Source organism: Bradyrhizobium sp. DOA1 (assembly GCF_001593325.1).
Taxonomy (GTDB): Bacteria; Pseudomonadota; Alphaproteobacteria; order Rhizobiales; family Xanthobacteraceae; genus Bradyrhizobium.
The window spans coordinates 426,188-614,216 of record NZ_JXJM01000001.1; the positions used below are offsets into that span (position 1 = coordinate 426,188).

Below are 188,029 nucleotides of genomic sequence, written 5' to 3' on the forward strand. Positions count from 1 at the left end.
CTCTCTCCACACGCGATATATCGCGAGAGGATAAAGCCCTCACCCGGCGCTGCGCGCCGACCTCTCCCGCAGGCGGGAGAGGCGCTAGACCGCCCGCGCAGCCGGTCTCGATTTCACCAACACGCATCAAACTCTAGAAGGGCGCAAGGGCAGGGGGCATGGCAGCAGACATCTCGCGGGCCGGGGTCGAGAAGGCCTATGGCCGCTGGGCGCCGGTCTATGATCTCGTGTTCGGCAAGGTGTTCGACGCCGGTCGGCAGTCGACCATCGCGGAGGCCGACCGCATCGGCGGCCGCGTCCTCGACGTCGGCGTCGGCACCGGACTCTCACTATCGGAGTACGCGCGCACCACGAAGATCTGCGGCGTCGACATCTCCGAGCCGATGCTGCGCAAGGCACAGGCGCGCGTGCGAAGCTTGCGGCTCTCCAACGTCGAAGTGCTCTCGGTGATGGATGCGAAGAACCTCGCCTTCCCCGACAACGCCTTCGACGCGGTGGTCGCGCAATATGTCATCACCGCCGTGCCCGATCCCGAAGGCACGCTCGACGAGTTCGTGCGCGTGCTCAAGCCGGCCGGCGAGCTGATCCTGGTCAACCACATCGGCGCGGAAAAGGGTCTTCGCAAACTGTCCGAGCTCGCCTTCGCCCCCATCGCCCGCCGCCTCGGTTGGCGCCCGGAATTCCCGTGGGCCCGCCTCGAAGGCTGGGCTGCCAGGCACGGCGGCATCACCCTCACCGAGCGCCGCCCCATGCCGCCGATGGGCCATTTCTCGCTGATCCGCTACCGCAAATCGTGATCGTACCGCGGGAACACGCGCCGAGGCCGGCGCGTTTTCCTCCCATGCGCACGACATCGAACATCATCCTGGCCAGCCTCCTGATCGCCGCCTCCGGCAGCGCGATCGCGCAGGCCCCGCCCGCCCCGGCGACGCCGCCACAAGCGACCGCGCCGCCATCCCCGCAACGCGCCGCCGGCTGTGCCCCATCCGACCGGCTAGCCACCACCCCCGACGGCACCACCACCGGCCAGTCCCGGGAACCGCTCGGCGACAAGCTCGCCAAGACCGACGGCGTGCTGTGCCCGCCCGCGGGCGTCGATCCTGACATGCACGCCCCAGCGCCCAGCACCGGCGCCAACACCCCGGTCATCCCGCCCCCCGGCAGCCCCGGTGGCGATCCGAACGTGCGGCCGAAGTAAGGGCCGTTCCGCTTCCAAAGTTCGTCATGCCCGGGCTTGTCCCGGGCATCCACGTTCTCGTGCCGCGATTGAAGGCGTGGATGGCCGGGTCAAGCCCGGCCATGACGAACTCATTGAAAAGGGGGGCGTATTCGCAAAGGCGGCCGGTCCCACCATAGCGTCGACGGAGGCGGAAAAAGGCGGCCACTTTGCTTGACTTCCCGCCGCCCCCTTCCTTATATGCCGCGCGTTCGCGAGATCGGCCTTAACAGCCGTTCGCGACCCTGTGGCGGGGTAGCTCAGCTGGTTAGAGCACGGGAATCATAATCCTGGGGTCGGGGGTTCGAGTCCCTCTCCCGCTACCAAACTCACCTAAATCGCTGACATTTCTCCAGAAGTTCGAGTGCGCTCGACCCGACGCTGACGGGTTGCATTGTGCTGGTCGTATCGCTCTGCTGGCCGCGTCGCTCGTACTGCATAGATCAACTAGGCGCAGAGTGTTGGGGAATGTCCGACCAGCTTGAACTTGCAGTGCTTCACCGAAGCGGTGGTGGAGGCTCCGCGAAGACGGAGCGATACACCTTCGATTTTGTCGTCAACGGCCAATCTCTCTTTGCTGTTACCGGGGCCTCCAACTTCGATTTGTCCGGTTGTCTTTCGGTCCCTCAACGGGAGCCCGAGCTTGCCCTTCGCCTGAACAACGGAGTCGCGCGACTTCTGACGGCCGTTCGGATCGGCGGCAGTCACCGCGTGGCTTTGTATATTTGCCCGGAATGCGGAGACCTTGCGTGCGGAGCGATCACCGCGCTCGTTTCGCGGCGCGAAGGCGTCGTGCATTGGTCCGACTTTGCGTACGAGAATGGAGATGACAGCGAAATCAAACTGCCGAAGGTCGGCGTCTTTGCGTTCGACTGGACATCCTACATGACTGAAATCGAACGAGCTTGCGCCGGCTGAGAATTCTGTAGGATGGATCGAGCTTTGCGAAATCGCATCGCGCTTCGCGTCGGATGCTATCAATGGTTTCGCTTCGTTCGACCCATTCTGCGAGCCGCCCTGTGTGGGTATAGAGCTTCTTCTCGTTGCACGCCGTAGTCCGTTGTGTCGCTCACACCATGAAGGCATGCGCCCCCGACGTCCAAGGCAAAAGGAACCATGCGATGAAGATGATCAAAGGGCCTGCGATATTCCTCGCTCAGTTCGCCGCCGACGCGGCGCCGTTCAACTCGCTCGACACGATATGCGGATGGGCCGCCTCCTTGGGCTACAAGGGCATTCAGATTCCGAGTTGGGACGGCCGGCTCTTCGACCTAAACAAGGCTTCGGAGTCTCAAGCCTATGCCGATGAGGTGACGGGTGTCGCGGCACGCCACGGCCTTTCCATCACCGAGCTTTCGACCCATCTCCAAGGCCAGCTCGTCGCCGTTCATCCGGCCTATGACGCGGCATTCGACGGCTTCGCCGTGCCGGAAGTGCGTGGCAACGCCAAGGCCCGCACGGAATGGGCGGTCGATCAGGTCAAGCGCGCCATTCTTGCGTCCAGGCGACTCGCGCTTACTGCCCAGGCGACTTTCTCCGGCGCGCTTGCCTGGCCCTATGTCTACCCCTGGCCGCAGCGTCCCGCTGGCCTGATCGAGACGGCATTCGACGAACTCGCCAGGCGCTGGCGGCCCATCCTCGACTATGCCGACGAGCACGGTGTCGATCTCGCCTACGAGATCCACCCTGGCGAAGACCTTCACGACGGTGTCTCCTACGAGATGTTCCTCGCGCGGGTGAATGACCACAAGCGCGCGAACCTGCTCTACGATCCCTCGCACTTCGTCCTGCAACAGCTCGACTATCTCGACTACATCGACATCTACCATCAGCGCATCAAGGCATTTCACGTCAAGGACGCCGAATTCAACCCGACCGGCCGCCAGGGCGTCTATGGGGGATTCCAGAGCTGGGTCGACCGTGCCGGGCGCTTCCGGTCGCCCGGCGATGGTCAGGTCGATTTCGGCACCATTTTCTCGAAGCTCACACAATATGGCTACGACAGCTGGGCGGTGCTCGAGTGGGAGTGTGCCCTGAAACATCCCGAGCAAGGCGCGCGCGAGGGCGCCGAGTTCATCCGAAACCATATCATCCGGGTTACTGAGCGAGCCTTCGACGACTTCGCAGGCACCGGCACTGACGATGCTGCCAACCGCAAGATGCTCGGCATCTCCTGACGAGAGGGTGCAACATGGCTATCGAAGCAGGCAATGGAACTGGCGGCTATCGTCGTATCCGTCTCGGGATGGTCGGCGGCGGCCAAGGTGCTTTCATCGGGGCCATCCATCGCATTGCCGCTCGCATCGACGACCAGTTCGAACTGGTGGCCGGCGCGCTCGCGTCGGATCCGGATCGAGCCAAGGCCTCCGCAAAGGACCTCGGCATTGCCGACGACCGTGCCTATGGCTCCTTCGAGGAGATGGCGCGGGCTGAAGCTGCGAGAGCAGATGGCATCGAGGCGGTTTCGATCGTGACGCCCAATCACATGCACAGCCCCGTCGCCAAAGCGTTCCTTGAAGCTGGCATCCATGTCATCTGCGACAAGCCGCTGACGTCAACCGTTGCAGAGGCCGAGGAGCTGGTGGCGCTGGTCAGAAAGACCGGCAGGATCTTCGTCGTAACGCACAACTACACCGGCTATCCTATGATCCGGCAAGCGCGCGCCATGGTCGCAAATGGTGATCTCGGCGAGATCCGTCTCGTCAAGGTCGAGTATCTGCAGGACTGGCTGACGGAGCGGGTGGAGGCCACCGGCCAGAAGCAGGCGGCATGGCGTACGGACCCGTCCCGGTCCGGAGTCGGTGGGTGCATCGGCGACATCGGCACCCATGCCTACAATCTTGCCTGCTTCGTCACCGGGCTCGAGCTCGACGAGCTGCTCGCTCAATTGTCGACGTTTGTCGAGGGGCGCCGCCTCGATGATGATGTCCAGATCCTCCTCAAGTGGAAGGGCGGCGCCAGGGGCATGCTGTGGGCGAGCCAGGTTGCCGTCGGCAATGAGAACGGGCTCACGCTGCGCGTCTACGGGAGCAAGGGCGGTCTCGAATGGGCGCAGGAAAATCCAAATCACCTGTGGTTCACACCGTACGGCAGGCCCAGGCAGCTCCTAACCCGCGGCGGGGCCGGAGCGTCGGGTGAGGCGAGTCGGGTCACCCGCATTCCATCAGGACATCCCGAGGGCTACCTTGAAGGTTTCGCAACGATCTATGCCGAGGCGGCGCGCGCCATCCGTGCGGCAACGGCCGGCGAAAGGCCGCATCCCGATGTCGTCTTTCCGACGGTCGAGGATGGGCTTGCAGGTGTGAAGTTGATCGATGCTGCGGTGAAGTCATCCGCGGCCAACGGCATCTGGGTTCGGATGACTTGACTGCCGCCGGGTATCGGGCGGGCTTTGAGCAAACGCGAGTTTGCTCGCAATCGACTCGGCAACTCCTTTGCTGCCGAAAGGAGCTGGCTATCCCTGTTTCGCGCCCAGTCAACCCGTCCTCCGAAAAATATTCCTGTTTACCGAAATTCGGATATATCGTACCCCGCCCATCCCGGCTCATTCTTGAGGGGCGATCGTGTGGTCGTCACGTTCGCGAGCCGGGGTTGCGGTGGACGCGGCAGCGTCGGGCGCGAAAGCCAGGGGCAGGGCGGATTGCACTCCGTGAGCCCTGAGGCATCGCGCGGACGAACGGCGCTGCGAGGCTTTGTCTCGCCTGTAAGTTCCGGCTCTGTCGACGGAGCCCGGGAATACTGCGGCGAAATGGCGGGCCGTGCGTACGGCAAAACCGTGTGGTCCTGGCCGTCGTTGCTACGGTCAAGCCCTGGCGGATGCGGCATCTGCGTCAACCGGCGTAGGGCCGGTGAATTCCGCGAGGGCGAGGGAGGCCAGAAGGAACTCGGCTCCCGGGAGAGCACGGCATAAGCCGTCCGACCATCGCGCAGGGAAGGCCGAGTGATCGGCACCACCTGTATGCTGCTGTGCGGTTCTTCTGCGTGTGCTTTTCGCGCAGCGGACCGCGGGTGCGATGTCAGCACCCGGCCTTCCCTGCGCTCTCTTGGCTAAAGAGGGTGGAGCGATCAAGCAAAGCTCGGGCGAAACGCGCCGCGAGAACGCAAAGCTGCGTCCGGTAGTCGAGAATTGAAGCCGGATGGCAAGGGTGTCTGTGAGGGGCAGAGGCTTGCGGCCCCTGAAACGGCGTTCAACTGGGGTCCGCTCAGGCGCTACACCTTCTGCACTACGTGGCGGGAGCCTTCCGGAAAGTGCAGTTTTGCTGTCCGTTTGACCCGCAAATTCATGATGATAGTGTCGTCATTGTCGTTTTGTCCGGGAGGACACGATGAAATGGTTTGACTGGCTGTTTGGAACGGGGTCGGCGCCGGCGACCCGACTGTTTGCAAGATTTGGGCGGAAATTTCGGGCACCGACTGATCCCGACCTTCTGAAGATTGCCAAGGACCGCAAGGGCCATATCTCTCGGAAGGCCATGCGGGCCGAATATAACCGGCTGCTGCTGGAAAAATACGCGCACGACAAGTCCTGATCTCCAGCCGCATCCAGTGTTGCCGTTACACGCCAGCGAAGCTCCGCCTTGGGCGGCTTCTCTTGAAGGTCGTTATTGTGTGACGTGAGAATTCCTGGCTCTGCAGTCCGGCCCTCCTCTATTACCACCGCGCGCAAAACGCTTATCGGCGAATTGATGGAGCTCGCGCCGCGTGGTGCGGCTCACGCACGAATAGGAACTCTCGCATCCATCGCGGCTTGACTCCGCGGGCCAGCGTCGCCGCCGATCGCTGGTCTGCACGGCCCCGCCTCCAAGCCCCCCATACCCCCCAGGGTGGGGCCGTGCTTCATCAGCAGGAGACGATATGCCCGAGCCGACCGAGCAAGAGATCAGAGAACGTGCGCACAAGCTCTGGGAGCAGGCGGGCAAGCCCGAAGGTCGCGACGAAGAATTTTGGCGCGCCGCCGAGCAGGAGCTGCGCAACGAGGACGAGTCGAACACGTTGCGGACGCCGGATACGTTGTGACCGACAAGGCCTGCCCATTCTGCTTCGGTCTGGGATGGGTCTGCGAAAATCATCCGCTGCGGGCCTGGAACGAAGATCTGGGCGGCTGCAGATGTGGTGAAGGGATGCCCTGCACCTGCAATACGACCGAAGATCCTGAAGTGAGGGTAGTGATCGTCGAAGCGGACACGACGTGGCATTAGCACGGCCTGAAAAGCGTGTGGCCTTGTCCGAAAGGATCATGCTCCAACACTAATGGCGCCCGCTGTCAGGGGAACAGAACTTGCCGGATGGGAATTCTGTCTGACGAATACGGCTCTACAACATTCCTTTCCCACGGCAGCGTCGGCAGTGGACGAGCAGAAAAAGATAGAGCACCAGATCGAGCTCGCCACGCGAGCGGCCGCGCTCGTCAAGGACGAAACCACGTCTCGTGGATTCAGGAGCTTCGCCGAGGAGATGAGGCAGAAGCTCCGCCGCATGATGCGGCGCGGCAAGGTGCGGGCCCGCGCCTACGAACTCTGGGAGCAGGCCGGCCGCCCAGCCGCCCGCGATCTGGAATTCTGGCTCGAAGCGGAACGGCAGGTCGAAGAAGAGCGCGAACCGAGGAAGGGCCCGGCACAGTCATAGCGGCAATTGTCGCGGGCTCACGCGCTCGCCTGGGCAGCAAGGCAGCGCTCTCGCCAGTCGTCCCGTCACCACAGAAAAAAGCCGCCGGGTTCTGCACCCTGGCGGCTTTGAAAAGTCCGTAGCTGTTGATCGCCTCCCCAGCCTCGTGCGTACCGCCGTTACCTTGTTTGCGGCCATGCTTGGCTATTGTAGGCGATGGCCGATGATTCTGTTGTGACCGAAATCACACAGTGGAAAAGATGACGGCAGATGTCGCGAAGGTCCACGTGTCGTCGGCGCGAGAACGAGGCGCTGCGTCGGCCTGGATCGTGGCATGCGGTCGGGGCCGAACACCACGCGTGCAGACTAGCTGCAGCTCAGCGGCAACGGCACGCCGGGGTGCAGCTCGTACCAATCGTAGCAATCCGGATAGTAGCCGTAGTATCCATAGCCGGGCCGATAACGGCCGAAGTGATGAAACGCATGCTGGCGGAAGCCTGCGCCGCCAGAGGCGACGTGGCCAATCCCAAAATGCTCGCCCCCAAATCGTTCTCCACCAAAGCTTCCGGCATGTCCAATCCCGCCGAAATGCGCGCCGCCGCCGAAGCCCATATGGCCGCCGCCAAAGCCGCCGCCGCTGAAACCGTGGCCGCCACCGCCGAACCCGCCGTGACCGCCGCCGCCTCCACCACCGCCATGTGCTGCAGCCGTGCCGACGGCAAGGGTCGAGGCCAGCGCTGCCGTTGCCAAAATCATGATCGCTCGTTTCATGGGACACTCCTTTCGTGTCGAGCCGCCCGCCGTCATCGCAGTTCGCGTCCGCTTCGTGTTCGCCGGATCGAGATGGCGCCTGATGGCTAAGCTCGTGATGCCCCAGAGGTAGGAACGGTGCGCGGCAATCCCACTAAATTCGGCTTCAAGAATGAGGCAGCCAGCCGGAAAAGCGATCCCGGTGCGCATCGGCGCGGCGCGCCGAAGGGAGCGGACTGAACAGTTCAGCCCGCTCCCTTCGTGCGATGTGATGTGTGGCGATCAGAACGCGCCGGTGCCGGGCTCGCACGGCACGTTGTTGCCGGTCCACGGTGCCGTCGCGAACGCGCCGACGCGCGGCGCCGGCACGCAGGCGCGGCCGTCCTGATAGATCGGCGCGCTCGATGCCACGGTGTCGGATGCCATCGCGGGCTGCCGCATGGCGGCATGGTGTTCGCGCGCCATGACGGGACCTCCGATCAAGGCAGCTGCAATCAATCCCATCGGCAAGAGCTTGGAAGTGATCATTCGACTTCTCCTTTGGTGACAGCGGGCCGATCAAGCCGGCTCCTTCAGGAGATGCGCGCGATCCGGGTCGATCCAAATGCACGAATTGCTCACCGGCGTTCAACGGCCTGTGAGCCGCTGCGCCAACGCGACCACGATCGTGCGAATAGGCAACCTTCGTTGCCTTACGAGAGTAACGGCGTGCGCATTGCGGGCATATCTCCGTTACAGCGCAGCTCGAATGGAGGCGGAAGATGATCACGACGATGGCACGACGCGTTGTCGTCCTGCTGACGCCCTTGGTGGCAAAGACGGCCGGCTTCCTGAAAATCAATTCAGTGCTGCGGCCGGCTCCGCAGCACCATCTGGTCATGCAGCGCGTGGCAGATCGCAGGGGGAAACGGCACCGTGCGCTCGGAACGGGACGGTGACCATGCCGTCGCAGACCGCCGGGCCCACGCCGTCCCGCCGCAGGCCGACCCGCCGCGCAGAAGGTGGGACGAGGCTCATGACACGGATTCTCCTGATCGAGGACGACACTGAAACCGCGGAGGCGATCGTCGCCGAGCTTGCCGAGCGCAGTTTCGAGGTGCAGTGGGCGCCGAACGGCGTCGAAGGTCTCGACCGGGCGCGTACCTCGCATCCCGACGCGATGATCGTCGACCGCATGCTGCCGGGCATGGATGGGCTGACCGTCGTCGAGGCGCTACGCAACGACCAGATCAGGACGCCGGTGCTGGTCCTGAGCGCGCTCGGGGCGGTCGACGACCGCGTGCGTGGCTTGCGCATGGGCGGCGACGACTATCTCACCAAGCCGTTCGCGATCGTCGAGCTGGTCGCGCGGATCGAGGCCTTGCTGCGCCGTCCGACGGAGAACCGCGAAACCGTTCTCGTGGCGGGCCCGCTGGAGCTCGATCTGATTGAGCGCACCGCCAGACGCGGTGAACGCGAGATCGATCTGCTGCCGCGCGAATTCCGCCTGCTCGAATACATGATGCGCCGGAGCGATCAATTGCTGACGCGCGCGATGCTGCTCGAAGAGGTCTGGAACTACAAGTTCGTTCCTGCGACCACCAACCTGATCGACGTGCACATGGGCCGGCTCCGTCACAAGGTCGATGCTCCCGGAGAGGTGCAGCTCATCCACAATGTCCGCGGTTCAGGCTTCATCCTGCGCGCTCGGCAATAGCGAGCCGACATGCGTCAGATGCAATTCATCCGTTCGAACACGTTTCTCTGGGCTCTGGCGGTCGCCGCCACCCTCGCGCTGTTCGTCGTCGGATTGTTCGCGTTCGTCTATCGGAAGCTTGACGACTATCTGATCGCGCGGTCCGATCGCATGATCACGACGCAGATCATCTTCATGGTCGATCTGCCGCCGGACCGCCGCGCCCGCGCGGTTGCCGATCATCTCGAGCAGGATTCCCGGCATGTGCACTATGCCGGGCTATTCAGCGCCGATGGCGCGCGCCTTGCCGGCAACATCGACCGCGTGCCAAGCGGGCTCGATCTCGATGGAACGGTGCAAGGCGTACAGCTCGAGACGGTCGCGGGCCGCGGGCCCATCGTGAGGACTGTCGGCAGGCGTCTCGATGACGGCGATGTCCTGATTTTGGGACGGAACGTCGACGAGACACGCGAGATATCGAGCGTGGTGGGACAGGCGCTTGCGCTCGGCGTGCTGCCCGCCTTCTGCCTCTGCGTACTCGCCGGCGCCTGGCTGAGCGTCCGCGCCCAGAAGCGCGTCGAGGAGGTGAACCAGCGGGTCCAGCGAATCGTGGCCGGGGAGCTGCGCGAGCGGCTGCCGGAGGGCAGTGCGGACGATCCGTTCGCGCGGCTGGCCAGGATCGTCAATGGCATGCTCGACGAGATGGAGACGATGATCAACGCGCTTGCCGGCGTCGGCAACGACATCGCCCACGATCTCAGGACGCCGTTGACGCGGGCTAGGCTGGCGCTGGAGCGCGGCCGAACCCATGCGACCACGCTGGCGCAGCTTCAGGAAGTCACGGACAAGGCGATCGCCGGCATCGACCAGTCACTCGCGATCGTCACCGCCCTGCTGCGCCTGACCGAGATCGAGAACAACCGTCGCACGGCCGGTTTCGGCAACGTCGTACTGGACGAGATCCTGCGCGAAGTATGCGATGTCTACGAGCCTATCGCAGAGGACAAAGGCATCGCGCTCGGCGTCGTCATCGATCGGGGCGTGCAGGTGTGGGGCGACCGGGACCTGCTGTTCGAGGCGATCGCCAATCTCGTGGACAATGCCGTCAAGTTCACGCCGGCAGGCGGACGAGTGAAGCTCGAGCTCGAATCGGACGACAGGACGGCCCTGGTGCGCGTGAGCGACACCGGACCCGGCATCCACGAGCAAGAACGCGAAGCGGTGCTGCGGCGGTTCTACCGCTCCGACAAGATCCGCAACACGCCGGGCGTCGGGCTCGGGCTGAGCCTGGTGGCCGCCATCGTCAAGCTGCACGGCTTTCGGCTGATCATCGGTTCGGCTCCCGGAGGGAAGATCGAGATCCTCGCCTACACCGCAAAAGGCGAAGGCCGCCGTGAGCCGGTCGCGAATCCTGGGGCACGCAAGCGCGAAGCGGATGTGATGACTCGCGATCGCCTCGATGTCGGGGCCTGCCGGATGTCTGAAACCGAATTCAGATGTGTGACGCCCAGTTTAGTGGCCTGCACGTCCCCAAGCCTCTTAAAACCTGTCAGCCGTTTCGGAACGTGGGAGCGATAGATGCAGATCAGTCACGAGGTCGCGAGAAATGATGCTGGTGCTACGCCGGTCCCGTTCCTCAGCGCGTATGCGACGGCCATCAAGCGCTACGATCTTCTCGAGCCCGGTCAGGAGCAGCAGCTCGCGCGGCGCTGGCAGGAGACACGGGACGAGCGCGCGGCCAATACGCTCGTCACCAGTCACCTGCGGATCGCAGCCAAGGTCGCGCGCGGCTACAAGGGATATGGCTTGCCGCTGGTCGATCTGATCGCTGAGGCCAATCTCGGTCTCGTCATCGCCGCCTCACGCTTTGAGCCCGACCGCGGCGCGCGGTTCTCCACCTACGCGGTGCCGTGGATCAAGGCCTCCATTCACGCCTACATCCTGCGCTCCTGGTCCCTGGTCAAGATCGGCACGACGGCGGCGCAGAAGAAGCTGTTCTTCCGGCTGCGCGGTGAGATGCGGAAGGCCATGGGGGGCGCAATGGCGAGGCTCACGCCTGATGTCGCCGCTGTCATCGCCGAGAAGCTCGGGGTGAGCGCCCGCGAGGTGATGGAGATGGATTCGCGCCTGAACGGCGACATGTCGCTGAACGCGCGTGTCGGCGGCGAGGAGGATGGCGCCGAATGGGAAACGCTGCTGGTCGATGACGCCGTCGACGCGGAGACGGTCCTAGCCAATCGTGAGCAGACGGAACGCCGCAGCAGTGCCCTACGTGCCGCGCTGGGGGAGCTCACGGCGCGCGAGCGCCACGTCCTGGAAGCGAGACGGCTGGCGGATCATCCGGTCACGCTCGATCAGCTGGGCGTCGAGCTGTCGATCTCCAGCGAACGCGTCAGGCAGATCGAGATCCGCGCGTTCGCCAAGGTCAGGCGCGCCGTCATCCTCGCTGCGCGGGATGCCGCACGCGCCGCTGAAGTATTGCCACCTGCGCCACGCCGTGTCCGCCCAAGCGCGTCGAATGTCCCGGCAATGATCCCTTGAACGCCTTTTCATTTGAACGGATATCCGCCCGCCCTCATCTGTCCCCCGATCCCGCACCACCCCCTCCAGGCAGGCCACCATGGGAATTGTTCGCTTCGCGCTGCGGTTTCCGCACACATTCTACGTGCTTGCGGCGCTGATTCTGTTTCTCGGCGGCATCGCGATCCGGTCGATGCCGACGGACGTCTTCCCGGAGATCCGCATCCCCGTTGTCACGGTGATCTGGAGCTATACCGGCCTGTCGACGCCGGAGATGGAGCAGCGCGTCAGCACCTACAGCCAGTATTCAATCAGCGCCAATGTCAGCGGCATCAAGAACATCGAGGCGCAGACGCTCAACGGCCTGTCGGTCCAGAAGATCTACTTCCAGCCCGACGTCAACCTCGATCTCGCGATCTCGCAGATCGTGTCGGCGACCAACGCCATCCGCGCGCTGATGCCGCCCGGCATTCAGCCGCCGATCATCGTGCAGTTCAATGCCTCGAGTGTGCCGGTGCTCCAGCTCAGCCTGGAATCCAACAGCCTGAACGAGCAGCAGCTCTATGATTTCGGCATCTATCGGGTCCGCCAGCAATTGGCGCCCGTTCCCGGCGTGACGCTGCCGACGCCTGCGGGCGGCAAGTACCGTCAGATCATGGTGGACATCGATCCGGACAAACTGCTGTCGCGCGGTCTGACGCCGCTCGACATCGTCAATGCGGTGAACACCCAGAATCTAACGCTGCCGACCGGCACGGCGAAGATCGGCGACACCCAGTACACCGTTCGCACAAACGCGACGCCGGCTTCGATCGAGGATCTCAACAAGATTCCGGTCAAGTTCGCGAACGGGGCCACGATCTTCCTGAAGGACGTCGCCCAGGTCCGTGACGGCTCCCAGGTGCAGCAGAACATCGTGCGTGAGGACGGCCACCGTTCCGTTCTGCTCAGCGTGATCAAGAACGGCAATGCTTCTACGCTCGCCGTCGTCGATGGCGTGAAGAACGCCCTGGCATCGATTCGTGCCTCGGCGCCGGCGGGGCTCAAGATCAACGAGCTGTTCGATCAGTCGGTGTTCGTCACCCATTCCGTCAATGGCGTGCTGCGGGAAGGCGCGATCGCGGCCGGGCTCACGGCGCTGATGATCCTGATGTTCCTGGGATCGTGGCGATCGACGCTCGTCGTCCTGATCTCGATCCCGCTGGCGATGCTGTCCTCGCTGGTCGTCCTCAATTTCCTCGGCGAGACCCTGAACACGATGACGCTGGGCGGACTTGCGCTCGCGGTCGGCATCCTTGTCGACGATTCCACGGTGACGATCGAGAACACGCATCGGCTCTGGACCGAAGAGGGCATGCCGTTGCCCGAGGCGACGCTGCACGGCGCGGCCGAGATCGCGGTGCCGACGCTGGTCTCCACGCTCGCGATCAGCTGCGTGTTCACCTCGGTCGTGTTCCTGGAGGGCCCCGCCAAGTACCTGTTCACGCCGCTCGGCCTCGCCGTTGTGTTCGCAATGCTGGCCTCCTATGGGCTATCGCGGACGCTGACGCCGATCACCATCGGTCTGCTGTTGAAAGGTGAGCGGCGCCACGGTGAGGGCGAAAGCCCATCAGGCATCTTCGCCCGCGCCTCGGCCGCGTTCGAGCGCGGCTTCGAACGGCTACGCAATGGCTATTCCGTGCTCCTGCTGACCTTGCTGCAGCGCCGCGCCATCGTGCCGGTCGTCGCCGTGCTGGTGCTGGCGCTCGGGGCCACCATGTTCGTCTATGTCGGCCGCGACTTCTATCCCCTGATCGATGGCGGTCAGATCCAGCTGCACGTTCGCGCACCCGCGGGCACCCGCATCGAGAAGACGGAAGCGATCTTCCAGGCAGTCGAAGACAAGATTCGCGAGGTGATTCCGGAGCGGGACCGGGCGCTGATCGTCGACAATATCGGTCTTCCGGCGCGCGCCTACAATCTCGCCTTCACGGACGGCTCGACGATCGGGGGCAATGACGGCACCATCCTCGTGTCGTTGAAGGATGGGCACAAGCCGACCGCGGATTACGTCGCGAAGCTGCGCCAGGTGCTGCCATCGGCATTCCCAGAAGACACCTTCTATTTCCAGGCAGCCGACATCGTCACGCAGATCCTGAACTTCGGGCTGCCGGCGCAGATCGATGTTCGCACGGTCGGTTACGGAGCCAACAATCTGGCCGTGGCAAAGGAGCTGCAGAAGAGCCTGTCCACGATCCCCGGCGTCGTCGATGCCCATCTCCAGCAGGAGGTCGATGCTCCTGCGTTCTTTGCCGACATCGACCGGACCCGGGCCGCGCAACTGGGCCTCAACGCCAGCACCGTCGCGACCAACATCAATGTGAGCCTCAGCTCGTCTGCGCAGGTCTCGCCGAACTTCTGGACCGATCCGACGTCGGGAATTCCCTATTACCTCGCCGTGCAAACGCCGGAGTATAGGGCTAATTCGCTGAACGCCCTGGGGAACACGCCGGTGTCGACGTCGGTTGCGGCGAGCGGGCAGACGGTGCCGGGCCTGCTCAGCAATGTCGCGACCTTCAAGCGCGGCACCGTCCCCACCAATTCGAACCAGGCCAATGTCCAGCCGGTGTTCGACGTTTACGCGAGCGTGCAGGGACGCGATCTCGGCGGTGTCGCAGCGGACATCAACAAGGTTACGTCCACGCTGCAGAAGCAGCTCCAGCCGGGCAATTCGATCCAGGTTCTGGGCCAGATCCAGAGCATGCATCAGTCGTTCCGCGATCTCGGAATCGGACTGCTGTTCGCGGCCATCCTGGTGTACCTGCTGATGGTCGTGAACTACCAGAATTTCGGCGATCCCTTCGTCGTCATCCTCGCGCTGCCGGCAACGTTCTGCGGCATCGTGACAATGCTGTTCATCACGGGAACGACGCTGAACGTGCCCTCGCTGATGGGAGCGATCATGGCGGTCGGCGTGGCCTCCGCGAATTCCATCCTGCTGGTGACGTTCGCGCGCGACGAGCAGCTGAAGGGACACTCCGCATTCCAGGCGGCGCTGAGCGCCGGCCGCACCAGGATCCGTCCCGTCCTGATGACCGCCGCCGCGATGATCGTCGGCATGATCCCGATGGCGATCGGAGGCCCAGGCGAGGAGCAGAATGCAGCTCTTGCACGGGCCGTCATCGGCGGACTGCTGTTCGCGACCCCGACGACATTGCTCGTCGTGCCTTATCTGTTCGCCATGCTGCGCAAGCGCAACGATGGCAAGCCTCATCACGGCGTATTCGAGGAGCAAACGCAATGAGTGACGTTCGCATACGGACCAATGATGACAAGACGGGAGGCCGGCCCGGTGCGGAAAACCTGCGGATCGTGGAGCTGCCTGGCAAGGAGACGCGATCAGGCCGCCGGTATGGTGGTGCGTTGCTCGGAGGAGGCATCGTTCTGATCCTCGCGGGCGGTCTCGGCATCGGCGGCTGGCGGCACTATCAGGCCGCCCGCGAGGTCGCCGCAGTGGCAGAGCAGGCCAGAACCGCCGTGCCGGATGTTCGGGTGGCGGAGGTCCGACCCAGCGGCGACATCATGAAAGTCAGCCTGCCGGCGACGACGACGGCGTTCGAGGCGGCAAATATCTTCGCGCGGACCAGCGGCTATATCGAGAAGCGCTATGTCGATATCGGCGCTCATGTAAAGAAGGGGGATCTGCTCGCCGACATCACTGCGCCGGAGCTGGACCAGCAGATCGCGCAGGCGCAGGCGACCCTCGCTCAGAACCAGGCGGCGCTGCAGCAGGCGCAGGCAAGCCGTGAGCTCGCCGACGTCACCAATGCGCGGGATAGCAATCTCGTCAAGCAGGGCTGGCTGACGGCGCAGCAAGGCGACAACGACCGTCTCACCCTGCGTGCGCAGCAGGCGGCCGTCGGCGTCGCGCAGTCCAACATCGCGGCGCAGGAGGCTCAGATCCGGGTCCTCCAGCAGGAGAAGGCCTATCAGCGCGTGGTGGCGCCGTTCGACGGCGTGATCACACAGCGCAACGTGGACAATGGCAGCCTGGTGCAGGCCGGATCGACTTTCATGTTCACCCTGATGCATTCCGACGTGATCCGAACCCAGGTCTTCGTACCGCAGGACGAGGCCTTTGGGGTCGCCCCCGGCGTCGATGCCGATATCCGCGTCCCCGAGATTCCGGGCCGGACGTTTCCGGGGAAGGTCACGCGGATCGCCACCGCGTTGCAGCCGGGCAGCCGAACACTGCTGACCGAGATCGACGTGCCGAATCCGGAGGGTCTGCTCAGCCCCGGCATCTACTGCACTGTCGAACTATCGATCCCGCGCAAGACACCGTCGATGATCGTCCCGTCCGATGCGCTGGTTTTCGACCAGAACGGCCTTCACGTCGCACTCGTGCGCAACGGCGCCGTTCATTTGCAGCAGGTCTCGATCGCGAGGGATTTCGGCACCACGGTCGAAGTGCGTGAGGGTGTGCAGCCCGGCGACCAGGTCGTGCTCAATCCGGCGGTGAACCTGACCGAGGGCAGCAAGGTGACCGTTCGCAAGGTCGAAGTGAGTTAGGGCCTGGTGATGATGCGGACTATGGTCGCAACGATGTTCGCTCTGCTGCTGTTGGGGAGCTCGCCGAGCAAGGCGCAGGTGGCAACGACGGGCACCACGGCCATGGGCCTGCCCACGGTGCCGGGCGCTATCGTGATCTCGCCGTTGAACAGTCCGGGTCCGTTTTCCGCAGCGACCGAGCCAAACGCGCCCGACACCACGCTCGCGCCCGTTCCGCTCGCTTCCGATCCGACGATGCCGGGGACGGTGGTCGTCTGCGCTGCGCCATCGCCGTCCCCGATGCCGGTGCCGGCGACCCCGATCGTAACGAACCTGGGCTTGTCGACGTCGGGTGGCGCCGCTCCGATATTGCCGGTTACGGGACAGACCGGAAGCTCCATCGGAACCATTCCCGCAGCTTCGCCGGCAGGAACGGGCGCTACGGTCGCATGTAGCTCAACCCCGGGAGGTCAGGTGGCCACTGCTGCATCGCTGCCACTCTCGATCCCACGGGTGCCGGCCAGTCCCGCACCGGGCACCATCTCGGCGGACGTTAGCGCCGCTGGCGGCACCGGCATTGATCCAAGCGCCGTTGTGCCCAGCCCGAACAGCTCCGCCTGCATGGAAGGCGTCTCGATGAATCTGGCGTCGCCTGCGACTGTGTTGCCGGCCAATGCGACAGGCGCAGCGCCGACGCCGGGCGTGGCGCCGGTCCTGTCGCCGGGATGCTGAGAGTTCTGTGTCTCATATGGCGGGGCGTAGCTTGCGTATCTCGGCATCGGGCGGGAGCATGGCTTCGCCGTCCCGATATTTCCAGTCCACCATCACGGCCTTGCCGTTCCTGACCGTGGTGCGGCCGACGAACGTTCCCATGGTGCTCTGATGGTCGATGGCGCGCCAGATCGCTCGTCCAAACGGCGTGTCAAAGCCGATATTGCCGAACCCGTCGGCCATTTTTTCGGTATCGAGCGTCCCGAGCTTCTCGATCGGAGCCGCCAGCGAGCTGATCAGGGCGTGACCGACCACGGAGCCCATCGTGGGCGCCTCGCCATAGCGCGCGGCGTAAGCGGATATGAAACCGTCGTTGGTATCATCCAGGACCTCGGTGACGGGATAGCCGGTCACGATCCACCCCTCCGGCGCGTCTTGTCCGAGCGGATGGAGATATTCCGGCTCGCCGGTCGTGAACGACACGACGCTTCGTCCCCTAAACAGGCCGCGATCATGACCTTGCCGGACGAAACGGGCGAGATCGGGACCGAAGGTGACGTTGAGGATTGCGTCCGGATTCTGCTGGGCGAGAGCGTTCACGACCGCGCCTGCATCGATGGATCCGAGCGGCGGCCACTGGCTGCCAACGAACTCGACGTCTGGACGACGGCTGCGGAGAAGATGCATGAACCACCTCACGGCCGACTGTCCGTACTCGTAGTTCGGTGCGATCGTCGCCCACCGCGTCGCCTTCAGCTGCGCTGCTTCCTCCACCAGCATGGCGGCAAGCATGTAGGTCGATGGGCGCAGCCTGTAGCAATATCGATGTCCTTGGTCCCAGACCAGGGCGTCCGTGAGCGGTTCGCTCGCCACGAACAGGATCCGATGTTGCCGCGCGAAGTCGCTGATTGCCAGCCCGACATGCGACAGATACGCACCTGCCAAGAGGTCGACGCCGTTCCTGCGCACCAGCTCTTCCGCCGCGCGAAGCGCAACACTCGGCTTGCCCTCGTCGTCGCGACTGATGATTTCGACCTCGCGCCCGAGCAGGCCGCCTCTTGCGTTCAACTGTTCGACCGCCAGCTGCCAGCCGCGACGATAGGGAAGGGTGAATGCGGGCGCGCTGCTATAGGAGTTGATCTCGCCGATTCTGATGGGTCTGGTGCCCTGGGCACGGATGATGGCGGGCGAAAGCATCGCAGCGCCAACGCCGCCCAGGAGTCGTCGTCGAGAGATCATGATCAAGCATCGTCCGTGGGATTGAGGAGGAAGGTATTAGTGGCAGGTGCAGGAGGCAGGCCGGTCGCCACCACCTGTCGTCGCCGGGCTTGCAACGAGCCCGCGCACGAATGCAAGCGCGGGAAGATCGAGGTCCCGATCGAATTGCGCGCTGATCGGACCGACGAGGTCGAGCGCGGTCTGCTGGCGATCCGACCCTGCCATGATCCTGGCCCAGGCCGCCGCGATCTTCAGCTCGTAGAAGCGGCATTGTTGCTCTCTGGCAACGGACAGCCCTTCGGCGAACAGCAATTCCGACCGGGAGAGATCGAGCGGGGCATCCGCCAGCAGAACTTCGCCCTTGATGCGCAAAAGATCCGCAAGGCACCACAATTGCCGACCTTGCCGGGCGATGTTCAAGGCCTCTTCAACGGCAGCCAGGGCCTGCGCAGTTTCGCCGCTCGCGAGCAGGCCTTCGGCGAGCGATCCGAGAAACTCCGGATTGCGCATCAGCCATCCATTCTCGGCGCGCGCCTTCAGTCCACCCCGCAGCAACTCTATTCCATCGTCGTACTGACCTTGCAGGACGAGCAACTGTCCCTTCAAGCATGACGTCCAGCTTGTCCAGAAAGCTATTCCCTCGCGAGTCACGAGTGCGAGAAGAGACGAGATCGCCTGATCGGCCGCAGCGAGATCATGCGTCATGAGCGCGATCGGGCAGACGGCGTTCCGCAAAGCGTAGGCGATCGCAAGCTTGTCCTTTTCCCGCTCCGCCTCCTCTAGACATTCGGCGGCAAGAGCTCTGCTCTCCGCCACCTTTCCCTGGAGCAGCAAGACGCGGGCCAACATGGCCTTGGCCAGAACGCTCTGGTTGAGCAGGAACCACATCTGGTTCGGGCCGTCCTTCGATCCGCGAGCTTCGTAATCCAGGGACAGGGTGAGCTCCCGCCTTGCATCCTCCTGCGCTCCGTAAAAATGAGTGGCGGCGCCGATCAAGCGCCGCCCCACGGTCTCGTTGGCGGAGTTCTCCGTTCGCAGGGCGATCTCGAGGTATCGCTCGCCGACGGATTTGGCGGCGTCATATTGGCCCGAGTTGAGATTGTAGCTCCATAGCGTCCACACGGCCTTGAGCTGAAGCTCGAGATCCGACCGCTCCTCGGCGAGCACGAGGCCGATGTTGAGCGCCGCCTTCATGCGGTCGGCAGAGCCGGTCGTGTTGAGAAGCGCGAAACCCAATGCGACATGGAGCTGTGCCTTGATCCCCGGATCGCAGGTCAACCCCGGGCCGAGATGGGCGAGGGCGTGCTCGATCCGGCTGGAGCATTCGACGAAGGACAGCAACTGCATCCACACCGGAACGAAACCGGCCGTCAGCTCGATTCCGAGCGCAGTATCGCCATCAGGCGCGAAGGCCCAGTCGAGCGCGGCATGCACGTTCTCGATCTCCTGGGCGAGGCGGGACACATCGACGGAGGTCGGGGAAGTGCCGCCAAGCGGCGTAGCGAGCTGCCTGAGGAATTCCGCTTGCCGTCGCGCAATTTGCGCGACGAGCCCGGCTTCCGCTAGCTTCTCCAAAGCATAGGCCCGCGTGGTCTCGAGCAGGCGCCATCGTCCCTCGAACGAGGGATTCAGAGAGACCAGCGATTTGCCAACCAGATTGAACAATGTCTCGATGACGTCCGACCGCGACAGGTCGCCGTCCATCATTGCAATGGCCGCGTCCAGCGTGAAGCCGGCCGGAAATATCGCAAGCCGGCAAAGCAGCCTCTGCTCCTCGGGCGACAACAGGTCGTAACTCCAGTCCAGCGTCGCTCGCAGGGTCTGGTGCCGCGGCAGCTGGTCGCGACGGCCGCTGCTCAGGAGCTCGAAGCGCCGGTCCAGGCGGCTCAACACGGTGTCCACCCCGAGATTCGCGACTCGAGCTGCGGCGAACTCCAGCGCGAGCGGAATCCCGTCGAGCCGCCGGCAGACGGCGGCGATCTTCAGCAAATCGCCTGGGTCGGGAACGAAGCTTGCACGCAATGCCCGCGTTCGCGCGACGAAGAGCTGCACCGCGCTTTCCCGAAGCAGCCGATCGGGATCAAGGATGTCTGGTCCTGGGACCGATAGCGGCGGGATGGCCGCTACATATTCTCCGTCGATGCGCAGCGCTTCGCGGCTGGTCGCAAGAACGGAGACACTCGGACAATAGCGAAGCACCGCGCTGGCGATTTGCGCGGCAACGTCGATGACATGCTCGCAATTGTCAAGGACGAGAAGCAGGCGCCGCGAGCCGACGGCTTGGGCGATGCTCGCGGGCGAGACGTTCTTGTCGCTCAAGGCGAGCTTCAGGGTACGGGCCGTCGCAGAGACCGCCAGCGGTGGATCCTGCAAGGTCGCGAGCTCGACCAGCGCGACGGAATCGTCGAACGACGATGCGACGCGCCGCGCAAGTTCGATGGCGAGCTTGGTCTTTCCGATGCCTCCAGGGCCGACGAGAGTCACGGCGCGGTATGCGGAGAGGATATCGATCAACTCGTTCAGGGAATCCTCGCGGCCGATCAGAGGCGCGCGCACATTCGGCAGGTTGCTCGAAAAGGAGGACGCGGCTAGCGCGGATATGGTTGCGGCTGCGGAGTGATCCGGATGTCCGCTTCGCCAGCTTCCCGCGAGAGTATATCCCCGGCCCGAGACCGTCTTGAGGAGATCGCGATCCCTGCCGAGCGCCTTGCGGACCGCGGAGATATGGACCTGGAGCGTGTTGTCCTCGACGACCTGGCCTGACCAGACGCTCCCGATCAGTTCATCCTTGGTCACCAGAAGACCGGCACAATCCGCCAGCTTCTCGAGAAGCTCGAATGCACGGCTGCCGATCGGCACCGCGATGTTGTCGTGTCTCAGCTCTCTGCGCTGGCAATCGATGAGCCAGTTTCCAAAAGCGTAGGTTCGATTGGCCGGCGAAGACGACATAGGGATCCGCGGATCAGATTCACCGTCGTGATGCCAGGAAAGTCATGGTTTTCCGAAGATCACCGTCTCTTGGCAATACTATGAAAGCATGACTATGCCTCGGTCTCCTACAGGGGAGGCGGTTGGCGTGTCAAGAAGACCTTCGCCGTGTTCGGGCGTCCGACGTCAGTGCCCCGCCGCTCTACATGCTCGTTGTTCCCTAAACGAATTCGTGACGATGATAGGCGTGTCAAATCAGAGAGCCGCGACGGCCGAGCGCAACAATCGCGCGACGGGGCCGACACGCGTCCGCAGGAGCGCGTCTGAAATTTCCTGATTTTACGTCTCTTAACTCGCGACCAGACCCGGCCTTGCTACGATCGTATCGATGGAGGCGCCCCACCGCTCGCGGATTCCGCTGGTTGCGCGCCTTCCGGTTTGGACCAGTGCAGTTAGAGTAAGAACAATGTCCCAGCTGTCACCGCCGCGACAACCGAGGCATGGTTGCGAGCCAACCGCCATCATCTCCGATGACGGAGCTTCCGACTTCCGCTCGGCCGCGATGACATCAGTCGAGCCGCTTCCGAAAGCCGTCGTTTCGCGCAGCGACGATCTGCCGGCCCGGGACGCGGCCGCAATTGTCTTCGATCAGCTCGGCCTCGTCATAGCGATCGAGACCGATCCACGGCGCGAGTCCAGGGTATCGCGTGATCGACCGCATGATACTGGCTTTCTGCGCGTCCGGGTTCCACGGCACAGCGTGTCCGCGACGCTGCCGGTCTCCGCGACAAGGATGCTCGCCTTCAACGAGAATGATCCTGTCGTCCGGAGCCTGGCCGAAGCTCTCGCCGCGGTAGAAAGCTTGACGCCCGCCGGTGGCGCTATCTGCGTCGACGCCCTGCGCCTTGCCGTCGTTGCGCGGTTGTCTGCCTTGCAGTCAGGCAGGCCGGGGCAGTTCGAAGGGCGAGTCCGCGGCTGCCTAGGTGCGAGTGACAGGCAGATTCAGGGATTGCAGAAGTGGCGGCTCAAGCGGGTGCTCGACTACATCGAAAGTCACTTTTGCAGGAAGGTCCAGCTCGCGGATCTTGCCGCAGTGGCCGGCTTGAGTCGCATGCATTTCGCCGCCCAGTTCCGGATCGCCACGGGATGCAGCCCGCACGAATACATCCTGCGCGAACGGATACGGCGCGCCAAGGATTTGCTGCGAAATTGCGAGATGCCGATCGTCGAGATTGCGTTGACGGTAGGCTTTCAGAGCCAGGCTCATTTCACCACGACATTCAGGCGCTTCGCGGGCGACTCGCCGAGGCGGTGGCGGAATGCGGCTGCGGCTGACTTGATCTAGCGATTGGGAAGATAAGTTGCCGAGGATCGATTGCTGCGGCGATCGGCTTGGTTGGAGCAACGGCCGGCATGACGCCGCCATTTTCCTTCCATCTGCGACGTCGAATCCGCGAAGCGCTGAGAGGAGAATTCTCGACTCAGCGCTGTCGCTTGCCTTGCAGCCAAGGGCTCGTACGGCCCACAGGCTCAGTAGCCGGAGGTGGGCTCGCAGGGAGGCCGGCGCCAGGGGGCGGTCGCGTATGCACCGATGTCGGGAGCGCGAACGCAGTTGCGCTTGGAGGTGACGGGCACGCGCTGAACCGACGCATAGGAGTCGACATTCGTGCGGCGCGTGTTGTTGCCGCCTTCGCGAGCCATCGCGGGGGAGGCAATCATGGCGGCGACGGCCAGCCCGGCCGACAAGAGCTTCAGATTGGTCATTGCATGTCTCCTTGACAAAGCGATGCCGGGAACGCCTCGGCTCGCCCGTCAGACATGTGTATGCGCGTGCGGGATCAGCAGTATCAATCGAACGATCATTTTCGCCTTTGCACGAAGTCGTGGTGGCGGCTCGGTCGACAGTCGATTCTGCGCGGTCGCGATGCTGCGAGACCGGCGGGGTGCGCCACTTGGCGCGGACGCACTCCCGTGCGGATTCACGGACGGGCGTGGTCGGCTGTGTACGCAGGCCGGCCCTTCGTCGTTCGCTCAGCGATGCCAGTGACGGACGTAAGGGTGCGCTGCTCCGAACACCGGCGCGGCGCCGCCGGGCCGCTCCAGGCCCATTCGTCCTGCCGGCGTCAGCGCGCCGCCGTTTAGCACGTCGCGATCCGGATACATTGATGCAAATGCGGCGGGCTCCTGGTCGGCGAATGACCAAGCCGCGGAGGCCGAGGATATCGTTGCCGTCGAGATCAGCGCGGCGGCGATCATGGTCTTGAATACATTCATGGCGATTCTCCATTGCTCGTGAGGTGCGGAGAGTCGCTTGGCGATGATCGCTGCTCGGCTGGTGACGTTTCCGGAAATTGTCTTCTGTACCGAGTCATATAGGCAGTGCAGCGGAAAAACCTGTCCGGTACGCATCACTCTTGCGAGAAGACGAGTGGGGAAATAACCAGCATGCAGGCGGGGTTTATCGAATGGTCCATCTTCGACATCGAATCCTGTCACTTTTGTCATGATCGTTCGCACGTTCGTGCATGGTCAAATCAATCGCGACGCCCACTTGAGAGTGCAGGTCATAGAACATGCGGAGTGTAAGCCATGAGACTGCTCTCTTTCCTTTGCGTCGTAGCTTGTCTCGGACTGTCGGGCGCAGCATCTGCCCGCGGCGGCATGGGATCGCATATGTCGATGGCACACGGCGGCGCGCTCGGTACGAGTGCCGCGGCGCCTGGGACGAACTCGCTCGGCACTGCACTTCCCTCGTCGGAGGGCGGCGGTCATGCGATGAAGCGGCCTCTGCTCGGCACGGACGCGACCATCGACAAGGACGACGCCCGCCTTGAGAAAATGCTGGAAGGTTCGATCTGCCGCGGCTGCTGAAGGGTATGGGGTGCAAGAGGAACCCGGGTCTTGCTCTTCCGCCTGGCAAACTGGTCTCCTGGAAGGATGGTGATAAACTGCACGCAAGACCAATGAACCATTCGGGGCCGTGCCAATGATGGCTGAGTCGGGCCAGCGTCCCGTTTACACCTGCTCGGAATGGGAGATCGATCTTGCCAGGCGCGAATTGCGCGCGCAGGGTGAGGTCGTTCCTCTGGGCGGGCGCGCCTTTGAGATCCTTGCGGAATTGGTTCGGGCCGAAGGCGATCTGGTCACCAAGAACGATTTGGCCGAGCGTGTCTGGCGGGGCGTTTTTGTCGAGGAGAGCGCACTTCGGGTGCACATCGCCGCGATTCGAAGAGCCTTTCGCGCGGACCGCGACATGCTCGCAACCGACGTCGGACGCGGATATCGCCTGCTGGGGTCATGGCAGATCCGCCAGACGGATGCGCCGCTACAATCTTCAGCATCCCAACAATTGCGCTCGACCAACATTCCGAATGCATCGTTCGATCTAATCGGTCGGGCCACCGCCATCGCACATCTATGGGAGCTTCTTTCGGCCTATCGGGTCGTGACCCTCGTCGGGCCTGGCGGCATCGGCAAGACGGCGCTTGCATTGGAAGCCGCCAGAACGGCGCCGCCCGGTTTTGCTGCGGATCGGCTGCTGGTCGAGCTTGCCTCGCTGCCCGATCCCAAGCTGGTTTGCTCGGCCGTCGCCAGCGTGCTCGGAATCAAGCTCGAAGGCGAGGACATCTCGCCGGGGGCAGTCGCACGCACGGTCGGCGCGCGGCAGCTGTTGCTCGTCCTCGACAATTGCGAGCATGTCGTCGATGCGGTGGCTCAACTGGCCGACGCGATCGTCAGCCGCTGTCCCGGGACCACCATCGTTGCGACCAGCCGCGAAGCGCTGCGCATCGACGGCGAGCACGTCTATCGCGTTCCTCCTCTGGACGTGCCGCCCGAATCCCGGGTCGGATGCGGCGGCGCATCTGCTTACACCGCCGTGGAATTGTTCATGACGAGGGCGAGGGCGCTCGGTTCGAATTTTGCGCCGGATGAGGAAAATCTCGGAGCCGTTGCCTCCATTTGCCGGCGGCTCGACGGAATTCCGCTCGCGATCGAGTTCGCGGCGGCGCGCGCGGTGATGTTGAGTCCAGCGAAGATTGCCGTGCTTCTGGACGACAGGTTCAAATTCCTGACGACCGGCCGACGGACGGCGCTACCCAGGCAGCAAACCCTTCGCGCCACGCTCGACTGGAGCTACGACCTGCTGCCGGAGATGGAGGCGCGCATCCTGCGGCAGCTCGGCGTCTTCGCCGGAGAGTTTTCGCTCGAAGCCGCGATCGTGGTGGCCGGCGAGGGCATCGGTGAGCTTACGGGTCGGCTGGCCAATCTGGTGGCCAAGTCGCTCGTTCTTGCCGACATCGGCGGTGATCACCCTCACTATCGGCTGCTGGATACCACGCGCGCTTACGCATTGGACAAGCTGCGCGCTTGCGGAGAGCTTGCCGGCGCGGCGCGCCGTCTCGCTCAATATTATTGCGGCTTCCTTGCGCGAGCTGAAGCCGATAGCGAAACCCAGCTGCAGGCGGAGTGGCTCAAGTTTTATTGTCGCCATATCGACAGCGTGCGATCGGGCCTCGATTGGGCCTTCTCGCCCGAGGGCGACGCGCAGATCGGAGTGGCGCTGACCGCGGCGGCGATCCCGTTATGGGTGCAATTGTCTCTGCTTGCAGAATGCCGCGAGCGGACCGAGCTGGCGCTGGCCCATCTCGACGACAGCGCGGCGAATGCGCGGCAGCTGCGCATGCAATTGTCGGCTGCGCGCGCCTGGTCGCTGATGTATGGCATTGGTAGGGCCCGGGAAGCGGGTCCTGCCTGGGTCGAAACTCTTGGGCTCGCCGAGCAGCTCGGCGACAATGATTATCTGCTGCGATCGCTCTGGGGCCTTTGTATCGATCAGTTCAACAATGGCGAGTTTCGCAAGGCACTCGGACTTGCGCGCCGTTTTGCGGATGTCGTGGCCGGATCGAGCAATTCGGTCGATCGGATGATGGCAGAACGGCTCCTCGCCACGACCATGCATTATCTCGGCGATCAGCGGCTGGCGCACCGTCACATCGACCGGGCCTTGGCCCGTCTTTCCGACCTGACGGCAAAGCCGCAGGTCATCCGTTTCCGGTTCGACCCGCGCGCCTCGGCACATTACTTCCAGGCGCGCATCCTCTGGCTGCTCGGCTTCGCGGATCAGGCGCTGCGCGTGGTCGATCGCAATGTCGAGGAAGGTCGCACGAACGGTCATGCCCTGACGTTTTGCAGCGTGCTCGGACAGGGCGCCTGCCCGATTGCCTTTCTCGCCGGTGATCTCGTCCTGGCGGAGCGCTATTGCACGATGCTGATCGAGCATACCGAACGTCACCCGATCCGGCTGTGGAGCGTCTGGGCACGCGCCTTTAGGGGCATGGTGGTGGCGCGCGGTGGCGACCTCGAGGCCGGCCTGTCCTTGCTACGCAAGGCGCTCGGCCTGGCGGGCGAGGCGCGATTTCTGCCACGCTTTCTGCTTCTCCTCGGGGAGCTAGCAACATGTCTCGGAAAAGCCGGCGAGATTTCGCAAGGACTTGCGACCATCGACGAGGCGCTGGCGCGATGCGAAGCACGTGACGAACGCTGGTATGTGGCGGAGCTCTGGCGCATCAAGGGCGAATTGCTGCTACACGCCGGCGCGCATTATTCCGCGGCAGCCGCCGAGCAGGCCTTTGACCAGGCGTCGGAGGTGGCGCGCGGTCAGGGAGCGCTATTCTGGGAGCTGCGAACGGCGATCAGTCTGGCACGATTGCGGATGAGCCAGAGCCGGCCGGCCGACGCGCGGAATATTCTCGAGCCCGTGTACGGCAAGTTCACCGAGGGTTTCGAGATCGCCGATCTGCGCCGCGCGAGGACAATGATGGCGCAGCTGGCGCCCCAGTAGTTCGGGTGTCCTCACCAAGAGCCCGCTCAATGCGCCGCAACCCTGTCCGACCGGGACAAGCGCAGCTCAGTGAGCAGATCCGAGGCTGTCTTGAGACCGCGCGTGCCAAACCCCTCGGTGAAACGGCCATACACGGGTGCAAGAAGTTCTTCTGCGTCTCGGTAGCGGCCTTGGCGCTGCCGTAGCCGCGCAAGCACGGTTGCCGTGCGCAGTTCGTAACCGAGCGCGCCTTGTTGGCGCGCCAATTCGAGCGATTGCGCGAGATTCTGCTCCGCCTGCAACATGTCGGGCGTGGCCTTGCGGATCAGCGCCTCCGCCTTCACCCGCAGCATGTCGGGCATCTCCATCAGGAAGCCGCAACGCCGTGCCTGGGCGATGGCCTGGTTGATCGTGTCCAGCGCGGCCTCGCCGTGATTTGCCGCCACCAGGGCCGCAGCAAGCGGCACGCTCAAGCCTGCGACCGCACCGAAACGGCGGTTCTGCAGCTTCTCGACCGAGCCCTTCAGCATCGCGAGACCCGGACCGGTCGTCCCGAGCGTCAGCAGCGTAATTCCTTTCATGGCTTCCGCCACGATCTCGAGCGTGGCGAGCTTGTGCGTACGGCTCTCGGCCAGAAGCCTGTCGATGGAATCTTCGTAGCTTTCCAGCTCCTCATTCCAATAGAACACGTCGAACGCCCAGAGCAGCGCCCGGCAAAGCATGGTGGGGTTGTCCATGGTGAGCGCGTCGGAAACAGTCTTTCGCGCGATTTCCACGGCTCGGTCGGGATATCCCTGGAGCCATAGAATACGGGCCAAAGTGATTGGTGCGCGGCCGGGATAGTCGAGCGTCGGCTCGCCACTGACGTCCTTCGTCGCGCCGGAACGCGACATCGCGGCCTCGATGTACGCACGGGAGGCGGCAAGTTCGCCGAGATAGTGACAGGAGATGCCAAGCGCCAAGTGCATGCGGGAAAGGGCACCGGGATCACCGCTCTCCAGTGCGATGCTCTCGCCTCTTCTGGCCGTCTTCAAGGCGTCGGCGAATTTCCCGGTGAGCAGTTGGAGCAGATGCAGCCGATCGATCAGCCGGACCTGGCCGGAAAGGTCGCCGATCTTCTCTGCCAGCGCAAGCGCGCGGTTGAGGCAGATCATGGCCAGATCGTCGAACTGCCCGGTGAGTGTCCGGGCCGATCCGAGGGCGGCGTAGAGTGCAAGGCTGCGCCTCGCGCTTTCGGCAGTTTCATCGAGCGCCTCAATGGCGCGCGCGGCCCAGTGCTCGCATTCGGCCAGGAGCGACAGTTCGAAGAACAGGGGAATAGCTGCGGCCGTGAGCGCCACCCCGATGCCACGGTCTCCTCGATCCGAGAAGCACCACGCCAGAGCGCTTCGGATGTTGCCGAACTGATCGGCGGCGGCCGGGAAGCCGTCTCTCGCTGCGCCATCGGTGTTCTCGAGCAGGGCGCGAAAGTACGCGGCATGGCGCTGAGCCATCTCATCGGCATCGGTTTGGGCGGCGAGCCTCTCCTGCGCGTAGGCCCGGGTGGCGTCCAGGAGCCGATAACGGGGCGATTGCCGGTCGACGCTCGACGCAAGCATCGACTTGGCGACGAGGCTGTCGATGATGGCCAGGATGGCGTCATCGTCCTTTGCGGTCGCGGCGATCGCCCGCGCGGCGTCCAAGCTGAAGCTGCCGACGAACACGGACAGCCGGTCGAGAACCTCGCGCTCCGCTTCGGAAAGGAGATTGTAGCTCCATTCGATGGTTGCACGCAGCGTGCGGTGGCGGGGCAGGGCGGTCCGCCGCCCCTCCCAGAGCAGATTGAAGTGCTCGTCGAGGAGCCGGACCATGGCGCGGGCGCCATATGCGCCGACATGGCCGGCGGTGAGCTCGATTGCAAGCGGAATGCCGTCGAGCCGGCGACAGAGATTGCCGACATCCCAAGCGTTCGCATCCGTCAGCGCGAACTCGCTCCCTCCGGACGTCGCACGCTCGACGAAGAGTTCGACGGCGGGATAGGCGAGCGCGCTTGCAGCGGTCAGACTGGCCTTCTCCGGCGGACTTGCCAATGGCAGAAGGCGGTGGGCATGTTCGCCCTCGACACGCAACAGCTCCCGGCTGGTGCCGAGGATGTGCAACTCTGGCGCCTCCTGGAAGAGTTTCTCGGCCAGCGCAGCCGCCGCGTCGAATTGCGCGCGACCTTGGTTATTCTGCTGACTAAGTGCGGCGCGCCATCTCCAACGGAGGTTACAACGGTTCATTTTTCAAAACATCGGCGACGAGGGCGCTGCACTCTTGAAAAATGCAGATCGTCGCCCAGCGTCGGCCACCGTCATTAATGCTGCTGCCCTGTCCTGTCGTATTTCCTCCAGACGCGGAGTTAGCGCGTGGCTTCAGCGCTCAAACGATAGACAACTCGACCGAAGGGGCGAAAGCCGCTCGCGCTGCTGCAATTGTGCTGAGCTTATCTCTGAAGAGACGAAGGCTACGGGGGCTGCTAGCCGTCTGCTTTTCACAGGCGCCCGCCTAGGGGAGCCAATGCGGTACGACGAATGGGGGCTTGCCGGGCGCTAAGGTTGGATCGGCACGGGGCGCGCTTCGGGGGAAACAACACCGCGTGCTACCCAAGCTCGCGCCGTTGCGCCGGCAACTCCATCGCCGGAAGAGGTTGCCTTTACGCGAGCTTCAGTTCGCCACGTGTGCCGCATTCACCTGACGAGAAGCCGACAGGCGGATCCACTTTCGCAATAGCGCCGCTCCCCGAACGCGAGAAACCGCTCAACGTTCGTCACGCTTGGCCTTGACCGCTACTGAATGATTTATCTGAGGTGCTCGTGGCTTTCCTTTTTGATCCATCAGCGGGCGCCATGATAGTTCACGCCGGCAGCCCGGTCGCTATCCAAGGCGACGCCAGTGAGAAAAGGGTGGCCCTTATCAGGGGGGCGCTTGCGCAGCACGATGCTGCGTTGCCAAGCAAAGTGATCGACACAGTCAGGCGCGCTAAGACGGGGAGGATGTTGGGGGGCGGGAGGCTAGCGGAAGCGGGAGATGATGGGGCAATGTTGATTCGTGCTGCTGCCACCTTGCCCGGGCATGGCTTCAAGAATCGATACTCATGCCTCATTTGCAAATGCGCCTTTGGCGCTCCTCGACCTCATCAAGCAGGCTTGGCTTACAGCGGAGGTGTGGCGGTACTGCTTAGTCCCGGCATTTGCTGGAGCGGGTTGAGTTTGAATCGTTCGGGCTGGGAAGTCCAGCATTTTGCATATGTATTCGTAGGGTGTGAGGCCCTTCAGGCTCTTCAGCCGCAGAGCGTAGTTGTAGGCGGTGATGAAGTCGGCAGGGTGAGATTCGAGCTGATCCTGTCGATCGTAACGGTCGCGTTGGACGGTCGCTTCCTTCGTGCAGTTCATGCGCTCGACCTGGCCATTGGTCCAGGGATACTTAATCTTGGTCAGCCAATGTTATAACCCGTTTTCCTGGCATCGCATATCGACATATGTGTCACGTATCTTGCCGCCGGGCTGTCCGCTTGGTGTGGCCGGAAGGTGAACTGGATTCCATTGTCGGTGAGCACCGTGTGGATCTTGTAGGGAACGCCGCGATCAGAGCTCCGAGAAAGTCGAGGCTGGCGCGCGCGCATATCGCCGTGTTTTCCGTTGACGCATGGCGTGCCGCGGGTCGACGACCGCCGCGTTGTCAGTGGTATCGTCTATGTCATTCGCAACAGTCTGCAGTGGAAGGACGCGCCGAAGGGCTACGGTCCGCACAAGACGCTTTACAATCGCTTCATCCGCTGGAGCGACCGGGGCGCAGGGGTCGCGAACTGAAATGCACAGGCACGATTTATCGAGCGGAGGCCGTCTTGCTAGGCGATAGCTAGCCGGCTTCGTCACGCGAGGGTGGCCGCGTGCATCTTGGCGCGAGGCGGGCGAGACTCCGCAATGGGGAGCTCCGTGACCGGCTTCGGCTTGTGATTAGGGGCGCTGACTACAACAATACGCGACCCCACACTCAGCGGGCTCTGAAGGACACAAGGTGGGCGAAACTAGTGGGCAGACAGCATGCACCGACGACGTGACATGCCCTTGCTGAAGCTCAGTCAACTATCAACCTTGGGAGTTGATGGAGAAGGTGGTCACATGGCAATCGTCAGCGGCAACAGATGTGAAGCTGGATTAAGAATGAATAAAGTCTTGCTGGGTACGATGGCTTTCATCGCGCTGGCAGCCTCTGCCTCTGCCGCTGTTCTTGCCGCGAAGCCCCACGTCAAAGCCTCCCCACCGGTCGTTCCAAGTCATGATTGGAGCGGCTTCTACATCGGCATCAATGGCGGCGGCTTCTCCGCTCATCAATGTTGGGAAACGGTCAACGCCGACGGCGTGGTCGCTCCGCCCGTTGACATGGGGTACCATAATGCGACCGGCGGCACGGTCGGCGGTCCAATCGGATATCGCCGCCAAATAGCGAACTCGCTGTTTGGCCTGGAAGCTCAGGGCAGTTGGTCCGATTTCGATGGCCAACGCCAATCTCGCTTTCGCAGGCGTCCTGAATGAATCCAAGTTCGATGCATTCGGTCTGGTCACGGGCCAAGTCGTCCATGTCGGTATGGAATAGCGTGCTGCTCTACTTGAAAGGTGGAGCTGCGGTCGTGAGAGACAAATGCCGGGTTTTCGATTTTGCGTCTGTTTCACATAGAGACCATCACATAGAGACCCCGAAAACCTTTGCGCGTTGCTCCTGCTCAAGCTAGCACTAACAATGCATGCCATTTTCCAGAACGTTGAGGATGTATGAGGCGCGAGAATGAGGTTTCACATGGCATCAATCTCCCTTCGACCGCGGAAAACGCCCTCGCTGTGGTTGTGCGTTATGTCCATCTTGAGCGGGGCGGCCGCCATCTTTAACCGCTCGGAGCTTGGCCGTGGCATGGTACCCAAACGGTTGGACTGGCCGGCGTTCAGCAGTGTATAGTTCGGTCTGTCGTTAGTGGGTGGGCTTGACTTGCTCGTGAGCTCCACGCACCGCTCTTGAAGCGCTTCACGAGAGGGGAAGTTTTGGTCAAGGCCTGTTAGGCTAGATTCTTTTGACGATTCGTCGTTTCATGTCATGGTCATCCGGGAAGCGCAGGAGATGTATGTTCTTGCTCTGGTCACTCAAAAAGGCGGAAGCGGCAAGAGCACGCTGGCGGTCGGAATTGCAGTCGCCGCCATGCCGAACGGGGAGCGCGTCGCAATTGTCGAGGCGGATCCACAAGGCACGATCGCTAAATGGAAAGAGCGACGTGGCCATCCCTATCCGCGTATCGTTGAGGTCTGCGATCCTGCCGAAATGGAAGGGGCGCTCGCTAGCCTTGAAGCTGAGAGGATCTGGCTTACGGTCATCGATACGGCCGCCACTAGCAATGCACTGGCGATACGCGCCATCGCGAGGGCCGATCTTTGCCTGATCCCGGTGCGTCCGAGTCCCGCCGATATCGAAGCTGCGATACCGACGCTGATTGCTATTCGTAGGCTCAACCGCCGATTTGCTTTTGTCCTCAACCAGACGCCACCGCGGGGCTGCCGCTTGAGTGAAGCTGCAACGTCGCTCAATTCGCTCGGTGTGCTTGCGCTTCCCTATGTTGGGCAACGCAATGATCACCAGGACGCGCTTGGGGCAGGATTAGGCGTGACCGAGTTTGCACAAGAGGGAAGAGCCTCGGCGGAAGTTCATGAGTTGTGGCGCTGGATCTTGAAGAAGCTTTGTGGAGGAGTCAATAACTCATGAGCTACACGCAAAAAAAGCGGCGTGCTAGCCATACGCGCTGTACGCGACGCTCTTTGGTGGAGCTTACCGCGGCGGCGAGCCGAGACGTTGACGATTGGCTGACCCTTGCAGCGCAAGCGACGGTTCCTAATCCCGTTGCGGGGCCTGGGTCTCAGAATGCGGCATCGTTACCCAAGAAGGAACTGCTAGATTTCAACGCTACCGGCATGATGGTGAAAATCACCACCGACCATCAAAACAGAGCCCCTGAAAACATGACATCTAGCCTGAATGCTGCGTTCGACCATGCCAAGGGCCTCGTAGAGACGCCGGTGAGAGGCGAATCGGCTAAAGGCATCGGCGGGTACCGTCTTGAAAGCAATTCTTTGACAGTCCTCAATGAAGCCGTAGCGGAGTTCTGCGCGGATCCGGCCGAATTGATTGTGCAGAGGGAACCAGCTGACAGCGGAGGGCAACTGCAACTGCAATACATGCGGAGGCTCACTGACGAGGCGGTCAGATTGTTGGACGATCTTCAGAGTGGCAAACTGGAGAATCAGGCGAACTTCATTCTCAGCGAATGCTTCAGAGAGGCCGCCACCGCGTTCTCTATGATCAATCAGCAGCTCGAGCGCGACGGCTATGCCGCGAGCATTGATCCATCAATCTTCATCTGGCTTGCCAATATCACCGAGCCGGAGACGCGCGACACCGGGACCATCCGGCTTGAGATCGTGCCCAACCACCGAGGTCGTCCGAGCACGTACGCGCGCCAGGTCGCTCAATTTATCTGGCAACTTGTCGAGGGACAGGGCTGCCGCCGACAGACCGCATATTGGGCGGCGCTCACGAAGTTTACCATAGGCGCGAGTTTCGCCGAGACGGCCTATGCCTTCTGGGAGCCGATCTTCAAACGGGCGGGACCGCACGTGAAGATGCTGATCCGCATTTCAGATCCAGAGAAGTAAAGCTAAGCATCGTGGGCATTGGCGTCTGATTTGTCTCGATCTGCGGACACCTGCCGCCACCATCAAGGTACGGTTGATATTCGGGCTGGCACATCAGCAATTAAAAGAGGAGCTCCGGCTCAATCACGTTCGAAGAGCGATCGTGGCAAAGTCTTCATCTCACGCCCTGAGCACTAGCATAAAGAGAACGAGGAAAGCCCGGCGCTCAGAGCGCCAGGCTTTCTGCATAGTGGCTCCTAAATGCCAGTCTTCGGGCCAAGCGGCGGCGCCTACGGTAATGTCACGAAAAAGGGGAGAGTCAAATCGTCGACAATGGGAGCGTGGACAACGTCGAACAATCTGTCGCAAATGATTTTGTCGTCGAAATGCTCGAGCCATACGGCTTTGGTGAACGATTTAGCAAACTCCAACAAATTGTTTGCAGCGTCCGTCACTTCTTTGATCAGTCTTCGCTGACCGTCCGCAAAATCTTGGATTCCTACCGTTCGAAAAATCCCTTGGATGATGATCAAGTCGGACAGGATAAACATGGTGTTGTAGCCATGTTGGGAGAGGTAAAAGCACCACGGCTCGTCGAATCGCTGATCATCCGCAGCGGCGCGAAACGCGTCCTGGACTTCGTCACTCTTTGGATGGTGAATGCGAAGTTGTTTCCAATCGTCGCGAGCAGATTTGAGTCGCCGAACTGGCGCTTGAGGGTGGTCAGGGCGTTCTGCCCGCCAATATCGAGCAGTGGCAAATACACCTTTCCAATCGGGGTAGGGCGGCGCCGATGCAGCGCAGAGACAAGCTTGTTCAGCTGGTCGCGCCGCCGCTTCGGTTCGCTGGCGGCAGCCGACCAATGCTCTTCGGTGACAAGATTGTGCTCGCGCCGGGCGGCGGCAAGCTGCTCGAGCACCCTCGACTTCTGGGCCTTGGTCGAATGGACTTCGAGGCAGTAGTTGCCGAGCCCGATCGCGTGCATGCGCTGCCTCACGGCCTCCAATGCCGCCGTCTTCTGCGACACGAACAGCACTGTCTTCTGGTGGGCAAGGCAATTGGTGATCATATGCGCGATTGTCTGGCTCTTGCCCGTAGCCGCGCACTACAGGGACAGCGAGTAATACTAGGTCGACAACAGCAAGTTCACAGCGATCTCTCGCGTGAGACGCAACAGTCCGCTTCCCCGGCATTTCGGAAACCGTTGTAATGGCCGGCGTCGTTTCATACGGATGCCGCACCGATGTGATTGCGCAAGATCATAACCGGCGTTGCTGCCGAAGTTGGCCGAACTCCGGCTCCACAAATGAGGATTGGTTAAAGGACAGTGCTCGAGTCTCACAGCTCCACTTAATCAGCTGGCGACGAGCCTGAGACTTTGATTAGGTCTTTTGGAGCTTATAGAGATTGGATTCGAAGCTCGCCTCCGCTACTCTGAACCAGGTCGCGATGTCCTCGCGAAACTCCAGCCATTCGCCGTAAATCTTGCGGAAGTCAGGATTCGTTTCAGCGTTTTCTGCGTAGAGCGAGAATGCCGCACTGCAGGCGCCCTCTAAAGAAGGACTGCGATTCGCAGGGGAGGGCGGCACGTCGAAAATGTCACGATCACTACTCGATGAGACGAACGCATGTTGCGTTTGCTTCGGCCTCACGTCTTCTCGCTTCTTTGGACGCTGCAATTGGGCACAATGGCCCGCTACGTTCCGAGACCGGTACAATCCACGAGGACTTTTGATGAAGCCTGCTACTCCGGATCAGATCGTCGACCTTCCGGGGTGGCTTGTGTAGTACGCTACGACGAGCGACTCAGCAGAAGACTTGCTTGACGGGGTCTGCGGTACATTGGTTCGTGGTGACGTCTCCTTGCGGCGCGTCAGCGTCGCAATTCCGACGCTCGGTCTGCAATTTCGTGGCGCGACTCTGCATTGGCGGCGAGACAGGGGGATCCAACTCGAGACGGCTCCTCACGGCGCCGAGACCGATGAATTGTTTCAGCAGAGCCCGATTTTCGCGCTGCAATCAAAAGGAGCCAAATTCGGCGAAGGATGCGACGTTCCCCCGAGTCTGCGGGATATTCGCTTCGAAGGTGGTACCGACTACGCGATGTTTCTGGTCGAGTTTTCTCCGGGGACGTCCAAAACCGGGGCCGCGATTTCGATCGTTACCGATCGTGCGGCAGGCGTTGAGGAAGCCGATCTGACCAGTTTTCGTGAATCGGTTCCAATGCTCGGTCTAGCGATCTACCGCCTGGTTCTATTTTTGACGACTGCTCAGATGCTCGACAGCTATCTCGGCCGCATGAGTGGCGCGAGGGTGATGGCCGGAGAGATTGTCCATGGGTATTGGACGGGCTGTGAACGAAGTCTCACGTGTAGAAGGGCTCTGCGGGCAGCTGGCCGTGCATCTCCTCTTTTTGGATTTGTTTGCGAGGCGCTGCCGTCCGATTTTTAGGCAGCTTGGCGCGTTTGAGATGTGCGGTGAGGAGTTCCGGCTGGTGCTGTCGACGACAGATTGATCGTCAAGCGGCGACGCGGTGGAGGGGATGATTGTACGGGCTGAGAACTCGGTAGCTTTATAACAGGTTCAAGCAACAGACACAGCGGGACAGAAGTCGAGAAGGTGAGAGGATCTTTGCCCGGGTGCGGCTGTGGTTGCAAGCGAAGTAAGTTTGCGTAGACACACACAGACTCGAAGTTCGAAGCCGACGTCGTTGGCGGGTTAGGTACGTAATTTAACGCCACCTAACAACAGCCGACAACGAGAAAGATCGTATCACTATACTTCACCTTCGGAATGAGCTCGGGTAAATCGTTGCAAGAATCAAGGTGAGTTTGGTCTTGCGATGGAACGACCGCCGTCTGTTCGCAGCGCGCGCATCTGGGAAAATCTGTAACGATTCTGAGCTGCACGTCTAATTCGGTCGAGTTTCCTTACTTCTCAGGACCACACTGGCCGCCTTTTGGCGTGCTTCGAGCACTTGGACTTCAGTCATGAATCCGGATTCGACCAGGTTGTCCAGTACCGCATTAGCGCGAGCCTGCGCTGCCGTCCGGTCGATGTGAGCGGTCGGCGCGTTAATCAGGCCGACCAGCGTCGCAGCTTCAGCGAAAGTGATATCGCGGGCAGGTTTATTGAAGTAAGAACGCGCCGCACCATCAACGCCGAGAATGCCGCTGCCCATATCAACACAGTTTAGATAAAGTCTCAGAATTTCATCTTTGGTCAGATTCCATTCAAGCCAAATCGCAAGCAACGCCTGCTTGATAGGGTGTTCAATGCCGCGCCCGGCATTCAAAAGAAAAGTTCGGGCGATTTGCTGACTTATCGAGAAATCATCCTGGTCACGGACGCCGTTCTGCGTCGCTACCAGCAGTGCGTGGAGAGCTCGTGGGATATCGATCCCGACGTGGTCATAAAAATGGCGATCCTCGGTTGCGAGCGTAGCCTTGATTAGCGCGTCGGGCAAATCCTCAAGAAGGATCGGCACGCCACGGCCAATCCCCCCGCCAACCGTCGCATCGGTCAACTGGCCGACAAGACAAGCCGTGACATCGGAAGCCTTCAAACACTCCTCTTGGGAGCGGGAGCGAGTAGTCGAAATGGCAAGCGCCAGCAACAGGAGCAGTCCGCCGAAAGCGAGCGTTAGGACCTCGGAGGCAGGTTCGAGAAGGAGCCAGCGCTGCCACCGGCCGAACGAGATGCCGTCAACTAGCCTCGAGTATCGGTGGTATAATTCCCGCAACTCCCTCGCGCAGGACAGTATAGCCGAGTCGGAAGGCGGTTTCCGATCGGACAAGCAATGTCGGATGGTGGGCCCCTTGGGTGGTGGAATCTGAATCACGTGGATCTTTCAGGTTTGGGTAAATGGGCGTCGGGGGATGGCGACCAAGGCCTTTCGGAAGTGCTGCGGCAAAACTCAAGACATTTGCATGTCTCAGCTGCCCGCTACTTCCTTTTGGCGCGGAGGGCAGAGGCCACCGCGTTGTTCAGGTAAGCGGGCCGCCATCTGTCGCGGCGATTGACCTTTGCTGCGCGAGTGCGAACTCATCAACACACGGCCCGATTCTATGAACGTCACGCCAGCCAGCGGCAATGATATTTCAAGCGGCCCCAGGATGAGAGGGGATCGGGTCGTGCACGTCAGTCTTACTTCAGATCGACACACCTTTCGAAAGTCAGATTGTCGGTCGCAATGACGGTCTGTCGCCGCCCCTGGAAAGCTGGTGAGCGTCCGCTTTCTTTGCTTGCCGTAGTCCGCGAGCTATATCGAAGCAGCTGATGTTTTGAACGGGTATCGAGTAGTCTCCGGCCGTCTATGTGCATTCTGCTCTGCAATTCTTCAAGCAACCTCGGTCGACTTCATACCGAGCAAGTGTGGCGCCTTCGCGCGCTTGTTGAAGCGACAAATCGACAAGACCTGACATCTTTCGCGCGTGTGTCAACTTCCGTCCCGAAAACTCGGTGATGACTCGTGACACACAACTTAAGTCGATCTGATCCTTATTGGCTCGACGATGGTTGATTCGCCGACTATCCAAAATGTCGAGGCAACGGCTGCCCGGAATATTGCTCTTCCCCGCGTCAAAACGCGATCGCTGCAAAACTGAGATGCCCGCTGGTTCTTTTGACACATGCGGGCGACCACCGCGCGCGGATGAAGCGCATGGGGGCGAGGGCGCAGGCAGCATGCGACCCCGCCAAGAGTGGGGTCATCAGTCGCCGAAATCCTTTTTATCTAATCGAGAATCCAGTCTTTTGAGTATAGCGTGCTGAACCTTGCCCAGTGCCGTTCTAGGCAATTCCTCCGTAAAGAGAATTTCGCGCGGAGCCTTGAAGCGCGCAAGATGCGATCGCACATGCGTTATGAGTGTTCCCGCGTCTATACGGGATCCGGGCCGCCTGATCACATAGGCTATCGGCACCTCATCCCATTGGGGATCGGGTCGACCGATCACAGCGCATTCCGCAACATCAGGATGCTCCAAAAGTACGCGCTCGACCTCCGCCGGATAGATGTTTTCTCCACCGGAAATGATCAGGTTTTTCTTACGGTCATGGACCCAGAAGTATCCGTCGGCGTCGCGACGGGCGATGTCGCCCGTACGGTACCACCCGTCATGCATAGCCTCGCGCGTGGCGGGAAGATTGCCCCAATATTCCTGCAAAACGTTGGGCCCGCGTACAACGATCTCACCGGGAGTCCCTGCGGGCGGCTCGTTACCGGCATCATCCATGACAACCGCTTCACAGCATAGTCCGGGCAGGCCGGTCGAGCCCTTCCGCGAAAGGTCTCCGCCAAGCCTTGTATAAATCGCAATGGGGCTCGTTTCCGTAGAGCCGTAAACCTGGAGGACCGGCACGCGGCGGGCAACCAGGCGATCAACCAGATACTGCGGCACCGTCGTTGAGCCGACGGAAATCGCCTTCAGTGATGAAAGATCGGTACTGGACCACGTGAGATCGTCGGTCAAGGCCTGGATGGTCGCAGGCACCAGGACGGTCAAAGTGGGGCGGTCATCTTTGAGCGCGGCAAGGGTAGCCTCAGTCGTAAAGCGCGGATGGATCGTGACAGTCGCGCCGAGATGTAGTGCAGGCGTCGTCTGAATGTTGAGCCCACCGACGTGGAATAACGGCAAGACGGTCAGCACATGATCGTCGGGTGTCAGGGCATGCATGTGTTGACTCATCACGCCATTCCAGAGCAAGGCGTCCTGGCGCAGCACCGCTCCCTTCGGCCGGCCAGTGGTGCCTGACGTGTAGACGATCAGAAGTGGGTCGGCCAGGCCTGCGCAGGAATCGCAGCTGTCTCCCTCTGTTTGATCCAACAAGCCTTCCCACGTGCACGCACTGCAAGACGCAAAGCCGAAGCCTACGGTTGCAATATCGGGCAGCGTATCCAACAAAATCGGCAGAACTGCTTCGAAAGCCTGCTCAAGGACCAGAACCTTAGCACCAACGTTGGACAGGATGAAAAGCTGCTCGGCCACCGCCAATCGCCAATTCAACGGAACCAATATCGCCCCGAGCCGGGCACAAGCGTAGAGGAGAACTAGATATTCGGGGCGGTTGAGGCTCAGGATAGCGACGCGGTCGCCTCTCTTGACGCCAAACGCACTTTGTAGAGCTTGTGCAGCCTGGCCGATGCGTCCATTAAGGTCGGCGTAACTTAAATTGCCGCCCTCAAAATTGATCGCAGCTTTGTTAGGAGCGAACGCTGCATTGCGCTCAATGAATGTGGAGAGATTCACTTATCATTCCCTGTGTCGTAGGTCCCGAGGCGGCTCGCTCTCATTGGCGGGGCCGATGCGTATCAGCAGCACCCGTTAAAGAACGTGACCGGTGTTACGCCGCTCAGGCGAATGCACCTAAACTGCATGCCAAAGTGTTCGAGCTGAGACGCAATCGTGCGAGTGAATTTGGCTATACCCGCGTTTGGGATCAGAGGTATTCGGCACACCTACAATTTCTAGATCCTCGCAACAGATCGACTCCAATTCTCGCCTTCGGATCACCTGTGTTCTGCGTCAAGACGACCATTGGGGGATCACGCTCATTTCGATATCGCGAAAAATCGTGTAATTCTGCCGAATCCACTGATGAAGTTCCGACGTAGAGTCCCTCTCATGGCGTAGATAGCCGGTGAAAGACAGGCCTAGTCGGCAGATGTAGTTATGTAGAAATGCCGGCAGTGCCGCCAAACGGATGACGCGGCCCTGGTTCATGGCCTCGAACAAGTCGCCGCGGACGAAGAATTCGTTATGGACGGTGATCAGAATTTGCGTCGGAATCAGCCGCCGCAGCATTTCATGCGCACGGGCCGAGACACGGTCAGTATCCGCTACGAATAGCACGACTGGTACGACCCTTTGTTGTATCGCCTCGCTCAGGAAGCCGATCTCGCCACACATCTTGAAGAACTCGTCGAATGCGTGGAAGCCAAGGTCGATCACCTTGGCCACTCCGTCGTTTAGAACAAGTCGATCAACTAGCTGCATTTTGCCATAGGTATCCGTGACATCCGCTGTCTCTGTGATGGAAGGGAGATAGTCGAGCAAGGACGGCTCCCTTAGGTTGATGTCGAAGGAGAGCACCGCACCGTTCTTCAGCAGCAAGAATTCGCTCAAGAGCCGAGCAATCAGTGTCTTTCCGACCTGCGGGCTTGCAGAGCAGATGATGTAGACGGGGGTGGGCAAAATCGCCAAACCAGTGCGCATAGGTCCGCAAGCGGCTATCTTTCGCCCGCACGGGTCACCGACTTCGCGCCCGCGAGGTCTGTTAGGTTGATCCGGTCATACTCGCTCCAGACATTGGCAAGCCAGTGCCGTACGTAACCGCGCAACACAAACGAGAAGTTCGCGGCGTCCTCGTGTTGTCCCTTGTTCGCAACGAAATTGACGAACGGAACAGAGGCGACCTCGACCTGTTCATAGGCCATCTCGTTAAGTTTCGGGATGGTCAGATCAGTGGCGTCTTTGATGCGGTTGAAGTAGGAATTGTAGGTCGACTGATCCCACTGAAAGAACTGGGTGTCGTTGATGAAGTTCTTGACCAGGAAGTATTTTGCGCCCCCCATGAAATCGCTTGTTTCCGCGATCTCGTCTAGCGAGGCGATGGACGATCCCAACACATGAAACACGGCGAAGGTAAGTTGGCCAGATCGGGCGGCGTCCAAAAAGCCGATGTCTCGTAGGGACGCCAGGGCTGGTGACATCAGTCCGGCTCGAACGTCGATGACCGTGACGGACAGGCCCGAGTTCAGCGTATCGAAGATCTTCATCTGGTCCGCGGTTCTCGTCATGTCGACGATTTCGGTAATCGCAGGGTGAAAGCGCTTCAGTGTCCCGCGAGGCGACTCGGTATCGAATGCGCGGGTTTGCACATTATTCGCGCTAAAATAATCCAAAAGCGTGCGAGATACGGTCGTTTTTCCGACCCCGCCTTTGTCCGCGCCGACCACAATTACAACTGGCTTGCCCATAGAAGTCCTCTCAAGATGCTTGTTCTTCAATCCACGCGACCGCGAAGCGCGTCGTCTGTGTGTTTCCAGTCCTGCCTTCGACACTACGATGGCCCAAGGAGGAGATCGTCCGATTTTCGAAACATCGACAGACGCTATAGTCGCCGATGGTGCGATCCATTACGGTCATGGAAGCGCGCGTAGCTCGGTTCATGTTGGAGTTTGTATGTTTAGATTGCCATCAGAACGTTCTCTTCGGTTAGGGATTACGGAAGCCATCATGGTAGATGGCCTTGCCGCGGCTAAGTTGATCAATCAATCGTCGTATACGGCGAGCTTCAACAAGTCAGGCGCGATGAATCGTCAAGCCGGCACTCTTAAGAGCTTCGAGGATCTCGCATGCGACGCGCTGAGCGCCACCCTTGTGCTCGCCAATCAAGTGAGATGCCACGACTCCGGTGATGATGGCGTATGCTCTTTCGCGCTCGATCAACTCGTTCTCAACAAAGTCGCCGCAGGCTTTACAGGCGATCACAGGGCGGCCGCTCCAGGGATCATGTGACACGTTTTGATCATTGGCATGACATTTCGGGCATGGCATGGGCGGGACTTCGGCAGGTGTCAGCTTGTTGCTGGTTTCGGGTCGGTGGAAACAAGTGCGTTCCGCCGAAAGGGAGTAGCGCGTCGGGAGGAGTGGAAAGCTCGACTAGATTTGGAGCTCTCCGACGTGTGAAGTGAGCGTCAGCGCGACGGATCGTAGTCAAGCTGTGCCCAACTCGCTGCGCGCGAATCGCAAGGCTACATTCGAAAGACACCGTAGTGGGGCGCTTCAATTGGAGCGTTAAGCGACGCGCTTAAGGCGATTGAGAGCGCGTTTCGGGTATCTACGGGATCAAGAATGCCGTCATCCCAAAGCTCCGAAGTCGCATAATAGGCGCCTGATCGCGCCCGATACTCCTTCATAATTGGTTCTCGAATGGCTGCCAGTTCTTGGTCCGACAAGCGCCCTCCCTCACGAGCCAATTGCTTTGCTTTGACATGGGTGAGTACGCCTGCCGCTTGCTCCGCGCCCATGGCCGAAATCTGCGATTGCGGCCAGGTAAACATAAAGCGGGGATCGAACGCGCGACCAGCCATAGCGAATGTTCCTGCTCCGTGAGAGGCGTTGCAGATCACTGTAAGTTTGGGGACCGATGCTGCGGAAACGGCCATGATGAGGTTGGCGCCATTCTTGGTGATGCCATCATGTTCGTATTCTCGTCCGACCATAAAGCCAGTGGTATTCTGGAGGAAGAGCAATGGCGTTCGGTTCTTGTCGCAGAGTTGGATGAAGTGAGCGCCCTTCAGAACACTGTGGTTCTGCAGCACGCCATTATTTGCAACAATCCCGATTTGATAACCTTGAAGACGCGCGAAACCGCATATCAGGCTTTGGTCATAGCTAGGCTGATACTCATGGAACCGGCTACCATCCACGAGGCGAGCGATGATCTCCAGAATGTCAAATTGAACGCGGGGATCTTTTGGAATGATGCCGTATAGCTCAGATGCGCCGTAGACGGGAAGCTCCGGAGCGGCCCGATCAACGGCTTCTTTCGTTGGACGCTTCATGTGAGCGACAATGTCCCGCGCGATGGCAATCGCATGCATTTCGCTCGTAGCGAGGTAGTCACTCGCTCCCGACACGCTCGTATGGATTTGAGCGCCACCGAGCTCTTCGGCTGATACGACTTCTCCGGTGGCGGCCTTTACGACCGGAGGTCCGCCGAGAAAGACGGCTCCATTCCCCCGCACAATGATGTTGTAATCGCTCAGGGTCGGAACGTAGGCACCTCCTGCAGTACAGTGGCCCATGACGATGGCGACCTGCGGCACCTCCATCTTAGAGAGAATTGATTGATTGCGCAGGATTCGGCCTGCGTGGTAGCGATCTGCGAAGAATTCCGCTTGCAGAGGCAAGAAGCCGCCGGCGCAGTCGCAAAGATGTACCACCATAAGACGGTTCTCGATTGCAATGTCCAGCGCCCGCACAATTTTCTTGACGGATAACGGATACCAAGCGCCGCCCTTCACGCTGGCATCATCCGCGTGAACGATGACCTCGCGACCAGCAACAATGCCAACGCCGACAATCTGCCCTGCGCCTGGCACCTCACCATCGTAGGCCTTGTTGCCCGCGAGCGTTGATAGCTCGAGAAATGGAGTTTCTGGATCAAGCAGCGCATCGATCCGATCGCGAACGAAGAGCTTGTTTTGTTGCCGCAGACGCTTAAGGTCTCTCGCGGGTCGATCGAAGCGAGCGGAACGCTGTCGTTCCTTCAGTTCGGCCGCAAGTCGGCGGTTATGGAGCTCGTTGAGACGAAATTCTTGCGACGTGGTGTCCACCCGAGAGACGATCCGCTGCATGTCAGCGCCCTTCCTCGGAAAACGTAACCAAAGCCACGCCTCGCTCAAAGCTTTCGCCTACACCAAAGTGAATGCGCTCGATTACACCGCCACGAGGGGCACGTACGACAACTTCCAACTTCATACTCTCGACCACCATCAGCGTCGCGCCTGCGCAGACCACATCACCGTGGCAAACCGCGATCGCAACCACGACGCCGGGCATTGGCGCGCGGGCCACAAGATGACTTGCCTGCTCGTCCGAGCTCCCAAGTTCTCGCAATGGATCGCGGTATCGCAGGATGTGTGTCCTGCCACGGATATGCAGGTGAAGTGTGTCACCTTCGATTGCAAATCTGACCGGCACGGCCTCGCTTGCAATGACAAGGAGAGCGCTTCCGTCTAAATGATCTGAGAGTGCCACCGGCGCAATTACCTCATCGCCCAAGTGAAGGCGATAGTCGTGTTGGCCAGGTGAAAGCCACAATTCATAGTTCTCGTCATTGAGCCCAAAACAGTGCTTCACGTCAGTTTCTCCACTTGCCGAGCTCCGCGTGAAGCCTGGGCACGGCGTCTGCCGAATTCCGAACGCTCCTTGTCAGGAGTGCTCCGGTTGCCAAAATGGCGGGCAGGTCGCTTCCACATGGGCCTATGGCCAGGTGCGGATGTTCATCGAGATAACCGGTATGGATCTGGCCGCTCAAAAATGTGTCGTCCATGAGCAGGCGGGCCAGAAAGTCGGCGTTCGTCTCGCAGCCAAGAAGAACTAGCTGTCGCATCGCGTGTGCCGCCTTCAATGCGGCATCACGGCGTGTAGTTGAATGTGCGACGACTTTTGCGAGCATCGAATCAAATGCTGGCGTGATCTGCTGACCTTGGACGATACCGCTATCGATGCGCACGCCGTCGCACACTGGGTACTCCAACATGAGAATCTTACCGGTGGTTGGCGCGTATTCCCGTTCAGGGGCTTCGGCGTATAGCCTCGCTTCAATTGCATGACCTTTGGAGACGATGTCGGATTGCGAAAATGTGAGTTCGTGCCCCGCGGCGATATGGAGTTGTTGGGCAACGAGATCGATGCCAGTGACCATTTCAGTCACGGGATGCTCGACTTGAAGCCGAGTATTCATCTCAAGGAAGTAGAACTCTTGTCCATCAAAGATAAATTCGACGGTTCCTGCATTTCGATAGTTGGCGCTACGAGCGATGCCGACCGCTATTTCACAGACCCGTTCCCGCAATTCTACGGATAGGGCAGGCGAAGGCGTCTCCTCGATGATCTTCTGAAAGCGGCGCTGTACCGAGCACTCGCGTTCGAACAGGTGGACGACATTTCCGAAGAAATCGCCTAGCACCTGCACTTCGATGTGGCGGGGTTTCTCAACATAGCGCTCCACGTAGAGGCGGCTATCTCCGAAGTAGCGCAGCCCCTCGCGTCCAGCTTGAGCAATTGCGTCGTCGAGGGTGTCGAGATCGCGCACGATCCGCATGCCCTTGCCACCACCGCCTGCCGAAGGTTTCACCAGCAAAGGTAAGCCAAGGGCCCGAGCTCTGGATGCGAAGGTTTCCGGTTCGTCTTCTTCGATAACTGAGGGGCCTACCGGAAATCCGATCTGCTGAGCAAATCTCCGGGCGCGGATCTTATCACCCATCAGCTCGATGCTTTCGGGGGCTGGCCCGACGAATGCAATGCCGGTCCCTGCGACGGCTCTCGCAAAATCGGCGCTCTCCGACAAGAACCCATAGCCAGGATGCAACGCGCCGGCATTAGCTCTGCGGGCGGCGGCGATGATTTGCTCGGCGTCAAGATAGGCAGCAATTGGGGAAGAGCCCTCGATCGCGATTGCTGTATCCGCCATGGAAACGGCTGGCGTGGCCGCATCCACATCGTGGTAGACGATAGCTGAACGTAAGCCCAACTGTCGCAAGGTCTTCAGGATACGGACGGCGATCTCGCCCCTGTTGGCAATCAGAACTGTATCGAATGGAAATTTCTGCATTCGCGCATCCGCTCTAACACAAATCGACTCTTCGGCGTTTGAGAGCCGTCGGGTCTACGCGAGACCCTCGAGGCTATTTCTAGTCACGACGCGCTAGCCACGATCCTGTGGATCAGGACACGTGGCGCGATTGCGACACATTGGTTCGACGGTCATTTCGAGTCCGTCTTCACTTTTGTGCCGTCATGCGCCGACATCACGTACCGACACGGGTCACTTAAGCTGTTGAGCTTTGTTCTTAGACAAGCAGTGATTGCAGCGACATCCGGTATGGCGCCGCTACACAACCGAAACACATCCGGGGTGCACGCCTGTTTCTCCTCCTCCGTAGCCCCTCGATCTCGGGCCGCAGCCCCTGGAGAGCTCATTGCCACAAAAGCAATGAAAGCGGTCACATGCCGACCTGCTCGGTAGCTTCGAGGAGAAAAAAGTTGCTGCCTTCGATTCACGATATCCTCTTGAGAGTGCTTGGCGCCGCAATGGCCTTCTTGTGAGTTTCAACGGTGCGTGTCTGAGAAAGTAGGGTAAAGGCTCGGATTGGCCGCACTTCCGGGAGGACGGCTGAACGCGCCGCCGGAACTCGGGTTTGACCCATCAGTCGGTTCACCGCAGGATCAGCGCGACGGAGAATGCATCCGAAGGTGGCTGATAAGGGACAATCGCTGCTCGTCGTGGATGCGAGTTAACTGCGCCCGACTATCGCCACCAAAAATGTTCTGTGTCGGACAGCCTCGTGGCGCATGGGAGCGTGCTGCATCATACCAAGTCGATTTGTGAGGGAGAGTACACGGTCCAATGCGGCCTTGAGCGTCTGAACGGACCCGAACTCTCTCACAATTGGCGAAAGGAGATGCGCTCAACTCCGGCGTCCCTGTGGTTCGGCCAAGATGGACCAAAAACGGCAGGCAATTCCAAGCATGTAGGAGGTTTGGACCGTCATAGTGTCGTGCGGTGTAGATCTGAACAGGCTGAGACATCGGCCATCCTTGAACTCGTCAGAGGCGTCGGCCCGCCGGAGACCCTCGCTACTTGTTCGAGATCGTACAATTTGACGTTACGTGCGGTTCAACCCCTCCGAGCCGGTGGTCCGATGAAATTTGTGAATTACTATGCCGGCGGCAGCCGCTCACGCGCGACTGTCTACAAATTTGCTTCACGGTAGACGGAAGAGACATTCGAAGCGGCTTGCCAGATGGTGGCGCACCGTGCAGATCCTGCGAAATCGCTCAGAGCTTGGGATTGTTCTGCAGCAAACGCGGCCAGTAGGAGGTGTGCGGACTGCTGTTGGCCTACTCGGCTAGCGATTGCTGCGTCGCCAGTTGAAGGCGCTCAGGTTCGAAATGTGAGCAAGGTTGCAGCCGGGACTACTAGATCTGGTCAAGACGAGAAGAATAGCTTGAAACTCACGTAAAGTCACATTGTAGGCGTGGATAGCGGAACACGAAAGGTGCGCGCCATGCCCCACATGCTACCAATCTACACGCTCGGTACAGAGCACAGCATCATCTTGCCCGGACCTCATGATACCGTAGCCGACAAATGCGGCCGCTCTGAGGACGAGCAGGGGAGAGCACAAAACATATGGGCCTACTGCTTCTCAACTCAGGATCGAATCAAGTACATCCGCAAAAATCGACAGCAGTTTGAATTTCACGACTACCGTCAGATGATCGACGTCGTTCGGGGCCGCTGCTTTACCGGGTGCGCATCAGACCTGGTCAGCTGGCGCCGTCAAGTCAGGGTAAGTGCGTGGCGCTTCGCCTTATTGTTCTGCGTCGCCACGTGGATAGCTATTGTCCTTGCCGTGATTCGCGCGTTGAGTTGAACGGCCGCGGGCAGGGAAGCTGCGAGCAAACGGACCTTAATGAATGGGCTCGGATCCAGAGCGCGAGAAAGCTTGCGAGTGTTTGCGAAACCGAAACGATCGCTGCCAACAATGGATCAGGTGATCTCTATGGATCAGCGGGCTCAGGCAGCGGTTAGGCGAAACAGCAGCTTCGATGAAGATCCAGCCATACCTGGCATTGGTTCGCCTGGCCGCGAATTCGGCGCGCGGGTGAGCGGATTAGACATTTGCGATGTGCTCGAGATCGCGGAAGTGTCGAGCCGTCCACGCGGAGGTGAATGCGGCTCGACGTCACTTCTTGTAGAATCAGTTCTCTGCCTGGATCGCGTTATGGCGCGGCAGAGGAGGTGGATCGGCTATATCAGGCGGCAGCGACAAGGGCGGTAATCAACTTAATAAGAAGCTCCGGATCGGCTTGATCAATAGACGCGCGTTCTAGAATGAGTTTGGCGATCTCGATCCGGTTAATTGGAGTTCGCATGCTTGGAGGTAATGCCAAGACGGCCCCATCAAAAAGCCGTCCCAGGGTAGAAAGTTGTTCCGGCTCGTACAGTGTTCCGTGTTTCTGTTCGAGACGGTTTGCATTGCCTCTGTTCAGCGCACTACCGGCTTGCTCGTCGAGGTGTGAACACATGCCGAGCTTCGCCTCTACCAGCTCGCTTGTAAGCGCGTTGAGGAATCGGGTCGCTTCGAGCGCGCTCTCGTCCTCACAGATCAGTCTGGCAACTTCTTCAATTTGCGACTCAATGGTTTGTTTTAGATATTGAACGTGCGAATCGCATAAAGGAGGGTGATGAGCACATTCTCCTGAGGGAGACGCAGTGACGATATGTGTGGGAGCGTCAGCCTTCAGTCTAACGGAAATTGAGTTGGTCAAAACTCGGAGAGGAAAAGCGAAAGATCGAATGAGTTGCGTAAAGAAACCAAACGTCATCTCCCGATAGGCTTGAGTTAGGGGCTCCGCCGTCGTGGATTTACTGGACCCGTATACACTCATAGTCATGGCTGCCTCATGCATCGTTCTGGCACACGAATCTACCTTCACCGTGCTGACCTCCAGCGCGGCGTAGTTGCGGCTTGACAAGACACTGCTGGCAACCGTTCAAAAGGCCATTCTTGAGCCTTACCGTTGCGTAGGGGCCAACTAGGCTGCCCAGAGCAACTGACCTTAACAGTCGACGGTTAATCCTCACGACCTGCACTATCCCCCAGCTCAATCGCCGTTTTGACTAGCAGCCTTCATCAGGGTTGGTAAAATAGATTGTTATGATGGAGGCCATTCACCTCGTGGATAGAACACAGGGCCTATTAAGTCTTCCGGCCTCTCTCCGACCTGATGACTTCAGTGGACGCGTGCTGCGCGCTTGCCTGCCAAATTCGGGCCGCGACGAGGAGGGGCTGCGAGAACGACCGATTCATCAAATCATTCGTTCTATCCACCCGACCGTCGACGCGGCGACGTGGGTCTCCTTTGTCATTCTTGATCCTACAAGCTGACGCAGCGTACGTTTCAACCCCTTTCTGCGGGCTCGCATAAGTCATCTTAATCTGCCATGAGCGCATTTGCATCTTGAGGGTGAGCTGAGGCGGCGTTTTCGCGGGCATGGCACAGAAGCGAGATGTTGATCGGTAGTGCCCGCAACGCGATCAACTTTGCCGCGCTGCCAATCAAATCCGGCAGATCTTTTCAACAGAAGTTGCCCATTTCAGAAGTGTTGCGGAAAACGGAGAGGATTAGAGAGAGGACAATTGAACCTATTCATTGCAGCTGCCTAGGTGCGATCGCTATCGTAAGCCTACAGCGCGCTTCTCAAGGACTCGTCGGTAATCACGCCATTCGCTTATCTCACGTTCAGCTTAAGTGTAGAGACAAGCTTCACAAGAAGCCGAACCGCTACAGCCGATGGCCTGCCACTGAAGTTTCATCGAGCGGCAATTAAAGTCTCGGGTGCAGTTGCAGCGAGACCGAACTTTGGACCAGCGAGAACCAGAGTTTTGCGCCTCTGATCACGCCGGCAGGCTGGTGGCGCCGACGTGGTTTTACAGCAAAATCGGCGGCTGATTGCCGATCGCCCCGTGGGGCCGTTCCTCATTGTAGTATCTGCGCCAAGTCTCCACTTTTTCCTGGGCGTCCGCAAGGGACAGGAACCAGTGGGCGTTGAGGCATTCAGCTCGGAAGCGCCCGTTGAAGGCTTCGATGAAGGCGTTGTCGGTCGGCTTGCCCGGCCGTGAGAAGTCCAGCGTGACGCCGCGCTGGTAGGCCCACAGGTCAAGGTCACGCGACACAAACTCGCTGCCTTGATCGACGCGGATCGTCGCCGGGAATCCCACTTCATTGCAAACCCTTTCCAGTATTGCCACGACATCGGTGCCGCGGAAGCTGAACCGCGGCTCCAGCGCCAGCGAGAAGCGGGAGAAGATGTCGATGATCGTAAGCACCCGGAGCTTGCCGCCGGTTGCCAATCGGTCATGGACAAAGTCCATCGCCCAGGTCTCATTGGCCCGCGTCGCCGGCCGACGGTCATCGCGTAGTTTGGCTTTGACCCGACGCTTGGGAGACTTGTTGCGCAATTGCAGGCCCAATTCGCGATAGATGCGACGGGTCTTGTTCTGGCCGTGACGCCACCCCTCACGGCGCAGCATCACGTGAACGCGGCGATAGCCGTAGCGTACACGGACATGGCAGATCTCCTTGATCCGATTTTCCAGAGCCGCCTGGCCGGAGCCACGAGACTTGTAGTGGTAGGTCGACCGATCGAACTCGAGGGTCGCGCAGGCCTTGCGGATCGACACCTGCCACTCACCGCAAACCTCGTCGACGAGCTTGCGCTTCCGACTAGGCTTCACAGCTTTCGGCGGATCACGTCCTGCAGCATCTCCTTGTCGAGCGACAGATCCGCCACCAGCTTCTTCAGCTTGGCGTTCTCGTCCTCAAGCTGCTTCAACCGGCGCATCTCGGTCGGCAGCAGTCCGTCGTACTTCTTCTTCCAGTTGAAATAGGTCGCCTGGCTGATCCCGGCCTTGCGGCAGATGTCCGCAACCGGGACCCCGTCATTGCCCTGCTTCAGGATAAACGCCTTCTGGACGTCCGAAAACTTCGAGGCCTTCATCGTCGTCCGCTCCTCCCAGCCGGGTGGATTTACGCAGCGCAAGACTCTAACCAAAAATGGTCCAGTTTTCCGGTCTCAGATCACCGACGCCGAGCAAAGTCGAGGCCGGGCGGTTGCGCGACAATGCCGAGCCTTCAAAGTGTGCTTGTGCCGCTATCGCTTGGTAGGCTCCGCAGTATAGCTCTCGCCACAGTTTGGCACAGCAAACTGAGTGTTTGGCAGAGTTGAGCGTGGCTTCGCTCCGAGGACAAGTCGCGACATGAATCCAAGGCCGCTCACACTCCGGCGAACGCTTATCCCGATCACAACGATCGTGACGCCAAGCGCAATTGCGACAGCTATTCTAGCCGGAAAATTCCAAAGTTCTCCAAATTGGACGAGGTCCATAAGTCGAAAGAGGCTTGCTTGGATAAGGTAGAGAACCAACGTGCTCTGACCCAGCTCCACGGCGATAAAGCGAGCAATCCGACTTGAATGAGAAAATTGCCAGCATCGCAGCACCACCTCAAAGGCAACAGCAGAGGCAGCTGCAGAGCCAATGAACATCAGCAATACTTGCTTGGCCGACTGCACATCGTAGACCAGAACGATATTGTTGTAGACATAGGTCTCCTTGCCCCAGGCAAGGAAGCATACGAGAGCCAGACCAGAGAGTAAGAAGAATGAAATCGATCTGTGACGTATAAGAGCGCTCGTCCGCCAGTCAGACCTGGCGAGTAGGAGCCCGAGGCAAAAAAACGGATAGGTGTACCTAATCAACGGAGCAATCGAAAATGTAATAGGCGCGAACGCGACTAGGACTGCAGATATGGATATGGTCCTTGTCGAGCCCAGACCGGCGGCGCTGAGAAGCCCAACGAGAAGAAAAGAAGCAAAGTTTGCCCAAACGAACCAGTATGCGCCTGCCAATTCGCTTGGAAAGCCCAGCAGACCGCTTGGCAGAGCGGGCGAAAATACGGCCAACTTAACTGCTTCCATGAGAGTGGACCAGAAAAGCACGGGCAACAGTAACTGAATCGCGCGCTCCTGGACGCCCCGAGTGAACGTTTTTCGCAAGAGCGCGCCCGAGGAAAGATATCCGCTTATTCCCATAAAGAGAGGCATGTGAAACATGTAAATTGATTTGAAGTACGGCGAATACCAATACTGATTATCTCGGTACATGATATATTGTAAAAGATGGCCAATCATGACCAAAATAATGAGAATTCCTTTAGCGAAATCAAAACTCAGGTCTCTGTCGGGTGAGGTCGACCTGCGTTCTGTCGCGGCTGTTGCTGTTTGATCAGTCATCAAAGCTCTAACCATTTGGACGTGCCGGCGTCGTGCGCGGCGCGTTCCGATCTTTATGATTTATGATTTCCATTCATCAAGGAAAGGATCGCGGCTCTTGCGAGGGGCGACAGAGGCCGCAGAACGCTTTCATAACATTTAGGGTTCTCCGGATAAGCCCAGAGGGGCTCTCATAGCAATGGGTCCTTTGTCAATCCGGAACGTATACGGGTGGGCGGCTCATCGGATATTTATCGCACGGATCTCTGGTCCGGCTTGCCCTGCAAGAACACGTTCGGTGTTCCCCCAGACTGAACTAGCAGGGCTTTAGAAACTTGTGATCCTGCTCTTTCCGAGTCCAGAAAACGGGATTCGGCTCGTCGAGCGGCTTACGTTTAGTTGGTGGGTGTCATTGCTGTCGGCGCAGCTGCACGATTAGAATCGAGCTTGGGTCAGAGGGCATGCCGGCCAGATCGCCGGCGTTTCCAGATTATTAAGATGCTGTAGCCGTGCGATCTCGAGGTCGAATGAGAGTAGCTGCATTATCCATAGTGTAGATGCGGCCCATTTACACAATCGATTTTACCAGTCCCGTAGGATCTTGCATAACGGAGGCCTCGGTTTGGAGAGGAGCCTTCGGTCTAATCTGAATGGTCATCGATCTTCGGCTGCGCGAGCAAACGTTCGGTATCGAGCGCATAAGGTCAGCGCTCGTTCGGTCTGCCTTGTTCGGTCTGCCTTGTTCGGTCTGCCTTGTTCGGTATCTCTGACTTTCGAAACCACGGGGGCGTGGCGGAAGAACTGAGCGTAGTACAAATTAGATGCGAGCACGAAGTCGAGTTCGTTGAATGGTCTAATGGAACAGAAGAAAGAAACACGACATTACGTTGGAGGCGGACATCGGCCTTCTGTGGCTAAGGTTGGCGGCGAATGCCATCGCCGCAAATGGACCGCCGGTAGCAGCCCTCTCTCTGCCGGCGGAAGCTGGTGCGATGTATAGCAGCGTCGCTCCTCCGAGACTGACTTCTGCCCGGCCACCAAAAGTGGCCGGGCTTCTTTTGCGGGCGGAACATGAGCGACGACATAAAGCCGGAAGCCTCAATCAGGGTTCGCTTCATTCCGGCAGCAGCGGGCACCTCTTGAGAGCCGGGCTCTTGCATCATGAATGATCCTCGGCACATCCGGCGATTCGCGAAGTTCATATTGGTAAATTATAGGACACCTAACGACAGGTCGATCTGCATCGACTGTCATCGACCGCTAGGGATCGGCTACTTGCGAGATATGTCCACGCGGCAAGTCTATTGCGACTCCAATTGCTATCGTCGTTGCCAGGAGAACAGACCAAGTGTGTATCGGCTCGCGACCAAATGGAGCATCGATGGGCTCCGACATGGCTATCTGATTTACCTCGAAACTGTCGTGTCATTTGCAGCAGTTGCGTGCTGGTATTCGGTCATGCTCGCCAGGGCCGCGCTGCGGTTCGGCGAGCCGAAAGCGATGAATAGACCTCACGCGTAGAAACACATGAGAGTAACTGGTCCGACAGCGGGCGCGTCTAACTTAAATGTTAGCGCAGGCAATCGAGTGTCGCAAAACAGTGACGCGGAATTGAGAATCAACTTTTCAAAGATCGGGGGATATTGATCCGCATGTGCGGGATTGTCGGCATTCTCGGGCGCCGGCCGGTTGCAGAGCAATTGGTGGAGTCGCTCAAGCGGCTTGAGTATCGCGGTTACGATTCCGCAGGTGTGGCTACGCTCGAAGGCGATCACCTGGAGCGCCGCCGCGCCGAAGGCAAGCTGAAGAACCTCGAGGCGCGGCTGCGTGACAGGCCGCTGAAGGGGAGGAGCGGCATCGGCCACACCCGTTGGGCCACCCACGGCAAGCCGACCGAGCACAATGCCCATCCGCACACCACCGAGCGCGTCGCGGTCGTCCACAACGGCATCATCGAGAACTTCCGCGAGCTGCGCGAGGAGCTCGAAGCGAAGGGTACGGTGTTCCGCACCGAGACCGACACCGAGATCGTGCTGCACCTTGTCGACGATCTCTTGACGCGCGGCAATAAGCCGGTCGAGGCGGTGAAGCTCGCCTTGAGCCGGCTGCGCGGCGCGTTCGCGCTCGGCTTCATTTTCGCCGGCGAGGGCGATCTGATGATCGGCGCCCGCAACGGTCCGCCGCTGGCGGTCGGCTACGGCGATGGTGAGATGTATCTCGGCTCGGACGCGATCGCGCTCGGCCCGTTCACCGACACGATCAGCTATCTCGAAGACGGCGACTGGGTGGTCCTGACCCGCAAGAGCGCGACGGTTTTCGACAAGGACGGTCACGCCGTCGAGCGCGACAGGATCAAGCATGCCGCCTCGACCTCGCTGGTCGACAAGGCGAACTACCGCCATTTCATGGCAAAGGAGATCCACGAGCAGCCGGAAGTGGTCGGCCACACGCTGGCGCGCTACGTCGACATGGCGACCGAGCGCGTCTCGCTGCCGGTCAAGCTGCCGTTCGAGTTCCGCGACATCCAGCGCATCACCATCACGGCCTGCGGCACCGCAAGCTACGCCGGCATCGTCGCAAAATACTGGTTCGAGCGTTTTGCGCGCCTGCCGGTCGAGGTCGATGTCGCATCCGAATTCCGCTACCGCGAAGCGCCGTTGCGCAAGGGCGATCTCGCCATCTTCATCTCGCAATCCGGCGAGACCGCCGACACCCTGGCGGCGCTGCGCTATGCCAAGGCCGAGGGCGCCCACACCATCGCGGTCGTCAACGTCCCGACCTCGACGATCGCGCGCGAAAGCGAGACCGTGCTGCAGACGCTGGCCGGCCTCGAGATCGGTGTCGCCTCGACCAAGGCCTTCACCTGCCAGCTCATGGTGCTGGCCAACCTGGCGATCGCGGCCGGCAAGGCCCGCGGCGAATTGTCCGCCGAGGACGAGACCAAGCTCGTGCAGGGCCTGGTCGAGATCCCGCGCCTGATGTCGGACGCGCTCACGACCGAGCTCCAGATCGAGAAGCTCGCCCACAGGATCGCCAAATCCCGCGACGTGCTCTATCTCGGCCGCGGCACCAGCTTCCCGCTCGCGCTCGAAGGCGCGCTGAAGCTGAAGGAGATCTCCTACATCCACGCCGAGGGCTATGCCGCCGGCGAGCTCAAGCACGGCCCGATCGCGCTGATCGACGAGACCATGCCGGTCGTCGTGATCGCGCCCCATGATCGCGTGTTCGAGAAGACGGTCTCCAACATGCAGGAGGTCGCGGCCCGCGGGGGCAACATCATCCTGATGACGGATGCCAAGGGCGCGGCTGAGGCGACGGTCGATTCGCTCGCCACCATCATCATGCCTGACATGGCGGACGCCTTCACGCCGATGATCTATGCTATCCCGGTGCAACTACTCGCTTACCACACGGCCATTGTGATGGGCACCGATGTCGACCAGCCGCGCAACCTCGCCAAATCCGTGACCGTCGAATAAGCCGGACAGAACGCGCCGATCGTTTCTGGCATTCAAATGTGGACCATCCTAACTGCGCATCTCACGCCGATTGGAGACCACAGAAGTTTAGTTGCTGACGGCGCCGGTCAGCGACCGAGGTGAGTCCGCGAGATGAGAGTTGGTATGTTGGTCCGTTTGCACTGTTGCGCGTTGCTGTCGATGATTGCCGTCATGGGCCTTGCACAAGCCAGGGATCGCCGCGCTGTCGCCGAGCCCGTCGTACCTAGCCGTATCTGTGCCCGGCTGGCGCCATCGAGCGAAAGCGTCACTGATAGGCTGCAAGATGCCATGGCTCACTGCCCCGCTGGATCGGCGGTTTACTTGGCGGGCGGTATCTTCCTCTCAGGCCCTCTCGAGATGAAATCCGGAGTGATGCTATGGATCGAGCGTGACGCCACGCTTATCGCTCTCGCGCAGCCGAAGGCCTATGACAAAGGCTCGGGAAATTGTGGTCGCATCGGAGGCAAGGGCGACGGCTGCCGGCCATTCATTAGCTTCTTCAAAACACGGGGAGGCGGCATCTATGGCGATGGCATCATCGACGGCCAGGGCGGCGCGCTCATGGTCGGCGCCGGCGAGAGTTGGTGGCAACTGGCACGGCGCGCGCAAACTGAAGGTGGTAACCAGAACGTCCCGCGCCTCATCCAGGTCGACCGTGCCCAGGACATTACTTTCCATGGCATCACACTGCGCAATGCGCCGAATTTCCACGTGGCGATGAACCGGGTCGAAGGTGCGACGTTTTGGGGCGTCACAATCGATACACCGGCGGATGCTCGCAATACAGACGGCATCGATCCTGGCGCCAGCCAGGATGTGACAATTACTCACTGTAATATCCGTACTGGAGACGATAATGTGGCTATCAAAGCCGGAACCAATGGTCCCGTTCGCTATATTTCCATTATCGACAACTACTTCGGCTGGGGGCACGGCATGTCGATCGGTAGTGAGATTAGCTCAGGTGTCAGCGACATACTGGTGCACGGCCTGACCCTGGACGGCACGACGTCCGGCCTGCGCATTAAGAGTGACGTCAGCCGGGGTGGACTGGTGGAGAGGGTCACCTATGAGAACGTATGCCTGCGGAACAACCGATGGCCTATTTATTTCGATACACGCTATGATCCCCAGGCGCACGGTGACGAAATTCCGGTATACCGACAAATCGCTCTGCGCCACGTGCGTGGCGGTGATGGTGCACTGGTGATGCACGGACTCGATCTAGCCCATCCGCTTGAGATTGAGCTGGAGGATGTGCGATTTGCCGAAAGTGCGACTTGGCAGGTGGAAAATGCGAATGTGGTAGGTTCAGGCGTGTGGCCGCCTTTGCGGGATGGCCAAGGCCGAGTGTCGCCCAGCGTATGGGAAGGTTGTGCAAAGGCACTCTTCAAAACGCCCAGCAAACGCACGATCGGCAGCGTGCCCCAATAGAATCTATTGCATCGTGCTACGGAGGACGAACCAGAGGAGCAGGGTTCTCGCTTATATGGCACCGATCACCTCACCGGTTATGATCGGCTGTTCCGAAAAGCTGACGAAGTGCGCGGGGGCAACCGTAATAAAATAGTGGAGCGGTGCACAGGTGCGCGCGCGCGATCCAGAGCGGTGCACGTGCAGATAGACCAAATTCCGCGACCGCCTCATAGTTTCCCTATCTTGATGGAGGGTTCGGCAGCCAATTCGTGTCATCAGCAAAGAACGCTTTGAGCGACCATTGCTTCGCCTCCTGGTCGGTCAGCTGATGGGAATAAGCTTCTCGTCCTTTGGGATTGGCGCCGATACCGGTTGATTGGTATTCGGCATAGTAAGCGGTCTTCAGCCTGTTGGTCTTGGCGCGATCCCACTCGCTCCAGCCCTCGGCGATCACCGGCGCATTCATCCGGGTGGATAAAAAGATTACGGTAGCGTAAGAGCGCCAAGGTCGGCCAAGGGCGATGCCATGCGCGGCGCGATCAGCGGTCAGGGTGCAATGGTCGAAAACGTAGGCGCTGTCTTCGTCCGGCGCGTCTTTGCTTTGTGCTGTATAGACCACAGCCTGGTTGGCGATGCCGTGCAGCTCACAACGCTGGAAATAGGCCTTGGCGTTGCCAAATATGTAGTCGACATGTCCCTCAATGTAGCAGTCCGAAAAATATTGCCGTGTTGTTCGGCCGTTCGGCGCTTTGTTGGCGAATAGTGTGTCCTGTGCGCCGAGCAGGCGGACGCGAGTGATAACGTCCTTGTCTCCGGTAACAGACAGCGCAACGGCCTGCGACGGCGGATTGGCCGGATCTAACGAATAGTCGTTTTGTATTGTGACATTGTCGAGCCGGAAGTCATCGCCTGATGCTTCCATGGTGGCGGAGTGAACGGTTCCGCCCACTTTGATGGCGCCGTCACCATAGACGACCACCGTGTCCTGCGGCTTCTCGCCGCCGCCTCTGATGTGAACGCCAAGCTTGGCAACCTTGACCTTCTCGCGATAGATGCCTGGCGCGACCAAAATGTCTCCGCCTCGAGGGGGCAATGCGTCTACCGCCTCCTGGACGGAGCGATACCCCATATGGCCGGATTGCGAAACCAAAAGTCTCTCAGCATGTGCCTCCGAGAGGTGGAAGCACCCGGCCAGAACGACGTACATCAAGAACAGTCGCACAATGCTCTCTCTTCGTTAGGCTAGCGTCAGGCTGTCTAATCTGGGCGCTGGACTCACCTGGATGCGCTGCTCATTCAAGCCTTGTGAACCTGCACCTTAGCGGCTTCCCCATTTTACTTTGAAACGCACCGTCGGCAATTCAGTCGTGAATGATGATCGACTGCGTCCGCGTCGGCCCGAGGGCGACAGAAAATTTCATCAGACTTCGATGCTCGCATCGTCACGCTTAGAGCTATCTCCCTCAAAGAACTTCATGTCGGAAACACGACATTAGCGTGAAACTTCGTCGCCGGTCGACGCAAATCGTTGCCTTCTTTTCTTCAATTGGGGGCTTGTAGGACATGGCACGCACAATGCTCGTAGACAGTAAGAGCCGTCACGACAATAGCCTTGTTACACTCGCTGGCTGGAGTTCAGACGCAAAAACTCGCCGTCCGGACGACGCCCTGCCAAGTCCGACTTCTCGTCAGCTTGAACAACGGCAGCAACGCTTCGTGGGGACGAGAATTGTGAAGTAGATCCGAACATTCGGTTACGTGGTGCCCCCGGTGGGTGATCGACGGCGCGAGGGCACGTATCACATCTGAAAAATATCAACCGATTTACGACCGTTCCGCCACGGAGGGAAACAGATGAAGCTTGGAGTGTTCTATGAGCACCAATTGCCGCAACCTTGGGAAAACGGTGGCGAGGAACATTTGTTCGCAAATGCTTTGGAGCAGATCGAGCTCGCTGATCGGCTCGGATACGATTTCATCTGGCAAGTTGAGCATCACTTCCTGGAGGAATACTCCCACTCGTCCGCACCGGAAGTCTTTCTAGGTGCCGTTTCGCAGCGTACAAAGAATATCCGAATTGGCCACGGAATTTGTCTTTCCCCGCCGCACTACAATCATCCAGCGCGGGTAGCTGAGCGCCTCGCCACGCTTGATCTGATCTCCGGAGGACGCGTCGAGTGGGGGACTGGAGCATCTGCCTCGTTAATTGAGATGCATGGGTTTGGTATAGACCCCGACCAGAAGACTGCCATGTGGTACGAGGGCGTCGAGCAGACGGCCAACATGATGGCGATGCGGCCGTATCCTGGATACGACGGGCAATTCTTCAAAATGCCGCCCCGCAACATCGTCCCAAAGCCGATACAGAAGCCGCACCCACCGCTCTGGATGGCGTGTTCGCGGCGCGAGAGCATTTTGCGCGCCGCGCGTCACGGGGTAGGAGCGCTGGTTTTTGGGTTCGTCGAACCGTTCCAAGCGAAAATCTGGCGCGACGAATATTATGAGACGATAAAGTCCGACGAATGCGTGCGAATCGGTCATTCGGTGAACGCCAATATCGCAACACTTAACGGCATGATGGTTCACGAGAATGCCGAAGAAGCGATGCATCGTGGTATCGACGGCTTCTAATTCTTCGGATATTCGATCGCGCATTACGCGATCTATGGCGAACATCGTCCTGGGCGCACGAATTTATGGCGGCGCTTCCAAGCGATCAAGGATGACGTGAAAGAGACACCAGGCTCGGGAAGCATCGGCCGGCCCCAAGACGTGCGTGACCATCTCATGGGCTATGCCGACGTCGGTATCGACCAGATGATCTTTATCCAACAATGCGGACTGAATAAGCACGAACATATCTGCGAAGCGCTCGAGCTGTTTGCCAGCGAGGTAATGCCCGCACTAAAAGAACGGGAAGACGAGCGCGTTCGACAAAAAGAAGAGGAGCTGGCGCCCTACATCGAGGCGGCACTAGCCCGTAAGGCCTTGACGCCGGAGCTGAACGAGAAGGACATCCCAAACGTTGAAGCTATGGGTATCCTACTCGAGCGGCGCACAGGTAAGGACTATGCTACGGCGGGCGGTACGTTCGCGGATCCGACCCGCGGAGGCGCGATCCCGATGGTTTCGCGCGAAATATTTGCCAAGGCAGCAAAGGTCGAATGATGGAGCAGAACTTGCCTGGGGCCATGTTCGGTCGCCGCCATATTCGCAACGGCTGAGGCTCCAAACTGCATGCATCTGAGAAACGATGACGATACCACAGGCGTTCAGGTTCGAGGCAGCCCACTGCCTTCCCAATGTGCCGGCCACACATAGGTGCAGCCGCACGCACGGGCTCCTATCGACTCGGGGTGCAGCTTGATGGACACGTGGACCCGGTCACCAGAGTCGTCATCGATTGTCCTGACCCGGAGGAGTCCTTTATCAAACTGGTGATTGCTCTTGATCATCGATATCTGAATGAATTTGAGGGACTGGATAATCCAACTGCAGAAAAAATCGCTGCGTGGATCTGAAAAAGACTGCATCGCTCATTTACGCAAATCTCGTCCGTTCGAGTCTATGAAACCTCGGATGCCTGGGCCGAATACGATGGACGATGACATAAGTCAGTCTCTTCTTGGCTTCTATGCCAGGATCTACTCCAGCGATCGTGACATGCGAATGGTCGTGCTGAGCGGTCGAAAGCGACGACCGCCAAGCTGACTTGTCGGGCCAACCCGATCATGACAATGTTGTCGACACGGAGCCAACGCGGCGAGCCCATGCGTCTTTACGCGAGAAGACGCTGCTGCAGGAAGTTTGCTGAGGCGTCCCGGCGCGCTTCGTCAGGCTGAAAGTGCGCCGGTCCGTGATACATTGCCAAAGCATTCATGACAACGTCATTTCCAATGACTCAAGCAGCATGTCCAATCTAAGGCCGCCCTGGTTTGTCAAATCATTGACTCTGCAATTGTGTACACAAAGGCCTATGGAGCTTGAACCTGACGTAAGGTCGAAATGTGGGAGCTATCGTAGATTCCATCGCGCCGGTCGCAGGGTGACGCAGCGCATGATGTTCTCGCCGTGTGCATGGGAAGAAAGAAGCGCTTCTCTTCAACCTCGTTCTGCTTTCCATTCTGGGTGAGCTTCGTGGGTGCCTCTGCCTTGCAAAATCGAATAGTACTGTACGTGCATATGCCCCTGCTTTTGCGGAGCCACGTGCGCGATCGCCAAGCCAAATGATAGATCCGAGCAACGGATGTCTCTTCTGTCGGTCAGCGAAGCGCTCAGGGTAGATTGGGGGCGCACACCCAATTCGTCGCGGAGGGGCTCGTGAGGTAAGGAGCAGCAATTCCAGCATGTACGCGTTTACGTGCGCTCGCCCTTCCGCCCAACTCGCAAATCTCCCTCTCTCCTGTCTCGGTACGCAACAATAGGGCATGTCTGCTCGCCAGGTCCTTGATTGCCAGCCGTTGTCCGCAAAGACACTCAACAAGGCGGCCCAGCCGGCCTTGCCGAGTACGCGATTGCGCGAGGCGGTCTCTGCATCATCGTTAAAGCGGCGACGAGTACACATCCGAGGAAGGATGCGTTGCGTCAGGATGAGTTTTCCGTTGAGAACCGTCACGGATGACGCATTCGGGGGATAGCGATGAAACGGCCGACGATCTCCGCGTTCGCGCAGGCAGCTGGCGAGAGTGTGTGGACGGTAAATCGGGCTCTGTGTGGTGGTGCCACAGTGCGCTCCGAAACCGCCGAGCGCATCGCGTAAACAGCGGAAAAGATCGGCTTTCGCGGGTTGGGTACGCCGCGCCAACGCAAGAAACTCCACCGAAATCCTGGCTTTCTCATGCAGCAGTCGTACCGGCCGCTTCACCAGTTGTGGGCCACTGGAATCGTCGCTGCCGCATCTCGGCGCGTCGATACCGTTATCAAGGCGAATGTGCACTTTGAGGACGACATGACCGCGGAAGCCGTTGCCAGCAATCTCTTGACCTTCGTCAAGCAAAGCGACGCCATCGCTATTATCTGCGCCGACCGTCCGCTGGTCAGTCAGGCAATCGACGAATCGGAGGCCACAAGCGTTCCGATCGTTGCCTATGTCGCTGACCTGTCCGCCGCGAGCCGCGCAGGCTTTGTGGGAACCGACAACTGGAAGGCCGGTCGAACAGCGGGTAGGCTCATCAGACAGATGGTCCGGGAGCCAGGCAAGGTATGTCCCTTGATCGCAGTCACCGCTATCAGTGCGATGATATTTCAGCCGCGAGTTTCCGCTCCTACATGCGCGAGCATGCCCGGGAGTGTGAAGCATGCCACACGCTCATTCAGCAAGAGCTCGCAAACGCTCACGGAACCATCCGCAAATTGATTCACCAGAACCCGCACCTTAGGGGCATCTTCGTCAATGACGGTGGAATGTTCGACGTCTTATGCGCGATGCGCGAACTACTTGCTGAACGACGGCGGAAAACCGGTTTCGTCTGCCGCGACGTCGGACCATGAGACCCGCAAAGGTCTGGGAAGGACTGATTACCGAGCCCATTTGCCATCAACTGGAGAAGATGCCTCAAGAGCTGATCCATATGATGTTGCGCTCGGTTGAACGCCGCGATACGGCCTCGATCGAGCGGCGGATTATTCCATTCGAGAGTCTCACGCCGGAAAGCCTATGGACTTAGACAAGTAGGTATCCATTGCAAATTGCCGCTGCGGGAGCCCATGATCTGTCTGCAGTCTACCGATCATGTATATGGTCCATCGTGTCGCCACCTCAATAGCTCAGGTCCTCGATCACCTCCGTTCGCTAGGACTAGCCAGTCTCGTTGGAGAGCAAAGGCAAAAGGAAGATCATACAAATTGACGCTGCGTGCGATTCAAGCTTGCTGAAAATTTTGTATCGGCGCTGTAGAGCCCAACTAAGGGCCTCAGTTTCGCCACGCTGCTCGCGTCAGTCAGGGCAGCATCATCACGGATGTACTGATGGTGCAGAGGCGGGACCCGGCGCATTTTATGACTGGCAAAAGTGCGCCGGGCGCCTCGGTTGACTCCGCGGGCGGCAATGGGAGTCTTGTCGATTGCACAAGACACAACGGCGTTGTCTAGGCAGCGCTTTGAGGTGGGAGCCTCAAGCCGCGCGCTATGAAATCTGGGCCGCGCCGGAAAACGTCTTGTCGACCACTTCGTGAAGCACGCCGATGAAAGCATTGAGCTCCTGTTCGAAATCGACGCTAATGTCTCTTAGCTGACATTGGGCAGAGAGCACCCATCGCCATTTAACTGGCTGGCCCAATTGTTGCTAACTCCCACCAAAGATCATGCCTTAAGGAGCTCGCTTGTCTCTCGATAAATTGGATGCGCACAGTGTTGCTGGTCCGAGCTCTGTGCCTGGTCTGGCGCGCTGTTCGCTTCAAGAAGATAAGTCGCAGGGGCGACTTGGCCAAAGGAAGACGCTTGTATTGACGGGCGCCTCGCGCGGCATTGGTCACGCCACGGGCAAGTTGTTCTCCGAAGCTGGTTGGCAAATCATCTCCTGCTCCCGACAGCCCTTTGATAGCGGTCGATGCCCATGGGAATCGGGAATCAACAATCATGTGCAAGTGGAACTGAGCGATCACAGCGCGTTGCCGCACGCGATTGCCGAGATCAAGGAGCGGCTCGATGGAGAGCCGCTTCACGCCCTGATCAACAATGCCGCCATTTCTCCAAAGGCACCAGGCGGCGGTAGGTTGAATTCTTTAACGACGTCCATCACCACATGGATGAGCGTGTTTCACGTGAATTTGGTCGCGCCGATTCTACTTGCTCAAGGCCTGTTCGAAGAATTGAAAATGGCATCCGGGTCGATCGTAAATGTCACCTCCATCGTAGGCACCCGTGTGCATCCTTTTGCGGGTACTGCCTATGCGACCTCTAAGGCGGCGCTCGCCTGCCTCACGCGCGAGATGGCACACGACTACGCGCCATTCGGAATTCGGGTCAACGCGATCGCACCGGGCGAGATCAAGACCGACATTTTGTCACCGGAAACTGAAGAAAAGTTGGCGCCGATTATACCGCTACACCGCGTTGGCACGCCCGAGGAGGTTGCGAAGGTCATTTTCTTCCTCTGCTCAAGCGCCGCGAGCTATGTCACAGGTGCGGAAGTGCCAATCAATGGGGGACAACACGTGTGATACTGCCGAAGTGGCTGATCGCGGGGTTGGTGCGCTAATTAAAGCGAGATGTCGGATGTGGCGGCGCAAGTTGATGTCGCGAATCGGCTAAGTGGCGAAAGCGACAAAAGGTTTCTTAAACCAGACAGAACAGGTGACTACTAAGGCACGCGTGTGGCACGAGGCTTGAAGGGAATTATCACCTTTCACCCTAGGAGGGAGTTGCAATCCATGGCCTATAAGATCGTCGCCTCGCAATGCTCGGTTTGTGGTGCATGTGAATTCGAGTGTCCGAACGGCGCGATCAGCCTAAAGGGCGATGTCTATGTGATCGATCCGAAAAAGTGCACAGAGTGCGACGGGCATTGCGATACGCCGCGATGCGCGGTGGTCTGTCCGATGGAGGGCACGTGTGTTCCCGCCTGACAATGCTGAGCGAAAAGTGTCGCCGATGCGTTCAATCGAACGATCGTTCTCACGCGCTCATCGAATCCGCGGAAATTGGGCTGCAGTTGCGTCAGGGGGTATTGCCGCTCATTGATCATGATGGCGCCTATCGGCGCGTCTAATCCAGTGTTGGAGTTTCGGACATCCCATTACTACGTGCACCGAGATCGAAGGTCTCGGTCGCCTCGCCTCCGCACCGAAATTGATATTCGGAAGGCCCACCAGAAAGTTGCTATTACTCACCGCGAGGTCGCCTGGAGATCTGCCCCGCTAAATCAGGGCCGAAGCGGTCTTTAAACCGGTGTGCTATGCCGCGGACCTCAAGGCTGAAACGGCGTGAGTTTTACGCCAATTGCGAAGGCACCCGAGAGTATGTAAAGCTGAAACTACACCATCCGAAATTGCGCAAGGAACTCCTAACCGGACCTCGGAGGAATGAGAACGGGCGGCCGGTTGGGAAAGACTGGTGCGCCCAAAGCTATCCTGACGGCTCCGCGGACAGAATCGGTGGAGATTGGATTGCTGATGTACCCGTGTGCACCTCGCTCAAGCCCCGTCTGCACCAGAGGGTCGGATTTCCGCTCAGCTACGAGCAGGATCTTGGTACGCGCGAATACCCTCGCGACTTCTCCCAGGACTGCCTCTCCTCGGTCGTGCAGAATGGAAACGCCGACCAGGACTACGTCGGGGGTCTTAATTGGCGACCTCACGGCCTCATCCACGGAGGCAAAAGGATGTGTCTGGTAACGTTCACGCAGGATGTAATCGAGTGCGGAACGTACAACCTGCTCAGGCTCGATCAGGAAAATGGTTGGACGCTTGCTACTCGTATAAGCCTCGGTGTCGAACAGCATAATGGCCTCCTTGCATTGATCGATGCGCAGCAAGCAAGCACCATACCGTAGCTGTTCACCTGTGTGCGTACCAGAGATGTCGTTTCCGGAAGGAAGTAAAGCAAGGCGTTGCCTTGTTTCAGACAAACGCGTGCGACCGCTCATGTCGAGAAGTGCCGATGTCGGACTTGCGACAGCACCACCCTGTGCACCGGTATCTATCTACGCTCGCATAGTTATTTGTTTCGAGCGAGCGCTGGCACGCTCGTTGCAAAAGTCGTTCTGCAGGGGCGCGGTTGTCTGCCTTTGTAGCTCATCGAGCTGCGAATGCTGCGAGCCGAGTGATGGATTGCGACGCAGACGCAGATCGTCAATCGATTGATGGAGAACAACATGGCTTCGCTGAGACAAATCGCGTTTTACGGCAAGGGTGGTATCGGCAAATCCACGACGTCACAGAATACGCTGGCAGCTCTTGCCGAGATGGGCCACAAAATATTGATCGTCGGCTGTGATCCGAAGGCCGACTCGACCCGCCTGATCCTGCATGCCAAGGCACAGGACACGATCTTGAGTCTCGCGGCGAGCGCGGGCAGCGTCGAGGACCTCGAGATCGAGGATGTCTTGAAAGTGGGTTATAAAGATATTCGGTGCGTTGAATCCGGTGGTCCGGAACCGGGCGTAGGCTGCGCTGGCCGGGGCGTCATTACATCGATCAACTTCTTGGAAGAGAACGGCGCCTACGAGGACATTGATTACGTATCTTATGACGTGCTCGGAGACGTCGTCTGCGGCGGCTTTGCGATGCCGATACGCGAGAACAAGGCGCAAGAGATCTACATCGTCATGTCCGGCGAGATGATGGCGATGTACGCCGCCAATAACATCTCTAAAGGCATTCTGAAGTATGCCAATTCCGGCGGCGTACGGCTGGGCGGCTTGGTTTGCAACGAGCGGCAGACGGACAAGGAGCTGGAGCTGGCGGAGGCGCTCGCCAAGAAGCTCGGCACCCAGCTGATCTACTTTGTCCCCCGGGACAACGTCGTCCAGCACGCAGAGCTACGCCGAATGACGGTGCTGGAATATGCGCCGGAGTCAAAGCAGGCGGAACACTATCGCAATCTCGCGACTAAAATTCACAATAACGGCGGCAAGGGCATCATCCCGACGCCGATCAGCATGGATGAACTTGAGGACATGCTGATGGAGCACGGTATCATGAAGCCGATCGACGAAAACCAGGTCGGCAAGACCGCTTCCGAGCTCGCCGCTGTTTCGGCCTAAACTGATACCTCACATTCAGCACAAAAAAGTGTCGGCCCGAAAACGCTGAGAGCAACAAGGACATTTGCATGAGTCTGGCATCCACCCAGAGTGTCGCAGAGATCAAGGCCCGCAACAAGGAATTGATCAACGAAGTCTTGAAAGTCTACCCCGAGAAGACAGCCAAACGGCGTGCCAAGCACCTTAGCGTGCACGAGGCTGGCACGTCTGATTGCGGTGTTAAGTCGAATCTAAAATCGATCCCTGGTGTAATGACCATTCGAGGCTGCGCCTACGCCGGCTCGAAGGGCGTCGTATGGGGTCCGATCAAGGACATGATCCACATTAGTCACGGCCCTGTCGGTTGTGGCCAATATTCCTGGGGGTCGCGACGCAACTATTATGTCGGCACCACCGGAATCGATGCTTTCGGGACCATGCAGTTCACTTCCGATTTCCAGGAGAAAGACATCGTCTTCGGCGGCGATAAAAAGCTCGCCCAAGTGATCGACGAGATCCAAGGCCTGTTTCCGCTCAACCACGGAATCACCATCCAGTCGGAATGTCCGGTCGGTCTCATAGGCGACGACATAGAAGCAGTGTCGAGGGCAAAGTCGAAGGAATATGATGGCAAGACAATCGTGCCGGTGCGCTGCGAAGGGTTTCGCGGCGTATCGCAGTCCCTTGGCCATCACATCGCCAACGACGCTGTACGCGACTGGATTTTCGACAAGCTTACCCCGGAAACCGAGCGGCGGTTCGAATCCACGCCATATGACGTTGCCATCATCGGTGACTACAACATCGGTGGCGACGCCTGGTCATCTCGCATCCTGCTGGAGGAGATGGGCCTGCGCGTGATTGCGCAGTGGTCTGGCGATGGCAGCCTCGCTGAGCTTGAGGCGACGCCGAAAGCTAAGCTGAATATCCTGCACTGCTATCGCTCAATGAATTACATCTCGCGCCATATGGAGGAAAAGTTCGGGATTCCATGGTGCGAGTATAACTTCTTCGGACCGTCGAAGATCGCGGAGTCGCTGCGTAAGATCGCGAGCTTCTTCGACGACAAGATTAGGGAGGGGGCCGAGCGCGTCATAACTAAATACCAGCCGTTGGTGGATGCCGTCATCGCCAAGTACCGACCGCGTCTAGAAGGCAAGTCCGTGATGCTCTTTGTGGGCGGCTTGCGCCCTCGGCACGTAATTGGCGCCTATGAAGACCTCGGTATGGAGGTTATCGGGACCGGCTACGAGTTCGGTCACAACGACGATTATCAGCGTACGGCCCAGCATTACGTCAAGGATGGGACATTAATTTACGACGACGTCACGGGATACGAGTTCGAGCGCTTCGTCGAGAAGATCCAGCCCGATCTCGTTGGTTCTGGCATTAAGGAGAAATACGTCTTCCAGAAGATGGGCGTGCCTTTCCGGCAAATGCACTCCTGGGATTATTCGGGCCCCTATCACGGCTATGATGGGTTCGCAATCTTTGCTCGCGACATGGATATGGCAATCAATTCGCCGATCTGGAAGAAGACCAGGCCGCCGTGGAAGGAGGCCCCGCGGCCGAGCCTGATGGCGGCGGAATAAGGCGGCCGGGCCAGACGATCGAACACGAATCCAACAAGGACGCCATGATGACTCAGAATGCCGAAAACGTGCTCGATCATCTCGAGCTGTTTCGAGGTCCGGAATACCAGCAAATGCTGGCGAATAAACGCGCGCTCTTCGAGAATGCGCATGATCCTGCGGAGGTCGAACGTATCCGCGAATGGGCTAAGACACCCGAATATCGCGAGAAGAACTTCGCGCGCGAAGAACTGACCATCAATCCGGCCAAGGCCTGCCAGCCGTTGGGCGCCGTGTTTGCGTCGGTCGGTTTCGAGGGTACGTTGCCTTTCGTGCACGGCTCACAGGGCTGCGTCGCCTACTATCGAAGTCACCTATCTCGGCACTTCAAGGAGCCGACCTCCTGTGTTTCCTCGTCGATGACCGAAGATGCAGCTGTATTCGGCGGTCTCAACAATATGGTCGACGGGCTCGCCAACAGCTACAATATGTACAAACCGAAGATGATCGCGGTTTCGACCACCTGCATGGCGGAAGTCATCGGCGATGATCTCAACGCCTTCATCAAGACGTCGAAGGAAAAAGGGTCGGTGCCGGCCGAATTCGATGTTCCCTTCGCGCACACGCCCGCCTTCGTCGGCAGCCATGTCACGGGCTATGACAACGCTTTAAAAGGCATCCTCGAGCATTTCTGGGACGGTAAGGCCGGTTCTGAGCCCAAGCTCGAGCGCAAACCGAACGAAAGGATCAACTTCATTGGCGGCTTCGACGGCTATACCGTAGGCAATATCCGCGAGATAAAGCGCATTTTCGAAGTAATGGGCGTCGATTACACAATTCTCGCCGATAATAGTGACGTGTTCGACACGCCGACGGAGGGTGAGTTTCGTATGTATGATGGAGGGACCACGCTGGCGGACGCCGCAAATGCCATCCACGCCAAAGCAACCATCTCAATGCAGCAGTATTGTACAGAGAAAACGCTGTCGTTCATCGAGAGCCATGGCCAAAAGGTCGTTTCGTTTAATCATCCGGTCGGCGTGAGCGCGACCGACGACTTCCTGATGACCCTGTCACACATTACGGGCAAAGCAATCCCGAAGAGTCTAGAACAGGAGCGCGGCCGTCTCGTCGACGCCATGGCGGACTCCAGTGCACATATTCACGGTAAGAGGTTCGCAATCTATGGCGATCCCGACCTTTGCTATGGCTTAGCGGCCTTCCTGCTCGAGCTCGGCGCCGAACCGACCCACGTCTTGTCAACCAACGGGAACAAGGCCTGGGAAGAAAAGATGCAGGCGTTGTTTGCCAGTTCGCAGTACGCCAAGGACTGCCATGTCTATCCGGGCAAAGACCTTTGGCACATGCGTTCGCTGCTGTTTACCGAACCGGTCGATCTTCTGATCGGCAACACCTACGGCAAGTACCTGGAGCGCGATACCGGTACGCCGCTGATTCGCATCGGCTTCCCCGTGTTCGACCGGCACCACCATCACCGCTACCCAGTATGGGGCTATCAGGGCGGCCTGAATGTGCTGGTGAAAATACTCGATAAGATATTTGAGGAGATCGACAAGAAGAGCAACGTGGTGGGTAAAACCGACTACAGCTTTGACATTATACGTTGATGCGAGCGTGTCTCCACCTCAGGGCCACATGTCGTGGACTTGAGGTGGGGCTCTGCACACCTACTATCGATCATGTAGACAAAAACGTTTGCGGAAGGAGACTAACGTGAGTTCGCTGTCAGCCACGATTCAGGACGTCTTCAACGCGGCGGGTTGCCCTAAGAACGCCAACAAATCGGAGGCTGAGCGAAAGAAAGGCTGCACCAAGCAGCTGCAGCCAGGCGGGGCCGCCGGAGGGTGCTCCTTTGATGGCGCCAAGATTGCGCTACAGCCATTTACAGATGTCGCTCATCTCGTTCACGGCCCGATCGCGTGCGAAGGCAACTCCTGGGACAATCGCGGCTCTGCCTCGTCAGGACCTGATCTGTGGCGCACAAGCTTCACGACCGATATGAATGAGATTGATGTCGTATTCGGCGGCGAGAAGCGGCTGTACAAGGCCATCAAGGAAATCATCGAGAAGTATGATCCTCCGGCGATCTTCGTATATCAGACCTGCGTTCCGGCCATGATCGGTGACGATATTAATGCGGTCTGCAAAATTGCGGCAGCGAAATTCGGCAAGCCCGTCATTCCGGTCAATTCGCCGGGATTTGTCGGTTCGAAAAACCTTGGCAATAAGCTCGCCGGTGAAGCGCTGCTCGAGTATGTGATTGGCACGCAGGAGCCCGATTACATAACGCCCTACGATATCAATCTCATAGGTGAGTACAATTTGTCCGGCGAGCTCTGGCAGATCAAGCCGCTGCTGGACGAAATCGGCATTCGGATCCTGTCCTGCATCTCCGGCGATGGCAAATATCACGAGGCCGCCTGCTCACATCGGGCGAGAGCCGCCATGATGGTGTGCTCCAGGGCCATGATCAACGTCGCGACCAGGATGAAAGAACGTTACGGCATTCCATTTTTTGAAGGATCTTTCTACGGCATCCAAGACACCAGCGAGGCTCTGCGAAAGATCGCGCGCATGCTTATCGAGCGCGGGGCGCCGCGTCACTTAATGGAGTGCACTGAGGCTGTAGTCGCACGCGAGGAAGCAAAGGCTTGGGCTGCAATCGAGCGATTCAGGCCGCGGTTTGCCGGCAAGAAGGTACTGCTCGTCACTGGCGGCGTGAAGTCATGGTCCGTGGTTGCTGCTCTGCAGGAAGCAGGGCTAGAGATTGTCGGCACTTCTGTCAAGAAATCAACCAGCGACGACAAGCAGCGTATTCAACAACTGATGGGGCATGATGCTCACATGATCGAGGATCTTGCGCCCCGTGAAATGTACAAGATGCTTAGAGAGGCTAAAGCAGACATCATGCTCTCGGGCGGCAAGTCGCAATTCGTCGCTCTAAAAGCGGCCGTGCCATGGCTCGACATAAATCAAGAGCGTTGCCACGCCTACATGGGCTATGTGGGCATCGTGAAGCTCATGGAAGAGATCGATAAGGCGCTTTACAATCCGATGTGGGATCAGCTCCGTATGCCCGCGCCGTGGGATGTCACTAAGGTGACCCGGCATGCTAAAGCGCTTGGGCCAATGGAGGTGCCTATCGCCGGAGGCCGGCCGAATTCGGTCGGGGCCGAGAAAGCCGCGCGCGCCAAGAGAACGCACTCGTGCAGTACAGTCGATTTCAGCATCATCAACGATCGCATTCCCGCTCACGGATCCACCGCTACCGATGCCATGGCCCATGACACCGAGGCTTCCGCGGCCTGTATGCGGCGGACCGAGGAGAACACGCCGGCCCAGCCGACGTCCGCGCTGCAGGCGGCGGAGTAGGGCCCCAACAAGGGTGCAAGCTATGGCTATCGTGACCTGTTCCGACAAGGCCTGCACGATCAACCCGCTGAAGATGAGCCAGCCGATTGGCGGCTCCTTCGCCTTCTTGGGACTGCGGGGGGCGATGCCACTCTTACACGGTCCTCAGGGCTGCACGTCTTTCGGATTAACCCTGTTTGTCCGCCATTTTAAGGAAGCGGTGCCCCTGCAGACCACCGCAATGAGCGAGGTGTCGACTGTGCTCGGTGGGTACGAGAATGTCGAACAGGCAATTCTCAATATCTACAAACGCGTCAAGCCGGAGATTATTGGCATCAATTCGACTGGCGTCACCGAGACCAAGGGCGACGACGTCGAGGCGTTCATTCGCCTTATTCGACAAAATCATCCGCATCTCAAGAAGTTTCCGCTCGTCTACGTCTCGACGCCCGATTTCAAGGACGCCTTTCAGGATGGCTGGGAAAAGACCGTGGCGCGAATGGTCGAAGCGCTTGTTGATTCCGTTGATGCGGCCGCGCCGCGCGATTCCTTGCGGGTTAATGTCCTACCTGGCTGCCACCTAACCCCCGGCGACCTAGACGAGCTACGAACGATCTTTGAAGATTTTGGGATCAGGCCGTCCTTCCTTCCGGATATTTCAGGTTCGCTCGACGGTCACATCCCCGACGAATTCACGCAGACTACGATCGGCGGAATTGGGGTCGACGAGATCGCAACTATGGGGCAGGCGGCCTGGACGATCGCTATCGGAGCGCAGATGAGGCGCGCGGCTGAAGCGATGCAGGCCAGGACTGGCGTGCCGTTCCGGCTATTCGAACGGCTCTGTGGCCTTGTTCCCAATGATGAGTTCATCACTTTCTTGAGCGATATCAGCGGCAAGTCGGTGCCGAAAAGATATCGTCGGCAACGTGGCCAGCTCGCGGACGCCATGCTGGATACGCATTTCCATATCGCGGGTCGAAAGCTCGCGATTGGTGCTGAGCCGGACCTCTTGTTTGACATCTCGAGCGTGTTGCACGAGATGGGTGCGCAGGTGGCTGCGGCGGTGACGACAACGGCATCTCCGGTGCTCGAACGCGTCAAGGCCAAGGAGGTTGTCATCGGCGATCTCGGAGATCTGGAGGATCTTGCCAAGGCGCGGCAGTGTGATCTGCTGATCTCTCATTCGCACGGCCGGCAGGCGGCCGCCCGGCTGGACATTCCCTTCTACCGTGCCGGCTTTCCGATATTCGATCGCCTGGGCGCAGGTCACCGGATGAGCGTGGGCTATCGCGGTACGCGCGAGCTTATTTTTAACCTCGCAAACCTCATCATTGCTGACCGCGAGGACAACCGCCAGCCCACGCCGGCAACCTGGCGGACCGTGGACGCCGGCCTGCATGTCGTTCCGCCGCAACTGAACTAGCGCGAAATAGGAATCAGAGCCGATGAAGGTCGCATTTGCCACGCAGGATCTAAAGCGCGTCGACGCACATTTTGGCTGGGCTAAAAACATCGCCATCTACGACGTTAGGCCCGAAGGGCACCATTTGATCGAGTCCATCCAGTTCGACGGCGATCTTAAGGAGGACGGCAATGAAGACAAACTCACGCCGAAGATCGAGGCCATCAAAGACTGCGCGATCCTCTACGTTGCTGCGATCGGCGGCTCCGGCGCCGCGCGTGTCGTGGCAAATAATATCCATCCGATGAAAGTGAGTAAGCCTGAAGCGATCGACGATCTCTGTATTAAGCTCGAAGGTGTATTGAAGGGCTCCCCGCCACCCTGGTTGCGCAAAGTGCTAGCCAAGGGCCAGACTCGCTCGTTTCATTTCGAGGACTGAGGGAAAACGATTATGAACGAGGCGGGTGGATTGATCCGAGCTGGCCGGGCGGAGGAGGCGCCCTTTGTGAAGGAGCTCGTCAAGATCTGGCGCGCCGAGGACGGCCACGGTGTTTGGGAGAGCAAGAGCGATCTCGAGCTGCTCGAGCCCTATATTCTCGACAGCGAGAAGCGCCGGGCCTTGCCGATTGTGGGCGATCCCGATCCGGACACGATCTGGCGATTGGAATTGTTCTTCAACGCTGTTGCGTTATCCATCGAGAAGGCCACCGGCGTCATGGTTTCGCCGATGCTGAAAATGCACCATGAAGGCTTTGGCCGCATTGTGCTGATAGGTGGTCGGCTCATTGTCGTAAACAAGCAACTGCGCGACGTGCATCGTTTCGGTTTTGACAATCTCTCAAAGCTCGCTACGGAAGGTGACAAACATGTCGACAGCGGGACCGAGATGATCCGAAAGTTTCCGGAAGTTGCGAACTACTGAGGTAATGGATGAGCAACTTAGAAGCACTGAAAGCCGAGATCAAGAAGCTCTCGGCTAAGGCCACTCAGGCAAAGATGGATCTCCACGACCTGGCTGAGGAACTGCCCGCCAACTGGACGTCAATCCTTAGTGTTGCCCAACAGGTTCACGACGCCTTCGACGAGCTCGAGCGCAAGCGCGAGGATCTCAAGGCGCAGGAACAAGCATAAGGATCGTGACATGTCATGTGCAACACGGGACGGTCGCAATTGGAAACCCGAGTATCTGATTTCCATCGATCCCAAAAGGTGCATCGGATGCGGCCGTTGCTACAAAGTGTGCGGGCGCGAGGTTATGATGCTAAAGGGCATCAACGAGGCCGGTGAGATCGTCGATCTCGAAGACGATGATGACGAGATCGAAAGGAAGGTCATGGTGCTGAAGGATGATGGAGCGTGCATCGGCTGTGGCGCCTGTGCACGGGTGTGCGCGGCTAGCTGCCAGACCCACGCTTCAGCCTCTTGAATGTAGCCCTCGCGACAGGCGAGGCGATGATAGCTTAAGATGCTTCCAAAATGGGTCAAGCGCGGTAGGGCTCCGAAACGAGTGACATTTTTCCTCCTCCCGCCGCAGCGGCTTGGAATAAATCTAACGAGGGGGAGGGAGAGCGGCGGCGTTGGTCCGCGGGGATTCGGTATGCGACAGGGAGCTCGGCGCTTGGGCACCGATGCAGCTTCGAGGCATCTCAGGTCACGCTACTCAATCCCCTGTTCACGGGCCTTCGTCATCGCAGCAATGCGAAACCGCTCGTGGATAGCGACGGGATTGCCGAGCACGTCGGCCTCCGCTTTGTTGAAGGCGGCGAGAACGATCTCCGCTTCCGCGCGCGTCAGCGGGACGCGGCCTGCCATGTGAGTGGCCTCTGGTACCGTGGCCAGAATCGTTCGGCGGTAAGGGTGATCCCTGACTTCGATGAGTTCGCTGGCCTCAAGCTTGCCCGCAAGCATGATTGTGAGCCCCACAACTTCGAGTTTGCGGCCGTCCTGAGTGGTCTTGATCAGTGTTGCCATTTCTATTCGGTCTCCTGCGCGGCAAACCAGATATAGGCCCGCGATCCCAGAAGTGGCGTCAAGGCACGGTCAGAGTTCAAAGCGTCGTCGTGCGTCTGACCGCGCGACAACCCTGTTGGAAGCGTGCGGTATCATGAGGTGTCTGGGGGCAGATCCACAACAGGAAGCTGCCTTGGGCCGCAGCACAGAATCGGGCAGCTTTGATGAGGCAGCAACTCGAATTCCGTCTCGTCAAACCCCAACGTACTGGCACCTCACCCATCTTCGCACTCGCTCCTCGACGCGGTAAGAGTATCGGTGTGGCGGAGCCTGGGCGTTGGCGGGCATTTGTCGTTTGTCGGGCCACTCCAGCCGTCCTCAGCGATGATTGAAAGACTCCATTTCCGTGCGAACGAGCTTGGCCGCACGAGAGCAGAAGAGATCTGACGCAAAACGCTAGACAGGACGGTTCTCGTTGCGATTCTTCACGGGCTTCATCTTCGCGAGAGCTTCCTCGTATGAGATCTCGGCATAACCGGCGTCGACATTCTTGGCGGCATCGAGCAGATAGTCGAGCTTGCCTCCAGTATCCAGCTTCTTAATGTCGTTCTTGTCGACACCGGCTAGATCCATCATCTCCTTCCAGACCGTCGATTCGTCACATGGCAGCACGTTGAATGTGATATCACCGATCTTGGTGCGATATTTCGCCAATAGGTCGATGTTGTTGCAGAAAATGAAGTAGCTACCCTTCTGGCTCAATGCGCCATCCAACACTTTTGCGACGTCGGCTAGATAAGCAAAAGAATGGAGGTAGCCGGCCAAGACCGAGATCGTTGTCTCCCCCTCGTTTGCGATAGTCAATACTTGCTCGAGCGAATAGTCGGGCGGACGCTTCTCATCGGCAAGCTGAGCTTGGAACTTCAGGGCGATATCGCCGCGGAAGCCGAAGCGGCCGGGCTGGGTGGTTTCCCCCTTTAGCACCGCATTTAGTAGACGGCCTTCCTTGTCGAGCCGACCGAAAACAGTGTTGTCAATGGACGTCATGAATCCTCTCGTTTGATGTGGCCGGTGCAGATGTCGCATCGCATAAAAACGCCTTGCCCTGTATGCAAATTCTTTGCCGGCTCCCACGTGGGCAACGAACGTTAAAAATGACGGCCCTTCGTCCTTGCCTAGGCAGACATTTCCTTCTCAACACGACACTCGCGGCAAAGCCGTCCCGAGCTGCCAAGCCTGGTGTCGGAAGTTCTACACACCTTGGGCCGCGGTCAGGCGGCAAAAGACAAGGGCTATTAGGAGTAAGATCCTTGGCATGGGACTTGCCAATATTTCACCAAATAAGCGCAGAGGGAAGGCGATGATCAATCTGACAGAAACCGCGCAAAATGCGGTGAAGAGCGCGATCTCTACAGCAGCTCGGCCAGTGAGCGGCCTGCGGATAATAGTCGAAGGGGGCGGCTGCGCCGGGTTCAAATATTCGATGGGCCTCGCGGAGGCACCGAAGCCCGACGACACTGTGATCGAGCGAGGCGGCATCAAGCTGTTTATCGACAACGACAGTCGCGAGCACCTTGCCGGGACCACGATCGATTTCGTGATGTCGCTCGAGAGCTCGGGTTTCACCTTTGACAATCCAAATGCAAAATCGAACTGCTCATGTGGAAAGTCATTTAGCTAGGGCCGATTTGCGCGGAAGACTGCCGAGAGGCGACAAATGCTCGTCGAGACTGAACAATCCAGAGAAATGAGAGCCAACGAGGATTTGGAGCGCGAGCGGATCGTCCGTGCCGTGCTTGACGAAATCCGGCCTAACCTGAAGCGTGACGGCGGAGATTGCGAGCTTATCGGGATCGAGGGCAACAAGATCATGATCAAGCTCACAGGTGCCTGCGTGTTCTGCAAGCTCGCAAATGTGACCCTCGAAGGCATTCGGGCGCGATTGATCGAACGGCTGGGCGAGTTCGTGCGCCTGATCCCGGTCGCGGGATCTGCCAGAAATGGAAACTAAGGAAGACGAAACGTGCGGCCGATCTACCTCGACAACAACGCAACCACACGCACGGATCCGTCTGTGGTAGCGGCGATGCTGCCATTTTTTTCTGAGCAGTTCGGCAATGCCTCCTCAGCGCATGAGGTGGGCAGGAAAGTCGCGGAAAGCATAAGGGCAGCTCGCAGCTGCGTGCAGACGCTGATTGGTGCTGCCTCTGATCACGAGATCGTCTTTACCTCAGGCGGTACCGAATCGGACAATACCGCGATCCTCTCGGCGCTTGCTGTGCAGGAGCACCGCGATGAGATCGTCACCACGGCTGTGGAACATCCCGCCGTCCTCTCGCTTGCAGACGAGCTCGGACGTCGCGGCAACAAGTGTCATCTAATTCCTGTCGATCGCGCCGGCCGACTGGACATTGATGCTTATCGCCGTGCGTTGTCTCCGCGTACTGCGGTTGCTTCGGTCATGTGGGCCAATAATGAGACCGGCACGATCTTTCCGATCGAGGTCCTTGCCAAGATGGCGCGCTCGGCCGGCGCGCTGTTCCACACTGATGCGGTGCAGGCTGTTGGTCGAGTTCCAATCAACGTGAAGTCAACCGAGGTGGATATGCTGTCGCTTTCTGGTCACAAGCTTCATGGTCCAAAAGGGATTGGCGCGCTCTATGTGCGCAAAGACACGAAATTCAGGCGGCTGATCTTCGGTGGACCGCAGGAGCGTCGCCGACGTTCTGGCACTGAGAATGTGCCAGGCATCATTGGGCTGGGTAGGGCTGCGGAGCTCGTTGCGGTGGATCTCGGACGCGAGCGGATGGAAATTCCCGCGATGCGCGATCGATTGGAGCATGGAATCCTTGATCTCGGCAATTGCGTGGTGCTTGGCGACCAGGAGAACCGGCTGCCAAACACATCAAACATTGCCTTTGAACATATGGAAGGTGAAGCAATCACTCATCATTTGAACCGCGCCGGCGTTGCCGTGTCGCTGGGATCAGCCTGCAGCGCCGGCTCTATGGAGCCATCGCATGTGCTGCGCGCGATGAACGTACCGTCGGCCCGATTGCGCGGCGCGATCCGCTTCTCACTGTCTCGCGAGACTACCAGCGAGGAGGTCGATCATGTCGTTGTTGCGCTCCGGAAGATCATTATGAAACTGAGAGAAGCATCTTCTGGGCTAGCTGGAGCGCGCAAGAAGTCAACTCTCGATGAAATGAGTCCATTGGATGAAAGTAATTATTCGTCGTTCTCCTGAAATTGGTCTTTCGATTTACGTGCCCAAGAAGGATCTTGAAGAGCCGATTGTCGAATCCGAGTACGAGACGCTCTGGGGCGGCTGGATCAGAATCGCTAATGGCTGGGTGCTCGATCTGCCGCAGATGAGGAGCGACACAACTTTGCCGATTACGGTCAACGCAAAGAAGCGTGGCGGGGACCGGGAGGAAGAATGAATCGTCCCGATCCATGCAGCGAGTTCGTTCATCTGCCGGCTGCCGAGGCCATGCTCCGCAAGGTTAGCAAGGGGCTTCGTGGCGGCAATGTTGTTCCCTATCTCGGGACCGGCTTAGCGGAGTTGTCGAACCCGGGTGTGCCGATGAACCCGGAGGACCTAGCGGCATTCTTCGCCGCCAAGGTGACATTGCCAAGGCGCGCGCGAGGGAACGCCTGGGCGTCCGCGCAGTACATCGAAAACACAAGGCACCGCACCGCGCTGACAGCGATGATGGCGGACGCTTTTAGCAAGCCGGTCGAGCCAACGCAGCTTCACCGACTTCTTTCAATGCTGCCGCTGCCGCTTATCGTCGACAGCTGGTACGATGGCGCGATGGGAAATGCCCCGGCTGGGCATAGCAATTGGGGCGAGATTCAAGGAATCAGCCGCGCCGGTCTCAGGGAGCATCGCTGGTATCGCTTCTATGATGCCGCGGGCACCGAAGTCGATTGCGCTTCGGCAAGAAACTGGAGAATCATCCTCTACAAGCCGCACCGCAGCGTCGCTCCGGCCAAGAATTTTCTGGTGTCCGATGCCGACTATGTTGAGGTGCTAACCGAAATCGACATACAGACGCCGATTCCTAAGGAGGTGATCGTTCGCCGTACCGGCCGCAGCTTCCAATTTCTTGGCTGCCGCTTCAATGACCAGCTTCTGCGGACCTATGCGCGGCAGGTTTCGAAGCGATCATCCGATGTACACTACGCAGTTATCGAGCCTGACACGGTCTCCAAGAATGAATGCCGTTTCCTGCTCGAGCAGGGCGTGACGCCACTCGCAATTCCGCTAACCCATGCTGTGGAGATCCTCTCGGCCAATTAGCGGGCGCATCGCGCAATCATTCTTTCCGACAGTTCGCAAGGAAGCGCCCTGCATCGCAATCACGCGGCGAGGCATCCTTTTACGGAAAATATAGGCGAATGAGGGCGATGGCTCAGTCAACGTTTACGCTCGCGCCGGCCGCAAGTCGTGTTCGCCACAAAGCATGTCTGCTTTCCAGCATACCTTTGCAACACTCTCTCCATGTTTCTTATAACTAATTGAAGACGTTCGTAAAAATCGCCTGCTTTGCCATGGCACACCGGTTGCTAGACCTGGATACGTCAAGCCGTTCAGGCCGAAAGGGAGAACTGGGCATATGGATGCTCCAACGCAACAGGAAGCATCGAGCATCGGTAACGAGATCGGCGAGATCACGCAATTGAATGCGGTGCAAATGGGCTGCGGCAGGAGTAGCGGCGGCGGCACGACTGGTCGCGGTTCGCCAGCGGGCCGTGGTGATATACCAGCCGAGACATGGGAGAAGGTAAAAAACCACCCATGCTACAGTGAACAAGCGCATCATCACTACGCGCGCATGCATGTCGGGGTCGCGCCAGCCTGCAATATCCAGTGCAATTACTGCAACCGCAAATATGATTGTACCAATGAATCGCGCCCCGGCGTGGTGAGCGAGAGGCTGACACCCGAGCAGGCCGCTAGGAAAGTGATGGCGGTTGCTTCTACCATCCCGCAGATGACCGTGGTCGGCATCGCCGGTCCTGGCGACCCGCTCGCCAACCCCGAAAAGACCTTCAAGACGTTTGAGCTCATCCATGAAGTAGCGCCCGATCTCAAGCTGTGTCTGTCAACGAACGGTCTAGCGTTGCCCGATCACATCGACACCATTAAAAAAATAAATGTCGACCACGTCACAATTACGATCAACATGGTCGACCCCGAAATCGGCGCAAAGATCTACCCCTGGATTTTCTACAAACACAAGCGCTACACCGGTATCCAAGCTGCAAAAATCCTCAACGATCGACAGCTCCAGGGAGTGGAGATGCTCGCTAAGCTCGGCATCCTCTGCAAAATCAACTCAGTCATGATCCCCGGGATAAATGATCAGCACCTCATCGAGGTCAACAAGGCCGTGAAATGGCGCGGCGCCTTCCTGCACAACATCGTGCCGTTGATTTCATCGCCCGAACACGGAACCGTGTTCGGCCTGCGTGGCCAGCGTGGCCCGACCCCAGGGGAACTGAAGGCGCTACAGGATAGCTGCGAGGGTGAGATGCACATGATGCGCCATTGCCGCCAATGCCGGGCCGACGCGGTCGGCCTTCTCGGGGAAGACCGCAGGGCGGAGTTCACAACCGAGAAGATTATGCAGATGGATGTCAAATATGATGTCGAGAGCCGCAAGATCTATCAGTCCAATATCGAGGAGGAGCGCTCCGCCAAGACCATTGCCGAGCGCGCAGATCTTACGAAATGCGCAGATAGCGATAGCGACATTAAGGTGCTCGTGGCAGTCGCGACGAAGGGTTCAGGTCTGATCAACGAGCACTTTGGACATGCCAAGGAATTCCAAGTCTATGAGCTCTCCACAGGCGGCGTCAAATTCGTTGGCCATCGCCCCGTCGATGTGTACTGCCAGGGCGGCTATGCCGAGGAAAGAAACCTCGGGACCATCATCCGCAGCATCAACGATTGCCACGCGGTATTCATCGCCAAGATCGGCGGCTGTCCCAAGGCCGAATTGATCGGGGCTGGCGTCGAGCCGGTCGATCTATACGCTTATGAGCCAATCGATAAGTCGACGAGCGATTGGTTCGAAGCCTATCTCGATCGGGTCAACAGCGGCGCGATCAAACATATAGAGCACGGCGATCCAGCGATCTGCCGAAGCACGCTGATCTCCGCAGCGTGAAATGGGAGAAATAATGCCATTCAAGATCATCGCATCGCAGTGCACGGGCTGCTCCGCATGCGAATCAGAATGTCCGAACGTCGCGATCACAGAGAAGGGCGGGACGTTTGTGATTGATCCTAAAAAATGTACCGAATGCATCGGCCATTTCGATGAGCCGCAATGCGTGGCCGTCTGTCCAGTCGATAACACTTGTGTCATCGACACTTCGCTTGCGCGCTACCAGGTGCGCGCATGAGCAGGAGACAGGATATGAAGCGCAGGATTGTTAAAGCTGTACGTGCCATCCGCAAAATTCTCCAGTCCGACGACCTCGCCTGCTGCGACTCCTGCCTTGCGATTAGCCCTGGCGGATGTTCGGGGCTTGCCTGTCAAATGAGCTTACTCCAAAAGCCGCGGATCTTTGACCCTGGGGCCGGGCGCGAACACGTCAGACCCCTCAAGCGCCGGATCGGACGGCTGCCGCTGCACGGCGGTGCGACGGTCGATCACGATAAGCTGAAGCGGACTTGGTCGCTATTACCACAGCGCAAGAAAGTCTCCAGCACGAGCGATTGATTGGAAGAGGCTGCCAGCGATGCCAGATGCTCCGTTCAGCCCACAATCCGAAATCAATGAGGCGCTCCTCACCAGCACCTTGCTCGGACATGGGATGCCTAGCGAAGCTGAGCATCACCTGTGGGAGGCCAGCCTTTTCTATCACATCGATGACATTGCCGAAAGCCACTTGCGCCAAGCGGAGGCGCTCGCGCCAGGGCACGCGGCAGTGCTGATAGGCCTCTTTCGCTTTTATTTCTACAAGGCGCGACTTGGCGAGGCGCTGCAGGTTGCTCAGCGCTGCATAACTAAGGCGGCTGAGGTGAATAGTTTTTCGTCCGACTGGCGCCTTGTGCGAGCCAGTGACGCGGAGTTCGGCCGGTATGAAAGCATTCTGCCGCGCTTCTTCTTATTTTCGCTGAAAGGATATGCATATTTGCAAATGCGCCTCGGTCAAATCGAGGAGGGGCGGACAGCTGTTCAAAAGCTCCTTGAGCTCGATCCCAGCGATAAGATTGGAGCCAAGGTTCTCCTGCATGTGCTTAAACGCATGGGGCAATACGATGAGTGGTGACATCGACGAGGCCCGAAATTGGCAGGACGACCCGATTGATTGTACGCGCTGCGCGCATGTCGATCTGAAGACCTCCGGCGGCTGTCAACCAAAACAGGCTTGTATCAACGACCGCCATGCTCAACGGATTGATCGTTTCTTCGACTCGAATCCAGAGCTTGCGGACAGCTACCTCGCTCACCCGTATTTTGAGGTGCGCGCGATAGCGGCGAAATTCGCCAGCCTCTTTCTTTTGCCGCCATTGCTCGCCGATGAGGACGGAACTGTGCGATCAAGCGCGGTCCGTCGCCTACCCGGACGCGACGTCCTGCATTTGCGCAATGATCCCTGTGATGAAGTCAGGATGAGGGTCGCAACTCGCCTCGAAGGAGACGAGCTGCTGCTGATGGCTCCGGATAAATACTATTACGTCCGCCTTGTGGTAGCGCGGCGGATCGCGCCATCGCTGCTCGGCGGATTGATCCACGATGAGGAAGCCGAGGTCCGCCGTGTAGTAGCACGGCGTATTCCAGAAGATTGGTTGCTTCGCATGGTCGATGACCGGGACGCGCCGGTGCGGTTGACGATAGCCCAGCGGCTGTCTCCGCAGTTGTTGTCGCTTCTGCGCCACGACCAAGACTGGCGTATCAGGCACGAGGTGGCGAGCCGGATCGCACCGTCTGAGCTCATAGGCCTTATCGAGGACCCATACAGCCTAGTGCGGGACGTCGCGCGCTCGCGGCTTGAAGTCGAGGCAGAACGAGGACCGCGGGCATCAGCATGAGCAGTGGGGTTCCTTATCACGACCACGTCGAGCTGACCGGCGCGCCCGCTTTCGACTTCGGCGAGAAGGTCCGGGCCAATCGCACCATCCGCAATGACGGCACATATGCCGGTAGAGAAATCGGCGACATCTTGGCCAAGAAGGGCGAGGTCGGCTACGTCGTATCGATCGGCACCTTCCTGCAGAAGTTCTACATCTACGGAGTCGAATTCATCGAAAGCGGCAACAGAGTCGGCATGAAGCGTGAGGAGCTCGATCGAATCGCGACGGGCGGCGGAAGGCCTGCTGTTGCGCAAGAGCTAAGCACAATGATCGAGGCCGAACCGCCAGAATATCAGCGGGGGCCAGCGCGTTAAGGCGAAGTTCGATCTAGTTAATGACGGGCCATTTTCAAATGCTCCAGCCGAAGGCGTCCTGGTCAGGCTTGGCACAATGGGCGAGATCGCCCGAGTTCGCCGGCACACTGAGGCGGACCTGTCGATCTATCTTGTCGAGTTCGGTAAAAAAATTGGTCGTCGGCTGCTTCGAAAGAGGAATCGGCCTGATCGAGAAAGAGGGCGCATGATCGTCGGCTTAGGCATAAATTCAGCGAGACCGGCGCACCCTAATGAGATTGATCGCAGGCGAATCGAGCGCGCGCTGAAGTCTAGACATCGCTACCGGTATGTTTCAGCAAGTATCACAGCAGTTGGCGGAGGCTACTTGGTCGAAAGCCCATGCTGCTCTCGCAACATCGACATCCAAGGAGGCCTCATTGAGGTGGCCCTGCTGCACCACGACAGCGCAAGTGCGTGCTGGAAGGTGTTCCGAAAGGATCATAGACAATGCGTCTGGAAGCTACACTCGACGCACCGGCGCTTAGCAGCGGTTACCGATCTCTTGAATGCCGATCCAGAACGTGTCTTTTGGCAATAAGGAGCCGATCGATGGCTTTGGGGGCAGGTAAAATCGCAAAGATCGAGCAGGAACTCGCGTCATTCGATGATGTATCTCAGGTCTCTGCGACAGAGATACCCGCATCTGGCTTGGATCCGCTGCGACTCGTCCCACCTACCGAAACACCCTTTTGTAGCATTCGGCAATTCGACCTGCATTTACTCGATAGCGCGGATCTTTGTGTGTGTGGATCACGGATGATCCGAAGCGTGCGGCCGGCATCGCTCTGGCCAAAAAGGCGGCCCCGGATCACGCTTAGCTGTCGTAGAGGCCGACGAAGAGTTGGGTTCAACGGGGCTCGGATGATTAACTCCGTTCTCATGACCCTGGCCGAAATCGCGGCAGTCGATCGCGTGTTGCGCTCAGAACTGCTCTCCAACGGCACTCTCGTAACCATTCAAGGCGGCATTCGCCGACTATCTCGGGCTCAAGTATACCGTCGCGCTACTCAGCGGGACTATTGGCCTCGTCGTCGGGTGGCAGTGGTATAGTTGGTTTGGAGTTTGCATGGAGCCGTGCGAGAGCAGGAGCGAACGACCATGGTGATGGCTGGACCGGCGATCGAGGCTTTGATCCGCGAAGCGTTTCCGGACGCGGATGTGATTGTGACCGAGCTCGCAGACACCGGGCGCCATTGTGGGGCACGAATCTTGTCGCAGGCCTTTGCCGGCAAAAGTCGCATCGAACAGCATCAGATGATCTATGAGGCGCTAAAGGGCAAGATAACCGACACGGTCCAGGCGCTCGTGCTCGAAACAGCCGTTCCAAAGAGCTACTTGCAAGGAAAGACTCAATGAGCGTCCTAACCGAATTATGCACTAAGCACGTCAGTGCTGGAGATGACATCACAGCGATTTCGAACTGGCCAATTATCCTGCCGCTCTACGTTGACATAGGAATCCTCGGCGCCTGCAAGATTTCTCTCAAGATGTCCAGAGACGGGCAGCTCGCGACGATGGCGAAATCACGGTAACACCAGTATGAGCAGCAATATGAACGAGCTTGAAATCCCGCAGCTCTACCGGCATCACGTTTTTGCCTGTCACACTGAGCGCCCCGCCGACCATCCACATGGCAGCTGCGGGGCGGCGGGCGGTGGACCATTGTGGGAGCGGCTCGGCAAAGCGATTGAGGCGAGAGGCCTCACCGATGTCGGCTTCACTACAGCTGGGTGTCTCGGCTTCTGCAGCTCCGGGCCGCTCATGGTCGTCTATCCTGATGGTGTCTGGTATCGTCCGCGCACCCCGGAAGACATTGATGAGATTGTTGACTCTCATCTGAAGAATGGCAACCGCGTCGACCGCCTTGTTATCGTGCTCAGGCGAAGTTAGCACTCCCGCCTCGTGCGGTATGAAAGCAGACGCCGCCGCGTGGGCGCGGGGAGCGGACCCTCTCCTCGCACCTCAGCGGCGGCGACGGCTTGTTGTGACCGATGCCGCGCATGGTTCCGATGCCTAGAAATGCTGCTTTCATTCGGACTTAAAAGGCGGCAACGCTGCTGTGCGCGTGCAGCCCTGAAGCTTCCGCTCCGGGCTTGCGCCTAGGAGCGACAGTACCGGCTCGCGGTCAAATCCGGCACATTTCAAACTAATCGCGTCTATCAGGGGACGCCTGATCAGCAGCCGGTCCTCAAGCATCAAGGCGATCGCGTCCATTGCGTTAATCGCCGCCGGGTCAATCGCACCCGATGTCACCCGCGGCGCGACGGGATTGAACCATGACGGAATCGGCGAGCCACCAAAGAAAGGAAGCAGAGTTGGCGCGGTCCAAAGCTCGGTCATCAAGTTCTTCGCAATGACCTGATGGCCCGCCGACTCCAGCGCGCGAATCTGGCGCGCGTTCGTGCCGCAACCGGGCTTCTCCCAAAACAGAACAGTAGCCATGTCAAAACTTCTATTCCGTTGCTCCGAGCTCGATCACTGGCGCCGTTGTCCATCCTTTTGCGGACGCGTCGAGCGTTTGGAGGATCACCGCAGTGGTGTGCACCGGACCGCGATCATCTCGTCGTGTTTGTCTAGGCGATCAAAATGCAGATACCTTCGAAATCCGGTAAATTGACCGATTGCGGAGTCCGGCCGTCTTCAGTAGTGCCAAGCGGCACGATATCGGGTTGAGCGAGTTGGTGGCGCTAAACCTGGCTCGAGATGCCAACTGCAATGCAGCGCGCGTGTGATCTTGTGCTCAGCGTCGACGAGACGCACCGGCGGTCAACTGCGCTGGTTGCCTCGAGACCGATCTGCAAGTCGCGAATTTACTCAATGGTCGCTTGGCATGCAATTTTTGTTCCGCACAGTCTATGGTTAGATTCGCTTCAGAATGCCAACTTCGCAACGGACTTTGTCCAGCTTCTAACAGGAGCGCTATTAACGGGATCGATATCGGTCGGCGGCGCCTGGCCGCCGTGAACCTCAACGGTCGTTTGAGCGCGATCAAGCACCTAACGCTCGCGCGCGAATGGCACGCCAGTTGCTAATTGGATGCTGCAGCATCGACTGAGGGTCGGGCATACCGGCGCCTCTGCCGAGACCTCGCGAGCAAGGCCGGCGTCGAAACTAAGAGCCTGACGCGATGGAGTTATTTGTGATTGTCGAAGCTAGGCCAATCGATGCGATGTCAACTCCGTCAGGCGGCTTCCCCGCGGACAGACGACAGGCCGGAATTGAACTCTACAATCTCCTAACTGGCTGCGATCCGGCAGACGCCGACGTAACAGATGACCGAGGGTTTGACCGGCATGTACTTGCCTCCGTCCTTTGTGCCGCTGTGATGGACGGCGGGCCGCTCCCCGAGCGAGCGGGCCTGACCGCAGAGGACCTCAACGAACTGCTAGCGCAATGTTTCTCATCGGCGCCCGTGCGCACTGTCGTTTCGATGGACAATGCCGGCTCGGCCAGCGACGAGGAGATCATGGTGCGTGATCTTCTGCTTGCACAGCGGTCGACGGAAGGCGAGATCAGCCGCTGGTTGGCAGCCATGATCGCACGGCGAGCGATGGAGCCGAATCATTTGTGGGAAGATCTCGGATTGCGCGAGAGGCCCGAGTTATCGCGCCTATTGGCGCGCCATTTTGCGCCGTTGGCGGCGCAAAATACCAACAACATGCGTTGGAAGCGCTTCTTCTATCGCAGATTGTGCGAGGAGGATGGTTTGGTCATGTGCACGACGCCCGTGTGTACGCAATGCAATGATTTCAATCACTGTTTCGGTGAGGAGGTCGGCGAGAGCCGGATGGCGCAGCGCCGCCGCGACTATCTGCGCGGAGTCGAAGTCACATCCGAGCCGCCAGCAATTCGCAAGGCCGAGTGAAGATTATGGACGGGCGCTCCGCCAACAAAGTCGCAGGAGCCCGGGAGACTGCGCAGCCTGAACTCGCGCCGCTGCATTGGACCGCATATTCGGCGAAGTCGTGTATCCGCCGACTGCGTGAGGCGGGCATGCGGCCGACGCGCCGGCGTATACTGCTGGCTCAGTTGCTCTTCGCAAGGGGCCACCGCCACGTCACCGCCGAAATGCTCTTCAACGAGGCGATCGAAGCCCATATCGAGGTCGCGCTTGCGACCGTATACAACACGCTAAGCCAGTTCACGCAAGCTGGCTTGTTGCGCCGAATCATGCCCAACCGCTCAAGATCGTTTTTTGATACCGACGCCCGCATTCATCCGCATTTCTATCTCGTCGGCGAAGACACCTTGATCGATATCCCCGAAAAGCGTCTGTTCGAGCAGATGCCGGAGGCCTTACCGGGCTATGAGATTTCCCGGCTCGACATCATCGTCCACATCCGCCGTACGCGCCCCGACAATCTGACAGTCGGGCTCCCTACATTGTAGCATTTGCGACCGACCAGTTGCTGCCCATAACGACTTCAATTTCAGGAGTTCTCCGTCATCAATTCCGCTGGCACAGCCGTTGCTCACGATTCGGCGGGGAGGCGTTATCCGCTCATGACCTTTCAAACGACTGTATCTGGCAGGTTGCAGACAAGACGGATTGTCCTAAATGACACCACATTGCGCGACGGTGAGCAGGCTCCTGGCGTGGCCTTCACTACAGCGGAAAAAGTATCCATTGCACGTGTCCTGGCGAACGCCGGAATCACCGAGATTGAGGCGGGCACGCCGGCGATGGGTCATGAGGAAGTCAGCGCGATCCGTGCAATTGTCGAAGCCGGCTTAGCCGCGACTATCATCGGCTGGTGCAGGCTGAAAAAATCGGATGTCGATGCGGCAATCGATTCCGGCGTCTCCATGGTGAATGTCTCGGTCCCATCCTCTGACCTGCAACTAGCTGCCAAGCTCGGCATCGGTCGAGGCGCCGTGCTCGAGCAGTTGAAGAGGGTCGGGGGCTACGCTCGCGACAGGGGACTCGATGTCGCAGTCGGAGGCGAAGACTCCTCGCGGGCAGATGTCGACTTTCTGGTCGAGCTAATCGCTGCGGCAAAAACTGCCGGCGCCCGGCGCTTTCGGGTCGCCGATACGCTCAGCGTGCTCGATCCCGATGCGAGCTTTGCGTTGGTATCGGAGCTGTGTGCAAACACCGATCTCGAGCTCGAATTCCACGGCCATGACGACCTGGGCCTCGCGACGGCTAACACGCTCGCCGCAATCAAGGCCGGCGCAACGCATGCCTCAGTCACCGTGATCGGCCTCGGCGAGCGTGCTGGCAATGCGCCGCTAGAAGAGGTCGCTGTCGCGCTCAAACAGCTGTATGGATGTGATACAGGCGTCGTGCTGTCGGAGCTCGAGAGTGTTGCGGCCCTCGTCGCAGGGGCCGCCGCACGCACTATTCCACTCAACAAGGCGATCGTCGGCGAAGATGTCTTTACCCACGAATCCGGCATCCATGTCGATGGTCTGCGGAAGGATCGGCGCAGCTATCAGGCGCTCGATCCTCAACTGCTCGGTCGCTCAAACCGCTTTGTGATCGGTAAACACTCAGGGCTCTCTGCGATCACGGCGTTGCTGTCCGAATTGCAGCTTTCAGTCAGCGACGAGGAAAGCAGAGCGATCCTTGCGCGTATCCGAAAGCATGCCGTCGAGCACAAGGGCGGGGTTGCGCCCGAGACCGTGATGACAATCTGGCGCGAGGTCCACGATCGCTCGCTGCTCAACGGAATGTAGGGCCGGCATGTCCCGAATAGCCGCCATCTCAGTCCTTGAACGGGTGGTTAAGCCAGCACGCCTGGGTCTTGGCGTCTTTATGACGCGCATTCTGGGCATACCTAGCATCGCGCAATGCTGGATTTGCGGAGGAAAATTATGCCTAGCGGAATTCTGTTTCGATTGAGCAAGGCCGCTGCGGCCGAAGAGTTTTTTGAATTGCTGGGTGTCAAGTACGATCCTAAGATCATCAATGTGGCGCGGCTGCACATCCTGCGGCGCATGGGGCAGTATCTCGCAGCTGAAGACTTGACTGCTGCAACTGACGCGGAGGTCGCAGAACGGTGTAAAGCCGTGCTGGAACGGGCCTACGCCGACTTCGTGGCTTCCTCTCCAATCGACCAACGCGTTTTCAAAGTTCTTAAGGAAGCTGTCGCTCCACGGCCGAAGAAAGCGCCCTTCGTGCAACTGGACAGGCTAAAGTGACGGCAGCACCTCACTTGCTTGCGTTCGCTGCTTCGTCCGCGTCGTCTCGGGAGGGCTGCGGAGGCGGGAACCACGATTTACTCGAAGGCTTTTGTGGTTGCGTTTGCGACGTCATGCTAACATTCCCAATGCCTTTCGAAAAAAGATACCCTTTGAAATAGGGCTACTCGACCCCAACGATACCTGATTTTCGGCTCCTTCTGACACAGCCTCTCTCAGTTCGTCCGACCGACCGTGCGGCCGTGGCTTGGTAGACTTCGACAGTCGCGAGCTGAATGGCCCTGGGCACCAACCAGTCAATATCGCTGTGTCTTGGTAAAAATGGCCCTGTTCGATTTCCGACGGGTGGTCCCCGTATCTCTGTCGGGCCTCCGGCCCCCCTCGGACGAAGGGCACGCCGCGGGCTTCATACGCCCTGTCTTTATACCGCAATTCGACTGCGTACCCAGTTGGTACGACACTTGCTGTATCGCAGCAAAGCCTTGGAGAAGCGCATGCACATCGTAGTCTGCACTAAACAAGTTCCTGTTTCCGCGCAGATGCGAGTGCACCCTGTGAACAAGATCGTCGTGCCACAGGCGGGAAGGCCCAACTTGCAAGAACCGTTTGCACGTCGCTCGGCGTCTTTGCCGAACGCCTATTTGGGCCTCGGTCACACAGCAAGACTTTTCTAATCGAAGTTCGGCAAGCAACCCGGCCGCGGCGCTTATTAGAGGGGTGATCCTCGCTGGCCAGACGAACTCGAAAGCTGATCTCGCGGCGTCGGCGCGTGGCTAGTATGCAAGGAAAACCGATACCATGAGCACCACCTCCAAAAGCCGCGCTCCGGCCGCAGCTTCTGGCCGCGCCGCGACCAAGAAGGAGTTGCCTGAGCGCTTTAAGGCCTACAAGCACGTCTGGGTCTTCATAGAGCAGGAACGCGGTATTGTGCACCCCGTATCGTGGGAGCTCATGGGGGCCGGCCGTAGGCTTGCGGACAAGCTCAAGGTGGATCTCGCGGCAGTTATCATCGGACCAGAAGGCGAGGCGACACAGCAGGCGGTTGCCGAGTCTTTCTGTTATGACGCTGACCTCGTTTACATCGTTTCCAATAATCTTTTGGCCGACTATCGCAACGAATCATACACGAAGGCTCTGACCGACCTCGTCAACGGCTATAAGCCGGAGATCCTGCTGTTGGGCGCCACTACGCTCGGCCGGGATCTCGCAGGCTCCGTCGCAACCACGCTGCTCACGGGGCTAACTGCGGATTGCACCGAGCTCGACGTCGACGCCGACGGATCGCTCGCTGCGACGCGCCCCACCTTCGGCGGCTCCTTACTGTGCACGATCTATACGCTGAACTTCCGTCCGCAGATGGCAACTGTCCGGCCACGTGTGATGCCGATGCCAAACCGCATCGCGCGACCGGTCGGTCGCATTATCACGCACTCACTCGGTCTGGTCGAACACGACATCGTCACAAAAGTTCTCGATTTCCTGCCCGACCGCAACTCAGAAAAATCCAACCTTGCTTATGCCGACGCCGTCGTCGCGGGCGGCCTCGGGCTCGGATCAGCCGAGAATTTTCAGCTGGTACACCAACTGGCGAGCGCGCTTGGTGCCGAATATGGCAGTTCGCGGCCGCTGGTGCAGAAGGGCTGGGTCACCTCCGATCGCCAGATTGGCCAGACGGGCAAGACGATCCGACCAAAGCTCTATATCGCTGCCGGCATTTCGGGAGCGATCCAGCACCGAGTTGGTGTCGAGGGGGCCGATCTTATCGTCGCTATCAACACTGATAAGAACGCGCCAATCTTCGACTTCGCTCATATAGGCATCATTACCGATGCCATTCACTTCTTACCGCCGCTCATCGCTGCGTTCCGCGAGCGGCTGTCGCCGCATGCCCGCGATCGGATAGCAGGTTAAAGGAGTACGACCATGATTGAGGAAAGATTCGATGCCATCGTGGTTGGCGCAGGCATGGCCGGCAATGCGGCCGCGCTCACCATGGCCGAGGGCGGCATGAAGGTGCTGCAGCTCGAACGCGGTGAGTATTCGGGCTCGAAGAATGTGCAGGGCGCGATCCTCTATGCCGACATGCTCGAGAAGCTGGTCCCTGACTTCCGTGAGGATGCTCCGCTTGAGCGACACTTGGTCGAGCAGCGCTTCTGGATGATGGACGATCGCTCGCACACCGGCTTGCACTACCGATCCGAAGATTTTAACGAGGAGAAGCCGAACCGTTACACCATCATCCGAGCCCAATTCGACAAGTGGTTTTCGCAAAAGGTTCGCGAAGCCGGGGCCACGGTATTATGCGAGACCACGGTCACCGACCTCGTACGAGACGACTCTGGCAAGGTCATCGGCGTGAAGACCGATCGCCGCGATGGGGAGATCCACGGTGATATCGTCGTGTTGGCGGAGGGCGTGAACGGCATGCTCGGTACGCGGGCTGGCCTGCGTGAGCGGCCAAAGCCCGAGAAGGTCGCGCTTGCAGTCAAGGAAATGCACTTCCTGCCGCGCGAGACCATTGAGGCGCGTTTCAATCTCAGGGGTGACGAAGGGGTAGTGATTGAGGCCGTAGGCACCATTTCTTGCGGCATGACGGGCATGGGCTTCATCTACGCCAACAAGGAATGCATCTCGCTGGGTATCGGCTGCCTGGTCGCCGATTTCCAGCGCACCGGCGAGACGCCTTATGGCCTGCTCGATCGTTTCAAGCGTCATCCTTCGGTCGCCCCACTGATAGAAGGCTCTGAGGTGAAGGAATACTCCGCGCATCTAATCCCGGAGGGAGGCTTCAAGGCGATACCCCAACTCTACGGCAAGGGCTGGGTGGTGATCGGCGACGCCGCTCAGCTTAACAACACAATTCATCGTGAAGGATCAAACCTCGCGATGACTTCGGGTAGAATTGCGGCGGAAGCGATTCTTAAGATCAAGTCGAGGGCCCAACCGATGATCCCGCAGAACCTAGCGCTATATAAGAAGATGCTCGATGAATCTTTCGTGATCAAGGATCTAAGGAAGTACAAGGATATGCCGGCGCTGATGCACACTCGCTCGCAAAACTTCTTCCTGACCTATCCGCAGCTTGTTTCCAAAGCTATGCAGAATTTTGTGCGTGTCGATGGCACGCCTAAGATCGACAAGGAAAAGCTCACACTCAAGTCGTTCACAAACGCGCGCTCACGGAGCGGCCTGTTTGGTGACGCCTTCCGCCTCGTGCGCGCATGGCGGTGAATGGAAGAACTGGATGTCAAAAACGGGGACCTAACTATGTCGATCGAGCTATTCACGCGTGTCGAGGACAAGCTATTCAACAACCGCTATCTCGTCGATACCGGCCGCCCCCATATCAAGGTGCGCCCTCATGCCAAACCATCGCCGCAGCTTTTGTCGATGCTGAAGGCTTGCCCGGCGCGATGCTATGAGCTCAGCGAAGATGGCCAAGTTGAGGCCACCGTCGATGGCTGCATCGAATGCGGTACTTGCCGAATAATTTGCGAGGAGAGCGGCGACATTGAATGGAGCTATCCTCGAGGCGGTTACGGCGTGCTGTTCAAATTCGGCTAAGGCAAATTGAGAGCTTTCGAGGAAATTCGAGATTCCATATCAAGATCCGATCGAACCACCGAGGGGTCCGTGAAACTGTCCGAAGAATGAGCGTGCTCGGGCTTCGGGCGAACAGTAAACCTCCGGCATATAATCGGAGCAGACCTATTTCGATCGCCGCAGAGGATTTCGATGAGGACCGAAGATTTTGAAGGTTCAGTCTGTCGCTTGGCATTACGAGCTAGCTTCACCAATGTTTGAGAGCGCATGACGATGGTTCGTCAGTGCACGACGTTGGGAGTGCTGCTTGACCATCCGCCGCCGACCGCACGAACAGCAATTTGCCGCGAAAACAGGTGCTGCGAAAGCACGTCAGGGTCTCTCGCCAATCAGCGCATTGGCACGATTTAAGCACGGACAAAAGCGTGAAGAGGATGATGAGCGAGGAGTTTGCAGCCATGCGCACCCACCGTAACCGCATACATCGATATCGCCGTTTACTGAAAGCCAAGCCAAATGGGCCCGAGCGCCAATATCTCGAGCGACGTTTGCGGGAGGAGCGTTGTGCTTTCGATGCCTTGGTGGCCTGTAGCTTACCGCTAATTTTCGAAATTCCGCATGTGGCTGACCGAGAGACGTCTGTTTCAGCGGCGACGGAGGGCGCTATCCTGTGACCAAAGTTGCCAAGACCGCGGCCGCCTCAACACCATTCTCCTCTCCGGCGACGATTGTAATTTGTCGACATCCGTACGCTATAATGTCCACAGATATGCTGGCATCGACGGCCAGACGCTGTAAGCGAACTAAGAGCCGCCGTTCTAGTCGAACAGATGGACGTTACGTCCCCTTCCGAAGGGGGTTGAATCTGACGTTACGTAAAGTTGTACATGGGGTGCGAGAATCGCATTTCAGAAGACGTAACCAAAATGACACGAGCCTCTCTTGCCACTATACTATGTTCCGCATTCGGCTTGATCGGGATGGGTGGAGTCACGCTCGCTGGCACAATCGGGCGCTACGACTGCACCATGGTCGATTCAACTCGATATCCAGTGGGTGATCGCAATGAACACGACGTCATCAGCTTCCAATATGCGTGCACAGGCGTTGATGGGGTATTCCATGAAGCCGTAGTGACAGCAATTACTGTCGTCGAGCTTGATAACGAGGAAGGAAATTTTTTGGCTTCGTTCAGTCTTCACCGCTCCCCCGATGGTTTTGCAGCCGAGCAGCTTTTGGAAGGCGCGGGGGACATTGTCCTAGAGGAAGACAAAGCCGTTGGAGTCGAGGCGTACGGTAAGACGTCGTTTAAATTCGCATCAGGTACCCTGGAGTGTCTCGCAGATAAGACGGTCGACTTCAAAGCAACGCCAGCTGGTTTTGGCAAATTCAAGCTTGAGTTTACAGACTGATAGTTCGTCAACAAGCCCTCAGCGCAAACGGCTGTTTAGGTAGCAAACTCTTGACCAACTCGACCTATCGCGCCGAAGCTGAAGGGCACAGAAACGCTTTAGGACATGCTTCCACTTTAAAAGAGAGCCGCAGCGGTTTAGTGGTATATGCGACATCCATGTTCCTGGCATTGATCTGCTGAGTTATGCATATCCGGTGCTGAGGCGAGGTTTGTCCAAAGTTGCTCCGCGACTCCGCTAATTTGTGGCAGTTCAAAGTAGACTATCGACCCACAAGTCATTCTGTGCGCGTCATGTGAAAAGCGAATGTGAGACCGGCTTCGCTGCAGGGCGCTGATTTGCATGCGCCCCTTAGACGTTAAAGTGGCGATGATAGTGTTCCTCGACGATCGCATTTAACCAGCTCGTCGATTGCAGCTCGCAACGCGCGAGCCCCGAACAGGTGGCCCTGGCGCGATCGATCGGGCTCAATTCGCTCACAGGGAAGAAATTCTGCAGCCCGAGGCGCTTGTCTCGGTGTGCTGTGTAAGCGTGTTACTCGCTCCTGCGTATCGAGCAAGCTGAGTTGTAGCTTAAACAAGCCTTCTGGGTCGCGATGTGATTAATCATACGGCGAAGGATAGCTATGCCAGAGCGTTGAGCCGGTTCGCGCACGCGTGGCTAGGCGAGAAGCGTACAGGCCGTTTTGTTCGGTGTCGTGCGTCCGATTCCGACCATAAGTGCCGATGCCAGGAGTGACCAAGTTGTCGCGAGACTGACATGGTGCCTGAAAGGCAACGCGCGTGTTCGCGTGTCCACTGGCCCAAATCCTGCACTGCACAAAAACGCAACGCCGAGGCTTACGAAACGGAGGCGCATTTGAAACTTAATGTATCAAAGCGACGATGCGGATGTAGCTCCACTGCTGGCGCAAAATGGCGGCAATTTGTCCAAAAGCCTGCAGTACGTAGAGCTGATGGCTCCGACAACTTCAACAGACGCCTCGATGATCGCGTTCGAGATCGATTGCCTGGCGATCTGGCTCGCGCAAGGTCTCATTTGCAAGCTCAAGGCCGTCGATCCGAGCTTGATCTCTTGCTAGCGGTCGCACCGACTCGGTGGCGCCGACCATGCCGCTCGCGGTGATGCGAATGCTGCTGACTCGGGAGGCCTCAATGGGCAATGAATTGGATTTGGCATCATTCAAACTACATCCGGAGCGGAAGGCTGTCCTCGGCGAAGTGCATGCGCGGCCGTTTGCCAGTCTAGTTTCGTCGCTCGGCATGGTGCGTTTTGTATTTCTCGCGAAGGGTGACGATGCGGCAAATGATCGCCGCCGGTTCATCGAATTCTGTCGGCAGCACAAGGTAACCCCGCCCGAGCCGTCCGCGAAGCATCATCAGATCGAGTTCGGATCGGTGGCGCTACGCTGGGAGCAGCACTCGGAATTTGCGACCTTCACTTGGATCTGGAGCACCACGAACAGTCTAGCCGCTCGTCAATTCGGCGACGTCCATAACTCCGCGCAGTCACTAATCCGTGCACTATCGCAGGCTGGAGAACTACTTGCCGCGATCAAGTTAGAGGCAGAACGGGGCACTTGTCCGACCGAGCGCGCCGAGCAGATTTTTGAGAAAAGTAGCCTGGCGATGGTCAACGTCAAAGGCGGGGCGAGCGTTGTGGCCTCCGACTTTCGCACTGACGATAAGGGTTTCACCAGAATTCTGGTCCACGATCGCGGATTGACGCCACACGATCTCGGCGCGCTGGTGCAGCGTTTGTTAGAAATCGAGACCTACAGGTCCCTAGCCCTGCTTGGTCTATCGACGGCGCTGGAGCTTGGCCCATCGGTCGATCGAATAGATCGCCGTCTCGTCGAGGTGCTCGAGGAGATGCAGGGCGCGGAAGGGCTAAAGGTCAACAACCATCTCCTTCAGGAGCTGACGGCGCTGGCAGTCTCCTTTGAAAAAGATGTGGCAGGCAGTTTGTTCCGTTTCGGTGCGAGCAGAGCATACAACGAGCTGGTTCAATCGCGATTATCGATCGTTGAAGGCGAGAGCGTCGCGGATTATCCAACTTGGTCGGCCTTCCTCGCGCGCCGTATGGCGCCTGCTATACGAACCTGCGCAACGATGGAGGAGCGTCAGGCGAATCTATCGGACAAGCTGGCCCGCGCCGCGGACCTGTTGCGAACACGCGTGGACGTTGAAATCGAGCAACAGAATCGCGACCTTTTGCGCTCAATTAATGAACGGACGAGGCAACAGCTTCGCCTGCAGTCCACGGTCGAGGGATTGTCAGTCGGGGCCATCGGATATTATGTGGTCAGCCTATTTGCCTATCTTGCCAAAGGCGCGCAGGATGTCGGACTGCACGTAGAGCCAGCGTCCGTAACCGCGGCTTTCGTGCCGATCGCCGTCGGCGTGATTTGGCTGGTCAGTTACAATGTTCGGAAACGGCATCTCAAGCCTGACGATGCGTCGTCCAGGGCTGGTGATTAGGTTTTCCTGAGACAACATCGCTGGAGGGGCTCCGTCGCGAGCAAAAGGCGGCAACATCGACTGTTTTGTGTGCCTGTTCGTGGGGGCTGTCCTGAACACAACAGGCACGCTGCGTTCGTCGGGCCGTGCGCGTGGCCGATACTCCTCAGTGGCCGATACTCCTCAAACCATAACGCCAAACAGAACTGCGACGATGTATGAAAGGAGCCAAGCCTTCTGTGTCATGAATCGCAACAAGCGCGGCATCACACTCGACCTCACCCGGCCCCAAGGCCTCGCTCTTGCCAAGCGTCTTTTGGCGGGAGCCGATGTCGTCGCAGACAATTATTCGGTTGATGTGCTGCCAAAGCTCGGGCTTGGCTACGATGTGCTCCGAAAACTCAATCCTCGGCTTGTCATGTTGTCGATGTCAGCTTTCGGCGCGAACAGCCTCTATCGCGATTGTCGGGCTTACGGCTCGACGCTCGAGCAGGGGGCAGGGTTGCCGATCGTAGTCGGAAATCCGGATGGGCCACCCGTAATGAGCCACGTCGCCTTTGGGGATGCCGTCGGCGGATTGAACGGCTGCGCCGCAGTTCTGGTCGCGTTGATTCACGCCCGCAACACCGGGCGCGGACAGTTCATTGACCTTGCGCAAATCGAATGCATGATGCCGTTTGCGGCGCCATGGATCACCCTTCAGTCGATTGGCGGCATGTCGCCTCCCAAGTATGGGACTCGACATCCACAGTTCGTTCCGCATGGCTGCTTCCGATGCTTGGGTGAGGATAGCTGGGTCATGCTAGCCGCGATCGACGATAAGATGTGGCAGAGGCTTGCCATCCTCATTGGACGGCCAGACTGGGCGATAGATGCATCGCTGCAATCTGCAGAAGCTCGCCGCTGTATCGAGGACGAGATAGAGAGGGCCATCGAAGCTTGGACGCACACCCGTGACGCCGACCAGGCGATGTCGAAGCTGCAAGCGGGACGAATTGCGGCCGGCGTGGCCCGGCAGCCAACTGACCTGCTCAAGGACCCGCATCTCAGGTCGCGTGCATTTCTGCAGGAAGTGGAACGCGCGTTCATTGGTTTGTATCCACAACCGTCAATGCCGATCCGCGATGGTGCGGGGCCGGTTGCCATCCGCACAGCCGCGCCGGCGCTTGGAGAGCATAACGGCGAGGTATTATCGGGTCTTCTCGGGCTCTCCTGCGCCGAGATCGCACAATTGGCCTCGGAGGGCATCATTGGGACGTCGATGCTCTCCGAAGGGAGCTAGCAAAAGGCAAACAACCGGTCGCGAACCTAACAGCCGAGACAAAAACATCGTGATGCCGATAGTTGCCGGCATCCGCTGCTCCGAGATGGCGGCACAAGGGGCGCCCGTAACGGCACCGCCGGGTTCGCCTAACCGATCTAATGCGGTCATGCACGGCTCGGCTGACGATCATCGCCCGTCCGAAATGATATTGGTGGCGTTGCTAGCGTCGGAAGTGAACGTCATTGCGACCAACGAGCGCCAATGACATGTGCTGGCGGCGCTCCTTCCGAAGGACCCCGTCTTCCTGTGAACTACTGGTTAGAAAGCCCAACTTTCAATGCTCTGGTCGACATCCTTCAATCCGGAGCGTCGGCAGCTGCCAAGAACCGTAATGGAAGTTGATCCCGGCCCCGGCTGGCAAGTTGAACGATGCCAAATGCGGGAAGAGAGTTGTCGGCTTGAAGAGCTCCGGGCTGGCGAGCAGCGGAAGGTCGGCGTTCGCGAGAGCTTTCGCGGTCTCAATCGAGTAGATCACATCCCGCGACGCCCGCTGTGTGGCACCTTTCATCCAGCTCTGAAGATAGCCGATTTGATCGTTTGCCGAGGTCGTGGAAGTAAGCTTCCCCAAGAGCTCTATCGCCTGCGTAGATTCGGTTTGAATGCGCTCATGCCAATGCGAATAGATGTCGAAAAATCTTTTCGATAACTCCGTCTGTGTTCCGATGGTATGCTTGGCAAAGTCCTGAAATGCACCTGCTGCCCCGTCGACGTCATGGTTGATCCCGGCTTCCTTCATCATCCTCATCTCCTTTTCTCGGTGTGATTGCTAGCAACAGCGCTAGTGCGCTGGAATTGCCTGGTGTGGGGAAAGCATCGATGGAAAATGCAGTTCATGGAAACACACCGGCAAGTCGCCGCTGGCGCGTTTTCAGGACTTTTGTGCGGCAACATGCGGTAGGGACGAACTCTGCCGCTTTGCTCAGCTCGGCGCCGCGACACCAAGGGCGACTCCGCACGGGCGACAGCATCAGCATGGCCTCGATTGATCGATTGAGAAGGCCGCATGTGAACCCCCGGGGCCGGAGACTGCAGGAGCGCATCGTCGCCCGCTCTGCAATCGGTCGCAGCAATTGCCATGCCACGAATGACGTGCTCGAGCCTCATTTATGAAGAGGAAAAATGTGTGCTTTGTACCATGACCCCGGAATGCGTCGGCTTTCGTGTAGAAGTTCAGGCATCGGTGTCTTAAGGCAGACAGCGCAGAAGATCCCACACGGAGAGCGATCACCTGGATAAGAAGATTCGTGCCGAGTAGCAGCCACTGAAGACGCGATCTCGCCAGAAGACCTCGAAAGTTCCGCATGGGTGACACGCCGTTTGAGACCACTGAGATGACGCGCTCGTTTTCTAGGCCGCTGTTGTTCGGGAGAACTTCGCATCCAGACTGATCGACCTGCTGACGAAGCATCGCGAGGTCGGCATTGATGCTGTTCAACAGTACGACACGCTCATCGAGCGATCAAATGTCAGACCCGAACACGCTAGCCTCTGATGTCGGGGCCCCCAGCAAGTGAATTCCGGCAGATCAGGATCGAATGCGGGTCAGAGCAGGGGTTATGGTTTGCACAGCTGGGCTCAGTGCGGCCGACCAGTGTCTCTCCGAGAGACGCCGTCGTCGTACTCACGAATGAATTCGCTGTATCGCGCCGGGGTCAACGGTCTTCAGCTGGCTAAGCGCGCGCTTAGCTTCCAGATCGGCGTCTCGGCGATGACGGTCTTTGATCTTGCTTACCGCATCTACCATGTCTTTTAGCCGCCGCATCGGCGTTGTCTGCCCGGATTTCTCCCCGAAGGTCTCCAGTGAAGGTGTCTGCCCGAGTGCCTTCGCGAGCGTCCCGAGCGTTTCACCAAGGTTTTCCACGGCGTCGGAGATGGTGTCAAACCGTTCGGCTACGCTAATCTTTTTGGCTACATCCTGGTCGAGTCGCTCGCCAACATTCGTTTCAATGTCGTGATTAACTGCCCCGCTGAGTGGCGCAAAGAATGGAAAAGAGTACCACGAGAACCAATTCGGGTTTGACATCGATATCCTCTCGACCATCGAGGTGGTGGCTTTCTTTCGTAATCCAGTTCCAGCAATTGCGTGCCAATCGACGTGATCACGCATGCCTGGCCAACCGACATCAGCTTCTATTCCTCAGTCGAATGCTCAGGGGATGCTTGCGGTGTAGTCAACTACCAGCCTTGGCAATTGATGGAGAGGGCCGACACATGGCTATGTTGGTCGATCAACCATCAAGGGAACGGGGCCAAAAATGAAAGCAGTCCTGCTGGGCACGATAGCGCTTATCGCGCTGGCCGCGCCAGTCTCCGCCGCTGATTTGGCGGCGCAGCCCTCCATCAAAGCCCTCCCAATGGTCGCTCGGATCTACGATTGGAGCGGCTTCTACGCCGGCATTGACGGGGGCGGCGGCTCCGCACATCAGTGCTGGGACGTCGTCAACGCCGGTAGTTTGATCTTTGCTCCGCCGCTCGCCATGGGATGCCATAACGCGACAGGAGGCACCGCCGGCGGTCAGGTCGGCTACCGCTGGCAGATAGCGAACTCGGTGTTCGGCCTTGAGGCGCAGGGCAACTGGGCAGATTTCGCGGGCTCCAACGTCAATCTTGCTTTCGCGGGCGTCCAGGATGAATCCAGAATTGACGCATTTGGGTTGTTCACGGGTCAGGTCGGTTACGTCTGGAATAATGTGCTGCTCTATGTGAAGGGGGGCGCTGCGGGCGTCCGCGAGAAATATCGGGTCTCAGATTCTGCAACTGGGCTGACAATCGATAAGGGCAGGGAAACCCGTTGGGGTGGTGCGGTAGGCGCGGGCCTTGAATTTGGCTTCGCTCCCAATTGGTCCGTCGGTATTGAGTACGATCACTTGTTCATGGGCCGTCGGGACGTAGACTTCTTTTTTTCGACAGGAACTGTAGGCATCCCGGCGGGCGATCGTGCAGGGACCGCCCGCATCAGTCAGGATATCGACATCGGTTTAGTCCGTGTGAATTACCGCTTGGGTGACGCGGTTGCGAAGTATTGATCTTCGTCTTTAGAATGCATTCCTTCGCCGGGAAGCTGGGATAGAAGGTCGTGTGTGAAAACGACTGTCCGCACACGTGCACGAGCAAGCTTCGGTTCGGCAAGAATCACAAGAATCATCAGGCTGGAACGCGACCTGCGTCTAGCACATCCGCTCAATCGTGAGGGAAGAACATGACGGACGCTAGCGCCGTCAAATCGGAAGTGTCGCCCGCCGGGGAGTTCCCAGTTCGTCGGCTGTTCTTTCTCGAGGTGAGCACCAACCGCATTCAAGCGATGAACCCAGATGGTTCCGATCGAAAAGTTATTGTTACCGATTGTCAGCTTCCAGACGGGGTCGCAATCGATGTCCACGCTGGTCATATCTATTGGACCAACATGGGGTCCGGTGTCGCCGTCAACGATGGCTCGATCGAGCGCGCCGATATCGATGGAACAGCTCGAAGAGTCATCGTTCCCCGCGGTGCCACTTTCACGCCGAAGCAGATCCAGCTCGATCGCAGATGCGGCAAGCTATACTGGTCTGACCGCGAAGGGATGCGGGTTATGCGGTGCAATCTCGACGGCTCGAGGATAGAGACGCTCATCGAGGCAGGCCGCGGTGAGGTGGACCGCCGTGACCCGACAAGGTGGTGCATTGGCGTCACCATCGACATTGAGCGCCGCCAGCTCTACTGGACGCAGAAAGGTCCGGACAATGCCGGTCTAGGCCGAATCCTTCGCGCCAACATCGATATTCCGGACGGCGAGAGCCCGGCAAATCGCTCCGACATCAAGGTGCTATTCGATGGCTTGCCGGAGCCGATTCACCTTGAGTTGGACCTCGCTAACCGCGTCCTCTATTGGACCGACCGCGGTGATCCTCCGCGTGGCAACACGGTCAATCGCGCGGGCGTCGATCTAAAGACGGAGCCGGAAATTCTCATCACGCACCTGATGGAGGGAATCGGCATCGCACTCGACGTTCCCGGCAATCAGATGTTCGTTACGGACCTCGCCGGTTCGATCTATTCCGCCGACCTTGATGGAAAGAACAAACACAATCTCCTTTGGTCCCAGGGCAACTTCACGGGCATTGCGTATGCAGAAATCTGGCCCGCCGCAGGAATGAAATGACCGGAACACGCCGGTTGCGCCGAAGTGGCGTCTTCGCCGCCCACTTTTCGCATGAGCTGAACAGCTCCGTTTGCGAGCAAGAGAGCGCAGATCGTCGCGGATGACGCGCTGCAGAAGCCAAAACATGCGTTGAGGCAGTATGCGGCGGCGCCCATGCCAAACGACTCGTCCGAAGCAGATCTAAATCCACTCTTGAATGAGCTAAGCGGTCGATGACAGGAGACGTAGCATGAAGTTTGAGAGCAAAGTGATGGTCACGATTGCTCCGACGGGAGGTGTGGTGAAAAAGCCGCAAAACCCACACCTGCCGACCCAGCCCAGCGAGATCGCCGAGGATGTGTACCGGTGCTACGATGCAGGTGCCTCTATCGTGGCGCTGCATGCGCGCAGGACGGACGACGGCGCAACCTGTAATCCGGAAATCTACCAAGACATCAATTCTCGGATCCTGAAAAAGTGCGGCATCATCATCAACAACAGCACTGGCGGGGGTGTTGATGGAGACATGGTTCGATCCCTAGAGCCCGGGCTTGACGAGGTTATATTCGAAGAGCGCCTAAAAGGGCTCGAGGCCGGCGCCGACATGGCGACGTTTGACGCTCACACTGTTCTGGCCAGCTTTGGCGGACGCGAGATTGTCGTTAACACCTCGCCGACCCGCTGCGACATCATGGCGAAACGGTTCCAAAAGACGGGCATCAAACCTGAATGGGAATGTTTCTCACTTTCCCACCTTGTCCAAGATCCGGTGCGCCTCATCAATAAAGGTTTCGATAAGCCGCCCTATTGGGTCAATTTCGTTCTTGGAGCCGATCGTGGAATTCAGGGTGGATTGCCCTACACTCCGCAAATCCTCGATATGCTGATTGGGAATCTTCCCAAGGGAGCGATGTTCTGCGTTAGTGGGATCGGTCGAGCGCAGCTACCCGCAACGACTCACGCAGTGCTCGCCGGTGGCCATGTTCGTGTCGGGCTAGAGGACAATCTCTACCTCGAGCAGGGTACACTTGCCACTAACGTGCGGCTGGTCGAAAAGATGGTAAGGATTATCCGAGAACTTGGGTACGAGCCCGCCACCGCAGTGGAGGCTCGGGCGATGCTCGGGCTGGCACCTCGCATATGAGGGATAGTCGCCCGCCCTCAATTGGAAGCAATGTACGATGGGCCATCCATTCGATGCGTCGCTAGGTTAAATCCTGAGCGCGGGCAGCGCCCGTAGAAGTGTTGTCGATCTTCGATCGGACACTCCGGCCATGGGTTTCGATAATATCAGCCTGGTGTCGCAGTGCAGCTCCAAAGCTTGAGCAAAATGTGCGGTGAGCAGCGACTTGTTTTAGGAGCGTAACGAATTGTTGGAGTTGGTTGGTGACCAGTGTCGTGCCGAGGACGAGGTGAGGTCTGGATCGGTCGGGAGCGCTGTCGCCAAGAATACGCGGCGGCTCGTGCCGCTTTTGGGCATCGCTTATTTCTTCAACAACCTCGACCGTACCAGTGTCGGCATCGCCGCGTTACAGATGAACGACGACATTGGCCTAAGTGCCGAACAATTCGGCTGGGGCGCCGGGATCCTCTTCTTTAGTTACTGCCTGCTGGAAATACCCAGCAATATGATGATGTATCGCTTCGGTGCGCGCCGCTGGCTGGCTCGTATCATGATGACCTGGGGCCTTGCGGCCGCGGCGACGGCGTTCGCCGCCGGATCATACAGCTTCTACGCGATCCGTTTTCTTTTGGGTGTTTTCGAATCAGGCTTTTTTCCCGGGGTCATCTGGTACATCTCGATCTGGTTTCCGGCGCGATCGCGAACCGGGGTCCTCGCCTGGTTCATGGCTGCAACACCGTTGTCTTCTTTGATCGGCAATCCGCTATCGGCTTCGTTGTTAGGAATGGATGGAGTGTGGCGGCTGGCCGGCTGGCAATGGATGTTTCTCATCGAAGGTCTTCCGGCCTGCCTGCTCGGCTTCCTATGTCTCGTTCTGCTAGCCGACACACCGGACAAAGCAGCGTGGCTGACGCCCCGCGAGCGGGAAGCGTTGCTGGGCGAGCTCGCTGGGGAAAAGCACGATAGAGTCAGAAAGGATCTCTGGGCTGCGACAAAGGATGTTCGCGTGGTAATGTTGACGGGCATCACTTTCGCTTTCACGATCAGCTCCTATGGGATCGGTATCTGGCTCCCTCTGATTTTGAAGAGCCACAACTTGAACAACATGCAGGTTGGCTGGCTCTCAGCCATGCCCTATTTCTTTGTGACAATAGGCATGTTGCTCTGGGCGCGCCTTGTCGATCGCAAGGGGCAAAAGATCTCTAATCTGATCGCCGCATTGATGCTTGGCGCCACCGGACTTGTCTTATCGGTAATGCTCACGTCGCTTGTACCGGCGCTCACATGCATGACACTTGCTCTGATCGGCACGATTTCCGCGCGCACAATCCTCTACACGATCCCGCAGAGTTTTCTTACCGGTCCCGCTGCCGCCGGAGGCATCGCATTCATCAATTCCATTGGTGCCTTTGGCGCCTTCGTCGGCCCCTACATGGTCGGCTTTCTTAAGGACAGAACAGGATCCTTTGAAACTGGCATGATCGGAATGGCAATCATTCTAGTTGTTGCAACGTGCATCGCCGGTAATCTCAAACTCCTGGCTATCCATAATGATGACATTCCTGTCTGAACGCCTAAGTAGAGGACGTTCGGGGGTTTAAGGTCTGTCCGCAGCGTGGGCGACTCTCGGAGCGGACCTGCTAAAGGACATCACGCCAAATCGGCTTAAGGCGTAACTTGATCCCGACGATGTGCGCAAAAAGGGCCAGGCGCGAGCGTCCGAACCTTGGCCCATCGATACGTCAGCCTCCCTAGAATTCCAACGACAAGACCGAGCCTGAACAGGTGGGCGATTCAGGCTCGGCAGGGACCGATCTCGAGTTCGATATCAAATCAGCTTTGGAGCGAGCGTCGGCGCACGATAAAGGCGGGATAAGAGATTAGCGTGATGACGTTCTTTCTCTTGCCGCAGGCAGGTCATGTCATTTGCGGTTCTTTGTATTCGATAGCTTCTCGCCTGCACCGCTCTTGGCCACCTCTCCGCTAGCGGAAGGCAGTTTCGCTTTGTCGCCGCTTGCAAAGGTGAACGTGTCCGCGCCGGCGCTGATGCCATTCCATGCCACCGGTTCGGCGAGCGAAAGTAGCCAGAGTCCCTGAAATCCCGATGCAGCGTTCAGCTGCCCAGTCCACACCGTTGTCGATCCGCAGCCTACAAAATTCACCGAAAAGCTGATCGCCGCGCCGCTACTGGTCTGCGCGAGCCAGCCCGTCAACGCTTGAGGAGTACCTTCATCGCAGCTATTGCTCGCATTGTTCGTATAAGTGCCGGAAATCGCGCCTGTGTTCGGATTATAGTTGTCTACCGCTAGGGTTGATCCGTATTGGTTGGTCCAGGTCCAGATCGCTTGCGCCTTTGCCGGCGCCGCTAGGAGTAGGCCTAGGCAGGCCGCACCCATACACTTCGTCAACTTCCACTTTGCTTCAGACATTTACGACTCCATATCGCGTTGCGCATTTCGCGGGCCGCGGCAACCATGTTGACGAGCGCCGGACGGACTTCGGTCCATTTGCGGGTCTTTAGGCCGCAATCCGGATTGATCCAGAGCTGTGAATCCGACAGTCGTTGGCGGGCTCGCGCGATGAGATCCGCCATCTCAGCAGCCTCGGGAACGCGAGGCGAGTGGATGTCGTAGACGCCAGGGCCGATGTCGTTTGGGTATTTGAAGGCAGTGAATGCGTCGAGCAGCTCCATCTTAGAACGGGACGTTTCGATCGAGATGACATCTGCGTCCATCGCGGCAATTGCATCGATGATGGCGTTGAACTCCGAATAGCACATGTGGGTATGGATCTGCGTCGCATCGGCAACACCGGAGGAACAGAGGCGGAAGCTTTCCACTGCCCAGTCGAGATAAGACTTCCAATCGGAGCGGCGGAGAGGCAAACCTTCGCGTAGTGCGGCCTCATCGATTTGGATCATGGTTGCGCCGGCTCTTTCCAGTTCGGCGACCTCATCACGGATGGCGAGCGCGATCTGACGGCAGGCCTCGCTCCGCGGAATATCGTCGCGGACAAACGACCAATTTAGGATCGTCACCGGCCCCGTAAGCATGGCCTTCATCGGCTTTCTGGTTAGGGACTGCGCGTAGCGCCACCATTCGATGGTCATCGGCTTCGGCCGCGAGACATCGCCGAACAGAATGGGCGGACGAACGTAACGTGAGCCGTAAGATTGCACCCAGCCATGCTTTGTAAACACGAAGCCGGAAAGCTGTTCAGCGAAATACTGGACCATATCGTTGCGCTCGAACTCGCCGTGAACAAGAACGTCGAGCCCAATCTCCTCCTGCCAAAGGACGGCCCGAGCCGTTTCCTCTTTCAGGAATTGTTCATATTCCGCCTTTGTCAACTGTCCCTGGGCACGCGCGGAGCGGGCGTTGCGTACCTGCGCGGTCTGTGGGAACGAGCCGATTGTTGTCGTGGGAAAAAGCGGCAGGCCGAAACGCTTGCGCTGAACCTCGGCACGGGTCGTAAAAGCGCTGTTGCGACGGCACATAGCCTCGTCAATCGCCGCCGCCCGCTGTGCGACAGCCCTGTTATAGATCTTCGGTGATGCCCGGCGAGCCTTCGCTGCACGGTCTGATTCGGAAAGCGCGGCAATGGCGCTTCCGTCGCCTGCGAGTGCTTTCCCCAAGGCCGCGAGCTCGTCGATCTTCTGCACCGAGAAAGCAAGCCACCTCTTCACATCCGAATCGATATCGGTCTCGAGCTGAACGTCGATCGGGACATGCAAGAGCGAGCAAGACGGGGCGAGTTGCACGCGATCCTTGCCGAACTTTGCAATGAAAGGCTTGAGCCGCTCGACCAGTGCAGACAGGTTCGAGCGCCACACGTTGCGGCCGTCGATGACGCCGAGCGAAACCACGAGGTCCGCGCGGGCGTTGGTTTCAATTTGGCTCAATTGCTGGGGAGCGCGGACAAGATCCACGTGCAACCCGGCCACAGGCAGTCCCAGAGCGGTCGCCAGATTGTCGCCGATCGCTCCGAAATAAGTCGTAAGCATGATTTTGATGCCAGGCGCCTCCTCAGCAAGACGTCCATAGGCACGCTGGACCGCACGCCGCGTCGTCTCGTCGAGATCAAGCACCAGATACGGCTCGTCAAGCTGGACCCACTCGGCTCCACGTTTCGCCAGTTCCTTGAGCACCTCGACATAGACGGGTACGAGGCTCTCGAGCAGCGAAATCGGATCAAATGTCGGATCGGCACTCTTGCCGAGCTTCAGGAAGGTGACCGGTCCGACCAAGACAGGACGCGTTTGATAGCCAAGGGCTTTCGCCTCCTCATATTCCTCGATCGGTTTGCGGGAGGAGAGCCTGAAGGTCTGTCCCTTATGGAATTCGGGCACCATGTAGTGGTAGTTGGTATCGAACCACTTAGTCATCTCCTGCGCAGCGGCGCCATGAGCTCGGGCTTGACCGCGGCTCGCGCCTTGTTCCTTATCTTGCGAGCCTCGTGCCATGGCGAAATAGGTCTGCAGCGAGACCGGCCCGCCGTCCCAGCCATACATCTCGGGAATGGCGCCAACCATGACGCTCGTATCGAGAACCTGGTCATAAAGCGAAAAGTCATTTGATGGGATGACACTGACGCCCAGCGACTTCTGACGTGCCCAATTGGCGACACGAAGACCGGCCGCTGCTTCAAGAAGCTGCGAGGTGCTGATCTTACCGGCCCAGTAGGCTTCGAGCGCCAGCTTGAGCTCACGGCGCGGTCCGATACGCGGCGTGCCGAGGGTTGCGACAGGAAGTGAGAGAAGAGACATAGCTTTAACCCCATTGTGTGTGGGGGCAAAGGCCATGGCGGAAACGCACTAGGCGTACCACCGGACACCCCGCCCGTGGACGAATATGTTGTCGGGGCAGGTCTCCTGGCTCGCGGGTCATCGCCTGCATCCCGCCTTCCCGAAGCTTCTGCTTCAGTGACACGTTTGGATGCGAGCTCGCCGCTTACAGTTGCGGGGGCAGCGCCGGCATTACTTCAATCCTGAGCGGATCAAGAGCGCACCGGCTTCCCTCTTAGCTCCAGATCGAGTGAGAGCTGGAGAACCTCGACGCCTCCGATTATCTGCAGAAGAAGCGATACGTCAACCCTGAGATCGTCTTTGCTGCGGCATCGGCAAGCCTGACGGTCTAACGATTGAGCCATCGAGGTCACCGAACAATCGTGATGTGAAGCTCTGCGCGCCTTTCCACCCGAACGAAGAGGTGGCCGTCACGCCGTCACGTGCGATCGCGCGCTATAAATGGTCCTAGCCGCTTTCGGCCCCGCTATGCTGTTATTGGCTAGATGTATCGTGCAGCTCCTGGCCTTGAACGCCGCCGCTGTGCGCGCAAATCGTACGGACCGTCAAAGGGACAGAATCTCGGACAGCACTCCCTGGCGCCTCGTCTCTGGGCTCGAGTCGAGAGGAAGTGAAGAGACTTCCCTCTCTTGTCACTTCACCGTCACTACTGCGGTTTGCAGCATTTTGCGCAGCATCACGGATAGCTTCAAAGGGCCATGTGAACCGATCTCTGCGCCCCTCCCACCGCTTTTTCCATACGAATAGCTTTCTTGTTCCTTCGGCAGCGGACGAGACCTCAATCGCTTAGAAGGACAAGGCGCTCTTGCATTGGTCAACTACCAGTTCTGGCAATTGAACGTACTGATAGACCACGTCAACTTTAGAGCCGCACTAAGCCTTAGCGGAGTCGCACCAACAAGTCCGAGGTTGCTTCAGGAGCGCAAGCTCCAACTCGGCGCTGTCACTAGGAATCTGACGCATTCCGCTATGCGGTCGGCAGTTGGCGTTCGACAGCTCTAGTTAAGTTTAGCGGAAACCGCCAAATTGGAGATTTGGAGCCATGACTTATACGGTCTTGTCGGATTGCGTTGTTCCTCGCAGCGACATCGTCAAATGCGCTGCGCGCCTCGGCGCAGAAATCCGCAACGTCAAGCTATCGGGCGGTTTGCCGGAGCAGACGATCGGCTCGATCAATGAGTTGCTATTGGAGCACAAGGTCATCTTCTTCCGAGACCAGGGACACCTCGACGATGCCGAGCAAGAGCGCTTTGCCCTTCGTTTCGGGAAGCTGGCACCTCATCCGACGCTCGGTGCGATCAAAGGTACGGCGTCAATCATCGAGCTTGATTCCGCCCGCGCCGGTAGCCGCGCCGACTTGTGGCACACCGACGGAACCTTCGTCGATGCCTACCCCAAAATTGCGGTACTACGAAGCCTAGTGATTCCACCATTCGGTGGCGATACCGTCTGGTCAAACACCGTGACGGCATACCTCGACCTAGCACCGCCGCTGCAGCGTCTTGCAGACAAGCTTTGGGCCGTTCACAGCAACGCCTTCGACTACGCAATATTGGCCCGCGTCGGCGAGCTCGACAAAAAGCATTTGGACGAAATCTTCACTAGAACGATCTATCAGACCGAGCATCCTGTCGTGCGCGTGCATCCCGAGACCGGCGAACGCGCGCTAGTGCTTGGCGCTCTGGTGCAAAATTTCGTTGGTGTTCCGAAATACGACGGCCAGAAATTATTTGATCTATTTCAGTCTCATATCACGGCGCTCGAAAACACAGTGCGCTGGCGCTGGAAGGAAGGCGATGTAGCAATGTGGGACAATCGCGCCACGCAACATTATGCGGTGTACGACTACGGCGACCAGCATCGCGTCGTTCGTCGCGCAACCGTTGCCGGCGAAGTACCCGTCAGCATCGATGGAAAAAGCAGCGTAACACGCGTAAAGACGCCCAAGGAACCGGCCGCCGAAGTCGCCTAGCGGGTTCGCAAGATTGCTCGGGCTTTGCCACCCCCCCAGCAGACATGATGTTGTGCTGCGAGTACTCGGATTAAGACCGAGCAGCATCCATCCCTAGGGCGCCACATCGAGTTCAGCAGCTGCGTGGCGGCGGAGCCTATTCCCGGCGCTCGTCTTACGTTCCTCTCCGATGATGTGGGGGTTCGAACCGCCACTCGATAGGAGCGCGCGACTTTCGAACAAAAAGTGTTTTGCGCGCCAACCGGATTTCCCATCCGCAATAGTCTCAATTGTTGCCCAGCTGCAGCCATGAACTTCTAATTCACAGGCTCGTTCCGTTCATCTTCGCAGCCTCCGCTTTCAAGAGACTCGCTATGACGCTAACCTATTCCAGCATACGATCCGTTCCAATCGTCTCGGTGAGGAAGTAAAGGACGCTTTGGGCGTCGTCTAGTACATCGATGAATCCCTGTCCTGAAATCGTCCTCGGATCCCTGCGAGGCACGGGAGTCAGAGAAACGAGCGCTATTTGATCGCTTCCCATGGGGCGAGGGCGCAAATCGAGGAGCAATGCGCCGCGGCTCGTGTCACCTACCAACCTTAGCAATTGATGCAGATGTAGGACACATGGCAATCGTGGACGGCGAAATGCGGCCCCATACGTTAAGGAAGTCGGGATGCAATATGGATCTGACGACGCCAGCAGGCGTAACGGATCTGCTGTCTCGTCATCCGCCGGCGCACAAAGATGGGTTGCTGTCGCACTGTCCCTCGCTGCCACCCCCCTTGGGGAGACCGCGCTGGCACAAGCTGCCACCATGCCTGGCCCACAAAGCGGCACTCCCAATAAGATGACTCAGGGAGGAATTCAGAAGAAGAACCGCCCCGCTCCGCTCCCGCGAAGCTCCCCGTCCCAACCACCTGTCCATCTCATCACTCACGAGACCCTGGCACAAACTGCCAATGCATTTGCAGCAAAACAGGACAGTGCGGTTCTAGTTGTGAACAGCAGAACTCAACAAAAGGTCGATCCATTTGCAAAGTTCGAGGGCCTCCGCGAAAAAGGTATGTGGCTCAGTATTCCTGGCCCGGCCGATACGATAGATCAGGATTACGGCGGCGTTAGATCTGCGCTAGCGGAAGTCGGGATCGGCTATATTGGCGGGACAGTAAACACCTTTGTCACCAATCAACTGCCGAATGCGGCGAGGAGCACCATCCGCGATCAGCTATATGCTGGTCAGAACCCCACATTTAATACCCTAAACTTCATGATCGTAACGTACGATCTCAGTCGTTTTGGGATTCCCGATGGTCAGATCATCGTAGGAGCCCAGCAGCAGTATTGGACCTGGAAGCCCGGGGGGCCAGATAGAGCGGGGATCAATACGATTGCCTATTATCAGACGCTATTTGAGGGGAAGCTCGAACTCAAAATGGGCTATCTCAGAAACATAAATGAGTTCGCAGGTACGGTGGTCGGAGGGAACGCAGCAGTAAACGTTTTTGGGGCTTCGTCCAACATTCTGTACCAGGCAGGCATGAGCAACAATGCCGCGCCTACACCAGCTCTCAATCTGAAGTACAATTTTGATGAACGCTTCTACAATAGGACGTCAATACAGCGCTCATTAAGTCCAGACGGTCAATTTGCACACATTGCTGAAAATCCGACCGGCTTAGAGTGGAGCACGGCTAACTCGGGCGTTCTTTTCCTCGACGAAGCGGGCTACAAGAACAAAGCTGCTCCAGGCTTGCCCGAGACTTGGTTGCGCGTAGGCGCCGGTTTCAACAATAGCAGCTTCACCGACTTGCAGCATCCGACTCTACCGAGAGCAAACGCGAATAGCATCTACTACGTTGCAGCAGACAGGCAACTCTGGCAGTCCGATCTCCAGGGTTCGGCAGCTCGTGGCATCTATGCAGGATTCTCTGCGATGTACGCGCCGCCGGACTTAAACAGAGTGAGCCAATATTACGAGCTCCGTCTTTATGCCAAGGGCTTGTTGGACAGCCGTCCACACGATCAGATTGCCCTTGTTGCCACCAAAACTACGTGGAGTAACGTTGCAGTGGATGCTGCCAAGGGTAAGGGCCATCTTGTCCATCGCGACAGTACGGCTATTTCGGGAACATACACCGCGCATCTAGCGCCTGGGATATATTCAAGCGTGGGACTGACATACATCAACAACCCGACAAGCATCACATACACACCCAAAACAGGGCATGCGTTGAACGTCTTGGTATCCACGTCGGTATTCTTCTAAGTCGAGGAATAGAGGGCCGGCGAATGCGGAGCCTGGAAGTCCTCGTCGTCCGTCATGCTAGCGGGTTGGGGCGACATCGCTGCCGGTGCGCGTGAGAATGCCGCATAAGCGCTAGAGTTTAGCTTACAAATTAGCGACATCGGTCATTCGGTTGAATGTTTTACTGGTGATGCCTCGGCGGGATGTCGAGGGTCGTAAAGACACAGAAAGTTGCTGTGATGGTCCAAATGCGAACCGAGGAAGATATTCTCGGGAAGAGGGAGCTGCCTGCGGATGCACTCTACGGCATCAATACTGCTCGGGCTTTGGAGAACTTCCCACTCACGGGCCGTACGATTGCGGCGCTGCCTGAGTTTGTCCCCGCATTGGCGATTTTAAAAGAAGCCGCAGCGCTTGCCAATCTTGAGATCGGCGCGCTTTCAGCGCAGAAAGCAGAAGCCATCGTTGAGGCGTGCCAAGAGATCCGCGCCGGAAGGTACGATGCCCACCTCATTGTCGACGTGCTCGAAGGCTCAGGTGGGACATCCTCGAACATGAATCTCAATGAGGTGATTGCAAATCTGGCCGCGCGGCTGGCCGGAACGCCAGCTGGTGACTACTCCTTCGTCCATCCAAATGATCACGTCAATCTCAGTCAATCCACCAATGACGTGATTCCGACGGCCATCAAGCTTGCGATCTTTCGGGTATCAGAGGGGACTTCGCTTGCCTTGATGCAACTGGCCGCCGCCTTCTCGGAGAAGAAGAGGGAGCATTCCCAAACTATGCGGCTTGGCCGAACATGTTTGCAGGATGCAGTTCCGATGCTGTTCGGTCAGACGTTCGGGGGATATCAGGCGGTCATAGAACGCCATGCTAAGCATGTCCAGGAGTTGCGGCGCCAACTCTTGATCGTTCCGCTCGGGGGCACTGCGGTTGGTACCGGATTAAACGCGGGGCCCGGCTACAAACCGGCAATTTTCCGCCACTTATCAGCTCTGATTGGCCATGAAATCAAACCAGCCGCCGATCCATTCGATGGGATGCAGAACTTAGACGCGTGTGCCCGGTTGTCAGCTGAAGTCCGAAATTCCGCAAATTCTCTCTGGAAGATAGCCAACGACCTCATTGTGCTTTCGTCAGGCCCTGTCGGCGCCGTCGGAGAAGTTGCGTTGCCTGCGATCCAGGCTGGATCTTCGATCATCCCCGGCAAGGTGAATCCAGTTGTTCCAATAGCGGTGTGCCAAGCAGCGTTTGCTATCGCCGGGAACGATGCGGCCGTAGCAATGGCCTGCCAACAGGGACTGCTGGAAATCAATTGCTACGGCATGCTGGTTTGCGATCGCCTGATCGATTCTATCACTCTTCTCGAACGTTCCGCGACCATCCTGCGCGAACGGTGTGTGCGCTCGCTTACTGTTAATGAGGAGCGGTGCCAGCAGAATCTGCTCGCGTCGTCTGGGCTAGCAGCAGCGCTGGTACCCCAGTTCGGCTACGCAAAGGTGGCCGCAATCGTGGGGTCAGCGCATCATGAGCATCAACCGTTTCTCAAGATCGCTGTCGATCGTGGATTGCTGGGGGAGAAAGACGTGCACTCACTCATGCGCCGTGCTGCCGATGTATCCACGAGCACGGCGGAGTGAGACATATCTGCCAAGCGACAAGTCACGAAGTCTCATAGCAGGGATCGTTTGGATGACGCTTTTCTGCAAGCTTTCGCTTTGGCAATGGCGCGCATCAAGCGCCGAACGACCTCGCAAAGTGTTGCGAGGTCTTCTGGCCATCGCTCTGCCTCAGGTTATTCCCAAGTCAGTGCGCCTCCATTCTGATATTCGATGACGCGGGTTTCGAAGAAGTTTTTCTCCTTCTTCAGGTCCATCGTCTCCGACATCCATGGGAACGGGTTCTCGACCTCGGCGAATACAGGCGAAAGTCCGATCTGCGCGCAGCGCCGGTTAGCGATGAAGTGCATGTACTGCTCGCACAGAGCCGCATTCAGGCCGAGGAACCCCCGCGGCATGGTATCGCGGCCGTAAGCGGCTTCGAGCTCGGTTGCGTCACGAAGCATGCCGCGAACCTCATCCTGTAAGGCGGGTGTCCACAGGTGCGGGTTCTCGATCTTGATCTGGTTGATGACATCGATACCAAAATTCAAGTGAATGCTCTCATCGCGCAGGATGTACTGATACTGTTCGGCGATGCCGACCATCTTGTTGCGGCGGCCGAGCGATAGGATCTGAGCAAATCCGGTGTAGAACCACATGCCTTCGAAAACGACGTAGAAGGCAACGAGATCGCGCAGGAAGGCGCGGCCATCGTCCGGCGTGCCGGTCTCGAACGACGGATTGGCGAGGTGCTGCGTGTGTTTGAGCGCCCAAGCCGCCTTGTCGGTGATCGAGGGCACCTCGCGGTACATGTTGAACAGCTCACCCTCATCCAGCCCAAGGCTTTCGACGATGTACTGGAAGGTATGGGTGTGGACTGCCTCCTCGAACGCCTGCCGCAAGAGGTACTGCCGGCACTCGGGGTTGGTGAGGTGGCGATAGATCGCCATCACGATGTTGTTGGCGACAAGCGATTCCGAAGCGGCGAAGAAGCCGAGATTGCGCTTTATCCCGTGCCGCTCGTCCTCCGTCAGCCCGTTGCGCGACTTCCACAAAGCGATATCAGACTGCATCGAGACTTCGGTCGGCATCCAGTGATTGTTGCAAGCAGAGAGATACTTCTCCCAAGCCCATTTGTACTTCAGCGGCAGGAGCTGGTTGACGTCGGCGCGGCAGTTGATCATCTGCTTCTCATCGACCGACACGCGGCCGCCAGCACGATCGATCGCACCGAGGCCAGTTGGATCGGCCGCCTCAAGCGTGAGCCGGGTCTTTGGAGGTAGGGTGGTGGTGAGGCTTGGGACGGCGGGAGGCGCCGCAACGATCGTTTCGGCATTGGACCAATCGAGCATCGTCATCTCCTTACTGGCAGGCGTCGCATTCGGGATCGTTGATATGGCAGGGGTTCATGCCGTCCAAGTCCGGCGCCGCAATAGCGGGGACGACAACCGGCGCGTATGAAATCGCGGCTGAGGCGGACACGGCGTTGAGCTTGCCATCAGTGCCCTTCAGGGTCGATTTCTCGACATGGGTGGCACTGTGAGATCGCAGATAGTACGTGGTCTTCAATCCACGGCGCCAAGCCAAGCGGTAAAGTGCGTCTAGTGTCTTGCCAGATGGATTGGCGATGTAGAGGTTGAGCGACTGCGACTGGTCGATCCATTTTTGCCGTCGCGCACCCGCTTCAATCAGCCAGGAACTGTCGACCTCGAAGGCTGTCGCATAGAGATGCTTGAGATCATCGGGCACCCGATCGATCTGGCCGACGCTGCCGTCGAAATATTTTAGGTCGGAGATCATCACCTCATCCCACAGACCGCGAGCCTTGAGATCGCGGACCAAGAGCCCGTTCACGACCGTGAAGTCCCCCGACATGTTCGATTTGACGAAGAGGTTTTGATAGTTTGGCTCGATCGACTGCGACACGCCGCAGATGTTGGAGATCGTTGCCGTTGGCGCGATTGCCATGACATTGGAGTTGCGCATGCCGCCAGCGACGACCTTCTTGCGCAGGCGATCCCAGTCCAGGGTCGAGGAGCGGTCGACATCGAGTCCGCCGCGGGCATCCTTAAGAAGTTGGATAGAGTCGAGCGGCAAAATACCTTTCGACCAGAGCGAGCCCTCGAAGCTCGGATAGCGTCCGCGTTCGGTTGCGAGATCTGACGACGCCTCGATGGCGTGGAAGGAGATCGCCTCCATGCTGATATCCGCAAACGTGACCGCCTTATCCGTCGCGATCGGGATGCGCTGGAGCTGAAGCGCCTCCTGGAAGCCCATCAGGCCGAGACCTACCGGGCGGTGGCGCATGTTGGAGCGACGCGCCTCCGGGATGGTGTATAAATTAATGTCGATGACGTTGTCGAGCATCCGCACAGCGGTCCTAACCGTCCGCTTCAGCTTGGCATGATCGACCCCGTCGGCGCCGACATGACTAAGCAGATTGACGGAGCCGAGATTGCAAACGGCGACCTCATCGGCCGAAGTGTTTAGCGTGATCTCGGTGCAAAGATTCGAGGAATGGATCACGCCCATGTGGCGCTGTGGCGAGCGCAGGTTGCAGGGGTCTTTGAAGGTAATCCAGGGATGGCCGGTTTCGAACAACATGGTCAACATGCGACGCCAAACGTCGGTGGCGCGCACCGTTTTAAAGAGGCGCATGCCGCCGGCCTTCGCTCTCGCTTCATAGGCCTCGTAGGCCGTCCTGAATGTCTCGCCGTAGAGGTCATGCAAGTCTGGCGTCTCGTCCGGCGAGAACAGCGTCCACTCGCCGTCGGCATCGACGCGCTGCATGAACAGGTCCGGCACCCAGTTCGCGGTGTTCATGTCGTGGGTGCGGCGGCGGTCGTCGCCGGTGTTCTTGCGAAGATCGAGGAATTCCTCGATGTCGAGGTGCCAAGTCTCAAGGTAAGCGCAGACCGCGCCCTTGCGCTTTCCACCCTGGTTGACGGCGATCGCGGTGTCGTTGGCAACTTTGAGGAACGGGATGATGCCCTGGCTCTCGCCATTGGTGCCCTTGATGTGAGCGCCTAAGCCGCGAACTGGTGTCCAGTCATTGCCGAGGCCACCCGAATATTTGGCGAGCAGCGCATTGTCCTTGATCGATTTGAAAATGCCGTCGAGATTATCGGCGACGGTGGTGAGAAAGCAGGACGACAACTGCGGATGCAGCGTGCCAGAATTGAACAGGGTGGGTGTCGAGGCCATAAAGTCGAAAGATGACAATAGATCGTAGAACTCGATCGCCTTTGCCTCGCGATCGATCTCGCGCAGCGCCAGCCCCATCGCAACGCGCATGAAGAAAGCCTGCGGCAGTTCGATCCGTTTGCCGTGCTGATGCAGGAAGTAGCGGTCGTAAAGCGTCTGAAGTCCGAGGAACTGGAAGTTCAGGTCGCGTTCCGGCTTCAGCGCCGCCGCTATGCTGTGGAGATCGAAGCGGGCGAGTTCGGGATCGAGCAGCTCGGCGGCGATCCCGACTTTCACATAGGTCGGAAAGTATTCAGCATAGCGCGTCGCCATGTCCGCTTGCGAAGCCGACGTCGCAACGCCATGAACGCGCGAGAGTACCTCGCCGCGGAGCTTGTCGAGCAGCAAACGGGCGCTGACGTAAGCATAGTTTGGCTCGTGCTCGACCAGCGTGCGTGCTGCCATGATCAAAGCCTGCGCTAGCTCGTCCTGGCAGATGCCGTCGTAGAGATTGCGGGTGGTCTCTGCCAGCACCGGCTTCACAGCGACGCCATCGAGGCCGGCGCAGGCTTCGCCGATGATCAGCGCGAGGCGACTGGTATCCAGCCCGACACGCGAACCATCCGCCAAGGTGACGTGAAGGGTCGATTCGCTGGCGGGCGTCGGCTGCGCGGCTGCCTCCTGGGCTCGCTGACGCGCGCGCTCTTCGCGATACAACACATAGGCGCGTGCGACCTTGTGGTTCTCACTGCGCATCAAGGCGAGTTCGACGCGATCCTGAACATCCTCGATGTGGAAAGTGCGTCCTTCGCTGGCGCGCCGCATCAGCGCGGCGACGACCTCGGCGGTCAATTGCTCAACGCTCTCATGCACGCGGCGCGAGGCGGTTGCCGTGGTGCCTTCGACGGCCAGAAAGGCCTTGGTCATGGCCACCGCAATCTTGGCGGAGTCAAACGGGGTCACCTTGCCGTTGCGGCGAATGATCTGCATGGCCGGCTCGCTGGAGGCACCCGCAAGTGACTGTGGACGGAAGTGGATGATGGGTGCGGATGCGGTGTCCGCGTCATGTAGGTTCAGTGACATCAATCGGCCCCGTGATGCGTGTTGTGTTTGAACGGGGCTGTAGGTAAGGGCGCTGCAAAAACGCCGGCACTGGAGGTGCCGAACAGTGCATGCAAGCGACCGCCGGGACACCCCGCCCGTGGACGTTTTGATCATCACGGCAGGTCTCCTGGCTCGCAGGTCGTTGCACTTCCTGTCTTCCCGGCGCAGTCGCACCAGTGACGTCGTTCGGAAGCAGCTCGCTGCTGACAGTTGCGGGGGCAGCGCCGGAATTCCGCGCGCAAGGCGCAGTTCACCGGCTTCCCTCTTAGCCACTAGATCTTGCAATCAAGTGGACCGTGATGCCGATATGTAGTGACTCTCGGGACGCGCTGTCAACAGCTGATGAACGTACCGGCGCGGATTTGCTTGTGGAGTGCTGAAATCTCAGGGGCTTCTGCTTCTGACATCTCCTGATTCCGATGGGCGTTGTCATCGACACCGAGAGAGCGGCCAGGCTTGCGCAGCCGCGTTAGCGAGTCGGCCACGAATTTGGCTCTCTCCTTTCTAGGACAGTGAAGTTTGGAAGTACTCCGTCCGGTTAGCCTTGCTATTTAGTACCGATGTCGTGTTCCAGACAACGTGTCGCGACTTCGACGAGTTGAGAGCAATGCAGCTTCACAAGACTGTCGTGTTTTTCCGGTGATGACCGGTGAGATGGGTCGAGTCACTTTGTTTGTGCAGCTGGTACGACGCTTGCTTAAGATCGTCAGACGATGTGTTCACGTAGCCTATGCCGAACTTATCCTCGCTCAGAGGCTGCGCTCCTCAACAAGAAGATTAGCATGTCGAATGTTTCCCGCTCGTTTCTCTCACTCTAACCCGTATCCCATCCGCCCTTCCTAGTTCTCGTATCGTCGCTAACGTGCAGGCATGATGGTATCGATCTCTCATCATCCACGTTCGAGATGCTAACGGCAGAAGGGCAGAAGCGTGCGAATAGAAGCTTGCGGAATTCAACGGCGGATCTTCCCTATGCGCAATCCACTCCTGAAGGTCGAATCATGAAACCTGCTCTTGTATTCGATTGGAATGGCACGTTGCTCGACGATGCGCACGTGCTACTACAGACGACGAATACAATACTGGATCGCTTTGGTCGCAGAACTATCGATATGGCTACGTTTCGCGACCACTGCGATGTCCCGCTTTCTATCCTCTATCGCAGTCTGGGAATGTCGGACTCGGAAATTGCCGACATGGATCGAGATGCGGGTGCAATGTTTCACGACACCTACGAACATTTTGCGGGCAAAGCTGATCTGCGCGAAGGCGCTCGTAGAATTCTGGAAATCGCGCGCCAGCAAGACGCTTCGTCCATCATCGTGAGTAACCATATCGCCGAGCCTCTCCGATCGCAATTGCGAAGGCTTGGAATTAATGACTACATTAATGAGGTGATCGCTTTTGAAAGCCGCGCCACGCAGTTCAAGTCAATGACCAAAGGGGAGCGGCTTCGTCGCTATATTCAAGAGAATGACATCAAGCCTTCGGCGACCTTTATCATCGGCGATATGCCAGTCGAAACGAATATTGCTCGCGACCTCGGGCTCATAAGCGTATCCATTACCGGCGGATTTGTCTCCGATTCGCGATTGCAGGCAGCAGAACCGGACTACATCATTCGCAGCCATCACGAGCTGTTGCCGATTCTGCAGGGGCACGGCTTTTTCCGGGATGCATAAGCGATAATCAAAGAACAATACCTGTTGTCCTGTTGGAGCGATGCCGCATGCGCCGTCACTAGGCTGAGAATGCCACGACCGGCGCGTTATAGAGCGTCGCGTTTATTGTAGCGGCTAGGAATGGAATTGAACTATTCTGCCGGTTTTCTCGCGGCAGGGCTGCGCGAGTTCGCGCACTTGGGCCATTCCGGTTGATGACATTCCGCGCCGCCTTTCAGCCGGTTCGCCACGATGACGGTCCGGCACCGAGAGCTACCGCCGCGCCTACCGATCCAAGACGTAGTTCGCTCGTCATTCTCACATTACCCAAACTTACCCAATCTTCGTCTGGAAAGGCCGCTTACGGCTGATAGCGGCGGCTAGCCTTCGCGCCGCTGCGGCCTCTGCAAGAGGAGAGGCACGTGGGTTTGTGGGCCAAAGAGCCCATATCGGAGGGGAACATGCTAAGGACACTCGCCGTTTTGCGCGGCCATTCGGCCAATTTTATCAAGAAAGCCCTTATCTGCTCCATGCTTTTGGCCGGAGCGGCCATCACCCAAGCTAATGCGGACGACATCAACTGGCGCCAATTCGAAGGCACATCGATCGTCTGGGCCTACGACATTCATCTCTATGCCGATGCGGTCGCGGCCCAGTTGCCCGAATTCGAGAAACTCTCCGGCATCAAAGTGACGCCCGAGCTTTATCCGGACGACGCCTATTGGAACAAGCTGACCATCCAGCTCAGCACAAAATCGCCGAGCTGGGACGTCGTGGGCACGGGCATTCAACCGGCCTGGGATCTTGCGCCAGGCCAATTGCTCGAGCCACTCGACCGTTATCTAAACGATCCTAAACTCACCGCGGCCGGCTACGACTACAAAGATTTCTTCCCTGCCTTGCGGGATGCCCTGACCTGGAAGGTCAAGGAAGGGCAGATTGAGCCGGGAAGCGGGCAGGTGTGGGCCATCCCACATGGCTTCGAGAACATCCAGCTGTTCTATCGCAAGGACATCCTGGATAAGCACGGCATCAAGGTCCCGACCACGCCGCCGGAAATGTCCGTCGCTTGCGAGAAGCTCAGGGCTGCGGACCCCGCGATCACACCTTTGGGCGTGCGCGGTGTGCGGTTTTGGAGCAGCATCCACACCGCTGTGATCTCGATTGCCAGGTCCTACGGCGTGCATGATTTCATCATCAAGAATGGAAAGCTAGACACAGGCCTAGATGCACCCGAGTCTATCGCGTTTCACAAGGACTATGTGGACATGATCAAGAAATGCGCGGCTTTGTCCTTTGCCAACGACAACTGGTACCAAGTTGTCGATGGCATCAGTTCAGGACGCACCGCGATGGCGATCGATTCTAATATGTTCGGGTTTTGGAATGATGTGGCCGGCAAGCCCGCCTCAGGCAAGATCGCATTCACGCCCCCCTTGCGGGCTCCGAACGGCAAGTACTTCGAATCCAACATCTGGATCTGGTCTCTTGCGATCAACGCTGCTTCTCAAAAGAAGGCGGCAGCCTGGCTGTTCATCCAGTGGGCAACCTCAAAGCAGGTCGAGCTGAACGGTGCTGTCGCTGGCAAGCTCGTCAACTCTCCGCGCGCCTCGACGTGGAGCGACAAGGCTTGGCTTGAATACGCGGCAAAGCCTGAGTTCAATAACTTCGTCGACACGTTCAAGACTGTGCAAGACAGGGCGCAGCTGGCCTTTACAGCCCGCGTCGGCTTTGGCGAGGCGATGAATGCCTGGGCCGTGGCGATGCAGAAAATGGTCAAGGGAGCTGACGTCAAGGCAACGCTATCCGACCTCGCCTCCGAAATCCGTTCGTCAATGTGAGGGTAAAAGGGGCGGCAAATCTAACCGCCGCCCCTTTGCATGTTAGAGATAAAGTGGGATGGACCTTCGAGGAGTCGACGCAATCGTGACGCTGCTGTCTTCGGCCAGTCAACTTACCTCGTCAAAAGATGATCGGGTCAAGAACGCCGCGCCGGCGCGTCTCGACTGGTGGAGTATTGCCGCGATTGCTCCAGCGATCGCAATATTGCTTGGATTTCTTTTCCTGTTCTTCTATGGCGTATTTCAGTCGCTGACTGACCTCAAGTTCGGTCGGCCGCTGGTTCACTTCATTGGCCTCAACAACTACGCAGCGCTCATCAAGACAGATGATTTCTGGAATAGCATCCGAGCCACTTTGGTGTATGCCGGATCGGCGGTCCTTGCAGAGGCCGCGTTCGGTCTTGCACTTGCCAAGCTGTTCGCAACTGAGGTGTTCCTGGCACGCGTGATGCGGCCCGTCATCCTCTTGCCACTCGTCCTGCCGCCCATGAGCGTTGCCCTCATGTGGACAACAATGATGGATCCGCAAAACGGGATCATGAACTATTTATTGTCCCTTGCCGGCATCAGCCGATTTGCGTGGATTTCGGATCCGAACACCGCGATATTCTCCCTGGTCCTCATCGATGTATGGACCTACACGCCATTCTTCGCACTGATCATCTTCGCTGGCCTTCAGGGGATCAATGAAGAGGTGAGGGAAGCCGCCCGCGTCAATGGCGCAAAGGGGTGGGCAACCTTTCTGCATATCGAGTTGCCGCTGATCGCTCCCTACATTCTGATCGCCGCGGTGTTTCGGCTGATCGAATCCCTCAACCAGTTCGACATTATCTTCGGGACAACGCAAGGCGGGCCTGGAAACAGCACCTCCGTACTTTCGGTGCGCGCCTATATCACCGCATTCCAAAATCTCGCTTTTGGACGTGGTGCCGCCCTTATGGTCGTCAATTGGATGATCGTGCTGGTCGGGACGTTCGCTATGGTCAAGTTGTGGCGCTTCGTCCGCCTGCGTGTCAGCTGAGGAGGCAATTTATGCGATTGAAACGCGCAACCTCCACAAATGTGATCCTCAACCTGCTCGTCGCCACCTGCGCATTGATCCTAACCTTTCCGCTCATCTGGATCGTGATGATGTCGCTGAAAGAGCAGGCGGAGGTCATGACCTGGCCACCAACCTTTCTATTCTCGCCGACACTGGAAAACTTCCGTGTCCTGTTTGATGTAGCCCAGGCAGGAGCAACGAGCTATGGCACGATCAAAGTCGAGTTTTTGACGCCAATCACCAACAGCGTCCTCATAGCTCTGGGCTCTGTCATCCTCTCCTTAGCTGTGGGGGTGCCGGCCAGCTACGTTCTGGCGAGACGGGACGTACCTTTCAAGGAAGACATTGCCTTCTTCATTCTGGGTTTCCGTTTCGCCCCCGTCCTTCTAGTGGTCATCCCGCTCTTCAGTGTTTTCCAGGCGATTGGATTATATGACACCTATATCGGCATGATCTGGGTCTACCAGGTCGTCACATTGCCGATGATCGTTTGGCTGAGTCGCTCCTATATCGAAGACATCCCGAAAGAGATCGAGGAGGCGGCCGCCATGGATGGCGCCAAGCCGATTAGGGTTGTGCTGCACATCGTGCTGCCGCTTTTGAAGCCGGGCCTGATCGGCGCCTCGTTGCTCATCTTCCTCCTGGCCTGGCACAATTTCGCCCTCGGTCTGATTCTCAGTTCGACCAAGGCGCCCGTGACCGTCGCTCTTCTCAAGCTGCTCAATCCCGGCGTGCAGTTCTATCCCGTCATGGCCGCAGGGCTAGTTGTTACGATGATCATTCCTGTCATTTTGATCGTCATCGGACAGCATCACCTCGAACGTGGCCTTACCTTTGGTGCTGTAAAATGAGTGCCAGGCCATTGATGTTCTTTGGAACGACCAATCTTGATCTATGCTTCCAGGTCGAGCGGCTTCCAATGCCAGGTGAAAGCGTGTCGGGCACGCTGATCCGCTACGCTGGAGGCAAAGGCGCCAATCAGGCCGTTGCTGCCGCCCGCCTTGGGCTTGAGCCACACTTCTACACGCGTCTTGGCGATGATGATGTCGGTCGTTTTTTGCTGCAGTCGCTACGGGACGCCGGCGTTCGCGCGGACGCAATCAAATTTTCGCCGGGGGAAATCTCGGGCTCAGCCCTGGTCATGGTCAGTGACGATGGCTCCAATATGATCGTCATAGACCCGGGCGCCAATGTGAACGTGACGCCAGATATGGTCGAGAGCGCGGCCGAGTTCATAGAGCGCGACGCGATCGTGGTCGCTGAAATGGGCATGCCGATCGAAGCGCTCAATCGGCTCTTCGAGATGAAGCGCGACAAGGGCTTTGATCTCGTTTTTAACCCAGCGCCGGTGAGGCCGGGACTTTCATCAGCCGCGTGGAAAAGCGTTGATTTCGTCACGCCGAACCAGACAGAAGCCTTCGAGTTAACAGGAGTCGAGGTCTGCGACTTCAACAGCGCCGCCAACGCCGCCTTGAAGCTTCTTGATCTCGGGCCTCGTGCTGCGCTGATTACCCTCGGGGCGCAAGGAGCTTATTACGCCGACGCAACGCGCTCCATCGCTCTGAGTGCCTTTCCCGTCAAGGTTGTTGATACCACGGCCGCAGGAGATGCCTTTAATGGAGCGTTCGCCGCGTCACTGGCACAGCGCTTGCCTTTGAGAGAAGCCGTAAGAAGGGCCCTGGCAGTGGGCGCCCTATGTGTGACGCGCCGCGGCGCTCAAGCCTCCATGCCGAGTGCAGACGCCGTTCATGAGTTTTTGAAGTCCCAAACCATCCTGGAGTTGGAATGACCAAACAGTTCTCCGTTTCAGGCAGAACGGTGCTCGTGACCGGCGCGGGTGGCGGCATCGGGTCTGCCATTGTGAATGCGTTTCGGGCAGGAGGAGCGAACGTCCTTGCTACCGATGCTAACCTCGAAAACCTCGAAGACACTTTGGCTGCATTGCCCTACGGTAACGGCGCATTGCCGATGGCAATGGACGTCGCGCGCGAGGACGATGTCACCAGGGTTCTCGATGAGGTTGCTAGGCGCTTTGGCCGGCTCGACGTGCTGGTCAATAACGCCGGCATCAAATCCGCCCAGTCGCTGCTCAATGGCAATGCGCAGGCTATTGAGCGTACGATTCAGATCAATTCGGTCGCCGTCTTGCGCTGCTCAAAACTGGCGATCGAGCGCTTCATGAAGACCAAGGGCGGTCGCATCGTCAACGTCGGCTCCTCACTGTCTTCGCAGGGAGCAGTGTTCAACTACCAGGCCGGCGGCGCCGACTATTGCCTATCGAAAGCGATCGTTCACGACGTTACTAAGCTGCTTGCCTATGAATGCGCGCCCCTCAAGATCAATGTGAACGCGATCGCGCCCGGGATCATCGATACGCCGATGCATGGGCGGCCACGTGAGGAGACCGAAGCCCGGCACAGCGGCCGCATTCCGCTCGGGCGTGTGGGTGTGCCGGAGGATATCGCAGGGCTTGCGGTCTTCCTCGCAAGCCCCGCAGCGTCCTACATGACCGGGCAGATCGTGCACGTAAACGGTGGGATGCTGATGAATGGCTAGTACCGCTTCTGAGCTCAACTGGCCGCCCATCGAAGGGATCATTTCGGATCTGGATGGCGTCGTCTATCGTGGAAACGCTGCGATCGTTGAGGCCATTCAGGCATTTAAATCGTGGCAGGTGGCTCGATTGCCGTTCTGCTTCGTGACGAATAATTCGACGCACACTCCGGAAGAGGTCGCCCGCAAGCTGGAGAGTTTTGGGCTTGTTATCGGGTCGAAAGACGTTGTCACCAGCGCCGTCACCGCCGCTGAGCTTATTCGGGTCAAATATCCAGACCTTACGCGTGTGTTTGTCATCGGCGCGCCGTCCCTTGTGAATGCCGTGGCAGACGTGGGGCTCGAGGTGATCGATCGGGAGCCAGAAGCTGTCGTCATGGGGCTGGACCGTCAGATTACACATGAGAAGATGCGGATTGCCGTCGATGCTATCTTGAATGGGGCAGTATTCATCGGCACCAACCCCGATCTCCTCTTGCCCACCGAAGATGGATTCGAACCGGGCGCAGGAGCAACGATCACTGCTGTCGCTGTGGCTACACAAGTCAAACCCTTGATCGTTGGCAAACCCGAGCCACACATGATCGAAACCGCACTGTCCCGCCTAGGAACAGCGCGCGGTGCCACGCTGATGATCGGCGATCAGATTCCGACAGATATTCAAGCTGGTAAGCGAGCTGGTCTCCCGGCCGTGCTGGTCACGACCGGCGTGCCGCCCCGTGAGGATCCATCTCTGGCGCCGCCGGATTTCATCGTGTCCAGCTTGGTAGAAATTGAGGTGCCGCCGGCGCTAGCTGAAAGCCCCCCACAGAGGAGAGCATAATGGCCGATGTTCGCCTGGAAGGCGTGAATAAAGCCTATGGGACTATCCAAGTCCTGCGCAATATCGACCTGACGATCGATCACGGTGAATTCGTCGTTTTCGTCGGGCCATCCGGATCCGGCAAGTCGACGCTGCTTCGAATGATCGGCGGACTGGAGCGCATCAGTGGAGGACGGCTACTGATTGACAACGAGATCGTCAACGATGTTGACGCCGCTGACCGGAACCTCGGCATGGTGTTTCAGAGCTATGCTCTTTACCCGCACATGACCGTGCGCGAGAACCTGGCCTTTCCTCTGCGGATGGGCAGAGTGCCGAGGGCCGGGATTGATATCAGGGTGGCCGAAACTGCATCGTTGTTGCAGATCGACCATCTGTTGGATCGTAAGCCTCGACAACTATCAGGCGGACAGCGGCAGCGCGTGGCGATCGGGCGTGCCATCGTCCGCGAGCCCAAGGTGTTCCTGTTCGACGAGCCGCTGTCGAACCTGGACACGGAATTGCGGGTGCAAATGCGGGTTCAGATTGCGAAGCTGCACAAGCAGCTTGGGAATACCATGATATACGTGACCCACGACCAGGTCGAGGCCATGACGATGGCTGACAAGATCGTCGTGCTCAAGGACGGCAATATCGAGCAAGTGGGCACCCCGCACGATCTCTATCACAATCCGGCGTCTCGCTTCGTAGCCGGATTCATTGGCTCGCCCAAGATGAATTTCCTCAATGGCCATGTCGAGGCGGCGCACGAGACCGGCATGGACGTCAGGCTCGACGCGGGTGCGACGCTCTCCGTGCCCGTCCACCCGGATCAACTGCTTGTCGGCAAGCCGATCACGCTCGGGATTCGCCCGGACGATTTTTCTCCATCCGCGGCGGAGAAGACTGACATCGGAATCGAGCTCGATGTCGATTTCATCGAGCATCTTGGCAGCGTCACCTACGTCTACGGCAACGCTGGGAGGGAAACGGTCGTTGCCAAAGCGCCGACGCTGGAGCCGCCCAAGAGATCTGGCAAGGTTCCTCTTGCGGCTTCGCCTGCGAACTGCCACCTCTTCACGACGAACGGCAAAGCGTTACGACGGTTGCACGCGCCCGCAAATTGGAGCTAGTTTTCGCGACCGCCCTGCAGGAGGCGGGCCGGGATGCACACGCGGGTGGACCAGGTAAAGGGCGGCGGGATCAGGCAGTTCTTCCGGAACTCCCGTTCGTTCGTGCTCGGGGCAGCAATCGAATCGGGCATGACCGCGAGAGCCGCCGAACGCGCAGGGGCGGATTTCGTGCTTGCGCTCAATGCAGGCCGCTTTCGCGCTATGGGTGGCTCTTCGCCGGCCTCCATTCTACCTATCCGCAGCTCTAACGACTTCGTGGCCGGGTTCGGCCGAACAGAGATCCTGCCCAGCACGAAATTGCCGGTATTTTTCGGAGCCTGTACCTTCGATCCGCAGCTCGATATCGACCATTGGCTCGACCGGATCATTAGGTGGGGCTTCTCCGGCGTCACCAACTTTCCATCCGTGATCCACATCGATGAATACAGGAGGTCGTTGCTTGAAAAGTGCGGCCTTGGCTACGCCCGGGAAATTGAGCTCCTGGTGAAGGCCGCAAGGCGCGGGCTGATGACCATTGGTTATACGCGGACCCAGGCCGAAGTAAAACAGATGGTTGAAGCAGGCACTGAGGCCATCTGCATCAACTTCAATCTCAACCGCGGCGTGGAAAGCGGATCTGATCCGTCGATCAGCCTGGCTGAGCTTGCTGCCCGTACGAGCGCAGTTGCGCGTGTCGCTCAATCCATCGACAGAAACGTGATCTGCCTGCTTGGCGGTGGACCGATAACCAAGCCCGACGAATTGCTGGATATTTGTCGCGAAACTGGTGTCCAGGGGTTCATCGGCGGCTCTTCGCTCGATCGCGTCCCATTGGAAATGTCAGTCCTTGAAGTCACCTCGGGCTTCAAGACCATTCACTTGCTGCGGGAGAAGGTCGATCTCCTTGAGCGCCAGCTTCAATTGAGCGGGTTCAAGCACGGAGTAATCGCACAGTCTTCAATTATGAAACGCGTCCTCGAGACTGCAAAACGCTTGGCTGCCAATCCCAATCCTGTGCTCGTTTGGGGCGAGGCGGGCTCGGGGAAAAGGCGGATAGCGAGCCTCGTTCATGTCTTCAGCGATCGGAAGCACACCAAGCCGGCGCTGTTTCATTGCCGGCCGGGCCCGGCAATCGAAACGATCGGCACGCTGTTCGGCGCCGAGCGCAGTGAAAATAGGCGACGTCACCTGTCGCTGTTGGAGAGTGCAAGCGATACTGCTGTGTTGCTGCTGCATCTGGATCAGCTGTCCCGAGACGGGCAGGAGCGTCTTGCCGATTACCTCGAGACCGGCGCTTTCACGCCCTTAAACGCGGTATCCGCTGTGCGCTCTACTGCGCGGATCATTGCAACCGCATCCGTTGCTCGCGCCGCGAGCCTTCAAACTGTACTATGTCCTCGGCTTCTCGCCCTGTTTGCCGGGCTCGATATCGAGTTACCCGCATTGCCTGACCGGCTGGAGGACCTTCCGCAGCTCATTCAGCATTTCACGGTCGAGGCGAAGGGAGACTCGAACGCCCAGACGCTCGGAATTGAAAATTCCGCGTTCTTGGTGCTCGCTGGTCATAGTTGGCCTGGCAACCTTAGGGAATTACGCCAGATCGTCAACCAGCTGGTGACGCTGCATGAGACGCATATTACCGCTGATGTCTTGAAGCCGCTATTGACTGCGTCATCAACGGTCAAGCCGACAGCTGCGTTCTCCGAGCGCGAGTGGATCATCAAAGGCCTGAAGCGAAACAAGCTTCACCGTGGAAAGACCGCCAAGTCTCTCGGCCTTTCAAGAAAAACATTATACAATAAGATCAAGAAGCTGCGGATACTGGAGTAGCTCCTGTGTTTACGTTTTTCGCATCGCGCTTGTCCCATCAAGGAGCGCGAATGTCGGAACTGACGGTTCCTGATCATTGAGGCCGACCAGCTTCATCTCTTTGCCAATCGAGAGCTTGAGAGCCTCCTCCGGCAGATGGATGATGCCGTCGAGATGCGAGCCAAGTCGCCGCTCGGCTGCTGCGAATTCGGAACGATGACCAGCGGCGAACAAGATCTTGAACTCCAGCTGTGCAAACCATTCCAGTCGACGAAGTTCGAGCTCCTGTCCGCTGTCAACGGGCACCCCAGTGCTTGATCGCTCAATGAGGGATGCAGGTGGGAAATTTATCAACCCGTTGATCCCGGCCTCCTTCAAAAACTGGGCAACATCTTGCCAGCATGCGAAGGGATCGATCATCACCATCGCCGCATAGACATTATGGGCTGTCCTCTTGGAAAGTATGCGCAAGTCCTGCAAAAGGCAGTCGTTCCAGTCAACGACGGGCAGAGTGGCCATGACGAGCAGGGAGCCTTCTGGAAGGCTTCGCAAAGAGGGCGCGTAGATTTCTACCGTCGAGCTCTGAGGTGCAGCCGACAGGTGGGTGACGAGTTTGCCGACAAGCCTCGCGTTCACGACTTCTACCCAAATCTACCCAGTTGAACATTGCGCTGATCTTATACCGGTGTCAGGCCCGTCTATACTAGCTGTTGTCGAGAATGTTCCGGAAGAAAGATCGTGTGTCCACTCTGCATGGACGACCAGGCTCGGTCCTCGACGGCTCCTCAAACGCGTTCCAAGCAGGGCTTCGCTCAAGCATGTTGGTGTGGCGCAGGGCTCGGTGGAAGCAAGCGTTTGATCACGCCTTTGTTCGTGATCCTGAAGTGCCGCTCGGCGATCCCAGGACCCCGACCGCGGGGCAAGCGTCCACTTCGGAGCAAAGGCCTAACTTAACAACAACCTTGTCCCCAGGCGAGGGCATTACGAATTCGATTGCACCTCCGCTGGCAGACCGGTTCGTCTGCTTTCTCCCTGGACTTGAGCCGCTGTTGGAGAAATCCAGCAGCGGCGCCTTTTCCGGTCAGGTAGTGTCGTCGGACCGTCAGGACAGGTCCGCGCCGCGGAACGCATCTCAGTGGAGGGCCCACAATCTCGTCCACCTACAATGCGCGCCGTGCGGATGCCACAAGCCGCGAGGTGAGCGCGCCCAGCAACAAAGTTCCTGTGAGCTACTACCCAATCTTACCCACTTGGACATTTTGCCGTTCTTATACGCGGTGTCAGCTCGGTCTAGACGTCCTGTCGTCAAAAATCGTCCGGGAGGAAAATCGTGTCTCACCATTGCACGGACGGCCAAGGGGCGGTCCGGGATGGTAGCCCGTCCGAACTTTCGGGCGCAGTTGCGATCGTGGCGACCCTCGATACCAAGGGGCGCGAAGTGTCATACCTTGCGGATATTATCGCGACATGCGGCCGCAAGACCGTTCTAATCGACATCGGCACCTCGAGGGTAGCAGGCGAGACGAAACAAGCCGATGGCAACCGCCAACGCGTTGGTTCGCCCGCCGAGCTGTTGAAAGAGATAGCCGCAACAACGCGCGTCAATGTTCATGATCTCCAGGCGTCCGGCACCATCAGCGCGATTATCGGGGTTGCCGGTGGTAAGGGGAGTGCTGCTTTCGGCGAGATCGTATCTGACTTGCCTTATGGCTTTCCCAAGCTGCTGGTGAGCAGCGCAAGGCCAGCGCTTCTCGCCGAATTAGCCGTTCATAACGACATTATTCTCTATCCGACGCTGGTCGATCTCTTGGGCATCAACGCGTTTACTGCAAGGGTCCTCGAAAATGCTGGGCGGGCCATCGCTGCGTTGCATTACAGGCCGGCAAAAGCGGGACGAAACAAGAAGATCGTCGCGATCACGGCCTTTGGCGTGACGACGCCCGCGGCAAATCTGTGCATTGCTCGCCTTGCGCAGGCCGGCGTAGACACGATCGTTTTTCCCGCCAATGGCGCTGGCGGACGGAAAATGGAGCAGCTGATCGCGGCCGGCGAATTCGACGCTGTCATCGATCTGACCACAACCGAGCTCGCTGACGAAATCGTTGGGGGAACTGCGAGCGCTGGTCCAGATCGACTAAAGGCAGCATCACACCAATTGATCCCGCAAGTGATCGCGCCCGGCGCGGTCGATATGGTCAATTTTGGTCCGCCTTCGAGTGTGCCTGATCAATTTCGCGGCCGCCAATTCTACTCGCATACCCCCTATACGACGCTCATGCGCACGAACATTTCCGAGAACGAGAGCATCGGCCGCCTCACGGCCGAGCGGCTGTCGCTGGCAGAGGCGCCTGCAATCGTCCTTTGGCCTACGAAAGGCGTTTCCGACTACGACCGTGATGGCGGTATTTTTCGCAACGCCGATGCCGACCGGGCTTGGCTCGATGCGGTCAAGAACCATCTCGCGTCAAAAATCCCAATCCGCGAGCTTGACTGCCACATCAACGATCCCGAATTGGCCGAGGCTGCCGCCACGTGGATCCTCAAACAATTGGGACAAGGAGAGCGCGATGCGGATGTTTGAGCGAACCGAAATTCTCTCGAAGATCACAAGTCAGGTCGCCGAGCAAAAAGCGGTTGTTGCCGCTGGCAGCAGCTGCGGCTTGGTTGCCAAGTGCGCCGTTCTCGGAGGCGCCGACCTGCTGGTGGTTTACAGCACCGGGCTGTCGCGACTCATGGGACTCCCAACGAGTCGGATTGGCGATTCCAACGCACGTACGCTTGAGCTTGCGGCGGAAATTCGCAACGTCGTCTCTTCCGTGCCGGTCATCGGCGGCGTGGAAGCCTGGGATCCGCTCCGGCTCGATCTTAATGCGCTTCTCGACAAGTTCTGGGCTGCCGGTTTCTCTGGTGTGATCAACTATCCGACCATCTCCACCATGGGCGAAAAATGGCGCGATCGCCGCGGCGCAGTCGGGTTCGGATTCGAGCGGGAGCTCGAGATGATCGCCTTGGCTCGCAAGAAGAACATCTTCTCGCTTGCCTATGTCGCAAGCCCGGAAGACGCCAAAGCGATGGCCAGCATCGGAGCTGATTGCATCGTACCCCATGTCGGTGCAACACGCGGCGGCCTCGTGGGGCATGAAGAGGGGCAGTCAATTCGAGAAGCCATCAGGCGCATCAACGACATCAATGCGGCGGCGCGAAGCATACGCTCCGACGTGATCCTGCTTTGCCATGGCGGAGCAATCGCCGAGCCGCAGGACACGGTCGAGGTCTATCGATCAACCCAGTGTGTCGGGTTCGTCGGCGCTTCGTCCATCGAAAGAATTCCCATCGAACGGGCAGTGAAGGCGGCCGCTGCGGGGTTCAAGGCCGTCCCGCTTGGGCGAAACCACTGACGTTGATCGAAAATATTGCAGCGGGACCGAAATGGACAAGCCAATGGGCCAAGCAGCTAAGCATAAGACCGCGGTATTCCCGAGAGGGAGCGGGTCGGATCATGATTGGGAAACAGAAGTTCTCGTGATCGGCAGCGGTGCGGCCGGACTGTCGGCGGCGCTCTATGCGGCAAAGGCCGGACTACGCGTCACCCTATGCGAGAAATCCCCGCGACTTGGCGGCACGACAGCTCTGTCCAATGGCATGATCTGGGTTCCTTGTTCATCCCAGGCGCGATCCGAAAAAATCGATGACTCGCTGACGAACGCGAGGACCTACCTGAAGCATGAGCTTGGCGCCTGCTATCGGGCGAACATTGTTGAGGCCTACCTTGAGGACGGCCCAACTGCGCTGGCCGCACTTGAGAACGGGACGGAGGTCAAGTTCATGCTCTCCACTGCCCCTGACTATCATTCAAGCCAAATCGGCGGGGTCAGCATGGGCCGGGCACTGAACCCTGCACCCTACGATGGACGACTTCTCGGCACCGACTTCGAGTTGATAGGCGACCCAATTCGCGTTGTGCTCGGTGGAATGATGATCTCATCGGGCGAGGTTCGAAGCTTCCTGAATCCGTTCCAATCTTTAACTTCGCTGAAGCATGTGCTGCGCCGCGTCAGCCGGTACGCGCGGGATCGCTTAAGTTACAGGCGTGGCACCGAGCTCAGCGGAGGCAATGCCCTGATCGCGCGCCTGCTCGTGAGCCTACGCAAGCACCGCGTGGAAATCTGGCCCTCGTCTCCTCTCATAGAGCTGATTAAGGAAGATGGGCGTGTCACGGGGGCAGTCGTCAAGCTGATCGATTCTCAAATTCGCTTGCGCGCCTCGCACGGAGTGATTCTGGCAACGGGCGGCTTTGCTGGTAATGCGCAAATGAGAGCGCAGCTTAGCGGCGCTCACCAGCATAACGAGACGCTGGCTCATCCCGATGTCACCGGGGACGGTATTGAGCTTGCGACCAAGCTCGGAGCTGCGATTGACAATGATGTCGCCTCAGCCGGATTTTGGACGCCCGTGTCGTTCTTGAAGAGCGGCAGCGCTGAGCAAATTGTCCCTTACGGCTGGCTCGATCGCGGCCGTCCCGGCGTCATTGCTGTGGGGCCAAATGCGAAGCGTTTCGTCAACGAATCGAATTCGTACCATGACATCTGCCTCGCGATGTTCAAAAGCGGATATCCGGCAGATAAGCGGTTCTACTTCGTCTGCGACCAGGATTTCGTCCGCTTGAGAGGCATGGGACATTTGCTCCCCTGGCCGTGGACCTTGAGCATTAGTAAATATGCGCGCCTCGACTACATCAAAGTCGGCCGGACCCTTCCAGAGCTTGCGAAGCAGTTGGGGCTGGACGCCGAAGAGCTTCAAAAGACGATCGAAGAACACAACGCACACGCTGCCGAAGGACGCGATCCGCTCTTCGAACGCGGCGAATCGGCTTTCAATCGCACGCTGGGCGATCCGGCGCTGAGAACGAAAAATCCAAATCTCGGACCTATCAGAAACAGCCCATTTATCGCGCTGCCGATTGTTCCAGCAACGCTCGGTACGGCGACTGGATTGGCAACTGATGCTTATGGAAAGGTCTTGGACGGAAATGGCCGGCCAATCTCAGGTCTGTATGCTTGCGGCAACGACATGACCTCGCCAATGCGCGGAATCTATCCTGGAGCAGGCATCACAATCGGTCCGGCCATCGTGTTCGCCTATCGCGCGGTCAACAGCATCGCACTATCAGCCCGGCATGGGCAAAAGGCCGCAGCTTCTGGGGCTTAACGATCGAGTTCACCGAGCCGATGCAGTGATGCTGTCCGCAAAATCAGCAGGCGCAAGCCTAATCGACCGAAGCAGGCACATCATCAGAAGCACAGGAGGCACGTCTCGGTCCTTCCGCGATTGAAGTCTCGCAAACTGACGAAGACGTCACGCCTTCACGGGCCGTCGCTGCCGCGGGCGCGGATCTTGCAGCCAGCATTGATGCGAAGGCGATTATCGGCTTTACCGCAAAGCGGGTCGAGGGCCGCGCGGACCGCTCGGCTCGAAAGAGCCGGTGCCACACAGCCTACCGGCTCTTTGATTTACAAGCTTTCCTCTTGGGGCGGTTTCCGATCCGTTGTGGCGCCCTGCCAACCACACAACACGAGCCGGGTCGGTCTTCGTGATGGGTGCATGATTATCAAAGTAAAATCCTTGCAATCGCTCCGGTCCCTTTGGGCACGCTCTTTGCTTCGTTGAAGTCAGCACCGCCGATATCCTTGGTGATGCAGGGGCGGACTTGGCGCGGCACCTGAGGCGTTCGCGCGTCGGGCGGCCCCGCTCCACCTTCCTGAACGCCCATCAATAGGAAATTCATGAAGGTGCACGTTCGGGCTGCCGCGGCTGCGGTTGCCTTGGCCCACACGCTCGGGCGCGTTGTCGTCCGCGTTCATGGCCTCGAGGCCCCTGAATCTTACAGGATGAGCGTGTCCGTACGAGACGGTATAGTTAGCGCATACGACCATGGCAGGCATTGCTACGTTACCGGCGCCTTACCGAACCTATACCACCATGGTGAGCATTCGCATTTATTGCTCAAACCGAAAGGCTCGGGAGCCTACTGCGGCTTCGATCACGATACGTCATCTTACTTTTCTGTAAGCGTCACGGGCGGTTTAGCCTACATTTTCGACTACAAAGAAGATTTGTGCTTCGTATACAGCGTCTAAGCGCACATCCCGCGCGGGCGCTTGGCGTCTCGATCTTGGTTAAGGGGCTTCATTTGACATAAGCCTCACAAACTTCTGTGGCGTTCGCGACAGTATGCTTGTGAAAGTTAGGACAGCGCGGCTGTAGTGTCGCGGCGCTGAGCAAAGCGCACCATCGGCCATCACGAGGCAATCGGATCGACGTGTCTTCGCTCCTCGAACCAGCGAATATCTTCCCGGGGGCTCCCGTGCCGAAGCTCTGATCATCGGGTGCGCCCCTGATGGCTTTACGTCTGCCCGAGCTAGAGAATTCGCAGCCCATGGATTTGCGCGACGTTTGAGACCGTTGGTTGGGGCGACCAGCGAGTCATTGATTGTTCTTGATCTGTCACTGACTCTAGTTAGCGGCTGGTTCCGAGTGCCAACTCGCCTGCGGTGTTGAAGATTGCTATTCGACGGCGGAAAGCTCGTCCGCTGCCCAACCGAGGCCAACCAGCGTTGGGCGTGCATTAGTCAAACGGCCGCGTAATCTCTCAGCTTCGTCAGAGCATCACCCATCCGCTTTATGCTCCCAACTGCTGCGGCCCTAGTCCCGCTTCCAATCGTCGACCCAGACATGCCAACGCGATCGGAAGTCTGCGCCTGAGTAACAATCTACAAGATGTAACCTGACGTTGCGTTAGGTTTGCGTTTTGCGTTGGCTCTGTTAAGCAGGACGTCGGCTGGGGCCAGCTAAGGAAGTGACGCTCGAATGAAAAAATTCTTGTTTGTGACCGCGACCGCCATCGCGCTTGCAGCAACGGTGCCGACTTTCTTCGCTGAGGCCGCAGGATCGATCGACACCAATGCGCGGGTCGCCGATACGTCAGATATTTGCAGTGCCAGCCCGGAGATGGAGTGGCTCTGCCAAACCTTTTTTTGCCTCGCCGACCCGGAGTCGGAATGCAGATATAGTCCTAGGGTCTGTACTTAATTAGCGTTCCTCGCGCCGAGTTGATTTGGGCACGAGGGACTTCGATGCGCAAAAGGACTGTTCTGCCCTGTGACTTATATGATCGGTCACGCTCACAGGCGCCATGGAATGACATGACGTGGTTAAATCCGGACGTCGCTGCTACGCGCAGTTGCTAAGGAGAAAGCCGATGATGCGCCGTGTGCCGGGTTGCTCATGCATCACAGCACGATCTACTGCGAACGTATGCGGCCCGGTGCGGCCGGCGCGTATCCGTCTTCTCTGTTCGAGACGGTTGCGGGTCTCTATCGGAGTGCATCCGCAATCGCGTGCGTTGCGGGAGGTTTGGCCGTTCACGCCGCGTGGCTATGCTAACTGGGTGAGCGGTATGGATAAGCGTCGAAAGCGGCAGCAACACATCGAATGAGAAAGCGGTGTTCCCGCCTCACGCGGATCAAACCATCTTTGATGTCCACTATCCCATCGTCAGCGAGGAGCGCCAAGCGTTCAGCTGAGTCAAGAATCGGAACTGGATCAAATCCGTGGGCGGCACAGATTGCCGGCACGTCGGCCTCCAGATCACACATCAGCCGCTCGATTATGGCGCTTCGGACACGATCTTCCGGGGTGAGACAGCAGCCTTTGAACGTCGCCAGGCGGCCAGCTCTGATCTGCCGGCTGTAAGAGCCCGCGGTAGCTTCGTTCTGGACGTAGCCGTTTTCCAATCGCCCAATTGCCGACGGCCCGAGCCCGATAAGGGTTCTACAAGTGTCTGCCGAGTAGCCCAAGGAGTTCCGCCGCAGGCGGCCGGCTTTCTGCACCAGCACGAGCTCGTCCTCGGGCAACGCGAAATGGTCGAGTCCAACCTGGCGATAGCCGGCCGCGACCAGCGTATGGGTCACGGCCACTGCCTGTTCAGCGCGGGTACCGTTATCAGGCAACTCGGCTTCGTCGATGAGGCGCTGATTGTTCTTGAACGAAGGAATGTGCGCGTAGCCGAAAACCGCAAGCCGGTCGGGGCGCATGGCCGCAGCTAATGTTGCAGTCCGCACGCATGACTGCACTGTCTGCCTCGGAAGGCCGTAGATGAGATCGAAGTTGATGCGGCGTATTCCATGTTTGCGCAGACTGCGGACGGCAGCCGCCGTCTGCGCCTCTGTCTGAACCCGATTGATGGCATTCTGAACAATTGGATCAAAGCTCTGCACGCCCAGGCTCGCGCGGCTCACTCCGGCTGCGCCCAAGGCCTCGGCCATTTCTGCCGTGAATACACGCGGATCAATCTCGATTGCGATGGATGCCGATCTCATGAATGCAAACTGAAGACGTAAATGTCCCATCAAATCCAGGAACTCCGCTGGTTTGATGAGGGTCGGCGTCCCGCCGCCGAAATGTACGTCGTTCACAGGTAATTCTTTGGGCACTTGCTGCACTACCAAACGGATCTCTTCACGCAGTACCGACAAATAATCGAGGATTGGCGCATCGTGCAGGGTCATGGCCGTTGGAAAGCCGCAATACCAGCAAATCGAGCGGCAAAACGGAATGTGAAAATAGAGCGACACTGGCTCGCAGGGCGGCAAGCGGCTCAGCCATTTCTCATAGGCCTTGGCACCAACCTCAGCGGAGAACTGTGATGCAGTTGGATAGATCGTGTACCAAGGCACCTTGGCGTCACAATACTTCCTCAGGATTGACGACTGCAATGGTCACTATCCTTTGCCTGGATTCGCATCGCATTGCTCTGGTTCAGTGAAATGTCAAAACAATGCGGAAGCTCTCTTCTCGGTGCAAAAGAGTTCTCGTCAGCGTTTGGGCCATGAAAGTCTCTTTGAGACGAATCCCCAGGAGCCTTGTCGTCGGTGTTGTCGCCTAAACCCGGTGCCCGCGATCCTTTGCCGGTCTCAAGCCCGCTTGCTATGGGCGAGCTTAAAAAAGGCTGGGACTAAGGTTGTGGCCTCGAGCCGATTTCATACGAAGCATTCAGTCGCCTTTGAGTAGATTGGCATAGGCTACTCGAAGGGGAGGACAGATCCGCCGCGCTTCTTGATTCAAATGTTGAGACCGCAGTGTTGAGGCGCCGGCTAGCGAGGACCCGCGCTTTCGGGAGGCCTCCTCAGGTGCTCGAATGAGGTAGTCAACAACAGTATAATCCGATCTGCCGGAGTCGTCGGTGAAGTGAACTTTCGTTTTTACTTGCAATCGATCGCGTCCTTCGACTGTCAAGGTTGCGCTTCTCACTGAAAACTTAGAGGGCCATTCCACTTCTAAGCTTCCATAGTAGGCCTCGGAACTTTGTGTCCGTGCAATGCCCCAATCGCAGTCGGTCGGACAACATCTGCCCCATGCATGAACGAGGGCTTTGTCGAACTGCTGGTTAACAGATATGTGTGTCATGATACCGATGCTAGGATTCTCATTTGACCACGTTCCAGCAAACTCAGTCATTGTCGCTCCGCCAACGTTGCCTGCTGTCAACGTGTTGGTTTGCTCGCCAAAAGCTGGTCGGAGAAGCAGTAGCGCGAGCGACACGACGGCGGACAATCGCAACATTGTATTTGTCCCGTTAGCTTGACATTCGAAAGCTTGGCAACAACTGTGCCAGCTAGCTGGACTCTGAAATGGAAACGTTTGGAGTGGATCTCGTGTCTGCGGCTCAGAGATGTCTCGTCGGAAATCCGACAATCCATCGCGCTAGCCGGCGGCGTGCCAGAGTTCTTACGTCTGTTCGATTCAATGGGACTTGAAGCTGCCTCACCTATGGCGTGAGCGTACCGTGTGACGGGCTGCTGTGTAATGCGCACTATATCCGATGCCCGACGAGTTTCGCGAACTCGCCGAGATCGTTGCTGTTTACCGATCATCTAGTTGCGAGAGCAACCCAGATTGCATACTCCTTGCATCAGCTTCAATTGGGGAAACGGTCTCGCCGGCGCTGCTCGGCGTCTATTTCGAGGAGGACGTCCGCTCTTGACGGCGTCCAGTGATCACGGAAGCGGAAGCAGGTATTCGAGCGGTTGAAGTCCTGCGGTGACCGAAACTAGCACGGTTGGGTCCACGCTGCTCTCGCGCCTATCAAATTTGGCAGCTATCAAAGCCAAGCGGTTGATTTAGGTCCTTAGGAACAAGTGGGCCTTAGCTGACCGTTGTTTAAAGAATTTTCGGTTCGTCCCGACCACGTCGAGGAGTGTAGCTGGTGCCCAATATTGTAGGTAGGCGCGCGTTCTTCTTAAATTGAGTGCAAGAAATGGAGGATGCGGCCCCGGCTAGACTTCAATGCGCGCCTGCTCGGGTATTGCTGTGATGATCGGCAATATAGGCGCGTCCGGCCTCGCTGCGCCAGATCCACCGAGAAGAAGTCGGTCCCCACGTGGACCGCATTGCGCGCATGTCGGTAAGCTTGTGCATCAAACGAGCATACTTACTCCGGATGCCAGCACCGTTTGTCTGCGAATGAATCCAATTGCCGGCGCACTCGGAGGATCTAAATTGCGCATCTGCGGTATCAAACTAGGACATGATGGGGCGATCGCTCTTATCGAGGCTGGACGGCTTATATTTTGTGTCGAGCGGGAGAAAAGAGGGAACAATCGACGATATCAAGCGATCGACAATTTCGATGCCATTGTAACCGATTTAGCGGAGCACGGTCTCGATCCGCGCGATGTTGATCTGTTCGTCGTCGACGGAGCGTGGTGGAGAGATGGTCTTCGGCTCCGAAGTGGAGCCGAACCTGTCAGTCTCCAGTGGGCATCGTATGTTGAAAGTCATCCAGACGGCATTCTTGCTCCATACGGCGGCGTTGGGCTAATCCTCGACGGCAGGTCATTTCCTTATAGAAGCTATCCGCATGTCACGGGGCATCTGGCAGCTGCATTCTGCACGAGCCCATTCGCCAGAGCGGGACAGGACGCATTCGCTCTGATCTGGGACGGTATCATTTTTCCGCGCCTCTATTATGTGGGCCGCGGCGGCGCTCAGTTCATTGAATACCTGTTTCCGCTGATAGGTCAGGTCTACGCGGCAGCGGCGGATCACTTCGGACCTTACACGAGCCGGTCCAGCTGGGACGATCTAGGTGTTGCCGGCAAGTTAATGGCGTATATTGCGCTGGGATCCGCCGATGAAGAGAGCATAGCTGTGTTTCGGGGCCTCTATGAGGAGCGTCTTGCGGCGACCGTGCAGCACGCTGCGAACTACCATGCAGAGAGCAGCGTGGATTGCTCGCTTGCAGCTATCCACGATTTCTTCCACGCGAGTGCCATTCGCCTGAAGACCAAACGAGCTGAAGATGTCCTTGCATCGTTTCATTGTTTCCTTGAGCGTCTTCTCATCCAGAATTTGACGACCATTTTACAACAGTATCCGCGTCTTCCGGGATCACGCAATTTGTGTATCGCTGGTGGCTGCGCTCTTAATATCAAATGGAACAGCGCATTACGTGTCTCCGGTCTCTTCGATGCCGTCTGGGTGCCCCCCTTTCCGAACGACAGGGGGGCGGCAATAGGTGCGGCTTGCTCGGCCATGGCGGCAGATAACGGCTTCGTTCCCTTAGACTGGTCGGTCTACAGTGGGCCAGCCCTGCAGTGCGGTGATGTGCCGCCTGAATGGGAGGCGACACCGTGCAGCATGCGTGACCTCGCCGTCGTCCTTGCGAGCAACAAGCCTGTGGTGTTTCTTGCCGGCCGCGCCGAACTCGGACCACGGGCATTGGGTGGCAGAAGCATTCTGGCCGCCGCAACGTCGGGAGGAATGAAAAACTATCTCAACGATATCAAGCTTCGCGAATACTTCCGGCCAGTGGCGCCGATATGCCTGGAGGATCGCGCACCCTCTATTTTCGCCCCAGGAACGCCGGATCCTTACATGGTGTTCGATCACAGCACGCGGGCGGAATGGCGGGACAAAGTCCCCGCCATCGTACACCTTGACGGATCGGCGCGCCTTCAGACGATTCCTAGAACATCCCAGCATGAGGTCGCAGAGCTTCTTGTCGAATACGAGAAGCTCACGAGCATTCCCCTGCTTTGCAATACGAGCGCCAATCAGAATGGACGAGGCTTCTTCCCGGATGTTGCCTCAGCCTGCCGGTGGGGACGCGTCAAACACGTTTGGTCGGGCGGCCTGCTATGGACCAAAAGGACACCGAACTGAGCTATTGCTGGTCAACTGCTTTTTCGAACCGTCTAAGTAAGCGATCGACCTTTGGTCTTGCGGTCTAGGAATGTGTCCGGAAAGGGATTGTGCAACAGTTTGATAGTCTTGCCTGCCCCTTCGAGTTGTTCGGAAAAAATCCCTTTCTCCATTCAGGGAATGCCGATGTATAGCATATCCTTTTGCGCTGGCCGACATTGCGCGGCAACGAGATGCGTGCGATGAGCGAGCCACGGACGGTCGCACTCGCCATTGGAGATTCCTGTCCACCCCCACACTAGCTTTTTCGGTACGCCCGCCGCTTCGCCCGTCTGGAGGAAATGCCGGCCCTGCACTTCGGCAATTCTGGAATGTTTGTCCCGACCGAAATTGCGAGCTTCATCTGCTTGCGCTAGACTTGGCCGGTATCCAGGCTGGGCTGAGCCGTGAGCACGTCATAGAGCGGCGTCAAGTGATAGCGGCCGCCGGGCGCAAGGAAGATGCTGAAGTTCTTCGCATGGCCGTCGGTTGCGCCAATCAGCCAGAAGAAAATTTGCGCTGAGCAGCGTCGCCTGATCGTCGGCTCGCGTATCACTACCTTTGAGCAGATCAAGAGTCTTCACCAATCCGGGGCCGCCATCGCTCTGGTATTTGCGCGTCGGCGGGACCGACAGGGCTTGACAGCAATCTTCCTGCGGCAGGCGGAGCAGACGGCCATCCTTTGTCCATCTTCGTCAAAGCGCTCGATCAATAGCGCCGTCGTCTTTCCGAAGGTTGCGATGTGCGCCCTGTTCGCAGGCAGGCCGAAAGCGTCAGCTAGCTTAAGGCAGCAATATTCATTCTCGACGCTGTTCGAAAGATCCGTGCCGTTCGGCAGCTTCCCGATCTGTGTCTTGAAAATATGGGTTGTCGGCGTGGTGCTATGCGGTTTGACCCAGTTGCCGTTATGATTCAGCAGCGCCGTCTGCTCCTGCGCCGCTGAAACGGAAATCCGAAAATCGTCATCACGCGTAAGCCCGAGCGGAGCCTGGGCAAGCCCTTAGAGGAGCTTTTCGATCGCTTCGTCGTTGATGACGTCGCCGGCGATAGTGTGACCATCGCCATGGCGATCAGCCTCTCCGAAATCGGGGGCCTGAGGATGGCGCGCGGTGGCCCGAGAGATGACGGTGCGCCGGCTTCTTCTATCGCCCCCCAGAGCAGATCCTGATCGTAATCCTCCGCAGGGAGGACCACGAGCGATGCAACAACCCCGCCTTCGTCATGCGACGCCGATCCGGAACATGGTCAGCAGTCTTGGGGGAGGGAGGCCATGTAGGGAGTTTCGACGCAAGCCATGGCTCGAGGGCAGCCTTCGCGGCATGGTGTTTGACGGATACGTGCCAACAGAAATGGATCGCCGGATACTCTCCGATAGGAGGATCTACAGAGGTTCGACTATGCGAACGTATAGCTTTCGAAGGAACGCCTCTCCTGCCAATTTGAGGCCGACGCTATGACTGGAACCAGAGGCGTCGGTATGGAAGATCTACATTCCGTCACACTTGAGCGCGTTCAAATGAATAGCGCTAAACACGGACGAATCTCCGATAAAGCGTTGGCAACGGGGTCAGCACGGTATTGGCTGAGCCAGTGTCTCTCCGGGGGGAGAGCTCTTCGCCAGAACAGTGTGAAATCGGAGCTAAGAGGATGAATGAAGTTGACTCTCCGCGCCTCTCGCTGGACCAAACGAGAAGATGAACTGCTGCGCGAGCTTGTTGATGCAGGCACGCCTGTGAAATCCATTTGCGAAACGCTCAACAGGTCCGAGCCAGAGCTTCGCAGGCGCGGCTACTACATTGGCCTACCGAGGAAATGGTTTAAGCAAACAGCGCATCTGCCGCTAAGGCGGTGCTCGGCTATAGGCAGCTCTTCTTGAGCCGGCCCTGGGGCGGCAGGAAATACCACACTGTCATTCGCCCCTCCTCGTATTAAGGGGCCGCTGAGATGCGATCCCTTGTTTCCTGAAAGCTGCTTTGCTTGCAGTTGATGTCGCCAAGTTTCGCTTTTGCAAAGAGACCAACCGCGGTTCCCTCCCAGAGACGTCGCACTTTATGGTAGCAGCAATGTGATTGCCGCTGAAGCAGAACGTCGGCGTGAGATGTCTAGAGGCTGTTAGGGACTGGTAAGCTATGAAATCCGAGGCGTTCAGGATATCGAAACGACGCAGGCATTATCCTTCTGACCGTTTCCGATGACGAGTGAGCGCTTGTTGCACCCTATCTAACACCTTTGTCGGGATGAGGCGGCGCCCTATCCGAGTATAAGGCTGACCGTTCGGTTTGAAGTTTTTTCTGAGTCGCATATCGATTAGGCCTTGGCGAAAATGTCAGTGTCCCATCGAACCGGTAGCGCCTCCAGCGAGATGTGCCGGGAATGGCACCGTAGGTGCGGACCTTGAAGTTGAACTCGCTCCGAACTGTCAATCGGCGTTGCTACTATCGACGTTCAGACCCGTTGCGTGATCGACGACGCGGTGCTTGTCGCGGGCGACCGCAGCACCAATTAACATTCTGCAACGCGTTGTTCCACGCGTAGACCTGGCCCGTGAACGAAGGCGTCGAACTTGGTTTCATCCTGGACGCCGACGAAAGCGAGATTGGCGTTGCGTCTTTGAATTCGGCCCAGTTGCCTTGCGCCGCCCAACCGAACATCGAGTTCGCCACGATAAGCGATTTGGCCGCCGAACGTGCCTCCGGCTGCATTATGCCACCTCCGCCAAGGGGCGGAGCGAAGACCACCGGCAGCGTGACACCTACATAGAAGCCGCTCCAGCCAAAGATCGGAATGACTGTTGGAGGCGCGATTCGAAAATTCAATGCGGTCCTTACTGTCGGATATGGTAGGGCAGGCTGCTTGCACTTTGGGATATTCTGTTTGAGCGGCGGTCCGCGCAACCAAAAAACGCCACGGCAGCTCGAACTGTGGATCGTGACCAGATCCGTAGATCTCAAGAGAGAACAATATGGTCATAAAAACGCGATTGGCTGACTTGAGAGCCGATAATGTGTGCCAGATCCCGCTGACCAATCTGGACGTAAGCGAAGCCAAGCGCTTTCAGGATGACAGCATATGGTCGTACTTCGCGCGTTTGCGAATGGAAGATCCCGTTCACTACTGTAAAGCCAGCGCTTATGGTCCATATTGGTCCGTAACGAAATACCGAGATATCGTAGCGGTAGATACAAATCACAAAGCGTTCTCGTCGGAGCAGGGTGTCGCTATTGTCGACGTGCCTGACCGGCATTGGACGCGGAGTTTCATCAAGATGGATCCTCCGAAACATGCAGAGCAGCGCCATACTGTAAGTCCGATCGTCGCACCGGAACACCTGACGAAGCTCGAAAGCTTGATCCGCTGTCGGGTCAAGAGGATACTGGGCAGCTTGCCGTGCAATGAGGACTTCAATTGGGTGGACATGGTCTCCATCGAGTTGACGACGCAGATGTTGGCCACGCTATTCGACTTTCCATTTGAGGATCGGCGGCTCTTGACCTATTGGTCAGACGTAGCTGTTGCAATTCCGAAAAAGGGTCACGTGATCGACAGCTGGGATAAGCGAGGTGCGATCTTGTCGGAGTGCCTGGAGTATTTTACGCGGCTTTGGAACGAACGCATCAATGCCGAGCCACGCATGGACCTGATTTCCCTAATGGCGCACTCGCCTGCAACTCGACACATGGAGCCGAACGAGTTTCTTGGGAATCTCATTCTGCTGATCGTCGGGGGAAACGACACCACGCGTAATTCGATTACCGGGGGCCTCCTGTTCATGAACCAGCACCCTTCCGAGCTGCGAAAACTGCGCGATAATCCCGAATTGGTGTCGAGCGCCGTGTCCGAAATCATCCGGTATCAAACGCCGATCGCACATATGCGCCGCAACGCCACGACCGATATTGTCGTAGGTGGGAAACAAATCAGAAAGGGCGACAAGGTCGTCATGTGGTACATCTCTGGTAACCGCGACGAAGAGGTCATCGAGAATGCCGACAAATTTCTCATCGACCGCAAGAACGTGCGGCAGCATCTCTCGTTCGGATACGGCATCCATCGCTGCGTTGGCAGACATCTCGCGGAACTGCAGGTAAAACTCCTCTGGGAAGAAATTTTGAATGCGCGGCTGGAAGTCGAGGTTGTCGGCGAACCCGGGCGAATTGCGTCTAACTTTGTGCATGGTTATTCCGCTCTTCCTGTGCAGATTAGAGCTTAGGCTGTGCTGCGTTGAATTGGGAGTCGCCACGAAGCAGGTCTTAGTTCCTCTTGGGCCGCTTCAAGGCGCCCCCGCGAATGTTCTTGGGCAAACCTTCGCTCATACTTAGATAGAAGACGCTATATGGAATGGTTCCGACAAGAGTGAGCGCGCCGAAGCCTCCTGCGGCTCTCGGCGATCCACAAGAACATGGGATAAGTCATCAGCAATGCATGGTCTGCGGCTGTAGCTTGATGTGCTGGCGTCCGGCGAGATCTGCCAGCCGCCGGCAGTGCGGCAGCAATTCCCACCGGATTGCTGGTGCAGAGGCGTGAGATGTAGAATGGCGCGCCACGGCCTTGAAGAGGGGCAATATTCGACGTCTGCAAACAATTTCTTGATATCTTCGATGACGGCTTCGGCGTGCCGGAGCGCATCGCCAACGCGACGCAGGCCATCCCACAGATCGTGGCGCGTTGGCGATGCGATGTGCTGGTCGTCTTCGAGGTCACAGGTGTCTATGACCCCGGGCTTCGGAAGGCGCTGAGGAAGGCCGGCACCGGCTTGCCCCAGCCCGGGCCCGCGACTTTGCGCGCGCCAGCGGCCAGCTCGCCAAGACCGATCAGATCGATGCACGCATGCTGGCAGCGCCATGCAGCCGGCGACCGAGCCGGCGGCCAACCGGGCCGCCATGCCTTGGTGAGGCTTGTAAAACGGCGGGATCAACCGGTTCTCATGCGCGCCCAGGAAAAGAACAGACGCAGTGAGGCCGACGACCGCGCCATGGCCGATTGTATCGGCCGTCTCATTGAGGTCCTCGACAGCGAGATCGAAGATCGAGGCCGACATCAGCGCATTGATCAAGGCCGAGCCGGAGATCTCGGATGACACCCAGCTGATTCTCACCGCCTCGCCTGGGTCCCCCGGCCTGCGTGCAGCTGATTGCGCAGATGCCGGAACTCGGCAAGGTCGGACCGAAGCAGGTGGCGGCACTCGCCGGCCTGGCTCCCTTCAACGTCAATAGCGGCGCCTTCCGCGGCAAGAGCAAGAGTTGCCGGCAGAATCGCACCTGTCATGCTCGTGCCCATCCGTTCCGCAGGCGCGCTCCGTGCTCGGCGGGCGCCGTCATGCCGAAGGGGAGCGAGCCCGCGGCTGTTTACATAGCGGGCGCAGGCGTATCGGTCATCGCGGTCATGTGGCGAGTATTGTCTAGCGCCAGGTTCCTTGCTGCGGTTGTTCCGCAGCTCTCTGTTTGAGCTCCTTCTGCTTGTTGCTTGGCGAAGAGCTAGATCTAATACAGAACATCGCAACCAATACCGCGTCCAGGGATCGCCCTGTCCGCGTGCGCCGGCTAGGGCTGCACGAACTGAATCGTCGATGTCTTGAAAGGGATCAAATCTCCCTGCAGGCCTCGTTAGCGGGTTTATAAGACAGACAGCTCACGAAGGACCCGATGGAATTTGCCGCCAAGCCGGCTACCGAGTCGGTTAAAGCGTCACCGCTCAGGGTTGGTAAAGACGCAGTCGCGGTCTGACAACGGTCGCCGCGCTAGATAGACCGATCGGGCCAGACGGCAAAGGCGCCGACACAGTAAGGTCGAGGCAACGTTCTAGAGCGTCAAACGGTTGCACGACAAAAATCGCCAACGAGGTCTGGCACGCCGCCGTCGAAAGATGGTCGCGGCGTTGACCTAGCGAAGACGCTCGCCGAATGCTCAGGGCATAATGCGAAAGTCATCGGCTTAGCCCTCACGAACAGTGCCGCCCTTCCGCAGGAGGAACGACTTGCACGGCGGACAGGACGAAACCGTTGGGTAGCCATCGCGGCATGACGTTCAAGCCGTCGGCCGCGCCGTTCTCGAATCAAGCTCGATATTGTCTGCAATCTGGACGTTTATTCTGCGTCGGCGTCCAGCGCATCCTGGAATGGAAGTAGACATGCAAAGTCAGGATTAGCAGCTGACATGTCGCGTCATGCCTTACCATTTCCATGTATCCGGGCTCGTGTCGGTAGCAAGCACCCGGATTCCATTGTTACTGACGGTTACAATAGCATAGGTATAGCCATGGTCGCTGCTCGCCTGGTACTCCCTGTCTCGTTCCGACCAGCGCCAATAGTTATTGCAACTGGATGGATAAAACTGCTTTCGCAGCGAACGCTTGCCAGGCTCAAGGCCTTCGACATCGACCTTGACCTCGTTGCCGCTACTTTTCCACAAAACATGCCCTTTAAGCTTTTCTTTGGTCAGATTTACCACGAAGAATTCGTGCTTCGCTCCGCCCTTCTTTGCTGTTTTTTCCTTCTCTTTTTTCATCATTGCCCCTCATGGCCTGCTTCGGGTGGAAGACAGCATCATCGGAGCTTGCTGGCGGAACGCTATCGTCTCAACTACTCAACTTGGTGGCTTGCATTCACATACGCTCCGCACGTCGCGTATAGCTTCGCTGAAAAGTACATGGTGTACAGCCTACGGCAGTTCTATGCCGTGAATGCAGTGCGGAACGGCGTGGGAGTTTTCGAAATGGTCCGCGACATGAGCACTTCCGTTCAGATGATCCAAGAGTACTACGGCTAGCGGGCGATAGCCCGGTGTTTGCAAGTTGGGGGACTAGGCACCTGCAATATTACAGGCTGTAATTCAATGCTTTGACAATAAGGTCCACTACTTCTCATTCTTTCACAGGGTTTGAGTAGAGCAGTGCAGATTCCTTGTGCTTTTCAAGATTCGAAGGCGACAATTCTCGTATCGAAATTAAGAACCTTGCCCGTCTTCAACCGTTCGATAGCAGATGGGTGAAGGGGCGCATTTATCCTGAGAGAACGAACGGCTTTTGTTAAACACGCTGCTACGGGTTTCGTCGTGCTGCGGAACTGTAGCATCTGGATATAGATGCAGTAGAGAGGGATCATGTTTCGGTCCAACAGCGACCGCCGCACCAAGCATCCATTTCACGCCCTTACAGTGACTTGCGCTTACCAGACTGTATAACAAGGGTGCGCGATACGCCATTAGCCAACAATGCCATCCTCATCGCAACCGACGGCGATATGAAGCAGTTTCCGAAACGTTTCGACATCTAGCCAGGGCGGTACCAGGTTCGACCGACTTAGTCTGATACGGCTATGCTGCAATGCAGTGCTTGCAGCAAAACGGCCTGATCAGGCAATTGGTCCCATGGAGCACGAATGGACGCTCAGCGGAAAGAGATGCTCTTGCCGACTTTGGATCGAAATCGGTGCGCGCCAACTTCGAACGAACGGGTGAAAGTAATCGATTCCGGCTGGACGCAAGCTTACGTCACTACAGGCGCGGCGCCTACCCTCCGGCATCGTCGCGTTGGCCCTCGTCTAGCAGGCCGGCTCCGCAAGTGCGGAAACCGATGCGCGCGTCGTGAGATTGGAACCTGGCTGGAGCCGTAACCCCGTTATCGCATTGTCCAAAGCTGCTACGGGCTCCGCGTGGTCGCGGCGGCCCGAATTTTCGGCGGTGCCGTCTCGGGCATCATCAGCATGGCGCAGAGCCCGGCCGCGGTAGCGACAAGCATGTACCAAGCGGGCGCCAGCGCGTTCCCAGTAACGTGGGTCAGCCAAGCGACGACGGGTTGAGCTGTGCCCCCGAAGATCGCTATCGCAACAGCGTAGGTCGTCGCGAAGGCGCCGCCGCGGATGCTCTTGGGCAACCCTTCGGCCATAGCGACATAGAAGGCGCTATACGGAATCGTTCCGACGAGGGTGAGCGCGCCGAGACCTCCGATAAGCGCTACGGGACTGCGGCTATCTACGATCCACAAGAACACCGGATAGGTCATCAGCAGCGCGGCGATCTGCGGCCATATCATAATGGGCCGGCGTCCGGCCCGATCTGCGAGCCACCCCCCCAGGAGTGCCGCAGCAATGCCTACTGCATTGCTGACGACAGTGGTCGCAAAGGCGAGAGGCGCGGCAACCTGCAGGGTGTGCAGCGCATAAGTCGTCATATATTCCGTGACATAGCTGATAATCGTGCAGCTGGCCAAAATGACCAATCCCAAGCTCATCATGCGGCGGCTGGCACGAAATTTTCTTGCAGGCTCGACGGCGAGAGCCGGCCCTTCAGGTCCGTGCAGAGTTTCGGGCAGCCTCCAGCGCAACCAAAGTCCAAACGGCAGCGTACAGGCACCCAGCAGAAACGCGATCCGCCATCCGTAGGCATCCAGCGCCTCGGTTGTCATGGTGAGGGAGAGTATTTCTCCGACCAGCGCTCCGGCCGTTGCAGCTATTTGTTGGCTGGCAGGCTGAAACGCGACGGCAAGGCCCCGGCGTCCGGCCGGGGCCGCTTCCATCAGATAGGCGGTCGTCGGACCGACTTCGCCTCCCAGGGCGAAGCCCTGCACCAAACGCGCGAAAATAACCAATGACGGAGCGGCGATCCCTATCGTGTCGTACGAGGGCGTCACAGCCAACACAAGTATCGCGGCACTCATCATGACAAAACTGGCGGTCATTGCGGGCCGGCGTCCGACTCGATCCGAATACGAGCCGATCACAATGGCCCCGATGGGTCTGGTCACGAAACCCGCTCCGAAGGTCACGAGCGACAGCATAAGGCTGGCGAACTGATCCTTCGCCGGGAAGAACGCGTGACCGATCTGGATGGTGAAAAAGCTGTACGTCCCGAAATCGTAGAATTCGAGCATATTGCCGATCGTCGCGCCCAACACGGCATGGCTGGTCAAGCGTTCATCTGCCGCAATGAGGGGCGCCTTCGAGCTTCGTCGAGCGAATTGTTCACTCATGCGCTTGGATCCGTCTCGAATGCGACCCTAGAACATTTCGACAACGATGCGGAGCACCTTGCGCTCCGCATGCTCGCGCAGAAGCGTCGGCGAATCTCGCCCCCATGCAACGCAAGGCGGCACTCGCTTTCGGCGATGTCGGCGACCTCCTCGTGCTCCGGATCTTCAAAGATGCCGGCTCAGAATGTGAGCGAGTTAATTTGCCGCCGACGTGATCATTGCCTCGACTTCTGCGCGAAAATCCTGGCGCGAGGCGTCGCGTGAGTAGAACATGTGGCCGCCTGGGAGGACCAGGAGTGTGACCCGGGGCGCTAAGGCCAAGGCAGGCAACTGAGCGAGGGTCATTTTCGTTGCGAAATAGGGGGTGACAAGATCAAAAGGCCCGTGTCCCAACAGCACCTCCATCTTCGCATCAGCTGCAAGAGCCTGTCGCAGCTCCGACAGCGACTCTGGGCGTTTATTGCCGAGATCCCAAGCCTTCCCGACCGCACCGTTGAACAGTTTGTAAGAGCCATCCGGCCGCCACTTGAGCTTGCGCGCCAGGACATCGACGGCAGCACTCGTCATCGGCGGCGCAAGCGCATTACCCGAGGGGTCGCCGAAGCGGTGGGCAGCTGAATGCGGATAGGGATCCAAACCCCTCACCGAGGCGTCATAACCTCCGGTCACCTTGCCGCTGTGGCGATCCAACTCGCGGCGAAATTCGTCAATGTCGATGCGGCCAGCACGTCCTCGGGTCAGGCCTTGGTCGATGCCGGCTAACGCGGCGATCTTGTCGGCGACACGGTTGCTGGCCTCGCTGTCAGCCTCACCTTTGAGGAGGTCGGCCAGGAGCTCGCCTTGCGCGTAACTTTCCACGTCGGTGAAATCGAGCCAGGTTTCCGCATTAGGCTTCGCCTCCAAAGAAGTGGAAGGCGTGACCTCGTCGGCGTTGATCGGCAGCCGCCAGGGACCGGCATTGCCGAGCTGGAGCCAAGCTGAAGGTGAGCCGGGTCCGCCGTTGAAGAAGAAGGTGACCGGGCGCGTCGTGCGGTCCGTCCCGTCGAGCTGATAAGACGTATAGGCGATGTCGGCTTGCGGCTCACCTTTTTCATCGAATAGGCGGATCGAGCCCGCGGTCGCAGCAAAGCTGAGTACCCGGCCTGGCACATGGAGCGTATGCATCGTGGTCGAATCCGGCGGCAAGCGATGCAGCTCGCTTGCAGACCGCGCACTCGGTGTTTGTCCCGCCCGTTCGTCGGGACCGCTCTTCTGGCCGGCCAGCGCGGAGGCTTCAGTGCACCGCGGCAGAACGTCGGCCCGGCCGGTCTCCATCGTGCCCCAGGCAAAAAGAGACAGCGCAAGAGAAGCGCGGCGGAGCGTGCCAAAATCAAATTGAATCATGTTTTCCTTTGCCGCGAACTAGTGTGCGCATGGCGCATAACTAGATGGCGATCGAGAAAGAACACCTACTAACTCCAGCAGTATTTATTGCCCCTGAATTCCGTATGGTGGTGGCAGGGCCGGTGCTTGCAGACAGCGCTCTCGTGCCGGCGAGCACATCCACAGAGAGCGAGCTACCGTACGACCTGCAGGAGCACCGAAGGGCCGTATGTCCTGCCCCGCGAAAGAGGTGGCTCGCCCTACACTGCGGCCGACCGACATCGTGCTCAGCGGGGGCGACCAACTCTGCTTTGAGGAGATCAGCGGCGCCTGATCATCCTGTCCGCGGGAAACAATCACCGAGGATCTAACGCCTACTGATCGCCTCACACGCAATGACCTCGAGGGGGTCGACCATCCGGCACAGGCGCGGAACGCGCCGATGGTGGGTGCCTACACTGAGAAAGTGGATGTCATCGATCCTGAGTTTGCCGGTTAGGTGCCAATGGCCCAGGCGGCAAGCTATCGCCGCGCAACAGGACTTCTGTCGTTTGGGACCGGCAATGGCCTGTGAAACCCGACGTCGTGTTCGAAGGTGGCAACCTCGCGCACGGGTGCTGTCCCGGACAGCACCCGCGCACGACGGAGTGCTTCCCGGCCAGCCGATCGATGACCTGCAGATCCTCACGACGTATTTTCCGCCAGGAATACTGCGTCACTTCACGACTCTCGGCGACACGAGCGCGGCCACCGCCCACGCCGCGCGACGGCTGCGCAAATCTTGGTAGCGCGCCCGGGGCCTATGGCCGGAAACGGTCCGCGCCTTGATCGTGCACTCCGCCGAGTGCGCCCCGGGTAGGGGCTGGAGACACTACCGGGCCTGCAGATGCGAGCTCGTATCGACGCGTGCAACGGCGCGAAGGGGCAAGTACAGGCACTCGTACGCCGCTATGGCTATGGACTCCCGGATATTGGGCGGGCCCTCCTCTCGACGGTGAACGATCTAACGCTCATCGTTGAAGATCAACTCCAACTGTTTCAGTGGGAAGGAACGCTGCGGCCAAAACCCGTGACATGAAATTGCCTCGTCTGCCTTGGCCGAAGGAGCAACTGGCCGCGCTTGGTGCCGCGCAGGTTGAGCTGCGAGCGACTCTGTCCTACTTCATGGACCCTAATCCTGGAGAGCGTGGGTGAACGAGGCGACATCGGTACGCTTCGCATCTTCGCTTCCGTGTGAAGGCCGCGACCGAGACTGTCGACCAGTTCAGAGCCCGCATCAATCAAGCGGCGGGGGATGACGAGGAAGGGGCGCTTCCCGGCGGTGGCGAGGATTGGCTCTAGTAAATACATCGCGCTTCGACGCGCGCTCATCATGGCAGCTGATTCGATATGCGGGTACATCTCAGAAGACTAAAGTTTGTGGACTTCAGTGCCCGCCCGCCGGCTGCAGGCTGGCACAAACAGTCAAGCCGGGATCTGATTGCCATTTAAGCGAGCCCCTCTTTTCCGCTGGCGCTTGGGCAATTCACTTGGAGCAGCGCTTGAAGTGAAGATACAAGCACCAACCGCCGACGTCCGACGGACCTCGTGTCCAGTTTTCCTGCGCCTATCAACTCGTAGAGTTTGGTACGCCCCAGGCCGGTGGCTTGGCACGCTTCATCGATCGTACAGGTCAGCCGCTCGGGAAACCGTATTCTTCTTAGGTCGGAAGGCTTCGAAGTGGGGAGATTCCGCTCGACTTGTTCTCGCGCATCTTGACGCATAGGTCCAGCCTTTCAAACTCGACTGACGAGAGTTGCTTGAGCGGCCAAAAAACGTCAATGCGAACACATGAGCGTCAGCGCGTGCGGTGGCGAAAACCAGCGATGATTAGAAAAAGTTCGGCTTCCTTCGTCGGGCGAAATTTTTATGGTTGGACGCTGCCTGAGCTCGCGCTGCCCATCAGCCATGACGCGCAGGGTTCCCTGCTTTGCTTCACCGTGAGTGCAGCAGCGCCAACGATCAGGTCTTCCGGCGGGGTGGCCCCAGGTACAATGGTGGGGCGGTTGGTGGGGCGGCTTTCAAAATATAGCAGATTTCCCCAGAAAAAAGTAAGGCGCGACTGGCATCACCACAGTCGCGCCCTACGTCGCCGGCTTATGGGGCAGGGGGGAATAGCCGGCTGCTGAGACGACTCCCGGCCCCGAAAGTCGTTCCATCTCCTCCGAAATATTTTGCTGAGGCTGGGCATTTTTTGCACACGGTTAAGTGATCGTAATCACCGAGAACCCCCCGTCCTCCGCCCGCGTTGTTCCCGCGATCGCCATGGGGCGAGGGATCGACAGCCATGTCACAGATTCAAAAGGTATTTTTAGGCGCCGTCGCGATTGCTGCGACGCTCGGCGCGGTGCAATTGGCCTCCGGCCACGATCTGGCCGACCGCTGGCAGGCCGTCGCCGATATACCCAGCCACAGCTCGAACCTGACCCCGAGCCATAATATCAATCGCACCGGCAAGTCCGACCGCCTTGCCGAGATCAAGCAAGCGCCCGTTGCCACCCGGACTGTGTCGATGCGGCTGAACGACCTCGCAGACACGTCGGTGCTGCTGCGGGTCCCCGCGGTGATCGAGACCGGCAATGCCAAGCAGCCCGTGCTGCTCCAGAACCAGACGCAGAAGAAGAACCGCAACAAGCCGACGATCGCCTGCGAGCCGATGGTCAGCTCCCTGACCGAGGTCGCGAAACTGCTCCAGCCCGGCCGCTGCGTCACCTGATCCGCACAGGACGCCGGATAGATCGCCCTCCCCCGAGGGCGATCGTTCGCGTCCACTTGATCCCCTGTCCCTTCGCGTTATATCCCGGGTTTCTTCCCCTTCGTTTTGACCGGGTAAACGCATGACGACGTCAGACACGGCTGTGCATACGCAGCCATTCCAGGCCGAGGTTTCCGAGCTTCTGCACCTCATGGTGCACTCCGTCTATTCGGAGACCGATATTTTCCTGCGCGAACTCGTCTCCAATGCCTCGGACGCCTGCGACAAGCTGCGCTATGAGGCGATCGCCCGTCCGGACCTGCTCGGCGAGGGCGAGGCGCTCAAGATCCGCATCATCCCGAACAAGACGGCCAAGACGCTCACGATCGCCGACAACGGCATCGGCATGGAGCGGCAGGAGCTGATCGACCATCTCGGCACCATTGCCCGCTCCGGCACCAAGGCCTTCGTATCGAAGCTGAAGGAAGCAAAGGACGGCCTCGGCCTGATCGGCCAGTTCGGCGTCGGCTTCTATTCCGCCTTCATGGTCGCCGAGAAGATCGTCGTGATCAGCCGTCGCGCCGGCGAGAGCGACGTCTGGACCTGGAGCTCCCAAGGCGGCTCCGGCTTCGAGATCGCCCGCGCCGGCGACGAGGACGCTGCGCGCGTGACGCGCGGCACCGAGATCGTCCTGCACCTGAAGGACGACGCCAAGAAATATCTCGAAACCTACGAGATCGAGCGCATCGTCGGGGCCTATTCCGACAACATCCTGTTTCCCATCGAGCTCGTGCCGGAAGAGGGCGAGCCGCGCCAGATCAATTCGGCCAGCGCGCTGTGGCAGCGCTCGAAGAGCGAGCTGACGGCGGAGGACTACAAGAAAGCCTATCAGCAGATCGCGACGGCCTTCGACGATCCCGCCATGACGCTGCATTATCGCGCCGAGGGCCGCTATTCCTACGCCGTGCTGCTGTTCGCGCCGTCTGCCAAGCCGTTCGACCTGTTCGAGCCGAACCGCAAGGGCCGGGTCAAGCTCTACGTCCGCCGCGTCTTCATCACCGACGATGCCGACCTGCTGCCGGGCTATTTGCGCTTCATCCGCGGCGTGGTCGACAGCGAGGATCTTCCGCTCAACATCTCCCGCGAGATGCTGCAGAACAATCCGCAGCTGGCGCAGATCCGCAAGGCGGTGGCGACCCGCGTCGTGTCCGAGCTCGAAAGCCTCGCCGAGAAGGATCCGGACAATTTCGTCAAGATCTGGGACGCCTTCGGCGCGGTGCTGAAGGAGGGCATTTACGAAGACTTCGAGCGTCGCGAAAAGCTGCTGGCGCTGTCGCGCTTCACCACGACGTCGGGCGAGAAGCGGTCGCTGAAGCAGGTGATCGCCGATTTCAAGCCGAACCAGACCGAGATCTACTATCTCGTCGGCGACAGCATTGAGCGGCTGAAATCCAATCCGCGGCTGGAAGCCGCGACCGCGCGCGGCATCGAGGTGCTGCTGCTGTCCGACCCCGTCGATGCCTTCTGGACCTCGATGCCCTCGGAGTTCGACGGCAAGCCGCTGAAGTCGCTGAGCCAAGGCGATCTCAACCTCGATTTGATCCCGCGCCTCGACGACAAGGACGAGACCAAGAAGGACGAGCCGGAGGCCGACGAAGCCGCCACCATCGCGGTGATCAAGGCCGCGCTCGGCGAGCGAGTTAGCGACGTCAAGGCCTCGACGCGCCTGACCAGCTCCGCCTCCTGCCTGGTCGCCGACAGCCAGGGGCCGAGCCGCGAGCTGGAGCGCATCCTGGCGCAGCAGAACCGCGGCATGAAGACCAAGCCGATCCTTGAGATCAATCTGCGTCATCCGATGGTGGGTGCGATCACCAAGGCGCCGGCCGGCTCCAAGGCCGTCGACGATCTCAGCCTGCTTCTGCTCGAACAGGCGCAGATCCTGGATGGGGAATTGCCGGAAGACCCGGCCGCGTTCGCCGCGAGGCTGAACCGCCTCGTGTTGCAGGGGCTCGGCGCGTAGCCGCTGGTTCGGTCGTCATGCCCGACCACGACGACGGTGAGTGCGTTGCGAGATCGCCGCACTCACCTTGCCGTCATCTGTACCTAGGAACAGTCGCCTCCAGCGTGGTGTTATGCCATAGGAGGCAGTCGGCATCCGTGCCGGCGCCGTGACCGATGCGAGGATTTCTCCATGCGCTTGCCGATCCTGACCCTCACCGCGATTGTCACGTTGTTCGTCGCGGCCGACGCCAGCGCCCAGACCTACGATCCGCGTTATCCCGTGTGCATGCATGTCTACACGCCCGGCGGCTTCGGCGGTGGAGGCGGCGACTATTATGATTGCTCGTTTACCTCGATCCCGCAGTGCCGGGCCACGGCGTCGGGCCGCTCTGCGAGCTGCGACCTGAACCCCTATTACGCCTTCGACCAGCCCCCGCCGCGTCCGCGCAAGCGGCAGAAGCAACAGTACTAGCGGTCCACGATGCGCTTTCCTCGGATCCTCTCGCCGCGAGCTTCCCTCGGCCTGCTCCTCGCCGTCGGCGCCTCGCTCGTGATTGCGCCCTCGCATGCGCAGACTTTCGATCCCCGTTACCCCGTCTGCATGCACGTTTATTCCGGCGCGAATGGCGGTGGCGGGGAGTGGTACGATTGCTCCTTCACATCCATCCCGCAGTGCCGCGCCACCGCGTGGGGGCGCGCCGCGATCTGTGATCTCAATCCGTACTACCCCGTCAACGCGCCGCCGCAGCGTTTGCGTCACAGGCGAACCGGCTAGCACCGGACGGATCGGCGCTTCCACTTGACGTCACTGCTGATCCCGACAAATTCCGCCCGCTTTGTGCCGACCGTCTTGCGACGCCGGCGGCTTGGTAAGGAATGACTAGCGTTAATCGCGCGCTAAGCGGCTTTTACCCTGCCCCTTAACACCTGGGCAGGGCGGTGCGGGCTAAGCTTGGGACCAGCAGCCACGGCCCCAAGAGAATAACGGCATGACCACCGGTGTCATCGAGCAAGCGAAAGCCGCGCGCGCGCCGTCGGCGTCGAAGATCTGGCTGAAGGCGATCGAGCTCACTGCGCGGATCGAGACGCTGCCGGGCCGCCTGTTTGCCGACGTCGTCGACGACTGGGCGCGACGCCAGCCCGACCGCGCGGCGCTCGTCACCGACGCTGCCATGCTTGACTACGAAGGCTTGTCGAAGCGGATCAATCGCTATGCGCGCTGGGCGCGCTCGGTCGGCGTGGCCAAGGGAGACACCGTTGCCCTGATCATGCCGAACGGCATCGACTATGTCGCAGCCTGGCTCGGCATCAGCCGGGTCGGGGGCGTTGTCGCGCTGCTCAACACCAAGCTGGTGGGGCCATCGCTCGCGCATTGCATCGACGTCGCGAAGCCGTCGCACATCATCGTCGCCTGTGAACTGGCGGCGATGCTCGACGGCGCAGCGCCGCATTTGAAGACGCAGGCAAAGGTCTGGAGCCATGGCGATGCCCGCAGCGAACGCGCCATTGACGTTGCGCTGGCGGCGCTCGACGATGCCTCTCTTTCGCCGGACGAGCGCGGCGATGTCACGATCAGCGACCGCGCCCTGCTGATCTACACATCGGGTACCACCGGCTTGCCGAAAGCCGCCAGCATCAGTCACCGCCGCATCCTCAACTGGGGCTTCTGGTTCGCCGGTCTCACCGGCGCGACGCCTCAGGACCGGCTTTACGACTGTCTGCCGCTGTTCCACTCGGTCGGCGGCATCGTCGCGCCATGCAGCATGCTGGCCGCCGGCGGCTCGGTGGTGATTGCGGAGAAGTTTTCCGCGTCGCATTTCTGGTCCGACATCGACCGGCACGACTGCACCCTGTTCCAGTATATCGGCGAGCTCTGCCGCTATCTGCTCAAGGCGCCGCCGTCGGAATATGAGAACCGGCATCGCCTGCGGCTCGTCTGCGGCAACGGTCTGCGCGGCGACATCTGGGAGGATTTTCAGGCGCGCTTTGCCATTCCCCGCATCCTCGAATTCTACGCGGCGACCGAAGGCAATTTCTCGCTGTTCAACGTGGAGGGCCAGCCCGGCGCGATCGGACGCATTCCGCCGCTGCTGGCGCATCGTTTTCCGGCAAGCCTGGTCAAGCTCGACCCCGACAGCGGCGTGCCGCTACGCAACGAAGAGGGCTTTTGCATCGCCTGCGCCCGCGGCGACGCCGGCGAAGCGATCGGCCGCATCGGCACCGCCGATGAGGGCGGCGGGCGCTTCGAGGGCTATACCGACGCAGGCGAGACCGAGAAGAAGATTTTGCGCGATGTCTTCGCCCGGGGTGATGCATGGTTTCGCACCGGCGACCTGATGCGGCTCGACGACAAGGGCTTCTTCCATTTCGTCGACCGCATCGGCGATACCTTCCGCTGGAAGGGCGAGAACGTCGCGACCTCGGAGGTGAATGACGCCGTGCGCGACTTCACCGGCGTGGTCGACGCCACCACCTATGGCATCAGCATTGCCGGCACCGACGGCCGCGCCGGCATGAGTGCCATCGTCGTGAACGAAGGCTTCGACATCGCCGCGCTGCCCGCCTATCTCGCGCAGCGTCTGCCGGCCTATGCGCGTCCCGTTTTCATCCGCATCTCCCACGAGATCGATGCGACCGAGACCTTCAAGCAGAAGAAGGGAGGGCTCGCGCGCGAGGGCTTCGATCCGGCCGCGATAGCCGAGCCGCTGTTCATGCTCGATCCGAAATCCGGGGCGTATGTCGCGCTCGATAGCGAGGCCTATGCCCGCATCAATGACGGCACGATCAGGCTGTAAGCCTCGCGAAAATCAGCAGATAGGTCCAGTTTTATCTGAATTGTCCAAGAAGCCATTTACTTCTCTCGGGTAAACAGACGGCCATGGGGAGGCGGTCAGCAAGAGCCGCCGCAACGAGCGATAACAACAAGAGATAACAACAAGCGAGCCAGCCATGTCGGTAAGGTCTAAGATCATTGACGCGATCCAGCAGATCGCCAAGGAGCAGCACGTCACGCTTCCCGCGCTCTCGGACGATCTGTCCCTGCACGAGACGGGCTTCGATTCGCTCGCCTTCGCGATCCTGGTCGCGCGTCTCGAGGACGAGACCGGCGTCGACCCCTTCACCATTTCCGAGGACGCAGCGTTCCCCGCCACCGTGGGCGATTTCGTGCGGGCCTACGAAAATGTCCCCGCGTGAGATCTTTGCGCTTCGCGACCATCTCGGCGCTGAGCTGAAGGGCCGCACGCTCTCGGATCCGCACCATGTGGTGTCGCTGACGGACGTCCTGTCGCACACGGTTCTGGGTGGGCGTCTGCACGAACTCGCGGGCCGCGCCGTGCTGCTCAAGCTGTCCGACCAGCTCCGGTCAGGCCTTGCCATGATCGAGCTCGACGGCATCGCCCGTCGCATCCTGCTGTGTCCGCCCGATCTCAATCCTGCGCATCTCGACGCGCTGATCGCGGATGCCGCGATCGATGCTGTCGTCACTGACGGGGCCGATCGCTGGACCGGGATCGGCGTGCCGCTGGTGGTCACCGCGAAATTGCCGCTCGAAGCGGCCGTACCGGTCAGGACCGAGCGGGCCACCGAATGGCTGATGCTAACGTCGGGCACGTCGGGCGTACCAAAAATCGCCGGCCATACGCTGGAAGCGCTCACCGGCGCGATTGTCACCGAAGGCCCCGCGCGCGGACCTGCGCCGGTGTGGGCGACGTTCTACGACATCCGCCGCTATGGCGGCCTGCAAATCTTCCTCCGCGCCATTCTCTCCGGCGGCTCCATGGTGCTGTCGGACCCGCATGAGGCGCTGGCCGATCACGTCGCAAGGCTGAATGCGCGCGGCGTCTCGCACATCTCCGGCACGCCCTCGCACTGGCGCAAGCTCCTGATGAGCGGCTCGGCCGCCCAGTTCACCCCTCGCTACGTCCGTCTCTCCGGCGAGATCGCCGACCAGGCGGTGCTCGACGGCCTGAAGGCGGCATTCCCCGATGCGTCCGTCGGTCATGCCTATGCCTCGACCGAGGCCGGCGTGGGCTTCGCCGTCAATGACGGGTTGGAGGGTTTTCCGGCCAGTTATCTCGGCAGCCGCGATGGTGTCGAGATGAAAGTCGTCGACGGCTCGCTGCGCATCCGCTCGACGCGCACGGCCCATGCTTACATCGGCCGCAACGCCGCCGCACTCACTGACGACGACGGCTTCGTCGACAGCGGCGATATCGTCGAGCTGCGCGGTGATCGCTATTATTTCGTCGGCCGCCGCGGCGGCATCATCAATATCGGCGGGCTGAAGGTTCACCCCGAAGAGATCGAGGCGGTGATCAATCGCCATCCCGATGTGCGGATGTCGCGGGCCAAATCCCGCCGCAGCCCGATCACCGGCGGCATTGTCGTCGCCGACGTCATTCTCGCCGACGGCTGCGATCCGGCGCGTGCGAAGGAGATCCGCGACCAGATCCTGGATCAGTGCCGCGCGCAGCTCGCCTCGCACAAGGTGCCGGCCGTGATCCGCTTCGTCGAGGCTCTCGATGTCACTCCGGCCGGCAAACTGGCGCGCACCGATGCATAATGTTCTCGTCACCGGCGGCAGCCGCGGCATTGGCCTTGCGATCGCAAGGCGCCTCGTCGCTGCCGGATTCAACGTGATTGCGGCCGCGCGACGCGAGAGCGAGGAGCTCAAGGCGGCGGTCGCCGTATCCGAAGGACGCCTGCATTTCCGCGCCTGCGACCTTGCGGTGATCGACGCGATCCCGGCCTTCGCAAAGCTGGTCCGCGACGAGTTTGGCCCGATCTACGGCCTCGTCAACAATGCCGGCCTCGGCACCGAGGGCCTGCTCGCCACCATGCACAATTCCGAGATCGAGGCGCTGGTTCAGCTCAACGTGCTCTCGCCGATCATCCTCACCAAATATGTCGCGCGACAGATGATGGCGGACGGCGCAGGCCGCATCATCAACATCTCCTCGATCATCGCCACCACCGGCTATAACGGCCTCTCCGTCTACGGTGCGACCAAGGCCGCAGCCACCGGCTTCACCCGCTCGCTCGCGCGCGAGGTCGGCAAGCTCGGCATCACCGTGAACGCGATCGCGCCGGGCTTCATCGACACCGAACTGACGCACAATCTCTCCGACGAGGGACGCAAGCGCATCGCCAGCCGCAGCGCGCTGCGCCGTCTGCCGGAAACCGATGACGTCGCACGCATGGTGGAATATCTGCTCGGCGAGGGAGGCCGCAACGTCACCGGCACCGTGTTTACGATCGACGCGGGGAATACGGCCTAGAGCTTCGGTGCTGATTGAATCAGAACCGAAGCTCTAGATTCTTGTTTTGACGCGTTTTCTTCACGCGAACCGGTGTCCACTTCGCTCGAAAACGCTTTTGCGGAACCCCGGTCGCGACAATTGGTTGATCCGGCGCAATGACATTCAGCCGGATTTGGTCGTAAGATGCCCCGCAATCGATTGGGTTACGTCAATCGGTCTGCCCTAATCGACAGGGAGCAGTCCATGGCCATGCCAAACATGACCGCTTCGAACCTGGGCCGGACGTCAGCAGAGCAATCGCGCGCGAGGCCGGACGATGTCCATTGTCAGCCGATGTCGCATCAGAATTCCGGTGCTCACGGCCATGAGATGTATCCGCAGCAGTTCGTGCGGTTGGTCGGATGTCATGATGTCCCGGCCTCAGCGGTGCGCAAGCGCCAGGACGAGAAGCTGCATTAGGCGCTTGGGCTCCGGGCTTCTCCCAGTCAATTCGTTCATGTGACAATTCCGGCGGCTTGTGCGGCATTGCACGGGCATGCGGGCTTGTTGTCCGGCTTTTTCTCGGCCAATGATCGGGGCATCGCGGAAGCCGGCGAACCCGGGTCCATCCTGCCACGTATCTGTCTTGCAAAGTGCCATCTCAACCATCCGGCATCACCCGATGACATCGAGCGAATCCTTCTACGGCGGCATTCCGGTCTTCCGCGGCTTCACCAGCCTGATGGACCCTGTGCTGTATTCGCCGCTCCCGGACGATTGGAGCATCGGCGTTGCCGACATCGTGGATTCGACCAAGGCCATCGCGGCGCAGCGGTACAAGGCAGTCAACATGGCAGGCGCCGCCGTGATCGCGGCGGTGACGAACGCGTTGCAGGGGCGCGAATTCCCCTTCGTGTTCGGTGGCGACGGCGCGAGCTTTGCGGTTGCGCCTGACGATGTCGAGTTTGCCCGGGAGGCGCTGGCGGCGACCGCGACCTGGGTGCGGGAAGATCTCGATCTGAAGATGCGCGTCGCTCTGGTGCCGGTCAGCGCCATCCGCGCGCAGGGCCTCGACGTGCGCGTCGCGCGCTTCGGTCCGTCGGCCAATTTGTCCTATGCGATGTTCTCCGGCGGCGGCCTCGCCTGGGCCGATGCCGCCATGAAGCGCGGCGAGTTCGCGGTGACTGAAGCGCCCGGCGGCACGCAGCCCGACCTCTCCGGCCTGTCCTGCCGTTTCGAGGTGATGCCGGCCTCACGTGGCTCGATCCTGTCGGTGCTGGTGATGCCGGCACGCGACGCAGATCCACCCGCCTTCCGCAAGGTGATCGAGGACGTCATCCATCTCGTCGAGCGCAGCCCGGATGGCGGCCGCCCGGTGCCGCCGCAGGGGCCGCCGCTGAAATGGCCGCCGCAAGGGCTGGATTATGAGGCCCGCACCCGGCGCGGCGGCTCACTGCTTGCGCGCCGTGCCAGTGTGCTGGCCTATACGCTGTTCGTCTATCTGATCATGCGTTTCGACCTCAAGGTCGGGGGCTTCGTGCCTGAAGTCTACAAGCGACAGGTGGTCGAGAACTCGGACTTCAGGAAGTATGACGACGGATTGCGCATGATCCTCGATTGTACGCCGGAGCTCGAACGCGCGCTGGGCGATAGGCTCGCGGCGGCCGCGCGCGACGGCGTCGTGCGCTACGGCCTCCATCGGCAGGACGCGGCGATGATGACGTGCTTCACGCCATCGGCGCTGCGCAGCGATCACGTGCACTTCATCGACGGCGCGCGAGGCGGCTACGCCTCGGCCGCGACGGCGCTGAAGGCGATGATGGCGTGAAAGGACTCTCGTGCCCCCGGACGCAGCGCAGCGTGAAACGGCGCGCTGCAGAGCTGGGGCCCATGGCAGTGTGGGTCCCGGCTCTGCGCCGCGTCACTGCGTGCCGCAGCGCGTCCAGGACACGAAGACTGTCACCGTCCTGCGCGCGTCCAGGTTTCGCCGCCGCAGAGCGCGCCGACGCAGCCTTCGACGCGCAGCGAATCCGCCGACGTCACCGTGACGCTGCTCGCATAGCTGCTGCCGTCATCAGCGTTGTAGATTTGGCCCGACCATTTGTTCGGGCCTGACGGCTGCATGCCGTTGAACAATGGCAGGCCGATCATCGGACGCCTGGCGAGCGCAGGATTGGGATTCTTGCTGTCGGTGGCTGGCTGGCCGGTCGCGGTGTCATAAGGCTCGCGCAGCCAGACGATGTGGCCACAGATGCCGTCGCCGCATTTGTTGATCTTGACGCGCGCATCGCCGGCCTGGGTGAGCCAGGTCCCGTCGGCGCTTTGCGCCTGCGCGCTGGTTGCGCCAAGCAGCGCAGCCAGGATGACGACGGGAATCGCGAATCTGCTGAACATGGAGAACCCCCGAAAAAAGACGGCGCCTCCATATCAGCCCGGCAGGATAGTGCAACGCTGGTGGGAATCACATTCCTGCGTTTACTTGCTTGCTTATCTGCCTGCGCTCATTTGCCCCAGCGCGCGAACGCGACCGAGGCGGCGGTCGAGAGCCCGAACACGACCATGGCGCCGCCGACCAAGGCGAACAAGGTCCAGGCCGGCGCCTGCGCCATCATGAGGCTGACGCCGCCGATCGCGACGATCAGGAGCCGCGCCGTCGAAGCAAGCACGGGCCCGCCAACGCGCGCCGCGCCTTGCGAGGAGAAATAGAGCGACACGCCGATGCCGAAGAACACGAAGGCCGGTCCTGCCCAGTGGAAATAGCTGTGGGCGGCGGCGGTGACGCCGGGATCGCGCGTGAACAGCGCGACCCATAGCGACGGATCGAGCGCGACCACGAGCCCGATCAGGCCGACGGTCAATCCCGAGGCCGCCGCCGCAGTCCAGGCCACGCGCCGCGCGCGCTTCAGATGGCCTGCGCCGATCGCGACGCCGACCATCGGCACCGAGGCGATGCCGAAGGCGAAGGTGATCGGGATCAGCAGAAATTCGAGCCGCGAGCCGATGCCGTAGCCGGCCAGCATCTCGGTGCCGAAGGTCGCGAGGATCTTCGTGAAGATCAGAATGGTGAGCACGGTCTGGAGTGGCGACAGGCAGGCCAATGCGCCGACCTTGAGAATGTCCAGGAACATCGCGCGTTCGAAATGGAAGGCGCGGACATCGAGCTGCAACCGGCTGCGGCCGGATAGGAGATACCAGAGGAAGAAGATCGCGGCGCAGCTGAACGCGATCAGCTGCCCGCTTGCGACACCCGGCATGCCGAATTGCGGCACGCCGAACAGGCCGAGCCCCAGCGTGCCGCCGAGCACGATCTGGAGCACGCTCGCTCCGATCAGCGTCATCGACGGCAGGCGCATGTCGCCGGTGCCACGGATCACCGAGGCCAGCGTGTTGACGAGCCAGATCGCGACCGCACCGGAGAACAGCACCTGCGAATAGCCGCTGGCCTCCTCGAGCACGCGGTCGCGGCCGCCGAGCAGAGCGAAGAAGGAGCGGCCGAAGACCAGCATCATCACCGTGAAGAACAGCCCGCCGCAGAGGCCGATGATGGCAGCATGCAGTGCCAGCGTCGCGGCGCGGTCGCGATCGCCTGCGCCGAGCGCGCGGCTGATCGCTGACGAGACCCCGCCGCCCATCGCGCCCGCGCTCATCATCTGTGTCAGCATCGCGAACGGAAACACCAGCGCGATCGCGGCGAGCGGGATGGTCCCCAGCCGGCCGATATAGGAGGTCTCGGCGATCGATACCAGCGTGCTGCCGACCATCGCGATCATGTTGGGAATCGCGAGCCGCAGCAGCGTCGGCAGGATCGGCGCGGTCAGCAGGCTCGCAATGGGGGAGGCGACCGGGGCACGCGGCGGGACGGCGTCTAGGGGGGCGTCGATCGTCATGTTCACCGGGCGGAATGTTAGATGATGATCGACATATTATAGGACGCAGGGCGGCCGGCGCAGCCCTCGCTCACGCAGGGCTCACCAGGGCAGGCCGCATAGGTCGATGGTGCCCAGCGTCGGCGCGCGGACGATGTTGAAGACGTAGGGCGCCATGTGGGTGAAGCGGATGCGTCCCTCCGGTTGCTCGCAATAGACCTCGCCTTTGAAGGGCAGCCAGCTCCGGGTCTCGTAGAACGAAAAATTGTGCGGCTCGCAGAACAGCAGCGCGAAGCGAGCGGCCTCGTTGGCGCGAATGGTATGCACCGCCGCGTCGATCGCCAGGGTCGCGTAGCCGCGGCCGCGCCGGTCCTCGCGCGTGCAGACCCCGCCGATGCCGCCGATATGGACCTTCTGCCCATTCCAGGTGACGGTGCGGAAATAGATGCCGACATGGCACACGAGGCCGTCCTCGGGCGTCTCGATCAGCACGCGCAGATCGGCATTGGCCCATTTGACGTGAGCCCAGGCCGGCTTCTCCGCGGCGTCCTGGCTCCAGACCGCGTTGAGCAGCGGTTTTGCAATCGGCCACGAGGCGTCGCCGTTCAGGATGTCGATTTCGATGCTCATTGCTCGGTCTCTCGCATCTTCGGTCCGCGGTGCATTCGTTCTGTCATAACCGCTTCAAAGGCAATGATATTTTGCGACGTCCAGCCGGCCCGGGCGATCGTCCGCGGCCTGCGCCGGATTATTTGCAATCGTGCCAAGCGGTCGCATCACGCGTTTTCGCAAATTGGCGGTATTTAACGGCCGCGGAACCTTCTATAAGGGGTGACCGTTAGAACTCGTTCCCCACCAGTTGCGGACAAGAACCCATGACCTTTACGCTGCCCCCACTCCCTTACGCCTATGACGCCCTCGGCCAGTATATGTCGAAGGAGACGCTGGAATATCACCACGACAAGCATCATCAGGCCTACGTCACCAACGGCAACAACGCGCTCAAGGGGACCGAATGGGAAGGCAAGTCCCTTGAAGAGATCGTCAAGGGCTCGTTCGGCAAGAACCCCGCGGTGTTCAACAATGCCGGCCAGCACTACAACCACATCCACTTCTGGAGCTGGATGAAGCCCAATGGCGGCGGCACCAAGCTGCCGGGCAAGCTCGAGAAGAAGATCAACGAGGACCTCGGCGGCTTCGACAAGTTCAAGACCGACTTCCAGGCGGCCGGCGTCGGCCAGTTCGGCTCCGGCTGGTGCTGGCTCCAGGTCAAGAACGGCAAGCTCGAGATCTCCAAGACTCCGAACGGCGAGAATCCCTTGGTGCACGGCGCCACGCCGATCCTCGGCTGCGACGTCTGGGAGCACTCCTACTACATCGACTATCGCAACCGCCGCCCGGACTATCTCAAGGCGTTCGTCGAGAACCTCGTGAACTGGGAATACGTCGAGTCCCTGTTCGAGAAGGCGTAAGCCAATCACTCAGTCATCCCGGGGCGATGCGAAGCATCGAACCCGGGATCTCGAGATTCTCAGATGCGCAACGGCGCACCAGAGTTCGCACTTCGTGCGCCCCGGAATGACAGGATCGAGGCGGTCGCATCAGCGGCCGCCTTTTTGCTGTGCGGAATTGCCCTGCACGATGCGCGCACGGCTCTGTCATCGTATCGTTTGCATCGGGGGAATGCCGCCCTTAATCAGGATGGCACCCCCGCGATCCGATCCGAGCCCGTTGTCAGAACCTTCCCCGAAAGACCCGGCGCCTGCCGAGGACGTCGACGCCGAGCCGCGGCCGGGGCGCGTGCGCAAGCCGATCGGCTGGTCCACCATCATCATCGCGGTCCTGGTGGCGGTGAGCGCCGGTCTGGTCTGGCGGCGTGACGGCACCGACGGTGTCCTCGACATTCTCACCCACGACCTCTCGCTGTTCTCAGGCATCCTGCCGCGCGTGCTGGCCGGTTGCCTGCTCGGCGCCCTCATCTCGGAGATCCTGCCGCACGAGAAGGTCTCGCGCTCGCTCGGGCCGAAATCGGGCCTGATGGGCCTGCTGATCGGCACTGCCTTCGGCGCGATCCTGCCGGGCGGTCCTTTCACCGCCTATCCAGTGGCGAGCGCGCTGCTCGCAGTCGGCGCCGATTTCGGCGCTACCATCGCCATGGTCGTGAGCTGGACGCTGATCGGCTATGGCCGGGCGGTGGCCTGGGAAATCCCGATCATGGGCACCGATTTCACGCTGTGGCGGATCCTGATCTCGCTGCCGCTGCCGGTGCTGGCCGGCGCGCTCGGCCGCTTCGTCTATGCCAGGCTGTATCCGAAGCCCGCCGCCAAGGACGATGAGTTGTGAGCGCAGCGCTTCTCATCGACATGCTGTTGTGGGGCTCGGTGCTCGGGGTCGGCCTGATCGCCTTCCGGCGCGGGTCTGCCGTGTTCGTGGCCTCGCTGCGCGAAGGCGCAATGGACTTCGTCAACATCGTGCCGCGGATCGCGCTCGGGGTGATCGGCTCCGGCTACATCGCCGCCATCATCCCGCAGGAGGTGATCACCGGCTGGCTTGGGCCGGATAGCGGCTGGCTCGGAGTCGCCTCTGCCGTCGTCGCCGGTGCCGCCACGCCCGGCGGCCCCGTCATCGGCTTCTCCATCGGAACGGTGGCGCTGAAGTCGGGCGGCGGCGTGCCCCAGGTGGTGGCCTATGTCGTCGCTTGGGCCCTGTTCGCCTTCCAGCGGGTCATCTTGTGGGAAATCCCGTTCATGCCGGCCCGGTTCGTCTGGTTCCGCTGCGCGGTCTCGGTGCCATTTCCGTTCGTGGCAGCCGCCATCGCCATGCTGATTGGTAAGCCCTGAGCCCAGGGCGTGGACAGACGAAATGTTATAATATAACGTCAAATAATGGTTCCCGCCGCCTCCCACGCCCATCATCACGACCACGCGCACGGCCATTCCCATAGCCATGCGCATGCACACGGGCACGACCACACCCATGCCCATGTCCATGATGCGGCGTCACCGCATCCGGCCCAAGCGGCACCCTGGTCGATCCTGCGCATGACCATGGCGGGGCGCCTTGCGGCCGCGCTCGCCGTCTGCGCCGTGCTCTGGGGCATGGTCTTCCTGGCTATGAGGTGACCATGGCGGCGCTGCACTTCCACAACGTCACGCTCGGCTATGACCGGCATCCGGCCGTGCACCACCTCAACGGCGAGGTCGCATCCGGCGCGCTGGTCGCCGTGATCGGTCCGAACGGCGCAGGCAAGTCGACGCTGCTGCGCGGCATCGTCGGCATCCTCAAGCCGCTCGACGGCAGCATCCATCTCGGCGGGCTCGACAGCAGGGACATCGCCTATCTGCCGCAGAGCGCGGAGATCGACCGCAGCTTCCCGATCTCGGTGTTCGATTTCGTCGGCACCGGGCTGTGGCGCGGGACCGGCCTGTTCGGCGGCATCGGCAAGGCCGCGCGCGAGAAGATTTTGCGCGCGATCGCCGCGGTCGGCCTCAACGGCTTCGAGAACCGCCCGATCGGCACGCTCTCCGGCGGCCAGATGCAACGCGTGCTGTTCGCGCGGGTGCTGCTCCAGGACGCCAGCCTGATCGTGCTCGACGAGCCCTTCAACGCCATCGACAGCAAGACCACGACCGACCTGCTCGCGCTGGTGAAGAATTGGCACGCCGAGGGCCGCACCGTGCTGGCCGCCCTGCACGACATGGAGATGGTGCGCACCCATTTCAGCGAGACGCTGGTGCTGGCGCGCGGTCCCGTGGCGTGGGGACCAACGGACGAGGTGCTGACGCCGGAGAATCTGCTGGTGGCGATGCGGATGTGCGAGGCCTTCGACGACAGCGCGGCGGCCTGCGCGGCCGACGACGGGCGTTCGCAGGCAGCGTGACCTCAAATGATCTATGACGCGCTGATCGGTCCCTTCACCGAATTCGAGTTCATGCGGCGGGCGCTCGCTGCCGTGATCGCGCTCGCGCTGGCGGGCGCGCCGATCGGCGTGTTCCTGATGCTGCGGCGGATGAGCCTCGTCGGTGACGCCATGGCGCACGCGATCCTGCCGGGCGCTGCGGTCGGCTTTCTGCTCTCCGGCCTTAATCTGTTCGCGATGACGGCCGGCGGCCTGATCGCCGGCTTCGCGGTCGCGATCCTCGCCGGCGTGGTGGCGCGTTCGACGGGGCTGAAGGAAGACGCTTCGCTGGCCACCTTCTACCTGGCCTCGCTGGCGCTCGGCGTCACCATTGTCTCGATCAAGGGCACCAATATCGACCTGTTGCATGTGCTGTTCGGCAACATCCTCGCGATGGACGACCAGACGCTGCTTGTCGTGGCCTTCAACGCCACGGTGACGCTGCTGGTGCTCGCGGTGATCTACCGTCCGCTGGTGATCGAGAGCGTCGATCCCCTGTTCCTCCGCACCGTCAGCCGCGCCGGCGGGCCAGCGCATCTCGCCTTCCTCGCGCTCGTCGTCATCAACCTCGTCAACGGCTTCCAGGCGCTCGGCACGCTGCTTGCGGTGGGTCTCATGATCCTGCCGGCCGGCATTGCCCGGTTCTGGTCGCGCGATCTCACCGCCATGATCTGCATTGCCGTGATTGCTGCTGCCGTCTCAGGCTATGCCGGCCTCGTGCTGTCGTTCCAGACCCGTGCGCCGTCAGGCCCCGCGATCATTCTCGTGGCGACGGTGCTCTACATGGTCTCCGTGCTGTTCGGCCGCGTCGGCGGTATCGTCCGGCAACTGTTTCCCGGCCGGCATCTGGAAGCATGACGATGCGGCTCATCCTGCTTTGCGTATTGTTGCTGATTGCCCCGCCGCTGCATGCCGCCGAGCGGCTCAACGTCGTTGCGAGCTTCTCGATCCTGGCCGATTTCGTCCGCAATGTCGGTGGTGACAGGGTCAATCTGACCACGCTGGTCGGCGCCGACAGCGACGTCCACGTCTACACGCCGGCCCCTGCCGATGCGAAGCGCGTCGCCAATGCCAAGCTCGTCATCGTCAACGGGCTCGGCCTCGAAGGCTGGCTGCCGCGCCTCGTGCAGTCCGCGGGCAGCAAGGCGAAGGTCGTGACTGCGAGTGCCGGCATCACGCCGCTGAAATTAGGCGCGGCCGCAGATCCCCACGCCTGGCAGTCCATCCCGAACACCAAGGTCTACGTCACCGACATCGCCAATGCGCTCGCCGCGGCCGCTCCGGACGATGCGGATGTTTTCCGCGCCCAGGCCAAGGCCTATCTGGAAAAGCTCGACTCGCTCGATCGCGAAGTCCGCGATGTCGTGGCCAAAATCCCAACCGAGCGGCGCAAGGTGATCTCCACCCACGACGCCTTCGGCTATTTTTCCGCCGAATACGGTATCCGGTTCATCGCCCCCCTGGGCGTCTCTACGGAGACCGAACCCAGCGCGCGCGACATCGCCGCCATCATCGGCCAGATCAGGGCGCAGAAAATCCCGGCCGTGTTCCTGGAGAATACCAGCGATGACCGGCTGATCCGGCGGATCGCGGCCGAGACCGGCGCCAAGGTCGGCGGGACCCTGATTTCCGACGGTTTGACCGGCGAAAAGGGGCCTGCACCCACTTACATTGACATGGTCAGGCACAATATAAAGGCCCTGACCAGCGCGCTTGACCAATAGGGCAGGGCCACCCGCCTCGCGTCGCGCGAACAAGCCTGATGTCGGAGTTCTTATGTCTGAAGCGACCGCCTCAAAAATTCCCGTGACCGTGCTGACCGGCTATCTCGGCGCCGGCAAGACCACGCTCTTGAACCGCATCCTGTCGGAGAATCACGGCAAGAAATACGCTGTCATCGTCAACGAATTCGGCGAGATCGGCATCGATAACGATCTCATCATCGGCGCCGATGAAGAAGTGTTCGAGATGAACAACGGCTGCATCTGCTGCACCGTGCGCGGCGACCTCGTCCGCATCATGGACGGCCTGATGAAGCGCAAGGGCAAGTTCGACGCCATCATCGTCGAGACCACCGGCCTCGCCGATCCCGCGCCAGTCGCCCAGACCTTCTTCGTCGACGAGGACGTGCAGAAGAACGCCCGGCTCGACGCCGTGGTCACGGTCGCCGACGCCAAATGGCTGTCGGACCGGCTGAAGGATGCGCCCGAGGCCAAGAACCAGATCGCCTTCGCTGACGTCATCGTCCTGAACAAGACCGACCTCGTCAACAAGGGCGAACTCGCCGAGGTCGAGGCCCGCATCCGCGGCATCAATCCCTATGCGAAGCTGCACCGCACCGAGCGCTGCTCGGTGGCACTGGCCGACGTGCTCGATCGAGGCGCGTTCGACCTCGACCGCATCCTCGACATCGAGCCGGATTTCCTGGAGGCCGACGATCATGACCATGATCATGATCATCACCATCATGGCCACGACCACGACCACCATCATCACGGTCATGGCCTGAAGCACTATCACGACGAGGATATGCAATCGTTGTCGCTGAAGACCGACAAGCCGCTCGATCCCAATGTGTTCATGCCCTGGCTCCAGAATCTGGTGCAGGTCGAGGGCGGCAAGATCCTGCGCTCCAAGGGCATCCTCGCTTTCCACGACGATGACGACCGCTACGTCTTCCAGGGCGTCCACATGATGCTGGAGGGCAACCACCAGCGGAAGTGGAAGGAGGGTGAGCCGCGCGAGAGCCGCCTCGTCTTCATCGGCCGCGAATTGCCCGAAGAGGCGATCCGCAAGGGTTTCGAGAGCTGCATCGTTTCGTGATGAAAGAGTTTACGCCGGCCCCCGACTCCGCCTCGATCGTCTCCGTTACCGACCGCGTCAAGCCTGTGACGCTCGGCATGGCCGTGACGTCGGTGCATTTTCTCGGTCCCCGCGCCGCCTTCGTCGGCGGCGAGGAGAGCGTCGCACTCGTCGATAGCCAGGGAGAGACCACCAAGGTGGCCGTGCACAGCGGCGGCATTCTCTCGACCGCCTCCGACGGCAAGCGCATCGTCATGGGCGGCGACGACGGCAAGGTCGTCTCGCTCGACGCCAAGGGCGAGGTGACGTTGCTCGCGACCGACCCGAAGCGGCGCTGGATCGACGCGGTGGCGCTGCATTCGGACGGCGCCTTCGCCTGGTCGGCCGGCAAGACCGCGACCGTCAAGAGCGGCAGGAGCGAGGAGAAATCGCTCGAGGTGCCCTCGACCGTCGGCGGGCTCGCATTCGCGCCAAAGGGTCTGCGGCTCGCGATCGCGCATTACAACGGCGCGACGCTGTGGTTTCCGAACATGGAGGGCTCGGCCGAATTTCTGCCTTGGGCCGGCTCGCATCTCGGTGTCACCTTCAGCCCGGACAACAAATTCCTGGTCACCACGATGCACGAGGCGGCGCTGCACGGCTGGCGGCTCGCCGACAACAGGCACATGCGCATGACCGGCTATCCCGGCCGCGTCCGCTCGATGTCCTGGAGCGCGGGCGGCAAGGGGCTCGCGACCTCGGGCGCCGACACCGTCATCATCTGGCCGTTCGCCAGCAAGGACGGCCCGATGGGCAAGGAGCCTGCGATGCTTGCCCCGCTTCAGGCGCGCGTATCCGTGGTTGCCTGCCATCCGAAGAACGACATCCTGGCCGCAGGTTACAGCGACGGCACCGTGCTGATGGTGCGGTTGGAAGACGGCGCCGAGATTCTGGTCCGCCGCAACGGCACCCCGCCGGTGGCCGCACTCGCCTGGAATGCGAAGGGCACCCTGCTGGCCTTTGCGGACGAAAGTGGGGACGGCGGCCTGCTGGAGCTTTAATCTGTCATGGTTCCCACCGTATAGGGGACCATGCGATTTCTCACGACCTTTCAGCTTGCCGATTTTGGCGACACCCTGGTCAGCTTGCTCACGGCCTTCGTGCTGGGCACGCTGATCGGCGCCGAGCGGCAGTACCGCCAGCGCACCGCGGGCTTGCGCACCAACGTGCTGGTCGCGGTGGGAGCGGCAGCCTTCGTTGATCTCGCGATGCATCTGGACGGTGCCGAGGGGGCGGTGCGGGTGATCTCCTATGTGGTCTCCGGCATTGGCTTTCTCGGCGCCGGCGTCATCATGAAGCAGGGCATGGACGTCCGTGGCCTCAACACCGCGGCGACGCTATGGGCCTCGGCCGCGGTCGGCTCCTGCGCCGGGGCCGACATGGTCGCGCAGGCCGCGGCGCTCACCGTCTTCGTCATTGCCGGCAACACCATGCTGCGCCCGCTGGTCAATGCCATCAACCGCATCCCCCTGAACGAGAAGGCGCTGGAGGCCACCTACTATTTCAAGCTCGCGGTGGCCGCCGACGCTTTGCCCGACATGCGCGACCGCCTCGTCGAGAAGCTCGAGGCTGCGAACTATCCGGTCGCCGATATCGAGCTCGTCGAGATCGGCGAGGACATGCTGGAGATCGTTGCGAAGCTCGTCGCGAGCGCCGTTGATCCGAACGAGCTTAACGTGGTGGCGACCGATTTGCAGCATTTGCCGGGCGTGCGGCATGCCACCTGGGAAGTCAGCACAACGGAGTGAGCGCGGCGTTTTGGCGCGCAGAGGCCGGGTTCCCGCTCCTTCGATGCCGGAACCCGCGCGCCCCAGTTTCGTTGATCCCGCGGACAAAGGCGGTGATCGACATGCCCGGCCAAGAGACCAAGCGTAGACTGAAATTCGACCTGACAATCGCCACTTCGCTGTTCGCAGCTGGCGTCGTGGTGTCGGTGTTGTCGCTCGCCCAGATCCGTGCCGAAAGCCGGCTGCAGCTGGCGCAGGCAACGCCGCCGCTGCAGGGCACGCCGTCCGACGATCAGAACAAGCCCGCGGAATCCAAGCCCGGCGGCGATCGCCCGACCACGCCGGCCCCCGAGCCCGCGCGGCCGGATCCGCAGACTCAGGGCGCGGCGGGCGCGGCCAAGCCAGCTTTGCCGCCGGCGCCGGCGGAGAAGGTCGGGCCGCCGATCAAGGAGAAGTAGGCGATCGCTCCGCATTCGGTGTCATCCCCGCCGAAGGCGGGGGATCCAGTATTCCGCGAAAGCGCGTGGATACGAAGAGGCCGCGGCGTACTGGATGCCCCGCCTTCGCGGGGCATGACAGCGGTGGGTGCGGGACGCGCCCTTTCACCGCACCAGAATATTCCGGAACTGCCAGGGATCGCTCGTATCGATATCCTCCGGGAACAGTCCCGGACGATCCGTCAGCGGCGTCCAGTCGGTATAAAAGCCCTTCACCGGGCCGAGATACGGCAGCTGGATCTCCAGCAGACGATCGAAATCCATCTCGTCGGCTTCGACGATGCCTTCGTTCGGGTTTTCCAGCGCCCACACCATGCCGCCGAGCACGGCAGAGGTCACCTGCAGGCCGGTGGCGTTCTGATAGGGCGCGAGCTCGCGGGTTTCTTCGATAGAGAGCTGCGAGCCGTACCAATAGGCGTTGTTGTCATGGCCGAACAGCAGCACGCCGAGCTCGTCGATGCCGTCGACGATCTCGTTCTCGTCGAGGATGTGGTGCCTCTCCTGCATCTTCGCAGCACGGCCGAACATCTCGTGCAGCGACAGCACGGCATCGTCGGCCGGATGATAGGCGTAGTGGCAGGTCGGCCGGTAGATCGCCGTGCCCGATGCGTCACGCACCGTGAAGTAGTCGGCGATCGAGATCGACTCGTTGTGGGTGACCAGGAAGCCGTATTGCGCCCCGCGGGTTGGGCACCAGGTGCGCACGCGCGTGTTGGCGCCGGGCTGCATCAGATAGATGGCGGCGCCGCAGCCGGCTTCGTGGGTCCTCGCATTCTCGGGCATCCATTTCTCATGGGTGCCCCAGCCGAGCTCGGACGGCTGCACGCCCTCCGACAGGAAGCCTTCCACCGACCAGGTGTTGACGAACACGTCGGGCTCTTTCGGCTTCTTCGAGCGCTGGGTGTCGCGCTCGGCGATGTGGATGCCCTTGACGCCGGCCTGCCGCATCAGATCCGCCCATTCCGCCTTGGTCTTCGGCTTGGGGGCATTGAGCTTCAGGTCGGCAGCGACGTTGAGCAGCGCCTGCTTCACGAAGAAGGAGACCATGCCGGGATTCGCGCCACAGCAGGAGACGGCCGTGGTCGAGCCCTTGGGTCGCGCGCGCTTGGCGGCCAGCGTCACTTCGCGCAGCGCGTAATTGGAGCGCGCTTCCGGGCCTTTCGAGGCGTCGAAATAGAAGCCGAGCCAGGGCTCGTTGACGGTGTCGATGTAGAGCGCGCCGAGCTCGTTGCAGAGCTCCATGATGTCGGTGGAGCCGGTGTCGACCGATAGATTGACGCAAAAGCCTTGGCCGCCGCCTTCGGTCAGCAGCGGGGTCAGCAATTCGCGGTAATTGTCTCGGGTCACGGCCTTCTGGATGAAGCGCACATTGTGCTTCTCGCAATGCGCCTTGCGGCCCTCGTCCTTGGGATCGATCACTGTCACGCGCGACTTGTCGTAATCGAGATGCCGCTCGATCAGCGGCAGCGTGCCTTTGCCGATGGAGCCGAAGCCGACCATGACGATGGGACCAGTGATCTTCGCGTAGATCTGCGAGGGAGGGCTCATGGGATGGTTTCTCCGGAACGTGCTGGCAGGCAAGGGGTGGGTGGATCAGGCGATGCGGCGCTTCTCAGATGCTGCGGCGCCTTTTAGAGGCTGCGGCGCTTGGCGGTGACTTCGATCTCGACCTTCATCTCGGGCTTGGCGAGAGCGGTGACGACCAGCAACGTCGCAGCCGGCCTGATGTCACCGAGAACCTCGCCGCAGACGGCGAAGTGGGCGTCGATGTAGCTGGCGTCGGTGACGTAATAGGTCGCACGGACGATGTCGGCCATCTCGAATCCGCCCTCCTTCAGGGCGGCTGCGATGGTCTTGAAGCAGTTGCGTGACTGGCTCGTGACATCGGCCGGCATCGTCATCGTCGTGTAGTCATAGCCCGTGGTTCCCGCGACGAAGGCGAACTCGCCGTCGATCACGGCGCGGCTGTAGCCGACGGTCTTCTCGAGCGGAGAGCCGGTGGAGATCAGGCGACGGGACATGGTCGTGGGCCTCGACTGAAGGGGTGTTTCGCGGCGTTAAACGGCGTTTCCGGGGCCCGCGCAACCCCAAAGGAACGGCTTAGCGGAGACGCGGCTGAGCGCTGCCGCGGAACGCGGCTTCGGTCGTCGCCATCATGGCGATCCCTCAGGCCGCGTGCGCGTGGAGGGCGCGAACCGCCCTCCGTTTGGGCAGGGGCGCGCCGGTCGGGACGATCATCCCTTCGGCGCCGTCGAGCGCGCCGTCCGCGAACTCGATCGCCAGCAGGCGGTCGCGCTCGAACGGGCCGGGCAGCGACAGCGCGCCGGTCTTCTCGCCGGAGAAGCCGAAGCGGGCGTAATAAGGGGCATCGCCGAGCAGGATCACGGCGTCCTGCCCGCGCGCCCGGGCGGCGGCCAGCGCTTGATGCATCAGCGCGGCGCCGATCCCGAGCTCGCGGCAGGCAGGGTCGACCGCCAACGGTCCGAGGACCAGAGCGGGCCTGCCTCCGGCGCTGACGTGCCACAGCCGCACGGTTCCCACGAGCTTGCCCTCGCGCACAGCCGACAGGGCAAGGCCCGCGGCGGGTGCACGTCCATCGCGCAGGCGCTGGCAGGTGCGGCCATGGCGATTCTCGCCAAAGCAGGCATCGAGCAGCGCTTCACGCATCGCGACATCGGCAGCACGTTCCGCACGGATCACGAACGGAGCGGCTTTCGAGGTGAGGGCGAGCTGTGGCTTCCGAGGAGCAGTCATGGCGCGTCAGTCCCCGCTTGAAGGACGCGCGATCGGCGCGCCTGTCCAAGACGTCGTCAGAAATCGAGATGTGAGGGAGGAGCCGGCAAGCCGGCTCCCGGGTTCGTCAGGCCTCAAACCGAGAGGCAAATCAGATGTGATACGTCCGCAGCGGCGGAATGCCGTTGAACGCCACCGACGAGTAGGTCGACGTATAGGCCCCGGTGCCTTCGATCAGCACCTTGTCGCCGATCTCGAGCGTCACCGGGAGCGGATACGGGTTCTTCTCGTACAGCACGTCGGCGCTGTCGCAGGTCGGACCTGCGAGCACGCACGGCGTCATGTCCGCGCCGTCGTGACGGGTGCGGATGGCGTAGCGGATCGACTCGTCCATCGTCTCGGCGAGACCGCCGAACTTGCCGATGTCCAGGTACACCCAGCGCACCTCGTCCTCGTCGCTCTTCTTCGAGATGAGCACGACCTCGGATTCGATGATGCCGGCGTTGCCCACCATGCCGCGGCCCGGCTCGATGATGGTCTCCGGAATCTGGTTGCCGAAGTGCTTGCGCAGCGCGCGGAAGATCGAACGGCCGTAGGTGACGACCGGCGGCACGTCCTTCAGGTACTTGGTCGGGAAGCCGCCGCCCATGTTGACCATGGACAGGTTGATGCCGCGCTCGGCGCAGTCGCGGAACACCTGCGAGGCCATCGCCAGCGCGCGGTCCCACGCCTTCACCTTGCGTTGCTGCGAGCCAACATGGAATGAGATGCCGCACGGCTCCAGCCGAAGACGCTTGGCGAGGTCGAGCACCTCGACCGCCATCTCCGGATCGCAGCCGAACTTGCGCGACAGCGGCCATTCGGCGCCAGCGCAGTCATAGAGGATGCGGCAGAACACCTTCGCGCCGGGTGCGGCACGGGCGACCTTCTCGACCTCGGCGGCGCAGTCGACCGCGAACAGCCGAATGCCGAGCGCGAAGGCGCGCGCGATGTCGCGCTCCTTCTTGATCGTGTTGCCGAAGGAGATGCGGTCGGGCGTCGCACCGGCGGCCAGCGCCATCTCGATCTCGGCGACCGTCGCGGTGTCGAAGCAGGAGCCCATGGAGGCGAGCAGCGCCAGCACTTCCGGCGCCGGGTTCGCCTTGACGGCATAGAACACGCGGCTGTCGGGCAGCGCCTTGGCGAAGCTCTGGTAATTGTCGCGCACGACCTCGAGGTCGACGACGAGGCACGGCTCGGTGTCGAGGCCATCCTTGCGGCGGTTGCGCAGGAATTCCTGGATACGTTCGGTCATAGCACTCTCCAAAGCGGCCCCAGCGACGGAGCTCGTTCAAAGTGGTTCTCGGACGAGGGTGCTACGCCGCTGCCGCACGATGGAGACGCGACAGGGCTAAGACCCTAGACCGAATTGTGCTGCCGTGGATTGGTTGGGAGTTTTCCCGCCCGCACACCTGGCAATGAAGGACAAGCCTTTTCAGTAGCCCGCGCCGGCGTTGGACTGCCGGTAGAGACCAAAAAAGCCCGATCCGTCGTTGCTTTAAGTCGCGTCCCCCGTTGAGAGCGGGGTGCGCCGGTTCGCCTCCGGCTGCCAGTCACGGTTGCAAAGAGCGAAGTCACCTTCGACAAGGCATCTCTTTGAGAGAGATGCTGGACACTCCGGGTTTGCTTCGTCTTCCGACCTCAGTCTCGCGACCTTTGGTCTTCGACTTCCGCACTTCCGAAGAGCCCCTCGGCTTCTTCACCCCTTGGCGGCTGTCCGGCCTCTTGTCCGGATACCTACCGACTGACACACGACCACAGGCACGTGCGAAATTGGGCAAGTCCGCACATAAGCGTTTTGACTCTGCTTCGCAAGAATTTTTTTAGGCTGAGAACAGAATTGCCTAACATCTGCTTGCGCAGTGTTGCGCGAGCGATGCGGAAGATGAACGTGCGTTAAGTTTTTGAGGAGCGCGCCCGTCTCTCGCGCGCGAGATGCGTCAGCCGCGCTTGGTGAAAGGCTCGATGCGCTGAGCTGCGCGAATGAACGCGGTCATCACGAGCACGCCGAGTGCGAACAGCACGGCCTGGAGGATGTGCGCGCCCTGATCGCCGAGTCCGAACAGGATCGCCAGCGCCCAGCCGCCGGCAAAGGCCGCGCCGAACACCTCCGCGCCGATCAGGATGGCGGCGCTGATGACGGTGATGACGCTCGGCCAGGCGATCTGGCGGGAAGATGAGGAAGGCGCGTTCATGGGGCTCAGGGGTCCTGACTTCGAGGGCCGCAATCTCCTCGAAAAGGCGGCCGGGAGCAAGGGCAAACCGGCCCAAAAAAGCCCCATCGCGTGCTATAGCTGGCCGCAACAAATCAGCTCAAAAACCGGGACTTGCGATGTCAGAACCCCGCCAAACCACGGACTCCGAGACCAACCCGCTGCTGAAGGCCTGGGTGACGCCGTTCGCGGCCCCGCCCTTCGACGAGATCAAGCCGGAGCACTTCCTGCCGGCCTTCGAGCAGGCCTTCGCCGATCACTCCGCGGAGATCGCGGCGATCACCAATGATCCGGCCGCGCCCGACTTCGCCAACACCATCACGGCGCTGGAGCGCTCAGGCAAGCTGCTCAGCAAGGTCGCGGCGGTCTTCTACGACCTCGTCTCGGCGCATTCGAACCCGGCCATCCTGGAGATCGACAAGGAGGTCTCCTTGCGGATGGCGCGGCACTGGAATCCGATCATGATGAACGCCGTGCTGTTTGGCCGCATCGCCCACCTGCACGAGAACCGCGCCTCGCTCGGTCTCACGCCCGAGCAGCTGCGCCTCCTGGAGCGCACCTACACCCGCTTCCACCGTTCCGGTGCCGGCCTCTCCGACGAGGCCAAGACGCGGATGGCGGAGATCAACGAGAGGCTCGCCCAGCTCGGCACCGGCTTCAGCCATCACCTGCTCGGCGACGAGCAGGAATGGTTCCTGGAGCTCGGCGAGGCCGACCGCCAGGGCCTGCCGGAGAGCTTCATTGCCGGCGCCAAGGCTGCGGCAGAAGAGCGCGGCATGGCAGGCAAGGCCATCGTCACGCTGTCGCGCTCCTCGGTGGAGCCGTTCCTGAAGAGCTCGGCGCGGCGCGACCTGCGCGAGAAGGTCTACAAGGCTTTCATCGCGCGCGGCGACAACGGCAACGCCAACGACAACAACGCTACCATCGTCGAGATCCTGAAGCTGCGTGAGGAGAGCGCCAAGCTCCTGGGCTATCCGACCTTCGCGGCCTACCGGCTCGAAGACTCCATGGCCAAGACGCCGGAAGCGGTGCGGAGCCTGTTGGAGCGGGTCTGGAAGCCGGCGCGCGCCCGCGCGCTCGCCGACCGCGACGACATGCAGGCGCTGATCACGGAGGAGGGCGGCAATTTCAAGCTTGCTCCGTGGGACTGGCGCTTCTATGCCGAAAAGCTGCGCCTGCAGCGCGCCAATTTCGACGACGCCGCGATCAAGCCCTACCTTGCGCTCGACAACATGATCGCCGCCGCCTTCGACTGCGCCACGCGCCTGTTCGGCGTCACCTTCGAGGAGCGCAAGGACGTTCCCGTCTGGCACCCGGACGTGCGGGTCTGGGAGATGAAGGGTCCGGACGGCAAGCACAAGGCGCTGTTCTACGGCGACTACTTCGCCCGGCCCTCGAAGCGATCCGGCGCCTGGATGACCTCGCTGCGGGACCAGCAGAAGCTCGACGGCGACGTTGCGCCGTTAATTCTCAACATCTGCAATTTCACCAAGGGCGCGGACGGCGAGCCCTCGCTGCTGTCGCCCGACGACGCCCGCACCCTGTTCCACGAGTTCGGCCACGGCCTGCACGGCATGCTCTCCAACGTGACCTATCCCTCGCTGTCGGGCACCTCCGTGTTCACCGACTTCGTCGAGCTGCCGTCCCAGCTCTACGAGCACTGGCAGGAACGGCCCGAGGTGCTGCAAAAGTTCGCCCGCCACTACCAGACCGGTGAGCCGCTGCCGGACGATCTCCTGCAGCGCTTCCTCGCGGCGCGGAAGTTCAACCAGGGCTTTGCCACGGTCGAGTTCGTCTCCTCGGCGCTCGTCGATCTCGAATTCCACACCCAGCCGGCGTCGGCCGCAGACGACGTGCGCGCCTTCGAGAGACGCGAACTGGAGAAGATCGGCATGCCCGAGGAGATCGCGCTGCGTCACCGTCCGACGCAGTTCGGCCACATCTTCACCGGCGACCATTATGCCGCGGGCTATTACAGCTACATGTGGTCCGAGGTGATGGACGCCGATGCCTTCGGCGCCTTCGAGGAGGCCGGCGACATCTTCGATCCTGCCGTGGCCAAGCGGCTGCACGACGACATCTACTCGTCCGGCGGATCGGTCGACCCGGAGGCCGCCTACGAGGCATTCCGGGGCCGCCCGCCCGAACCGGACGCGCTGCTGCGCCGCCGCGGCCTGCTCGACACGGCAAAGGCCGCCTGATGGGCATGCGCGCACTTCTCGGCCTGTTGCTCGCCGCCGGCCTGTCGCTCGCCGCCGGTGCGGCGAGCGCGCATCCGCATGTCTGGATCACCGCGACCAGCGAGTTGCTCTACGCCGCGGATGGTTCGATCACCGGCGTGCGCCACGCCTGGACCTTCGACGACATGTTCTCGACCTATGCGCTGCAGGGGCTCGAAAGCAAGACCAAGGGCGCCTATACGCGCGAGGAGCTCGGGCCGCTGGCGCAGACCAACGTCGAGTCGCTGAAGGAGTATGCCTACTTCACCTTCGCGCGAGCCGACGGCAGGAAGGAACGATTTCAGGAACCGGTCGACTATTTCCTCGACTACAAGGATACGGTGCTGACCCTGCACTTCACGCTGCCGCTGAAGAACCCGGTCAAGTCCAAGCAGCTGGTGCTCGAAGTGTTCGACCGCTCCTTCTTCATCGACTTCCAGATGGCCAAGGACAATCCGGTCAAGCTGGTCGGTGCGCCCGCGGGCTGCCAGATGAAGCTGGAACGGCCGAGCGACGGCACAGCGAGCGCCCAGAAGCTCAACGAGCAGACCTTCCTGAACGGCGAGAACTCGAACTTCGGCATGATGTTCGCCAACAAGATCACGGTGGATTGCCCTTGAAGCCGCAACTCTCCCCGCTCGCACGCGGGCTGCTCGTCTGCGCCGCGGTGCTGCTGGTTGTGGGTGTGGCCGATGCCGCGCTTCATGATCTCCTCGCGCAGAATCCGTTCGGCGCGCCGCGCGCCTCGCAGCCGGCCCAGCCCGAGGCGGGCGGAATTGTCGGCTGGCTCCTCGCAAAGCAGTCGGAGTTTTACCGCCAGATGTCGGCGACGATCCGGGCCGCCAAGTCCGACGGCTCGGCGGTGTGGACGCTGCTCTTCATCTCGTTTGCCTATGGCGTCTTCCATGCCGCCGGGCCCGGCCACGGCAAGGCGGTGATCGCGTCCTATCTGGTCGCGAACCGCGAGACAGCGCGGCGCGGCATCGCGCTGTCCTTTGCCTCGGCGCTGATGCAGTCGCTGGTCGCGATCCTGATCGTCGGCATCTCGGCCTGGGTGCTGAACGCGACGGCCAAGACCATGTGCAAGGCCGAAGGCGTGATCGAGATCGCGAGCTATGGCCTGATCGCGCTGTTCGGCCTGCGCCTGGTCTGGGTCAAGGGCGGCGCCTTCATCCGCGCGCTCCAGGCCGCCCAGCCGGTGCCGGCCATTGCGGGCGTGCCGCACGATCATGATCACGATCATCACCATCATCGTGATGCGCATGATCATCATCACCACGATCACGGCCATGATCATCACCATGGCCACGGCCACGTTCACCATCACCATGGGCATGATCATGTCCATGACGAGCATTGCGGCCACTCCCACGGTCCGACTCCCAGCGAGCTCGCCGGTCCCGGAGGCTGGCGGCGCGGCTTCGCTGCGATCCTGACCGTCGGCATCCGCCCGTGCTCGGGCGCGATCCTGGTGCTGGTGTTCGCGCTGGCGCAGGGCCTGTTCTGGGCCGGCATCGCCGCGACCTTGCTGATGGGACTGGGCACCGCGATCACGGTCGCGGCCATCGCGGTCGTCGCCGTCTCCGCCAAGGGCCTCGCCGCCCGCCTCAGCGCCGGACGCGACGGCGGCGGCGCGCTGTTCATGCGCGGCATCGAGTTCGGCGCCGCCGGTCTCGTGTTGCTGTTCGGCGTCGGTCTCTTGTTCGGCTACATCGCCGCCGAACGGACGACGTGTTTTTGAGTAGTCTCCGCAGTTCGCGGCGCTCAGCGAGGTATGACGGTCGTGCATCTTGTTTCGTCATTGCGAGCCACCGGGTCCGCGCGAATGCGCGGCCCGATGACAGGCTCCGCGAAGCAATCCAGATTGTCTCTGCAGCGGCAGTCTGGATTGCTTCGTCGCAAGGGCTCCTCGCAATGACGAGCGGAAACATTTGGGTTTGGGGGATTCCATGTCGCGTGAAAATTTCTGGTTCTTCCATCCGTTTCGGGTGCGCTATTCCGAGATCGACGGCCAGGGCGTCGTCTTCAATGCGCATTATCTGACCTATTTCGACACCACCATCACCGAATGTTTCCGCGCGCTGGGCTTCGACCAATATGCGGATGCCCAGGCGAGCGGCATCGATTTCCACGTCGTCAAATCGCTGATCGAGTACAAGGCGCCGGTCCGCTTCGACTGGGAGCTCGAGGTCGGCGCGCGCGTGGCGCGGATCGGCAATTCGAGCCTCGTCTTCGAGCTTGCCATCTACATGAAAGGCGGCGCCGACGCGTTGGTGACCGGCGAGATCGTGTGGGTCTACACGGACCAGAAGACCCATCGACCTGTTACGATCCCGGCATCGATGCGGGCGCTGATCGCGACGCGGGAGCGGCACTTGGCGGCATGAGGCCGCTCACACCGGCAGGAACCGCTTCAAGGCCGGCATGAAGAAGATCCCGAGATTGATCGCAAAGCCGACGCTCCAGAGGATCGAGCGCAGCGTCGGGCGGTTGCCGAGATAGGTCAGCACATAGGCGATCCGCACGATCAGGAACAGTGCGGCAAGCTCGTCGATCAGCCGCTGCGGCGCATCCCGGTATTCGGCGAGCAGCACGGCGAAGGCAAAGAACGGAAACGTCTCGATGCCGTTCTGGTGCGCGCCGAGCGCGCGCTGCGCGAGGGCGTCCTCGAAGAAGGCAGGGTCGCGAGGCCGGGAATTGTCGAACGTGCGAAACCTGATCCATTTGATCGCGGCGATCGTTGACAGATAGAGCAGCAGCGCTCCGAAGACGCACCATTCCGCGAGTGTCATCGTCCTTCCCCGGCCTGGGTGCGACCCTAGCGAAACCGCCCTCATCTTGACAAGTTTGGACCAACGCGCGACCCAACCAGCCATGAACAACGTCGTCCCCGTTGAGACTGCGAAACCGGCTACCTGGCCCGCCCTGCCGCGCGTCGGCGTGCTCCTGGTCAACCTCGGCACGCCCGACACGGCCGATGCGCCGGGCGTGCGGGTGTATCTGAAGGAGTTCCTCAGTGACGCCCGGGTCATCGAGGACCAGGGGCTGATCTGGAAGGCCGTGCTGAACGGGATCATCTTGCGCAGCCGTCCCCGCACCAAGGCGTTGGACTACCAGAAGATCTGGAACACCGAGAAGAACGAGTCGCCGCTGAAGACCATCACGCGCTCGCAGGCCGACAAGCTCGGGGCCGCGCTGTCGGACCGCAGCCACGTCGTCGTGGACTGGGCGATGCGCTACGGCAATCCTTCGATCAAGGCTGGCATCGACGCGCTGATCGCGAAAGGCTGTGAGCGCATTCTCGCCGTCCCGCTGTATCCGCAATATTCCGCCTCGACCTCCGCGACCGTCTGCGACGAGGTGTTCCGCGTACTGACCCGCCTGCGCAACCAGCCGACGCTGCGGGTGACGCCGCCTTATCACGTGGATGCCGCTTATATTGAGGCGCTCGCGACCTCGATTGAGGCGCATCTTACGACGCTCTCGTTCAAGCCGGAGCTGATCGTCGCGTCCTTCCACGGCATGCCGAAATCCTATGTCGACAAGGGCGATCCGTACCAGAGCCACTGCGTTGCCACGACCGAGGCGCTGCGGAGCCGGCTCGGCATGGACGAGACCAAGCTTCTGCTGACCTTCCAGTCCCGCTTCGGCAATGACGAGTGGCTCCAGCCGTATACGGACAAGACCATGGAGCGGCTGGCGAAAGAGGGCGTGCGGCGGATCGCGGTGGTGACGCCGGGCTTCTCGGCCGACTGCCTGGAGACGCTGGAGGAGATCGCGCAGGAGAATGCCGAGATCTTCAAGCACAATGGTGGCGAGGCGTTTTCCGCGATCCCCTGCCTCAACGACAGCGAGCCGGGCATGGACGTGATTCGCACGCTCGTGCTGCGCGAGCTCCAGGGCTGGATCTGATGGTTCGCCCCATGGATCGCCGTCACTGTCTGGCGCTTCTTGGGATGATCGCGGCATTGCCGGCCTCTGTGCAGGCGCAGCAGCCGGCTGCAACGCGCCGGCTCGGCGTGCTCTCGGTCACCGCGGCCGAGGATGCGATCGGGCAGGCCCGTAGCACCATCCTGGTCGAGGCGCTCGCCGGCCTGGGCTGGAAGGAGCGCGACAACCTCAAGATCGACTGGCGCAGCGGCGGCGGCGACCGGGCGCGGATCGCACGCCTTGCGGACGAGCTGGTCGCGCTCAAGCCCGACATCCTGCTTGCGGTCGGCACGCCCTCGGTGGAGGAGCTGCGCCAGCGCACCACGGCGATCCCGATCGTGTTCGCCGTCGTCACCGATCCCGTCAGCCAGGGTTTCGTCAAAAACCTCGCGCATCCCGGCGGCAACGCCACCGGCTTCACCGATTACGACGGCCCGCTCGCCGGCAAATGGCTGGAGATGCTGACGCAGGTCACGCCGCCCGTCCGCCGCGTCTTCGTGGTCTACAATCCCGCCACCGCGCCGTTCGCACCCTTGATGCTGCGCACGGTCGAGGAGGCAGCAAAGACGCTTCAGGTGACGGTCGAGCCGGCGCCGGTGAATGACGCCGCCTCGATCGCGGCGCTGGCCTTGCTCAAGGAAGGCGGCCTCCTGGTCCTGCCTGACTTCTTCACCATGGCCAATCGCACGCAGTTGCTGGCGGCCATCGGCGAGGCTCGTCTGCCTGCGGTGTTCTGGAGTCGCACCTTCGTCGAGGAGGGCGGGCTGATGTCGTACAGCACCGACAGCGCCGAGCAGCTGCGCCGCGCCGCCTCCTATATCGACCGCATCCTAAGGGGTGCGCAGCCGGCCGATCTGCCGGTTCAGAATCCGACCACGTTCGAGCTGACGATCAATTTGAAGACGGCCAGGGCGCTTAGCATCTCGCTTCCCGCCGGTCTGCTCGCACTCGCGGACAACGTCATTGAATGAAGCGATCCTCCGCGGATGGCACGGTCATCTCTGTAAAGATTGGCCGCTAGGTCTGCGCCAGCGCGCTTTCAAGAGCTTCCCGTAAATACAAATCGTGGGCAGTCCCTCTCCAGCCGTCTTGTGCAGAATCGCAGCCGTACCGACGTTACTTGCGACCGCTGAACCGGTAGGGTTGCGATCCCGACCAATGACAGCGCGGGAAAGGTCTTTTCCTGCCTTGGAGGATATATGAGCGGTTTCGACATTTTCGCGATTGTTCTGGTTTTGCTCGTCATCGTCACGCTGGTGGCCGGCGTGAAGACGGTGCCGCAGGGCTATGACTGGACCATCGAACGGTTCGGCAAATACACCCAGACGCTGAGCCCCGGGCTCAACCTGATCGTGCCCTATTTCGACCGCGTCGGGCGCAAGATCAACATGATGGAGCAGGTGATCGACATTCCCGAGCAGGAGGTCATCACCAAGGACAACGCCACCGTGACGGTGGACGGCGTCGCCTTCTATCAGGTGTTCGATGCCGCCAAGGCGAGCTATGAGGTTGCCAATCTCAACCAGGCCATCACCGTCCTGACCATGACCAACATCCGTTCGGTGATGGGCTCGATGGACCTCGACCAGGTGCTGTCGCATCGCGACGAGATCAACGAGCGGCTGCTTCGCGTCGTCGATGCCGCGGTCTCGCCCTGGGGGGTCAAGGTCAACCGCATCGAGATCAAGGACATCGTGCCGCCGGCCGATCTCGTCGAGGCCATGGGCCGGCAGATGAAGGCCGAGCGCGTCAAGCGTGCCGACATTCTCGCCGCCGAAGGCCAGCGCCAGTCCGAGATCCTGCGCGCCGAGGGCGCCAAGCAGGGCCAGATCCTCCAGGCCGAAGGCCGGAAGGAAGCGGCGTTCCGCGACGCCGAAGCGCGCGAACGTTCGGCGGAGGCCGAGGCGAAGGCCACGCAGATGGTGAGCGACGCGATTTCCAAAGGCGACGTCGCGGCGTTGAACTATTTCATCGCCGACAAATATATCAAGGCATTCGGCCAGTTCGCGGAGGCGCCGAACCAGAAGATCATCATGTTGCCGATGGAAGCCACCAGCATGCTCGGCTCGCTCGCCGGCATTGGCGAGATCGCCAAGGCGACCTTCGGCGAGAGCGCGG

General features: G+C 59.6%; 164 protein-coding genes, 1 tRNA gene, 7 pseudogenes and 2 riboswitches. Of the genes and pseudogenes, 120 read left to right on the forward strand and 52 right to left on the reverse strand.

All coding sequences use genetic code 11. The features are described 5' to 3' along the window. Positions 1 to 158 precede the first annotated feature (158 nt). From SE91_RS02025 to SE91_RS02060, 10 genes are all read left to right on the forward strand, one after another. Complete coding sequence (locus SE91_RS02025; RefSeq protein ID WP_061846377.1) at positions 159 to 797, forward strand: class I SAM-dependent methyltransferase; 639 nt, start codon at positions 159 to 161, stop codon at positions 795 to 797. A 44-nt stretch (positions 798 to 841) separates the two neighbouring features. Then, positions 842 to 1,198 (forward strand): hypothetical protein, encoded by a 357-nt coding sequence (locus tag SE91_RS02030; RefSeq protein ID WP_061846378.1) that lies wholly within the window; start codon positions 842 to 844, stop codon positions 1,196 to 1,198. A 267-nt stretch (positions 1,199 to 1,465) separates the two neighbouring features. Further along, positions 1,466 to 1,542 (forward strand) — tRNA-Met (locus SE91_RS02035). Between the two features lie 142 nt (positions 1,543 to 1,684). After that, on the forward strand, positions 1,685 to 2,134 hold the full coding sequence (locus SE91_RS02040; RefSeq protein ID WP_008561473.1) for a hypothetical protein: 450 nt from the start codon (positions 1,685 to 1,687) through the stop codon (positions 2,132 to 2,134). Between the two features lie 203 nt (positions 2,135 to 2,337). Next, positions 2,338 to 3,393 (forward strand): sugar phosphate isomerase/epimerase family protein, encoded by a 1,056-nt coding sequence (locus SE91_RS02045; protein ID WP_061846379.1) that lies wholly within the window; start codon positions 2,338 to 2,340, stop codon positions 3,391 to 3,393. A 14-nt stretch (positions 3,394 to 3,407) separates the two neighbouring features. Beyond that, a complete protein-coding gene (locus SE91_RS02050; RefSeq protein WP_061846380.1) occupies positions 3,408 to 4,583 on the forward strand; it encodes a Gfo/Idh/MocA family protein in 1,176 nt (391 codons plus the stop codon). A 958-nt stretch (positions 4,584 to 5,541) separates the two neighbouring features. Further along, a complete protein-coding gene (locus SE91_RS02055) occupies positions 5,542 to 5,745 on the forward strand; it encodes a hypothetical protein (RefSeq protein ID WP_008560732.1) in 204 nt (67 codons plus the stop codon). 325 nt (positions 5,746 to 6,070) lie between these two features. After that, a complete protein-coding gene (locus tag SE91_RS34925; RefSeq protein WP_008560730.1) occupies positions 6,071 to 6,232 on the forward strand; it encodes a DUF2934 domain-containing protein in 162 nt (53 codons plus the stop codon). Further along, positions 6,229 to 6,414 carry a hypothetical protein gene (locus SE91_RS34930; protein WP_008560728.1) on the forward strand — a complete coding sequence of 62 codons (186 nt, stop codon included), beginning with the start codon at positions 6,229 to 6,231 and terminating at the stop codon, positions 6,412 to 6,414. The genes SE91_RS34925 and SE91_RS34930 overlap by 4 nt, the downstream gene beginning before the upstream one ends. 148 nt (positions 6,415 to 6,562) lie before the next feature. Further along, complete coding sequence (locus SE91_RS02060) at positions 6,563 to 6,841, forward strand: DUF2934 domain-containing protein (protein ID WP_061846381.1); 279 nt, start codon at positions 6,563 to 6,565, stop codon at positions 6,839 to 6,841. Positions 6,842 to 7,186: 345 nt separating this feature from the next. Here SE91_RS02060 and SE91_RS02065 read toward each other — a convergent pair whose 3' ends face one another. Continuing rightward, positions 7,187 to 7,780 (reverse strand): hypothetical protein, encoded by a 594-nt coding sequence (locus SE91_RS02065; protein WP_245318250.1) that lies wholly within the window; start codon positions 7,778 to 7,780, stop codon positions 7,187 to 7,189. A 72-nt stretch (positions 7,781 to 7,852) separates the two neighbouring features. Continuing rightward, a complete protein-coding gene (locus SE91_RS02070; protein ID WP_061846382.1) occupies positions 7,853 to 8,098 on the reverse strand; it encodes a hypothetical protein in 246 nt (81 codons plus the stop codon). Positions 8,099 to 8,331: 233 nt separating this feature from the next. On the opposite strand from SE91_RS02070, the gene SE91_RS36795 reads away from it, so the two are divergent. Together SE91_RS36795 and SE91_RS02075 are read left to right on the forward strand one after the other, a co-directional pair. Then, a complete protein-coding gene (locus tag SE91_RS36795) occupies positions 8,332 to 8,508 on the forward strand; it encodes a hypothetical protein (RefSeq protein ID WP_162492953.1) in 177 nt (58 codons plus the stop codon). Positions 8,509 to 8,585: 77 nt separating this feature from the next. Beyond that, the gene (locus tag SE91_RS02075) at positions 8,586 to 9,266 is read left to right on the forward strand and encodes a response regulator transcription factor (RefSeq protein WP_008560717.1); all 681 of its coding nucleotides are present in this window, start codon (positions 8,586 to 8,588) and stop codon (positions 9,264 to 9,266) included. Here SE91_RS02075 and SE91_RS37385 read toward each other — a convergent pair. Next, complete coding sequence (locus tag SE91_RS37385; RefSeq protein ID WP_245318252.1) at positions 9,237 to 9,509, reverse strand: hypothetical protein; 273 nt, start codon at positions 9,507 to 9,509, stop codon at positions 9,237 to 9,239. The two genes, SE91_RS02075 and SE91_RS37385, sit on opposite strands and share 30 nt — an antisense overlap. Positions 9,510 to 9,728: 219 nt before the next feature. Here SE91_RS37385 and SE91_RS02080 point away from each other — a divergent pair, with 219 nt between their 5' ends. The 4 genes from SE91_RS02080 (at position 9,729) to SE91_RS02095 (ending at position 16,316) form a co-directional block, all read left to right on the forward strand. After that, complete coding sequence (locus SE91_RS02080) at positions 9,729 to 10,823, forward strand: sensor histidine kinase (RefSeq protein WP_245318258.1); 1,095 nt, start codon at positions 9,729 to 9,731, stop codon at positions 10,821 to 10,823. Further along, the gene (gene rpoH, locus SE91_RS02085) at positions 10,824 to 11,786 is read left to right on the forward strand and encodes an RNA polymerase sigma factor RpoH (RefSeq protein ID WP_082813635.1); all 963 of its coding nucleotides are present in this window, start codon (positions 10,824 to 10,826) and stop codon (positions 11,784 to 11,786) included. It abuts the gene before it with no gap. Positions 11,787 to 11,865: 79 nt separating this feature from the next. Further along, complete coding sequence (locus SE91_RS02090; protein WP_061846383.1) at positions 11,866 to 15,048, forward strand: efflux RND transporter permease subunit; 3,183 nt, start codon at positions 11,866 to 11,868, stop codon at positions 15,046 to 15,048. Beyond that, entirely contained in the window at positions 15,045 to 16,316 is a 1,272-nt protein-coding gene (locus SE91_RS02095; protein ID WP_061846384.1) for an efflux RND transporter periplasmic adaptor subunit, read from the forward strand. Before SE91_RS02090 ends, SE91_RS02095 begins: the two co-directional genes overlap by 4 nt. Here the strand turns inward: SE91_RS02095 and SE91_RS37390 are convergent. The 3 genes from SE91_RS37390 to SE91_RS02110 form a co-directional block, all read right to left on the reverse strand. Next, entirely contained in the window at positions 16,313 to 16,696 is a 384-nt protein-coding gene (locus SE91_RS37390) for a hypothetical protein (RefSeq protein ID WP_245318259.1), read from the reverse strand. The two genes, SE91_RS02095 and SE91_RS37390, sit on opposite strands and share 4 nt — an antisense overlap. 343 nt (positions 16,697 to 17,039) lie before the next feature. After that, positions 17,040 to 18,203 (reverse strand): ABC transporter substrate-binding protein, encoded by a 1,164-nt coding sequence (locus SE91_RS02105; protein ID WP_082813636.1) that lies wholly within the window; start codon positions 18,201 to 18,203, stop codon positions 17,040 to 17,042. Positions 18,204 to 18,281: 78 nt separating this feature from the next. Beyond that, positions 18,282 to 21,083, reverse strand: a complete 2,802-nt coding sequence (locus SE91_RS02110; RefSeq protein ID WP_245318261.1) for an ATP-binding protein — start codon at positions 21,081 to 21,083, stop codon at positions 18,282 to 18,284. A 535-nt stretch (positions 21,084 to 21,618) separates the two neighbouring features. On the opposite strand from SE91_RS02110, the gene SE91_RS02115 reads away from it, so the two are divergent. Then, positions 21,619 to 22,497 carry a helix-turn-helix domain-containing protein gene (locus SE91_RS02115; RefSeq protein ID WP_061846386.1) on the forward strand — a complete coding sequence of 293 codons (879 nt, stop codon included), beginning with the start codon at positions 21,619 to 21,621 and terminating at the stop codon, positions 22,495 to 22,497. Between the two features lie 185 nt (positions 22,498 to 22,682). Here SE91_RS02115 and SE91_RS02120 read toward each other — a convergent pair whose 3' ends face one another. Both SE91_RS02120 and SE91_RS37395 read right to left on the reverse strand, forming a co-directional pair. Next, complete coding sequence (locus tag SE91_RS02120; RefSeq protein WP_008560672.1) at positions 22,683 to 22,916, reverse strand: hypothetical protein; 234 nt, start codon at positions 22,914 to 22,916, stop codon at positions 22,683 to 22,685. A 267-nt stretch (positions 22,917 to 23,183) separates the two neighbouring features. Beyond that, complete coding sequence (locus tag SE91_RS37395) at positions 23,184 to 23,657, reverse strand: hypothetical protein (RefSeq protein WP_245318263.1); 474 nt, start codon at positions 23,655 to 23,657, stop codon at positions 23,184 to 23,186. Positions 23,658 to 23,825: 168 nt separating this feature from the next. Between SE91_RS37395 and SE91_RS02130 the strand changes: the two genes are divergently transcribed. Together SE91_RS02130 and SE91_RS02135 are read left to right on the forward strand one after the other, a co-directional pair. Next, positions 23,826 to 24,023 (forward strand): hypothetical protein, encoded by a 198-nt coding sequence (locus SE91_RS02130; protein ID WP_245318265.1) that lies wholly within the window; start codon positions 23,826 to 23,828, stop codon positions 24,021 to 24,023. 115 nt (positions 24,024 to 24,138) lie between these two features. Further along, the gene (locus SE91_RS02135; protein WP_061846389.1) at positions 24,139 to 26,994 is read left to right on the forward strand and encodes an ATP-binding protein; all 2,856 of its coding nucleotides are present in this window, start codon (positions 24,139 to 24,141) and stop codon (positions 26,992 to 26,994) included. 26 nt (positions 26,995 to 27,020) lie between these two features. Here the strand turns inward: SE91_RS02135 and SE91_RS02140 are convergent, their stop codons facing one another. The 3 genes and pseudogenes from SE91_RS02140 to SE91_RS38185 all read right to left on the reverse strand — a co-directional run. Next, positions 27,021 to 29,234 (reverse strand): ATP-binding protein, encoded by a 2,214-nt coding sequence (locus SE91_RS02140; protein ID WP_197489405.1) that lies wholly within the window; start codon positions 29,232 to 29,234, stop codon positions 27,021 to 27,023. A 911-nt stretch (positions 29,235 to 30,145) separates the two neighbouring features. Continuing rightward, positions 30,146 to 30,437: pseudogene (locus tag SE91_RS37400) on the reverse strand (IS481 family transposase); the annotation flags it as partial. Between the two features lie 75 nt (positions 30,438 to 30,512). After that, positions 30,513 to 30,609 (reverse strand): annotated as a pseudogene (locus SE91_RS38185) (IS481 family transposase); the annotation flags it as partial. Between the two features lie 5 nt (positions 30,610 to 30,614). On the opposite strand from SE91_RS38185, the pseudogene SE91_RS02150 reads away from it, so the two are divergent. The 4 genes and pseudogenes from SE91_RS02150 to SE91_RS02160 all read left to right on the forward strand — a co-directional run. Beyond that, positions 30,615 to 30,785, forward strand: a pseudogene (locus SE91_RS02150) (transposase); the annotation flags it as partial. Between the two features lie 270 nt (positions 30,786 to 31,055). Further along, the gene (locus SE91_RS36800; protein WP_197489406.1) at positions 31,056 to 31,529 is read left to right on the forward strand and encodes a hypothetical protein; all 474 of its coding nucleotides are present in this window, start codon (positions 31,056 to 31,058) and stop codon (positions 31,527 to 31,529) included. 553 nt (positions 31,530 to 32,082) lie between these two features. Continuing rightward, the gene (locus SE91_RS02155; protein WP_245318267.1) at positions 32,083 to 32,742 is read left to right on the forward strand and encodes a nucleotide-binding protein; all 660 of its coding nucleotides are present in this window, start codon (positions 32,083 to 32,085) and stop codon (positions 32,740 to 32,742) included. After that, positions 32,739 to 33,689 (forward strand): hypothetical protein, encoded by a 951-nt coding sequence (locus tag SE91_RS02160; RefSeq protein WP_061846391.1) that lies wholly within the window; start codon positions 32,739 to 32,741, stop codon positions 33,687 to 33,689. Before SE91_RS02155 ends, SE91_RS02160 begins: the two co-directional genes overlap by 4 nt. 269 nt (positions 33,690 to 33,958) lie before the next feature. On the opposite strand, the gene SE91_RS02165 is transcribed toward SE91_RS02160, so the two are convergent. From SE91_RS02165 to SE91_RS02175, 3 genes are all read right to left on the reverse strand, one after another. Then, positions 33,959 to 34,219 (reverse strand): hypothetical protein, encoded by a 261-nt coding sequence (locus SE91_RS02165; RefSeq protein WP_061846392.1) that lies wholly within the window; start codon positions 34,217 to 34,219, stop codon positions 33,959 to 33,961. After that, positions 34,198 to 34,737, reverse strand: a complete 540-nt coding sequence (locus SE91_RS02170) for a DEAD/DEAH box helicase family protein (RefSeq protein ID WP_061846393.1) — start codon at positions 34,735 to 34,737, stop codon at positions 34,198 to 34,200. Before SE91_RS02170 ends, SE91_RS02165 begins: the two co-directional genes overlap by 22 nt. A gap of 313 nt (positions 34,738 to 35,050) precedes the next feature. Continuing rightward, on the reverse strand, positions 35,051 to 35,320 hold the full coding sequence (locus tag SE91_RS02175) for a hypothetical protein (protein WP_061846394.1): 270 nt from the start codon (positions 35,318 to 35,320) through the stop codon (positions 35,051 to 35,053). 166 nt (positions 35,321 to 35,486) lie between these two features. On the opposite strand from SE91_RS02175, the gene SE91_RS02180 reads away from it, so the two are divergent. Further along, positions 35,487 to 36,119: a hypothetical protein gene (locus SE91_RS02180; protein ID WP_156489416.1), complete on the forward strand. Its 633-nt coding sequence runs from the start codon at positions 35,487 to 35,489 to the stop codon at positions 36,117 to 36,119. A gap of 460 nt (positions 36,120 to 36,579) precedes the next feature. Here the strand turns inward: SE91_RS02180 and SE91_RS02185 are convergent, their stop codons facing one another. From SE91_RS02185 to SE91_RS02200, 4 genes are all read right to left on the reverse strand, one after another. Continuing rightward, positions 36,580 to 37,233, reverse strand: a complete 654-nt coding sequence (locus SE91_RS02185) for a transglycosylase domain-containing protein (protein WP_197489407.1) — start codon at positions 37,231 to 37,233, stop codon at positions 36,580 to 36,582. A gap of 1,147 nt (positions 37,234 to 38,380) precedes the next feature. Next, on the reverse strand, positions 38,381 to 39,916 hold the full coding sequence (locus SE91_RS02190) for a class I adenylate-forming enzyme family protein (RefSeq protein ID WP_061846397.1): 1,536 nt from the start codon (positions 39,914 to 39,916) through the stop codon (positions 38,381 to 38,383). A 276-nt stretch (positions 39,917 to 40,192) separates the two neighbouring features. Beyond that, on the reverse strand, positions 40,193 to 40,882 hold the full coding sequence (locus SE91_RS02195; protein WP_502687122.1) for a hypothetical protein: 690 nt from the start codon (positions 40,880 to 40,882) through the stop codon (positions 40,193 to 40,195). A 14-nt stretch (positions 40,883 to 40,896) separates the two neighbouring features. Continuing rightward, positions 40,897 to 41,646 carry a P-loop NTPase family protein gene (locus tag SE91_RS02200; protein ID WP_061846398.1) on the reverse strand — a complete coding sequence of 250 codons (750 nt, stop codon included), beginning with the start codon at positions 41,644 to 41,646 and terminating at the stop codon, positions 40,897 to 40,899. Between the two features lie 259 nt (positions 41,647 to 41,905). Between SE91_RS02200 and SE91_RS02205 the strand changes: the two genes are divergently transcribed. Beyond that, positions 41,906 to 42,187: a hypothetical protein gene (locus tag SE91_RS02205; RefSeq protein ID WP_061846399.1), complete on the forward strand. Its 282-nt coding sequence runs from the start codon at positions 41,906 to 41,908 to the stop codon at positions 42,185 to 42,187. 236 nt (positions 42,188 to 42,423) lie between these two features. Here the strand turns inward: SE91_RS02205 and SE91_RS02210 are convergent, their stop codons facing one another. The 6 genes from SE91_RS02210 to nolL form a co-directional block, all read right to left on the reverse strand. Beyond that, positions 42,424 to 44,031, reverse strand: coding sequence for an acyl-CoA carboxylase subunit beta (locus SE91_RS02210; protein ID WP_061846400.1), 1,608 nt, complete (start codon positions 44,029 to 44,031; stop codon positions 42,424 to 42,426). 1 nt (position 44,032) lies between these two features. Then, positions 44,033 to 44,536 carry an acyl-CoA carboxylase biotin carboxyl carrier protein subunit gene (locus SE91_RS34940; protein WP_082813638.1) on the reverse strand — a complete coding sequence of 168 codons (504 nt, stop codon included), beginning with the start codon at positions 44,534 to 44,536 and terminating at the stop codon, positions 44,033 to 44,035. 1 nt (position 44,537) lies between these two features. After that, positions 44,538 to 46,013 carry an acetyl-CoA carboxylase biotin carboxylase subunit gene (locus SE91_RS02220; RefSeq protein ID WP_061846402.1) on the reverse strand — a complete coding sequence of 492 codons (1,476 nt, stop codon included), beginning with the start codon at positions 46,011 to 46,013 and terminating at the stop codon, positions 44,538 to 44,540. A 2,207-nt stretch (positions 46,014 to 48,220) separates the two neighbouring features. Beyond that, the gene (locus SE91_RS37405) at positions 48,221 to 48,862 is read right to left on the reverse strand and encodes a hypothetical protein (RefSeq protein WP_245318269.1); all 642 of its coding nucleotides are present in this window, start codon (positions 48,860 to 48,862) and stop codon (positions 48,221 to 48,223) included. A gap of 1,037 nt (positions 48,863 to 49,899) precedes the next feature. Beyond that, a protein-coding gene (locus tag SE91_RS02240; protein WP_156489417.1) for an IS3 family transposase occupies positions 49,900 to 50,969 on the reverse strand; the annotation gives its coding sequence in 2 pieces (ribosomal slippage) (positions 49,900 to 50,708 and positions 50,708 to 50,969; 1,071 coding nt in all). A gap of 153 nt (positions 50,970 to 51,122) precedes the next feature. After that, positions 51,123 to 52,262: a nodulation factor fucose acetyltransferase NolL gene (nolL, locus tag SE91_RS02250; RefSeq protein ID WP_063921334.1), complete on the reverse strand. Its 1,140-nt coding sequence runs from the start codon at positions 52,260 to 52,262 to the stop codon at positions 51,123 to 51,125. Between the two features lie 1,631 nt (positions 52,263 to 53,893). Between nolL and glmS the strand changes: the two genes are divergently transcribed. Together glmS and SE91_RS02260 are read left to right on the forward strand one after the other, a co-directional pair. Beyond that, positions 53,894 to 55,720: a glutamine--fructose-6-phosphate transaminase (isomerizing) gene (glmS, locus tag SE91_RS02255; RefSeq protein ID WP_061846408.1), complete on the forward strand. Its 1,827-nt coding sequence runs from the start codon at positions 53,894 to 53,896 to the stop codon at positions 55,718 to 55,720. Positions 55,721 to 56,062: 342 nt separating this feature from the next. Further along, the gene (locus SE91_RS02260) at positions 56,063 to 57,175 is read left to right on the forward strand and encodes a glycoside hydrolase family 28 protein (RefSeq protein ID WP_245318271.1); all 1,113 of its coding nucleotides are present in this window, start codon (positions 56,063 to 56,065) and stop codon (positions 57,173 to 57,175) included. A 220-nt stretch (positions 57,176 to 57,395) separates the two neighbouring features. Here SE91_RS02260 and SE91_RS02265 read toward each other — a convergent pair whose 3' ends face one another. Further along, complete coding sequence (locus SE91_RS02265; RefSeq protein WP_156489418.1) at positions 57,396 to 58,364, reverse strand: pectinesterase family protein; 969 nt, start codon at positions 58,362 to 58,364, stop codon at positions 57,396 to 57,398. A 647-nt stretch (positions 58,365 to 59,011) separates the two neighbouring features. Between SE91_RS02265 and SE91_RS36805 the strand changes: the two genes are divergently transcribed. The 6 genes and pseudogenes from SE91_RS36805 (at position 59,012) to SE91_RS02290 (ending at position 64,722) form a co-directional block, all read left to right on the forward strand. Continuing rightward, positions 59,012 to 59,788 (forward strand): LLM class flavin-dependent oxidoreductase, encoded by a 777-nt coding sequence (locus SE91_RS36805; RefSeq protein WP_063921279.1) that lies wholly within the window; start codon positions 59,012 to 59,014, stop codon positions 59,786 to 59,788. 96 nt (positions 59,789 to 59,884) lie between these two features. Beyond that, positions 59,885 to 60,325, forward strand: a complete 441-nt coding sequence (locus SE91_RS36810; protein ID WP_197489408.1) for a hypothetical protein — start codon at positions 59,885 to 59,887, stop codon at positions 60,323 to 60,325. A gap of 85 nt (positions 60,326 to 60,410) precedes the next feature. Next, positions 60,411 to 60,765, forward strand: a pseudogene (locus SE91_RS34955) (6-pyruvoyl trahydropterin synthase family protein). Between the two features lie 1,229 nt (positions 60,766 to 61,994). Then, positions 61,995 to 62,513: a substrate-binding domain-containing protein gene (locus tag SE91_RS37410; protein ID WP_245318273.1), complete on the forward strand. Its 519-nt coding sequence runs from the start codon at positions 61,995 to 61,997 to the stop codon at positions 62,511 to 62,513. 1,021 nt (positions 62,514 to 63,534) lie between these two features. Then, the gene (locus tag SE91_RS02285; protein WP_502687169.1) at positions 63,535 to 64,317 is read left to right on the forward strand and encodes an SDR family NAD(P)-dependent oxidoreductase; all 783 of its coding nucleotides are present in this window, start codon (positions 63,535 to 63,537) and stop codon (positions 64,315 to 64,317) included. Between the two features lie 210 nt (positions 64,318 to 64,527). Beyond that, entirely contained in the window at positions 64,528 to 64,722 is a 195-nt protein-coding gene (locus SE91_RS02290) for a 4Fe-4S binding protein (protein WP_061846412.1), read from the forward strand. 437 nt (positions 64,723 to 65,159) lie between these two features. On the opposite strand, the gene SE91_RS34960 is transcribed toward SE91_RS02290, so the two are convergent. After that, the gene (locus SE91_RS34960; protein WP_197489409.1) at positions 65,160 to 65,597 is read right to left on the reverse strand and encodes a response regulator; all 438 of its coding nucleotides are present in this window, start codon (positions 65,595 to 65,597) and stop codon (positions 65,160 to 65,162) included. Positions 65,598 to 65,969: 372 nt separating this feature from the next. Here SE91_RS34960 and nifH point away from each other — a divergent pair, with 372 nt between their 5' ends. The 9 genes from nifH to fdxB all read left to right on the forward strand — a co-directional run bounded on the left by nifH (position 65,970) and on the right by fdxB (position 74,613). After that, a complete protein-coding gene (gene nifH / locus SE91_RS02300; RefSeq protein ID WP_061850877.1) occupies positions 65,970 to 66,860 on the forward strand; it encodes a nitrogenase iron protein in 891 nt (296 codons plus the stop codon). A gap of 68 nt (positions 66,861 to 66,928) precedes the next feature. Further along, entirely contained in the window at positions 66,929 to 68,431 is a 1,503-nt protein-coding gene (gene nifD / locus SE91_RS02305) for a nitrogenase molybdenum-iron protein alpha chain (RefSeq protein WP_061846414.1), read from the forward strand. Between the two features lie 47 nt (positions 68,432 to 68,478). Beyond that, the gene (nifK, locus tag SE91_RS02310) at positions 68,479 to 70,038 is read left to right on the forward strand and encodes a nitrogenase molybdenum-iron protein subunit beta (protein ID WP_061850878.1); all 1,560 of its coding nucleotides are present in this window, start codon (positions 68,479 to 68,481) and stop codon (positions 70,036 to 70,038) included. Positions 70,039 to 70,144: 106 nt separating this feature from the next. Continuing rightward, entirely contained in the window at positions 70,145 to 71,803 is a 1,659-nt protein-coding gene (gene nifE / locus SE91_RS02315; RefSeq protein ID WP_061850879.1) for a nitrogenase iron-molybdenum cofactor biosynthesis protein NifE, read from the forward strand. A 22-nt stretch (positions 71,804 to 71,825) separates the two neighbouring features. Continuing rightward, positions 71,826 to 73,208 (forward strand): nitrogenase iron-molybdenum cofactor biosynthesis protein NifN, encoded by a 1,383-nt coding sequence (nifN, locus tag SE91_RS02320; protein WP_061850880.1) that lies wholly within the window; start codon positions 71,826 to 71,828, stop codon positions 73,206 to 73,208. A gap of 22 nt (positions 73,209 to 73,230) precedes the next feature. Further along, a complete protein-coding gene (gene nifX / locus SE91_RS02325; protein ID WP_061846415.1) occupies positions 73,231 to 73,626 on the forward strand; it encodes a nitrogen fixation protein NifX in 396 nt (131 codons plus the stop codon). A gap of 12 nt (positions 73,627 to 73,638) precedes the next feature. Beyond that, positions 73,639 to 74,109 carry a NifX-associated nitrogen fixation protein gene (locus SE91_RS02330; RefSeq protein ID WP_061846416.1) on the forward strand — a complete coding sequence of 157 codons (471 nt, stop codon included), beginning with the start codon at positions 73,639 to 73,641 and terminating at the stop codon, positions 74,107 to 74,109. 8 nt (positions 74,110 to 74,117) lie between these two features. Next, positions 74,118 to 74,318, forward strand: coding sequence for a CCE_0567 family metalloprotein (locus SE91_RS02335; protein ID WP_061846417.1), 201 nt, complete (start codon positions 74,118 to 74,120; stop codon positions 74,316 to 74,318). Positions 74,319 to 74,328: 10 nt separating this feature from the next. Then, positions 74,329 to 74,613: a ferredoxin III, nif-specific gene (fdxB, locus tag SE91_RS02340; RefSeq protein WP_061846418.1), complete on the forward strand. Its 285-nt coding sequence runs from the start codon at positions 74,329 to 74,331 to the stop codon at positions 74,611 to 74,613. A 230-nt stretch (positions 74,614 to 74,843) separates the two neighbouring features. Here fdxB and SE91_RS02345 read toward each other — a convergent pair whose 3' ends face one another. Together SE91_RS02345 and SE91_RS02350 are read right to left on the reverse strand one after the other, a co-directional pair. Continuing rightward, positions 74,844 to 75,158 carry a hypothetical protein gene (locus SE91_RS02345; RefSeq protein WP_061846419.1) on the reverse strand — a complete coding sequence of 105 codons (315 nt, stop codon included), beginning with the start codon at positions 75,156 to 75,158 and terminating at the stop codon, positions 74,844 to 74,846. A gap of 435 nt (positions 75,159 to 75,593) precedes the next feature. After that, on the reverse strand, positions 75,594 to 76,184 hold the full coding sequence (locus tag SE91_RS02350) for a hypothetical protein (protein ID WP_061846420.1): 591 nt from the start codon (positions 76,182 to 76,184) through the stop codon (positions 75,594 to 75,596). Between the two features lie 313 nt (positions 76,185 to 76,497). On the opposite strand from SE91_RS02350, the gene SE91_RS02355 reads away from it, so the two are divergent. The 15 genes and pseudogenes from SE91_RS02355 to SE91_RS02415 all read left to right on the forward strand — a co-directional run bounded on the left by SE91_RS02355 (position 76,498) and on the right by SE91_RS02415 (position 85,457). Continuing rightward, entirely contained in the window at positions 76,498 to 76,818 is a 321-nt protein-coding gene (locus SE91_RS02355; RefSeq protein ID WP_061846421.1) for a HesB/IscA family protein, read from the forward strand. Between the two features lie 36 nt (positions 76,819 to 76,854). Further along, entirely contained in the window at positions 76,855 to 77,148 is a 294-nt protein-coding gene (locus SE91_RS02360; protein ID WP_061846422.1) for a NifU family protein, read from the forward strand. Between the two features lie 12 nt (positions 77,149 to 77,160). Beyond that, positions 77,161 to 78,384: a cysteine desulfurase NifS gene (gene nifS, locus SE91_RS02365; RefSeq protein ID WP_061846423.1), complete on the forward strand. Its 1,224-nt coding sequence runs from the start codon at positions 77,161 to 77,163 to the stop codon at positions 78,382 to 78,384. Further along, positions 78,356 to 78,580: a putative nitrogen fixation protein NifT gene (nifT, locus tag SE91_RS02370; RefSeq protein ID WP_061846424.1), complete on the forward strand. Its 225-nt coding sequence runs from the start codon at positions 78,356 to 78,358 to the stop codon at positions 78,578 to 78,580. The genes nifS and nifT overlap by 29 nt, the downstream gene beginning before the upstream one ends. Beyond that, complete coding sequence (locus SE91_RS02375) at positions 78,577 to 79,443, forward strand: SIR2 family protein (protein WP_061846425.1); 867 nt, start codon at positions 78,577 to 78,579, stop codon at positions 79,441 to 79,443. The genes nifT and SE91_RS02375 overlap by 4 nt, the downstream gene beginning before the upstream one ends. A gap of 316 nt (positions 79,444 to 79,759) precedes the next feature. Beyond that, positions 79,760 to 81,316 (forward strand): nitrogenase cofactor biosynthesis protein NifB, encoded by a 1,557-nt coding sequence (gene nifB, locus SE91_RS02380; protein WP_061846426.1) that lies wholly within the window; start codon positions 79,760 to 79,762, stop codon positions 81,314 to 81,316. Between the two features lie 13 nt (positions 81,317 to 81,329). After that, positions 81,330 to 81,554, forward strand: a complete 225-nt coding sequence (locus SE91_RS02385) for a 4Fe-4S binding protein (protein WP_061846427.1) — start codon at positions 81,330 to 81,332, stop codon at positions 81,552 to 81,554. A 14-nt stretch (positions 81,555 to 81,568) separates the two neighbouring features. Further along, positions 81,569 to 81,874 carry an iron-sulfur cluster assembly accessory protein gene (locus SE91_RS35870; RefSeq protein WP_156489419.1) on the forward strand — a complete coding sequence of 102 codons (306 nt, stop codon included), beginning with the start codon at positions 81,569 to 81,571 and terminating at the stop codon, positions 81,872 to 81,874. A gap of 19 nt (positions 81,875 to 81,893) precedes the next feature. After that, positions 81,894 to 82,427: a hypothetical protein gene (locus tag SE91_RS02390; RefSeq protein ID WP_061846428.1), complete on the forward strand. Its 534-nt coding sequence runs from the start codon at positions 81,894 to 81,896 to the stop codon at positions 82,425 to 82,427. Beyond that, a complete protein-coding gene (locus SE91_RS02395; protein WP_061846429.1) occupies positions 82,417 to 83,190 on the forward strand; it encodes a 4Fe4S-binding leucine-rich repeat protein in 774 nt (257 codons plus the stop codon). The genes SE91_RS02390 and SE91_RS02395 overlap by 11 nt, the downstream gene beginning before the upstream one ends. Next, complete coding sequence (locus SE91_RS02400) at positions 83,187 to 83,546, forward strand: nitrogen fixation protein NifZ (RefSeq protein ID WP_245318276.1); 360 nt, start codon at positions 83,187 to 83,189, stop codon at positions 83,544 to 83,546. Before SE91_RS02395 ends, SE91_RS02400 begins: the two co-directional genes overlap by 4 nt. Continuing rightward, a pseudogene (locus tag SE91_RS37415) lies at positions 83,524 to 83,640 on the forward strand (nitrogen fixation protein NifZ); the annotation flags it as partial. The gene SE91_RS02400 and the pseudogene SE91_RS37415, both read left to right, overlap by 23 nt. A 111-nt stretch (positions 83,641 to 83,751) precedes the next feature. Continuing rightward, complete coding sequence (locus tag SE91_RS37420) at positions 83,752 to 84,105, forward strand: DUF3024 domain-containing protein (RefSeq protein ID WP_082813642.1); 354 nt, start codon at positions 83,752 to 83,754, stop codon at positions 84,103 to 84,105. Between the two features lie 560 nt (positions 84,106 to 84,665). Then, positions 84,666 to 84,923 carry a BolA/IbaG family iron-sulfur metabolism protein gene (locus tag SE91_RS02405; protein WP_061846430.1) on the forward strand — a complete coding sequence of 86 codons (258 nt, stop codon included), beginning with the start codon at positions 84,666 to 84,668 and terminating at the stop codon, positions 84,921 to 84,923. Positions 84,924 to 85,118: 195 nt separating this feature from the next. Then, positions 85,119 to 85,457, forward strand: a complete 339-nt coding sequence (locus SE91_RS02415) for a (2Fe-2S) ferredoxin domain-containing protein (protein ID WP_156489420.1) — start codon at positions 85,119 to 85,121, stop codon at positions 85,455 to 85,457. A gap of 138 nt (positions 85,458 to 85,595) precedes the next feature. Here the strand turns inward: SE91_RS02415 and SE91_RS02420 are convergent, their stop codons facing one another. Beyond that, entirely contained in the window at positions 85,596 to 86,009 is a 414-nt protein-coding gene (locus tag SE91_RS02420) for a thioredoxin domain-containing protein (protein ID WP_061846433.1), read from the reverse strand. 727 nt (positions 86,010 to 86,736) lie between these two features. Between SE91_RS02420 and SE91_RS02425 the strand changes: the two genes are divergently transcribed. From SE91_RS02425 to SE91_RS02475, 11 genes are all read left to right on the forward strand, one after another. Continuing rightward, on the forward strand, positions 86,737 to 87,432 hold the full coding sequence (locus SE91_RS02425; RefSeq protein ID WP_245318589.1) for a nitrogen fixation protein NifQ: 696 nt from the start codon (positions 86,737 to 86,739) through the stop codon (positions 87,430 to 87,432). A 5-nt stretch (positions 87,433 to 87,437) separates the two neighbouring features. Then, positions 87,438 to 87,956: a Fur family transcriptional regulator Irr gene (gene irr / locus SE91_RS02430; RefSeq protein ID WP_061846434.1), complete on the forward strand. Its 519-nt coding sequence runs from the start codon at positions 87,438 to 87,440 to the stop codon at positions 87,954 to 87,956. A gap of 114 nt (positions 87,957 to 88,070) precedes the next feature. After that, on the forward strand, positions 88,071 to 89,246 hold the full coding sequence (nifV, locus tag SE91_RS02435) for a homocitrate synthase (protein WP_061846435.1): 1,176 nt from the start codon (positions 88,071 to 88,073) through the stop codon (positions 89,244 to 89,246). A 114-nt stretch (positions 89,247 to 89,360) separates the two neighbouring features. Continuing rightward, positions 89,361 to 89,711, forward strand: coding sequence for a nitrogenase stabilizing/protective protein NifW (nifW, locus tag SE91_RS02440; protein ID WP_502687123.1), 351 nt, complete (start codon positions 89,361 to 89,363; stop codon positions 89,709 to 89,711). Between the two features lie 798 nt (positions 89,712 to 90,509). Next, entirely contained in the window at positions 90,510 to 91,622 is a 1,113-nt protein-coding gene (locus SE91_RS02445; RefSeq protein WP_061846436.1) for an electron transfer flavoprotein subunit alpha/FixB family protein, read from the forward strand. 12 nt (positions 91,623 to 91,634) lie between these two features. Next, complete coding sequence (locus SE91_RS02450) at positions 91,635 to 92,942, forward strand: FAD-dependent oxidoreductase (protein WP_061846437.1); 1,308 nt, start codon at positions 91,635 to 91,637, stop codon at positions 92,940 to 92,942. A gap of 36 nt (positions 92,943 to 92,978) precedes the next feature. Further along, positions 92,979 to 93,275: a ferredoxin family protein gene (locus SE91_RS02455; protein ID WP_061846438.1), complete on the forward strand. Its 297-nt coding sequence runs from the start codon at positions 92,979 to 92,981 to the stop codon at positions 93,273 to 93,275. Positions 93,276 to 94,282: 1,007 nt separating this feature from the next. Continuing rightward, complete coding sequence (locus tag SE91_RS02460; RefSeq protein ID WP_156489421.1) at positions 94,283 to 94,666, forward strand: hypothetical protein; 384 nt, start codon at positions 94,283 to 94,285, stop codon at positions 94,664 to 94,666. Between the two features lie 868 nt (positions 94,667 to 95,534). Next, positions 95,535 to 95,747, forward strand: coding sequence for a hypothetical protein (locus tag SE91_RS02465; RefSeq protein WP_061846440.1), 213 nt, complete (start codon positions 95,535 to 95,537; stop codon positions 95,745 to 95,747). Positions 95,748 to 95,820: 73 nt separating this feature from the next. Beyond that, positions 95,821 to 97,146 (forward strand): DUF3422 family protein, encoded by a 1,326-nt coding sequence (locus SE91_RS02470; protein ID WP_082813889.1) that lies wholly within the window; start codon positions 95,821 to 95,823, stop codon positions 97,144 to 97,146. Positions 97,147 to 97,339: 193 nt separating this feature from the next. Further along, the gene (locus tag SE91_RS02475; protein ID WP_082813645.1) at positions 97,340 to 98,407 is read left to right on the forward strand and encodes a CaiB/BaiF CoA transferase family protein; all 1,068 of its coding nucleotides are present in this window, start codon (positions 97,340 to 97,342) and stop codon (positions 98,405 to 98,407) included. 316 nt (positions 98,408 to 98,723) lie between these two features. On the opposite strand, the gene SE91_RS02480 is transcribed toward SE91_RS02475, so the two are convergent. Beyond that, positions 98,724 to 99,188, reverse strand: a complete 465-nt coding sequence (locus SE91_RS02480; protein WP_156489422.1) for a hypothetical protein — start codon at positions 99,186 to 99,188, stop codon at positions 98,724 to 98,726. 882 nt (positions 99,189 to 100,070) lie between these two features. Continuing rightward, positions 100,071 to 100,556 carry a hypothetical protein gene (locus SE91_RS02485; protein WP_156489423.1) on the reverse strand — a complete coding sequence of 162 codons (486 nt, stop codon included), beginning with the start codon at positions 100,554 to 100,556 and terminating at the stop codon, positions 100,071 to 100,073. A 148-nt stretch (positions 100,557 to 100,704) separates the two neighbouring features. Between SE91_RS02485 and SE91_RS02490 the strand changes: the two genes are divergently transcribed. The 4 genes from SE91_RS02490 (at position 100,705) to SE91_RS02505 (ending at position 105,262) form a co-directional block, all read left to right on the forward strand. Continuing rightward, entirely contained in the window at positions 100,705 to 101,475 is a 771-nt protein-coding gene (locus SE91_RS02490; RefSeq protein ID WP_061846443.1) for an outer membrane protein, read from the forward strand. Between the two features lie 173 nt (positions 101,476 to 101,648). After that, positions 101,649 to 102,590 (forward strand): 3-hydroxyacyl-CoA dehydrogenase, encoded by a 942-nt coding sequence (locus tag SE91_RS02495; protein WP_061846444.1) that lies wholly within the window; start codon positions 101,649 to 101,651, stop codon positions 102,588 to 102,590. Between the two features lie 229 nt (positions 102,591 to 102,819). After that, positions 102,820 to 103,713, forward strand: a complete 894-nt coding sequence (locus tag SE91_RS02500; RefSeq protein ID WP_061846445.1) for a beta-keto acid cleavage family enzyme — start codon at positions 102,820 to 102,822, stop codon at positions 103,711 to 103,713. Between the two features lie 226 nt (positions 103,714 to 103,939). Beyond that, the gene (locus SE91_RS02505; RefSeq protein ID WP_197489410.1) at positions 103,940 to 105,262 is read left to right on the forward strand and encodes an MFS transporter; all 1,323 of its coding nucleotides are present in this window, start codon (positions 103,940 to 103,942) and stop codon (positions 105,260 to 105,262) included. 352 nt (positions 105,263 to 105,614) lie between these two features. Here SE91_RS02505 and SE91_RS02510 read toward each other — a convergent pair whose 3' ends face one another. Together SE91_RS02510 and metE are read right to left on the reverse strand one after the other, a co-directional pair. Then, positions 105,615 to 106,121: an avidin/streptavidin family protein gene (locus tag SE91_RS02510; protein WP_245318280.1), complete on the reverse strand. Its 507-nt coding sequence runs from the start codon at positions 106,119 to 106,121 to the stop codon at positions 105,615 to 105,617. After that, positions 106,097 to 108,457: a 5-methyltetrahydropteroyltriglutamate--homocysteine S-methyltransferase gene (metE, locus tag SE91_RS02515; protein WP_061846447.1), complete on the reverse strand. Its 2,361-nt coding sequence runs from the start codon at positions 108,455 to 108,457 to the stop codon at positions 106,097 to 106,099. The genes SE91_RS02510 and metE overlap by 25 nt, the downstream gene beginning before the upstream one ends. A 78-nt stretch (positions 108,458 to 108,535) precedes the next feature. Further along, a riboswitch (cobalamin riboswitch) is annotated at positions 108,536 to 108,760 on the reverse strand. A 778-nt stretch (positions 108,761 to 109,538) separates the two neighbouring features. Between metE and SE91_RS02520 the strand changes: the two genes are divergently transcribed. From SE91_RS02520 to SE91_RS02530, 3 genes are all read left to right on the forward strand, one after another. Then, entirely contained in the window at positions 109,539 to 110,468 is a 930-nt protein-coding gene (locus SE91_RS02520) for a TauD/TfdA dioxygenase family protein (RefSeq protein WP_061846448.1), read from the forward strand. A gap of 656 nt (positions 110,469 to 111,124) precedes the next feature. Then, a complete protein-coding gene (locus SE91_RS34980) occupies positions 111,125 to 112,717 on the forward strand; it encodes a carbohydrate porin (RefSeq protein WP_082813646.1) in 1,593 nt (530 codons plus the stop codon). 227 nt (positions 112,718 to 112,944) lie between these two features. Further along, positions 112,945 to 114,339 carry an aspartate ammonia-lyase gene (locus SE91_RS02530; RefSeq protein ID WP_197489411.1) on the forward strand — a complete coding sequence of 465 codons (1,395 nt, stop codon included), beginning with the start codon at positions 112,945 to 112,947 and terminating at the stop codon, positions 114,337 to 114,339. Between the two features lie 155 nt (positions 114,340 to 114,494). On the opposite strand, the gene SE91_RS02535 is transcribed toward SE91_RS02530, so the two are convergent. Then, positions 114,495 to 115,652 carry a ribonucleotide-diphosphate reductase subunit beta gene (locus SE91_RS02535; RefSeq protein WP_082813890.1) on the reverse strand — a complete coding sequence of 386 codons (1,158 nt, stop codon included), beginning with the start codon at positions 115,650 to 115,652 and terminating at the stop codon, positions 114,495 to 114,497. Positions 115,653 to 115,662: 10 nt separating this feature from the next. Next, positions 115,663 to 118,566, reverse strand: a complete 2,904-nt coding sequence (locus SE91_RS02540; protein ID WP_061846450.1) for a ribonucleoside-diphosphate reductase subunit alpha — start codon at positions 118,564 to 118,566, stop codon at positions 115,663 to 115,665. Positions 118,567 to 118,687: 121 nt separating this feature from the next. Further along, a riboswitch (cobalamin riboswitch) is annotated at positions 118,688 to 118,901 on the reverse strand. 687 nt (positions 118,902 to 119,588) lie between these two features. Between SE91_RS02540 and SE91_RS02545 the strand changes: the two genes are divergently transcribed. The 9 genes from SE91_RS02545 to SE91_RS02585 all read left to right on the forward strand — a co-directional run bounded on the left by SE91_RS02545 (position 119,589) and on the right by SE91_RS02585 (position 129,428). Then, entirely contained in the window at positions 119,589 to 120,269 is a 681-nt protein-coding gene (locus SE91_RS02545; RefSeq protein ID WP_061846451.1) for an HAD family hydrolase, read from the forward strand. A gap of 440 nt (positions 120,270 to 120,709) precedes the next feature. Continuing rightward, the gene (locus SE91_RS02550; RefSeq protein WP_156489424.1) at positions 120,710 to 122,089 is read left to right on the forward strand and encodes an ABC transporter substrate-binding protein; all 1,380 of its coding nucleotides are present in this window, start codon (positions 120,710 to 120,712) and stop codon (positions 122,087 to 122,089) included. Between the two features lie 85 nt (positions 122,090 to 122,174). After that, complete coding sequence (locus tag SE91_RS02555) at positions 122,175 to 123,110, forward strand: carbohydrate ABC transporter permease (RefSeq protein ID WP_245318282.1); 936 nt, start codon at positions 122,175 to 122,177, stop codon at positions 123,108 to 123,110. Between the two features lie 11 nt (positions 123,111 to 123,121). Next, complete coding sequence (locus SE91_RS02560; RefSeq protein WP_061846454.1) at positions 123,122 to 123,982, forward strand: carbohydrate ABC transporter permease; 861 nt, start codon at positions 123,122 to 123,124, stop codon at positions 123,980 to 123,982. Continuing rightward, a complete protein-coding gene (locus SE91_RS02565) occupies positions 123,979 to 124,920 on the forward strand; it encodes a ribokinase (RefSeq protein ID WP_061846455.1) in 942 nt (313 codons plus the stop codon). Before SE91_RS02560 ends, SE91_RS02565 begins: the two co-directional genes overlap by 4 nt. Continuing rightward, the gene (locus tag SE91_RS02570) at positions 124,917 to 125,687 is read left to right on the forward strand and encodes an SDR family NAD(P)-dependent oxidoreductase (RefSeq protein WP_061846456.1); all 771 of its coding nucleotides are present in this window, start codon (positions 124,917 to 124,919) and stop codon (positions 125,685 to 125,687) included. Before SE91_RS02565 ends, SE91_RS02570 begins: the two co-directional genes overlap by 4 nt. Beyond that, on the forward strand, positions 125,680 to 126,507 hold the full coding sequence (locus tag SE91_RS02575; protein ID WP_061846457.1) for an HAD-IIA family hydrolase: 828 nt from the start codon (positions 125,680 to 125,682) through the stop codon (positions 126,505 to 126,507). Before SE91_RS02570 ends, SE91_RS02575 begins: the two co-directional genes overlap by 8 nt. Beyond that, positions 126,507 to 127,619 carry an ABC transporter ATP-binding protein gene (locus SE91_RS02580; protein ID WP_061846458.1) on the forward strand — a complete coding sequence of 371 codons (1,113 nt, stop codon included), beginning with the start codon at positions 126,507 to 126,509 and terminating at the stop codon, positions 127,617 to 127,619. Before SE91_RS02575 ends, SE91_RS02580 begins: the two co-directional genes overlap by 1 nt. Positions 127,620 to 127,652: 33 nt before the next feature. Next, positions 127,653 to 129,428 (forward strand): phosphoenolpyruvate hydrolase family protein, encoded by a 1,776-nt coding sequence (locus tag SE91_RS02585; RefSeq protein WP_197489412.1) that lies wholly within the window; start codon positions 127,653 to 127,655, stop codon positions 129,426 to 129,428. 9 nt (positions 129,429 to 129,437) lie between these two features. Here SE91_RS02585 and SE91_RS02590 read toward each other — a convergent pair whose 3' ends face one another. Continuing rightward, positions 129,438 to 130,043: a hypothetical protein gene (locus SE91_RS02590; protein ID WP_245318284.1), complete on the reverse strand. Its 606-nt coding sequence runs from the start codon at positions 130,041 to 130,043 to the stop codon at positions 129,438 to 129,440. Positions 130,044 to 130,815: 772 nt separating this feature from the next. Between SE91_RS02590 and SE91_RS02595 the strand changes: the two genes are divergently transcribed. From SE91_RS02595 to SE91_RS34985, 4 genes are all read left to right on the forward strand, one after another. Then, positions 130,816 to 131,988: a Tm-1-like ATP-binding domain-containing protein gene (locus SE91_RS02595; RefSeq protein WP_061846459.1), complete on the forward strand. Its 1,173-nt coding sequence runs from the start codon at positions 130,816 to 130,818 to the stop codon at positions 131,986 to 131,988. Further along, positions 131,975 to 132,805 carry a phosphoenolpyruvate hydrolase family protein gene (locus SE91_RS02600; protein WP_061846460.1) on the forward strand — a complete coding sequence of 277 codons (831 nt, stop codon included), beginning with the start codon at positions 131,975 to 131,977 and terminating at the stop codon, positions 132,803 to 132,805. The genes SE91_RS02595 and SE91_RS02600 overlap by 14 nt, the downstream gene beginning before the upstream one ends. Before the next feature lie 31 nt (positions 132,806 to 132,836). Then, positions 132,837 to 134,615 (forward strand): FAD-dependent oxidoreductase, encoded by a 1,779-nt coding sequence (locus SE91_RS02605; RefSeq protein ID WP_061846461.1) that lies wholly within the window; start codon positions 132,837 to 132,839, stop codon positions 134,613 to 134,615. Positions 134,616 to 136,274: 1,659 nt separating this feature from the next. After that, positions 136,275 to 136,496 (forward strand): hypothetical protein, encoded by a 222-nt coding sequence (locus tag SE91_RS34985; RefSeq protein WP_082813648.1) that lies wholly within the window; start codon positions 136,275 to 136,277, stop codon positions 136,494 to 136,496. A 350-nt stretch (positions 136,497 to 136,846) separates the two neighbouring features. Here the strand turns inward: SE91_RS34985 and hemN are convergent, their stop codons facing one another. Next, the gene (gene hemN, locus SE91_RS02615; protein ID WP_061846463.1) at positions 136,847 to 138,181 is read right to left on the reverse strand and encodes an oxygen-independent coproporphyrinogen III oxidase; all 1,335 of its coding nucleotides are present in this window, start codon (positions 138,179 to 138,181) and stop codon (positions 136,847 to 136,849) included. Between the two features lie 1,783 nt (positions 138,182 to 139,964). On the opposite strand from hemN, the gene SE91_RS02620 reads away from it, so the two are divergent. Continuing rightward, positions 139,965 to 141,629 (forward strand): carbamoyltransferase N-terminal domain-containing protein, encoded by a 1,665-nt coding sequence (locus SE91_RS02620; RefSeq protein ID WP_061846464.1) that lies wholly within the window; start codon positions 139,965 to 139,967, stop codon positions 141,627 to 141,629. Positions 141,630 to 142,020: 391 nt separating this feature from the next. On the opposite strand, the pseudogene SE91_RS38190 reads toward SE91_RS02620, so the two are convergent. Continuing rightward, positions 142,021 to 142,599, reverse strand: a pseudogene (locus SE91_RS38190) (HipA domain-containing protein). Between the two features lie 1,592 nt (positions 142,600 to 144,191). Between SE91_RS38190 and SE91_RS37335 the strand changes: the two are divergent. Together SE91_RS37335 and SE91_RS02630 are read left to right on the forward strand one after the other, a co-directional pair. Beyond that, the gene (locus SE91_RS37335) at positions 144,192 to 144,407 is read left to right on the forward strand and encodes a hypothetical protein (RefSeq protein WP_210183115.1); all 216 of its coding nucleotides are present in this window, start codon (positions 144,192 to 144,194) and stop codon (positions 144,405 to 144,407) included. A gap of 202 nt (positions 144,408 to 144,609) precedes the next feature. Then, positions 144,610 to 145,857, forward strand: coding sequence for a cytochrome P450 (locus tag SE91_RS02630; RefSeq protein WP_061846466.1), 1,248 nt, complete (start codon positions 144,610 to 144,612; stop codon positions 145,855 to 145,857). 105 nt (positions 145,858 to 145,962) lie between these two features. Here SE91_RS02630 and SE91_RS38195 read toward each other — a convergent pair whose 3' ends face one another. Next, complete coding sequence (locus SE91_RS38195; RefSeq protein ID WP_502687125.1) at positions 145,963 to 146,727, reverse strand: hypothetical protein; 765 nt, start codon at positions 146,725 to 146,727, stop codon at positions 145,963 to 145,965. A gap of 47 nt (positions 146,728 to 146,774) precedes the next feature. Between SE91_RS38195 and SE91_RS38200 the strand changes: the two are divergent. Further along, positions 146,775 to 146,882: pseudogene (locus SE91_RS38200) on the forward strand (IS110 family transposase); the annotation flags it as partial. A gap of 932 nt (positions 146,883 to 147,814) precedes the next feature. Here the strand turns inward: SE91_RS38200 and SE91_RS34995 are convergent. The 4 genes from SE91_RS34995 to SE91_RS38205 all read right to left on the reverse strand — a co-directional run bounded on the left by SE91_RS34995 (position 147,815) and on the right by SE91_RS38205 (position 153,736). Continuing rightward, positions 147,815 to 148,153, reverse strand: a complete 339-nt coding sequence (locus tag SE91_RS34995; RefSeq protein ID WP_197489413.1) for a hypothetical protein — start codon at positions 148,151 to 148,153, stop codon at positions 147,815 to 147,817. Between the two features lie 1,129 nt (positions 148,154 to 149,282). After that, a complete protein-coding gene (locus SE91_RS02645; protein ID WP_061846468.1) occupies positions 149,283 to 150,611 on the reverse strand; it encodes an MFS transporter in 1,329 nt (442 codons plus the stop codon). 195 nt (positions 150,612 to 150,806) lie between these two features. After that, the gene (locus SE91_RS02650) at positions 150,807 to 151,925 is read right to left on the reverse strand and encodes a hypothetical protein (protein ID WP_502687170.1); all 1,119 of its coding nucleotides are present in this window, start codon (positions 151,923 to 151,925) and stop codon (positions 150,807 to 150,809) included. Between the two features lie 1,535 nt (positions 151,926 to 153,460). Then, positions 153,461 to 153,736: a helix-turn-helix domain-containing protein gene (locus tag SE91_RS38205; protein ID WP_082813650.1), complete on the reverse strand. Its 276-nt coding sequence runs from the start codon at positions 153,734 to 153,736 to the stop codon at positions 153,461 to 153,463. Positions 153,737 to 154,299: 563 nt separating this feature from the next. Here SE91_RS38205 and SE91_RS02660 point away from each other — a divergent pair. The 10 genes from SE91_RS02660 (at position 154,300) to SE91_RS02700 (ending at position 163,776) form a co-directional block, all read left to right on the forward strand. Beyond that, complete coding sequence (locus tag SE91_RS02660; protein WP_061846469.1) at positions 154,300 to 154,728, forward strand: hypothetical protein; 429 nt, start codon at positions 154,300 to 154,302, stop codon at positions 154,726 to 154,728. Positions 154,729 to 154,849: 121 nt separating this feature from the next. After that, complete coding sequence (gene htpG / locus SE91_RS02665) at positions 154,850 to 156,727, forward strand: molecular chaperone HtpG (protein WP_061846470.1); 1,878 nt, start codon at positions 154,850 to 154,852, stop codon at positions 156,725 to 156,727. A gap of 171 nt (positions 156,728 to 156,898) precedes the next feature. Further along, a complete protein-coding gene (locus SE91_RS02670) occupies positions 156,899 to 157,180 on the forward strand; it encodes a DUF3551 domain-containing protein (protein WP_008543696.1) in 282 nt (93 codons plus the stop codon). Between the two features lie 9 nt (positions 157,181 to 157,189). Next, on the forward strand, positions 157,190 to 157,483 hold the full coding sequence (locus SE91_RS35010) for a DUF3551 domain-containing protein (protein WP_008543697.1): 294 nt from the start codon (positions 157,190 to 157,192) through the stop codon (positions 157,481 to 157,483). A 214-nt stretch (positions 157,484 to 157,697) separates the two neighbouring features. Next, a complete protein-coding gene (locus tag SE91_RS02675) occupies positions 157,698 to 159,503 on the forward strand; it encodes a long-chain-acyl-CoA synthetase (RefSeq protein WP_061846471.1) in 1,806 nt (601 codons plus the stop codon). Positions 159,504 to 159,657: 154 nt separating this feature from the next. Then, complete coding sequence (locus tag SE91_RS02680; protein WP_061846472.1) at positions 159,658 to 159,903, forward strand: acyl carrier protein; 246 nt, start codon at positions 159,658 to 159,660, stop codon at positions 159,901 to 159,903. Continuing rightward, entirely contained in the window at positions 159,890 to 161,272 is a 1,383-nt protein-coding gene (locus tag SE91_RS02685) for a class I adenylate-forming enzyme family protein (protein ID WP_061846473.1), read from the forward strand. Before SE91_RS02680 ends, SE91_RS02685 begins: the two co-directional genes overlap by 14 nt. Beyond that, the gene (locus tag SE91_RS02690) at positions 161,265 to 161,987 is read left to right on the forward strand and encodes an SDR family NAD(P)-dependent oxidoreductase (protein ID WP_008543702.1); all 723 of its coding nucleotides are present in this window, start codon (positions 161,265 to 161,267) and stop codon (positions 161,985 to 161,987) included. The genes SE91_RS02685 and SE91_RS02690 overlap by 8 nt, the downstream gene beginning before the upstream one ends. 225 nt (positions 161,988 to 162,212) lie before the next feature. Further along, complete coding sequence (locus SE91_RS37425; RefSeq protein WP_008543704.1) at positions 162,213 to 162,428, forward strand: hypothetical protein; 216 nt, start codon at positions 162,213 to 162,215, stop codon at positions 162,426 to 162,428. Between the two features lie 202 nt (positions 162,429 to 162,630). Then, positions 162,631 to 163,776, forward strand: coding sequence for a DUF3095 domain-containing protein (locus SE91_RS02700; RefSeq protein WP_061846474.1), 1,146 nt, complete (start codon positions 162,631 to 162,633; stop codon positions 163,774 to 163,776). Positions 163,777 to 163,907: 131 nt separating this feature from the next. Here SE91_RS02700 and SE91_RS02705 read toward each other — a convergent pair whose 3' ends face one another. The 3 genes from SE91_RS02705 to SE91_RS02715 form a co-directional block, all read right to left on the reverse strand. Continuing rightward, positions 163,908 to 164,342, reverse strand: coding sequence for a DUF2147 domain-containing protein (locus SE91_RS02705; protein WP_061846475.1), 435 nt, complete (start codon positions 164,340 to 164,342; stop codon positions 163,908 to 163,910). A gap of 107 nt (positions 164,343 to 164,449) precedes the next feature. Beyond that, a complete protein-coding gene (locus SE91_RS02710) occupies positions 164,450 to 165,835 on the reverse strand; it encodes an MATE family efflux transporter (RefSeq protein WP_061846476.1) in 1,386 nt (461 codons plus the stop codon). Positions 165,836 to 165,916: 81 nt separating this feature from the next. Continuing rightward, on the reverse strand, positions 165,917 to 166,444 hold the full coding sequence (locus tag SE91_RS02715; protein WP_061846477.1) for a GNAT family N-acetyltransferase: 528 nt from the start codon (positions 166,442 to 166,444) through the stop codon (positions 165,917 to 165,919). A 245-nt stretch (positions 166,445 to 166,689) separates the two neighbouring features. On the opposite strand from SE91_RS02715, the gene SE91_RS02720 reads away from it, so the two are divergent. From SE91_RS02720 to SE91_RS36815, 11 genes are all read left to right on the forward strand, one after another. Beyond that, positions 166,690 to 167,286: a superoxide dismutase gene (locus tag SE91_RS02720; protein ID WP_061846478.1), complete on the forward strand. Its 597-nt coding sequence runs from the start codon at positions 166,690 to 166,692 to the stop codon at positions 167,284 to 167,286. 259 nt (positions 167,287 to 167,545) lie between these two features. After that, entirely contained in the window at positions 167,546 to 168,157 is a 612-nt protein-coding gene (locus SE91_RS02725) for a permease (protein ID WP_061846479.1), read from the forward strand. Beyond that, a complete protein-coding gene (locus tag SE91_RS02730) occupies positions 168,154 to 168,654 on the forward strand; it encodes a hypothetical protein (protein WP_061846480.1) in 501 nt (166 codons plus the stop codon). The genes SE91_RS02725 and SE91_RS02730 overlap by 4 nt, the downstream gene beginning before the upstream one ends. 45 nt (positions 168,655 to 168,699) lie before the next feature. After that, entirely contained in the window at positions 168,700 to 168,936 is a 237-nt protein-coding gene (locus tag SE91_RS37430) for a hypothetical protein (RefSeq protein ID WP_061846481.1), read from the forward strand. A 2-nt stretch (positions 168,937 to 168,938) separates the two neighbouring features. Continuing rightward, positions 168,939 to 169,694, forward strand: a complete 756-nt coding sequence (locus SE91_RS02740; RefSeq protein WP_008543734.1) for a metal ABC transporter ATP-binding protein — start codon at positions 168,939 to 168,941, stop codon at positions 169,692 to 169,694. A gap of 6 nt (positions 169,695 to 169,700) precedes the next feature. Beyond that, positions 169,701 to 170,570, forward strand: a complete 870-nt coding sequence (locus tag SE91_RS02745) for a metal ABC transporter permease (RefSeq protein ID WP_061846482.1) — start codon at positions 169,701 to 169,703, stop codon at positions 170,568 to 170,570. A gap of 2 nt (positions 170,571 to 170,572) precedes the next feature. Beyond that, positions 170,573 to 171,436, forward strand: coding sequence for a metal ABC transporter solute-binding protein, Zn/Mn family (locus SE91_RS02750; protein ID WP_061850890.1), 864 nt, complete (start codon positions 170,573 to 170,575; stop codon positions 171,434 to 171,436). Positions 171,437 to 171,488: 52 nt separating this feature from the next. Beyond that, positions 171,489 to 172,535, forward strand: a complete 1,047-nt coding sequence (locus tag SE91_RS02755) for a CobW family GTP-binding protein (protein WP_061846483.1) — start codon at positions 171,489 to 171,491, stop codon at positions 172,533 to 172,535. After that, the gene (locus SE91_RS02760; protein WP_061846484.1) at positions 172,535 to 173,554 is read left to right on the forward strand and encodes a WD40 repeat domain-containing protein; all 1,020 of its coding nucleotides are present in this window, start codon (positions 172,535 to 172,537) and stop codon (positions 173,552 to 173,554) included. Before SE91_RS02755 ends, SE91_RS02760 begins: the two co-directional genes overlap by 1 nt. Before the next feature lie 30 nt (positions 173,555 to 173,584). Next, positions 173,585 to 174,301 carry an MgtC/SapB family protein gene (locus SE91_RS02765; RefSeq protein ID WP_008543747.1) on the forward strand — a complete coding sequence of 239 codons (717 nt, stop codon included), beginning with the start codon at positions 173,585 to 173,587 and terminating at the stop codon, positions 174,299 to 174,301. Between the two features lie 101 nt (positions 174,302 to 174,402). After that, positions 174,403 to 174,738 (forward strand): hypothetical protein, encoded by a 336-nt coding sequence (locus tag SE91_RS36815; protein WP_060737502.1) that lies wholly within the window; start codon positions 174,403 to 174,405, stop codon positions 174,736 to 174,738. 144 nt (positions 174,739 to 174,882) lie between these two features. Here SE91_RS36815 and SE91_RS02775 read toward each other — a convergent pair whose 3' ends face one another. The 5 genes from SE91_RS02775 to SE91_RS02795 all read right to left on the reverse strand — a co-directional run bounded on the left by SE91_RS02775 (position 174,883) and on the right by SE91_RS02795 (position 179,744). Then, entirely contained in the window at positions 174,883 to 176,325 is a 1,443-nt protein-coding gene (locus SE91_RS02775; RefSeq protein ID WP_008543750.1) for a homospermidine synthase, read from the reverse strand. An 83-nt stretch (positions 176,326 to 176,408) separates the two neighbouring features. Continuing rightward, entirely contained in the window at positions 176,409 to 176,798 is a 390-nt protein-coding gene (locus tag SE91_RS02780) for a RidA family protein (RefSeq protein WP_060734790.1), read from the reverse strand. A gap of 145 nt (positions 176,799 to 176,943) precedes the next feature. Beyond that, positions 176,944 to 177,531 (reverse strand): GNAT family N-acetyltransferase, encoded by a 588-nt coding sequence (locus SE91_RS02785; RefSeq protein WP_008566105.1) that lies wholly within the window; start codon positions 177,529 to 177,531, stop codon positions 176,944 to 176,946. Between the two features lie 130 nt (positions 177,532 to 177,661). Beyond that, positions 177,662 to 178,804 carry a type III PLP-dependent enzyme gene (locus tag SE91_RS02790; protein WP_060734791.1) on the reverse strand — a complete coding sequence of 381 codons (1,143 nt, stop codon included), beginning with the start codon at positions 178,802 to 178,804 and terminating at the stop codon, positions 177,662 to 177,664. 685 nt (positions 178,805 to 179,489) lie between these two features. Then, positions 179,490 to 179,744 (reverse strand): hypothetical protein, encoded by a 255-nt coding sequence (locus SE91_RS02795; protein ID WP_008543757.1) that lies wholly within the window; start codon positions 179,742 to 179,744, stop codon positions 179,490 to 179,492. A 137-nt stretch (positions 179,745 to 179,881) separates the two neighbouring features. Here SE91_RS02795 and SE91_RS02800 point away from each other — a divergent pair, with 137 nt between their 5' ends. The 4 genes from SE91_RS02800 to SE91_RS02815 all read left to right on the forward strand — a co-directional run bounded on the left by SE91_RS02800 (position 179,882) and on the right by SE91_RS02815 (position 184,368). Then, the gene (locus SE91_RS02800) at positions 179,882 to 181,963 is read left to right on the forward strand and encodes a M3 family metallopeptidase (protein ID WP_060734792.1); all 2,082 of its coding nucleotides are present in this window, start codon (positions 179,882 to 179,884) and stop codon (positions 181,961 to 181,963) included. Continuing rightward, a complete protein-coding gene (locus tag SE91_RS02805) occupies positions 181,963 to 182,601 on the forward strand; it encodes a DUF1007 family protein (protein ID WP_008543771.1) in 639 nt (212 codons plus the stop codon). The genes SE91_RS02800 and SE91_RS02805 overlap by 1 nt, the downstream gene beginning before the upstream one ends. After that, a complete protein-coding gene (locus SE91_RS02810) occupies positions 182,598 to 183,722 on the forward strand; it encodes a nickel/cobalt transporter (RefSeq protein ID WP_193409763.1) in 1,125 nt (374 codons plus the stop codon). Before SE91_RS02805 ends, SE91_RS02810 begins: the two co-directional genes overlap by 4 nt. Positions 183,723 to 183,930: 208 nt before the next feature. Next, positions 183,931 to 184,368, forward strand: a complete 438-nt coding sequence (locus SE91_RS02815) for an acyl-CoA thioesterase (protein ID WP_061846485.1) — start codon at positions 183,931 to 183,933, stop codon at positions 184,366 to 184,368. Between the two features lie 6 nt (positions 184,369 to 184,374). On the opposite strand, the gene SE91_RS02820 is transcribed toward SE91_RS02815, so the two are convergent. Continuing rightward, a complete protein-coding gene (locus SE91_RS02820) occupies positions 184,375 to 184,773 on the reverse strand; it encodes an MAPEG family protein (RefSeq protein ID WP_061846486.1) in 399 nt (132 codons plus the stop codon). A gap of 82 nt (positions 184,774 to 184,855) precedes the next feature. Between SE91_RS02820 and hemH the strand changes: the two genes are divergently transcribed. The 3 genes from hemH to SE91_RS02835 all read left to right on the forward strand — a co-directional run. After that, entirely contained in the window at positions 184,856 to 185,893 is a 1,038-nt protein-coding gene (hemH, locus tag SE91_RS02825) for a ferrochelatase (RefSeq protein WP_061846487.1), read from the forward strand. An 11-nt stretch (positions 185,894 to 185,904) separates the two neighbouring features. After that, entirely contained in the window at positions 185,905 to 186,882 is a 978-nt protein-coding gene (locus tag SE91_RS02830; protein ID WP_061846488.1) for an ABC transporter substrate-binding protein, read from the forward strand. Between the two features lie 228 nt (positions 186,883 to 187,110). Continuing rightward, positions 187,111 to 188,029 (forward strand): SPFH domain-containing protein (locus tag SE91_RS02835; RefSeq protein ID WP_061846489.1); only part of this gene is annotated, 919 nt, incomplete at its 3' end.

Bases quoted from the DNA above. Each gene is read 5' to 3' on its own strand.
- SE91_RS02025 (WP_061846377.1), top strand. From the start codon at position 159: ATGGCAGCAGACATCTCGCGGGCCGGGGTCGAGAAGGCCTATGGCCGC.
- SE91_RS02030 (WP_061846378.1), top strand. From the start codon at position 842: ATGCGCACGACATCGAACATCATCCTGGCCAGCCTCCTGATCGCCGCC.
- SE91_RS02040 (WP_008561473.1), top strand. From the start codon at position 1,685: ATGTCCGACCAGCTTGAACTTGCAGTGCTTCACCGAAGCGGTGGTGGA.
- SE91_RS02045 (WP_061846379.1), top strand. From the start codon at position 2,338: ATGAAGATGATCAAAGGGCCTGCGATATTCCTCGCTCAGTTCGCCGCC.
- SE91_RS02050 (WP_061846380.1), top strand. From the start codon at position 3,408: ATGGCTATCGAAGCAGGCAATGGAACTGGCGGCTATCGTCGTATCCGT.
- SE91_RS02055 (WP_008560732.1), top strand. From the start codon at position 5,542: ATGAAATGGTTTGACTGGCTGTTTGGAACGGGGTCGGCGCCGGCGACC.
- SE91_RS34925 (WP_008560730.1), top strand. From the start codon at position 6,071: ATGCCCGAGCCGACCGAGCAAGAGATCAGAGAACGTGCGCACAAGCTC.
- SE91_RS02065 (WP_245318250.1), bottom strand. From the start codon at position 7,780: ATGCGCACCGGGATCGCTTTTCCGGCTGGCTGCCTCATTCTTGAAGCC.
- SE91_RS02070 (WP_061846382.1), bottom strand. From the start codon at position 8,098: ATGATCACTTCCAAGCTCTTGCCGATGGGATTGATTGCAGCTGCCTTG.
- SE91_RS36795 (WP_162492953.1), top strand. From the start codon at position 8,332: ATGATCACGACGATGGCACGACGCGTTGTCGTCCTGCTGACGCCCTTG.
- SE91_RS02075 (WP_008560717.1), top strand. From the start codon at position 8,586: ATGACACGGATTCTCCTGATCGAGGACGACACTGAAACCGCGGAGGCG.
- SE91_RS37385 (WP_245318252.1), bottom strand. From the start codon at position 9,509: ATGCCGGGAATCCTGCTCGAGATGATCGGCAACCGCGCGGGCGCGGCG.
- rpoH (WP_082813635.1), top strand. From the start codon at position 10,824: ATGCAGATCAGTCACGAGGTCGCGAGAAATGATGCTGGTGCTACGCCG.
- SE91_RS02090 (WP_061846383.1), top strand. From the start codon at position 11,866: ATGGGAATTGTTCGCTTCGCGCTGCGGTTTCCGCACACATTCTACGTG.
- SE91_RS02095 (WP_061846384.1), top strand. From the start codon at position 15,045: ATGAGTGACGTTCGCATACGGACCAATGATGACAAGACGGGAGGCCGG.
- SE91_RS37390 (WP_245318259.1), bottom strand. From the start codon at position 16,696: ATGGAGCTTCCGGTCTGTCCCGTAACCGGCAATATCGGAGCGGCGCCA.
- SE91_RS02105 (WP_082813636.1), bottom strand. From the start codon at position 18,203: ATGCTTTCGCCCGCCATCATCCGTGCCCAGGGCACCAGACCCATCAGA.
- SE91_RS02115 (WP_061846386.1), top strand. From the start codon at position 21,619: ATGTCCCAGCTGTCACCGCCGCGACAACCGAGGCATGGTTGCGAGCCA.
- SE91_RS02120 (WP_008560672.1), bottom strand. From the start codon at position 22,916: ATGACCAATCTGAAGCTCTTGTCGGCCGGGCTGGCCGTCGCCGCCATG.
- SE91_RS37395 (WP_245318263.1), bottom strand. From the start codon at position 23,657: ATGACAAAAGTGACAGGATTCGATGTCGAAGATGGACCATTCGATAAA.
- SE91_RS02130 (WP_245318265.1), top strand. From the start codon at position 23,826: ATGTCGATGGCACACGGCGGCGCGCTCGGTACGAGTGCCGCGGCGCCT.
- SE91_RS02135 (WP_061846389.1), top strand. From the start codon at position 24,139: ATGATGGCTGAGTCGGGCCAGCGTCCCGTTTACACCTGCTCGGAATGG.
- SE91_RS02140 (WP_197489405.1), bottom strand. From the start codon at position 29,234: ATGAACCGTTGTAACCTCCGTTGGAGATGGCGCGCCGCACTTAGTCAG.
- SE91_RS36800 (WP_197489406.1), top strand. From the start codon at position 31,056: ATGCCCTTGCTGAAGCTCAGTCAACTATCAACCTTGGGAGTTGATGGA.
- SE91_RS02155 (WP_245318267.1), top strand. From the start codon at position 32,083: ATGGTCATCCGGGAAGCGCAGGAGATGTATGTTCTTGCTCTGGTCACT.
- SE91_RS02160 (WP_061846391.1), top strand. From the start codon at position 32,739: ATGAGCTACACGCAAAAAAAGCGGCGTGCTAGCCATACGCGCTGTACG.
- SE91_RS02165 (WP_061846392.1), bottom strand. From the start codon at position 34,219: ATGTTTATCCTGTCCGACTTGATCATCATCCAAGGGATTTTTCGAACG.
- SE91_RS02170 (WP_061846393.1), bottom strand. From the start codon at position 34,737: ATGATCACCAATTGCCTTGCCCACCAGAAGACAGTGCTGTTCGTGTCG.
- SE91_RS02195 (WP_502687122.1), bottom strand. From the start codon at position 40,882: ATGCGCACTGGTTTGGCGATTTTGCCCACCCCCGTCTACATCATCTGC.
- SE91_RS02200 (WP_061846398.1), bottom strand. From the start codon at position 41,646: ATGGGCAAGCCAGTTGTAATTGTGGTCGGCGCGGACAAAGGCGGGGTC.
- SE91_RS02205 (WP_061846399.1), top strand. From the start codon at position 41,906: ATGGTAGATGGCCTTGCCGCGGCTAAGTTGATCAATCAATCGTCGTAT.
- SE91_RS02210 (WP_061846400.1), bottom strand. From the start codon at position 44,031: ATGCAGCGGATCGTCTCTCGGGTGGACACCACGTCGCAAGAATTTCGT.
- SE91_RS02220 (WP_061846402.1), bottom strand. From the start codon at position 46,013: ATGCAGAAATTTCCATTCGATACAGTTCTGATTGCCAACAGGGGCGAG.
- SE91_RS37405 (WP_245318269.1), bottom strand. From the start codon at position 48,862: ATGACTATGAGTGTATACGGGTCCAGTAAATCCACGACGGCGGAGCCC.
- nolL (WP_063921334.1), bottom strand. From the start codon at position 52,262: ATGACTGATCAAACAGCAACAGCCGCGACAGAACGCAGGTCGACCTCA.
- glmS (WP_061846408.1), top strand. From the start codon at position 53,894: ATGTGCGGGATTGTCGGCATTCTCGGGCGCCGGCCGGTTGCAGAGCAA.
- SE91_RS02265 (WP_156489418.1), bottom strand. From the start codon at position 58,364: ATGTACGTCGTTCTGGCCGGGTGCTTCCACCTCTCGGAGGCACATGCT.
- SE91_RS36805 (WP_063921279.1), top strand. From the start codon at position 59,012: ATGAAGCTTGGAGTGTTCTATGAGCACCAATTGCCGCAACCTTGGGAA.
- SE91_RS37410 (WP_245318273.1), top strand. From the start codon at position 61,995: ATGCAGCAGTCGTACCGGCCGCTTCACCAGTTGTGGGCCACTGGAATC.
- SE91_RS02290 (WP_061846412.1), top strand. From the start codon at position 64,528: ATGGCCTATAAGATCGTCGCCTCGCAATGCTCGGTTTGTGGTGCATGT.
- SE91_RS34960 (WP_197489409.1), bottom strand. From the start codon at position 65,597: ATGCTGTTCGACACCGAGGCTTATACGAGTAGCAAGCGTCCAACCATT.
- nifH (WP_061850877.1), top strand. From the start codon at position 65,970: ATGGCTTCGCTGAGACAAATCGCGTTTTACGGCAAGGGTGGTATCGGC.
- nifD (WP_061846414.1), top strand. From the start codon at position 66,929: ATGAGTCTGGCATCCACCCAGAGTGTCGCAGAGATCAAGGCCCGCAAC.
- nifK (WP_061850878.1), top strand. From the start codon at position 68,479: ATGACTCAGAATGCCGAAAACGTGCTCGATCATCTCGAGCTGTTTCGA.
- nifN (WP_061850880.1), top strand. From the start codon at position 71,826: ATGGCTATCGTGACCTGTTCCGACAAGGCCTGCACGATCAACCCGCTG.
- nifX (WP_061846415.1), top strand. From the start codon at position 73,231: ATGAAGGTCGCATTTGCCACGCAGGATCTAAAGCGCGTCGACGCACAT.
- SE91_RS02330 (WP_061846416.1), top strand. From the start codon at position 73,639: ATGAACGAGGCGGGTGGATTGATCCGAGCTGGCCGGGCGGAGGAGGCG.
- SE91_RS02335 (WP_061846417.1), top strand. From the start codon at position 74,118: ATGAGCAACTTAGAAGCACTGAAAGCCGAGATCAAGAAGCTCTCGGCT.
- fdxB (WP_061846418.1), top strand. From the start codon at position 74,329: ATGTCATGTGCAACACGGGACGGTCGCAATTGGAAACCCGAGTATCTG.
- SE91_RS02345 (WP_061846419.1), bottom strand. From the start codon at position 75,158: ATGGCAACACTGATCAAGACCACTCAGGACGGCCGCAAACTCGAAGTT.
- SE91_RS02350 (WP_061846420.1), bottom strand. From the start codon at position 76,184: ATGACGTCCATTGACAACACTGTTTTCGGTCGGCTCGACAAGGAAGGC.
- SE91_RS02355 (WP_061846421.1), top strand. From the start codon at position 76,498: ATGATCAATCTGACAGAAACCGCGCAAAATGCGGTGAAGAGCGCGATC.
- SE91_RS02360 (WP_061846422.1), top strand. From the start codon at position 76,855: ATGCTCGTCGAGACTGAACAATCCAGAGAAATGAGAGCCAACGAGGAT.
- nifT (WP_061846424.1), top strand. From the start codon at position 78,356: ATGAAAGTAATTATTCGTCGTTCTCCTGAAATTGGTCTTTCGATTTAC.
- SE91_RS02375 (WP_061846425.1), top strand. From the start codon at position 78,577: ATGAATCGTCCCGATCCATGCAGCGAGTTCGTTCATCTGCCGGCTGCC.
- nifB (WP_061846426.1), top strand. From the start codon at position 79,760: ATGGATGCTCCAACGCAACAGGAAGCATCGAGCATCGGTAACGAGATC.
- SE91_RS02385 (WP_061846427.1), top strand. From the start codon at position 81,330: ATGCCATTCAAGATCATCGCATCGCAGTGCACGGGCTGCTCCGCATGC.
- SE91_RS35870 (WP_156489419.1), top strand. From the start codon at position 81,569: ATGAAGCGCAGGATTGTTAAAGCTGTACGTGCCATCCGCAAAATTCTC.
- SE91_RS02390 (WP_061846428.1), top strand. From the start codon at position 81,894: ATGCCAGATGCTCCGTTCAGCCCACAATCCGAAATCAATGAGGCGCTC.
- SE91_RS02395 (WP_061846429.1), top strand. From the start codon at position 82,417: ATGAGTGGTGACATCGACGAGGCCCGAAATTGGCAGGACGACCCGATT.
- SE91_RS02400 (WP_245318276.1), top strand. From the start codon at position 83,187: ATGAGCAGTGGGGTTCCTTATCACGACCACGTCGAGCTGACCGGCGCG.
- SE91_RS37420 (WP_082813642.1), top strand. From the start codon at position 83,752: ATGATCGTCGGCTTAGGCATAAATTCAGCGAGACCGGCGCACCCTAAT.
- SE91_RS02405 (WP_061846430.1), top strand. From the start codon at position 84,666: ATGGTGATGGCTGGACCGGCGATCGAGGCTTTGATCCGCGAAGCGTTT.
- SE91_RS02415 (WP_156489420.1), top strand. From the start codon at position 85,119: ATGAACGAGCTTGAAATCCCGCAGCTCTACCGGCATCACGTTTTTGCC.
- SE91_RS02420 (WP_061846433.1), bottom strand. From the start codon at position 86,009: ATGGCTACTGTTCTGTTTTGGGAGAAGCCCGGTTGCGGCACGAACGCG.
- SE91_RS02425 (WP_245318589.1), top strand. From the start codon at position 86,737: ATGTCAACTCCGTCAGGCGGCTTCCCCGCGGACAGACGACAGGCCGGA.
- irr (WP_061846434.1), top strand. From the start codon at position 87,438: ATGGACGGGCGCTCCGCCAACAAAGTCGCAGGAGCCCGGGAGACTGCG.
- nifV (WP_061846435.1), top strand. From the start codon at position 88,071: ATGACCTTTCAAACGACTGTATCTGGCAGGTTGCAGACAAGACGGATT.
- nifW (WP_502687123.1), top strand. From the start codon at position 89,361: ATGCTGGATTTGCGGAGGAAAATTATGCCTAGCGGAATTCTGTTTCGA.
- SE91_RS02445 (WP_061846436.1), top strand. From the start codon at position 90,510: ATGAGCACCACCTCCAAAAGCCGCGCTCCGGCCGCAGCTTCTGGCCGC.
- SE91_RS02450 (WP_061846437.1), top strand. From the start codon at position 91,635: ATGATTGAGGAAAGATTCGATGCCATCGTGGTTGGCGCAGGCATGGCC.
- SE91_RS02455 (WP_061846438.1), top strand. From the start codon at position 92,979: ATGTCGATCGAGCTATTCACGCGTGTCGAGGACAAGCTATTCAACAAC.
- SE91_RS02460 (WP_156489421.1), top strand. From the start codon at position 94,283: ATGGTCGATTCAACTCGATATCCAGTGGGTGATCGCAATGAACACGAC.
- SE91_RS02465 (WP_061846440.1), top strand. From the start codon at position 95,535: ATGTATCAAAGCGACGATGCGGATGTAGCTCCACTGCTGGCGCAAAAT.
- SE91_RS02470 (WP_082813889.1), top strand. From the start codon at position 95,821: ATGGGCAATGAATTGGATTTGGCATCATTCAAACTACATCCGGAGCGG.
- SE91_RS02475 (WP_082813645.1), top strand. From the start codon at position 97,340: ATGTATGAAAGGAGCCAAGCCTTCTGTGTCATGAATCGCAACAAGCGC.
- SE91_RS02480 (WP_156489422.1), bottom strand. From the start codon at position 99,188: ATGATGAAGGAAGCCGGGATCAACCATGACGTCGACGGGGCAGCAGGT.
- SE91_RS02485 (WP_156489423.1), bottom strand. From the start codon at position 100,556: ATGCGTGATCACGTCGATTGGCACGCAATTGCTGGAACTGGATTACGA.
- SE91_RS02490 (WP_061846443.1), top strand. From the start codon at position 100,705: ATGAAAGCAGTCCTGCTGGGCACGATAGCGCTTATCGCGCTGGCCGCG.
- SE91_RS02495 (WP_061846444.1), top strand. From the start codon at position 101,649: ATGACGGACGCTAGCGCCGTCAAATCGGAAGTGTCGCCCGCCGGGGAG.
- SE91_RS02500 (WP_061846445.1), top strand. From the start codon at position 102,820: ATGAAGTTTGAGAGCAAAGTGATGGTCACGATTGCTCCGACGGGAGGT.
- SE91_RS02510 (WP_245318280.1), bottom strand. From the start codon at position 106,121: ATGTCTGAAGCAAAGTGGAAGTTGACGAAGTGTATGGGTGCGGCCTGC.
- metE (WP_061846447.1), bottom strand. From the start codon at position 108,457: ATGTCTCTTCTCTCACTTCCTGTCGCAACCCTCGGCACGCCGCGTATC.
- SE91_RS02520 (WP_061846448.1), top strand. From the start codon at position 109,539: ATGACTTATACGGTCTTGTCGGATTGCGTTGTTCCTCGCAGCGACATC.
- SE91_RS34980 (WP_082813646.1), top strand. From the start codon at position 111,125: ATGCAATATGGATCTGACGACGCCAGCAGGCGTAACGGATCTGCTGTC.
- SE91_RS02530 (WP_197489411.1), top strand. From the start codon at position 112,945: ATGCGAACCGAGGAAGATATTCTCGGGAAGAGGGAGCTGCCTGCGGAT.
- SE91_RS02535 (WP_082813890.1), bottom strand. From the start codon at position 115,652: ATGCTCGATTGGTCCAATGCCGAAACGATCGTTGCGGCGCCTCCCGCC.
- SE91_RS02540 (WP_061846450.1), bottom strand. From the start codon at position 118,566: ATGTCACTGAACCTACATGACGCGGACACCGCATCCGCACCCATCATC.
- SE91_RS02545 (WP_061846451.1), top strand. From the start codon at position 119,589: ATGAAACCTGCTCTTGTATTCGATTGGAATGGCACGTTGCTCGACGAT.
- SE91_RS02550 (WP_156489424.1), top strand. From the start codon at position 120,710: ATGCTAAGGACACTCGCCGTTTTGCGCGGCCATTCGGCCAATTTTATC.
- SE91_RS02560 (WP_061846454.1), top strand. From the start codon at position 123,122: ATGCGATTGAAACGCGCAACCTCCACAAATGTGATCCTCAACCTGCTC.
- SE91_RS02565 (WP_061846455.1), top strand. From the start codon at position 123,979: ATGAGTGCCAGGCCATTGATGTTCTTTGGAACGACCAATCTTGATCTA.
- SE91_RS02570 (WP_061846456.1), top strand. From the start codon at position 124,917: ATGACCAAACAGTTCTCCGTTTCAGGCAGAACGGTGCTCGTGACCGGC.
- SE91_RS02575 (WP_061846457.1), top strand. From the start codon at position 125,680: ATGGCTAGTACCGCTTCTGAGCTCAACTGGCCGCCCATCGAAGGGATC.
- SE91_RS02580 (WP_061846458.1), top strand. From the start codon at position 126,507: ATGGCCGATGTTCGCCTGGAAGGCGTGAATAAAGCCTATGGGACTATC.
- SE91_RS02585 (WP_197489412.1), top strand. From the start codon at position 127,653: ATGCACACGCGGGTGGACCAGGTAAAGGGCGGCGGGATCAGGCAGTTC.
- SE91_RS02600 (WP_061846460.1), top strand. From the start codon at position 131,975: ATGCGGATGTTTGAGCGAACCGAAATTCTCTCGAAGATCACAAGTCAG.
- SE91_RS02605 (WP_061846461.1), top strand. From the start codon at position 132,837: ATGGACAAGCCAATGGGCCAAGCAGCTAAGCATAAGACCGCGGTATTC.
- SE91_RS34985 (WP_082813648.1), top strand. From the start codon at position 136,275: ATGAAAAAATTCTTGTTTGTGACCGCGACCGCCATCGCGCTTGCAGCA.
- SE91_RS02630 (WP_061846466.1), top strand. From the start codon at position 144,610: ATGGTCATAAAAACGCGATTGGCTGACTTGAGAGCCGATAATGTGTGC.
- SE91_RS34995 (WP_197489413.1), bottom strand. From the start codon at position 148,153: ATGATGAAAAAAGAGAAGGAAAAAACAGCAAAGAAGGGCGGAGCGAAG.
- SE91_RS02645 (WP_061846468.1), bottom strand. From the start codon at position 150,611: ATGAGTGAACAATTCGCTCGACGAAGCTCGAAGGCGCCCCTCATTGCG.
- SE91_RS02650 (WP_502687170.1), bottom strand. From the start codon at position 151,925: ATGGAGACCGGCCGGGCCGACGTTCTGCCGCGGTGCACTGAAGCCTCC.
- SE91_RS38205 (WP_082813650.1), bottom strand. From the start codon at position 153,736: ATGCGTCAAGATGCGCGAGAACAAGTCGAGCGGAATCTCCCCACTTCG.
- SE91_RS02660 (WP_061846469.1), top strand. From the start codon at position 154,300: ATGTCACAGATTCAAAAGGTATTTTTAGGCGCCGTCGCGATTGCTGCG.
- htpG (WP_061846470.1), top strand. From the start codon at position 154,850: ATGACGACGTCAGACACGGCTGTGCATACGCAGCCATTCCAGGCCGAG.
- SE91_RS02670 (WP_008543696.1), top strand. From the start codon at position 156,899: ATGCGCTTGCCGATCCTGACCCTCACCGCGATTGTCACGTTGTTCGTC.
- SE91_RS35010 (WP_008543697.1), top strand. From the start codon at position 157,190: ATGCGCTTTCCTCGGATCCTCTCGCCGCGAGCTTCCCTCGGCCTGCTC.
- SE91_RS02675 (WP_061846471.1), top strand. From the start codon at position 157,698: ATGACCACCGGTGTCATCGAGCAAGCGAAAGCCGCGCGCGCGCCGTCG.
- SE91_RS02680 (WP_061846472.1), top strand. From the start codon at position 159,658: ATGTCGGTAAGGTCTAAGATCATTGACGCGATCCAGCAGATCGCCAAG.
- SE91_RS02685 (WP_061846473.1), top strand. From the start codon at position 159,890: ATGTCCCCGCGTGAGATCTTTGCGCTTCGCGACCATCTCGGCGCTGAG.
- SE91_RS02690 (WP_008543702.1), top strand. From the start codon at position 161,265: ATGCATAATGTTCTCGTCACCGGCGGCAGCCGCGGCATTGGCCTTGCG.
- SE91_RS37425 (WP_008543704.1), top strand. From the start codon at position 162,213: ATGGCCATGCCAAACATGACCGCTTCGAACCTGGGCCGGACGTCAGCA.
- SE91_RS02700 (WP_061846474.1), top strand. From the start codon at position 162,631: ATGACATCGAGCGAATCCTTCTACGGCGGCATTCCGGTCTTCCGCGGC.
- SE91_RS02705 (WP_061846475.1), bottom strand. From the start codon at position 164,342: ATGTTCAGCAGATTCGCGATTCCCGTCGTCATCCTGGCTGCGCTGCTT.
- SE91_RS02710 (WP_061846476.1), bottom strand. From the start codon at position 165,835: ATGACGATCGACGCCCCCCTAGACGCCGTCCCGCCGCGTGCCCCGGTC.
- SE91_RS02715 (WP_061846477.1), bottom strand. From the start codon at position 166,444: ATGAGCATCGAAATCGACATCCTGAACGGCGACGCCTCGTGGCCGATT.
- SE91_RS02720 (WP_061846478.1), top strand. From the start codon at position 166,690: ATGACCTTTACGCTGCCCCCACTCCCTTACGCCTATGACGCCCTCGGC.
- SE91_RS37430 (WP_061846481.1), top strand. From the start codon at position 168,700: ATGGTTCCCGCCGCCTCCCACGCCCATCATCACGACCACGCGCACGGC.
- SE91_RS02740 (WP_008543734.1), top strand. From the start codon at position 168,939: ATGGCGGCGCTGCACTTCCACAACGTCACGCTCGGCTATGACCGGCAT.
- SE91_RS02745 (WP_061846482.1), top strand. From the start codon at position 169,701: ATGATCTATGACGCGCTGATCGGTCCCTTCACCGAATTCGAGTTCATG.
- SE91_RS02750 (WP_061850890.1), top strand. From the start codon at position 170,573: ATGCGGCTCATCCTGCTTTGCGTATTGTTGCTGATTGCCCCGCCGCTG.
- SE91_RS02755 (WP_061846483.1), top strand. From the start codon at position 171,489: ATGTCTGAAGCGACCGCCTCAAAAATTCCCGTGACCGTGCTGACCGGC.
- SE91_RS02760 (WP_061846484.1), top strand. From the start codon at position 172,535: ATGAAAGAGTTTACGCCGGCCCCCGACTCCGCCTCGATCGTCTCCGTT.
- SE91_RS02765 (WP_008543747.1), top strand. From the start codon at position 173,585: ATGCGATTTCTCACGACCTTTCAGCTTGCCGATTTTGGCGACACCCTG.
- SE91_RS36815 (WP_060737502.1), top strand. From the start codon at position 174,403: ATGCCCGGCCAAGAGACCAAGCGTAGACTGAAATTCGACCTGACAATC.
- SE91_RS02775 (WP_008543750.1), bottom strand. From the start codon at position 176,325: ATGAGCCCTCCCTCGCAGATCTACGCGAAGATCACTGGTCCCATCGTC.
- SE91_RS02780 (WP_060734790.1), bottom strand. From the start codon at position 176,798: ATGTCCCGTCGCCTGATCTCCACCGGCTCTCCGCTCGAGAAGACCGTC.
- SE91_RS02785 (WP_008566105.1), bottom strand. From the start codon at position 177,531: ATGACTGCTCCTCGGAAGCCACAGCTCGCCCTCACCTCGAAAGCCGCT.
- SE91_RS02790 (WP_060734791.1), bottom strand. From the start codon at position 178,804: ATGACCGAACGTATCCAGGAATTCCTGCGCAACCGCCGCAAGGATGGC.
- SE91_RS02795 (WP_008543757.1), bottom strand. From the start codon at position 179,744: ATGAACGCGCCTTCCTCATCTTCCCGCCAGATCGCCTGGCCGAGCGTC.
- SE91_RS02800 (WP_060734792.1), top strand. From the start codon at position 179,882: ATGTCAGAACCCCGCCAAACCACGGACTCCGAGACCAACCCGCTGCTG.
- SE91_RS02805 (WP_008543771.1), top strand. From the start codon at position 181,963: ATGGGCATGCGCGCACTTCTCGGCCTGTTGCTCGCCGCCGGCCTGTCG.
- SE91_RS02815 (WP_061846485.1), top strand. From the start codon at position 183,931: ATGTCGCGTGAAAATTTCTGGTTCTTCCATCCGTTTCGGGTGCGCTAT.
- SE91_RS02820 (WP_061846486.1), bottom strand. From the start codon at position 184,773: ATGACACTCGCGGAATGGTGCGTCTTCGGAGCGCTGCTGCTCTATCTG.
- hemH (WP_061846487.1), top strand. From the start codon at position 184,856: ATGAACAACGTCGTCCCCGTTGAGACTGCGAAACCGGCTACCTGGCCC.
- SE91_RS02830 (WP_061846488.1), top strand. From the start codon at position 185,905: ATGGATCGCCGTCACTGTCTGGCGCTTCTTGGGATGATCGCGGCATTG.